The organism is Burkholderia sp. PAMC 28687 (genome assembly GCF_001577465.1).
In the GTDB taxonomy this organism is placed as follows: Bacteria; Pseudomonadota; Gammaproteobacteria; order Burkholderiales; family Burkholderiaceae; genus Caballeronia.
The window spans coordinates 57,672-285,075 of sequence record NZ_CP014505.1; the positions used below are offsets into that span (position 1 = coordinate 57,672).

The following is a 227,404-nucleotide window of genomic DNA, read 5'->3' on the forward strand; positions in this document are numbered from 1 at the left end:
GTTCATGAAGTTCGGCGACAGCGTCAAGATCGAAATGTTCGATGACGCCGGCAAGTCGATCTTCGGCGCGATCGATCAGTCGGTGGTTGCCCTGCACGAGCAAACCGCCAGGCAAAACGCCATCCAGTAACGGGTTTCGCCCGATGCGCCCGGATGCTGCGCCGCCCTACACTTAGCCGCATTGTCCATAACAAGGAGATTTCAATGCATTCAGGCGGGGGATGGGGCGCGGCATTCAGGCGGCTGGCGGCAGCAAGCGCATTGATCACGGTTTCGGCGGCTGCGTGGGCGCAGACGCCGCATGTCAAGATCGGGCTGGTTTTATCGCTGACGGGACCGGCCGCGTCGCTCGGCATTCCGGCGCGCGATACCGTCGCGTTGCTGCCGAAGGAAATGGGCGGACGTCCGGTGGATTACATCGTTCTCGACGATGCATCGGACACCACGCAAGCCGTCCAGACCACGAAGAAGCTCATCTCCGAAGATCATGTGGACGCGATCATCGGGTCATCGATCACGCCGAATTCGCTTGCCATGATCGATGTCGTCGCCGATGGCAAGACGCCGATGATCTCGCTCGCGTCGTCATCGAAGATCATCGAGCCCGTCGATGCCAAGCGCCACTGGGTCTTCAAGACGCCGCAAACCGATGCCATGATGGCGTCCGCCATCGCCGAACATGCCAGCAACCATGGCGTCAAGACAATGGCGTTCATCGGGCAGGCCGACGCGCTCGGCGAGACGTTCTACACGGAAGTGTCGAAGTTCGCCCAGCTCCACAAGATCACGATGGTCGCCAACGAGCGCTTCAACCGCACGGACACGAGCGTGACCGGACAAGTGCTGAAAATCCTCGCGGCGAAGCCCGATGCCGTGGTCGTGGGCGCGGCGGGAACGCCGGCCGCACTGCCGCCAAAGACCTTGCGCGAACGCGGCTTCAAGGGCCCGATTTATCATAACCACGGCACGGGCAACCGCGATTTCCTGCGCGTATGCGGCGCCGATTGCAACGGCACGTTCCTGCCTACAAGCCCGGTGCTGGTCGCCTCGCAGTTGCCCGACGATCATCCGGCCAAACGGCTCGCGCTCGACTACATCAAGCTGTATGAGACGAAGTACGGCGCGGGCACGGTATCGGCGTTCGGTTCGTATGCATGGGACGCGGGCATGTTGCTCAACCGGGCAGTGCCGATTGCAATGAAAGCGGGCGCGCCGGGCACGCCGGAATTCCGAAGCGCGCTGCGCGACGCGCTGGAAGACACGAAGAATTTTGCGGACACGAACGGGCTGGTCAACATGACGCCGAACGATCATATCGGGCTTGACCAACGGGCGCGCGTGATCGCTGAAATCGAGAACGGCAAGTGGGTTTATCAGCCGCGCTAAGAACCTCAACGCCAGTCATCAAATCCGTCAAACCATGAGCGATCTTTCTCTTTACTCGCAATACACGTCGCTGGAATTGCGCCGGCACGAGCACGGCGTGCTCGAAATCATCATGAACGGCGCGGGCGCAAACAAGAGCGGACTCGCGACGGCCGATGCAAACACGCATCGCGAGCTTGCCGATATCTGGCGTGATATAGATCGTGATCCGGACACGCGCGTGGCGCTGATTCGCGGCGAAGGGAAGGGTTTCTCGGGCGGTGGCGACCTGCATCTGGTCGAACAGATGGCCTCCGATTTCGATGTCCGTGCACGTGTCTGGCGTGAAGCGCGAGACCTTGTCTACAACGTGATCAACTGCAGCAAGCCGATCGTTTCGGCCATGCACGGCCCGGCTGTCGGCGCGGGTCTTGTGGCGGGGCTGCTCGCGGATATATCGATTGCGGCGAAAACGGCGCGCATCATCGACGGTCATACGCGGCTCGGCGTCGCCGCCGGCGATCACGCGGCGATCGTGTGGCCGTTGTTGTGCGGCATGGCGAAGGCGAAGTATTACCTGCTGTTGTGCGAACCGGTGAGCGGCGAAGAGGCGGAGCGGATCGGGCTGGTATCGCTGGCAGTGGATGAAAGCGACTTGCTGCCAAAAGCGTTCGAAGTCGCGAATCGTCTGGCTCAAGGCTCGCAAACGGCCATCCGCTGGACCAAGTATGCGTTGAACAACTGGCTGAGATCGGCGGGTCCCGCCTTCGATACGTCCCTCGCGCTCGAATTCATGGGTTTCGCCGGGCCCGACGTGCAGGAAGGCATCAAGTCGCTGCGCGAGAAGCGCGCGCCGGATTTTCCGGGCGGCTCGCCTTTTTGATCGGCGATCATTGAATCCATTGCGCAGCACCAAGGAGCAAGTCTGATGACCGATACACCCGGCGGTACGCCGCCCTTCGGAAGTTTTCCCGGCATGTCCGGTTTTCCTCAGGGCGACATGATGGAAAAAATGTGGGACATGATGAAGATGAATCCGTTTGCGGCGGCGGTATCGTCGAGCGGATCGCCTTCGCTCTCCATGATGTCGGACATGCTTGCGCCGCTCACGAACGTCGAGGAACTCGACAAACGCATCAAGGACATGCGCGCCGTCGAGCAATGGCTCAAGCTCAACCTGAACATGCTGCAATCGGCGATTCAGGCGCTGGAAGTGCAGCGCGCGACGCTCGCGACGCTGCGAGCATTCGGCGCGTTCGCGCAGTCGTCGGTGGACAGCGCGAAGAACTCGGCTGCGGCGTCTTCGTCGGCGTCTGCCGGGGCCTGGCCTGCGCCACCTGTGCGGGAAGAACAGCCCTCGCCGGAAGCGGAAGCGCCGAGCGAAGCCAGCGCGAACGACGCTTCATTCGATCCCACCGGCTGGTGGAACATGCTCCAGTCGCAGTTCAACAACCTGGCGACGCTCGCGATGGCGCAGCAACCGGCTGCATCGGATTCGGCGAATGAGGACGTCGAACCGCCAAAAGCCGCCGCGCCCAAGGCGCCGGGAAAACCCGCTGCCAAGAAAGCAACCGCAGCCAAACCGGCGGCGAAAAAAAAGCCGCTGTGAAGCGGCGTTGATTGCAAGGTGGCGCGGATTACTGCGCCGCCCCATTCGCCAGCAACTGATTGCGCAACCCCGGCGCCGATGTCCGCGGATCGAACCAGATCGAGAAAAACGCGCGGGCGAAGTCATCGCCGGGAATCGTGCCGATGACCTTGTCGTCCGCATAAAAGGTCGTGCCGCGCTCGGGCACGAACACGCCGACAACATGGTCGCCGGGCTGTACGTCCGGAAAAATCTTTTCCAGTTCCTGCTGCCATTCCCGCGTCTGCGACTTGCTCGCGAGTTTCAGGTCGTCCATCTCTTCGCGGCCCCGTTTTGCAATAGACGCGCCTTTGAATGGCCGCGCATATTCGATGTCGAGCGCGAACGGCCGCGCCGTCAGTTCCTTGCTCGACAGACCCGTTGGGCCAACGTAAAGCCTGGCGTCGTAGATATGAAAGCCGTACATGCGCAGTTCGCCCTCGCCTTGAACGCGCGCTTGCGGAATCGTCTGACGCACGAGCGGCGCGGCATCGAAGGCGAACGCCTGTAGCGGCAAGACGAGCAGCATCAGCGCCGCAGCCATGAACCTTCGAATCAGGCGTGTTCCAGCGTGAACTGGATCACGTCGGTGTTCGAGTGCGCGAAAGCGGCCTCGCAATAACATAGGTAAAAGTCCCACAAGCGGATGAAACGTTCGTCGAAGCGTTGCGCGCGGATTTCGTCGAGGCGCGCCACAAACGCATTACGCCACAGCTTGAGCGTGCGTGCATAGTCCTGGCCAAACGAGAGCTGATTGACCACTTTCAGCCCGTGGCGTTCGGCAGCCTGCATGAAGACAGCCGGTGAGGGCAGCATGCCGCCCGGAAAAATATATTGCTGGATGAAGTCGGTGCTCGTGCGGTAACGGTCGAACAGGGCGTTATCGATGGTGATGGTCTGCACGCATGCACGTCCGCCGCGCTTGAGGTTGCGCTTGATGCACTCGAAGTAGCTCGGCCAGTATTCCTCACCCACGGCTTCGAACATTTCGATGGACGCAATGGCATCGAACTGGCCGTGGGTATCGCGGTAGTCCTGCAGGCGCAAGTCCGAACGATCGCCGAGACCCGCGTTCGTCATGCGCTGCTGCGCGTACGCAAGCTGTTCAGTGGATAGCGTGAGACCGGTGACGCGCGCTTTCGCAACGCTCGCCGCGAGTTCGGCGAAACCACCCCAGCCGCAGCCAATTTCCAATACGTTCAAATCGACGCCGTCGAGCTGCAACTCGTTCAGCAGGCGCCGGTACTTCGCGCGTTGTGCATCGGCGAGGGTCTGGTCGGGCGTGCCGTCGAAGAGCGCGCTCGAATAGGTCATCGTGCTGTCGAGCCAGAGCTTGTAGAACGCGTTGCCGAGGTCGTAATGCGCGTGAATGTTGCGCCGGCTGCCTTCCTTCGTGTTCGCATTGCGCAAATGGCGCAGGCGGTTCGTCAGCTTGCCGAACCACGAGCCGTAGATCACCGCTTCAATGGTCGTGCGATTGCGCACCATGATGTCGAGCAGTGCGGCGAGGTCGTCCGTATGCCAGTCGCCTGCGAGGTAAGTCTCAGCAAAGCCGATATCGCCGCTCTTCAACGCCGCCGCGCACACATTCCAGTTCGTCAGCACGACGCGGGCGTGCGGTGCGTTCGCGGCTGCGGGTTCATCGGCGGGCTGGCCGTAGCGGCGCGTGGTGCCGTCCGGCAGGTGGACATCAAGAACGCCGTATTGCAACTGGCCCAGCAACCTGAGCACCACGCGCGCAGCTGCCGGTTTGTACAACGCGCGGTGCGTGCGCAAGAGCGGCCGGATGAACCAGGACGCCGCGGGACTTCGAAGCGATGAAGGAGAGGAGGGCTGAGTCGACATTTGCAAGTCACCTGGTCGGCAGTTCGGCCCGCTCGTGCGAAACATTCGCGGACGGCGGAGTGGGTTTGCTCAGGAACGGCACGCGTTTGATGAACAGCTTCAGCGCCTGCCAGTGAATTTTCGCGACGACGCCAAATGTCATCAGCGGATAACCGAAGAACACACGCAGCACGTTGGCTGAGTCAAGCGCACGCGCTGTGCCCGCAATGCTGGTCAGCAGAAGGGGACCCTCGTCGTCTTCATAGTCGATGCGCGCGAGCGAGCGCATCGGCTTGCCGTGTTTCGGCGGCGCGAACATGAAGCGGAACGTGTAGCGGCCCTCGACCTTGCAGAACGGCGAGACGTGGAAGACCTTGCGCGCGGTGAGCGGTGTGCCGTTCAGAATGCCGCCGCCGGGGTCGAGCAAATAGCAATGGCGCTCGCCGAACGTGTTATTCACTTCGCAGACGACGGCGCGCAACGATCCATCTCCACGTTCGCAAAACCAGAAGCTCACGGGATTGAACACGTAGCCGAGCACGCGCGGGAAAGCCTGGAGGTAGATCTCGCCGTCGGCATCCTGGATGCCGTTGTCATGCAGCATCGATTCGATCCACTGCAGCGCCGTTTGTCCGGGTACGCCGTGGTCACTGTCGTGAAAGCTCAGCAAGCCGAAGCGGTTGTACGCGAACATGCGCGAGTCTTGCAGCGTGCCTTGGGCGAGCCGCGCAGCGCGGGCGCGCAGCGGCAGGCGCAACGTGTAGACGCCGTAGGCAAAGGCGTTGCGTGCCGGGCGCAGGCGCTTATGGCGAACGGGGCCGACGAGCAGCAGGTCAGGTGAATTGAAAACAGGCGCTTTCATGCTGCAAGCGCCGGTTCATCGCGATTCAACGCGATGGCTGTCAATCTGGCCGCCGCATCCAACCCGGATTTCAGGCCGTCCTCGTGGAAGCCGTAACCCGTCCATGCGCCGGCGAACCAGGTGTTGCGCGCGCCTTGTATGGATGGCAGGACGCGTTGGGCCTGGACCGCCGCTTGATCGAATACGGGGTGGCTGTACGCGAACTCGCGCAGCACGGTTTCGGGACGCGGCTCACGAACCGGATTCAGCGAAACGATCACCGGAGTTTTGAACGGCAACGGCTGCAGCTTGTTGATGAGGTAATGCACGCACAACTGCGGTTCGGCGCCGAGTTCGCCGGTACGGCTTTCGTAGTTCCACGCCGACCAGGCGCGCTCGGCCGGCAACAGCGATGCATCCGTATGCAACACCGCGCGATTCGGCGCATAGCCGATTGCGCCGAGGGTCACGGTTTCATCGTTCGATGGGTCGGCTAATAGCGCAAGCGCCTGATCGCTGTGGCATGCGAGCACGACGTGATCAAAGTGTTCGATGCCCCGCGCGCTTTCGACTTCCACGCCATGCATGCCCCGTTTCACCGATGTCACCGGCAACCCGGCATGGGCATCACCGATGGCGGGCAACATCCGCCGCACGTATTCGCGCGCGCCGCCGTTGACCGTATGCCATTGCGGCCGGTCGTTGACCTGCAACAGGCCGTGGTTATGACAGAAGCGGATCAGCGTGCCGATCGGAAACGCCATCATCTGCGTGGTCGAGCATGACCAGATCGCGCCGATCATCGGCAGCAGATACCAGTCGCGAAACGCAACCGAATACTTCTCACGTTCGATAAAGCGGCTTACCGGCTCGGCGAGTTCAACGTCCTTGCGGGCGAGCGCCATGGCGGTCGTCGTGCGGTTGAAGCGCAGGATATCGGCGAGCATGCGCAGGAATGCGGGGCGCAGCAGGTTGCGGCGCTGCGTAAAGACTGTGTTCAGGTCACTGCCGGCCCATTCGAGATGTTTATCCGTTACCGCGACGGAGAACGACATGTCGGTTGCGGTCGTCGGGACGTCGAGTTCCTGGAACAGCTTCACGAGGTTCGGATAGGTGCGGTGGTTGAACACCAGGAAGCCCGTGTCCACCCCATGCGTCTCGCCGTCCAGCGTTACGTCCACCGTGTTCGTATGGCCGCCGAAATACCCGTTGGCTTCAAACAGGGTGACGTCGATACCCGCCTGGGACTTTGCCAGCCGGTATGCGCACGACAACCCCGAAATCCCCGCTCCGATTACCGCAACCTTCATGACGTTGCTCCGTGTGTCTTTGTCTTGTTGTCTGCTTCCGGCATCTTTTTGCGCCGTGAAACGTCCCGCGTCGCTCCTCGACGGTCAAGGTGATTTACGCAATATCTACTTCGCTGGATGCAAGGCCAGGCAATTAATGTCCATGCCCTGGCAACGGTTTGTCCACTACAAAACACAAAACTCGTCTATGATCAATCATGTTGCCAATCGTTGAGAATGTCCATATATATTAGGTCTAAGGCGATTTCACTGCAGTCATCACAATTTTTAGGTCGCAATTTTGTCCATGACAAATACATCGGAAAGTAATCTGCCCCTCAAAAATGGCAGCCTCAACGCCGGCGATGGAGAAGCCATGGCGACGCAGTTGGACGGCGTTGGCGTAGGTATCGGCATTGGTGCGATCGCGCACGAGATCGGACTGACCAAGGACACCTTGCGTGTCTGGGAGCGGCGTTACGGCTTTCCGCAACCGTTGCGCTCGACGGGCGGCGAGCGGCTGTATCCGCAGGAGCAGGTGACCAAGCTAAGGCTCGTCAAGCGTTTGCTCGATGCGGGTCATCGGCCGAGCAAGGTATTGCCCCAATCCATCGCGCTGTTGCAGCAACTCGCCGAAGATTCGGGCGTGGGGCAGGACGCGCCGGATGTGGAGCTGGACAAGATGGTGGAGCTGCTGCGCTCCGGCCGATACGACGACTTTCGTTTCGAGCTGCTCAAGCGCGCCACGCGGGAGGGCCTTGCGCATTTCGTGCTGGACGTGGCGGCGCCGCTGTCGGCGCGCATCGGCAACGCATGGGCCGCCGGGACGTTGCAGGTCTATCATGAGCACCTTTTCAGCGAAGCAATGCAGGTCACGCTGCGCTCGCTCATGCGTCCATTGTCCGAAGCGTTGCGTGGCCGCGGCGCGCATCCGCGCGTGTTGCTCACGACGCTGCCCGGCGAGGGTCATGGCCTGGGCATCCTGATGGCCGAGGCCATGTTTGCGCTCGCCGGGTGCGAATGCATTGCGCTGGGCGTACAAACACCGCCGCAAGACATCATCGATGCAATCCCCGCGCACGAGGTCGATGTCCTCGCGTTGTCCTTCTCGGCGTCCGTCCCGGTGCAGTCCGTGGTGAACGGACTCACGGATCTGCGCCAGGCGCTGCCGGCGAAAGTCGCAATCTGGGTTGGCGGGAGCAGTCCTGCGTTGCGACGCAAGTTGCCAGACGGCATTCTCACTGTGAACGGGCTTGCGCCGATTGAAGAGGCCGTCGCCGAGTGGCGTCAGAACGCCATGCTATGATCGGCGCGGCTGTTTGCCGTGTTTCTGTAGTCGCATCAAAGGACTGCTGGCGGTGTATGCGGGTTCACACCGACGCATCAGAGGGAACGGTATGCGTCTTGCGCCTGTCATAGCCGGAAGGCATGCTCAGGCGGCTGTGCTGGATGCATCTGGACAGCTTTTAAGAGCATCCTAAATAGTTTCACTCGAGTTCCATACAGTTCGCGCTTCGTACTTACCTCAGGCACAGGGTTCGCTCCTCACCCACGGTAGACATTGCTTACCGCCCAATGCGGCGGAACGGCAACGGGCAAATCGTCGCAGATGGACGCGACAGGCGCTTCTTTGCCGCTTTTGCATCTGGGCGCCTGATTCCCGCGTAAAATTGAAAGCTTCGCTGCTGGCGGCGCGGATGACCGCGCGGGCTGGCTACAGTTACAACAGACAGAATCGTCGCACTATGTTGCAATCCAGGGGTGGACTATGAACACGATGCTTTATCCAGAACTGTACAAATCGCTTGAATCGGTTCGTTGGGACATGGAGAAAGACATTCCCTGGGACAAGTTCGACTCGGCGCTCTTGACCGACGAACAAGCCAAGACCATCAAGATGAACGCGATCACCGAATGGTCCGCGTTGCCCGCCACGGAAATGTTCCTGCGCGACAACCACAACGACAGCGACTTCTCTGCGTTCATCAGTGTGTGGTTCTTTGAAGAGCAGAAGCATTCGCTCGTTCTCATGGAATATCTGCGCCGCTTCAAGCCGGAGATGGTGCCCACCGAAGCCGAGCTCGACGCAGTGCGCTTCGAATTCGACCCGGCGCCGCCGCTCGAAACGCTGATGCTGCATTTCTGCGGCGAAATCCGCCTGAACCACTGGTACAGGCGTGCGGCCGAGTGGCATACCGAGCCGGTCATCAAGCACATCTACGAAACCATTTCCCGCGACGAAGCCCGGCACGGCGGCGCGTATCTGCGCTACATGAAAAAAGCGATGGTGCAGACCGGCGATATCGCTCGTGCGGCTTTTGCAAAGATCGGTGTGCTGATGGCCTCGGCGCGACGCACGGAAAAACCGCTGCATCCGACCAACCTCCACGTGAATCAGGCGCTCTTTCCGCGCGACACCATCCAGTCTCGCCTGCCTGATCCGGAATGGCTCGAACGCTGGCTCGACGACCAGATTCGCTTTGACGATAGCTGGGAGAAGAAGGTCGTCGAACGGATCTTGCATAACTTATCCATCCTGTTCGAGCGTTCGTTCCTGACGGCTCAGGAGCTGAACCGGTATCGCAAGGAAGTGGTGTTGCGGTTGCAGGCGGCCAAGGGCGCGTCGGAACAGCCTGCCTGAGCTTGACTGCTGGTTTGTTCAGTTCTGGAAACAAGGAAGCAGCCCGCCGGTTCATGCCCGCGGGCTGTTTTCTTTTTCGAAGCGCCGTCGCGTGCGTGGCACACTACGCACCTTCCTGATTTCTCCTTGTTCCTGCCATGGCCGCTCCTTTCGAATGCAAGATCATGACGCGCGTTGCGCTTGCCGCGTTGCGCCCGCAACTGAGCGCGCCCGTAGTCTTCACGAATGGCGTTTTCGATATCCTGCATCGCGGACATGTGACCTATCTCGCCGATGCCAAAGCGCTGGGCGCAACGTTGATCGTGGGTGTGAACAGCGATGCATCGGTGCGTTTGCTCGGCAAGGGCGATGACCGGCCGATCAATCGTGAGGACGACCGCATGGCGCTCCTGGCTGCGCTGGAGAGCGTCGACTGGGTGGTGAAGTTCGAGGAGTTCACGCCGCTGGAACTGATCGGCGAATTGCATCCGGATGTGCTCGTGAAAGGCGGCGATTACGACATGGACAAGCTTGCCGAATCCGCTCTGGTGCGCAGTTGGGGCGGCAAGGCGCTCGCCATTCCGTTCGAACATGAACGCTCGACAACCGCGCTGCTCAAGAGGGTACGCACGCAGGGGTAGGTGCCTGGTTGCATGGCAGCGGCCGAGTTAGCGGCTTATTGCGAAAGCGGCGCGGCCTGAACTGCCGCCGCTGGCGCAGGACCGCCGACCACGGCCTGATCCGCCGCTTCTTCCGGGCTGATGGGACGCGTGCGGACAAGTTCAGGGTGAATCTGGCGGTCGAGGTGTTGCGGTTCGCGTCCGCCGGCAGACGGCAACGGTCCGAACACGCCTTGCACGACCACGAACATCAGCAGGTTTGCGAGGAACAACAGGGCGATCAGCCAGCGCAGCATGGAAAGCGCTCCATCAATGAGTTGATCAATCGGGTTCAATTGGTTCATTCGAGTGTTCGGGTCACTGCAGAAGGTGCAGCGTTCTCGCGCGCGATCAACGCGAGTCCGGCGAGCACCAGCGAGTCGTGACGAGTATGCGGCACCTTTGACGCGCCCGCTACTTCACTGGCCGCGCCGCCGCTCAGAATCAGGCGGAAATCGCCGTTCCATTGCGCGCGCAGATCTTGCCACGCACGCTCTATCAAGCCGGCCTGCGCCAGCAAACATCCTGTCGATAAAGCCGCGCGCGTGTCAGTTGCAAAAACGCTTGCGGACGACGCGAGCGCGTCGCGGGCTGTATCGGGCTGGAGAGTGGGCAACTGCGCCGTGTGGCTGCCGAGCGATTGCATCATCAACTGCCAGCCGGGCGCAATCAGGCCGCCGGTGAAGGTGCCATCGGCGAGCAGCGCTTCGAGCGTCGTCGCCGTGCCGAAGGTTGCGATCAGCAGGTTTTCGCCGGGATACGCGGCGTGCGCGCCGATCATGCCGCACCAGCGGTCGCTGCCAAGCGATGACGGTTCCGAATAGCTGTTCGTCACGTCCAGTTGTTTCGCCTGAGCGCGCACGAATGTGTACGGCAAGCCTGGCCAGCGTTGCTCGATCTGACGGGCAATACGCTCGTGCACGGCCGCCCCGGCGACGTTCGATATCCACACGCTTCCCGGTTTCATATCGTGCGGCCATTCCAGTGGGTCAGCGTGTTCGAAGGCGCCGTCGCGCAGGCTTTCGCCTGCGGTCGTCAGGATCGACCACTTGATCCGGCTATTGCCGGCATCGATGAGCAAAAACGGCGCTTCACTCACGGACGTTGCTCCGCGAGCCGTAACGAGACGTCGCCGTTGCTGGCGGTTCTGAGGCCAGTCGCGGTATCGATTTGCAACTGGCCGTTATCGTCGATACCCACCGCCAGACCGCGCGCTACTTCCACGCCTTGCTCCAGCAACACGACCTCGCGCCCCGCATACGCGTGCGCCGCGAGCCATTGCTGGCGAAACGGGCGAAAGCCGTCGGCGCCGAACCGCGCGAGCGTGGCGTCGAGCGCGTTCAGCACGGCGGCTAGGGTATCGGTGAGATTCGCGTCGCTCCAGGCCCGCGACAACGACGCCGGCGTGTTCCCCGGCGTGGGCAGCGCGTTGCGGCGCTGGGCCTCATTGAGTTCCGCCGCCAGTTGCGCCGCGCCGTGCAGGTTGATGCCAATTCCGATCACCACGGCGCTCGCCCGCGGCGTGCTCCACGCGGTTTCGATAAGGATGCCGGCGAGCTTGCCGTCGTCGAGCAATATGTCGTTCGGCCATTTCAAGGCGAGTCTCGCCGATGCCGACAGCGGCAACGTGTTCAGCGCCTCGAGCACGGCGGTGCCGACCGCGAGACTCAACCCCGCGAGCCCTTCCAGCGGCCGTGGCAACACACATCCGACCGAGAACGTCAGCGCGTTGCCCGGCTGCGCAATCCACGCGCGCCCGCGCCGTCCGCGCCCGGCGGTCTGCAAGTACGCGACGCGCACGAACGGGCCGCCATCAGCCGCCTTCAGCGTGGAACGTGCCGAGAACGAGTCCGGCGCCGACGCCGACGTCCTGTTGCGCGGCTGCGCCTTGAGCTGCGCCATCAGGTCGGCGTTCGTGGAGCCCGTTTCATCGACGATCTCGATTGACCAGTCGCGCACCGGCCGCGCGGCCAGCGACATGAGCCGCTCGCTGTCGATACGCCAGGCGGCATCGAGAGGAAAAGACGAATTGGATGAGTTCATATGCGCATTGTAGCGATGTGCCGGACCCGGGCGTGGCGCCGGAACCCTTCGCGACGGTTGATGCATGGGCCGGAGCGCGGAAAACCCGGCCGAATGGCCAACGCTGTCACCTTTCGCGAGATTCCGGAATAGCTTCGCTACAATGAGTGCTCCCTGAAACCTACTCCGAGCGTTTTAGAGCCTTGAACTTCGACACTCCGCCAGGCCTCAAGGTCGAGGCCGGCCAGCAGGGCAAGGTTGTCCGGCTTTCCGGCCAGTGGACGGCGCTTGCACTGGCGCGCGATCATGCGACCACCAAGCGCGGTGTGGTGGAACGGCTGCGCGGCGTGGGCCAGGAAGCAATCAAGCACTGGGACCTGCTGCCCGTCGAACGGCTCGATCACGTGGGCGGCCAGGCGCTCTGGCGCGTGTGGGGCAGGAAGCTGCCGGAGCAGGTTTCACTCTCCGACACGCAGAAAGAAATCTTCGAGCGCGTCGCATTGCTCGACGCCAATCGCGACGAGCCCGAGGTGGTGGATCGAATCGACCCCATCACGCGCTTCGGGCTGATCCTGTTCTCGTTCTTCGAGCATTTGTACGGCGGCCTGGCGCTGTTCGGCGGCTTCGTGCTGGACCTGATCGGACTGGTGCGTCGGCCGAAACGGATTCCGTGGACGGAGATATCCGCGAATATCTATAGCGCCGGCACGCAGGCGCTCGGCATCACGGCGCTGGTCGCATTTTTGATCGGGATCGTACTGAGCTATTTGTCCGCGCAACAATTGCGCATGTTCGGCGCGAACCAGTACATCGTGAATATTCTCGGGTTGTCGGTGATCCGAGAACTGGGGCCGGTGCTCTCGGCCATCCTGGTCGCCGGGCGTTCAGGGTCCGCGATCACCGCGCAAATCGGCGTGATGCGCGTGACGGAAGAACTCGACGCCATGCAGGTCATGGGCATTCCGCACGGCTTGCGCATCGTGCTGCCGCGTGTGCTGGCGCTCGGTATTGCCATGCCGTTGCTGGTGATGTGGACCAACATGGTCTCGCTGCTCGGCGGCGCGCTGGCCGCGAAGCTGGTGTTGGGTATCGATTTGTCGTTTTTTGCGCGGTCGCTGCCGTCGGTCGTGCCTATCGCGAATTTGTGGATCGGGCTCGGCAAGGGCGTGGTGTTCGGCATGCTGATCGCGCTGGCCGCGTGTCATTTCGGCTTTCGCATCAAGGCGAACTCGCAAAGCTTGGGCGAGGGGACCACGACCTCGGTGGTGTCGTCCATCACCATCGTGATCCTGGCGGACGCCGTCTTCGCGATCCTTTTCCAACGGGTGGGAATCTGATGTCGGCAACGCTCGCCTCGGCCGTTCGCCATAAGCCGACTCCGGTGACGGCGGAGCCTGTCATCGAAGTCGTCGATGTAACCAAGCGCTACGGCAGCACGGTGATTCACGAGCACCTGAACCTCGAAGTGCGGCGCGGCGAGATTCTCGCGCTGCTCGGCGGTTCGGGTTCCGGCAAGACCACGCTTGTGCGGCAGATGCTCGGACTCGAGTCGCCCACGAGCGGCACCGTCCGCGTGCTCGGCGAAGAATGGGCCAAGATGAACGAAGAAACCGCGCGGATGCTGCGCACGCGCTCCGGCATGATGTTCCAGCAGGGCGCGCTGTTTTCTTCTCTGTCGGTGTACGACAACATTGCCCAGCCGTTTCGCGAACTTGGCAAGATCCCGGAAGACCTGATCCGCGAGTTCGTCATGCTCAAGCTCGAAATGGTCGGCCTTTCGTGCAAGAACATGAGCAAGATGCCGTCGGCGTTATCGGGCGGGATGGTCAAGCGCGTGGGTATTGCGCGGGCGATCGCGCTCGAACCCGAACTGCTTTTCCTCGATGAACCCACGGCCGGGCTCGACCCGAAGGCATCGGACGAATTTGTCGATTTGATTGCTACGCTGCATCGCGCGTTGGGTTTGACCGTGGTTCTCGTCACGCACGACCTGGACACCATGGTCGCGCTTTCCACGCGCGTGGCGGTGCTCGCCGATCGGCGGGTGCTGGTCGCCGCGCCTGTGGAAGAGGCGGTCGCGGTCGATCACCCGTTTATCCGCGAGTATTTTCTCGGGCGGCGCGGCAGGCGCGCGTTGCAGGCGCTTCCGCCCGAACGCCGCAAAAGGTTGCCGGCGGTCGCGCTCGAAGATGCGCCGTGCGGCCCCACGCTCTAGGCGTTCTCATGAGCGGCTTCGTTTTGCGCTCAGGCAGTAAGCAGTAACAAAGGAACCTGTTGATGGAAAACAAATCCCATGCGTTCTTGGCCGGTCTGTTCACTATCGGACTGATGGTCGCTATTGGCGTTGCGGTGTTCTTCTTCAACGTCGACCGCACGGTGCGCGTGCCGTATGACCTGGTCGCGCGGACCAACGTGACGGGCCTCTATACCGACGCCGACGTGCGTTATCGCGGCCTCGGCGTCGGCAAGGTGCAGTCCATCAAGTTCGACCCGGGCCATCCCGGTCAGATCCGGATTCGCATCATGGTCGATAAAACCGCGCCGATCACGCAATCCACGTTCGCCACGCTTGGGTTCCAGGGCGTAACGGGCATTGCGTTCGTGCAACTCGACGACACGGGCAAGGACCCGGCGCCGTTGACGTCATCGTCGACCCAGGTCGCTTCGCTGCCGCTGCGTCCCGGTTTGTTCGATCAATTGCAGCAACGTGGCGACATCCTGATCAAAAAGTTTGAACGCATCGCCGACGACGCAGACAGATTCCTGTCCGACGACATGCGCGACCAGGTCATGCAGACAACGAAGAGCCTGCAGGGCGCGGCCGACGGCATCGCCATGTTGAGCAAGCAAGTCGGGCCGGTGGCGGAACAGTTGCCGCGCACGCTGCATCAGCTCGACCGCACGCTCGCTTCCACGAACGCGCTGGCGAACAACCTGAGCCGTGCGGACGGTCCGTTTGTCACGAACCTGAACAAGGCGGGCGACGCGGCAGAACGCGCCGGCCGCGTATTGAACGAAGTGAACGAGTCGTTACAGGAGATGTCGGCGCGAGTCGGTTATGAAACCTTGCCACGCGTGAATTCGCTGGCCGATGACGTGGGCAGCGCGGCGCGTTCTGTGGATCGCGCGGCTGACACGTTCAACCGGAACCCGCGCAGCGTGCTGTTCGGCGCGCCGCAGCCCGAGCCGGGCCCGGGCGAGCCGGGTTTCAAATGGCCGGTGGCGCCGTCGAAATAATCTGTTCGTCCGCTGCCGCCGTAGCTTCAGATGGCAGCAGTCGGACCTTTCGATAAATCAATCAGGAAACTGAGATGCCACACACGATCTTGCAGGCGAAGCGCTTGGTAAAGCGCGCTGTGCGCCCGCTGCCGCGAGCGCGCTCCGGTTTTATTGTTTTTTCCCTGGCTGCAGTGCTAGCCGGTTGCGCTTCGGGACCGCCGGCGGCGGTATCGAATATTCGATACGACCTTGGCGACCCTGCGCCGCTCGGCAACACCATGCCCATGCCGCCGGTAAAGGTGCTGGCAGTGAGCGCATCCAAGAACCTGGATACGGATGCGTTTTTATATCGCTTGAAATACGCCGATGCACAGCGCATCGGGCGTTATTCGGACAGTCACTGGACCATGTCGCCTGCCGACCTGCTGACGCAGCGTTTGCGCGTCGCGCTGGCGTCACGTGGTCCCGTGCTGACCGGCTCCGACCCGGTGCGCGCGCCCATGCTGCAGGTCGATCTGACGGACTTCGAACAAGTATTCGATGCCCCCGAAAAGAGCCACGGCGAAGTATCGGCGCGGGTGACGTTGTCGCAGCACGGGCAGGTGGTCAGCCAGCGCACGTTCATTGCGCGCGCCCCTTCCTATACGCCCGATGCCGCCGGCGGCGCACGGGCGCTTGCCGCCGCGTCCGACGACCTGATTGCGCAAATGGCCGCCTGGCTTGGCGTGCAGCCGCTGGTTGCATCGCAGTGACAGCGAGGGCGAACCACGCAGCGCCGCGCGCTTCAAGGCGGCCTGCATGATCGTCAAGCACTGGCAACGCCGGCCATCGGCGTTGTCGCGGCAAGCGCTCGCCGTTTATACGCTGCTGATCGTCTATGGATCGCTGTATCCGTTTTCCGGCTGGCGGTCGCTCGGCATCGGCCCGTTCGCCTATCTCACCGATCCGCTGCCGCAATATCTCACCGCGTTCGATGTGATCACGAACGTGCTCGGCTATATGCCGTTCGGCGCGCTGGCCGTGCTGGCGCTCTATCCACGATACCGCGGCGTGCTCGCGGCTGGCGTTGCGTTCATTGGCGGGGCGATGTTGTCGGGCGCCATGGAAGCCGTGCAGACGTATTTGCCGACGCGGGTGTCATCGAACCTGGATCTGGCGGCGAATGCGCTGGGCGCGCTGCTCGGCGCCGCGCTGACCGCGCCGGCCACGAGCATGCTGCTTGACCGTGGCGCGCTGCGGCGCCTGCGCTTCATGTGGTTCGAGCGTGACGCGGCGTACATGCTGGGGTTATCGGCGCTCTGGCCTTTCGCCACGATGTACCCCGCACCGTTCCTGTTCGCCGTCGGCAATTTGCCGCGCCTGCTGTGGCAGCAACTCGACCCTGTGATGCAGGAGGCGCTGCTTTCATGGATACCGGTAGCGTGGAACGTAACAGCATGGCCGATGCGTCTTGGCGATCGCCTTCCCGATGACACCTGGGAAATGGTCATCACATCACTCAACTTGTTTGCGGCGCTCGTGCTGACCACGTTGCCCATGCGAGCCCGCGCACCGCGCGTGCGTCTTTTACTCGGGCTCGTGATTGCAACGCTGTGCGCGAAAGCTGGCGCGACCTTCCTGCAATCGCGCTCGGGGCTGACCTTCGACTGGGCCACCGACGGCGCCGTGTACGGCATCGCGACCGGCACGGCGGCGGGGCTGCTGTCCCTGAAATGCTCCCGGCCATGGCGCGCGACGCTCGCCGGCATTGCGTTGATCGTGGCGCTCGTGCTGGTCAATCTGCTGCCGGTGAATCCTTACTTCGATATCGTCGTGGCCGACTGGCGCCAGGGACGTTATCTGCATTTCAACGGTCTCGCGCACTGGCTCGCGTGGGTGTGGCCATATGCCGCACTGGGGTGGCTGGCATCCACGGCGGAGCGCGCATTCCTGGCGTGGCGGCGTGGCGGTGGCGTGAAAAGCTGACCCGGGTGACGGTCGTTATAATCGAATCAACCCCCACAAAATCCCCGGCCAAGCTCATGGACCCTTTCTACAAGTATCACGTGTTCTTCTGCCTCAACGAACGCGCGCCCGACGCCCCGCGCCCAAGCTGCGCGAATTGCGGCGCCCAGGCCATGCAGGAGTACGCGAAGAAACGCGTGAAGAAACTCGGCCTCGCGGGCGACGGCAAAGTGCGCATCAACAAGGCGGGCTGCCTCGAACGATGCGAGCTCGGACCCGTGATCGTCGTATATCCGGAGGGCACCTGGTACACCTACGTGGATGAAACGGATATCGATGAAATCGTCGATTCGCATCTGGTGAACGGCAAGATCGTGGAGCGTTTGCTCATCGATCAGCCGGCGGCCTGAGGTTCAGGGATGAATGTACAGACCGAGAAGTTCCTGATCGATGGCCCCGCAGGCAAGATCGAAGTCGCGCTGGATCGTCCGGCCGACGGCACCCCCTCGCGCGGCATTGCGCTCGTGGCGCACCCGCATCCGCTTTACGGGGGCACCATGGACAACAAGGTCGCGCAGACGCTCGCACGCACGATGGTCCAGCTTGGTTACATAACGTATCGGTCGAATTTTCGCGGCGTGGGACAAACGGCAGGCGAACACGACAACGGCACGGGCGAGCGCGACGATCTGCTGGCGGTGGTCGCGCATATGCGTGCGCAACCGGGCCAGGCCGATGTCCCGCTCGTGCTTGCCGGGTTCTCGTTCGGCACCTTCGTGCTCTCGCATGTGGCGAAGCAGTTGCGCGAATCAGGCGAGGCGATCGAGCGCATGGTCATGGTCGGCACGGCGGCGAGCAACTGGCCGGTCGCCGAGGTGCCGGACAACACGCTCGTGATCCACGGCGAAGTCGACGATACCGTTCCGATCACCTCGGTCTATGAATGGGCGCGCCCGCAGGAATTGCCCGTAGTCGTGATCCCGGGCGGCGAGCATTTCTTCCATAGAAAGCTGCATGTGCTGAAGAAGATCATCGTCGACGCTTGGCGTTGAGGCTTACGCAAGAACAACGCTACTATCTGCAGGATCAACGCGCGGCGCCAGGGCTTTCAAAGGCTTTGCGCCGCGTTCGTTTTTACACTCGCTTTCACGAATCCCCGGCAAATCAAGCCACTTCCACGGCAAAAGCAACATTGCGCACGCGTATAATGGCGCAGACTTTTGCCCGGCCGACTATTCGGCCGCCGCTTGGCCGCAGCGCATGCAGCACGCGATTCACCGCTCGATTCAACGGTCGCGTTCAGTCCATGTGCCGCTCGAGTATCGAAGCGCGCGGAGGTCGGTCCGAACGAATCTTCGCGCCCTGCGTCGAAGCACAGCGCTCCGCCGGACTGACCCTCCGCCTGTACAACCCGCGAGTCGCGTCTTTTCTCGGACATCCGGAAAACGCCGACTCGCCGATGCCTTTTCTGCCGATCCGAACCTATGCGCTTTTCCCCTTCCGGCCTGCCCTTCGTTGCTCCCTCTTTCGTTCATCGTGCCGTTGCTGCCGCTATCGTCCTGCCGGCGACGCTCGTCGCGGCGAGCGTTTTCGCGCCGAGCGCGTTTGCCCAGGTTCCGCCACCCGATGTAACGGCCCGCTCGTGGGTTCTCGTCGATGCGACCAGCAACCAGGTGCTCGCGTCCGGCAACCCGAATGAACGCTCGGAACCGGCGTCGCTGACCAAGCTGATGACCGCGTATCTCGTTTTCGACGCGCTCAAGTCGAAGAAGATCAACATGGACCAGACCGTCATGCCGAGCGAGGCCGTGCGCCGCGTGGGCACGGACGAGTCGCGCATGTTCATCGAGGCGAACAAGCCGGTGACCGTGCATGATCTCGTGTACGGCATGATCATCCAGTCGGGCAACGACGCGGCCATTGCACTGGCTGAGCTGGTGGGCGGAAGCGAAGGCAATTTCGTCACGCTGATGAACGCGGCGGCCAAGCAGATTGGTATGAAAAATACCCATTTCGCCGATGTCAACGGCATGCCCGACCCGAATCACTACACCACGGCAGGCGACCTGGCCGTGCTGTCCACGCGCCTGATCCGCGATTTCCCCGAGTACTACGCCATTTTCTCGGTGAAGGATTTCACCTATAACAAGATCAAGCAGCCGAACCGCAACCGCCTGCTTTGGATCGATTCGACGGTGGATGGCCTGAAGACCGGCCACACCAAGGCAGCAGGTTATTGCCTGATCGCGAGCGCGAAGCGTCCGCTGGAAGGCGTGCCTGACGCGAGCCGCCGGCTGGTCGCCGTGATGATGGGCGAGCCGAAAGAGCACAACCGCGTGCAGGACAGCCTGAAGATGCTGAACTACGGCTACACCGCTTATGACGCGGTGCGCCTCTACAAGGCGGGCCAGGTGATCGATTCGCCGCGCGTCTACAAGGGCACGGAAAACGCGCTCAAGGCCGGCGTGGAAACCGATCAGTACATTACCGTTCCGAAGGGCATGGGCGAGAAGGTCAAGCCCACGGTCACGCATAACGACACCATCGTCGCGCCGATCAAGAAGGGCCAGCAGGTCGGCACCGTCAAGATGATGGCCGACGGCAAGGAAGTCGCCCAATTCCCGCTGGTCGCGCTTCAGGATGTGCCGCAAGCCGGTTTTGTCGGCCGGACGTGGGATTCGCTGCTGATGATGTGGCAGAAGAAGAAATAAGGAAGAAGCAAGCAACATCGGGCAAGTTGGAATCGGCCGATCCGGCTCTATCTATGTCTGCTGTGAGACGCCCGGACAGCCCGGGCGTCCGTTAGATGGAGAACACCATGAGCTCACCCGATATCGACGCCCTGTTCGATTTCCCCTGCGATTTCCCGATCAAGGTGATGGGCGCGACGCATCCGGAATTCCGCGATGCCGTCGTCACCGTGATCCGCGAATTCGACGACCACTTTGACATCGAGCGCATTGAAACGCGTCCGTCGTCGGGCGGTAAATACACCGGTCTGACGCTCACCGTTCGCGCGCAGAGCCGCGCGCATCTGGACGATATCTATCGTGCGCTGACCGGTCACCCAATGGTCAAAGTGGTGCTTTAAGTACCTGCAGCGACGGTGCCCCTGGCGGCCCGGGCGTGCGCGCAGGCCCGTCGCACACGGCCGGCGTGCGCTCGTAAAGCTGCTTGAACTGCATGATCTCGTCCAGCAGCCACGCGCGAAACGTCTGCACGCGCTGCGTCCCGAGCAGCGCCGGCGGACACACAAAGTAGTAATTCCACGGGCTCGGCCCATCAATGTTGAATAGCCTCACAAGCCGTCCTGCCACGATTTCATGCATGGCGAGCGACCGGCGCACGAGCGCGATCCCTTGGCCCTGAATGGCCGCCTGCAGCAAATTCGACGAGTCTTCGTATAAGACGCCGCGCTTGGGTTCGGGCAGGTCCACGAGCCCGGCTGCGTCGAACCAGGGGCGCCAGAGTTCATCGTGGGAACGCAGCAAGGGCGCGTCGGCCATATCGGCGGGCGTGCGAGGCAGCTTGCCGCCGCGGAAGTTCGGCGAACAGGCAGGGAAAAACACTTCATCGAGCAGTTCTTCGGAATGCAGCCCCGCGTATTTCCCGGTGCTCGCGAAGCGAATGGCGACATCGACGTCTTCGCGCGTGAAATCGGTCAGTTCGTTCGTCGAGAGCAGTTCGAGATTGATTTCCGGATGCTCTTCGATAAACCCGCCAATTCGCGGCGTCACCCAGCGCGCGGAAAACGACGACAGCATCGATACCACCAGCCGCCGGTCGCGATCCCCTGCGCGTACCCGCCGCGTAGCTTCGGCGAGCGTGGCGAGGGTCGTACGGACTTCCGCGGCGTATTGCCGCCCGATATCCGACAGCCGCACGCGCTTGCCATCGCGAACGAAGAGCGTGACGCCAAGATCTGCCTCGAGCGCCCGAATTTGATGGCTCACGGCGCCGTGGGTGACGAAGAGTTCGTCGGCGGCGCGCGAGAAGCTTTCGTGTCGCGCGGCGGCTTCGAAGGCGCGCAACGCATTGAGAGCGGGGAGTTGGCGTAGGTCCACGGTCATCGGCTGGAATGTGTGTATGTGTGAATATATCTCACATACAGACGAAAATTGCTCGTTTTGCTTAAAGCCATGCTGAGTCTATCTTCTACTCATCAACACGATTTTTGGCGGAGGCTGTCATGCGAGAAATATCCACAAGCATCACGTTCGAAATAGCCGATGGCGAAACGGTGCCGATGCGTATTGGCAACAGCGTCAAGCTGTCGGTTCTAGGCGCGCCGGTATGGGCCACGCGCAGCAACGATACCGAAGACTACTGGCTCGTCCCCGGCGATTCCCTGAAGCTGCGCCAGCACGAGCGGCTTTGGCTGAGCACGGAAGCCGGCGGCACGGCGCAAGTCGTTTTCACGCTGGCGCGGCGACCAGACCAACGTGCGATCGGCTGGCTGGCGCGTGGCTTCGATCGGCTTGCCGAGCGTTTCCGGTCGGGCTGGCGGACGGTTTGAACCAGCTTTCGACGCATCCGGGCGATCATGCGTTGATTCGTCCTCCGGCGAGGGCGGCGGGATTTCGGTAAACTAACGGAATCATGTCCGCCACGCCGGTAACAACTCCCCCCTCCGCTGTCCTTGATCGCGCTCCAGGCGCTTCAACGCCCAAGGTCAACGTTCATTGGCGTGGCGTGCAGCCATACCCAGAAAGCTTCGACGCCATGCGCGCGTTCACGGAAGCCCGCACGCCGGACACAGCCGATGAAATCTGGCTCGTCGAGCATCCGCCGGTTTTCACGCTCGGGCTGGCTGGTGACCCCGCACACCTGCTGCATCCGAATAGCGCTATCCCCCTTGTAAAAGTCGATCGCGGCGGCCAGATCACGTATCACGGGCCGGGGCAGGTCGTGGCGTATCTCATGCTCGACCTGCGCCGGCGCAAGCTGATGGTTCGTGAACTCGTGCAGCGGATCGAGCAGGGCGTGATCGAAACTCTTGCATCGTATAATCTCGAAACGGAACGCAAAGCGGGCGCGCCCGGCATCTACGTCAGCGAGACGCCCGTTCAGCATTCTCATGCGGGCGCGAAGATCGCCGCGCTTGGCCTGAAAATCCGCAACGGCTGCAGTTATCACGGCGTGAGCCTCAACGTGAAGATGGACCTGCAGCCGTTCCTTGCGATCAATCCTTGCGGTTACGCGGGACTCGAAACCGTCGATATGGCCACGCTCGGCGTGCTGGCCGACTGGCACGACGTGGCTCAAACGCTGGCTGACAACCTTACTCACCACATCGGCGGACAACGCGCTCCCGCCGCCCAACCGCAGAACGGCGTGATTCACGCGAGCCGTCTGAATGGACCGACCGAATGACTGACGTAACCGGAAACATCGCAACCCATGGCACGACGCCCGCCGTTCCCTACGACGCCACCGCCAAGCAAAAGGCGCAGGCGAAAACGGCGCGCATCCCGATCAAGATCATTCCCATCGAAAAGCTGAAGAAGCCGGAATGGATCCGCGTTAAAGCCGCGACGGGCAGTTCACGTTTCACCGAGATCAAGCAGATCCTGCGCGAGCACAACCTGCATACGGTGTGCGAAGAAGCGAGCTGCCCGAACATTGGCGAGTGCTTCGGCAAGGGCACGGCCACGTTCATGATCATGGGCGACAAATGCACGCGCCGCTGCCCGTTCTGCGACGTGGGCCACGGCCGTCCCGATCCGCTCGATGCCGACGAACCGCTGAATCTGGCGAAGACCATCGGTGCGTTGAAGCTGAAGTACGTGGTGATCACGAGCGTGGATCGCGACGATCTGCGCGACGGCGGCGCCGCGCATTTCGTGGAATGTATCCGTCAGGTGCGTGAGCATTCACCGCTGACGCGCATCGAAATCCTGACGCCGGATTTTCGCGGCCGTCTTGACCGCGCAATCGGCATCCTGACCGCCGCGCCTCCCGATGTAATGAACCACAATCTCGAAACGGTACCGCGTCTCTACAAGGAAGCGCGTCCGGGTTCGGATTACGCGCATTCGCTGAAGTTGCTGAAGGACTTCAAGGCGCTGCATCCGGAAGTGGCGACGAAGTCCGGCTTGATGGTGGGCCTCGGCGAAACGGAAGAAGAAATCCTTCAGGTGATGCGCGACCTGCGAGCACATGACGTGGACATGCTGACCATCGGCCAGTATCTGCAGCCTTCCGAGCATCATCTGCCGGTGCGCTCGTATGTTCATCCCGATACCTTCAAGATGTACGAGGAAGAAGCGTACAAGATGGGCTTCACGCACGCGGCCGTCGGCGCAATGGTGCGTTCGAGCTATCACGCGGATCAGCAAGCCCACGATGCTGGACTGGTCGGCGCGGTTTGAGATTGCTGGTTTCTCACGCGATGAAAAACCCACGGCGACGTGGGTTTTTTTATGCCAGCGCGCGTCTGTTTGCGCAGAAAACCTCAATGTCCAATGCTGCTTCCCTGAACACTCAAAACCTCGGGAAAGCCCGTAGATAAAGCGTCTCAGGGATTACCCGAATGCCGTCCGGATGATCGGAATGGGTTTTCTTGAAAATCCGGAAAGACAGATTCCGGTCGCTCCAAGGCGACGAAAACCCCTTAAAAATCAAGCGTCGACGCGTTGCAAAAACTGGCACTGACCTTGCAATACAGAAGGAAGGCCAGCAGGCCCCCAAAAAAACAAGGAGACCATTCAATGCAGCCCTGTTCACGCGAATCAACCTGATTTCTGCCGACGCCAGACGCGCATCGCCGCAGTCGGGCGCCGGCGCGTTTTTGTCTCACCCTTTCGCCATTTGCCGACCATGCCCGGAACAACTGTGACAACCGTCAAAAAACCTTTTTATAAAATCCTGTATGTGCAGGTGCTGCTGGCTATCGCCATCGGTATCGCGCTCGGGCATTACTATCCCGCGCTCGCCACCGACATGAAGCCGCTCGGCGATGCATTCATCAAGCTCATCAAAATGGTGATCGGGCCGATCATCTTCTGTACGGTCGTGACCGGAATCGCCGGCATGGAAGACATGAAGAAGGTCGGGCGCGTCGGCGGCAAGGCGCTGCTCTACTTCGAAGTCGTCTCGACGTTCGCGCTCGTGCTCGGCCTCGCCGCCACGCACATCCTGAAGCCGGGTGTGGGCTTTAACATCGATCCAGCTACGCTCGACGGCAAGGCGGTCGCTTCGTATGCTGCGAAGGCGCACGGCCAGACCACGACCGACTTCCTGCTGCACATCATTCCTGACACGATGTCCTCCGCGTTCGCGCAAGGCGAGATCCTGCAGATCCTGCTGATCGCACTCCTGTTCGGCGCGGTGCTGGCCACGGCGGGCGAGAAAGGCCGTGTCGTGACGGGGTTTATCGAAGGGCTGTCGCATATCCTGTTCGGCATCGTGCGCATCATCACGAAGCTGGCCCCGATCGGCGCGTTCGGCGCGATGGCCTTCACCATCGGCAAGTACGGCATCGGTTCGCTGATTCCCATGCTCAAGCTGATCGGCACGTTCTATCTGACGTCGGTGATCTTCGTGGTCGTGGTGCTCGGGATCATCGCAAAGCTGGTGGGCTTCAACATTCTGCGCTTCGTCGCGTACATCAAGGAAGAGATGCTGATCGTGCTGGGCACGAGCTCGTCTGAAGCTGCGTTGCCGCAACTGATGCTCAAGCTCGAAAAGCTCGGCTGCTCGCGCTCGGTGGTGGGCCTCGTGGTGCCGACCGGTTATTCGTTCAACCTCGACGGCACGAACATCTACATGACGATGGCCGTGCTCTTCATTGCACAGGCGACCAACACCGACCTTACCTGGACGCAACAACTGACGCTGCTCGCGGTGACCATGCTGACGTCGAAGGGTGCAAGCGGCGTGACCGGCGCAGGTTTCATCACGCTGGCTGCAACGCTCGCCGTGGTGCCGACCATTCCGCTGTCGGGCATGGTGCTGATTCTCGGCATCGACCGCTTCATGAGCGAATGCCGTGCGCTCACGAACATCGTGGGTAACGGCGTGGCGACGGTGGTTGTGTCGGCATGGGAAAACGAACTGGATCGCGACAAGCTGCGTGACCAGCTCAAGCACGGCGCGGTCGATACCGAAGCCGAAACGGTTTCCTGATCGGCGCTGAAGCGATTCGAACGATCGCACAAAGGAACCAACGGCAATGAAAGCGGCGAAGCATTCTCTGGCGGATGCTTCGCCGCGCGTGTTTACGGGCGCCGGGCATCCGGACGCCGGGTATCCGGGCGCCGGGCATCCGGACGCTGCGTTCGAAGCCGCGCGTGCCACAATCGGTGGATCTCACCGATTGGAGCCCGTTCACTTGACGCGGCGATTGCTGGTTTTCCTCGTGCTTCTCGCGGCGCTCTGCGGCGTGTGCGCGCTCACGTGGACTGTTGCGTGGCAGCGCGGCCTTGACGACCTGCGCCAGAACGCGGCGACGCGCGTGGATCGCACGACCGCCGAGCTGAAAAGCACACTCGACCGCTACGAATACCTGCCGTATCTGCTGTCGCGCCATCCGTTCGTCCAGGAAGTCCTCGCCGATCCAAACCCGCGTTACGCGGCCCGTGCCGATCGCTATCTCGAAGACCTGAACACGCATGCGCGGGCTACGGCGACTTACATCATCCAGGCGAACGGGCGCTGCGTGGCGGCGAGCAACTGGAATGGCCCGGACAGCTTCGTGGGCGCGGAATACCTGTTCCGCCCGTACTTCGTCGATGCCGTCAAAGGCGGCACCGGGCGCTTCTTCGGACTCGGCACCATCTCGCGCGAGCCGGGATATTTCATCTCGCAGCCGGTTTTCCGCGAGGGCTCGCACGAGATCATCGGCGTGGCGGTCGTGAAGCTGAATCTGGAATGGCTGCAGGGCGCCGATTCCTCGGAACCGCTTCTCGTCACCGATGACCACGGCGTGATCTTCCTGTCCTCCGTGCCGGAGTGGAAATATCACACGCTGCGGCCATTGCCGAAGGACATCGAGGCATCGGTTTATACGGCGCGGCAGTACGCGCAACATCCGGTGACGCCGTTGCCTATGACCATCGTGCGCACGCTGGAAGGCGGCGCGCAGATCGTGCGGGTGGGCGGCGGCCGCGACGCGCCGAGTTACCTCGCGACGCAGCGTGCGCTCGGCGAACCTGACTGGCATCTGATGACGATGGTGTCGCTCGCACCGGCCGTCGATGCTGCGCGCAGCGCGACCATTGTCACGGCGCTGGTGTTCATCTCGCTGTGTTCGGTGGCGTTTTACTGGCGCATGCGCCGTGCGCGAGTGCGCGAAATGATCCGCAGCCGCGCGCTGCTGCAGACCGCTTACGCCGAGCTCAACGAACGCGTGGCGGAGCGGACGGCGGATTTATCGCAGGCGAATGCGTTGCTGACCAGGGAAGTGAGCGAGCGCACGCGCGCCGAGCAGGACCTGCGCGCCGCGCACGACGAGCTCATCCAGGCGAGCAAACTGGCGGCTTTGGGGCAAATGGCTGCGGGCATCACGCACGAACTGAATCAGCCGCTCGCCGCGCTGCGCAGTTTTTCGGACAATACGCGGGTGTTTATCGAACGAGGGGATCATGTCGCCGCGAATGAGAACCTCGAAGCGATCGCCGCGCTCACCGAACGCATGGGCAAGATCACGAATCAACTGAAATTGTTCGTGGCGAAGGCGCGGCCGAAAAATGCGCGTACCGATGTCCGCCGCGCGCTGCGAAACGTGCTCGCCATGTTGCAGCCGCGCATGAAAAACGTGAAGGTCGCGTTCGGCGCGGATGACCAATCGGCTCTCTTTGTACGCTGCGAGGACCTGCGTCTCGAGCAGATCCTGATCAACCTGATCGGCAACGCGCTGGATGCGGTGGTGTCGTGCGACGTGCCGCGTATCGATATCGAGCTGATCACGAACCAGACGACGGTCGAAATCGTCGTGCGGGACAACGGCCCCGGCATTCCGCCCGATATCCTGCCGCGCCTGTTCGAGCCGTTTTTCACGACGAAGGAGATGGGGCACGGCCTGGGGCTCGGCCTGGCAATTTCGTCGGCAATCGCACGCGATTATGGTGGTACGTTGGTCGCGCGCAACGTCGCACCGCAAACCGAAGTCGATGGACCCGAAGGCGGCACGCAGGCCGACGCCGATCGCTCGCACGGCGCAGAATTCGCGATCACGTTGTTGCGCGCTTAAGCGCCGGCCTGGCGCTGGCCGAGAGAATCAAGCAGGAGCAGGAACCCATGACAGCAGGACTTCAAGTGATCTTCATCGAAGACGACGAACTGGTGCGGCGCGCGAGCGTGCAAAGTCTCCAGCTCGCCGGTTTCGACGTCGCCGCATTCGGCAGCGTGGAAGGCGCCGCACGGGCTATCGACGCCAGCTTTCCCGGCGTGATCGTGAGCGACATCCGTCTGCCCGGCGCAAGCGGCCTCGATCTGCTCGCGCAATGCCACGAGCGCGCGCCCGAAGTGCCGGTGATCCTCGTCACGGGCCACGGCGATATCTCGATGGCCGTCCAGGCAATGCGCGACGGCGCGTACGATTTCATCGAAAAGCCGTTTGCGTCCGAACGGCTGATCGAAGCCGTCCGTCGCGCGCTTGAACGGCGCAAGCTTGTGCTGGAAAACCGGGCGCTCAGGCGCGAACTCGCGGGACAGAGCAGCGTGGCGCCCAGGATCATCGGGCGCAGTCCCGCCATTGAACAGGTCCGCAAGCTGATCGCGAACGTGGCGCCTACCGATGCCTCCGTGCTGATCAACGGCGACACCGGCGCGGGCAAGGAACTGATCGCGCGAAGCCTGCACGATCTCTCGCCGCGTCGCGATAAACCGTTTATCGCTGTGAATTGCGGTGCGTTGCCCGAGCAGATGTTCGAATCCGAGATGTTCGGCTACGAAGCCGGCGCGTTCACCGGGGCCCAGAAAAGGCGTATCGGCAAGCTCGAACACGCGTCGGGCGGCACGCTGTTCCTGGATGAAATCGAAAGCATGCCGCTCGCGCTGCAAGTGAAACTCCTGCGCGTCCTGCAGGACGGCGTGCTGGAACGGCTCGGCTCGAACCAGCCGATTCGCGCGAACTGCCGCGTGATTGCGGCGGCCAAGGGCGACATGGAGGAACACATTGCGGCGGGGACCTTCCGGCGTGACCTGATGTATCGGCTGAACGTCGTGACGATCACGCTGCCGCCGCTCGCTGAACGCCGAGAGGATGTGGTGCCGCTCTTCGAGCATTTTCTCCTCGATGCCGCCGTGCGCTACGAGCGCGCCGCGCCGCTCCTGAGCGATCGGCAGCGTGCAGAGCTGATGCAGCGCGACTGGCCGGGGAATGTACGGGAATTGCGCAATGCGGCTGACCGGATGGTGCTGGGGATCATCGATGAAAAGGGTGTTCCTATCGATGCCGCCACGCAGTCGCTCAAGGAGCGCACGGAGCAGTTCGAGCGCGCGGTGATCGGCGAGGCGCTGGAGCAGTGCAGCGGCGTGGTGGCCGCGGCGGCTGACCGGCTGCAGTTGGGCAAGGCCACGCTCTACGAGAAGATCAAGCGGTACGGGCTTGCGGCGAAGGGTGAGGGCGAGCGCTAGGTGAGTGAAGGCAGGCCATGAACGAAAACGCCCAGCTTGGCTGGGCGTTTCTTCTGACGAAGCTCGAACTCAGGCGGCGTTCAGCGCCTTGTCGAGCAAGGCATCGAGTTCCGCGAACGTCGGTTCACCCACGTAGCGCTTCAGGATCTTGCCGTTCCTGTCCACCACGAAGGTGGTCGGCGTGAGTTGCACATTGCCGAATTGCTTGGCCGCGCTGCCGTCGTCCATTGCGACCTTGAACGGCAGGTTGCGTGTCTGCGCGTAGTTGTTCACGTACATCGGTGCGTCGTAGTTCATGGCGACGGCGACGAATTCCAGGCCGCGGCCCTTGAACCGGTTATACGTGTTGATCATCTGCGGCATCTCTTTCATGCACGTTTCGCAGCTTGTTGCCCAGAAGTTGATCAGGTAGACCTTGCCCTTCAGATCGGTCGAGGTCGAAACCTTCTGGCCCGACAAAAGCGTGAACGTGGCGTCCGGCACGCGTTGCTGGCCGCCGAACGCGAAATAGCCGGTACACGCAATCACGCCCGCCACGACCGCCATGACGATATAGCGCAGCGGGCTCTTGCTGCGCGCCGATGAAACCTGTGAATTCTCTGACATGGGAGACCTCGAGCGTGCTCGATATAAGGCAATTGCGTCGCTATGACCGGATGCTGCGCATTTTAGCCCGAATCTCAGAAAAGCGTCTCCGCTGACAAGTCCGCTCCGGTGCGGCCAACAGCGCCGTCGGTTCGGGCAGCGGATAATTATGTTTTCTCTTTTTGCTTTGCTCATGAACCGATCTTCGCGAACCGTAGTCCTCAGATCCATGATCGTGGCTTTTAGCGCTGTAGCGCTGCTCGCCTGCACGCCAGCCTACGACTGGCGCACCATTCAGAACAACGACGACGCCTACGAAGTCACGTTCCCCGCCAAACCCCGCTCGGATGCGCGGGATATAGAGATCGCCGGAAAGCCGATGCACATGAAGATGCAGACCGCCGAAGCCGGTGACGCGGTATTTGCCGTGGGAACGGTCGACTTGCCCAACGGGGACGCCGCAACGCAGCAAGCCGCGCTCGATTTTCTCCAACATGGTTTGGCGCGCAATGTGAACGCCGCTCCGGCTGCGCGCCCGGTTGAGATCGAAATTGCGGCAGGCGGCAAGCTGCCAGGATCGGAAATCGAGGTGAACGGCACACGCGATGACGGCCAGAATCGCGAGACACGCCAGATTCGCGCTCGCTTCATCGCGAAAGGAATGCACGCTTATCAACTTGCGATCGTTTCAACCAAAGCGCCTCCGGCCGAGCAGATCGATCAGTTTTTCTCGTCGTTCAAACTTTATTAAGTATTCGCAGGCATCCGTCCTTCCGCATTTACCGCCATTTCATTAGTTGAATGACGCCACGACAACGTTTCACGACGAAGAATCTGGACAAGGTTTTAAGGCTAAAACTAGGATTTATCTCGGTTTTTTGAACTATCCACAGAGGTTGTGGATAACTTTGTGGAAAACGTCGTCCGGTGAGCCGCAAGTGCCCGTCCCACACGGCTTTCCTTACTTTGCCTTCATTCGCGGCATCGAAAAAAGGTTAATCAAATCAAAGGCCTGTGCTTCATTGCCGAAACTGGGGTTTGATCTGATCTTAGGGAAACAAAGAACGCCCCAGTGTGCATAAGTCAAGTCTTGACACGCGAATTTCTTTCTAAGACGACGCGCAGGCGGCCTATACCGCGGCGAAAACCCGCCGATACTGGATCGCCTCAGCCAGATGCCCCGCCGTGGGTGAGTTGGCGGCGGCCAGATCCGCAATCGAGCGCGCCACTTTGAGCACACGGTAATACGCTCGCGCCGACCACCCGAAGCGCTCACCCGCTTCGCGCAGCAAGGCTTCGCCGGCCGCGTCCGGGCGGCAGACCGCGTCGACTTCCCGGCCATCGAGTTCCCGATTTGTCTTGCCTTGGCGCTGAAGCTGGCGCTCACGTGCATCGGCTACACGGCGCGCCACGAGTGCGCTTGTCTCACCCAGAGACCCACTCCTCGCCGATAATTCCGCCGGCGACAATGCGGGCAGTTCGATCTGGATATCGATGCGGTCGAGCAGTGGTCCTGAAAGTTTGCGCAGATAACGAGCGGCGATCTCGGGTGTGCAGCGGCATCGGCCGTTCGGATCGCCGCGCCAGCCGCACGGGCACGGATTCATGGCTGCGACCAATTGACACGCAGCCGGGAAGTCGGCCTGATGCGCGGCGCGTGAAATGGTGATCCGGCCGGCTTCCAGCGGTTCGCGCAGCGTTTCGAGCACTTTCCGGTCGAACTCCGGCAGCTCGTCGAGGAACAGCACGCCCAGGTGCGCCAAGGTGATTTCGCCGGGTTGTGGTGGATTGCGCCCGCCGACAAGCGCCACCGAACTCGATGAATGATGGGGTGCCCGGAACGGCCGCTGGCGCCACTGAGCCGGGGAGAATCCAAGCATGCTCGCGGAAAGGATCGCCGCAGAGGACAGGGCTTCTTCGTCTGTCATGGGTGGGAGAAGGCTGGGCAAACGCGCGGCGAGCATCGATTTGCCTGCGCCCGGCGGTCCGACCATCAAGAGATGATGTCCGCCGGCCGCCGCGACCTCCAGTGCACGCCGTGCGCCGGGATGGCCGATGACATCGACGAGATCGGGCAAGGGTGGGCGCCGGTCTAGCCGGGAGCCGAGCGTTGCGGCACGGACGGGCGTGAGGCGGCCGTTTTCCGAGCCGCAAAGAAGTGCACACAAAGTGGGCAGATCGGGCGCACCAAATACTTCGACACCTGGCACGAGCGCGGCTTCCGATGCACTCGCGGCCGGCAGATAAATCTCAGGCATGCGCACGTCGGTGTCCCGCACGAACCCACGTTCCATTGCAACGACGCCCGCATATTGCCGCGCTGCGCCGCACGCCATCGCAAAGGCGCCGCGCATTGGCCGGATGGAACCGGTCAGCGACAACTCGCCCGCAAACTCACGATGCAACAACGCCTCGACGGGAATCTGACCGCTCGCTGCAAGGATGCCCAATGCAATAGGCAAGTCGAACCGGCCGCTTTCTTTCGGCAGATCGGCAGGGGCAAGGTTGACGGTGATCCGGCGAACGGGAAATTCGAAGCCGCAATTCTGAAGGGCGGCGCGAACGCGCTCGCGGCTTTCGCGGACTTCAAGATCAGGCAGGCCGACGATTGAAAACGAAGGTAATCCATTGGCGAGATGGACCTCGACGGTCACCTCGGGCGCGCGCCCAGGGGCGGGCGCGCGGCTACGCACCACGGCAAGCGACATGATTTTTTCCCCGCTGCCCGCGCCCCGTCGTTGCAATTGCAATCGCAAGGCGGCGGTTTATTGATCCAACATCACGGCTCGCTTAGCGGTGACACGCTTTTTCAGCTTCTAGCCCTTAGTCCTGACTACTCGATGAACTAGCACCACCCAGCTTTGCTTCCAGTTGCGCCACACGCCGTTCGAGCTCTTCGAGCCGGGTACGTGTGCGCACGAGCACTTGCGTCTGGGTATCGAATTCTTCGCGCGTGACGAGATCCAGCTTCGAGAAGCCTTGCGAAAGCATGGCTTTCATATTCTTTTCAATGTCCTTGGCTGGCGAATTCTTGAGCAGCTCGCTCATCTTGGCCTGGAAGTCATTGAATACGTCGTTCGGTTGTTTCATGCAGTCTTTCCTCTTGCGCACCATAAAAGTGCATTCATTGTTAGCTCAGTGCCACGAAATTCTTCATGATCCAAATTGGTGCGTCCTAGCGCGAAAGCTGATGGCGGCTGCGCCCAACTCGTCCCTTGACGCGGCGTTTCGTCACGCCCAGGGAATCTGAACTTCGTGCCTGACCTTGCGTGCACTCTAGCAACGATCCACGGTACGCGCCAGCACATGGAAGCACCGTTAGCCATCCGGTCTAAGGAGCGGGCCGGGACCCCGCGAAGCCCTGATGAGCATGCGTATAGGCTCGCATGGCATACGAGTTGCATAAGTGGCCCCGGCCTTGTCGGTACGCGCTTTTCCGGGCGATGGGCAAAGCGGCGTGGCGCATGAGACGCCGCTCGCGATGGCACGAGGCAACAAAGGATCAGGCATGGGACCAGAGCAAGCGCCAACACGCCAACTCTGTTCGACACACACGCGAGGGATACATGAAGCTCATTACCGCAATCATCAAGCCGTTCAAGCTCGACGAAGCACGCGAAGCGTTGTCGGCGATCGGCGTCTCGGGCATCACCGTCACCGAGGTAAAAGGCTTCGGCCGCCAGAAGGGCCACACGGAGCTGTATCGCGGCGCCGAGTACGTGGTCGACTTTCTGCCGAAAGTGAAGATTGAAGCAGCGGTATCGGACGATATCGTCGACCAGGCGATCGAAGCGGTGGAGCGCGCAGCACGCACGGGCAAGATCGGCGACGGAAAGATCTTCGTCACCCCGATCGAACAAGTCATTCGCATTCGTACCGGTGAAACCGGCGCGGACGCTCTCTAAAAAAAACGAAACGGCGATAAGAGGAAACACAAGAATGCGCAATTTATTGATGTCCTTGTTTATGGCGGGGTCGCTGCTGGGAGTGAGCGCCGGCACCGTGATGGCGCAGGATGCATCGGCGCCCGCGGCTGCGTCGGCCATGGCGGCGCCTGCAAGCGCACCAGATTCCGCGTCTCCGGTCAGCGCCAATACGGCACTGGCTTCCGGCGCGGAAGCAGCATCGGCCGCAGCGCCGGCTTCCGGCGCATCGGACGCAGCAGCCGCACCGGCTGCCCCGACGGAACCGTTCTCTGTGGATTCATCGAAGATCAGCTCGGGCGACACCGCCTGGATGTTGACCTCCACCGCTCTCGTCCTGTTCATGACGATCCCGGGCCTCGCACTCTTTTACGCCGGCATGGTGCGCAAGAAGAACGTGCTCGCGACCGTGATGCAGTCGTTCGCAATCTGCTGCCTGGTCACGATCATCTGGACGGTCGTCGGCTACTCGCTGGCGTTCACGCCGGGTAACTCGTTCATTGGCGGATTCTCGCGCGTGTTCCTGCACGGCATGAACTACATCAAGGGCGACAAGGCCACGACGCTGACCGTCAGCCACCTGGCCCCGACGATCCCGGAATCGGTCTACTTCGTCTATCAGATGACGTTTGCGATCATCACCCCGGCGCTGATCGCCGGTGCGTTCGCTGACCGCATGAAGTTCTCCGCGATGCTCGTCTTCATGGGCTTGTGGTCGATCATCGTCTACTCGCCGATCGCGCACATGGTGTGGGAACCGACGGGCTGGCTCGCAACGGCCGGCATCCTGGACTTCGCAGGCGGCACGGTGGTTCACATCAACGCCGGTATTGCAGGTCTCGTGTGCTGTCTGGTGCTCGGCAAGCGTGTCGGTTATGGCCGCGAAGTCATGGCGCCGCACAACCTCGTGCTTTCGCTGATTGGTGCATCGATGCTGTGGGTCGGCTGGTTCGGCTTCAACGCGGGTTCGGCAGTGGCGGCTGACGGCCGTGCCGGCTTCGCAATGCTCACGACGCAAATCGCAACGGCTTTTGCTGCATTCGGCTGGATGTTTGCCGAATGGCTGGCGAAGGGCAAGCCTTCGGTACTCGGCATCATCTCGGGCGCGGTTGCCGGCCTGGTGGCGATTACGCCGGCTTCGGGCTACGTTGGCGTGACCGGTGCGATCGTGATCGGTATTGCGGCGGGCGTGGTCTGCTTCTGGTCGGCTACGTGGCTCAAGACGAAACTCGGCTACGACGATTCGCTCGACGCGTTCGGCGTGCACGGCGTGGGCGGTATTCTCGGCGCATTGCTGACGGGTATCTTCGCGGTGAAGGACATCGGCGGCGCCGACGGCAGCATCTTGCTGCAAGCCAAGGGCGTTCTGACCACGCTGGTGTACAGCGGCGTGATGAGCTTCGTCCTGCTGAAAATCATCGACATGGTCATGGGCCTGCGTGTCACGGAAGAAGAAGAACGTGAAGGCCTGGACGTGACGCTGCATGGCGAGCACGTTGAATAAACAATGTTTCAGACCGGTTGCGGCAGGGGCGCGAGAGGCCCGGCTTCAATCGGAGTATGTGTAAAGCAATAGCAGCATGGCTCCGAGATAAGCGCAGCGATTTTGCCCGCCCGTCCTACGGCGGGCATTTTTTTGTCCCGTTTTTGTGCAGGAAGACAGATTCGGATCAGGTGAAACGTTCGCGAAAGACGGCACGAACCGTGCGAATAGGCTTGGGAAAAGGGAGTTCATACCCAAATAGATGAGGCATTTGCTCTACAATCTTTCCTCTTAAGTCCGCGAGTCATCAATGGTTCCGCATCTCGTAACGGCGTTAAACGGCCCCCTGCTCGATCTCGAGCGGAAGATACTCGACGCGACGCCGTCCATTGAACGCTGGTTCCGGCTGGAGTGGCAAGAACACACGCCGCCGTTCTACTGCTCGGTGGACCTGCGCAACGCGGGTTTCAAGCTCGCCCCGGTCGACACCAACCTGTTCCCCGGCGGTTTCAACAACCTGCCGGTCGAAGTGTTGCCGCTTGCCGTGCAGGCCGCCATGGCATCGATCGAAAAGATCTGCCCTGATGCGAAAAACCTCCTGGTGATACCGGAGCGCCATACGCGCAACGCGTTTTACCTGGAGAACGTCGCGCGGCTCGCGACCATCATGCGTCAGGCCGGATTGAATATCCGCTTCGGCACGCTCGATGAAAACATTCATGGCCCGGTGACGATCGCGCTGGCGGATGGCCAGAAGATCGTTCTCGAGCCGCTCGAGCGCACGCCGCGGCGCCTCGGCCTGAAGAATTTCGACCCGTGCTCGATCCTGCTGAACAACGATCTGTCGGGCGGCATTCCGCCGGTGCTTGAAAACCTGCACGAGCAATACTTGCTGCCGCCGCTGCATGCCGGCTGGGCGGTGCGCCGGAAATCCAATCACTTTTCCTGTTACGACGACGTCGCGAAGAAGTTTTCAAAGCTCGTCGAAATCGATCCGTGGATGATCAACCCGTATTTCGCGCACGTCGAAGGCGTGGATTACGAGGCGCGCACGGGCGAGCAGGAACTGGCGGATGCCATCGACGGCGTGTTGAAGAAGATTGCGAAGAAGTATCGCGAATACGGAATCAGCGAGAAGCCGTACGTGGTGATCAAGGCCGACGCCGGCACCTACGGCAAGGGCGTGATGACCGTGCACGACGCCAGCGAAGTCGCCGCGTTGACCAAGCGCGAGCGCGTCAAGATGAACGACGCGAAGGACGGCCTGGAAGTGCACGACGTGATCGTGCAGGAAGGCGTGCATACCTTCGAGCGCGTGGAAAACGCGGTCGCCGAGCCGGTGGTCTACATGATCGACCGGTATGTGGTCGGCGGGTTTTATCGTGTGCACGATTCGCGGGATCGCGACCAGAACCTGAACGCGCCCGGCATGCATTTCGTGCCGCTCGGCTTCGAGCACACCGCGCTGCCCGATGCCCACGCGAAACCCGGCGCAGCACCGCCGAACCGCTTCTACATGTATGGCGTGGTGGCGCGGCTGGGATTGCTGGCGGCATCGGTTGAATTGGAAAAAACTGATCCGGAAGCCATTCAGGTTTAAGCTTTGAATCCGGAGCACGACGGCCGCACGAGTTGCGGCCGTTTGCACGTCAGGCGCGAACGCACGCAACGTGTTAAAAATCGCGTATTGCAGACCGCTGCCGCTTTCTACCGAATAAACCAAGGCCGAACGGCCGTTCTGGACGCTTATGGACATACTTTTTATCGCCGATCCGCTCGATCATTTCAAGATCTACAAAGACACGACCTACGCGATGATGGCCGAAGCCGCCCGCCGAGGGCACACGCTCTACGCGTGCGAGCCGCAGCACCTGGCCTGGGTGTCGGGCAAGGTCGAAGGGTTGGTGCAACGCGTGTCCATAGTCGGCGACGTGGCGGATTCCGCGCGTTCGCCGTGGTACTCGGCCGCAACGCCGGAACTGCGCGATCTGAAGCAGTTCGATGCCGTTCTGATGCGCAAAGACCCGCCGTTCGACATGGAATACGTGACGACCACCTGGCTGCTCGAATTGGCCGAGCGTACCGGTGCACGCATCTTCAACAAGCCGCAGGCAATCCGTGACCACTCTGAAAAACTGGCAATCGGCGAATGGCCGCAATTCGTCGTGCCGACGCTGGTCACCCGTGACGCCGACCGGCTGCGCGCGTTCCACGCAGAACACGGCGACGTGATCCTGAAGCCGCTCGACGGCATGGGCGGCATGGGCGTCTTCCGCGTGAAAGCGGATGGCATGAACCTCGGCACGATCGTGGAAATGCTGAGCGACAACGGCGCGCGCAGCGTCATGGCGCAGAAGTTCATCCCGCAAATCACCGATGGCGACAAACGTATTCTGATCATCGGCGGGCAGCCGGTGCCGTATTCGCTTGCGCGGATTCCGCAAGGCAACGAAGTGCGCGGCAATCTGGCAGCCGGTGGCTTGGGACGCGCGCAACCGCTGACCGAGAACGACCGCAAGATCGCTGAAACGCTGGGGCAGACGCTGTTCAATCGCGGCCTGCTGCTCGTCGGGCTCGACGCCATCGGCGACTATCTCACCGAAGTGAACGTCACGAGCCCGACGTGCTTCCGCGAGATCATGGATCAGACCGGGTTCGACGTGGCGGGAATGTTTATCGATGCACTGGAGCGTGCTGTTGCAATTTAGAGGTGTCTGTCAAAGTGGCAGCCGGGCAGTTGAATCCGTCTGGACTGCTACAATCTGCCACTCATGAGATTCGTTTCGCGGTGCGATCCGGCCCCGAAATTGACAGTGAGAACTTGCCGCAACGTGTTTCATATTGCGCTGCGCAAGAGTGCAAAATCCGACTAAGCTTGCAACATGCGGGCTTTTCGACGCTTTTGCATCCGGATCGATGTTTGCGGTCGCTTTTTAATTGCGCGCATATAACAGCAAGTTCCCACGATTTCCGACGTATCTCGTCGTTTTTGGGGCAGCACACTCTGATATGGCTGGCATTCTGATCATTGCTCACGCACCTTTCGCTTCGGCGCTACGTGAGTGCATTTCCCACATTTACGGCGGTTTGCCCGCGCGCATCGGTGTGATCGATGTGATGCCAGACTGCGACCCTGTCGAAGTGCGTGCGTTCGCGCGCTCCGAGATCGACCGTCTGAAGGAAGAGAACGGCGCGATCGTTCTCACCGATGTTTTCGGCGCAACGCCCGCGAACATTGCGCAGAGCCTTGCAAGCGACACGGTTCGCGTACTGGCCGGCGTCAACCTGCCCATGCTCGTGCGCGCCGTGTGCTACCGGACCACGCCACTGGAAACGATGGCTGAAAAGTCGCTCCAGGGCGGATCGAAGGGCGTTCAGGAGCTGGACGCGTCGACACCTGCAAATCCGTGCGCAATGGCGAGCGCCGCTGCAGCGGCAAGTTGTGCGGTGAAGTCGGCGGCGGTTGCCAGCGAACCGGAAAAAGTAGTCAGTCATTAAAACCAAGGCACCTGCACGAGTCAGCCCTTTCACCTAGCGCCCGGAGCATCATGCTGCAACAAGAAACAACGATTGTGAACAAGCTGGGTCTGCACGCGCGTGCCTCAGCGAAGCTCACACAACTGGCAGGAAGTTTTCAATGCGAGATCTGGATGAGCCGCAACGGCCGCCGGATCAACGCAAAAAGCATCATGGGAGTGATGATGCTGGCGGCGGGAATCGGCAGCACGGTGACGATCGAAACCGAGGGCGCCGACGAAGCCGAAGCCATGAAGGCCGTTCTCGCCTTGATCGCCGACAAATTTGGCGAAGGTCAATGAGCTTGTCATCGAAGATGTTTTGAAGAGAGCCGCGTTCCAACGCGGCTTTTTTTATGCGTTGCTGCAGCGCAAACGGTGAGGGACCGCGTTCGAATTTATAATGAGGCGCGCAATCGTATGTTCGGGCATCGCCAGCCTGCAAATACGACGCAACCGCGATCCACCCTAACCAGAGAGGTGCGCGTGTCGTTCACGCTGCATGGAATCCCAGTCTCCCGCGGCATTGCCATTGGCCGTGCGTATCTGATCGCGGCCGCCGCGCTGGATGTCGACCATTACCTCGTCGAGCCGGATCGTATCGACGGTGAAATCGAACGCTTTCACGCAGCCCAGGCGCAGGTCCACGCGGAGCTCGACGCGCTGCGTGAGGACCTCGCGGCCGATGCCCCCAGCGAAATGGGCGCCTTCATCAACGTCCATTCCATGATCCTGAACGACGCCATGCTCGTTCACGAAACCATCGATCTGGTGCGGACCCGCCGATACAACGTGGAATGGGCGCTCACCGAGCAGCTCGAGATACTGAGCCGCCATTTCGACGATATCGAAGACGAATATCTGCGCGAACGCAAGGCTGATATCCAGCAGGTCGTCGAACGCGTGTTGAAGGCGCTGGCGGGCGCTCCGTCCACGGCGACGCTCGTGGTCGATGGCGCCGCGACCAACGGTCACAACGACATGATCGTGGTCGCGCATGACATTGCGCCGGCCGACATGCTGCAGTTCAAGACGCAGGCGTTCAAGGGTTTTGTCACGGACCTGGGCGGACGCACGTCGCACACGGCGATCGTGGCGCGCAGCCTGGGCATTCCGGCATCGGTAGGTGTGCAGCAGGCGAGCGCGTTGATCCGGCAGAACGATCTGATCATCGTGGACGGCGATCACGGCATTGTGATTGTGGATCCCGCGCCGATCGTGCTCGAAGAATATTCGTACCGGCAAAGCGAGAAGGTGCTCGAACAGAGAAAGCTTCAGCGCCTCAAGTTCTCGCCCACGCAGACGCTCGACGGCACGAAAATCGACTTGTGCGCGAACATCGAGTTGCCCGACGACGCAAAGACCGCGCTCGATGCCGGCGCAATGGGCGTCGGTCTGTTCCGCAGTGAATTCCTGTTCATGAATCACAAGGACGAGCGGCCGGAGGAAGAGGAGCAATTCGAGGCTTACAAGCGGGCGATCGAACTGATGAACGGCCGGCCGGTGACCATCCGGACAATCGATGTCGGCGCCGACAAACCGCTTGAATCGATGAGCAGCGGCGACGGCTACGAGACCGCGCAAAACCCGGCGCTCGGCTTGCGCGCGATCCGCTGGAGCCTGTCCGAACCGCAGATGTTCATGACGCAGTTGCGCGCCATCCTGCGTGCATCGGCGTTTGGCCGGGCGAAGATCCTGATCCCGATGCTCGCGCACGCGCAGGAGATCGACCAGACGCTCGACCTGATCCACGAAGCGAAGCGTCAGCTTGACAGCGCCGGTATCGAATACGACCGCAATGTGCAGGTCGGCGCGATGATCGAGATTCCAGCCGCGGCGATTGCGGTGCGCCTGTTCCTGAAGCGGCTCGATTTCCTGTCGATCGGGACAAACGATCTGATCCAGTACACGCTTGCCATCGATCGCGCGGATAACGCTGTAGCGCATCTTTATGATCCGCTGCACCCCGCTGTGCTGCACTTGATCGCGTTCACGTTGCGCGAAGCGAAAGCCGCAGGCGTGCCAGTTTCAGTGTGCGGCGAAATGGCCGGCGACCCGAGCGTGACGCGCCTCCTGCTCGGCATGGGGCTGACCGAATTTTCGATGCACCCCAGTCAGTTGCTGGTCGTCAAGCAGGAGATCCTGCGCGCGGATCTGAAGGCCTTGAACAAGCCCGTCGCGGACGTGCTTGCAGCGTATGAACCCGCGGAATTGCTTGCGGCCCTGGCGGTGCTTCAGAAGGCTTGAGCCAGCAGTTTCTTGTCGGCTATCAGCTTGTCCACCACGCGCATCACGAATTCAGGCGTGATGATCGACGTGCACTGGAACCGCTGCGCCTTGTCCGCGCGGCGGGGGCACCACGCGAAGTCCGTGGCTTCGAACTCGGCGGTCGTGTCGTTGAAGCAGCTATTGCAGCCATGAAAATTGATCACGCGATACGGCGTGCGAAATTCCGTCGATGGATGCGAAAACCCGCTGATCATCACAACGGGCGTGCCTGCGGCCCACGCGAGCCACGACAACCCGCTTCCCAGTCCGATAAAAAAATCCGCGTGATTCAACAGGCTCAAACGTTCCTGCAATGGCCGGTTGCCGGTGAAATCCTCGGCGCCTTCGGGCATCGTGTTCATGTATTCGGCGTTGCCGTATGACTGCTCTTTATCGATGCACAGGACGCGGTAGCCGAGTGTTTTCAAATGCGCGATCAACGTTGGCCAGCCGCGCGGGTTGTTCCAGTACTTGCATTGCGCAGTCGATTGCGTCGCGATGCAAACATAACGCTCCTTGATCGGGCGGGACTTATCGGCGATGACCACGTTCGGGCGGCGTTCCTCGCAAGGCACGCCGAGCAGGTAGGCAATCATGTCCTGCATGTTGCTCACGCGTGGGTCGGTCGGTTGATGATCGCGCTCTGAAAATGGCTTGAGCAGACCGATGTAGTACGTAGCGTAGAACGTATCCGCCTGACTGTTCAGTTCTTCGTCGGTTTCAATATGCAGACGCGGATAACCCTCGCGGAAAAGCGGCTGCAGATGCGGCCCCAGCGGCATGTGCAGTTCGCAATTGTGCTGCTCGCGAAATGCATCGATGACCGGCATCCACGCAATCGAATCGCCGAGCGCAAGCGGCGCCATGCGTAATGCCACTTTCTTGTTGGCCGCATTGAAGGTGTGGGAGAAGACGAGGCGCTGACCGTCGAACACTTCTAGCAGGAAACGCACGAAATATTTACGCCTGCTCGTGACTATTGAGTTGGCTTCCACAGCTTCGTCAAGTACGACGTTGAACGTGTCCAGGTCGATCATGCGAACGCGCCAGCCATCCACCGGCACTTGCACGCGGCATCCATAGTTGAAGTCGAAGCGGACTCCTTCGGCGCCGCTCAGTGCCGGTGGGCCCGGGCGTGCAAATTCAGTTTCATTCCGGCCGCGCTGCGTGCTTTGGCTTGCTGTCTCACTCACGTGTTGCTCCAATCGCTTTAAGGTTCAGCAGCCACGATAAGGCAGCCGAACCATCAGCTAAATTGGAGGAATCTTAAATTTGAGACAACGCATGCGGGCGACGCGCGAAAGGCACTATTTCGCCGTATGTGATCCGCAAACAGGACAGTCCGCCTGCCTTGCAATGCGCATGGTGTTCCACTCCATGCGCAGCGAGTCGAGCATCATCAGGCATCCTTGCAATGTCGTGCCGAAGTCGCCGATCAGACGCAGCGCTTCGGCCGCCTGCATCGTGCCGATGATGCCGACTGTCGGCGAGAAGACACCCATGGTCGAGCAGGCCACTTCCTCGAACGCTTCGTCAGGTGGGAACACGCACGCGTAGCACGGCGATTGCGCGGAGCGAAAATCGAAGGTGCTGATCTGTCCGTCAAAGCGGAGCGCTGCGCCCGAGATTAGCGGCACGCCGTGCGCGAAACAGGCCGCGTTGATGGCGTGGCGGGTGGCGAAGTTATCGGTGCAATCGAGTACGACAGTCGCGTGCGGGACGTTGTCGTTCAGCCATTGCGCGTCGGCGCGCGTGGCGACCGCGTTCACCTTGACATCGGGGTTGAGCGCGGCGAGCGTCTTGCGCGCCGAGTCCACCTTGGGTTCACCCACGGATGCCGTGGCGTGGACGATCTGGCGCTGGAGATTGGTGAGATCGACGGTATCGGCATCGACCAGCGTCATCTCGCCGATACCCGCCGCCGCCAGGTACATCGCCGCTGGGGCGCCAAGGCCGCCTGCGCCAATGATCATCACGTGCGCATCCAGAAAGCGTTGTTGCGCTTCGATGCCGATTTCATCGACGAGAATATGGCGGGAGTAGCGAAGAAGCTGATCGTCGTTCATCGGGCGCTCGAGTGGGCATTGACCGGCGCGGCGGTCAGGAAGCGCCTATTTTAAGCGCGAGGCCGCAAAGGCAGGAAAACCCGGCAAGGCAAAAACGAAAACGCCGCCCACATGGGGCGGCGTTTGATCTGGCTGGCCGAAAATCTTACTGCGTAGCCGATGCCGGCACGGGCGCCGAAGCAGGCGCCGCAGCGTCCGATCCAGGCGTTGCCGGCAAGGCCGGCTGCACCGCGATCGGAGCGGATGCGGACGGCGTCGGCTTGTCCTGCGCAAGCTTGCGCTCGGAGTACGACTTCGACTCCTGAACCGGCTTGCCTTCAAGCTTGTTCAGGCCTTGGGTCAGCATGAAGTCATCCGCACTGCCGAACTCGACAGGCTTTCTCTCACGATCCTTCCGGCGCTGCTCAGGCGTCTTCTTGTCGTTCTGCTCTTCAAGAATCCGCAGTTGCTCGAGCCGGTCTGCTTCGCGGGCTTCCTGTTCCTTCTTCTCGTTCGGGTCCTGCGTGTTCGCCAAGTGGTTCGAATAATCCACTTCCCGCGTCACGAGTGCGTCGTCCGGATCGCCTTCCGCGTATTGATCGACCGGAACGTCAGGACGGATGCCCTTGTTCTGAATCGACTTGCCGCTCGGCGTGTAGTAGTACGCGGTAGTCAGGCGCAGCGCGGTGTCCGCGGTCATCGGCCGGACGGTCTGCACCGAACCCTTGCCGAACGTGGTCTTGCCGACGATCAACGCACGATGATGATCCTGCAGCGCACCTGCCACGATCTCCGAGGCCGACGCCGAATACGCGTTGGTCAGCACGACCATGGGCACCTTCTTGAAGATTTCCGGCAGGTTCTTCAGCGGATCGGAGTCGAATGACGGCAGACGATAGTTGTCGTACGTATCGCGGAAAGTCTGCTTTGCGTCGGCGATCTGGCCATTGGTGGACACCACCACGGCATTGTCCGGCAGGAACGCGCCGGCCACGCCGACGGCGCTTTGCAGCAGACCGCCGCCGTTGTTGCGCAGGTCGAGCACGAGACCCTTCAGGTCGGGCTGCTGACGCGCGAGATCCTGCAGCTTCGCGGCGAGATCAGGCACCGTGCGCTCCTGGAAGCTCGTAATGCGGATGTAGCCATAACCCGGCGCCGGGATCTTCATCTTCACGCTCTGCACGCGAATGAGCGCGCGCGTGACCGTGATCGGGAAGGTCCGGTCGTCGGTCTTGCGGAAAATGGTCAGCGTGACCTTGGTGCCCGGATCGCCGCGCATTTGCTTGACGGCGTTGTCGAGCGTCATGCCGCGCACCGGCTTGTCGTTGATACGCGTGATCAGGTCGCCTGGACGAATGCCGGCGCGAAACGCCGGCGTGTCTTCGATAGGCGAAATCACCTTGATCAGTCCGTCTTCCGACGAGATCTCGATACCGAGCCCGGCGAACCGGCCCTTGGTCTGTTCCTGCAACTCTTCGTAGTCGGTCTTGTCGAGATACGACGAATGCGGGTCGAGGCTCGACACCATGCCCTTGATGGCGGCGGTGAGGAGTTTTTTATCGTCGACCGGTTCGACGTATTCATGCTTGATTTGCCCGAAGACTTCGGCAAACAACCGCAGTTGATCTAGCGGGAGAGGCGCGGTAGCGGCTTGCTGGGCAGATGCGGAGAGTTGCAGCGTGGCAAATGCGCCGGTAGCAAGGCCCGCGGCGATCAGGCCGATGTTTTTCAGGTTCTTTCGCATAGAGTCTGTTGCGGTCGGAAGCGGATTAGGCTGCGTCGTGGTTGACTGGGCAGTATAACTGCAAGCCCCGGACCACGACTTAAACGCAGCTTAAACGGCGTCCGCCGGCATGGTGGGTAAATTCTTTTTGAAGCCGCGGTTTATTAAAACGGTAATCCCTGCGCAAATGTCGGGCCCGGCTTATGGGACTGCAGCAAAAAGACCTGATGGAGTTTATGAAAGCAAGGATGAATCGTCTCAGCCAAAGATGTTGACCGGGCCTGGTATGCACCCAAGCGGGTTCGCAGACGATTCGAGCGTGGTTGATCTCGCATCGTCTGCCAGTCAGGCTTGGGATTTGGGCGCAAAGCCCGCTTATCCCGCCTTCCCCTGCTTTGCGACCGCAGCCTGCGCCTTCGCTATGGCATCGGGGTCGCCGAGATAATAGTGCTTGATCGGTTTCAGGTTTTCGTCGAGTTCATAAACGAGCGGCACGCCATTCGGGATATTCAATCCGACGATATCGTCGTCTGAAATCCCATCCAGATATTTGATCAGCGCACGCATGGAGTTTCCATGCGCTGCGATCAGCACGCGTCTTCCCGACTTGACGGCCGGTCCGATGGACTCGTTCCACATGGGCAGCACGCGTGCGACCGTGTCCTTCAGGCACTCGGTCAGCGGCAGCTCTTCGCGCGGCACTTTCGCATAGCGCGGATCGTTGAACGACGTGCGTTCGTCCAACGGATCGAGAGCCGGCGGCGGCGTATCGTAGCTTCTGCGCCAGACCAGCACTTGCTCGTCGCCGTATTGCTTCGCTGTCTCAGCCTTGTTCAATCCCGCGAGCGCACCGTAGTGCCGCTCGTTCAGCCGCCACGAATGCACGACGGGCAGATACATCTCGTCCATTTGATCCTGCACGTGCCAGAGCGTGCGGATTGCGCGCTTGAGCACCGAGGTGTACGCAATGTCGAAACTGAAACCCGCTTCTTTCAACAGCACGCCGGCTTGCTGCGCTTCGCGGACGCCTTGTTCCGTCAGGTCGACGTCGACCCAGCCTGTGAATCGGTTTTCCTTGTTCCACGTGGATTCGCCGTGGCGGATGAGCACTAGCTTGTACATGATGTCCGTTTAGAGGTCGGTTAGTTGGGAAGCCTGTTAAGAAGCAGCAAGAAGCGGAAAACTGGCATCGATTTTGTGCGGCAACGCGCTTCGGCGCAACTCAGCCGATCGGCCGATGCCTTTACGGAGAACGGTTATTTTATAATGGCTGGATTGTCCTGATTTTTTTACGGCTTTTCTTTTCTCCACACTCCCAATCCGGCGGTCCCGAAGTGAAGTTTTTCACCGATTACACCAACCTTGTACTTATCGCCGTCCTCCTCATTTCGGGCGGGTTGCTGCTGTGGCCAACGCTTATGCGGCGCGGCCGCGGCGCCGTTTCACCGGCCGACGCGGTCCTTTTGATCAACCGGCGCAACGCCTCGATCATCGACCTGCGGCCGGCCTCCGAGTACTCGCAAGGGCACATTCCGGCCGCGAAAAACTTTGGTTTGGCGGAGCTCCAAGCAAAAGTTGGCCAAATCGCCAAGAATAAGAGCAATCCGGTCTTGCTCGTTTGCCAGACCGGGCAACAGTCCCAGAAGGCGAGCCAGATCGTGAGCGATGCAGGCTACGCCGAGGTCCATGTATTGCAAGGCGGACTGGATGCCTGGCAAAAAGCTGGCATGCCGGTCGTGAAACAAGGAGCCCTAAAGTGAACAAAGTAATCATGTACAGCACGCAAGTGTGCCCGTATTGCCAGATGGCCGAACGTCTACTAAAGTCGCGCGGCGTGGAAAATGTCGAGAAGGTGCTGATCGACCGTGATCCTGCAAAACGTGAAGAAATGATGACGCGTACGGGCCGACGGACGGTGCCGCAGGTGTTTATCGGCGAAACGCATGTCGGCGGGTACGACGATCTGTCAGCGCTCGACCGCAAAGGCGGCCTGATGCCGCTGCTCGAAGCGGCCTGAACGCATTGCCGGCAGTAAAGCAGCCCGTGGCATTGATCCGGAAAAACCGGAAACGCCGCGGGCTGCACTTTAAATAATCAAGGGAATCAACATGTCTGACGACAACAACCAACCGTTCTTCAACATCCAGCGCATCTACTTGAAGGATATGTCGCTCGAGCAGCCCAATTCGCCGGGAATTTTCCTCGAGCAGGACATGCCGTCGGTGGAAGTGGAAGTGGACGTGAAGGCCGAGCGCCTGGCAGAAAGCGTGTTCGAAGTGCTGGTGACGGGCACCGTGACCGCGAAGGTGTCGGACAAGGTCGCGTTCCTGATCGAAGCGAAGCAAGCCGGCATTTTCGATATCCGCAACATCCCGGCTGACCAGATCGATCCGCTCGTCGGCATTGCTTGCCCGACCATCCTGTTTCCGTACCTGCGCTCGAACATTGCTGACGCCATCACGCGCGCCGGTTTCCCGCCGATCCACCTCGCGGAAATCAACTTCCAGGCGCTGTACGAACAACGCATCTCGCAATTGTCGGCCGCCCAGGAAGGCGTGGCCAACGGCGCGACGCTGAACTAAAACCGATATTCCGGAGCCGGGCATGCAAGTAGCCGTTCTCGGCGCCGGTGCGTGGGGCACCGCGCTGGCTGGCCATCTGGCCACTCGCCACGACACGGTCCTCTGGGCGCGCGATCGCGCGCTCATCGAATCCCTGTCCGCTTCTCATGAAAACGAGCGCTATTTGCGCGGCGTGACGCTGCCTGAAACGCTTGTGTACGAAGCGGATCTTTTCTCCGCGTTGAGTCACGGTGCGGCCGGTGATGCACTTTGCGTAGTCGCCGCGCCTGTAGCGGGCCTGCGCGCGTTATGCCGGACGATGCGCGAGTCGGGGATCGTCCCGGCGCATATCGTGTGGCTGTGCAAAGGGTTTGAAGCCGATACGCAATGTTTGCCAAATGAGGTCGTCGCGGCCGAACTGCCGCAGCACGCGAGCAACGGCACGCTTTCCGGGCCGAGCTTCGCCCGCGAAGTCGGCCAGGGCTTGCCGGTCGCGCTGACGGTCGCGAGCGCATCGGTCACGCTGGGCGAGCGTACCGTCGCGGCCTTCCACCATGGCGCGATGCGTATCTATACCGGTGACGACGTGATCGGCGTCGAGGTAGGCGGTGCGGTGAAGAACGTGCTGGCTATCGCAACGGGTATCGCCGATGGACTCGGGCTGGGCCTGAACGCGCGCGCCGCGCTGGTCACGCGCGGCTTGGCCGAGATGGCGCGACTGGGCGTGGCGTTGGGCGGCCGCGCGGAGACGTTCAACGGCCTGACCGGACTCGGCGATCTGATCCTGACGGCGACCGGGGATTTATCGCGGAATCGCACGGTAGGCATGCAGCTCGCGACCGGCCGATCCCTGACCGATATCCTCGCCGCGCTCGGCCACGTGGCCGAAGGCGTGCGCTGTGCGCGGGCGGTGCTGGCGCTGGCTGAATCTCATGGCATCGATATGCCGATCACCCATGCCGTTTGCCGCGTCTTGTTCGATAACGTCGCGCCGCGCGATGCCGTCCACGCATTGCTGAGCCGCGACGCAAAAGCTGAATAACGGCGCTTCGCTTTATTCGCCACCCTCGAAGCCTGTCTGACGCCACGCCTCGAACGTCACGATCGCAACCGTATTCGACAGATTCAAACTCCTGTTTCCCGGGCGCATTGGCAAGCGGACGCGCCGTTCGGTAGTGAATTGTCCAAGCACCGCGTCCGACAAGCCGCGCGTTTCCGCGCCGAACACAAACCAGTCGCCTTCCTGGAACGCGTGCCCGAAAAACGGCGTGGCGCCGCGTGTGGTGAACGCGAACATGCGCGTCACGTCGGGTGTTTCCTTCTCGATAAAAGCGTCCCAGTTCGCATGGACGTGCATCTGTGCGTACTCGTGGTAATCGAGTCCGGCACGGCGCATCTTGGCGTCATCGAGAGGAAATCCTAACGGCTCGATCAAATGAAGCCGTGCGCCCGTGTTGGCGCATAGCCGAATGACGTTGCCGGTATTCGGGGGAATTTCGGGTTCGACCAGGACTACGTTGAACATAAGCGATGACTCAAAAGATTAGTCTTGCGGTGTGCGCAGCGCGACAAAGTTGGTTACACGCCGCGCGCCCGCGGTTTTCAGAGTACGGGCCAGGGCGTCGAGCGTGGCGCCGGAAGTCATGACGTCATCGACTATACCGACGTGTTTGCCGCGGACGTCGCGCAGCACTCTGAAGGCATCGCCGACATTGTGGCGGCGCGTATCGAGATCGAGCTTCGCTTGCGGCGCGGTATTGCGGGTACGCTCGATCAGCGTTGCATCTGCATGCGCACCCAGCCGGCGTGCCAACGGCTTGCCGATAGACCATGCCTGGTTGTAGCCGCGTGTCCTGAGACGCTTCCTGGACAAAGGCACCGGCGCAACGATATCCGGCGCGGCTACATTGGAATCTTCGAACGTGGCTTGCAACTGGCGCGCGAATTCATCGGCTCCCGCTAGCCGCGCCTGAAACTTCAGCTCGAGCGCGAGTGTATCGAGCGGAGCGCGATAATCGGCGAGCGCGATGGTTGCATCGAAATGCGGCGGCTCGGTGATGCAAAGCTTGCAGCGTGACTGAGCGCGGGAGCGGTCTTCGCCGGGGCTGGCAAATACCGACATGGGCAATGCACAAATGAAGCAGCGCGTGCGTGCCTGGTTCCAATACTGCTCATCACAGCCGGTACACAACACTCGATGTGACAAATTGCCACACAATGCGCACTGACTCGGCAAAGCGATGTCGTGCAACCGCACAAACAAACGCGCGGCATCGACAAAGCCTTTTTGCAACAAGCTCAAACCTGCACTTGAAGCGAGGGCTGAACGGCGCAGGATGAAGAGAAATTGTCGACCCATCAGTCCGATCCAAAGACGCGGAAACATTCCGAAATACTCGCTATAACGCCAGCGAACCGTTGTGGCGTCTGGTTTTGCTGAACGTTTTGACAATCGACCGAGTATACTTCGCACTCTTAGAAAACAGGTTGTCATGTCCCCAACTTCCGCCAACGCTGGCCGTCCGGCCTACGATTCGCGCCGTATCAGGCGGATTTTCGATCGCCGCGCCGCGAGTTTCGATGACGTCGCATTCCTGCCGCGCGAAATCGCGGTGCGCATGCGCGAGCGGCTCGAGTACATCAAGGTCGCGCCTGTGCGCGTGCTCGACGCCGGCTGTGGCGTGGGCGCAGACCTGCCGGGGCTGCGCGAGCGGTTTGCGGATGCATCGGTGATCGGGCTTGATCTGTCGACTGGAATGCTGGACCGGGCGAATAAGGCCGAAACGGCGGAATCGGAAGCCAACGCCGGCTGGCGGCGTTTCCTGCCCGCCACGCTGGGCAAGGCTTTTGGCGCACGGGGTCCGCAACTGGCGCAGGGCGACTTCGCCGAGCTTCCGTTTTCCGCCGGTGCGTTCGAAATGCTGTGGTCGAACCTCGCGCTGCAATGGCACGCGCGGCCCGACCTCGTGTTCCCTGAATGGGCGCGCGTGCTCAAGGTGAACGGCTTGCTGATGTTCAGCACGCTCGGACCCGACACGCTGAAGGAGTTGAGCGGCGCTTACAAGCAGGCGGAGAAGTCCTTGGGATTGACGCCGCGGCGCCACACCATCGAATTTGTCGATATGCATGACCTGGGTGACATGCTTGTCGAAAGCGGTTTTGAGATTCCAGTGATGGATCAGGAAGTGCTGACAATCACCTACAAATCGCCGGAATCGTTGTTGAAGGATGTGCGTGGCTGGGGTGCTTTCCCCGTCGGGACGGGCGCGCAGCAGCACGGACGCGCGTTGCGCGATGCGCTGCACGCAGCGCTGGAATCACGCCGTCGCGAAGATGGGACGATCCCGCTGACCTTCGAGGTGATTTACGGCCACGCCTGGAAGGCCGTGCCGCGAATGACGGCGGAAGGGCATGGAATCATCAGGCTGGAAGATATAGGACGCGGCCAGAAACGAAGCAAGTGAACAGTGCAGATTGCAGCAGAAGGGCTGGCAAAACGCACTCATGCCGAATTTAATGCACCCTTGACCGCCTCCTGGATACGCGCGTCGACAAGCATCCAAAAGGATGCGGCAAAAGGGCGCAGAGGCTTGTGCGGCTTGGCTTTGCGGCGGGCGCCACCTTGCTTGTGGATGCTGGGCAACACGCCTATAATGCGTCAGTTTGTCGCCTGGCTGGCATGAATTTCGTCATCTTCATGGTGGCGGGTGAGCATTAAATGAACAGGGCTTGGCACTTGGCGAGAGCGCGGGTGAGACAACTCTGAAGCGGGAGACGGCGATGCAAGCAACCGATCTGCTGATGGACTCCGAGCTAGTCGTGAAAGACTGGTTGTTCAAGCGGAACTGTTCTGTCTCGCCGCGCCAGTTCGTAGCGTTTTATGTATCGCTGGCGCTGTTTTCGCTGCTGATCGCGAGTTTGCTGGTGTGGGCAGGCGCTTGGCTGGTGCTGCCTTTTACGGGTATCGAGTTGCTGGCGGTCGGTATCGCGTTCGTCATCTACGCGCGCCATGCTGTCGATTACGAGCGGATCCTGCTGTTTCACGACCGGCTTGTGATTGAACGCATGGACGCCGAAACCCTGACGCAGGTGGAATTCAATCCGCGCTGGGTTCGGGTGGAACCGGGAGCGAGGCCGAGAGATCCGGTCAAGCTAGTGTCGCGGGGCCAGTCGGTGCCTGTCGGGATTCATCTGGCACAGTACCGGCGCAAGCAGTTTGCCGTCGAGTTGCGCACATGGCTGATGCGCTGCAACTGACACGCGTCACCGGGTAGGTCGTTTCCGGGGGGGAGCGATGCATGAGTCGGGCGGATGCAAACGGGGGTCGAGGGTCTGAATGGAAATTTTGGGTAAGGAAGCTATGAAAACAATCAAGCGAGCCCTCTCGGGCGTGCTGGCGTTAAGCGGACTCCTGTTCGCCGGCGCAGCCCTGGCGGTCAGTGACGTTCCCGGCGGTCCTGGAGTGAACGAACTCAACTTCCAGACGCCCGTGACGAAGATCGCCGAGGAGCTCTACGGCCTCCATACGTTCATGCTGATCATCTGCACGGTGATTTTTATCGGCGTGTTCGGCGTGATGTTCTATTCCGTCCTGATGCACCGCAAGTCAAAGGGGCACAAGGCGTCGAATTTCCACGAGAGCACCACCGTCGAAATCATCTGGACGATCGTTCCGTTCGTGATCGTCGTGCTGATGGCGCTGCCGGCCACCAAGGCCGTAGTTGCCATGAAGGACACCACCAACGCCGACCTGACCGTGAAAGTGACCGGTTATCAGTGGAAGTGGGGCTATGACTATGTGAAGGGCCCGGGCGAAGGCATCAATTTCCTGTCCACGCTCACCACGCCGCGCAGCCAGGTCAATGGACAAGAGCCGATCGGCGAGTTGTATCTGCAGGAAGTCGACAATCCGCTCGTGGTTCCTGTCGACAAAAAAATTCGCATCATCACGACCGCCAATGACGTTGTTCACTCATGGTATGTCCCGGCATTCGGCGTGAAGCAGGACGCAATCCCCGGCTTCGTGCGCGACACGTGGTTCAAGGCCGAGAAGATCGGTACGTTTCGCGGCTTCTGTACCGAGCTGTGCGGCAAGGAACACGCTTACATGCCGGTTGTGGTCGAGGTGCTGTCTGCTGACGACTACAACAAGTGGGTCGATGGCCAGAAGAAGAAAATGGCCGCCAGCGCCGACGATCCGAACAAGACCTACACCATGGACGAACTGAAGGCGCGCGGCGAAAAGGTTTACACGTCGAACTGCGCGGTCTGCCACCAGCCTACGGGCAAGGGCGCGGGTCAGTTTCCGGCACTCGACGGCAGCAAGATCGCGAACGGTCCGATTGCCGAGCACGTGAGCATCGTGCTGAAGGGCAAGGGCGCAATGCCGAACTGGAGCGCGACATTGAATGACGTCGAGATCGCTTCGGTGATCACGTACGAACGCAACACGTGGGGTAACCACACGGGCGACGTTCTCCAGCCGAAGCAAGTTGCCGATGCACGCAACGGCAAGATGCCGGAAGGCGGCGACCATCTGGCCGCAGCGGGCGCTGCTGCGCCGGCGGCGGGTTCCGATGCGGCGGCCAGTGCGGCGCCGGCAGCATCGGCGCCGGCTTCGGATAGCGCGGCTCAATCGGCCGGACTTCCCGCCAGCGTTTATTTCGAAACGGGCAAGAGCGCGTTGCCCGCCGACGCAGCAGCAGCCGTCACGGCCGCCGCTGATTACGCGAAGGCGCATCCGGATGCAAAGTTCACGTTGTCGGGTTTCACCGACGCAACCGGTTCTGCCGCGATCAACGCCGACTTGGCGAAGACTCGCGCGCAAGCCGTTCGCGACGCGTTGAAGGCCGCGGGCATTGCGGAAGACCGCATTATTTTGAAGAAGCCGGAAACGATCACGGGCGGTGCTGACGCGAGAGAAGCACGGCGTGTGGAGATCAGTCCGGCTGCTTGACGTACGTACCCAAACGTCCCGCTTCCTTCTGAAAGAAAGCAGGCGTAGCGTATCGCCCAAGTGCCGCAGTATTCGCTTTAGGAGATTGTCATGTCGAGCATCGGACACGATGTAACCGCGGGCCACGAACACGGCCACGCTCATGATCACGGTCATGAGCACGACGAGCACGCGCACGAGCTGCCTTACGGCTGGCGTCGCTGGCTGTTCGCGACCAACCACAAGGACATCGGTACGTTGTACCTGTTGTTCTCGTTCATCATGTTCCTCTCCGGGGGCGTGATGGCGCTGATGATCCGCGCCGAGCTCTTTGAGCCCGGCTTGCAGATCATGCGTCCGGAGTTCTTCAACCAGTTGACCACCATGCACGGGCTGATCATGGTGTTCGGCGCGATCATGCCGGCGTTCGTCGGCTTCGCGAACTGGATGATCCCGCTGCAGATCGGTGCGTCGGACATGGCGTTCGCGCGCATGAACAACTTCAGCTTCTGGCTGCTGCCGGTTGCCGCCATCCTGCTGATCACATCGTTCTTCGTTCCCGGCGGCGCAACCGCTGCCGGCTGGACGCTGTACGCGCCGTTGTCCACGCAGATGGGCCCGGGCATGGACTTCGCCATTTTCGCGATCCACCTGATGGGTGCGTCGTCGATCATGGGCGGTATCAATATCGTCGTGACGATCCTGAACATGCGCGCGCCCGGCATGACGCTCATGAAGATGCCGATGTTCTGCTGGACCTGGCTGATCACCGCGTACCTGCTGATTGCCGTAATGCCGGTTCTGGCAGGCGCGATCACCATGGTGCTGTTCGATCGCCATTTCGGCACGTCGTTCTTCAACGCAGCGGGCGGCGGCGATCCGGTGATGTACCAGCACATCTTCTGGTTCTTCGGGCATCCCGAGGTGTACATCATGATCTTGCCGGCGTTCGGGATCGTGTCGCAGGTGATTCCGGCGTTCTCGCGCAAGCCGCTGTTCGGCTATAGCTCGATGGTGTATGCAACGGCCTCCATTGCGATTCTGTCGTTCATGGTCTGGGCGCACCACATGTTCGCGACCGGCATGCCGGTGACGGGCCAGTTGTTCTTTATGTACGCGACCATGCTGATCGCCGTGCCAACAGGCGTAAAGGTGTTCAACTGGGTTGCCACCATGTGGCGCGGTGCGTTGAGCTTCGAAACGCCAATGATCTTCGCGATCGGCTTCCTGTTCGTGTTCACCATGGGCGGTTTCACGGGACTGATCCTGTCCATGGCGCCGCTCGATATCCAGATGCACGGCACTTACTACGTGGTGGCGCACTTCCACTACGTGCTCGTGGCCGGCTCCCTGTTCGCGCTGTTCTCGGGCTGGTATTACTGGGCGCCGAAATGGACGGGCTGGATGTACAACGAGACGCGCGGCAAGATCCATTTCTGGGCGTCGATGATCTTCTTCAACATCACGTTCTTCCCGATGCACTTCCTGGGCCTCGCCGGCATGCCGCGTCGTTATGCGGATTACCCGGCGCAGTTCACGGACTTCAACCAGATCGCAACGATTGGCGCGTTCGGTTTCGGCCTGGCTCAGGTGTACTTCCTGTTCGCTGTCGCATTGCCGACGTATCGCGGCGGTGGCGATCTGGTGAAGGCGGAAGACAAGCCGTGGGACGGCGCTGAAGGACTGGAGTGGACCGTGCCGAGCCCGGCTCCGTTCCATACGTTCGAGCGTCCGCCGCAGGTCGAGTAAGTTTTTTGGCGGTGCGTCCCGCAGAAGCGGCGCGCACCGGCCAAACCAGCAGCACACTGACAGCGAATGCATGACTAGCGGAATAAAGTCTGATCGGATGACCCGTAATTCACAGAAGCAACGAACGCCCGCCGAAGTCCGCGCGGGCAACAAGCGGCTCGGATTTATCCTGCTGGCCGTAGCCGCGGTGTTTTTCCTGGCCGTGGTCGTCGACCAGTACGTGCGTTCGAGAGGCTAGGGAGCAACGTGTCTACGCCTCAAGAGGTAAAGGAAGACCGCGCGTTCAATCGCTCGATGATGTTCAAGCTGATCGTCGTCGCGGCCGCCATGTTTGGTTTCGGTTTCGCGCTGGTGCCCATGTACCGTGCGATCTGCTCGATCACCGGCATCAACAACCTCGTGCAGCGCGACGTCGGCGTGCGGGAAGCGAAGAACACGCAGGTCGACACGAGCCGCAATATCGCCATCGAATTCGATGCCAATGCGCGCGGCCCGTTGCAATTCAAGCCTGAGCAGAACTCGCTCGACGTGCATCCCGGCGAAGTGATGACGGTGATGTACGAGGTGACCAACCAGCAGGCACGCACGGTTCAGGCGCAAGCCATTCCTAGCTACGCGCCAATGCAGGCCACCGAGTACTTCAAGAAGATCGAGTGCTTTTGTTTTACGCAGCAAACGTTGAAGCCGAACGAGACCCGGCGCATGCCCGTGGTGTTCGTGGTGGACCCGAAGCTGCCGAAGGACGTGAAAACGATCACGTTGTCGTACACGTTCTTTGAGTTGACCGCGCCGGCGACGGTGTCACGCAGCGGTACGTGAAGCAGTATCTGGCAGGGCAGTCCGCGAGGCAGGGATGCGCGGCCAGGCAGTCCACAAGCCGTGTGAAGCGGTGGAGAAGCATGATGGTCGAAACACACAAGCAGGTTCCGAAGAGCAGTTTTCTCCGGTTGCTGAAGGCGGTTTTCTGGTCGTTCTTCGGCGTGCGCCGTCGCCGCGACCTCGAAAACGATGCGTCCCTGAATCCGCTGCATCTGATCGCGGCGGGCGTTATTGGGGCAGTGCTGTTTATCGTCGTGTTGCTGGTGGTGGTGCGGGCAGTAGTGGGATAAAGCTGGTGGGACCGCGTGGTGCGGCGCCCGAGGCAGAAAAAATTCAAGCAACTGGATCGAAGTGGAGAATCAATAATGAGCGGTCAAAACGAAAGCCCGTACTATTTCGTCCCGCACCCGTCGAAGCATCCGATCATGGCCGCCACCGGTCTCCTGATCTCGATGGCTTCGCTGGCGTCGTGGGTGAATGGTGAACCGTGGGGGCCGATCGGCTTTGTTATCGGCCTGCTTTGGCTGCTTTATACGCTGTGGCACTGGTTTGGCGATTCCATCGGGGAATCGGAAGGCGGGATGTACGGCAAGAATGTCGATCTGTCGTACCGCTGGAGCATGAGCTGGTTCATCTTTTCCGAAGTCATGTTCTTTGGTGCGTTCTTCGGCGCGTTGTTCTACGCACGGCAGATCGCGCTGCACGAACTCGGCAGCCTTGATTACAAGCTGATCTGGCCGGATTTCACCGCGGTATGGCCGAACAACGGCCCGGCTGCGCTGATCTCCCATTTCCGTTCCATGACCCCATGGCCGCTGCCGACGATCAACACCGCGTTGCTGCTTAGCTCGGGCGCGACGCTGACTGTCGCTCACCATGCGCTGCGCGAGAATCATCGTAAGAAAACGATTATCTGGCTGGCTGCGACCGTTGGCCTTGGCGTGATGTTCCTGTTCTGCCAGGGCTACGAATATTTCCATGCCTACAACGAATTGAACCTGACGCTGGCGTCCGGCGTTTATGGCTCGACGTTCTTCCTGCTGACCGGCTTTCACGGCTTCCACGTTTTCCTCGGCGGCACCATGCTGACGGTGGTTCTCGTGCGTGTAATCCGCGGACACTTCACCGCGGACCATCACTTCGCTTTCGAAGGCGCCGCGTGGTACTGGCACTTCGTGGACGTGGTCTGGCTCGGGTTGTACGTGGTCGTCTATTGGTTGTAAGCGCGAACTACGAAGGGACGCGACAATAGTGCGGACCCTTCGCCAGATAGTCTGAAGTCGATTGAAGAAGATGCTTCGAAAAGCGCCGCCTCGACCTGATTCGGGCGGCGTTTTGCGTTTTTGCGATGTGCCGTTTTGTCGCAGCACGGATTGCACGGTCAGGCGCTGGATCGCGGAAAATCGCGCGGAGTTCGAGCCCAACACTTTCCTGATGCGCGATCAGCGGCCGAGCGGGATACCGGTAGACTGAATCCAGCCCATCCAGTGCGCGAACAGGATGAAGAGAAACAACGAGATCGACAGCCCGACGCGCATGGCGAGGGACCACACCATGCGCTTGCTTTTGCCCTTGTCGGTCATCATGAAGTACAGCGCCGAACCCAGGCTCGCGATGATGAGAATGAATGCGATGGCAACGAATATGTGCATGAAGACAGCCAGTTGGCCTATGAAGTTCGATTCCTCGATTATCGCATCGCAGGTAATGTGCCGCGTGCGAGTTGAAAGTTTCATCGGTGCACATACGGCGGTCGCGGTATGAAGATCCGCTTCTGGCCGGCGCTGATCATCCTGATCGTGATGGCGGTGACGGTGCGTCTGGGCTTCTGGCAGCGCGATCGTGCGCATCAGAAAGAGCAGCTCAATGCGCGGATCGTTGCGTTCGAGAACGCTCCGGCGCAACGTGTGAGCGCAGCGCCAATCGCCCTGAAGGATGTCGAGTTTCATCGCGTGCAGGCGCGCGGCACGTTCCTGCCCGATCAGGTGGTCTATCTGGACAATCGGCCCTACCAGGACCAGCCGGGGTTTTATGTGGTGATGCCGCTCAAGCTCGACGATGGCGGCGTGGTGTTGGTGAACCGCGGCTGGCTGCCACGGAATCTGGCGGATCGTACGGGTATCGAACCGTATCTCACGCCTGGCGGCGAAGTGGACATTGAGGGGATTGCGCGCGCAAATGCATCGCAGGCGTTCGAGCTCGGGCGCGGCGGATCGGATGCGAAACTGAAGATTCGACAGAACCTGAGTGTCGCCGCCTATGCCGCCGAGACCGGCTTGCCGCTGCAACCGTTCGTGATCCAGCAATCGAACAACACCGGTGACAAGCTGGTGCGGGACTGGCCGGCGCCCACCATGGGTGTCGATACGAATTACGGTTACATGCTCCAGTGGTGGGGCATGGCGGCTGCGGCGCTCGGATTCGGCCTGTATGCCGCGCGACGGGCCGCGAAGAAAGACGAGTCGAAGGATCTTCCGGCACAGCCGCTCGACCAGAAGATTTAAAGACGCTACGCAAACCGAACCAAGCGACCAACAACTAGAGGCAACATTTTGTCCATGCAAACTCCCCGTCCTTCGCCGTCCGCTGTCAACAAAGCGCGGGCGCAGCAACAGGAACGCACGCCCGGTTCGTGGAACAAGGGGCGCTGGATGTTGCTGTTGCTCGCCTTCGTGTGCGCGGCGCCGGTGCTTGCGTCGTATTTCATGTACTACGTCGTCAAGCCGACGGGCGGTACGACGAGCTATGGCGCGCTGGTCGAACCGCAGCGCCCGATTCCCGATCAACTCGTCGTCACCGACGAACAAGGCAAGCCGATGCCGCTCTCCGCCTTGCGCGGCAAGTGGCTGATGGTCACGGTCAACGGCGGCGATTGCGACGAAAAGTGCGTCACCCGTCTCTTCTTCATGCGGCAGGTGCGTGCGCTGCAGTCGGCTGAACGTGAGCGCGTGGTCAACGTATGGCTGCGTACCGATGACAAACCCGTGTCCTCGGTGATCCAGACGGCGTATCCGCAGCCGGACACGCGCATGCTCATCGCTGATCCGAAAGCCGTGGCCGCGTGGCTGCCGGCGGGCGCGGATTCGCAACTCACCGATCACATCTTTCTCGTCGATCCAAACGGCAACCTGATGATGCGTTTCCCGAAGGACCCGCAGCCGGAAAAGATCAAGGCGGATCTGGCGAAGCTGCTGAAGTGGTCGCGGATTGGTTGAGACAAAAGGGGCCATGCAGGCATGACTTACGTTTTACAACTAGGCTTGATCGGCATTTGCATTGCGTTGTTGCCGCTTTCTTATGTGTGGGTGAAAGCCGACGACAATAAATTTAGCAAGCTCGTCTGGCTGACCACCTTCCTGACACTCGATCTCGTGATGTTCGGCGGCTTCACCCGCCTCACGGACTCCGGCCTCGGCTGTCCCGACTGGCCGGGTTGCTACGGCACGTCGTCGCCTTTTATTGCGCACGCCGCAATCACGGCGGCGCACCAGGCGATGCCCACCGGCCCGGTCAGTATCGGCAAGGCGTGGATTGAAATGATTCATCGCTATTTCGCGATGGCGATCGGCGTTTTGATCATCGCGCAGGTGCTCATTGCGTGGACGGCGCGTCTGAAACGTCGCCCGTTGCACGTCTCTCCGTGGTGGCCAACTTCCATCCTGCTGCTGATCGTGGTGCAGGGCGCGTTCGGCGCGTGGACGGTCACCATGAAGCTGCAGCCGGTGATCGTGACCATTCACTTGCTGCTCGGGCTCGCGTTGCTCGGCTCGCTCGGCTGGCTGGCGGCGCGCCAGACGCCGATTCCGTCGATAAACCCTGCCGCCGCCCGCTGGCTTCCAGCGGCGCTCGTGGGTTTGCTGTTGCTGATCGTGCAGATCGCACTGGGCGGCTGGGTCAGCACGAACTACGCAGTACTCGCCTGCACGGACTTCCCGCTATGCAACGGCGCCTGGATTCCGCCGATGAACTTCGAGCACGGCTTTCATTTGTGGCGCGCGCTCGGCATGACCGGCGACGGCGATGTCATCTCGCAAGACGCGCTGGTCGCAATCCACTGGACGCATCGTACGTTTGCGGTCGTCGTGGTGCTTTATCTGCTGTGGCTCGCTGCGAAGCTGCGTCGATTTGAGTCATTGAGAAAGCCGGCAAACGGCGTAATGTTCGTGATCGTCGTGCAGTTCCTGACCGGCCTCTCGAACATCCTGTTGCAATGGCCGCTGCCTGTCGCGGTGGCGCACAACGGTGGTGCGGCCATCCTGCTGCTGCTGCTCGTTATGATAAACTTTCGGATCTCTTCCAGCCGCCACGGCCACGCCCTGAGTCCCGCTGCGGGATCGTCCGCCACCGCCTCGCTGGACGCGGTATCCGCATCATTCCCGCGCCAAGCTCCGTGAGTTTCTATGGACAGCACCACACTGATTTCTCCCTCCGGTAGCCGCCTCTCGCAATACATTGCGCTGACCAAGCCGCGCGTCACGCAGCTTGCGGTGTTCTGCGCGGTCATCGGCATGTTCTTGTCGACGCCCGGCATGGTGCCCTGGACTGTGTTGATCGGCGGAACGGTCGGCATCTGGCTGCTGGCCGGCGCCGCGTTTGCCATCAACTGCCTGATGGAACAAAAAATCGATGCCATGATGCGCCGCACCGCATGGCGTCCGTCGGCGCGTGGCGAAATCACGGCTGCGCAGATCCTGCTGTTTTCGGCGGTGCTCGGTGCAGCCGGGATGTGGACGCTCTACACGTTCACGAATGCGCTCACCATGTGGCTGACCATCGCCACGTTCGTGGGCTATGCGGTGATCTATACGTGTTTGCTGAAGCCGGCCACGCCGCAAAATATCGTGATCGGCGGGGCTTCCGGCGCCATGCCACCGGCGCTCGGCTGGGCGGCGGTGACGGGTCATGTTCCCGGCGACGCCTGGATTCTCGTGCTCATCATCTTCGTATGGACGCCGCCGCATTTCTGGGCGCTCGCGCTATACCGAAGGAAGGACTACGAGAACGCCGGCTTGCCGATGTTGCCCAATACGCACGGCGAGAAATACACGCGCCTGCACATCCTGCTGTACTCCGTGATCCTCTTTGCCGTGACCATGATGCCCTTCATTTCGGGCATGAGTGGCGTGCTGTATCTCGCATCCGCCGTTGTGCTCGGCGGCATGTTCCTCGGGTATGCGTGGAAGATTTATCGTGATTACTCCGATGCTCTCGCGCGCAAGACCTTCCGGTTCTCCATCGTGTATCTGTCGCTGCTGTTCGGCGCACTGCTCGTGGATCATTACGTGCGGACGGTGATCGGCGTATGAAGTTTTCAGTTCGCGGGATCGTTGTCTGGATGGGATTGGCATTCGCTGCCGTATTGCTCGCCGCGTGCGACAGCAAGCCGGCATTCACGAATCTCGACATTACCGGCAACACGCAGTTCGGCAGCGATTTCTCGTTACCTGATACAACTGGCAAGACCCGCACAATGGCCGACTTCAAGGGCAAGGCGGTCGTGCTGTTCTTCGGCTATACGCATTGCCCGGACGTATGTCCGACCACGATGGCTGAGTTATCGCAGGCGCTCCAGAAGCTCGGCGATGACGCCAAGCGCGTTCAAGTCCTGATGGTCACCGTCGATCCCGCACGCGACACCGCGCCTTTGCTGAGCGAATACGTCGCGGCGTTCAATCCGTCGTTTATCGGCTTGCGTCCCGCCGATACCGCGCAACTCGTGAAGATCACGAAGGACTTCCGCGTGTACTACGCGCAGGTTCCGGGCAAGGCAGCGGGCGAATACACAATGGACCATACGGCGGCCAGTTACGTCTTCGATCCGCAGGGACGCTTGAGGCTATTTGCTCGCGACGGGCAGGGTGTCGACATCTGGGTTCATGATCTGAAATTGCTGCTGGATTAAGCGCAACACACGCCGCGCAGGCGCAAAAGACAAAAGCCCGTTTCAACGCAAGTTGGGACGGGCTTTTGTTTTCAGACTCGGCTACTTCAAGTATTTCTCCCACACCGTTTCGTCGTCGCGCTGCTTTTGAAATCCGCAACCGCGAAGCAGCGGTTCTGCCAGATCAAGGTAAAGACCCGCCACGCATTCGACGCGCTCGTAGCCCGATTCGGTGGCGAATTCCTGGCATGCTTCGAGCAAACGCCGGTCGATGCCTTCGCGTCCCGATTCCGGGTCGACGAAGAGCATTGTTATGCACGCAACCGCCGATGAAGGTGAGCTGATCAGCATGGCCGCGCCCGCGCTCACGCCTTCTTTCTCCGCAATCCAGCACCTGTTGCGCGTAGGATCGGGCGCTGTCAGATATTCTGCGACGACCCTCGCGGCGCGCATCTCGCGTGCCCGTCGTGTGGCGTTGCTCCCGACACCGAGTTGCGCTTCGCTCTCGACGATCCAGCCAAAGTCGCCCGGGCGCGGACCACGCAGCGTTGTGCGTGGCGACACCTGCGGCAGTGTCAGCAGTTTCTCGACGAGCTCCATCGATGCCATCAGTTGCGAGCCCTCGTCCGGCGTCATGGCTTCGAGAGCCGTCGAGACATTGTTGCGTACGTGCGTGCTCGTCGCAGCCAGCACGCTCTCCCCGGCAGGCGTCAACGAAATATGCCTGCTGCGCGCGTCGCCGGCGTATGGACTCCTGACGATCAACCCGCTGCGCTCGAAATCGTTCAGCAGCCGGCTTAGATAACCCGTGTTGATCTGGAGGGTGCGCGAAAGATCAGCCGCGATTGTCGTGCCCGCATGCATCACCGCGAAAAGGACGCGCCACTCGGTTGGCGATAACGCACTTTGCTCCGTCAGTTCGTACGGCGCCCAGACGTGCCGCGTGTAAAACCATTGAAACTTGCGCACTGCTTCAGTCATTCCCTCGTTCGAGCTACGGCTCCTCATTTCTTCGCCTCTCTCATCATGTTGTTCACGGTTCGCCGTTTCCCCTGGCGAACCGATTTGAATCATTGTGCCGAAAAATAGTATGACCGTGCCATCCTTGCGTCAGACGGCAGCTTGCGAAGCCCGCCGGGCGTCTATAGTGTGTAGACCGGCCTCACTGAAGTGGGCTGCATGCAAGGGTAATTACTAATGCGAAACCGATCGTATGATCGCATCAGAATTTGTATAAATCATTGATTATTAACAAGTTTTATAATAACTCAAATAATCATTTCGTAAATTGACTGGTATTATTTTGGTTATATAATGGGCTCGCCGATTGCACCTGCCGTGCGACGATTCCTATGGACATTTCGTCGACGGGGTCATCGTGAAAATTGATCAAATAATGTCAATTAAGGTGAGGTTCCGGTGCTTGATTGCACATGTTCATCGGGCGGGAGGCGATGGCCACGCGGTGAGGTACCACCAGAAGGTGTCGATAAAAACCATCCAGGGTGAAGTAAGTCGTTGCGGGGAAACGCCGTTTCGTCTCATGGCGATTTTCCAGCCTGCTCGCAGCGGGCGCGGCGGCTGACGGAGCCTTACCACGCGTCGAAGCGCCGCCGTGCGAGCGCTTCAGGGCCGCCCGCCACGCGAGTGCGACCCACGCGCGTCACGCAGTACGTTTCACGAGAGAGATTCATGCTGAAAGGAAACATCCTGACGACCGACGGCTGGATCCACGGTTCGATCGCGTTCGAGAACGGCCGGGTGACGGCGCTCGAAGGTGCGAGCGTGGACCCCAGGACTAATGACGACCCGTATATCCTGCCGGGCTTCATCGACTGCCACGTTCATGGCGGTGGCGGCGCCGACATCATGGAAGGTGGCGATGCGGCCGTGACCGTTGCGCGCGAACACGCGAAGCACGGCACGACCAGCATGCTCGCCACCACCATGACCGCACCGCGCGACGAACTGATGGCGGTGGTCGCCGGCCTCGGCGAGCAGTCCGTTCGCCGCGCGCCGGGTGGCGCGCGTGTGCTGGGCGTGCATCTCGAAGGGCCATATATCAATCCGGGCAAGCTCGGCGCGCAACCCGATGCAGCAGCCGTCGCCGTGCGCGACGAAGTGCTGAAGTATCTGTCGCTCGCGCCCATCCGCGTGGTGACCATCGCGCCGGAAATCTCGGGGCACATTGAAGTGATCCAGGAAATGGCGGCGCGCGGTGTGCGCGTGCAACTGGGTCATTCACTGGCGACGTATGACGACGCGGTCAACGCGCTCAAACACGGCGCGCGCGGTTTCACGCACTTGTTCAACGCCATGTCGCCGCTGCATCACCGCGATCCCGGCATGGTCGGCGCTGCGCTCGCGCATGCCGAGTACGCCGAACTGATTCCTGATCTTCTCCACGTGCATCCCGGCGCGATCCGCGCCGCGTTGCGAGCCATTCCGCGCCTGTATGTGGTGACCGACAGCACATCGGCCTCCGGCATGCCTGATGGCGAATATCGCCTGGGCAGCCAGCACGTGACCAAGTGCATGGGCGGCGTGCGTCTTGCCGACGGCACGCTCGCCGGCAGCACGCTGACCATGGACCAGGCGCTGCGCAATCTTGTTTCCATCGGCTTGCCGATGGCAGATGTTTCCAATCGCCTGTCACGTTACGCCGCCGATTACCTCGGACTCGAAGACCGGGGCCGGATCGCGCGTGGCGCGTGGGCGGACCTCGTCGTGTTCGACCGTGAACTGGCGTTGACAGCAACTTATGTAGAAGGTGAATCAATTGTCGAATATGCTTGATGAAGCGCTGGCGTCCGCCGACGTGGTGGTTGCCCAGCTTGCCGATACGTCCCACATTGAAGCACTCGCCGCCCGGCTCGCCGAAGAGCCGCGGCATGTCGCGCTGACGGTTGCGCGCGGTTCGTCGGATCACGCCGCAAGTTACTTCGCAGGACTGACGATGAGCCGTATCGGCGTGCCGGTCGCGTCGTTGCCCATGTCGGTCGCCACCCTGCAGCAAGCACCATTGCGCGTGAAGGGCCAACTGGCCGTGGCGTTTTCGCAGTCGGGCAAAAGCCCGGATCTGATCGGCACCATGCAGGCACTGCGCGACGCAGGCGCCCTGACCGTCGCGGCAGTGAATGCGCCCAATTCACCGCTTGCCGAAGCCTGCGAGTGGAACCTGCCGTTGCTCGCCGGCCCGGAGTTGTCCGTGGCGGCAACCAAGAGCTATATCGCGATCCTGTCGCTCTCGGCGATCGTCATTGCGCATGTGCAGAAAGACGCCGAATTGCTCAACGCGCTCAAATCCTTGCCCGACGCGTTGCGCGCGGCCGGCAAGCTCGACTGGTCGCACGCGGTCAGCGAACTCAAGGACGTCGACCGCATGATCGTGATCGGCCGCGGACTTGGCCTGGCAATCGCCCAGGAAGCGGCGCTCAAGCTCAAGGAAACGTCGGGCATTCAGGCCGAAGCGTTTTCGAGCGCGGAAGTGCGGCATGGGCCAATGGAACTCATCGGCGAGGACTATCCGCTTCTCGTGTTCGCACCGCGCGGACCGGAGCAGGCTGGCCTGGTGCAGCTTGCCCACGACATGCGCGCCCGCGGCGCACGCGTGCTGCTCGCAGCACCCGCCGATATCCCCGAAGCCAACTTGCCGCTGGTCGAGACCGCGCACTTCGCGCTTGATCCGATCGCAGCGATCCTGTCTTTCTATGTGATGGCCGACAGCCTGGCTGCCGCGCGCGGGCGCAATCCCGACGCGCCGCGCCATTTGGCCAAAGTCACCGAAACCCGTTAATCGAGAGTCATCCGATGCGCCGTGCCGAGGAGTCCCTGTTGAATCATTCCCCTGAAAACCTGAGCGATTTTGTATTGGTCGCGCCGTTCACCGGGCCGATGGTGCCACTCGCCGAAGTGCCCGATCCGGTCTTCGCCGACGGCATGTTCGGCGACGGCATCGGCATCGATCCGCTCGCGGGCGTGATGGTCTCGCCGTGCGACGGCGTCATCACGCACCTCGCGCGCACGCATCACGCGGTGACCTTGCGTACGGCGCAGGGCGCGGAAATCCTCGTGCATATCGGTATCGATACGGTTGAGCTCGGCGGCAAAGGTTTTACGCCGAAGGTCGAGCAGGGCGCGACCGTGCGCGCGGGCGACGTGCTGATCGAATTCGATGCGGACTTCGTTGCGCAACACGCGCCGAGTCTTGTTTCTGTGATCGCGGTGGCGAACAGCGACGCGTTCGAAGTGATCGATCGCGCCGGCCTTGGCATGTTGCGGGCGGGCGAAAGCCAGTTGCTGGTGTTGCGCAGCAAGGACGGCGTGAAGGCGGACGCGGCGCGCAGCCCGGCCAACGTCACGGAAGAAGCGCGCCGTAGCGTCACGCTCGGCCACGCGGGCGGCTTGCACGCGCGGCCGGCCGCACGCGCACGCGAAGCGGCGCGCGGGTTCGACGCAAAGGTCGAGGTGCGTTTCAACGGCCGCAAGGCACCCATAGAAAGCGTCGTCGGCCTGCTCGGACTGGGTGCGGGCGAAGGGGCGACCGTCGAGCTGCTTGGCGTGGGTTCGCAAGCGGCGGCGGCGGTGGAAGCGGTCGCCGCGGAATTGCTGCGTGAAGCACATGGCGAAGTGGAAGAAAAGCCGGCACGTACTCGTTCGCCGGCGCCTGTTGCGGTTGTACGCGACGCGGGCACGCCGCTCGATCCGAATACGCTGGCGGGTGTATGTGCGTCGGCGGGAATTGCTGTTGGCAAGCTCGTCCGCTGGGACGACAACGACGTCACGCCGCCCGAACAGGCGACGGGGACCTCGGCGGCGGAAAGCCGGTTGCTCGACAAGGCGATTGCGGCCATCGACGCCGAACTCGACGAAACCGTGCGCACCGCTTCGCAGCGCGGCGCGGTCGGCGAGGCGGGCATTTTCGCGGTGCATCGCGTGTTGCTCGAAGACCCGACATTGCTCGATGCCGCACGCGACCTGATCAGCCTCGGCAAGAGCGCCGGGTTCGCATGGCGCGAGGCGATTCGCGCGCAGATCGTGCTGTTGTCCAACGTTGAAGACGCGTTGCTCGCGGAGCGTGCCGCGGATCTTCGCGATATCGAAAAGCGTGTGCTGCGAGCGCTCGGATACACGAACACGGCCGCGCGTCAGTTGCCCGACGAAGCCGTCCTCGCCGCCGACGAATTCACGCCTTCCGATCTGTCTTCGCTCGACCGCACGCGCGTGACGGCGCTGGTCATGGCGCGTGGCGGCGCGACCTCGCACGCGGCGATCATCGCGCGCCAGATCGGCATTCCGGCGCTGGTTGCCGTGGGCGATGCACTGCACGCGATTCCCGACGGCACGCAAGTCGTGGTCGACGCATCGGCGGGCCGCCTGGAATACGCACCGACCGCACTCGATGTGGAACGCGCGCGCCTCGAGCGCCAGCGTCTCGCGGGTGTGCGCGAGGTGAACCGCAAGACGTCGCAGGCCGCGGCCGCGACCAGCGACGGCCGGACCATCGAAGTTGCAGCGAACATCGCAACACTCGACGACGCAAAGACAGCGGTGGAAAACGGCGCGGATGCCGTCGGCCTGTTGCGTACCGAGCTGTTGTTCATCCATCGCCAGTCGGCGCCGACCGCGGCTGAACATGCAGAAAGTTATCAATCGATAGTCGGCGCGCTGAGCGGACGCACGGCCATCATCCGCACGCTCGATGTGGGCGCGGACAAGGAAGTCGATTACCTCACGCTGCCGCCCGAAACCAACCCGGCACTTGGACTTCGCGGCATTCGCCTCGCGCAGGTGCGCCCGGATCTGCTCGACGACCAGTTGCGTGGTCTGCTCGCGGTGAAGCCGTTCGGCACGGTGCGCATCCTGTTGCCCATGGTGACCGACTCGGGCGAACTCGTGCGGCTGAGAAAGCGTATCGATGAACTAGCGGCCGAGATCGGCCGGACCGATCCCATCCAGGTCGGCGTGATGATCGAAGTGCCGTCGGCGGCGTTGCTCGCCGACCAGCTCGCGCAGCACGCGGATTTCCTGTCCATCGGTACGAACGACCTCACGCAATACACGCTCGCCATGGACCGTTGCCAGGCGGATCTCGCTGCTCAAGCCGACGGTTTGCATCCTGCGGTCTTGCGCCTCATCAAGGCGGCAACCGATGGCGCGGCGAAGCACGGCAAATGGGTCGGCGTGTGCGGCGCGCTGGGCGGCGATCCGGTTGCGGTGCCCTTGCTCGTGGGCTTGGGCGTGACGGAATTATCGGTGGACCCGGTTTCGGTTCCCGGCATCAAGGCGCTCGTGCGCAAACTCGATTACCCACTGTGCCGTCAGCGCGCGCTCGATGCATTGGCGCTCGAATCGGCACAGGCAGTAAGAGCAGCAAGCCGCGAAATCTGGCCGCTGGACTAACACGTCCTTCCGGCTGCCAGGCTTCGCGTTCACTAGTAAAAAGAATCGATCGACAACACGTTTCACCTCACGATCAACGACAAGACACTTTCTTTGGAGAATTCGATGGACGCTAACCTGTTTGCAAAAATGCAGCGTCTCGGCCGCGCGCTGATGCTGCCGATTGCCGTGCTACCGGTGGCCGGGCTGCTATTACGCCTCGGCCAGCCGGATGTCTTCAACATCAAGATGATCGCCGATGCAGGCGATGCAATCTTCACAAACCTGCCACTCTTGTTCGCCATCGGCGTGGCAGTGGGTTTTGCGAAAGACAACAACGGTACCGCCGGCCTGGCTGGCGCGATCGGTTACCTGATCGAAATCGCGGTGATGAAAGACATCAACGACAAGCTCAACATGGGCGTGCTGTCGGGGATCGTTGCAGGTTGCGTGGCCGGGTTTCTCTACAACAAGTACAAAGACATCAAGCTGCCTGAGTACCTCGCGTTCTTCGGAGGGAAACGCTTCGTGCCGATTGTCACGGGAGTCGTCTGCCTGGTGCTCGGTATCGTCTTTGGCTATATCTGGACGCCGATTCAGGCAGCCATCGATGCAGCCGGCGGCTGGCTGACGGGCGCCGGCGCTCTCGGCGTGTTCGTGTTCGGCGTGCTGAACCGGATCCTGCTGGTCACGGGCCTGCACCACATCCTGAATTCGCTTGCATGGTTCGTGTTCGGTTCGTACACGCCACCGGGCGGCGGCGCAGCAGTGACGGGCGATCTGCACCGCTTCTTTGCTGGCGATAAAACCGCTGGCGGTTTCATGACGGGCTTCTTCCCGATCATGATGTTCGGCTTGCCGGCAGCGTGTCTTGCCATGTTCCACGAAGCACCGAAGGAACGTCGTGCAGTGGTGGGCGGCCTCTTGTTCTCGATGGCCTTGACCGCGTTCCTGACGGGCGTGACCGAGCCGATCGAGTACAGCTTCATGTTCCTCGCCCCCGCGCTCTACGCCATCCATGCTGTGCTCACGGGGCTGTCGCTCGCGATCTGCTCGGCGCTGGGCATTCACCTGGGCTTCACGTTCTCGGCTGGTGCGATCGACTATGTGCTGAACTACGGTCTGTCGCAGCGCGGCTGGCTGGCGATTCCTATCGGCCTGGTCTACGGACTGGTCTATTACGGCCTGTTCCGCTTCTTCATCCGCAAGTTCAACATGGCAACGCCGGGTCGCGAGCCCGCAACGACGGACGCCGAAGTCGAATCGTTCGACAACACGGGCTTTGTTTCCCCGACGGCTGGCGCAACGGTGCCGCGCGCTGTGCGTTACATCGCGGCCTTGGGCGGTGCGTCGAACCTGACGCTCGTCGATGCCTGCACGACCCGTCTGCGTTTGTCCGTGGTGGATTCGGAGAAGGTTTCGGAGCCGCAACTGAAGGCAATCGGTGCACGCGGCGTGTTGAAGCGCGGTGCGACGAGCGTGCAGGTCATCATTGGGCCGGAAGCCGATCTCATCTCCGATGAAATCCGTACCCAACTCGAGCGTTCGTCGACTCGCGGTGCGACGCCGGCTTCGTCCACGCCCGCTGCCAGTGAAGCCGCGCCATTGGCTTCGGTTTCTGCCGCCGAGCAAGGTCCGCTCGATCCGGATCCGGTGCGCTGGCTTGCCGTGTTCGGCGGCGCAACGAACGTGGCTTCGCTCGACGCCGTGGCTACCACGCGTCTGCGCGTGGTCGTGCGCGATCCGTCGTCGGTTGACCGTCAGCGTTTGTCGACGCTCGATGTAGCGTGGGTTTCCGCCGATACCTTCCACATTGTCGTGGGTAACTCGGCGCCGCGTTATGCCGCCACGATGGCCAAGCGTTTGTCGACGGGTAACGGAGCGTCTCCGCTTCCGGCGTAAGCGCGGAGTGAGAGAGCGCGGCTGAGGCATAGGGCTTCGGCCGCAGACGCGCTGTAGTCAACGTGAACCCATCTACAACGATGGGTTCACCGAGTTTCAAATTCCCAGACTGCATTTAAAACCCAGCATGGCGAAAGTCATGATCCGGGTTTATTACTTGCCGGAATAAAACATCAGTGAACCTAATCAACTTGCAGCGAGCCCCTTCGTGGGACCGGGCTCTGCGCTGCAAAACGACCGATTTGACCTTTCAAATTTCAACGCGCGAAGGGTCGTGGATACCGAGACCCTGCTCGAGGTAAGCCAATAGCCGCAGGCGGATGTGCGCGTCGCAGTTACGAATTCGCATCACATGTAAATAAACTCGGTCATATTATTAAATATCCCTGACAAAGGACTTAGTTACTTGTGGCAATAAGACGCACTAAATAAACACAAAAGATTTTTAGAAAAAGTTGGATTAAGCCAGGCCTTGAAATCGCGCTACCCTTCTCCCGAGACTAGTTAAAAGTCTAAAACGTAATATCTCAAAAACGTTGAAATCGGGCAAGGTATGAAACAAAAATCCGGGTCGGGGTTTTGCAAGCGGTTCGCAATTTTCCCTGCTCTTCTTCTGTCAGGGTGCGGCGGCCAGATGGATCTTCTTGATCCAAAAGGCAGCATCGGACTGGCTGAGAAGAATCTTATTCTGACGTCCACGTATGCCATGCTGATCGTGGTCGTACCGGTTATTTTCCTGACGCTGCTGTTTGCATGGAAGTATCGGGCGTCGAATACTTCCGCTGAATATTTACCGAAATGGGCGCATTCGACCAAGATCGAGATTGTGATCTGGCTGGTGCCTGCACTGATCATTCTCTATCTCGGTATTCTGACTTACAAGAGTACACATGCACTGGATCCTTATAAGCCGCTGGAATCAGAGGTAAAGCCAATCAATGTCGAAGTTGTTGCGCTCGACTGGAAGTGGCTTTTCATCTATCCGGATCTTGGCATTGCCACAGTTAATCAAATTCAATTTCCAGTCGGTACCCCGGTGAGCTTCAAGATCACCTCGGATTCGGTGATGAACTCGTTTTTCATCCCGCAATTGGGCGGTCAGATCTATGCAATGGCGGGCATGCAGACCAAGTTGCATCTGATCGCGGACCATGCCGGCGACTATGCCGGTTTGTCTGCGAATTTCAGCGGACATGGATTTTCGGATATGAAGTTTCGCGCCATCGCGACCACGCCCGAAGAGTTCGCAGCCTGGGTCAAAAAGGTGAAGGCATCGCCGAGCCAGCTTGATGGCGTGAACTATGCCGCTGTTGCCGCGCCGACCGAAAAGCAGCCGGTCCAGTACTTCTCGAAGGTCGACGCGAATCTGTTCCAGAACATCGTCGCGAAATACAACAACGGGCATGCTCGCAACATACCCGACCCCATCTGCCGTACGAAGGGATAAGTCATGTTTGGAAATTTGCTGGGAAAACTAACGCTGGCGGACATACCGTTCGACCAGCCCATCATCATGGGTGCGGCAGCGTTCATGGCGCTCATCGTGGTGGCCGTGGTCGTCGGGCTGACGTGGTCCGGAAAGTGGGGCTATTTGTGGCGTGAATGGCTTACGTCGGTCGATCACAAGAAGATTGGCGTGATGTACATCGTGGTAGCGGTGCTGATGCTGCTGCGTGGTTTTGTCGATGCGCTCATGATGCGCACGCAACTCGCACTCGCTTATAACGGGCCCGGGTTCCTTCCGCCCGAGCATTACAACCAGGTCTTCACGGCGCACGGCGTCATCATGATTTTCTTCATGGCGATGGCCTTCATGATCGGCTTGATGAACATTGTCGTGCCGTTGCAAATCGGCGCACGCGATGTCGCGTTTCCGTTCATCAACTCGCTCAGTTTCTGGATGACGGCGGTTGCAGCGATCCTGATCAACGTTTCCCTGGTGATCGGTGACTTCGCGCAAACGGGCTGGCTTGCCTATCCGCCGCTGTCCGAGCTGCAGTTCAGTCCGGGTGTGGGTGTCGACTACTACTTATGGAGTTTGCAACTTTCCGGAATAGGAACGTTACTCACCGGCGTCAACTTCTTCGTCACGATCATCAAGATGCGCGCGCCCGGCATGACGTACATGAAGATGCCCGTATTCACGTGGACGTCGCTGTGCTCGAACGTGCTGATTCTCGCCACATTCCCGATCCTGACCGCAACGCTCGCATTGCTCGCGCTCGACCGTTATCTCGGCATGCACTTCTTCACGAACGACGCCGGCGGCAACGCCATGCTTTATCTGAACCTGATCTGGGCTTGGGGGCATCCGGAGGTGTACATCCTGGTATTGCCGGCGTTCGGCATCTATTCGGAAGTCGTCGCCACGTTCGCCAAGAAGCCGCTGTTTGGCTACAAGACAATGGTCTATGCCACGTGCTCGATCATGGTGCTGTCGTTGCTGGTCTGGTTGCATCACTTCTTCACCATGGGTTCCGGCGCGAACGTGAATGCGTTTTTCGGGATCATGACCATGATCATCGCCATTCCGACCGGCGTGAAGATCTTCAACTGGCTGTTCACCATCTATAAGGGCCGCCTGGAGTTGTCGTCGCCTGTGTTGTGGACGATCGGCTTCATGATCACGTTCACCATCGGCGGCATGACGGGCGTGCTGCTGGCCGTGCCCGGCGCGGACTTCGTGCTGCACAACAGCTTGTTCCTGATCGCTCACTTCCATAACGCAATCATTGGCGGCGTGGTGTTTGGTTATTTCGCCGGCTTCACGTACTGGTTCCCGAAGGCGTTCGGTTTCAAGCTGAACGAAACGCTCGGCAAGTGCGCGTTCTGGTGCTGGCTCATCGGTTTCTGGACCGCATTCATGCCGCTGTACGTACTGGGCTTCATGGGCGCAACCCGCCGTATGAACCACTACGACACACCGGGCTGGCAACCGTACATGATCGTCGCGCTGATCGGCGCGTTGATCATCTTGCTCGGCGTGGTGCTTCAGATTACTCAAGTCGTGGTCAGCGTAGTGAAGCGCAATTCGCCGGCATACAAGGACGTCACGGGCGATCCGTGGAACGGCCGCACGCTCGAATGGGCGACCAGCTCGCCACCGCCGGTTTATAACTTCGCGGTCCTGCCCGTGGTGCATGAACTCGACGCCTTCGCTCACATGAAAGAACGCGGCCGCACGCGTCACGCACGCGAGGCCTATCGCGATATCCACATGCCCCGCAATACGAGCGCCGGCCTGATCGTCGCGTCGTTCAGTCTGGCGATCGGTTTTGCGCTGGTCTGGCACATCTGGTGGCTTGCTACTGCCGGATTGCTGGGCGTGATCGTCACGCTGATCATTCGCAGCAACGACACCGACATCGACTACACCATTCCCGCCGCGACCGTTGCCGGAATGGATGGCTCGCCGGCGCAAACGCGCGCGCGCGATCTGCAGGAGGCACTGTAATGCTGACTAAAACCCTCTCACTCGATTCGCCGGAATCGCACGACGATCACGGTTCATCGAATACGGTCCTCGGGTTCTGGGTGTACCTGATGACCGACTGCATCATCTTTGCGTCGTTGTTCGCCGTATTCGCCGTGATGGGAAACCAGTTTGCAAGTGGTCCTTCAGGCAAGGACGTCTTCGAACTGCCTGGGGTCATGCTGGAAACCGCGATCCTGCTGGTCAGCAGCATCACGTTCGGCTTCGGCATGCTGGCCGCGTACAAGGGCAAGAAGGCTGCGTTGCTGGCGTGGCTCGGCGTCACGTTCCTGCTGGGCGCGGCGTTTATCGTGCTGGAAATACACGAGTTTCACTTGTTGATCCAGCAGGGTTATGGCCCGGGCACCAGCGCGTTTTTGTCGGCGTTTTTCACGCTGGTGGGAGCACACGGACTGCATGTCACGGCAGGCCTGATCTGGATGGTCGTGCTGGCTGTGCAGGTTATCGGCAACAAGAAAGTTACCCAACGCGATCTGACGCGCCTCGCGTGCCTGAGCCTTTTCTGGCACTTCCTGGACATCGTCTGGATCTGCGTCTTCACCTTTGTTTATCTGACGAGCGTCGTATAAATGGCACACGCACATTCAATCGATACCGGCGCGGGCCACGGCAGCGTGCGCTCGTATGTCATAGGCTTTGTTCTCTCGGTCGTGCTCACGGCCGCAGCGTTCGGCCTGGTCATGCAACAGGCGTTGGGCCAGACTGAAACGATCATCGCGATCTCGGTGCTCGCGTTCATCCAGATCCTCGTGCATCTCATGTTCTTCCTGCACATGAACACGTCGTCATCGCAGCGATGGAACGTCGTCGCGTTCGGATTCACCGTTCTGGTGGCGGTGATCGTGATCGGCGGCACGTTATGGGTGATGCATAACGTCGGCCACCACATGATGTCGCGCTAGGCTCCCAAGCTCACTCGCACAGAAAAAAAGCCCGCTGTCTTTCGACAGCGGGCTTTTCGACCTTTCGGCTTACGGGTTACGCGTATTCGTGCAGCGCCGTGCGCATCTTCTTCATTGCGCTCGCTTCGATCTGACGAATCCGCTCGGCCGATACACCAAATTCGTCGGCGAGTTCATGCAGCGTCTTGCCGCCCGAGCCGTCGTCTTCCACCTCGAGCCAGCGCGCCTGGACGATCCGGCGGCTACGTTCATCGAGCGATTCAAGCGCGGTGGACAATCCTTCGCTCTGCAGCTTGTCGAACTGACGCGATGCCAGCACGTTGGTCGGCTCGTTGTGCGAATCAGCCAGATAGGCGATCGGCGCGTACGATTCCTCGCCGTCGTCAATCTGGCCTTCCAGCGCGATGTCGCCGCCGGATAGACGCGTCTCCATTTCCGAGACTTCCTCGCGCTTCACATTCAGCTCTTTTGCAAGACTGTCCACTTCGCCCGGTGTGAACGCGTTGTGTCCGGTCTTGTGGCTGCGCAGGTTGAAGAACAGCTTGCGCTGTGCCTTTGTGGTCGCAACCTTCACCGTGCGCCAGTTGCGCAGGATGTATTCATGAATCTCGGCCTTGATCCAGTGCATGGCGTACGAAACGAGCCGCACATTTTGCTGCGGGTCGAAACGCTTTACAGCCTTCATCAAGCCGATGTTGCCTTCTTGGATCAAGTCGGCATGCGGCAGGCCATAGCCCAGATAATTCCGGGCGATGGACACGACCAGGCGCAAGTGCGACAGCACGAGCTGGCGGGCAGCGTCGAGGTTGTCGTTCTCGCGAAATTCGGTGGCGTACTGACGTTCTTCCGACGGCGTTAGCATCGGAATCCGGTTGACAGCCGAAATGTAGGCGTCGATGTTGCCGATCTGACCGGTCAACATGGACGACTGCGCAAACGTCAGCGCACCTGCCGAAGCGGCCTTGGCCGACGCCGAGTGTCCAGTATTCGGAAGGGTTATCGCATTGGTCACGCTTGTCTGCTCCTTATCAACAAAAAACCCGATGAAAAACCGGGTCCAGCCGCAATATTAGCACTCTGCTATTTCGAGTGCTAAAGATTAGAGGGGCAATCAATCCAAGAGTTCCCCAAAAGCTATTAGAACTGATGCTCCAATAGCCCGTAGGTGGTTTCCCGAACCTTTCCTTCGATTTCGCCGGAAGAAACGAGTTCCTTGCCAATTTTACCGAAAGAAACTTGCAAGTTTTCGCACGATTTACCTCTTAAATCGTCGATCGGCGAAACTTAATGCCGCATTTCCAACAATCCACAGAACTGTTTTGAGCTTTTTTTTGAGACCGTCTCTAAAATGGCGACGTGCCGCTTTAGCGGTAATTGCGTTTCGAGAAACCAGCTCCGGAGTAGTTCATGCGAAAGAACAAAAGTGTTTGGCAAAAACGCTCTTTTTACGGTGCCTTGTTGGGGGCGCTTGCCCTGGTTTCGGCGAGTGCCAAGGCAGACCAGTTTGGCGTGCAGATCGCCGGCGGGGTTGCCGACCACGATGTCCGCAAGGCGGATGTTGGCGTTGTGTGGGACCCGAACTTGACTTGGTGGGAAATCGGCGGCTTCCATTTCACCGTTGTTGGCGAAGCGCACGTCGCTTACTGGGACATCCGCGAGAGCAACGCTGCGCATCCGAATATCTGGGAATTCGGGCTGACGCCGGTATTCCGGTTCATCAAGAGTTCTGGCTGGTTCAGGCCGTATGTGGAGGCGGGCGTCGGCGTGCGGCTCCTGTCGCACGTGCGCGAGACGCAGGACCGTACGTTCTCATCGTCCTTCCAGTTTGCCGACATGGTGGGTGTCGGCGCGGCGTTCGGCGCGCATCAGAACTACCAGGCGGGCTTTCGGTTTCAGCATTTATCCAACGCCGGTATCGAACACCCGAATCCTGGTATAAATTTCAGCCAGTTATATCTGCAGTACAACTTCTGACGGGGACCGGGTCCATCGGGTCCTCCATCGTGAGAGGAACCGATCGATGCCGGCACAACCCCCCGATGCGCCCGCCGAGGCAATCCGCGAACTCGAGCGCAGCCGTTTTCGCGCAATGGTCGACGGCGACGGCGAGGTGCTCGACAAGCTGCTGGCGGACAACGCCAGCTATGTCCACACCAACGGCAAGCGTGAGTCGAAGCGGCAGTTTATCGATGCAATCACCGCCGGCCGGCGGCGCTACCGGCAAATCGAGATCGAGACTCAGGACCTGATGCCGGGCGGGCGGGACACGTGGATAGTGCATGGACGCGCGCTGATCGAGATGGAGTCGAAAAACGGCGCACTGTTGTTTCCGATCGCTTACACGGCGGTTCATCTTTACGTCGATGGCCAATACAAATTGCTCGCGATGCAGGCGACCCGCGTGGCGCTGGATTAGCGCCGTCGATGCCCGCCGGGTTGGGCATCTGAAGACCCGTAGCGAAGGACAGCGCCTTGTAAGCGCAGATCGCGGTGCCGGTCCCCAGGAATCACCTGTTTTACCACTCGCAAAAATTTGCTAAACGCTAAGCCGCAACCGCTTCGTCCTCCACCGCCTTGCGTCCCGCCCAGCGCGAGCGGTTGACTGCGCTGATAATCGCATCGCTGATTGCCTGAACCGCGTTTGCATGCACGGCGACGCCGTAACGCGCGGTCTGATCGCCAATCCGGCAACCGATGAACACCGCCGTCTCTCCCTTAGCCGTCACCGCTGTCTCAAACGAAGTCACACCGACCGCGGCGCCCGCCGCCTCGCTCATTGCAGCCGCGACGGCCTGGGCATGCGCTTCGTCGGCCGTCTTCGACACCGGCACCACTACGCGACGGTCGTTGAAGCGAATCGCCGAAGCGTCGGCGCGTGACGCGGGCCCTTTTGCATCGAAGTATTCGCGTTTGAAGAGGGCGCAAATGGCGTCGCCTGAAACTTCTTCGCCGGAGGAATCGGCGACTTTTTGAACAGCGTGGCTGAACTCGATCTGCACGCGCCGCGGCGGCGTGAAGCCCAACCCGCGTTCGAGGAGATAAGTCGCGCCTCCCTTGCCCGACTGGCTGTTCACGCGGATCACGGCGTCGTAGCTACGGCCGAGGTCGGCGGGGTCGATCGGGAGATAGGGCACCTCCCACACGGTGCCGGCCACGCGCTGCGCAAATCCCTTGCGGATTGCGTCCTGGTGCGAACCTGAGAAGGCCGTGAACACGAGATCGCCGGCATACGGGTGACGCGGATGCACGGGGATCAGATTGCATCGTTCGACGACACGCCGCACGCCATCGATATCCGAAAAATCGAGGCCTGGGTCGACGCCTTGTGTGTACAGGTTCATGGCGAGCGTGACGAGATCCACGTTGCCAGTGCGCTCGCCGTTGCCGAAAAGACATCCTTCCACGCGATCCGCGCCTGCCAGGATCGCGAGTTCCGCCGCGGCGACCGCTGTGCCGCGATCATTATGCGGATGCACCGAAAGCACGATGCTGTCGCGATAACCCATGTTGCGGTCCATCCATTCGACCTGATCCGCGAACACGTTGGGCATGGCCGCTTCGACCGTGGCGGGCAAGTTCACGATCATCTTGTGATCGGGCGTCGGCCGCCACATTTGCGCGACGGCGTCGCAGACTTCGCGGGAAAACGAAAGCTCGGTCATGCTGAACGTTTCCGGCGAATACTGATACGTCCAGCGCGTGCCGGGGTGCGCTGCGGCGCATTCCTTGATGATGCGCGTGCCTTCCACCGCCAGCGCCTTGGTTTCTTCCTTCGTCATCCCGAAGACGATTTTTCTGAACGACGGACAGATCGCGTTGTACAGATGCACGATCACGTTCGGCGCGCCTTCCACCGCTTCAAACGTTCGCTCGATGAGGTCCCGGCGCGATTGCACGAGCACTTCGATGGTGACATCGGCGGGAATGCGGTTTTCCGTGATCAGCTTGCGCGCGAAGTCGAAATCTGTCTGCGATGCCGACGGAAAACCCACTTCGATTTCCTTGAAACCCACCGCCACCAGCATCTCGAAGAATTCGAGTTTGGCGTCGATGCTCATCGGGTCGATCAGCGCCTGGTTGCCGTCGCGAAGATCGGTACTCATCCAGATGGGCGCCCGTTCGATCGTACGGGTCGGCCATTGGCGGCCTTTGAGCGTGACTTGAGGAAAAGGGCGGTATTTCTCGGAAGGGTTGCGCATCATCATCGTGGGCCTCGGCTGAACGCGTTGTACGCGTGAAAGCGCAGTCGTTGCGAGGCGGACACTTGGCCGGCGGCTTGCCGGCATGGGTCCGATGCGCGCTGCCAGGGTTCACGTGTTGCCCGGACGCGGATGACGCCGGTGACAAACGTGAACGATGCAAATGCAGCGTGCATGTGATCCTCGCGTTTTCGTGGCCGTGGATGAACGGACGAAAGCAGACGACTACGGGTGGTGAAAAGGGAACTGCGAAAGGGGCACTACGGAACTACAGGCGGGACCGGGCGTTGGGAACGCACGGCGCCACGTTTAGCGACTTACGCTAGACGTAGCGATAGGGGCCGCGCTAGGCGACCCAGGGTAATTCGAAGGGAGGAGAACTGGGCAAAACTCATTTCTGCACAGTAGCCGACGGCGTGCGGGTTTGTCAACCTTCTTGTCTTCTGACGATTTCCGCAATCAGCTCGGCCTGACGCGCGAGTGCGGCGGGAATCGGTGCTTCGCCGCGCAGAACGGTCTCGATCCAGCGCGCGGTAGTCGCTGCGTCGAGGGCCTCGGGCAAGGGCACGGCAGGCGCTTCCGGCGACGAGCGTTCCGGCGAGACCAGCGTTTCCGCGTGACCATCGTGAAACCAGTCGACTTGCACTTGACGGCGTGTATCGGCGACCGCTTCGCCTTCCGTGCCTCGGGCGAGCAGCGCGCCGCCAGCGGCGGCATCGGGATGTTCGGTGAAAAGTCCCGTCAGGCTTTCCCGATATTCCGGATGCGTGTAGTTCACGAGCCGCAGGCCGGGCTGCGCGAACGGCTGGAGGATCTTGACGAGCGTGTGCGTGGAATTGCGCACGCCCATGATCCGCCGGATGGCGAGAAGACGCGCGAGCTTCGGCGCGAGCACCCCGATGGGCGCGAACGACAGGCGGCGGGAGGCGAGGTTGTCCTCGATTTCATCGTGTGACGTCGATGCTTCGATACCCAGTTCCGCGAAGATCGCGGCGCTCGTCACGCGCCCCGGATCGTCGGTGACGCCATGCACGAGCACAGGCACGCCTTCACGCGCGAGCAGCAGCGCCAGAAGCGGTGTCAGGTTGGGCTGCTTGCGCGCGCCGTTGTAAGTCGGAATCGATACCGGACGCGCGTCATCGCGGCCATTCTGGATATGCAGCGGCTCGAATGAACGATGCGCGGCCGCGAGCATCGCGGCGAGCTCCGCCGAGGTCTCCCCCTTCACGCGATACGCCAGCAATACCGCGCCGAGCTCGAGGTCGGAGACGCGGTTGTCGAGCATCGCTTCGTAGAGCGCGTATGTGTCCTCGCGCGTGAGCGCACGCGCACCGTTTGGCCCGCGGCCAATTTCCTTGATGAAACGGGCGCAGGGGAAAGCAGGGGAGTCGGTCATCGAATGGTCCGGGCGGCCGTCTGGTTGTGCACGTTCAGCCGCTTCAGTTGCGCAGTGCGGAAACATATTCAGTACCGCATTTGCGGCGGCCTTGCAAGCAATTGAGCCGCGTCTGCCTCACCTCCCATGCCATTCGGCCGAGTCGCGACGGCAAACCGCGCACGTTAAACTTGAGTCCTTGGTCGAGCCATCCGGGTCGAGTCATACCAACAGGAGAGAAGCGCGATGAGTCATGTATTTGCTGCGGCGCCCGTGGTCGCTGTACCGGTAGCCGGTTCCAGCGACGAATTTCCGGTTCGCCGGATTTATTGCGTCGGCCGGAACTACGAGGCGCACGCGCGTGAGATGGGCCACGATCCGGACCGCGAGCCGCCGTTCTTTTTCGCCAAGCCCGCTGATGCCGTGCTGTTTGTCGCACCCGGCGCGACCGGCGAATTCCCGTATCCGTCGCAATCGAAGAATGTGCATTTCGAGATGGAACTGGTTGCGGCCATCGGCAAGCGGGGCAAGGACATTCCCGCCGATCAAGCGCTTGACTACGTGTTCGGCTATGCGCTCGGCCTCGACATGACTCGCCACGACTTGCAGGCCGAAGCGAAGAAACTCGGCCGTCCGTGGGATACCGCGAAGGGCTTCGATCATTCGGCGCCGCTTGGTCCAATTCATCCGGTCGCGCAAGTCGGTCATCTGGAAAAAAGCGCGATCTGGCTCACGGTCAACGGCGAAGAAAAGCAGCGCTCGGACATCTCGCAACTGATCTGGTCGGTCGGCGAGACGATCGCGTATTTATCGACGTTGTTCGAGTTGTTCCCCGGCGACCTGATTTTCACGGGCACGCCTGAAGGCGTCGGCGCAATCCAGAAAGGCGACTTGATGAAAGGTGGCGTGGACGGAATCGGCGAATTTGCGGTGCGCGTGGTCTGACTTTAAAAACGGGAGGGGACGATGAAGCTCTATAGCTATTTTCGGAGTTCGGCCGCGTATCGCGTGCGGATTGCGCTGAACCTCAAAGGGCTCGATTACGACTACGCACCGATTCATCTGCTGCGCGATGGTGGGGAGCAACTTAAGCCCGAGTATCGAGAGCTGAATCCGGATGGCATCGTGCCAACGCTCGTGGACGGCGACGACGTGCTGACGCAGTCGGTTGCGATCATCGAATATCTGGAAGAGACGCATCCCGAGCCGGCATTGCTGCCGGGCACCGCTCTCGATCGTGCGTTCATTCGTTCGGTCGCGCTGCAGGTGGCTTGCGAAATTCATCCCATCGACAACTTGCGGGTGCTGAAGTACCTGAAGCACACGCTGAAGGTTGGCGAAGAAGCGAAAGACGCGTGGTACCGGTATTGGCTGGAAGCGGGATTCAGCTCGCTGGAAAAGCGTCTTGCGAACGATCCGCGCGTGGGCGCGCTGTGCTTCGGCGATACCCCCACGCTTGCGGACCTGTGTCTCGTGCCGCAAGTGTTCAATGCGCGGCGTTTCAACATTGATATGAGCCGGTATCCGACGATCGAACGTATCGTCGATCACGCTGGGCAAATCGATGCGTTCGCGCGCGCCGCGCCAGGGCAGCAACCGGACGCAGAATGACGACAGCAGTTTTTTTATCCGGCGCCGGGCTTGGCGCAAGTTTGATCATCGCGATTGGCGCTCAGAACGCGTTTGTATTACGGCAGGGCTTGAAGCGCAGACACGTAGGCCTGGTCGTCTCGATCTGCGCGCTGATCGATGTGTTGCTGATTGGATTGGGTATAGGCGGAATGGGGGCGTTGATTGCCCGCGCGCCGGTGCTGCTCGACGTGATTCGATGGGCTGGCGCGGTGTTCCTGTTCCTCTATGGCGTTCGGGCTTTTCATGCGGCATGGAAAGGGCCGGGGCATTTGCAGGCCGAAAACGGCGAGACGCAGACGGCGTTGAAAGCGGCATCGACTGTGCTCGCCTTGTCGCTGCTCAATCCGCACGTTTATCTGGACACCGTCGTGTTGCTCGGTGGAATCGGCGCGCAATACGCCTGGCCGGGGAACGCGTGGTTCGCAGCCGGGGCGATGTGTTCGTCGGTTATCTGGTTCACCACGCTCGGGTTTGGCGCCCGATTGCTGCGGCCGCTGTTCGAGAAAGATCTCTCGTGGCGCGTGCTCGATGTGATCGTGGGTGTGGTGATGTGGTGGATTGCCGGGATGCTGATCTTTTCGCGGTGACGCTTTCGCTGCGGGCATCATGGAAACGCCCGCAGCATCGGGTCAACTGCCCAGCAACGCATCCGCGAATTCGTCGGCGCTGAACGGCTGCAGGTCTTCCACCTTCTCGCCCACGCCGATGAAATAAACCGGAATCGGACGTTGGCGTGCGATCGCGGCGAGAATGCCGCCCTTGGCGGTGCCATCTAGTTTCGTCACAATCAACCCGGTCAGTCCGAGGGCATCGTCAAAGGCTTTTACCTGGGCGAGCGCGTTCTGGCCCGTGTTTGCGTCGATAACCAGCAAGACTTCGTGCGGCGCATCCGGCTGCGCCTTTGCGATCACCCGCTTCACCTTGCGCAGTTCTTCCATCAGGTGAAGCTGGGTCGGCAGACGGCCGGCGGTGTCAGCCATCATCACGTCGATCTTCCGCGCCTTTGCGGCGCCAACCGCGTCGAAGATCACGGCGGCTGCATCGCCGCTTTCCTGCGATAAAACCGTCACGTTGTTCCGCGCACCCCACACGCGCAATTGCTCGCGCGCCGCGGCGCGGAACGTGTCGCCGGCGGCCAGCAACACCGACTGGTCGAAGCTTTGCAAATGCTTGGCCAGCTTGCCGATGCTCGTCGTTTTTCCCGCGCCGTTCACACCGGCGATCATCATCACGAGCGGTTGCGCGCGGCCGAGCATCAGCGATTTTTCAAGCGGTCGCAGCAGATCTGCGAGGAGTGAACGCAGCGCGGCCTTCACTTGCATTGCGTCGGTGAGGCGCTCGCTGCGCACTTTTTCGCGCAGTTCTTCGAGCAGATATTCGGTGGCGTCCATGCCGGCGTCCGACATCAGCAACGCGGTTTCCAGCTCTTCGTAAAGATCGTCGTCGATCTTCGCGCCGACGAAAATCCCCGTCAGCCCCGAACTCGTCTTCGACAAACCCGTTTTCAGCCGCGTGATCCAGGAGCGTTTTGCGACCTCTTCCGGCTCAGGCGGCGGCACGATGACAGCCGTTTCCTGCGCCGCGGTCCATTGAGATGCCGTGCGTCCTTGCCAGTAGGGCTTCGCTTGCGCTGCAGGTGAGTTGTCGAGCGGTTGAGCCGGGGTTACCGGTGTGGTGGCGTGCTGGAGCGGAAGGTCAGTAGTATCCACCGGCTGTGCCGGCGTGACGGGCGTGGTCGCATGCCGGAGCCCTTCTTCGGCTGGGATTTCCGCTTCGTCTTCGGAATCCAGGCCGCCTGCGTCCTCGACCTGATCTTCCTCAGGCGTGTCGCTCGTTTTGCCTACTAATCGTTTGAAAAAGCTGAACATGGTCTGCAGTGGTGAAGGAGGCGTTTCATCTGTATTGTCGCAAGCGTGTTCAGGAGTCGAACGCCCGCAAAAAAGCCAGGATGACATGGGCCGCCGTGCCGCGAAAAACCGCCAAAAACAGCGGGAAGAGCCGGGCGAAAGGCGTAAAAACACAAAAGAAACGTATTTTATCAGCCGGCACCGATTGTAGTGTCTGCATGGCGGCATGCCTCGACATCGGGGACAGCAGGGCTGTGGTAACGTGCCCGCATCGGTGACGCGATCAATCGCACGCCGGCAATGCTTGCAGTCACTTTTTCTCTGCCCCGCGCCCGGCTAAACCAACTGCCAACTCACGCACGTCCATGTCCCGCTCTGACATCACCCGAACGCTCACACGAAATCCCGAACGCACCCGCGATAAAAACCGCGACACCGCGCCGAGCCAGCGGGAGCCGAAAGTGCGTGAAGCGCTGCCGTCACGGGGCGGCAAGCCGCATTCCATTCGTATCATCGGCGGTGACTGGAAGCGCACGCCGCTGCCGGTGCTGAGCCTGGATGGTTTGCGCCCGACGCCCGACCGCGTGCGTGAGACGCTTTTCAACTGGCTTGGCCAGTCACTCGATGGCCGCCGTTGCCTCGATCTCTTCGCCGGCAGCGGCGCGCTCGGTTTCGAAGCTGCGTCGCGCGGCGCCGCACGGGTCCTGATGGTGGAGCGCAGCGGCCGCGCGGTTGCGCAATTGAAGGCGAACCAGGCGCGTCTCGCCGCGAAAAACATCGAGATCGTCGAAGCCGATGCGCTGCGGCTCGCCGCAAACCTGCCGTCGAACTCCTTCGATGTCGTGTTCCTCGATCCCCCTTTCGGCGATACCGCCATGCTCCAGCGGGCGCTTGAACTCGCGGCGCCGCTGGTATCGGCGAATGGATTGTTGTACGTGGAATCGGGCGAACCGCTCGACCCCGCGGAAGTCCCGGTCCTCGCCGGATGGGCAATTACCCGCGAAGGCAAGGCCGGCGCGGTCCGCTATCATTTGCTGCAGCGCGAAAATGAGGAATAATGCGCGTTCCGAAAGCTGGCCGGCGATGCGCCGGTTTCGGCGGAAGGAACATGCGAAGGGCCTGCATCGGGGCATGATTAGAGACGGCTTCTTGTAGATACCGGCATCGTCCCAATTTTCATCTGGCGAAGTATCGTCAGGAATTCTGCAAAAAAGCGCCAGAAAAAGTATCAGAAGAGGAGATGCCCCATGGTTACTGCCGTTTATCCGGGAACGTTCGATCCGCTCACGCGCGGTCACGAAGACCTTGTGCGACGCGCTTCGAGTATTTTCGATACGCTGGTGGTTGGCGTCGCCGACAGCCGCAACAAGAAGCCGTTTTTCAGCCTGCAGGAACGGCTGGACATTGCCCACGAAGTATTGGGGCACTATCCAAATGTCAAGGTGATGAGCTTCAAGGGACTTTTGAAGGATTTCGTACGCAAGAACAATGCGCGCGTGATCGTGCGAGGGTTGCGTGCCGTCTCCGACTTCGAATATGAATTCCAGATGGCCGGCATGAACCGTTACCTGTTGCCCGACGTCGAAACCATGTTCATGACGCCCTCGGACCAGTACCAATTCATCTCGGGCACGATCGTGCGCGAGATCGCGCAACTGGGCGGCGATGTCAGCAAGTTCGTGTTTCCATCGGTGGAAAAGCGCCTGCAGGACAAAGTGGGTCCGATCGCGCCTGATTCATCGACGCCCTGAGGGCATCGAAATGCCGGCTGAAACGCCGGACGAAGAGAGTAAAGCATGGCCCTGTTCATTACCGACGAGTGCATCAACTGCGACGTGTGCGAGCCCGAGTGCCCGAACGACGCCATATCGATGGGTGTCGACATCTACGTGATCGACCCGAAAAAATGCACGGAATGCGTCGGACACTACGACGAACCGCAGTGCGTGCAAGTGTGCCCCGTGGAATGCATTCCACGCGACCCGGCGCATGACGAAAACCCCATCCAGTTGATGGCGAAATATCACGCGTTGATGAAGGCGAAGGGCGTTTGAAGTTGGAGTAACGCCCAACGCCCAACGCAGTTAAAGCACCGCGCGCAACGCGGCCACGAGCGCATCACATTCGGCGTCCGTCCCGACGGTAATCCGCAAGTGTTGATCGATCCGTGGCGGCCTGAAATGCCGCACAAAGATCTCCTTTTCCTTCAGGCTCGCGGCGAGCGCTACGGCGTCGTGTGCCGGATGGCGCGCGAATACGAAGTTCGCCGCCGACGGCACCACGTCGAATCCCAGCGCCTTCAATTCAGCCGATAACCGCTCGCGGCTCGCGATCACCTTCGCGCAGGTAGCGCGGAAATAATCGTCGTCCTCGAACGACGCGATTGCCGCAACCTGCGCCAACCGGTCGAGCGGATACGAGTTGAAGCTGTCCTTCACGCGCGTGAGCGCCTCGATCAACGCCTCGTGTCCCAGCGCATATCCGACGCGCATTCCGGCCAGCGAACGCGCCTTCGACAACGTCTGGACCACCAGCAGATTCGGATATTCATCGACCAGAATGGCCGCCGATTCCGCGCCGAAGTCCACATACGCTTCGTCGATCACGACAACAGAATCCGGGTTCGCCGCGAGCAGGATACTGATCTCGTCGAGCGGCAACGCGCGGCCCGTGGGCGCATTCGGATTCGGCAGCAGGACGCCGCCATTGGGCGCACGATAATCATCGACATCAATACCAAAATCCGCGTTCAGCGCCACCGCGTCGAACGCGACGCCATACAACTGCGCGTACACCGGATAAAAGCTGTACGTGATATCCGGGAAACGGATTGGCGTGTTGTGCTTGAGCAGCGCCTGGAAGGTGTGCGCGAGGACTTCGTCAGAGCCGTTGCCGACGAACACTTGCTCCGCGCGCAATCCGTGATGCTGCGCAATGGTTTCGCGCAGCGCGCGTGCCGTCGGATCGGGGTACTTGCGCAGCGAATCGCCGTTGTTCCCAAGCTCGCGCGTGATGGCATCGATAACCCGCGGCGACGGCGGATACGGATTTTCGTTCGTGTTGAGCTTCACGGGACGCGCGAGCGCGGGTTGTTCTCCCGGCACATACGGCGTCAGCGTATTGACAATGTCGCTCCAGAAACGGCTCACGTTTCGCTCCTTATCAAGGCATTCAGTTCAACCGGCGCGGTGCAGGTTCATCACCGCGCGTTCCATTTCGTCGTTGATCGCGACAGGCATGACGGCAAGCGCGCGTTCGATCGATGCATCGATCACGTCCTGCTCTTCGCGGCGCGGCGGTTTCAGCACGAAGTTGGCGACATCGGGCTTGGCCCCGGCGCGTGATGCTTCGGGAATCAGATCCCGTGGATGCCCGATGCCAATCCTCAAGCGCCAGTATTGCTGCGACGACAAATGCGCGGAGATGTCCTTCAGGCCGTTATGGCCGCCGCTGCCGCCACCGAGCTTCAGCTTGACTGTGCCGGGCGGCAAATCGAGTTCATCGTGCGCGACGAGTATCTCGTCCGGCAGGATCTTGAAGAACTGGGCGACGGCTACGACCGATTGCCCCGATCGATTCATGAACGTCTGCGGCTCGAGCAGATGGATCTCATGGCCATTGAGCCGGCCCCGCCCGTAATGGCCGTGGAACCGGCGTTCATCGCGCAGGGATGCCCCCGAGTCGCGCGCCAGTTGATCGACGAACCAGAAGCCTGCGTTATGGCGCGTCGCGGTATATTCGGCGCCCGGATTGCCGAGCCCGACGATCAGTTTGATCATGTTCAATCGTGGCGGCGTGGCTGCGCGCGAATCAGCGCTTCAAACCTCGACCGCACCAGAAAAAGGCTAAAAAAAACCCGCCGGCGCAGAGCAACGGCGGGTCACTTTGTCCACTCGTGAGAGTGGACTCAAGCGTACAGGCTTCAGCAGACTTATGCAGCCGGCTTGTCGCCTTCGGCAGCGGCATCGCCAGACGCGGCTTCCTCGGATACAACGGCAGCCGGAATGGTCGCCGAAGCGATAACCGGGTTTTCTGCTTCGAGGTGAGCGATCAGCGCCACGCCCTTCGGCAAAGCGATGTCCTTCACGTGCAACGCCTGACCCGCTTCGATCTTGGCCAAGTCGAGTTCGACGAATTCCGGCAGGTCAGCCGGCAGACATTCGATTTCGATTTCGTTGATCACGTGCGAGATCACGGCGCCACCGGTCTTCACAGCCGGGTTGGTTTCCTGGTTCAGGAAGTGAACCGGAACCTTGGTGTGCAGCTTCTTCGATGCATCGACACGTTGGAAGTCAACGTGCAGAACCATTTGCTTGAACGGATGGTATTGCACGTCGCGCAGCAGAACTTGTTGCGTCTTGCCGGCAACTTCCAGTTCGAGAATCGACGAATGGAAAACTTCTTTCTTCAGCGCGTGCCAAAGGGCGTTGTGATCGAGCTCAACAGCCAGAGCTTCAGCATTTGCGCCATATACGATACCCGGCGTCTTGCCCGAGTTACGCAGGCGGCGGCTCGCACCCGTACCGTGCAGATTGCGCTCAAAAGCGACTACTTTCATGATTCAACTCCATAATCTGCCCGCGACCAGGCAGTGAAAACGGGGCTGTCCGCGAAAGCGTTCAGCCCCAGAGCAGCGATTCAGGCCTTCGTTCGCCTGAACCGATTACGCGGTATTGAGAAGTTTGATCTCCGCTTCACCGCAAATACTTTCAACCTCGTTCAACCCTCGGCGAACAGCGACATGACCGAGTCGCCGCGCCGGATCCGCGAGAATGTCTCGGCCAGCAAACCCGCGCTCGACAATACACGCACTTTGGTGCATGCGCGTGCTTCGTCGGAGAGGGGAATGGTGTCCGTCACAACCAGTTCGTCCAGTTCCGATGCCGCGATCCGTTCACCCGCGCCGCCCGACAAAACCGGGTGCGTGGCATAAGCGAATACTTTTACGGCGCCGCGTTCCTTCAAAACCTGTGCTGCCTTGCAAAGCGTGCCGGCGGTGTCGACCATGTCGTCCATGATCACGCACGTGCGGCCTTCCACTTCACCAATGATGTTCATCACTTCAGCGACGTTCGCCTTCGGGCGACGCTTGTCGATGATCGCGAGATCGGTGTTGAGCTGCTTGGCCAGTGCCCGGGCGCGAATCACACCGCCTACGTCAGGGGAGACGACCAGCAGGTTTTCGTGATTTTGCTTGCGCAGATCGCCGAGCAGTACGGGCGTTGCGTAGATGTTGTCGACCGGGATGTCGAAGAAACCTTGAATCTGGTCGGCGTGGAGGTCCATGGTGATGACACGATCCACACCGGCAATTTCAAGCATGTTCGCCACGACTTTCGCCGAAATGGCGACGCGAGCTGAACGGGGACGACGGTCCTGGCGGGCATAACCAAAGTACGGGATGGCTGCGGTGATCCGGCCAGCGGATGCGCGCTTGAGCGCATCGACCATGATCATGAGTTCCATCAGCGTGTCATTGGTCGGTGCGCAGGTGGACTGCAGCACGAACACGTCTTTGCCGCGCACGTTTTCCTGGATCTCGACCATGATTTCGCCGTCAGAAAAACGGCTGACCATTGCCTTGCCGAGAGGGATACCAAGGATTTTGACGACTTCCTGTGCAAGCGCGGGATTCGCGTTGCCAGTGAATACCATCAGGCCGTCACTGCTCATCGTGCACCTGTTCTTGGCTGGGGCGAGAGGAAAAACGCGGGAAATTAATGGCAGGGGAAGAAGGATTCGAACCTTCGCATGCTGGAATCAAAATCCAGTGCCTTAACCAACTTGGCGACTCCCCTACACTAACTTTGAGTCTTACCGGGCAGTGTAGGCCAAACCCGGCAAAACGAAACTTTACGACGCGAAAGCGAAGAGAGGATGCGAATCCAGGCTTTCGGTCACTCTGCTTTTCCAGCTTGCCGGGAGTTTGGCTTGCGCCATCTCAGCTTCGGCTCTACTACGAAAAGCGGCAAACACGCTCGCTCCAGATCCGGTCATTCGCGCAGGTGAAAGATTCGAAAACCACTCCAGCACCTGAGCTACTTCCGCGTACTTCTCTGTCACAACTGACTGCATGTCATTTCGACCGAAACTGTCTGGCCAATCTGCTTCAGAACTATGTTGTGCAAGGAAGTCCGTTATTGTGAGGACTTTTGAGTCCCTTGTCAACGCTTTCTCTGAAAAAATCGCGGCAGTTGGAACATGCACCGCAGGACTCACCACCAAGAAGAAACGTTTCGGTAAATCGACCGCCTGCAGCGCTTCGCCCACACCTTCAGCAAAAGCATTTTGACCGAAAACGAAAAACGGTACATCGGCGCCGAGTTTCAATCCAAGATCCTGCAGCGCCTGCCTCGACAAACCCAAGCCCCACAAGCGATTCAGTGCAAGCAGTACGGTAGCGGCATCAGAACTGCCACCGCCGAGACCGGCGCCCATAGGCAGTATTTTATCAATTTCTATGTTTACGCCAAGGGGGGTGCCGGTGGTCGATTGCAGCAGACGTGCCGCGCGTACAACAAGGTCATCCGCTTCGGGAACGCCCGGAACGTCGGTAATTCGTGCGATCACGCCATCATCGCGGCGGGCAAAGTGGAGCACGTCGCCCCAGTCGAGCAACTGGAACACCGTCTGTAGCGCGTGATATCCGTCGGAACGCCGCCCCGTGATATGCAGGAAAAGATTGAGCTTGGCAGGCGCAAGACAGTTGCGCAGGGACGCGTCGACCAGCGGACGCGCCTTGACCTGCGATAAGCCCGGTTCAGTTGAAGACATGCCGATAGGTGCGAAAAGGTGCGAAAAACGTTACTGGTCGAGGACGAGCTTGATATCGAGCGGCGGTTCTTCGCGCGACAGGTTCAGGCGTTTGACGCCAGTGGCGGGTGCATCGGCATAGGCCAGATAGTCGATGGTCCAGCCGTCCTGCTTGATCTGCTTCAGGTGGTCATTTTGCGACGACGAGTCCATGGTCGTGCGTGCCCGGGAAGTCGGCGCCGGCGATGGCTGCAGCCAGTAGCGCAGACCTTCCACTGGCAACGCGAAGCCCATTGTGTTGCGCATCAGTTCCGAGACATTGTCAGCGGTTTGTGGGTCACGGTTGGGCAATTCCAGCGTGGCCGATGACGGCGACGACGTCACGATAGCCATGGTCTGCCCCAGCGGATTGCGCAGTTGCAACGTGACGGTATCGCCCGTTTCCTGCCAGTCGAAGTTGCCGTACGCGTTGCGTTGCTGACCGTTCTGGTCGTCGTACTGGACTGCAAACCGGCCGTGATACGCGCGGGTCGTTTGCGCCGTGACGGCGGTTGCCGCATTCGATGTTGTCGGCACCCGCGGTTTGACCGCGCAGCCGGAGAGGACCACGGCGCTTGCCGCCATCAACGCCAGTGCGCTGCGTCGAGCGCGCTGGCCGTTCAGAACATTCATTGCATTCAAGTTCAAAGGTCGTTCACCTGGAATCGTTTGAGCGTTTTGACGAGCGTGTCGTTGCCGGGTTCGAGCTTTTGCGCCTGACGCCACGTGCTGCGAGCCTGGTCCTGCTGCCCGGACTTCCATTGCACTTCGCCGAGATGCGCGCCGATTTCCGCGTTCGGCTGCAAATCGTAGGCTTTCTTCAGGATGTTGGCCGCTTCGGCGTCATTGCCCTGCCGATACTTCGCCCAGCCCAGGCTGTCCATGATGAACGCATCGTTCGGCGCCAGCGATACCGCCTTTTCAATCAGCTTCACCGCTTCGTCCAGACGCTCGTTGCGATCGACGAGCGAATAACCGAGCGCGTTATACGCTTGCGGGTTATCCGGCTGGGTCTTCATCAGCTTGCGAAGCTGCATTTCCATTACGTCGTAGTGGCCGTTTTTCTCGGCGGCCATTGCGTAGTCGTACGTGAGATCGGGGTCTTCGGGGAAAGCCGCCGATGCCTTCGACAAAGCCGCCTCCGCCTCCGGATATCGCTGCGCCTGGAACAGCAGCGACGCATCCGTGCGGGCGAGCAAAGCGAGGTCGCGCGGATCCGAAGTCTGCAGGCTGCCGAGCAACTGACGGGCTTCGTCGACCTTGCCGTGGTTCGCGAGAATCTGTGCGCGCGTGACCTGCGCCGGCAAGTACTGCTGGCTCGAACGCGTGATCTTGTCGAGATACTGGTTCGCCGCGACATCGTCTTTCTGATCGAGCGAGATCTGCGCGAGGTAGATGTACGCCTGACCCGGATCGGCACCCGGCGTGGCTTCAGCCGCCTTGGCGTACTGATTCAGGTAATCCTTCGCCTTGTCCGGCTGCTTCTTCTGGATGTTGATCAACGCGAGCGCCATCAGCGGCGTCAGGTCCTTCGCGTCGTTCTTGCGCATGGCTTCGAACTGCTTTTGCGCGTCATCGAGCCGATCCGCCGATAGATAAAGTTGCGCGAGCGCAAGCCGCGCGTCGTGCGACTTCGGATTCTTGTCGACGTACTTTTCGAACGAAGCGATACCTTCGTTGCGCTCAGCCGGGCCCATGCGTGCGAGCGTCAACGCGGCGGGCAAGTAGTCGGGCTTGAGCTGCAGTGCTTTTTCAAGCGATGCCTTCGCACCCGGCTGGTCGTCGGCGGCGATTTGCTGACGGGCGAGCGCGAGTTGCGTTTCGGGCCGGTCCATGTCGTTCTTGACCAGATCCTTCAACACATTCAGCCCACCTACGCGATTGGGCCCGCGCGAGATCAGGACCTGCAGCGAGATGATGGCGTCGCCGCGCTGTTCCTGCGGAATCTTCGCGAGTTCGCCGGCAAGGATCGGTTCGGCGTCGTCGGGCTTGCCCGACAGGATCAGCAACGACGCGCTCAATTGCGCTGCGCGTTCCGAGTTCGGCGAGAACTGCTGCCAGAGCTGAACGGCCGTCAGCGCGTCGTTGGGACTTTGTGCGGCAATCGCAATCTCGGTTGCGCGTTGGGCGAAACGAGGGTCGTGCGTATCGCGCGCGAGCGCGAGATACGTCTGGTAAGCGGGCGCTGCCTGGCTGCGCTGCAATGCGACTTCGGCCGCGAGCACCTGGAACACGATCTGGCTGGACGCCGCAATATTGGGCAAGTCCTGTGTTTCCTTGCCCGTGGGCGGCGCGGTAATCAGGTCGGCTGCGCTGATGGCGGCCTGGTCGTCGTCCGGCGCAGGGAGTTGCGCCGGGCTTTGAGCGTGGGCGGAGCCAAGCGCGAACACTGCCACGGCGAGCGCAACCGCTGCCGCAAGCTTGTTCGTTGGGACCGGCTTACCGCGTGCCGCAATCGTTTCAGCGGCCGCTGCACGCTGTTTCGAAAACAACTTAACGAAGGACAAGTTCATGGAAATCCGATCAATGTTTCAGTCGATTGTATCGCGCTCGCTACAATACGCGCACGTCCCACAGCAAGTTGCAGACCAGTAAAACATGCCAGAGCTGCCGGAAGTCGAAGTAACCCGACGCGGTATTGAACCGTTCGTTGCCGGCCGCCGTGTCGAGCGTGTCGATATCCGCACGCCCGCGCTTCGATGGCCGATTCCCGCGCATCTTTCAAAGACGATGAAAGCGCTGAAGATCGACAAGGTCGAGCGCCGCGGCAAGTACCTGCTGTTCGAAACCTCCGAAGGTTGGCTGATCGTGCATCTTGGCATGACGGGAACGCTGCGGGTCTTGCGTAACGTGCCGCGCCCGCCCGATGCTGCAAAGCATGATCATATCGATTTGATCTTCGACGACTTCATTTTGCGCTTCCGGGATCCTCGGCGTTTTGGCGCCGTGCTCTGGCATGCGCGCGAAGACGGCGACGTTCTCGATCATCCGCTGCTTGCCGGCCTGGGCGTCGAGCCATTTACCGCCGAATTCTCCGGCGCGCTGCTGTACCGCATGACCCGCGGGCGCAAGGTGTCCGTCAAACAGGCGCTGCTCGCGGGGACGATGGTTGTGGGCGTCGGCAATATCTATGCATCGGAGAGCCTGTTTCGTGCCGGAATCCGGCCGACAGTCGCCGCGGGGCGCGTCTCGCTCGTGCGCTACGATCTTCTCGCCGACGCCGTGCGCACGACGCTCGCGGCGGCCATCGAAAAAGGCGGCAGTACGCTGCGTGATTTTGTCGGCAGCAATGGTGAGTCCGGTTATTTCCAGCTCGATTATTTCGTCTATGATCGCGCCGGCCTGCCGTGCCACGTTTGCGGCACGGCCATCAAACATATCGTGCAAGGCCAGCGATCCACGTACTTTTGCCCGCGCTGCCAGCGCTAGCCGACATGCTCCAGCTCACCGACTTCTCCACCCGTCTTATCGCGTGGCAACGCGTTCACGGCCGTCATGACCTGCCGTGGCAGAACACGCGCGATGCGTACCGGATCTGGCTGTCCGAAATCATGCTGCAGCAGACGCAGGTATCGACGGTGATTCCGTATTACGCACGGTTTCTCGAGCGTTTCCCCGATGTGGACACGCTCGCCGCCGCGCCTGTTGATGACGTCATGGCCCTTTGGGCCGGCCTCGGCTACTACTCACGCGCGCGAAACCTGCATCGGTGCGCCGATGTCGTCGCGACCGAACATGGTGGTGCGTTCCCGCGCAGCGTCGATGAACTCGCGGAATTGCCTGGAATCGGCCGCTCGACGGCGGCGGCGATTGCATCGTTCGCGTATGGTGCGCGTGCGACGATTCTCGATGGCAACGTGAAGCGCGTATTGGCGCGCGTGTTCGGCGTAGAAGGATTCCCGGGCGAGAAGAAAGTCGAGAACGCGATGTGGACGCTCGCCGAATCCTTGCTGCCAGATGCTGCGCACAAGGACGAAGTCACGGCCTACACGCAGGGTTTGATGGATCTGGGCGCAACGCTTTGCGTGCGCGGCAAGCCGGATTGCGCGCGCTGTCCGTTCGCGCCGGATTGCGTAGCGAATGTCACCGGGCGGCAAAAACAGTTGCCCACGGGGCGGCCGAAGAAGACGGTCCCGACGCGCAAGACATGGATGCTGGTTCTGCAGGACGGCGACACGGTTCTGCTCGAAAAACGGCCGCCCAGCGGCATCTGGGGCGGCCTCTGGAGCCTTCCCGAAGCCGCAGATGAAGACGCTCTGATTGCCGTCGCTCACAGCCTTGGCGGCACGGATACGCTTCAGCGCCTGAGCCCGTTCACGCATACGTTCACGCATTTCAAGCTGGACATTGAGCCGCGTCTTGGGCGCGCGGATGCCGCAGCAGAACTCGCCGACAACCACACGGTCTGGGCGTCGTTATCGAATATCGATGCTTACGGTGTGCCAGCGCCGGTGCGCAAACTCCTCGACGCGCTGCAGGGCTCGCTGCTTTAAAGCAACTGGTGCTGCTGCATGTAGTGATGCACGACATCGATACGCGCCGCCGCATCTTCCAGTTCCATCAGCTTTTGCCGGGCGCGCATGGGTATTGGCAGGATCTCGGACAAACGGTTCGATACCCACGTCGGGTCATCGAGCAGGAAAGGTTCGGTGAAGGGCAGGTCCTTCGGTTCACGCGCCTTGATTGCATCGATGATCCGCTCCAGAACCTCCGCGCACGCACCGAACTTCACCAGCGCCTCGGCATTTTCCAGCGGTGCGTCGTCGCCAATCGTCTCTGCCACGCCGACCAGCAGGTTGCTCGGTTCAAGGCGATGCGAAAGCAAACGGAACCGCGTCGTGCCGCGCGCCTGGATCAGCAGCATGCCGAACGTGTCCACGTCGCATTGCGTGATTTCGGCAAGGCACCCAATGCTTTCCGGCACGGATGGATCTCCCGGCGACGCGATCTCGTTCCCGCTTTTCAGCAAACAGACGCCAAACGGCGTGCCCTCGCGCAGGCACGCGCGCGCCATGTCGAGATAACGCGCTTCGAAGATTTTCAGGGGAAGATGGCCACCGGGAAACAGCACGGTGTGCAGAGGAAACAGCGGCAGGTCGGCGAGAAGGGGATTGGTGGACATCGCGCGCTTCTTCTAAAAAAGGCCGCCCGAAGGCGATCAGGTTTGCAAGGGTGCGACGTTTCCATCGACGGCGATGGGTGCGTCGCGATGCCGCACGATCACATTGGCGCTCTCGCCAAACCGCGTGGCCAGCGTCTGGGCGATGAACACCGAGCGGTGCTGGCCGCCCGTGCAGCCGATCGCGACCGTGAGGTAACTGCGGTTGTCTTCGCGAAACTGCGGCAACCATTTCGCAATGAACGTGCCGACGTCGTCGATCATCTGATGAACCATCGGCTGGGCCGACAGGAAATCGATCACCGGCTGGTCCAGGCCCGTCAGCGGCCGCAACTCGCGGTCGTAATAGGGATTGGGGAGCGTGCGGACATCGAAGACGAAATCGGCGTCGAGTGGCACGCCGCGCTTGAATCCGAACGACTCGAACATCAGCGTCAGCCCGGCCGTTTCCTGCTCCACGAAGCTTTTCACCCACGCGCGCAACACGTTCGCGCGCAGGTTGCTGGTGTCGATCTGATGGCCGAATTCCGCAAGCCCCGACACCAGTTCGCGTTCCCGTTCGATGGCTTCGCCAAGCGACGTGTGCAGGCCGACGTCGGCGTCGTGCGTGGGCGACCCGGACAAGGGATGACGGCGGCGCGTCTCGGAAAAACGCTGGATCAGCGACTGCGTGCTGGCGTTGAGGAACAGCACGCGGACATCGAAGGATTGCGTGAGACCGTTGATGATGGCCGGGACTTCGTCGAGCGAACGGCTGGAACGGGCGTCGATGGCAACCGCGAGGCGCGCCTGCCCTTTGGAGTCGAGATACGTTGCGAGCTCGGGCAAAAAGCGCGGCGGCAAGTTGTCGACGCAATAGTAGCCGGCGTCTTCGAGCGCGTTCAGGGCGACGGATTTGCCGGAGCCGGAAATGCCGGTAATCAGGATGATGCGCATGAATGAGGACTCGTCAGAATGGGCGAAAGTTCGGGTCCAGACGTCGCGGGCTTGGTGCTCGATATCAGCCGGTCAGATCAGCTTGCCGGGGAACTGGCTCTCCGGGTCCTGCATGGCAAGACGCTGACGATCCATGAAATCCCGCAAGGTATCGATACCCCGCAGTTGCAAGATCGTGTTGCGCACTGCGGCTTCGACGAGCACGGCGAGATTTCGGCCGGCCGCCACCTGAATGGTTACCTTGCTGATTGGCAAGCCGAGCACATCGACCGCCTGGCTTTCCAGCGGCAGGCGCTGGAATTCACCGTCCGGCCGGCGCACGAGCTGAACGATCAGCTTGAGCTTCATTTTCCGCCGGACCGCGGTTTCACCAAAGATGGTCTTTATGTCCAGCAAGCCAAGACCGCGGACTTCGAGCAGGTTCTGCAGCAGCGGCGGGCACCGTCCTTCGACAAAATCCGGACCCAGGCGCACGAAGTCTACGGCGTCGTCCGCGACAAGACCGTGACCACGGCTGATCAACTCAAGCCCGAGTTCGCTTTTGCCGAGTCCCGAGTCGCCCGTCAGCAGCACGCCCATGCCGAGGATATCGAGAAATACGCCATGAAGCGTGGCGCGCGGCGCGAGTATCCGCGACATATAGAGCCGCAGGCTGTCGATCACGGCGGCCGCCGACATGCGTGTGGTGAACAGCGGCGTGGACGAGCGCGTGCATCGCAGAACCAGTTCGGGTGGCGCTCCGACTTCGCCGGCAACCACCAGGAAAGGCGGTTCGAGCGCGATCAGCTCGGCCATATTGCGCGAGCGATCTTCGTCGGACTGACGCTGGTAATAGGTGATTTCGGCGTCGCCGAGCACCTGGATTCGGTTGGGGTGAATCAGGTTCAAGTGGCCGACCAGGTCGGCACTCGATGTTGCATTGGCGACCGTCTCTGTCGAGAAGCCGCGTTCCCAGCCTTCGTGACCCGTCAGCCAACTCAGTTTGAGCGCGGCCGCGTTGTCGTCGAAAATACTTTGGGCATTGATGCTGGACGTATCCATGAGGCCGGAACTCCGTGAGGGGCCGCGAGCGCTGGGCGACCGAGAGGGCCGGGGTTGGCCCTTTCAGTGCTCCGCTCAATAGGACTGATTGTGCGCTAGAAGGGCCGCCGGCGCGAGAGGGCTGCTCGCGCCGTATGCGTGGTTTCGAGCAGATTTGACGGGTTCAGGCCTGCCATTGCGTGAGAAGCTGGTGCAGCGCCTCACGGTTTTCTTCGGTGTTCAGGCGTTCACGCGTGTCCCGATCGGACAATAACTGTGCAATCTCCGACAGGATTTCGAGGTGTTGCTGCGTGGCCTGCTCGGGCACGAGCAAAAAGATCAGCAGCGACACAGGCTGACCATCTGGCGATTCGAAGGCGATCGGCTCGGCGAGGCGCACGAAAGCGGCGAGCGGATGCTTCAGGCCCTTGATACGTCCGTGGGGAATGGCAACGCCTTCGCCCAGACCGGTCGAGCCGAGGCGCTCGCGCGCGAAGAGATTGTCGGTGACGGTGCTGCGGCCAATGCCGTTCTGATTCTCGAAGATCAGGCCCGCTTGCTCGAATACGCGTTTCTTGCTGGTGACGGACAGTCCGAGGACGACATTTTCGAGGGGAAGAAATTTGGCTAAACGATTCATGTTGGCAGGCAGATGCGTGGCCTGAATTCTCCTCACGGTGGCGACTTCAGAAGCTCGAAATGGCACTGAGCGCGCACGGCGATTTTGGTTAGGAATGCGCGGAAGACCCAATTTCAGTCTCGACCCACTCGTTTCATTCCGATTAACAACCCCGGTATTACCCGGACCATTATAGAACAGCGTCATCAGCGATGGTGCGGCGCGCAATACGGCGCCAACGTTTGGTACCACCAACGCAACACCGCAATTGCCGGAGACAAAAAAGCCGCCTGCTGTCAGGCGGCTGCTGTGGGAAGGCGGGTTCGGTGCTGCTTGTCCGAACCCGGCGCATCAGAAAAATCCTTCAAGCTGATGCGCTGCCCACGCTTTCGATACAAACCTCTAAAAAGTGCCCAGCAACTTACGGCGCAGGCGCTTCGCTTTCTTGCGGTTCGTACTTCATTGTTGCATGCGCATGGCCCTGGATCTTGTCCTTATGGCGCAGGACCTGCCGATCCAGCTTGTCGACCATCAGGTCGATTGCTGCGTACATATCAACGTCACAACTTTCGATGAAGATGTCCTTGCCCTTCAGGTGCAGGTTGATTTCGACCTTCTGCCGCTTGTCCTTTTCCCTATGATTGTCGACCGAGAGGACCACACTGCCGTCGATCACCTGATCGAAGTGCCGAAGCACTCTATCCAGTTTGGTGATCACATATTCTCGCAACGCAGGCGTCAATTCGAGATGGTGTCCACTGATCTGCAGATTCATAGTTGCTCTCCAAGCTAATGGCCGCCTGGTCGCTTGTGCGCTGCTGAAAACCGGTCGCTGCGCCCGTGGTTGGCCATTGTTGCTGATGGCTGAACGGATCGGGAACGCATCGGCCGGCTCGTTCGCGTGTTCGCGACGCGGCCGGTAAAGGCCCGCCGCAACATGCAGCGGGCTACAGAGACTTTCGCAGGTTCACTGCCGGAATTTTCAGGGCTTCGCGATATTTGGCCACCGTGCGGCGCGCCACCACGAACCCTTGTTCCGCCAGCAATTCGGCGATGCGGCTGTCTGAAAGAGGAGATTTTGAGTCTTCGGCTCCTATCAGTTGCTTGATGAGTGCCCGGATCGCCGTTGACGATGCCGCGCCACCCGTGTCGGTAGAAACGTGCGATCCGAAGAAGTACTTGAATTCAAGCGTCCCGAACGGGGTCAGCATGTACTTGCCGGTTGTCACACGTGAGACAGTGGATTCGTGTAAACCCAGCGTATCAGCAATCTCCCTCAAAACCAAGGGCCGCATTGCAATTTCACCGTGCGCGAAAAAGTTCTTCTGACGCTCCACAATTGCTTGCGCCACGCGAAGAATTGTCTCGAATCTTTGTTGAATATTCTTAATTAACCAGCGCGCTTCCTGCAGTTGCTGACGCAACGAACCGCTGCCCGGATCACCGCGATTGTTGCGCAGAATATTCGCGTAAAGGTGATTGATTCGCAGCCGAGGGACGATTTCCGGATTCAATTCCGCAGTCCATCCGCTCGACATCTTGCGCACCAGAATGTCGGGAACCACGTAATCCGCCTCGCTCTTGCCGAACGCCGCACCCGGAAACGGTTCGAGCGAACGGATCAGCAGGTGGGCGTCCCGCAATGCGTCATCCGAGGCTTTGAGCTGCTTGCGAAGGCGCGTGAAATCGCGCGCGGCGAGCAGCTCGAGATGATGCATGACGATATCCAGCGCCAGCGTCCTGATAGGCGTCGATTCGAGCCTGAGAAGCTGCAGCTTGAGACATTCCGATGCCGAGCGCCCGCCGACACCCGGCGGATCGAAACTTTGCAGCAGTGCGAGCGCAGCGCTCAACTCGTCGAGATCGACTTCGAGTTCGTCGGGCAGGTCGGCCTTCACTTCATCGAGTGAGGACGTGAGGTAACCGTCTTCGTCGAGCGATTCGATCAGGAACGTGATCAGCGCACGATCGCGCTGATTGGCCTTTGTCATGCGCAACTGCGACATCAGGTGATCGCGCAGCGTGGTCGTGGATTCGTGGATTTGCAGCGGGGGCAGGTCATCGTCGTCCGAACCGCTGTTCGAGCGGCCGTAGTCCTCCAGGTTCCACGAACTGGAATCCGGGCCGTTGTCCGACGAACTCATGCCGTTGTATTCGTCGACGCCCTGCGGCTCGCCGTTTTCCGAGCGCTCGGTCGTGCTGCTGCTCGACGACGTGCCGTTGCTCATCATGGGCTCGGGCGCGCTCACCGAAGCGCCTGTGGTGATCAGCGAGCCGTCCGCCGCCACGCGCAACGGACTGGTGGTCCAGTCGTCCTCGTTTTCGAGCAAGGGGTTCTGCGCGACAGCCATCGCGACTTCCTGCTGCAATTCGAGCGTCGACAACTGCAGCAGCCGGATGGACTGCTGCAGTTGTGGGGTCAGCGCAAGATGCTGCGATAGGCGTAGTTGGAGGCTGGCTTTCATGGCAAGGTTTTAATCATTGTAGAGAGTTTGCCACGGGCGCGAAACCTCGCGGGGATCGGCCAAAAACAAGCGTGCCGCCCGCGGGCGGCACGTAAGAATTGCTGGCGGTGCTCCAGACCCCTGCTTTCCAGCCCATCGGGCTGGCGCCGGGCGCGGAGCCCACGCCGTCACATGCGGAAATGTTCGCCGAGATACACGCGTCGCACGCTCTCGTTTTCGATGATGTCGCTCGGCGCGCCGGCCGCGAGCACGCTGCCGTCGCTGATGATGTACGCGTGATCGCAAATGCCGAGCGTCTCACGCACGTTGTGGTCGGTGATCAGCACGCCGATGTTCCGCTGCTTCAGGAACTTCACGATCTTCTGGATTTCGAGCACGGCGATCGGATCGACGCCGGCAAACGGTTCGTCCAGCAGGATGAAAGCCGGATTGGTCGCAAGCGCGCGGGCGATTTCCACGCGACGGCGTTCACCGCCTGAAAGCGAGAGCGCCGGGTTCGCACGCAAATGCGCGATCTGCAGTTCGTCGAGCAAGGCTTCTGCACGATCCGTTATGGCTTGCTTGGAAAGCGGCTTGTCGTTCTCGCCGGTCTGCAGTTCGAGCACGGCGCGAATGTTCTGCTCGACGGTGAGCTTGCGGAAAACCGATGCTTCCTGCGGCAGGTAGGACAGTCCGAGGCGCGCTCGCTGGTGAATCGGCAACAGGCTGATGGACGTGCCATCGAGTTCGATTTCGCCGGCATCGAGCGGAACGAGGCCCACGATCATGTAGAACGAGGTGGTCTTGCCCGCGCCGTTCGGCCCGAGCAGCCCGACCACTTCGCCGCTTTTCACGTCGAGCGAGACGTCCTTCACGACCGTGCGCGAGCCGTAGCGTTTCTTCAGATTGCGCACGGTGAGCGAACTGCTCGTTCCTTCCGGCTTTCGATGAGGCATGGCGGGCGAGTTCACGGCTGCGGCGATCCTTGCAACGTGTTGGACGGGGTGAGTTTGGCCGGCCCGCCGGTCAGCGGTGCGGCACCGCCGTTGCGCGGCGCGAGCATGGCGCGGACACGGCCGGTCGGGTTGCCCGGACCCGCGACGTCCTTGCCGGCTTTCGCCGTATAGAAGTCCTTTTGCCCGTCGTAGGTGATCACGCTGCCGTGCACTTCGTCCTGAATCTTGGTCAGCCCGACCAGGCGGCGCACGACCGCGCGCGTGGTGAGCGTGGTGAGATCCTGCTTGCCGTCGTAGTCGATCCGCACGGCATTGCCTTCGATGTATTCATCCAGGCCGTCGCGTTTCTGGCGGAAATACGAGAGATTGTTGCCCGTTGACGTGCCGGTGGCGTACTGATAACCCTGCGGGTCCTGCGTCACTTCCACGCGATCAGCCTTGATGATGATCGTGCCTTTGGTCGCGACCACGTTACCCGTGAAGATGTTGACCTGCTTCAGGTCGTCGTAGGTCATGTTTTCGGCCGAGATGTTCAGCGGTTTGTCGCTGTCGGCGCGTTCGGCATGTGCGGCTGGGGCGAAACCTGCCAGCGGCAATGCCACGCAGGCTGCCGCCATCCCGAATTGCACGAGGCGTGCGGCGCGGCGCATGAACGCAGTGCGCGCTGCTCGCAGACGGCCTGGTTCGGGTCGGAGAAACGGTTTGTTCATGCAGTCACACTTGAATGGATTAAGCGCAATTCGTCAGAACTGCCGGGTTTATTTGGACGAGTTGTTCAGGGTTGAAGCGGCAATCTGGCCGCGTACCGTCCCGAAGAGCTTCATTACCCGGGTCGCGTTGTTGTAGTTCATGCCGTCGCCCGTCATCACCGACGGACCGCGCTGAAGTTTAACCGGCTTTTCTGTTTCGATGACATCGTCGTTCACCAGGATCCGGAAGTGCTCGGAATCCGCGGTCATCTGCGGGTCGCCAAAGCCGGCCACGCGCAACAGGTGGGCGTTTTCGTACAAATCGACGATCGATACATCGCCGTTCACCGTTCCGCGTTCCGAAGTCGCCGTAACTGTTGGCCGCAGCGGCTGGAACATGCGCATGGCGGGCTTCACCAGGTCGCTGTTTTCGTCGTCTTCGTAATGCACCATCGATATGGCTGTCAGGCGGTACTGCGTCGTGCCGGTGGTATCGAGTTCGGAGACGGAGAAATTATTGGCGAAATAGTCGGGCGCGTGTTCTTTCGGACGCTCGGGCGTTTGCGCCGGCGGCAGGGTGGCTTGGAGCAGCCAGTACGTGATGCCGGCAAGCGCCGCCATGGCGACGAGCGGCAAAAGCGAAGTGAGTTTTGTAGGACGCGCCATGGCGTTCAGGCTCCGATAGCCGCTGCAAGCAGGCCGTCATAACGATCTTGCGCGCGCAGGATGGCGTCGCAGACTTCGCGCACGGCGCCTTCGCCACCGCGTTTCGATGCCGCGAAGTGCACGCGCTGCAGCACTTCCGCATGCGCATTGGCGGGCGCCGCGGCGAAACCGCACAGGCGCATGACGGCGAGATCGGGCCAGTCGTCGCCCATGTAGCCGCATTCAGTCGCCTCGATGCCGGTGGTATGCAGGAGTTCGGCGAGCGCGATGGTTTTATCGGCGACGCCCTGGTGGAGGTGCGTGATACCGAGTTCGCCCGCGCGCGCCGCGACAATGCCGGAGTTGCGGCCGGTGATGATCGCGGTCTGCACGCCGGCCGATTGCAGCATCTTCACGCCGTGGCCGTCGAGTGAATTGAAGGATTTCATGGCGTCGCCGGCGGCGGTGAAGAAGAGGCTGCCGTCTGTGAAAACGCCGTCGATGTCAAAAATCATCAGCTTCACGCGGCCCGCGCGCTCATGCGCGTCCTCGGTTGCGGCAATATCCGGCGTGAAAGACAAGGTCGACATCAGATTACCTTCTTGGAAAAGAGGTCATGCATGTTTAGGGCGCCGATCAGGATCGCGTTTTCATCGACGACCAGCATCTGATTGATGCGATAACGCTCCATCAGTTCCACCGCTTCCACCGCGAGATGGTCCGGACCGATGGTTTGCGGATGACGCGTCATCACGTCCGCCAGCGGCAGCGCGCGGAAGTCGCCATCGCGCTGGAGAATGCGGCGGAGGTCGCCATCGGTGAAAATGCCTTCGACGTGGTTCTTCGTGTTGACCACGGCCGTCATGCCCATGCGCTTCGCGGTGATCTGGAACAGGGCGTCGGACACGGTGGCGTCGAGCGATACCACAGGCACTTCCGGTCCGATGCGCATCACGTCGCGTACATAAGTCAGCAGGCGCCGGCCGAGCGCGCCGCCCGGATGCGAGCGCGCGAAGTCGTCCGGGCCGAAGCCGCGTGCGTCGAGCACGGCGACCGCGAGCGCGTCGCTCAGTGCGAGAACCGCGGTCGTGCTGGCGGTTGGCGAGAGGTTCATCGGGCACGCTTCCTTGTCGACATGTGCGTTCAGATGCACGTCGGCGAGTTTTGCGAGACTGGATTCGGGGCTTCCCGTGATGGCGATCAGCTTGGCGCCGAGGCGCTTGATGATCGGCAGAATGGCGACGAGTTCAGAAGTTTCGCCAGAGTTCGATAACGCGATAAACACGTCATCAGCGGTTACCATGCCAAGATCGCCGTGACTGGCTTCCGCCGGATGAACGAAGAAACCGGGCGTGCCGGTGCTCGCGAGCGTAGCCGCGAATTTGCGGGCAATGTGCCCGGATTTTCCGATGCCCGAAACCACCACGCGGCCCTTGCATCCGAGCAGGAATTCGACGGCGCCGGTGAAGTTGTCATCGAGTTGAGCGGACAGGCCTCGAACAGCGTCGGCTTCAATTTCGAGCACGGTGCGAGCCAGCGCGAGTGCCCGGTCGCCATTGATTTTCGCTATCATGCGCGGAGTATATCAAAGGCACCTTTATGCCGCGCCGGACGTGGCTGACGGGCTTTTGCCCGCCGCTTTTTCCGCGCTCATCCGCCCACGCAGGTCGGGCTTCCAGTTGCGCTGGTCGACAACCCGGCGCTTGGATGAAGCCGATCCGCAATCCAACGACCAACGAGGATTCCAGACGGATGACTTCTCCGCTTGAAATGACGTTGCTGCTACTGCTGTGTTCGGTGGTTGGCGTCGTCGTGTTCCGCTTTTTCAACCTGCCGCCCATGTTGGGCTATCTGGCGGTGGGAATCATTGTTGGGCCGCATGCCGCGGGCATTGCGCCGGACAGCGAGCGCGCGCAGCATCTTGCTGAATTTGGCGTCGTGTTCCTGATGTTTTCCATCGGGCTCGAGTTTTCGTTATCGAAATTGAGATCGATGCGCAGGATTGTGTTCGGACTTGGCGCAAGCCAGGTCGGCGGGACGATCCTGCTTGCGCTGCTGTTTGGGTGGATTGCGAATTTCTTCACCGATATGTCGTGGGAAGCGAGCATTGCGCTTGGCGGCGCGTTGTCCATGTCGTCGACCGCGATCGTGTCGAAAATGCTCGCCGAACGGCTCGAACTCGAATCCGAGCACGGCCGCAACATCTTCGGCGTGCTGTTGTTCCAGGATCTGGCCGTAGTGCCGCTGCTGATCATCATTGCGGCGTTTGGCAACGGAAATTCAAAGGAACTGGCGTTCTGGCTCGCGATCGCGGCCGTAAAAATCGTGGTCGCGTTGACCGTGTTGCTGTTCGTCGGCCAGAAGTTCATGACGCGCTGGTTCAACATCGTGGCACGCCGGCGGTCGCAAGAACTCTTCATGCTGAACCTGCTGCTGGTAACGCTCGGCGCTGCGTTCATCACCGATAAATTCGGCTTGTCGCTCGCGCTCGGCGCTTTCATCGCGGGGATGCTGATTGCCGAGACGCCTTACCGGCATCAGGTGGAAGAGGACATCAAGCCGTTTCGCGACGTGCTGCTGGGTCTTTTCTTCGTGACCACCGGCATGCTGCTCAATCCGCGTGTGATCTGGGAGCATCCGTTACTTGTAGCGGGGTTTTTCTTTGTGCCGATCCTGCTCAAGGCCGTGATGATCACCGGGCTAGCGCGGCTTTTCGGCTCACCGCCGGGTGTGGCGATGCGCACCGGCCTGAACCTCGCGCAAGCCGGCGAATTCGGTTTCGTGCTGTTGAACCTGATCCTCGATAAACATCTCGTCGAGCCCGTCTTGCTGCAGGCCATTCTTTCGTCGATGTTGCTTTCCATGCTCGCCGCGCCGTTCATCATCCAGAACGCCGACCGGATCGTGCTGCGGCTTTCATCGACGGAATGGTTGCGGCAATCGTTGCAAATGACGCGGATCGCGACGCAGAGCATCAAGCAGAGCGGTCACGTGATCATCTGCGGGTACGGCCGCGCTGGGCAGAATCTGGCGCGGATGCTGGAGCACGAAGGCTTGTCCTACGTGGCACTCGACCTGGATCCGGATCGCGTGGCGGCAGCGGCGGCGGCCGGCGAAAGCGTGGTGTACGGCGATGCCGGACGGCGCGAGGCGCTGGTCGCGGCAGGTTTGCATCGCGCGGCGACGGTTGCCATCACGTTCGCCAACACGCCTTCCGCGCTGCGCGTGCTGCACAGCATTCACGAACTCGAACCGACCTTGCCGACCATCGTACGTACCGTCGATGACGCCGATCTCGAGAAGCTGATTGCATCGGGCGCGACTGAAGTGATCCCTGAAATCGTGGAAGGCAGCCTGATGCTTGCCTCCCACACGCTCGTGCTGATGGGCGTGCCGATGCGCCGGGTGGTGCGGCGGGTGGAAGAAATGCGCGATGAGCGTTACAGCTTGCTGCGCGGATATTTTCACGGCGCGGACGATTCCGACGACGAAGAACGCCGCGAGCAGGTGCGGCTACAATCGGTTCCCGTCGATGAAAACGCCGACGCCGTAGGCCGTACGCTCGACGAACTCGGGCTCGTGGAGGACGGCGTGGAAGTGACGGCGATCCGGCGTCACGGCATTCGCGGCGTGGCCCCCGATCCTGACACCAAGCTGCGTGCAAGCGATATTGTCGTGCTGCGCGGTTTGCCTGAAGCGCTGCAGCGGGCCGAAGAACGGCTGTCGCGCAATCGCCGTGCGGGCGCGGTAGCCTGACGTTTTTCCGGAGAGATCATGTCCTCATTCGCGGCGCCTGCGGCGTCCTCTTTGTCTGAAGCCACCGCTTTCATTCGCGAGCGAATCCGCACCGTCCCGGACTGGCCGCAGCCCGGCGTGCAATTCCGCGATATCACGCCTGTGCTGCAGGACCGGCGCGCGTTGCGCACGTTGATCGATTTGCTGGTGCAGCGCTATATAGATGCAGATATCGATACGGTCGCCGGGCTGGATGCGCGCGGTTTCATCATCGGGCCGATCCTCGCCTATGAGCTGAGTCTCGGTTTCGTGCCGATCCGCAAGAAAGGCAAGCTGCCGTACAAGACGCTGTCGCAGTCTTACGAGCTCGAATACGGCAGCGCGACGGTCGAAATCCACGAGGACGCGTGCAAGCCAGGGGACCGCGTGGTGCTCGTGGACGACCTGATCGCGACCGGCGGCACGATGATGGCCGGTAAGATCCTGCTGGAGCGCCTGGGCGCGGAGGTGGTGGAGGGCGCGGCGATCATCGATTTGCCGGCGCTCGGCGGTTCGAAGCTTTTGCGCGATTCCGGCCTGCCTCTGTTCACCGTTTGCGAATTCGACGGTCATTGACTGGAGCGTCTCGAACCATGCCAAATTTCCTTTTGTTCCTGGCCGCGTCCATTGCGATAACGGCGGCTCCCGGTCCCGATAACCTGCAGGTGCTCGCGCGTGGCATCTCGCAAGGACGTGCGGCCGGACTTGTCGCGGCGCTTGGTTTTGCAGCGGGCATTTCGTTTCATACGACGCTGGCAGCGCTTGGCGTGGCGGCGTTGCTGAAATCATCGCCGATTGCGTTCCAGGCCGTGAAACTCGCCGGCGCGGCGTATCTGATCTGGATTGGCATCAAGGCGATCCGGAGCAAGGGTTTGTCGAGCGCGCACGAACGGCCGAGCCAGCCGCTCACGACCGTGTTCCGGCAGAGTGTGGTCGGCAATCTGCTGAACCCGAAAGTGACGTTGTTTTTCATCGTGTTCCTGCCGCAGTTCGTGAACCCGCATGGCGCGCAAAGCGTGATGCTGCAGATGTTCGAACTGGGCGGCGTGTTCATGCTGCAGACGGTCGTGGTGTTCTCGGTGTTTGGCGTGGCCGCGGGAATGATCGGCGCGTATCTGAAGCGTCGCCCGAAAGTCGGCGTGTGGCTCGACCGGCTGGCGGGCGCGACGTTCATCGGGCTGGGGATCCGGGTGGCGCTGAAAGATTAGGCGCTCGCCTGCGCAGGGCCAACGAGCCTGCCCTTGTACAATTCCAGCCTTTGCGCCGCCGGAGGCCCCGTAATGACCTTGCCCGCGATCATCGCAGCGCGCCGTTTCGATGCTTCGGCGCATCTGCCGTTTCATATCGCCGATGAGCGGGTCGGCTGGATTCGCCGCGCCGACGCATCGGCGTTGAAATCGTGGCCTGACGTGTTCGAATTCACCGAAGCCGCGATTCATCTTGCAGCCTCCTTCAATACGCTGGAATCCCGCAGCGCGGCGCTTGGCTCGGTTATCGGCATGCTCGCCGCCGATGGCCGCATCCCCGGCTGGCGCAACGAAACCTACGCAATCCGCAATACTTTCGATGCCGAGCCGCTGGCGTTCATCGAAAGGGCGGCGTCGCGGTTCTTCGGCACAATGACGTACGCGGTGCATTTGAACGGCATCGTGGAAGAGCCGGGCCGGGCGCCCAATCTCTGGATCGCGCGCCGCAGCGAAACCAAAGCAACCGATCCGGGCATGCTCGACAACGTGGTGGCGGGTGGTATCGGTTGGGGGATGGGGATCGAGGAAACGCTCGTGAAGGAATGCTGGGAAGAGGCGGGCATGCCGGCGGAACTGGCCGCGAGCGCCACGCGCGGGCGCATCTTCTACGTGCTGCAATCGCTGCCCGAAGGCACGCAAGCCGAGCAGATCCATGTTTTCGACCTCGCGCTGCCGGTGGATTTCGCGCCGCGCAATCAGGACGGCGAAGTTGGCGAACACAGGCTTGCTCGAATCGATGAAGTCGCGCGCTGGATCGAAGAAGGTTCCATGACCGTGGACGCGAGTCTTGCCACGCTCGACCTTTTGCTGCGCCGCCGATGGATCGATGAAGACGCATGCGCAGGCATGCAGGCGGTGTTCTCGCCGCCACTGCTGTGAATTATTTCAAAGGAGTATCGGTTAATGTCGACCGAACATAGTTTTATCTTGAAGTTGTCGTGTCCGGATCGTCCGGGAATCGTGCATGCCGTGTCGGGATTTTTGTTCGATCTCGGCAGCAACATCCTGGACTCCGCGCAGTTCGGCGACAGCCACACCGGCGAGTTCTTCATGCGCGTGCATTTCCAGCAAGTCGGCGGCGATCCGGGACTGGAAGCGTTGCGGACATCGTTCGGTTCACTCGCCGATCAGTTCGGCATGAAGTGGGAACTGCACGACGCATCGGTCAAGCCGCGCGTGATGATCATGGTGTCGAAGATCGGGCATTGCCTGAACGACTTGCTGTTCCGCTATCGCACGGGGCAACTCGGGATCGAGATTCCGGCGATCGTTTCGAATCATCGCGAGTTCTATCAGCTTGCCGCGAGTTATGACGTGCCGTTTCATCATTTGCCGCTGATGGCGTCGACGCCTGAAGCCAAGGCGTCGCAGGAAGCGCGCGTGCTGGAAATCGTCGATCAGCACAAGATCGATCTGGTCGTACTCGCGCGATACATGCAAATCCTGTCGCCGGAATTGTGCGCCGCGCTCAATGGCCGGGCGATCAACATCCACCACTCGTTCCTGCCGAGTTTCAAGGGCGCGAAGCCGTATTACCAGGCGTTCGATCGCGGCGTAAAGCTGATCGGCGCCACTGCTCATTACGTAACGACGGATCTCGATGAAGGTCCGATCATTGAACAGGAAGTGGAGCGCGTGGACCACAGCATGGCGCCGGATCAGTTGACGGCAATTGGCCGCGACGTGGAATGCGTGACGCTGGCGCGTGCGGTGCGCTGGCACGTCGAGCACAGGATCGTGCTGAACGGCAGCAAGACGGTGGTATTCAAGTAAACCGAATAGCTGGCGGAGATCGCATTGAATCACCGCCGGTTCCGCGATTTAAACCAGTCGCAAATAAACCAGTTCGCGCTTGATATAAGCGTAAAAAATCGGCGCGGCAATCACGCCTGGAAGTCCGAACGCGGCTTCCATCGCAAGCATTGCCAGCAGCAATTCCCACGCGCGCGCTTCAATCTGCCCACCAATGATCCGTGCATTCAGGAAATATTCCAGCTTGTGAATGACGATCAAGAACGCGAGCGATGCCACTGCCGTTCCAAACGACACGGAAAGGGAGATCGCGACAATCAGCGCGTTGGAAATCAGATTCCCGATCACCGGCAGCAATCCGACGATAAACGTCACCATCACCAGCGTCTTGGACAACGGCAGCCGCTCGTGAAAGACCGGCAGCGCGACCAGCAAATACAGCGCGGTGAATGCCGCGTTGATGGCGGAAATCTTCACCTGCGCAAAAACGATCCGGCGAAACGCCTCTGAGAACCGCGTCACGCGCGTGACAAGCGCGGTGGAAAGCGGCAGCCGATGCGTCGTCCGCGGCGCGCCTACCGCAATGATCGCGCCGATGATCATGCCGATCAGCACATGCCCGAAGCCCCGCGCGGCGTCTTTTCCGCCTTGTTGCAGCATGGCTGCGTGCTTCTGCATCAGGTCGGTCGCCTTGTCCTTCATCTGCTCGGCATCGACGGGCAGGTAATTCGCAATCCAGTTTGGCACCTGCAGACGCGCGTGCGACGTGATCATCATGAGTTGATCGAGGAGCTTCTGGACGCTCGGGACATCGCGCTGAAAATGATCGATGGTCGCAACCGTCGCACCGGCGAGGCCGCCCACGATCACCACCGCCAGGATCACGACCGCGACCCAGCGGGCGCGCCCGCTCGTCATGGTTTTTTCGATGACCGGCGCAATGGTGTGCACGAGCTGAAACACGAGCATGCCCGCCAGCAGCGCGCCGAGCAGTTGCAGATGCAGAACGGCGAACATGCCGGCGAATGCGGCGATATAACTGCCGATCTCAACCGCCGACAGCTTGGGCATGCTCATATCGCTCGTCAGCCGCACGGGCCGGACTGCGGGCCTGTTCTCGGCCGCTTCGTTGCGCTTAGCCATGAATCCTTCGGTCTCCTGCCGCGAACGGGTTATAGAGTGCTACGGCCCGAAGGCGGGCCGACTCGTGCTTGGCATTTGTGCGTGTACGTCATGCCGCCGATCTCGGCCGCTGCAGCAACGGCGCAAGATATCGGCCGGTAAAACTGGCCTTCGATTTGGCTACCTGCTCCGGCGTCCCCTGCGCGATGATCTGGCCGCCGCCGGCGCCGCCTTCCGGACCCAGGTCGATCACCCAGTCGGCGGTTTTGATTACATCCAGATTATGCTCGATGATTACGACAGTATTACCCTGATCGCGCAACCGGTGTATCACTTCCAGCAACAGCGCGATATCGTGGAAATGCAAACCCGTGGTCGGTTCGTCGAGAATATAGAGAGTCCGACCCGTATCGCGCTTGCTCAGTTCCAGCGAAAGCTTCACGCGCTGCGCTTCGCCGCCCGAAAGCGTGGTCGCCGACTGGCCAAGGCGGATGTATCCCAGACCGACATCGAGCAGGGTTTTCAGCTTGCGCGCGACGATCGGCACGGGCTTGAAAAACTCGTGCGCGGCTTCCACGGTCAGGTCGAGCACTTCGTGGATGTTCTTGCCCTTGTACTGGACTTCGAGGGTCTCGCGGTTATAGCGCTTGCCGTGACAGACGTCGCACGGGACGTACACGTCGGGTAGGAAGTGCATTTCGACTTTCAGCACGCCGTCGCCCTGGCACGCTTCGCAGCGCCCGCCCTTCACGTTGAACGAAAAGCGGCCCGGATCGTAACCCCGTTCCTTCGATGCCGGCACGCCCGCGAACAACTCGCGGATCGGCGTGAAAAGGCCGGTATACGTAGCCGGATTCGAGCGCGGCGTGCGGCCGATAGGAGATTGATCGACGTTGATGACCTTGTCGAAATGCTCCAGCCCTTCGATTGCCTCGTAAGGCGCCGGTTCGGTCGCCGAGCCGTACAGATGCTGCGAGACGGCGTGGTACAGCGTGTCATTGATGAGCGTGGACTTGCCCGAGCCCGACACGCCCGTCACGCAGGTCAGCAAACCAACGGGCAGGTCGAGCGACACGTTCTTCAGGTTGTTGCCGTACGCCTCGATGATCCGCAGCCGCCGTTCATCGGGCGCGGTGCGATCGGTCGAATAGCTGATGCTGCGTTTGCCCGACAAATACTGGCCGGTCATGGAATTCGGGTCGTTCTGGACATGTTTTGCCGTGCCTTGCGAGACGATCTCGCCGCCGTGCACGCCCGCCCCCGGGCCCATGTCGACCACATAATCGGCCATGCGGATCATGTCTTCGTCGTGCTCGACCACGATCACCGAATTGCCGATGTCGCGCAGATGCTTGAGGGTATCGATAAGCCGGTCGTTATCCCGCTGATGCAAGCCGATGGACGGTTCGTCCAGCACGTACATCACGCCCGTCAAGCCCGATCCAATCTGCGATGCCAGCCTGATCCGCTGCGCCTCACCGCCCGAAAGCGTCTCCGCGCTGCGCTCCAGCGACAGATAATCCAGCCCCACGTTGTTCAGGAACGTGAGCCGCGCGACGATTTCCTTGATGACGCGGTCGGCAATCTCCGCCTTCGAGCCTTCGAGCCGCAGCGTCTGGAAATAGCCGAGCGTGTCGCGCAGCGGCCAGCCGCTCACCTCGAAGATTGCCCGCGCGTGTTCGCCGGTGCCGAGCTTCACATTGCGCGCTTCGGTGCGCAAACGCGTGCCTTCGCACGCCGGGCACGCCTGGTTGTTCTGAAACTTCGACAATTCTTCACGTACCGCCGCGGAATCCGTTTCCTTGTAGCGGCGCTCGAGGCTCGGGATGATCCCTTCGAACGCGTGCTCGCGAACCGTGGTGCGGCCGCGCTCGTTGATGTACGCGAACGGGATCACCTGTTTGCCGGAGCCGAACAGCAGGATCTTGCGCACTTCCTCCGGCAAGTCCTCGAACGCGGCATCGAGATCGAATTCGAAGAACGCCGCCAGGCTTTGCAGCATCTGGAAGTAGAACTGGTTGCGCCGGTCCCAGCCTTTCACCGCGCCGGCTGCCAGAGACAGCGACGGGTGCGCGACCACACGCTTCGGATCGAAGAACGTGATTTGCCCGAGGCCGTCGCATTCCGGGCACGCGCCCATGGGGTTGTTGAACGAAAACAGGCGCGGCTCGAGTTCCTGCAGCGAGTACGAGCAGATCGGGCACGCGAACTTCGAGCTATACAAATGCTCGCGCTCCGAATCCATTTCGAGCGCGACTGCGCGGCCATCGGCAAGACGCAGCGCGGTTTCGAAAGATTCCGCCAGACGCTGTTTCATGTCGGGCCGAACCTTCAACCGGTCGATGACGACATCGATCGTATGTTTGTCGTTCTTCTTGAGCTTCGGCAGCGACTCGATCTCATGGATCCTCGCGACGCCCTCGTTGGCCGTACCGCCGCCCGAGCGCACGCGAAAGCGGATGAAACCCTGCGCCTGCATGGCCTCGAACAATTCGGTGTGCTCGCCCTTGCGATCCGCGACCACGGGCGCGAGGATCATCAGCTTGGTTTCCTCGGGCATGGCGAGCGCGGCATCGACCATTTGCGACACGCTTTGCGCTTCCAGCGGAATGTGGTGATCCGGACAGTGCGGCGTACCGACGCGGGCAAACAGCAGCCGGAGGTAGTCGTGAATCTCGGTGACAGTGCCAACGGTCGAGCGCGGATTATGCGAAGTCGCCTTCTGTTCGATCGAAATTGCCGGCGACAACCCTTCGATCAGATCGACATCCGGCTTTTCCATCAGTTGCAGGAACTGGCGCGCGTACGCCGACAGGCTTTCCACATAACGGCGCTGGCCTTCCGCGTAGAGCGTGTCGAAGGCGAGCGACGATTTCCCCGAACCCGACAAGCCCGTAATCACGATCAGCTTGTGACGCGGCAAGTCGAGACTGATGTTTTTGAGATTGTGGGTACGAGCCCCACGAATACGAATTTCTTCCATGAATCCGGGCGGAAAGTAAGGGGGCTAAACCTGCTACTATAACGACTTTTCGAGGGCGCGTTGCCCGCGCTCATCGGCGTCAATCAAGCGTGCGGCGGGCTTCTCATGACGTTCACGCAGGGCCGGAATGCGGTTCCGAAGCACGTTCTGAAGCATAAATTTCCGCCTCGGCCGTCTGTCTCATATAGTGCCGATCCGGGCAACCACAAGGCGACCGCCCGGTTTGCGCGAGCCGCGCACACCGCCTGACGCGTTTCCACATTACCTCGTCCGATGTCCAATCCGTCTGTTACGTCCACACGTCTGAGCGCGCCCGAGTTGCGTGCGACCGTGTCGCTTGCCGCGATCTTCGCGCTGCGAATGCTTGGTCTCTTCATGATCATGCCGGTGTTTTCCATCTACGCGAAAACGATTCCCGGCGGCGACAACGTGCTGCTCGTCGGCATTGCGCTCGGCGCTTACGGCGTCACGCAATCGCTGCTTTATATCTTCTACGGCTGGGTCTCCGACAAGCTGGGGCGCAAGCCGGTCATCGCGTTCGGGCTGATCGTCTTCGCCATCGGCAGCTTCGTGGCGGCGGTTGGGCATTCCATGACGTGGATCATCGTCGGGCGCGTGATCCAGGGAATGGGCGCGGTTTCGTCGGCGGTGATTGCGTTTATCGCGGATCTGACTACAGAGGAAAACCGCACGAAAGCCATGGCGATGGTCGGCGCGAGCATCGGCGTCTCGTTCGCGGTCGCCATTGTCGGCGCGCCGATCGTGTTCCAGTGGGTCGGCATGAGCGGCCTGTTCACGCTGATCGGCTTTTTATCGATACTCGCCGTGGGCGTGGTGATCTGGGTGGTCCCGGACGCGCCCAAGCCGCCCGTGCATGTAAAAGCGCCGTTCGCAGAGGTGCTGCACAACGTTGAATTGCTGCGCCTGAACTTCGGTGTGCTCGTCCTGCACGCCACGCAAACCGCGCTGTTCCTGGTCGTGCCGCGCATTCTGGAAGCAGGCGGTCTGCCGGTCGCGGCGCACTGGAAAGTCTATTTGCCGGTCATGGGCCTCGCGTTCGTGCTGATGGTGCCGGCAATCATTGCCGCCGAAAAACGCGGAAAAATGAAAGCGGTGATGCTCGGCGCCATTTTGCTTATCCTGATTGGCCAGTTGTTACTCGGCGCCGCTCCGCATACTCTGTGGTCAGTGGCCGCGATCTTGTTCATCTACTTCCTGGGGTTCAATGTGCTGGAGGCGTCGCAACCGTCGCTCGTCTCCAAACTTGCGCCCGGCACGAGAAAGGGTGCGGCGGCCGGCGTGTACAACACCACGCAGTCGATCGGCCTGGCAATCGGCGGGGTGATCGGCGGATGGCTGCTGAAAGTGGATGGCCAGAGCGCTGTGTTTTTCGCGTGCTCGGGGCTGGTGCTGGCCTGGCTGATCGTGGCGGCGAACATGAAGCCGCCGCCGCAGAAGATCCGGCGCACGGCGTAGTGAATCAGGTCCGCGCGACATCGAATTGAATCGTATTGAACTGAATTGAATCAACAGGAGAAATCATGGCATCCGTCAACAAGGTCATTCTGGTGGGAAATCTGGGCGCTGATCCGGAAACCCGGTATCTGCCGAGCGGCGACGCCGTGGCCAACGTCCGTCTTGCGACGACTGACCGCTACAAGGACAAGGCATCCGGCGAAATGAAGGAAGCTACGGAATGGCATCGCGTGACGTTTTTCGGCCGGCTGGCCGAGATCGTCAACGAGTACCTGAAGAAGGGGTCGTCCATTTACGTCGAAGGCCGTATTCGTACGCGCAAGTACACCGATCAGGCGGGCGTGGAAAAGTACGCAACGGAGATCGTCGCCGAACAAATGCAAATGCTGGGTGGACGTGGCGGTGCAGGCGGCGGTGGTGGCAGCGATGAAGGCGGTTACAGCAGCCGCGCTCCTGCTGAGCGCAGCGGCGGTGCAAGCCGTGGAGCCGCGCCGTCGGGCGGCCGTCCGGCAGCAGGCGGAGGCGCTGGTGGCGCAAGCCGTCCGAGCGCGCCGGCTGGCGGTGGTTTCGACGAAATGGACGACGATATTCCCTTCTGATCGACAGTTTTGCTGCTTGTCTCGAATGGTGGACCCGGAGTTGTGCTCGCTTGCTAGCTATGCGGGACACTCCGGGTTTTTTTGCGCCTGATTTCCAGAGACTGGGGGCATTGAGCGTTGTCATTTCACCACGATATGTTTCGCGTTGCGCAATCGTTTGCGCGCGCCATTTCTGAAAGAATAGTTCGTTTTTTTGAATACAAACGCAAAGCATCGCCTGATATTGGGGATCGGCGGGCGGCAGAAGAGCGCGGTTCGCCCCGCTTGCACAGGCGTGTCGGCTCGAAAACTCGCTTGTAGCCGTCGCCGTTCTTTGGAACAGATTTCCACATCCTTAAGTTCGACAACTATTTCGTCAATCGAATCAAAGTAGTGGGGCGTTTCTAAACTCGTGCGAATAGGACGATTCGTATTGAGTCGTAAGTCCCCTGAAACCTACTCTCATGACCTTGGTCGCAGCGGGTCCGCACGCCGGATAACCCTGCAGTTGCGGCGAGCTCGATGCGGCTCAGTGAGGAATAGGTCAAATCTTAGAAAGCACCTCGCTTCGCCGAAGGAACATTGAGAGTGTTCCTATATTGGGCGACTTGTCACCCGTGTTCTTATTCGTAACGGCGTGTTGCCAAAATAATCGTTGCCGGATCGGCCTCGAATTGACCCGATGTGCAAATAAAACTGAGAGGCCGAATTGAAACTGCGAATCGTTCTGGCAGACGATCATCCGTTCGTTTTGCTTGGCATTCGAGCGACCTTCAGTACGGATGAGAACCTGGAAGTCGTTGGCGAGGCCGCAAGCGCTGCCGAGCTGCTGCGACTATTGGGCACCATGTCTTGTGACGTGCTTGTTACGGACTTCGCCATGCCCGAGCTGGGTTCGCAGGCGGAGGACGGGTTGCGCCTCATCAAGCGAGTGCGACGGGACTGGCCGGAGATTCGTATCGTCGTGCTGACCAGCGTGAGCAACGTCGCGATCCTGCGCTCGATCCTGAGCGCGGGCGCAATGGGCCTGCTCAACAAGGTCGAATCGATGGATCAGCTCGCGGCGGCCGTCAAGTTTGCGGGCGTCGGGCGCCGGTATCTGAGTTCATCGGTTGTCGATGCGCTGGCCGTGGCCGGTGCGGAGAACGATCTGCTCGGTGAAGGTCCGCGCCTGTCACCTCGCGAAATCGAAGTAGTACGTATGTTTGCAAGCGGCCTTTCGATCACCGAGATCGCGCAATTCATGAAGCGCGACGTGCGCACCATCAGCCGTCAAAAACGCGACGTCATGAGCAAGCTCGGTGTTCAGAACGATCCCGGATTGTTCGCATTCGCGCGCGCGTACGGCCTCACGTAAATGAGATTTCTTAACTTGAAATGCTTTCAGAGGCATCTTATGTCGATGGCGGCGCGGATCAACGATCCTGCAGCAGGCCACGCAAAAAGAGGCACAGTACAACCCGCCTTGAGCGGACGCATCACCCGGGCGGACATCGGGTTTAAAAAGGTTAGGAAATGATTGCGTTCACTCAACGAATCAGATTGGCGGTCGCCGACGATCATCCATTAGTCGTTCTTGCCATAGAGCGTCTGATTGCCAGTCTTAAAAACATCGAGATCGTGTGCCGCGCGCAGGATTCCACGGGTCTGATCGCATCGCTCGAGCAGGAGAAATGCGACGTTGTCATCATGGATTTCTACATGCCCGGCGGCACGTATGGCGACGGCATAGATTTGATCAAGTTCATTGTTCAGCATCATCCGAAGACCGCAATTGTTGTCCTGTCGATGACAACAGACGCCGACCTCATCGCTCGGGCGCTCGACGCCGGTGCGAACGCCGTGGTCAGCAAACAGGACCGACTGGAATTGATCTACGTGGCCATCGTCAACGTGCTTGCGAAGGAGGAGTACCTTGGGCCGTCGATACGTGAGCTTCTCGCCGGTGCGACTTCGGCGCATCGGGTGGACCAGATCCGGAAAAAGCTCACGCGCCGCGAACTTGACGTAATCGTCCGCTATGCGAGCGGCGAGAACATTACTGAAATAGCGCGTGAGCAGGGTCGTAGCGTCAAGACCATCAGCGCACAGAAATGCGGAGCCATGCGCAAACTCGAGTTGAACACGGACGCAGAACTTTACCAATTTGCGCTTCAGAGTGGCCTGATTCAAATGCAGCAGTCCGGGTGATAGCTTAAAAGCCGCATCGGAATGCGTAACTCATCACGTAGACAGCGAAAGCATTAACAAGTGGATTCGAAAATCCGGATTATCCTGGCCGATGATCACGCGGCCGTCAGAGAGGGCATCAGTGCCTGGCTTCAGTGCGATCCGCGTGTGGAAGTGGTGGCGACCGCCGGCGACACCGAGTGCCTCGCAGACCTGATCGGACGGTTTCCATGCGATATCGTGATCTCGGACATCGGCATGCGTGGTATCGACGGCAAGAGCAATGCCATCGCGTTCTTGCGCTCCTTTTTGAGGCAGCCAGAGCGGGCGCGCTTGATCGTCGTCACCATGATTGCGCAACCTCAGATGCTCGCCGGTCTGCTCGAGCTTGGGGCCGACGGCCTCTTGGACAAGCGTGATTGCATTGAGTCCTTGAATGAGGCGATGGCCGCGGTGATTCGCGGCGAGTGCTTTGTGTCAAAGCATGTGGAAGCGCTGCTGAAATCCCATGCCGGGAATAAACCCGGCCGGGCAGGCGTCTTGAGCGCGCGCGAATGGGAAGTGTTCCAGTTGTATGCCGCTGGCAAGTCACTCATTGGCATTGCGGAGCATCTCGGAAGAAGCGTCAAGACCATAGGCACGCAAAGGCGCAACGCCATGCGAAAGCTCGGTCTCGAAACGGAAACGCAACTCCTGAACTATCTCAGGCAGATCGGGCTTTCCTGAGCCGCTCTCGTCGCGCCCGCAGCACCGAGAAAAACGTAAAAACCAATCCTCATTCAGTCAGACGTGTTTAGGAATGCTCTGATTAATCGGACGGATCTTTACGCCCAGACTCGATCTCTTTACTCCCCGATGTTTGCCGTCCCGCGACGATTGCCGTGCGGTTACGCATCGGGCGACGGAGCTCAACGTGGGACGGAAGACGATATGTTCAAGAAGATATTAGGCGAGTGCGTCGGAACGTTTTCGCTCGTCTTTTTCGGTTGCGGCTCCACGGCGCTCGCCAGCGGTTATTTTCGCACGGACCTCGGCCTCATTTGTCAGGCGGTGGCCTTCGGCCTTGCTGCTACCACGCTCGTATATGTGTTGCGTCCCATCTCCGGCGCGCACTTCAATCCAGCGGTAACGGTTGGATTTGCCGTCGCCAATCGATTTCCCGTACGCGACCTCATACCAACCATCGCGGCGCAGGTTTGCGGCGCGATCGCCGGGGCGTGGCTTCTTTATGTTGTGGCCAGCGCGCGGCCTGGCGTGTCGCCGGGTCCCGTTGCACTTGGTGTGAACGGCTACGGCGTTCATTCCCCCGCTCGTTACCAACTGCACGCGGCGTTGATCGTGGAAGTGCTGATGACCTTCGTCTTCGTGCTCGTCAATCTTGCCGTGACGTCGGGCAAACGCATGCGAGCCAGTGGTGCGGCGCTGATCGGGTTGTCTTTGACCTTGTGCTCGCTGCTGGCCATTCCCGTCACGAATGCGTCCCTCAATCCGGCGCGATCGACCGGTCCCGCGCTTGTCATGGGAGGTTGGGCACTCGACCAGTTGTGGCTCTTCTGGGCAGCGCCGCTTGCAGGGGGCGTGCTCGCAGGCTTCTTCTATCCCACGCTCCAGCGCAACGCTTCAGCCGATAACAGTTCGGTGCAAAACGCCAGCCGTGTCGGCGGCGTGCTGGACAAACAGCCGCTATGACCAGCGCGCATCGACCCTTCCTGCACGCCATGTCAACTTCCCCAATACCCCGCCTGGCTCGCGTGATGACGCTGTTCATGCTCGTCCTGATGGGGTCGGGCGTGTCTGCTGATCCAGTGCGTGCCGAACAATCGCTGGATCATTATTCGACACTCACCATCGGTGCTCTCGCAAACGGGACCGCGGAAACGGTGATGCAAGCCAATGGTGAGCCGGTCGGCGTCAGCGCGGATGGTTTGAATGAATCGGCGAGACGTGGATCGCAAACCGGCGAAGATGCCCCGGCGCTCGACCTCAGCGCCGACGAACGCGCCTACCTGCGCTCGCTGCCGCCGCTCGCGTTGGGCATCGACACGAATTGGGCGCCATTCACCTCCGCCGAGTCCGACGGCCACACCGGCGGAAATGTGCTCGCTTACACGGCTTATTTATCCAGGGCGCTCGATATCGATTTCGATGCGCGCATGTATCCGGACTGGGCTGCGGTATCGAACGCGTTCGGGAACGGACAGGTCGACGTGATCGCGACGCGTCGCGAAGACCAACTGCAGGGCATCGGGCCGGCGCGCGATTTTGAAAACATCGGTTTCGCAGTGCGTCCTGAATACCGCCGGCTCGTGCCGCTGATAGACCGCGCGTTGCGCGCCATGCCCGCCGCCGACAAGGAAAGGATTCTCCAGGCGAGTCTGGTGGCGTCCGATCCGCTACCAAGCGGATGGAGCGTCAGCGCAATGCGCTTGCTGCCTGTGCTGATTGCCATCGGCGTGATCCTCGGCGTGACGTTGCGTGCATTCGTTCTGCTTCAACGCGAGATGGCCAGGCGCGTCGAGACGGAGCAGCGTCTCGCTACCCAACTCAGTTTCCAGCAGACCATGATGGAAGTCGTGCCCTTTCCGCTGGTCGCGAAGGACCTGGAGAATCGCTATATCGCGGTGAATCGCGCGTTCGAAAAAATGCTCGGAATCCGGCGCGAGGACGTGATCGGCCACACCGCGCTCGAAGCACAGTCCTGGGGCCCCGAAAACAGCAAGCGCCTGCACGATCTCGTTGGTCAGAGCATCACGAACGGGCAGCGCGAGCAGGTCGAATTCGCGTTTCACAATCGTCTAGGCGAACTGCGTCACGCGCTTTTCTGGACCGGCGCATTCAAGGCGGCGGACGGCGCGATGGCAGGCGCGGTCGGCACCATGATCGACATCACCGATATCCGCGACGCCGAAATGCGCGCGCGCGAGAACGAGCGCCGTCTGCACGATGTCACCCGCTCGCTGCCGGCCGTCGTGTTCCAGTTGCGTCGCGCGACAGACGGCACCTACGGGTTCCCGTATGTGGGCGGCGACACGCGGCATCTGTTCGGCCTGGATCTCGCGACGTTGAGCAACGACCAGGTGGCGGGATTGTCGGTGATTCACGCAGAGGACAAACGCAGCGTGCGCGAAACAATCGAGCGTTCAGCGCAGACGCTCGAGCCGATCCACATGGAGTTTCGCTCGATCGCAGACGAAGGCCGCCGGTGGATCCGCGCCGATCTCGTCGCGAATCGAGAGACGGACGGCGCCGTGGTCTGGAACGGTTATTGGATCGACGCGAGCATCGAGCGCGCGCGCGCAGACGAACTCGCCGCAGCGCGCGATGCGGCCGAAGCGGCTTCGCGTGCAAAGGACGATTTCCTCGCGATGATGAGTCACGAAATCCGTACACCGATGAACGGTGTGCTCGGGCTCGTGGAAGTCTTCGAGACCACGCCGCTCAATCCGGACCAGTCGCAGATGCTCGGCATGATCCAGGATTCGGCGAGCGCGCTGCTGCAGATCCTCGATGACCTGCTCGACTATTCGAAGATCGAGGCGGGGCGGCTGACCATCGAATCGATGCCGATCGATTTGCGCGAACTTGTCGATAACGCCGTCGGCCTGCTCGCCGGACGCGCGCACGAAAAGGGTCTGCGCGTGCGTGCTGCCGTGTCGCCGGATGTTGCCGCAAGTCTGCGCGGCGACAGCGTGCGCCTGCGCCAGGTGTTGTTCAACTTGCTGAGCAACGCCATCAAGTTCACGATGAAAGGCGACGTCGCCTTATCGGTGAATATGGTTGCAAGCGCACGCGGTGTGCAGACGGTCGAATTGAGCGTGGAGGACACCGGCATTGGCATTGCAGCCGACGCCCAGGCAAGCCTTTTCGAACCCTTCGTGCAAGCTGAAACGTCCACCACTCGACGCTTCGGCGGCACGGGGCTTGGCCTCACGATCTGCCACAAACTCGTCGAACTGATGGGCGGAACGCTCGAGCTGAAAAGCGAGTTGGGTGTCGGCACGAAAATGACGGTGCGTCTGAGCATGCCGGTGGAAACGACCAGCTATCAGATCGGCGGAATGCGCGGCAAGCGCGGCATCATCGCAATCGATGACCCGCGCGTGGCCCGTGCGCTCGTCGATTATGGGCAGGCGCTCGGGCTCGACCTCAAGATTCATTCTCGCGATGACGCCGCGTTGCGTGATCCGCAAACATTCAATGGTATTGACCTGGTATTCCTCAGCGACACCCACGGGGAAGCGCTGCCGTTGAAAACGCAGGTCATTCACGTCACGGAAAAACCCAAGCCGACGGGATATCGCATTCTCGAAAACGACATTCGCGTGAGCGTGAATCCGATCTCATGGCGGGGTCTCGGCGCCGCGTGCGTCGCCGCGCTGACAGGATTGCCGCAGATTGCGTCGCGCGCCACACGCAGTACTGATACAAACATGGAAGCGCCCGATCGCGACCGCGCGATTCGCGCGGGACGGCTTGTGCTCGTGGCAGAGGATCATCCGGTGAACCAGGAGTTGATCCGGCATCAGTTGTCGCTGCTTGGATTTGCCTGCGACATCGTGCCCGATGGCGTGGAAGCGCTTGCTGCACTGAAGCATGGGCATTACGGCTACCTCATCACCGACTGCCATATGCCCAACATGACCGGCTACGAGCTGGCCCGGCGTGTGCGGGCGAGCGAACTGGGCTTGTCGAAGAGACTGCCTATCCTTGGCATCACCGCGAGCACCGCGCCGGAGGAACTTTCCATGTGCCGCGATGCAGGCATGGACGATTGCTTTGTCAAGCCGACCCGTCTCGCCACATTGCGCGATCACTTGAACCGATGGCGCGTGATGGAAAACTCGTCGGCTGCGCCGCAGCCCGATGGAACTGCGGAGCCGCAATCCGCTGCGGGCCCGGACACGGCGACCACTGAAAGCGATGAACTCAATCTCGGCTATATGACGCAACTGTGGGGCAGCGAGACGACCGTGAAGGCGTTGCTCGATGCGTTTGCATCGTCATTTCGCGATGATCTGGAAACGCTCAGGTCATTGCTCGACAACGGCGGTTCGGTCGCGCAATTGCGGGAATGGCATCACCGGGTGATCGGGGCGGCGAGCGTGCTGCAGTACCGGCCATTACAGGTGGCGCTCGATACCTTCCGTCGCGATCTCCTCGACAAACCGGCCACGCGCCGGAACGAAGATGGCGCGGTGCTGATCGCACGCTGCGAGGTGCTGCTCGAAATCATAGAAGGGCAGTGCGCGGCAATGGCGTGAAACGTGTTGCACCTCGTCATGCGCGAAGAGCGAACACGCGGGCCGGTTCAACATTGAGTTGTTGAACCGGCCCGTTTCAAATGATTCCGCGCGATCAGAACAACGCGCTCACTGCCGTGTCTTTCCTGAAATGCGCGATCGTAAAGTCCACGAACGAACGTGTTTTCGCCGATACATGACGGCGCCCCGGATAGACCAGCGACACTTCTTTGTCGGCGTTGTTGACCGTGTAATCGGTCAGCAGGCGCAGCAGCGTGCCGTTCTTGAGGTCGTCGGCAATATGGCTTTCGGGAAGTGCAGTGATGCCCATGCCGGACAGTGCGGCTTGCCGCAGCATTTGCGAATTGTTGACCGTGTAATCCGGGTCGATGACGATATCCTCGTCCTCTCCGTTCTCGTTCGTGAACGACCAGGTCGCGCCATGTATATCCGCCGATGGCGACAAGAAAGCGTGCGCCGGCAAATCGCCGGGACGTAACGGTACGCCATGTTTCGAGAGATAGGCGGGCGCCGCCACGATCACGGGCGTTACCTTGAACAGCGGCCGGTTGATCAGCGTGCCGCTATTGACCATGCGCGGCACGACTATGCCGACGTCGAAGCCCTCGTCCACCAGATCGACCGGCCGATGCAACAGCGTGAGCCGCAACTTAACGTTCGGAAATGCCTCGCGATAATCGCAAAGCAGCGGCGTGAGTCCGAACAGCGAAAACGATGCCGATGCCACGAGCTTCAGCACGCCCGAAGGATCGAACGAAGTTTGCGACACCGTTGATTCAATCGCCTCCACCTGTTCGATGACCGCGCGGCAGCCCTCGGCATATGAGGCGCCCGCTTCGGTAAGCGACACACTGCGCGTGGTGCGGTTCAGAAGACGCGTGTTGAGATGCGCCTCGAGTAACGCGACGTACCGTGTGATGACCGCGTTCGACAAATCGAGCACGGCGGCAGCCCGGCCGAACGACCCGGTTTCAGCGACCTTCACGAAAACGCGCATGGCTTGCAAATGATTCATTGACTACCGATGCTCACAGAGTCACCCCGTTCATGTCATATCGAGGCTGAAAAGTCGTGCGTTGAGTTCCTTCTTTATTCCACTCACTCGCGTGCGCGATGCTAATCCCGCGAAGTTATCCCGAAAATAGGAATGGGACGAAAGCAGCGGAAAGGGCGTGAGTGTCGTGCGGTTGCTACTGTCGCAACTGTGCAACGCATTCAACTAATTAGGTATCCGGACATTAATTCAAGATAGTGAAATAGCCTGATGCGACAAGCGTTTGCGCGATTGAAATCGCTACTTTTCGACTTATTCAAAAAGCCTTTTGTGTGTGCCTTGATGGTTTGCCTAAAAGCCCGCGCCCTAAACTTTGTTCAGCCGAATCGCGGTGTCCGGGAAAAGACCGGAAACGAGTCGCCTTGAAGTCAGACAGGAAGGCGGCGCGTTATGCAACCAGTCGAGTCGACAGACTCATTAAAAGGATCAACCATGAAAAAGACTCTGATCGTCGCGGCCGTAGCCGCTTCTTTTGCGACCGCCGCCAACGCGCAAAGCAGCGTTACGCTGTATGGCCTTATTGATGCCGGCTTTACCTATGTGAACAACGAAAAGTCGGCGAACGCAGACAAAGGCAGCGCTGCAGCGTTCCGCCTGTCGAGCGGCAACATCAACGGCAGCCGTTGGGGCCTGCGCGGTGCTGAAGACCTGGGTGGCGGCATGAAGGCCATCTTCACGTTGGAGAACGGTTTCAACATCGGCACCGGCGCTTCGCAACAAGGCGGTCGTGAGTTCGGCCGTCAGGCATATGTCGGTATTTCGACGGCTCAGTTCGGTACGGTGACGTTGGGTCGACAGTATGACTCGGTGGTCGACTATGTCGCGCCGTTGACGGCTAACGGCAGCTGGGGCGGTACGTATTTCTCCCATCCGTTCGACAACGACAACACGGACAACTCGTTCCGCGTGAACAACTCGGTCAAGTACCAGAGCGCCAACTACGGCGGCCTGACATTCGGTGGCCTGTATGGCTTCTCGAACGAAGCAGGTGGTTTTGCTGATAACCGCGCTTACAGCGCCGGCGCACAGTATGCATACGGCCCGTTCAAGATGGCTGCAGCTTACCTGCAGGTCCAGAATGGCAACAGCGCAAACCTCGGCGGTGCTATCACCGAGACAAACGGTGATCCGCTGATGGCAAACGTTTCGGCGCAGACGCAACGTACGTTCGGCGTTGGTGCGAACTACTCGTTCGGCCCCGCAACGGTCGGCGCAGTATGGACGCAAAGCCGCTTCCAGTTCGTTGGTGGTGATTCGACGCTCCGCTACAACAACTACGAAGTGAACGCACGCTACTCGCTGACCCCGGCTCTGGCACTCGGCGCGGCATATACGTACACAGACCGCAAGGGCATGGTTCCGGGCAACGCCAACAACGACCACGCTCGTTACCATCAAGTTGGCCTCCAGACGGACTACGCTTTGTCCAAGCGTACGGACATCTATGCTGAAGGCGTTGTACAGTTGACGGACGGCGACACGGCAGCTCAAGTGTACGGTTCGAACGCTCGCGCAGTACACGGCAACCAGGTGGTGGTGTCGACGGGTCTTCGTCACCGCTTCTAATGGCGTAACGCTGTAAGTTTCACGTTGTAACAGAAAGGCGCCGAAAGGCGCCTTTCTGTATTGGGCCCACTGTTTTTCCTGTGAATGCATCCAAGGAAGCATGTCTCAAAAATGCTCTACTATGACCGCACGATGAGACAGACCACTCATCGACTCGTTGGTTATCCATTAGAGAGCAAAAATATGTTCACGAGATCCGGTTCATTGCACAGCAGACGTCTTGCAAACCTGACCCTGTTGCTGATGTCGTTGACGTCCGTTCCAGCTTTTGCCGATAGCGTCGTGTTGCAAGCCAATTTGCAACCTTCGAGCGAAGTGCCGCCGCGCGTAAGCAAGGGGCATGGCGTGCTGAAAGCCACCTTCGATACAACCACCAAAACGCTGCAGTGGAACGTGACGTATGCCGATTTGTCCGGCCCGGCGACCATGGCGCATTTCCACGGTCCGGCGCCTGTCGGGCAAAACGCAAAGGTGCAGGTTCCTATCGATAAAAACGCGTTGCCGAGTCCTATCAACGGCGAGGCGACGCTCTCCGAAGAACAGGCTACCGAACTGATGGCCGGCAAGTACTACTTCAACATACATACTGAAACGAACCCGACGGGCGAGATTCGCGGGCAAGTGATGCCCGCAAACTAGCACCGCTTGGATAAGAGAGGACGGTTCATGAGTTGGCAGAGTACGTTGATGTGTTGGGTCCTGCGCCACAGGATGCGCCCTGCAACCGCCACGCCCGGGATCGATGTAGCCAAGGCACGTGCAATGACATCGAAGCGCGCGTGGTCACCCAAGGTCCCACGCGGTTGGCATCTTGAAGAAAGATATGCCGAGAGCGACGCGCCCCTTCGTGGCGAATGGCTTTCGCCCGCGGTGCCTTCGGACATCACGATTCTTTATTTGCATGGCGGCGGTTATTACTTTTGCTCGCCGGCGACGCATCGCAACCTCGTGTTCGCGTTTGCCCGGCGTTCCGGCGCGCGCATCTTTTCGCTCGATTACCGGCTCGCGCCCGAGCATCCGTTTCCGGCAGCGCACGATGACGCTCTGGCTGCGTACAGAAAGCTCATCGCCGATGGTGTGGCGCCACAGTCGCTTGTGATTGCCGGCGATTCGGCGGGAGGCGGCCTCGCGCTCGCCGCGCTGCTCGCATTTCGCGATGCCGGCGACCCGATGCCCGCAGGCGCAGTGCTGTTTTCGCCGTGGACGGACCTGGCGGCGACGGGTGCATCGATCACAACCAACAATGGCCGCGACCCCATGTTCTACGGCCGCGCAATCGCGCCGGCGGGCAAGCTTTATACAGGAAGCGCGGATGTCCAAAACCCGTATGTATCGCCGTTATATGGGCGCTTCGATGGCTTGCCGCCGGTCTTCATCCAGGCGGGCGACACGGAAGTGCTCTTCGACGATTCCACGCGCTTCGTCGAGAAAGCGCAAGCAGCGGGCGTGAACGTAGAGTTTCAAGTCTTGCCGAACATGCCGCACGCTTTACAGATGCTGGCGCCGTTCGTGCCGGAAGCGAACCGGGCGTTGGAACACGCGGCGCAGTTCGTACGCCGCGTAGCGCTTCACCGGCCGCTGGAAATATCGATGGTCTGAAACGCGCGCTCCACCGCGAGCTGCCCATATTGGCGCTCCAGCCGGCGCACGGTGAAATGCCCGTGCGCCATCTGCTGGAAGTGATCGATAAACACCGTATTCACCATTGCCCCGAGCACGGCGCCGATCGCGGGAATCGACTTCGCGGCGACCTGTTCGCTGACCTGCACCGAAAAGCGCGACGCCACCGTCTGCAAGAACTTGAGCAACGCCGTCGAGCCATGTCCGCTCAATCCCTTCGCGGCAATCTCGCTCGTCGCCTTGGATACCGACTGCGCCAGCGTCCCGCGCACGATGAAATAACCAATATCAGCATTGTCGTCGCTCGAACTCGGACCGCCCATGCCGAGGACCATCAGGCATTGCAACTGGGTATCGATGAGATGAATGTCTTCGCCTTCACTGCGTGCAATGTCGCAGATCGAGCGGAACATCAGCGTGGTCGTGACCGGCAATTCCACTGGTAGCGCGAACATTCCGAACGCGCCGCCCGCCGCGCCGGTCGTCGCCACCGCGAGCTTGTGCATCAGGTTGTGCGGTTTTTCAGGCGGCAGCAGCACGCCATCCACTGAACTTTTGGTCAACGTGCGCAACGCCAGTTGCAGGCATTTCTTGAGCGCGGCCTGCGTGGCGTCATCGATTTTTTCCTGCGCGATGTTCGGCATGCGCGCCATCAGCTTCTCGATGGGCGAGCCCACCACGCTTGCTAGTTTCATCGTCAGGGACGGGCTTTCCAGCGCTTCCTTGGCGCGGCGCAAGGTCGCCAGGTCTTCCGGGGAAAGGGGCGAGACGGAGATTGGCGTCGGTTCCATGATGTTTTTCGAAAGGGTCCAGGAAGGATTCAGGCTTTGATTTAGAGCATTATCGCGTGCTATGATTCCCGGTCTGTTGACAAGTCAATCATTGCGGTATCAAAAAAATGGCCGTTCATACTGCCGCGCATCACTCCGCGGGACAAGTACTCCCTTTCCGCGAATCGCTGATGGCGATGCTGGGAATCTGCTTCGTGACCATGCTGGTCGCGCTCGATCAAACCGTCGTCGGCACGGCGTTGCCGACCATCGTTGCCGAGCTTAAAGGTTTCGACCTGTACGCTTGGGTTGCGACCTCGTACTTGCTCACATCGGTCATTACCGTGCCTGTTTTCGGGCGGCTCGGCGATTATTACGGGCGCAAGCCGTTCGTGATTGCATCGATTGTCGTGTTCACCGCAGCGTCTGCGCTTTGCGGCATGGCCAACGACATGCTGTTCCTCGTGCTCGCGCGCGGCCTTCAGGGCATTGGCGGCGGCATGCTGGTCGGAACCGCTTTCGCGTGCATTGCCGATCTGTTCCCCGATTCTGTCGTGCGACTGCGGTGGCAGGTCATGATGAGCTCGGCGTTTGGTATCGCCAATGCGGTCGGTCCGTCGCTCGGCGGCATCCTGACCCAATATTACGGCTGGCGCTCAGTTTTCTATGTCAATTTGCCCGTCGGATTGATATCGGTGTTCTTCGTCTGGCGCTTCCTGCCGCACCTTCGCCACATCAAGCATGAAGGCAAGATGCGACTTGACTGGCAAGGCGCGGGCCTGATCGCGATTGCGCTCGGTTCGTTGCAGTTGTTCGTCGAGATGTTGCCGAAGCACGGCGTTTCAGCGGGAACGCTGGTGCTGCTGGTGGTGAGCGTAGCGTGCGGTTATGCGCTCTGGAAGTGGGAGCGTCGCTGCGATTACGCCATTCTTCCAGTCGATATGTTCCGCAACAAGAGCCTGTCCGCACTTTTCACGTTGGCGATACTCGGCGGTTTCACGATGTTCTCGCTGCTGTTCTACGCGCCGCTGTTGTTCCAGGGCGGGTTCGGCATGTCGCCAAAGGACGCCGGCCTGATCATCACGCCGCTGGTGGTGTTTATTACTATCGGCAGCATTTTGAACGGGCGGATCGTCACGCGGGTGAAGAACCCGAACGCCATGCTGTATGTCGGTTTCGCGTTGCTCGCACTCTCGTGTCTTGGCGTGGTGATCGCGACGCGCTCCATGCCGCGGCCGCTCTTGATGGGAATCATGGTGCTCGGCGGCATGGGTCTCGGTTTCGTCATGCCTAACCTGACGGTGTTCGCGCAATTGACGGCGGGACGCGAGCATCTGGGGATTGCGACGGCGTTGCTGCAATCGCTGCGCATGATTGGCGGCATGGTCGGCACGGCGCTGACCGGCACGCTGATTACGCATCTCTACGCAAGCGGCGTGCGGCTTTCACTCGATAAAGACAACGCCGGCCACTGGTTCGGCGATCTCAGCGATCCGCAAATTCTCATCAACCACGAAGCGCAGACCACGCTCTTGTCGCAACTGGTTGCGGCAGGTCATAACGGCGTTGCGCTGCTGGAATCGGCGCGTGAATCACTGGTGGCGGCAATTCACATCGGTATTGCGGTGGCGGCCGTCGTTGCGGTGGTCGCCGTGTGGCAATCGCGGCGAGTGCCGCCGGTCCGCCTGAAGGGCACGAAGGTGGAGCCGGCCATCATGGCCGAATGAATTCAATGTTGGACGCGCGGCATATACGCGAAGCAGGGAATAGATCAGCATGGACGAAACGGAACGCATCGCGGTCATTCAGCAGTTCGGACGCACTTATCGTGTGTTCATGCAGTCGTTCGAGTCGCAAGTCGGCCAGCCTATGCCGCGCTGGCGCATCCTGATCGCATTGCACGATCATGCGGGCGAGTTGTCGCAGAAGAAGCTGGTCGAGCGGCTGCGCGTCGATCCGGGCGCGCTCACGCGGCAACTGAAAACGCTCGAGGCGCTGGGCTGGATTGCCCGCAGCGTGGATCAGCGCGACAACCGCATCTCCAACGTGATCCTCACCGACGAAGGCCGCGCGGTCGTCAACGCCGGCCTGCCGCGCCGCAACACGTTCCTGAGCGAAACGCTTTCCACGCTGCCCGACGAAGCCATCACGGCGTTGTCGGGCGCGCTGCGTGTGCTGGAGCAGCGCATCATCGAGGTCGCGTCGACGTCCTCGGAAAGCGACGCCACGCTCAGCGACAACGCTTAAAACGCCGTCTCGACCACTTCCTTCACGCGATATTTCGCATCGACAATGAGAATTTGGCGCCATTTGTCGAAGGTGAGGCACGGGTGCGAGATATCGAACGCAATCATGTCGCCGACCTTGATGTCATCACCCGGCTTGATTCGCAAGTACGCGTGCTGGTCCATCATGCCGAAGATTTCCCAGCCTTCTCCCGGCGCCACGTCGCGCGGCAATTGCGTGCCGGGGCGGAAGTGGCGTGCGGGTTCGGGCATGCCGGCATCGAACGCTGCGTCGCGTTTTCCCAAGCCGATGATCACGCGATCCGGCTCCGGAATCGACTGCACGTAAGCCCACAATTGCAACGCCGGTTTCAGTCCTTCGCCCATCTTCTTCGCAATCGGATTGCGCGCAAAAATCTCGTTTTGCGCTTTCTTGTAGACGCCGACGTCGTGCGTCAGGTAACAGCCCGGACGCAGGATCACTTCGATGGCGTCGCTGTTCGCTTTAGCGAATTCATCGGCGACGACGTCGTACCAGGCCGATCCCGCGCCCGACAGAATCGCCGGCTTGCGTTCGATCTTGCCCTGCGCGACCAGCTCGCGCGTCACGTCCACCGCGTGCTGTAAAAACGCGCGCACCTTCGACTCATCCTGCAGCACGCCTTCGTACAACTCGACGCCCGTCAGCTTCACCGTATCCGGCCAACGCGCGATGGCGGCGAGCACGGCGTCGCGTTGAGCATTGTCACGAATGCCGGTGCGGCCGCCTTCCACGCCCAGCTCCAGCAGCACGTTGATCTGCTTGTTCACATCGCTGAAAAACGCGCCGAGCTGATCGACGTTATCCGCCGAATCCACGAGGCAATGGAACTCGAAACCCGGGTCGGTGAGCAGCTCCGCGATCATGCCCATGTTGCGTTTGCCGACGAGCTGATTCGCCATCAACACGCGATGCACACCGCCGCGATACGCCGCGCGGACCTGATGCGCCGTCGCAAGGGTGATGCCCCACGCGCCGGCGTCGAGCTGGCGGCGGAACAATTGGGGCGCCATGGTCGTCTTGCCGTGCGGCGCGAGCTTCACGCCGTATTGCGCCACGAACGCCTGCATCCACTTCAGGTTGTGCTCCATGCGGTCCGCGTATAGCACGGCGGCGGGCAGGCTCACGTCTTCATCGAGCAGATTCCAGTCGAGACGCGCGGCATCCGCCAGGTGGACGCTTACGCCCGGGACCATGCCGAGACCCTTGCCGAAAGGATCGATTGTCGCCGTCTGATAGTTTGTAACTTTCATGTGCTGCTGCTCCATCGTTCGTTTTTATGTCTTTTGGCTCTTATTTTGAGACGCCGCCTGCAAATTCCAGATTGACTCGCTTATGGTACAGAAAGTACGATGCCTGATAAATTGTTATTTAGTACCACGCTCCACAAACGCGCGCAAAAGGTTGCCATGAACGTGTCGTCCGAACCGCCAGCATTCGATATCGTCGCCCGGATCGCCGAGCGCGCGCCCGAATTGCGCACGGCGGAGCGCAAGGTCGCAGCGCTCATTCTCGACGATCTGACCGGTGCATCGCGCGCGAGCATCGGCGCGCTGGCAAAAAAAGCGGCGGTCAGCATTGCGACCGTGACGCGGTTTGCGAAAGCAGTCGGCTGCGAGGATGTGCGCGAATTGAAGCTGCGGCTGGCGCAAGCGGCGGCCGTCGGGCAGCGGTTCTTGCGCGGCGGTGGTGATCGCAGCAGTGACGACGCGCTCCCCGATTCCCTCGCTTCCCGCATTTTCGACGATATCCAGACTACGCTCGCCCACAATCGCGGCGCATTGCAGGCGGCGCCGATTGCCGCCGCCGCCGATGCCCTTGTCGGCGCCCAGATGATCTACGTCTTCGGCATGGGCGGCGGGTCGACCGCGCTTGCCGATGAAATGCGCTTTCGCCTCGTGCGCCTCGGCCGCCCGGTGGCGTCCTATCAGGATGGTTTGCTGCAGCGGATGGTCGCCGCGACGCTCTCCAAAGAACACGTGGTCGTGGCGTTATCGGTGACGGGACGCACGCCCGAGATGGTCGAGAGTTGCCGCGTCGCGCGGGAATACGGCGCTCGGGTGATTGCACTGACCGCGCCGGTTTCGCCGCTCGCGGAACTGGCCGACTGGCTGATCCCGGTCATCGCGAACGAAACGGACTTCATCTACAAGCCGTCGACATCCCGATACGCCATGTTGATGGCGCTCGACCTGCTCGTTACCGAACTTGCCGTGAAGCAGGGCGAAACCAGCCGCGAGCTTTTGCGGCGCATGAAACACGCGCTCGACGCGTATCGCGGCGGTGGTGATGAACGGCAGCCGTCCGGCGAGCCTTCTGGTGAGCCTTTCGGCGAGCCTTCCGGCGAGTACTTCCGCGAGCCCTTAGGAGACTGAAATGGCATTGGATTCACAAACACACGCCCATACGCTGATCAAGGGCGCACGGGTTATCGATGGAACCGGCGCGCCCGCGGTTCAGCGTGACGTGGCGGTAAGGGACGGGCAGATCGTGGCGATCGGCGCGCTCGATCAATGGACGGCCGACAACGTGGTGGAGGCAGAAGGGCGGGTGCTGGCGCCGGGTTTCATCGACGTTCATACGCACGACGATACCCACGTCATCCGCTCGCCGCAGATGCTGCCGAAGATCTCGCAAGGCGTGACGACGGTGATCGTCGGCAATTGCGGGATCAGCGCGTCGCCGGTGACGCTCAAAGGCGCTCCGCCCGATCCGATGAACTTGCTGGGCGCGCAAGCCGATTTTCAGTACCCGACATTCGCGGCGTATATCGATGCCGTGAACGTTGCGCGTCCGGCGGTGAACGTGGGCGCGTTGATCGGGCACACGGCGCTGCGCAATAACCATATGGACCGGCTGGATCGCGGAGCTTCGCCGGCGGAAATCGATGGTATGCGCGCCCAGCTCGAAGAAGCGTTGGCGCACGGCGCGCTTGGACTGAGCAGCGGTCTTGCCTATGGCTCGGCATTCAATGCGCCGCCGGAAGAAGTAATGGCGCTGGCTGAGCCGCTGGCGCATGCCGGCGCGCTGTACACCACGCACATGCGCACCGAATTCGATGCGATCCTCGACGCGATGGAAGAGGCGTATCAAGTTGGCAAGCATGCACGCGTTCCGGTCGTGATCTCACATTTGAAGTGTGCGGGGCCGTCGAACTGGGGCCGCAGCACGGAGGTGTTGAAGTCGCTCGACACGACACGCGAAGGTCAACCGGTGGGATGCGATTGCTATCCGTACAACCGCAGTTCATCGACGCTCGATGTGAAACAGGTGACCGGCGATATCGACATCACGATCACGTGGTCCACGCCGCATCCCGAGATGGCCGGCAAGCTGATTTCCGAGGTCGCGGCCGAATGGCAAGTCACACAACAGGAGGCGGGCAAGCGCCTGCAGCCGGCGGGCGCCGTGTATCACAACATGTCGGAGGACGACGTGCGGCGGATCCTGTCGCACCCGGCGACCATGGTCGGCTCCGATGGCTTGCCGAATGACCCGCTGCCGCATCCGCGTTTGTGGGGCGCGTTTCCGCGCGTGCTCGGGCACTACGCGCGCGATACATCGCTCCTGCCTCTGGAGGAGGCGGTGCGCAAGATGACGGGGTTATCGGCACGGCGGTTCGGGTTGGCCGGGCGCGGTCTCGTGAAAGTGGGCTATCACGCGGACCTCGTTCTTTTCGATGCCGATCAAGTCCGCGATACCGCGACGTTCGCCGAGCCAAGGCAGACGGCGGATGGCATCGATGCAGTCTGGGTGAATGGCGTGCTGTCGTATCTGGACGGCGGGGTGACAGGACAACGGGCGGGACAGTTTGTGGCGCGTGGCGATGGTTCGAAACTCGACGCGCTCGGGCATTTTTAACTAAAGGATATTGACCATGAAACGATATGGTGTGGAAGGCGGTAAAGGACAAGGCGGTGCGGTGATGCCGTTTTCGCGTGCAGTTGAAGCGGACGGATGGCTGTTCGTATCAGGCCAGACGCCAATGGAAAACGGCGAAGTGATCGAAGGCGGCATCGTTGCCCAATCGCACAAGGCGATTCAGAACGTATTCGCGATCTTGAAAGAAGCCGGATATGGCGCGGAGCATGTCGTTCGATGCGGCGTGTGGCTCGATGACCCGCGGGATTTCGCATCGTTCAACAAGGTGTTCAAGGAGTACTTTGGTGAGCATCCGCCGGCGCGCGCTTGTGTGGTTTCGTCGATGGTGATCGACTGCAAGGTCGAAGTGGATTGCGTGGCTTATAAGAAAGCTTAATGGTTTTTAACGCACGGGTTGGGAAATTCACCCGTGCGATATTTCACTGCCGCGCAAGCCGCGCGTTATCCGGCATCGGCAGATTGAAGTTGGTCCGGAACGGGTTGATGTCGAGCCCGCCGCGCCGTGTGTATCGTGCATAAACGGCAAGGCGTTCCGGCTTGCATTCGTGCATCACATCCACAAAGATTTTCTCGACGCATTGCTCGTGAAACCCCGTGTGTTCGCGGTACGAAATGATGTACCGGAGCAAACCGGCGTGATCGATCGGCGCGCCGACGTATCGAATCTGCACGCTGCCCCAATCCGGCTGGCCGGTGACCGGACAATTCGATTTCAGCAGGTTCGAGAACAAGGTTTCATCGACCGGTGATTCACCATGTGATGCGCTCAACAACGACGGATCGGGCGTATAAATATCCGCATCCAGGTCCAGCCGATCCAGCGACAAACCCTCGAATTCTTCCATCTTCAACTTCACGCCAAACTCATAAGGCGCGACAAGCTGAACCGAAACGTTCGCGCCGCAAATAGCGGAGACGTCCTTGCGAATGGCGGCACGAACTTCATCGATGGAATCAAAAGCCGTCTGCGAGAACGATCCCAGATACAGCTTGAACGACTTCGACTCCACGATATTCGGCGAATCCGCCGGCACGATGAACGTCGCCACCGCAATCTGCGGCTTGCCCTTGCGGTTCAGCCACGAAAGCTCATAGCCATTCCAGATGTCCGTGCCGAAAAACGGCAGTCGCGCCGTCAGCCCGATCGCCGCGCGGCCCGACGCCCGGTCGATGGGAAAGAGCAGCGAAGGATCGTATTGTTCGCGGTACTGGACCGGCTTACCAAGGGGAGATTGTTCTGGCGTCATGATGCGTTCGCTATGCCATTCGGTACGTGTCCGGTCGCTGTCACGACGCGGGCCGATTCGATGTGGCCAATTTGGTCGTCGAAGAAAAAGTCGGGTTCGAACTTGGCCAGGAACGGGCCCTTGTTCAATCCACCGAGGAACATCGCTTCGTCGATTTCGATGTTCCAGGCCATCAGCGTCCGGATCGCGCGTTCGTGCGCCGGTGCGGAACGCGCAGTGACGAGCGCCGTGCGAATGCGCATCCGCGTTGCTTCATGGCTGAGTTTCTGCAGCTTGTGAAGCGCTTCGAGCAACGGTTTCAACGGACCGTTTGCCAGAGCCAGATCCTTCTTGCCGACCTCGTGCTCGACAAACGCGGGCAATCCCCGCGACTGAAACACTTGCTCGGCTTCGTCGGAGAAAAGGACAGCGTCGCCGTCGAAGGCAATGCGAATCTCGTCAGGATACCGGCTTGCCGTCAGCGGCGCTCGCGGAACGACTGTCGCGGCGGGGAAGCCGGCGGCGATGGCATCGCGTACATCGATCGAATTCGCCGATAAAAACAACGACGCGCGAAACGGTTCCAGATATCGAAACGGCGACTCGCCGCGCGTGAACACGCCGCGTTCAATCGCAAGGCCATGTTCCTTGCATGAACTGAACGCGCGCAACCCGCTGATGGGATCGCTGCGCGACAGGATCACGACTTCCACGCGCCGCTCGCTGTCAACGTTCAGCGCCAGCAGTTTCTCGATCAATGAAAACGCGATACCCGGTTTAGCCGGAACGCTCAAGCGCGAACGCTGCAGCGCTTCGTATTCGCGCAGATCGCCGGATTCGTAGACCTCGTTTTCTTCCTCGAAATCGAACAACGCTCGCGACGAAATCGCGACCACCAGCTTGTCATCGAGCGTGAACGCCATGCGCGGTCAGGCCAGGAACAGCTTGTAGACCGGGTTCGCGCCTTCATCCCACCACGGGTAACCCAGCGTCGCGAGGAATTGCCCGAACGCGGCGTTATCGGATTGAGGAACCTGGATACCGACCAGGATTGAGCTCGTGTCCGCGCCTTGGTTGCGGTAATGGAACAGGCTGATATTCCAGTTCGGCGCCATCGATGAAAGGAATTTCATCAGCGCGCCCGGACGCTCGGGGAATTCGAATCGCAGCAGGCGTTCGTCCTGCGCGAGCGGCGAATGGCCGCCGACCATGTAGCGGATATGTTGCTTCGAGAGTTCGTCGTGGCTGAGATCGACCGTGGCAAACCCATGTTCGATAAACGCATTCGCCATCTGCACGGCTTCGTTGCGCGTCTTGATCTGCACGCCGACAAAGATGTGCGCGGCGTTCGAATCCGCGATCCGGTAGTTGAACTCGGTCACGCTGCGCGTGCCGACCAGTTCGCAGAAGCGCCGGAAACTGCCGCGCTCTTCGGGGATCGTCACGGCGAACACGGCTTCGCGCGCTTCGCCGACTTCTGCCCGTTCCGCGACAAACCGCATGCGGTCGAAATTCATGTTCGCGCCGGACGTGATGGCGACGAGCGTCTTCGCTTCCAGCGCTTCGCGCTCGGCGTAGAGCTTCGCGCCCGCAACTGCCAGCGCGCCCGAAGGTTCCAGCACGCTGCGTGTGTCCTGGAAGACGTCCTTGATGGCGGCGCAGAGTGCGTCGGTGTCTACCGTGACGACTTCGTCCAGCAGTTCGCGGCAGATCCGGAACGTTTCCTCGCCGACGAGTTTTACCGCCGTGCCGTCCGCGAACAGGCCCACTTCAGTCAGCGTGAGGCGTTCGCCGGCGGCGATGGATTGCTTCATCGCGCATGAATCGATGGACTGCACGCCGATCACGCGGATCTCCGGGCGCACCGCTTTCACGTACGCCGCGACGCCCGCCGCCAGTCCGCCGCCGCCGATGGGGACGAAGATGGCGTGGATCGGGCCTTGATGCTGGCGCAGGATTTCCATCGCGACAGTGCCCTGGCCTGCGATCACGTCGGGGTCATCGAACGGATGAACGAAGGTCAGCGCACGTTCTTCCTGCAACTTGACGGCGTGGCCGTAGGCGTCGCTATACGACTCGCCGTGCTGGACGATTTCGACGGTCGGGCCGCCGAACGCGCGCATGGCGTCGATCTTCACTTGCGGCGTGGTCACCGGCACGACGATCACGGCCTTGCAGCCGAGCCGCGTGGCGGAATAGGCGACCCCTTGAGCATGATTTCCCGCCGATGCCGTAATCACGCCGCGAGCGAGGATATCGGCGGGGAGGTGCACCATCTTGTTGTACGCGCCGCGAATCTTGAACGAGAACACCGGCTGGTTGTCTTCGCGCTTCAGATAGACCGAGTTGTGCAGTCGCGCGGACAAATTGCGGGCGGGTTCGAGTTCGCTTTCGCGGGCGACGTCGTAGACGCGCGCGGTCAGGACTTTCTTCAGGTAATCAGGGTGTGCCATGCAGGAGCCGTTCGCGCGCTCGGGAGCACGCCATTTTTGAGCGAAAGCAATAATGATAGCTCAGGGGGCCGCCGGCGCCCGGCTCGGGCGGTCTTCGACTTCGTTAGCGCACCGCCGGCGCCCGCAATCCGCGTCCCCCGACGAGAGGCGACGATTGTCACTTTTCCGCATATTTCGCGCGTGGTGGTCTGGCCGGGCGAAGAATAGCCGTGGCTCCGCGTCTACTTGACCGTCCGCGCCCAAACCCTGAGACACGCGCCGGTCATGCTTGCGGGTTCATTCAACTGTTCACGGTGGATTGGATATGCATTCAGACTGGCTGACAGACAAACGTGAGAAGCATGAATTCGACGCCAGCGTGCTGGCCGACGTGCTGGACAACGGAGCGCGCGAACCCGGCCTTCGCAGCCTGCTCGTGGTCCGCAACGGATCGCTGGTTGGCGAACGCTATTACAGCGGCGCGTCAGCCGACGACCTCCAGCCGCTCAATTCAATTACCAAGAGCGTGACCTCCATGCTGGTCGGACAGGCGCTGCAGTGTGGCGTGATCCGAGGAGGATTGAGGGCGACGGTGCGCGAGCTTTTGCCGGAAGCGGTGGCCAAGGCGCCTGATTCACCCGCAGCCGGCGTAACCCTCGCGCAAATCCTTTCGGGGAGGGCGGGTCTCATCTACGACTGGCAAGCGCGTTACGACGAACTCATGAGCGCGCCCGATCTGGTCTCCATGGCGCTCGCGCTTCCTGCCGATCCAACATCGCCACCGCCCTGGATCTACAACGACCCGGCCGTTTCGCTGATTTCGCCGATCCTGTCGAGGGCAGAAGGCCTCGATCTCGCCGATCTCGCCGCGCGCGATCTCTTCGCCCCGCTTGGCATCGAGCGCTACGAATGGGCCCGCGACAACGCCGGCCGGTCGCTGAGCTTCGCCGGCCTGGCGCTGCGTCCGCGCGACCTGATGAAATTGATCTGGGTCATGGCCAATGACGGCAAGTGGCATGGCCGTACCGTGATTCCCGGCGCCTGGGTGAGTGACAGCACGCACTCTCATGGCGCGGCGAGCTGGCGTGTCAGGCATGTTTCGAACATCGGTTATGGTTACTTGTGGTTCACCGGTGTGATCCACGGTAATCCGGTTGTACTGGGCTGGGGATACGGCGGACAGTTTGCGCTGTGGGCGCCGGGGTTGCGGCTGGCGGTAGCGACATCGGCTGTATCGCCGCCCGCGGAACAACTGGCCGCTCAGACCGGGGCGATCATGGCGCGTATCGTCCGGCTGGTACTGGCGGCAAGGTAAAACCGCCGGACGCGCGAAAATCGTCAAAAAGCCGTCCGAAAAGCGCATGCATAAAGCCCTTCAACCCGCTAGCGAGCGCGAACGGCGAATATCGCGATGGGTTAGAATTCGCTTTTCGATACAGGATCGGAAGATGCAACGGCAGTGCCGGACCGGCTTTTTGACGCATGTTCCTCGCAACGCTCAACCCGAGTGCAGCGCGCTGTGCCGCACAACCCGCGCGGCTGGGAAATTTCATGCGCAGTTAGCGCGAGATGCGCGATCGTGGCGCTGATTCCGGTACCTTCGAAGGTTTTGCATCGCTTGCCACCCTCTGCCGGCGAGCACCTTCACTAAAAAAGTTTCACTCGAAAAACTGCGCTTCCCCGCGCAATGCCGGCTATACCGCTGCTTCTGCTTCCAACAGCGCGGGCGCCGGCCCACCGAACTGTCGAATATGAACGCACCCCAAGCCTTCGATCCGAACGGCGCCGCGCATGCCGTGGCCCTGGATACCGAGCCGCGCCTGCGCGAAATTCCCTATAACTACACGTCGTTCTCCGATCGCGAAATCGTGATCCGCCTGCTGGGCGAAGAAGCGTGGGCCGCGCTCGCCAATTTGCGCAGCGAACGCCGCACGGGCCGCTCGGCACGCATGCTCTACGAGGTGCTGGGCGACATCTGGGTGGTGCGCCGCAATCCGTACCTGCAGGACGATCTGCTCGACAATCCGAAACGCCGCGCATTGTTGATCGAAGCGCTGAACCATCGTCTGGGCGATATCGAGAAGCGTCGTAAGGCCGACCTCTCGCAACATCAGGACGATGCCGGCCGCGACCGTGCCGCGCGAGTCGAGTTGCTGATCAGCGCCGCGTGCCGCGCGGTCGAGGACTTCAAAAAGGAGTTCGAGCAGACCTACGATTTGCGCAAGAAGGCATCGAAGGTGTTCAGCAAGGTCACCGAGAAAGACAACATCAAGTTCGACGGGTTATCGCGTGTATCCCACGTGACGGACGCGACCGACTGGCGCGTCGAATACCCGTTCGTGGTGCTCACGCCCGATACCGAAGCCGAGATCGCCGGCCTGATCAAAGCGTGTTTCGAACTCGGACTGACCGTGATTCCGCGCGGAGGCGGCACGGGCTACACCGGCGGCGCGATCCCGCTGACGCCGTTCGCGGCCGTCATCAACACGGAAAAACTGGAACAGCTCGGTCCCGTCGAGATGACGGATCTGCCGGGTGTCGATGGCAAGGTCGCGACCATTTTCTCGGGCGCGGGCGTCGTGACCCGCCGCGTGACCGAAGCCGCCGAGCAGGCCGGATTCGTGTTCGCCGTGGACCCGACGTCGCTGGATGCATCGTGCGTAGGCGGCAATGTCGCAATGAACGCCGGCGGCAAGAAGGCTGTTTTGTGGGGCACCGCGCTGGACAACCTCGCCTGGTGGCGCATGGTCGATCCGGAAGGCAACTGGCTCGAAATCACGCGCCTCGACCACAACCTCGGCAAGATCCACGATATTCCCGTGGCGCGTTTTCGGCTCGACTGGTTCGACGGTTCGCGCGCGCCAGGCGAAAAACTGCTGCGCACGGAATCGCTCGATATCTCCGGCACGAAGTTCCGCAAGGAAGGGCTCGGCAAGGACGTGACGGACAAGTTCCTGTCGGGTCTGCCTGGCGTTCAGAAGGAAGGTTGCGACGGGCTGATCACATCGGCGCGATGGATCCTGCACAAGATGCCCGCGCATACGCGCACGGTCTGCCTGGAGTTTTTCGGCCAGGCGCGCGACGCGATTCCGAGCATCGTGGAGATCAAGGATTATTTGTTCGAGACGTCGAAGCAGGGCGGCGCGATCCTCGCCGGGCTCGAACATCTCGACGAACGCTATCTGCGCGCCGTCGGTTACGCGACCAAAAGCAAGCGCAACGCGTTTCCGAAGATGGTGCTGATTGGCGACATCGTCGGTGACGATCCGGATGCGGTCGCCCAGGCAACGTCCGAAGTCGTGCGCATGGCAAACGGCAAGAGCGGTGAAGGTTTCGTTGCGGTGAACGCCGAGGCGCGCAAGCGTTTCTGGCTGGATCGTTCGCGCACGGCGGCTATCGCCAAGCACACGAACGCGTTCAAGATCAACGAAGACGTCGTGATTCCGCTCAACCGCATGGGCGAATACACGGATGGAATCGAGCGGATCAATATCGAGTTGTCGATCAAGAACAAGCTGCAACTGGTCGATGCGCTCGAAACCTTCTTCAAGGCTGGCAAGCTGCCGCTTGGCAAGAGCGACGACGCGAACGAAATCCCGAGCGCCGAGTTGCTCGAAGACCGCGTGCAGCAAGCGCTCGATCTGCTCAAGCGCGTGCGTGAACGCTGGACGTTCGTCGGCGAAAAGCTGGATATGCCGTTGCGCGAAGCGCAGCATTATCTGGTTCAACTCGGTTACGAAGGTCTCGCCGAGAAGCTCGCGGATCGCGTGGATTCACAGCAAGGCGTTCGCGTATTCGATGTCGCGCAAGACCGCACAATCCGCATTTCCTGGAAGCAGGAACTGCGCGCGGAATTGCGCCATATCTTCAATGGCGGCGAGTTCAAGCCGATCCTCGAAGAGGCACAGAACATCCACAAGACGGTGCTGCGTGGCCGCGTGTTCGTCGCGCTCCACATGCACGCGGGCGACGGCAACGTCCACACGAACATCCCGGTCAACTCCGATAACTACGAGATGCTGCAGGACGCGCACGTTGCGGTCGCACGCATCATGAAGCTCGCGCGTGACCTTGACGGCGTGATTTCGGGCGAGCACGGCATCGGCATCACGAAGCTGGAATTCCTGACGGAAGAAGAAATCGGCGAATTCCGGGCGTACAAGCAACGGGTCGATCCGAACGGCCGCTTCAACGCGGGCAAGTTGTTAGCGGGCGCCGATCTGCGTAACGCCTACACGCCGAGTTTCGGGCTGATGGGTTATGAATCGCTGATCATGCAGCAATCGGATATTGGCGCGATCGCCGATTCCATCAAGGATTGCCTGCGTTGCGGCAAGTGCAAGCCGGTTTGCGCCACGCACGTTCCGCGTGCCAACTTGTTGTACAGCCCGCGCAACAAGATCCTCGCCACGTCCTTGCTGGTCGAAGCGTTCCTGTATGAAGAGCAGACGCGTCGCGGGGTATCGATCAAGCACTGGGACGAATTCAACGACGTCGCCGATCACTGCACGGTTTGCCACAAATGCGTGACGCCGTGCCCGGTGAAGATCGATTTCGGCGATGTCACCATGAACATGCGCAACCTGCTGCGCAAGATGGGCAAGAAGAAATTCAACGCGGGCAACGCGGCGGGCATGTTCTTCCTGAACGCCACGAACCCGCAGACCATCAACCTCGCCCGCACGGCGATGATGGGCGTCGGGTACAAGGCGCAACGTCTCGGCAACGACGTGCTGAAGAAGTTCACGAAGAAGCAGACGGCGAAGCCGCCGGCAACGGTCGGCAAGCCGGCGGTGACGCAGCAGGTCATCCACTTCATGAACAAGAAGATGCCCGGCAATTTGCCGAAGAAAACGGCGCGGGCACTGCTGGATATCGAGGACAACAAGATCGTCCCGATCATCCGCAATCCGAAAACGACCACGTCGGATACGGAAGCCGTGTTTTATTTCCCGGGCTGCGGTTCGGAGCGTTTGTTCTCGCAAGTCGGTCTCGCGACGCAGGCCATGTTGTGGGAGGCGGGCGTGCAGACGGTCTTGCCGCCGGGCTACTTGTGCTGCGGTTATCCGCAACGCGGTGCAGGCCAGTTCGACAAAGCCGAAAAGATCGTCACGGATAACCGCGTGCTGTTCCATCGCGTGGCCAATACGCTGAACTACCTCGACATCAAGACGGTGGTCGTGTCGTGTGGAACCTGCTACGACCAGCTTGCTGGTTACGAATTCGAGAAGATCTTCCCGGGCTGCAGGATCATCGATATCCACGAATTTTTGCTTGAAAAGAACATCAAGCTGGAAGGCGTGAGCGGCACGCGCTACATGTACCACGACCCGTGCCACTCGCCGATCAAGACCATGGACCCGATCAAGCTCGTGAACGACATCATGGGCTCGGCGCACGATGGATACAAAATCGAGAAGAACGATCGATGCTGCGGCGAATCGGGCACGCTCGCGGTCACGCGTCCGGACATTTCCACGCAAGTCCGATTCCGCAAGGAAGAGGAAATCCGCAAGGGCGCGGCGAAGTTGCGCGACATTCCGCTTGTGGCCGAAGCTGGCGCCAACGGCATCAATCTGGCGAACGCGTCTGCAGGAACGGCGGGCGCTGCGCCGGGTTCAGTGCTAAAAGCAGGGGACGGCGCGTTATCCACCGGTACCGACGTCAAGATCCTCACAAGCTGCCCGTCGTGCCTGCAGGGTTTGTCACGGTACAACGAGGATGCGAACATCGAAGCGGATTACATCGTCGTGGAAATCGCCCGCAAGGTCCTCGGCGCGAGCTGGATGGAAGATTACGTCGCACGTGCTAACGATGGCGGGATCGAGCGCGTGCTGGTGTAATAGCGAACCGGGGTAGTTTCGCTAGAGGAAAACGATGGACTGTGTTTTTTGTCGTGAAGACGGCGGCGACGTCTTGTGGTCGGACGACGCGCTGCGCGTCGTCCTCGCCGATGAGCCCGACTGGCCGGGGTTTTGTCGCGTGATCTGGACCGCGCACGTAGCCGAGATGTCCGATCTCGAAAACGCGGACCGCGCAAAGCTGATGTCGGCGGTGAACGGCGTCGAGCGCGCGATCCGGCGCGTCATCTCGCCCGCAAAAGTGAATCTGGCGAGCCTCGGCAACCAGGTGCCTCACGTCCATTGGCACGTCATTCCCCGCCATTCCAACGATTCCCGTTTCCCGCTGCCCATTTGGGCGCCGCGCCAGCGCACGGTCTCGCAGGCGCTGCTGTCGAACCGGCGCGCTCAGGCAACCTTGCTGCGCGAAGCCGTACGCAGCGAAATGGCGCTGGCGTTCGGGTCATAGCCCAAGACTTTCAATAAAGGCTCAACATGAGCGGACTTACCAAACAAACGCCGATTCCGACTGGCATCGTCGTGCATTCCAAGACGCGCGCGCTCGAGTTGCAATACGCGAACGATCAGACGTATCGCCTCGCGTTCGAGCTATTGCGCGTATATTCGCCGTCGGCGGAGGTTCAGGGGCACGGTCCCGGCCAGGAAACGCTGCAGACGGGCAAGCGCGATGTATCGATCATTTCTGTCGATCCCGTTGGCCACTACGCGCTCCAGCTCAATTTCTCCGATGGCCACAACACGGGCATTTATTCGTGGGACATCCTGCACGACCTCGCAGTGCGCCAGGACGAGTTGTGGGCGGAGTATCTGGGTAAGCTGGAAGCGGCGGGCGTCGATCGCGACACGCCGATGGCGCCGAAAGCGTCCGGCGGACACTGCCACTGACCCATTTTAAATTTGGCAGCGGCGATTTGCCGCAGCACAAGGCCGACTGCTCTAAGGGTTCGGCCAATTACACGAACAAAAGGCGAGGACAAACGCGATGAGCAAGACCCACTTCGGTTTTGAAACGGTCGACGAACAAGACAAAGCGAAGAAGGTGGCGGGCGTGTTCCACTCAGTCGCGAGCAATTACGACCTGATGAACGACCTGATGTCGGGCGGTTTGCATCGCGCGTGGAAGCTGTTCACGATCGGTCAGGCGAAGGTGCGGCCGGGCTACAAGGTGCTCGATCTGGCAGGCGGGACGGGCGATCTGGCGAAAGCGTTCGCCAAGCAGGCCGGCGAAAAAGGCGAAGTCTGGCACACGGATATCAACGAATCGATGTTGCGCGTCGGGCGCGACCGGCTGCTCGACAAGGGTGTGATCACGCCCACGCTGATCTGCGACGCAGAGAAGATTCCGTTTCCCGACAATTATTTCGATATCATTACAGTTGCCTTTGGACTTCGTAATATGACGCACAAAGATGGTGCTTTGGCCGAAATGTATCGCGTCGTGAAACCGGGTGGGAAAGTGATGGTCCTGGAGTTTTCGAAAGTCTGGGACCCGCTCAAGAAAGCCTACGATCTGTACAGTTTCAAGATTTTGCCGTGGCTTGGAGACAAAATAGCGAAAGATGCAGATAGCTACCGCTACCTTGCGGAATCGATCCGGATGCATCCGGACCAGGAAACTTTAAAAACAATGATGGAACGCGCTGGCTTGGAACAAGTCGAATATTACAATTTGTCAGGTGGCGTGGTAGCGTTACACGTCGGGACCAAATTTTAGTGTTCCACTTTTTAAAAGGATTCGAAATGTCCGATTCGCGCTTACCCCAATCTCGGGGTTTCCTGAAGTCGTTATTCAGGAAAGCCGGGGTCGTTGCGCTGGCTGGCGTAATCATGGCCGGTGCACTCGTTACAGAAGACGCCGAGGCTCGCCGCATGGGCGGCGGCCGCAGCATGGGCCGTCAATCCACTACGGCCACCCAACAACATCAGGCCACGCCGCCGTCGCAGTCCATGCAGCCGGGTCAGGCCGCGAACGCTCAGCGCGCAGCACCCGCTGCAGCGCCGGCCGCCGCTGCGGCACCCGCGCGTAACCGCTGGCTGGGACCGATCGCCGGTCTTGCGGCTGGTTTGGGTATCGCGGCATTGCTGTCGCACTTCGGTCTGGGCGGCGCGTTCGCCGGCGCAATGGCCAACATGATCATGATCGCGTTGATCGTTCTGGCTGCCGTGATGATCTTCCGCTTCATCATGAACCGCCGGAAAGGCGCGAGCCCCGCTTTGGCCAGTGCCGGCGCGGGTTCGCCGTTTGGAGGCAGCGCTCGTACCGGCATGAATCAGGCGCAGGAACCGAGCTACGTTCCGCCGTCGGCGCCGGGTGGGTACGGTCCGTCGGGCGTTCAGAGCTATACGAGTCCGGTCGACGCAGCGGCAGCCCCGCAAGTCGCCGTGCCGTCCGGTTTCGATACCGAAGCGTTCCTGCGCAATTCGAAGGTTTATTTCGTGCGTTTGCAGGACGCGTGGGATCGCGGCAATTCGAACGACATCCGCGAGTTCACCACGCCGGAAATGTTCGCTGAGGTGAAGCTGGATATCGACGCACGCGGCACGCAGCCGAACCGTACGGATGTCGTGCAACTCAATGCCGACATCCTCGGCGTTGAGGATCGCGGCACGGAAAGCCTCGCAAGCGTCCGTTTCCATGGCCTGATCCGCGAAACGGAAGGTGCTGCTGCCGAGCCGTTCGTCGAAATCTGGAACCTGTCGAAGCAGAAGTACGGCAACGAGGGCTGGTTGCTGGCCGGGATTCAGCAAGTTAGCTGACTGTCGACCAGGGCGACCAAGGCCATGTTCAGGCTTTGTCGGCTAGACCGGACGGCTAACGTTGCGTTTGGCGTGACCATTGCCAAACGATAACGCCAGTTGCAAAGGTAGAATAGAAACCCGCACGAGTGACCGCTTGTGCGGGTTTTTTCATCTCAGAGCCGATGACGCACGCAGACGAATCCGCCCAGCCCGCAGTCCCCTCTGCCACCCAGGCTGCAGCCAGAACCGCATCGAAGGCGTTCGCGGCCGCTGTGAACCACGTGCTCGCGCGCGAACCATGGGCCCGCGAGCGTCTTGCCCCGTACGCAGGCAAGACGGCGTGCTTCGTGCTCGCGCCGTTCTCGCTGTATCTGATGGTGCAGCCAGACGGGCTGATTGGCGCTATCGACGAGAACCAGGCTACCTTCGACGTCACGCTCTCCGTGCCGCCAGATGCCATTCCCGCGTTCATGCAAGGCGGCCAGGCGGCCGTGATGAAACACGTGCGCATAGAAGGCGACGCCGAGTTTGCAACGACGATCGCGAAACTGGCCGAGCATTTGCGCTGGGAACCTGAAGAAGATCTGGCGCGCGTGATTGGTGACGGGCCGGCGTACCGGATCGGTTCCACCGTGCGGCTGGTGGGTGAACAAGCGCGCCGGTCGGGGCGCAACCTGCTTGAATCCGTGGCGGAATACCTGCTCGACGAACAACCTCAACTCGTGCGCCGCAGCGCCCTCGACACCTTCAATGCCGAACTGTCGATAGCCCGGGACGCGCTTGCGCGCGTCGAAAAACGCATCGAGCGACTCGAACAAAAAGCCGAAGCCCGAGGCGCATCTGCGCCCGGCGCCGCGTCATCGCGCGGCACGAGCAAGTAATGGGCTGAACCATGCGCTTTCTGCGTTTTTTCAAGATTTTCTTCACCGTAGTGCGATTCGGGCTCGATGAACTGGTGCTGAGCGGCATTCAGGACCGGCGCGTTCGCCTGCTGATGCGCATGACCACGTTCGGCCGAAAGTTCGAGGTCGCGCGTGGCGTGCGTTTGCGTCTCGCGCTCGAAAGCCTGGGCCCGATCTTCGTGAAGTTCGGGCAGGTGCTGTCCACACGCCGCGATCTGCTGCCGGTCGATATCGCGAATGAACTCGCGAAGTTGCAGGATCAGGTGCCGCCGTTCGATTCGAATGTGGCTATCGCGATAGTGGAAAAGTCGCTGGGTGCGCCTATCGACGTTTTGTTCGACGACTTCGAGCGCGTGCCGGTTGCGAGTGCATCGATTGCGCAGGTGCACTTCGCCAAGATCAAGACGGGCGCGCACGTGGGCAAACCGGTCGCGGTGAAGGTGTTGCGTCCGAATATGCTGCCGGTCATCGATTCGGACCTGGCGTTGCTGCGCGACATCGCTTACTGGACCGAGCGTTTGTGGGCCGACGGCAAGCGCTTGAAGCCACGCGAAGTGGTCGCCGAGTTCGACAAATATCTCCACGACGAACTCGACCTGATGCGCGAAGCCGCAAACGGCAGCCAGTTGCGGCGCAACTTTGCGGGCCTCGATTTGCTGATGGTCCCGGAGATGTACTGGGACTATTCCGCGCCCACGGTCCTCGTCATGGAGCGCATGGTCGGCGTGCCGATCAGCCAGGTGGAAGTGCTTCGGGCGGCCGGGGTCGATATTCCCAAGCTGGCCCAGGAAGGCGTCGAAATCTTTTTCACGCAGGTTTTCCGCGACGGTTTTTTTCATGCCGACATGCACCCCGGGAACATTCAGGTGAGTCTGGCGGAGGACACGTTCGGGCGGTATATCGCGCTGGATTTCGGCATTGTGGGCGCGCTTTCCGACTTCGATAAAAACTACCTCGCGCAGAACTTCCTGGCGTTTTTCAAGCGCGACTATCATCGCGTCGCCACGCTGCATCTGGAATCCGGATGGGTGCCGCCGACTACGCGCGTCGAAGAACTCGAAAGCGCGATTCGCGCCGTGTGCGAGCCGTACTTCGACCGGGCGCTCAAGGATATTTCGCTGGGACAAGTGCTCATGCGGCTCTTTTCCACGTCGCGCCGCTTCAATGTCGAAATCCAGCCACAGCTTGTGTTGCTGCAGAAAACCATGCTGAATGTGGAAGGCCTGGGCCGCTCACTCGATCCCGATCTCGACCTGTGGAAGACCGCCAAGCCGTATCTCGAACGCTGGATGAACGAACAGGTCGGCTGGCGTGGCTGGTATGAACGGCTCAAACTCGAGGCGCCGCAATGGAGCAAGACGATGCCCCAGTTGCCCCGGTTGATCCATCAGGCGCTGGCCAGTCAGCACGACTCGTCGCGTGGCGGCAATGACGAACTCATTCGCCTGGTCCTGCAAGAGCAGAAGCGGACCAACCGGCTGTTGCAGGCGCTGCTGATTTTTGGTCTGGCGGTGGCCGCAGGCGCCGTGCTCGCCGAGTTCTGGCAGGTAATTGCGTACGGAGGCTAGACCATGGTCGATGACCCCAAACCGGCTGGGCCCGCTGCGGCGCCCGTGTTCAATACTCGCGACGCCAATTCGCCCGAGTTCTGGGACGAACGGTTCGACCGGCGTTTCATGCCGTGGGATCAGGCTGGCGTCCCCGAGGCGTTCATGGCGTTTGCGCTCGAGCATCGCAAAACCTTGGGAAGCGTGCTGGTTCCCGGCTGCGGCAGCGCGTACGAAGCGCTTTGGCTCACGCAGGAAAATTGGCAGGTCAAGGCCATCGACTTTTCACCGAGCGCGGTCGCCGCGGCTCGTCAGCAATTGGGCGGACACGTGGACGTGGTCGAACAGGCGGATTTCTTTGCGTATCAGCCGCCGTTTGAACCGGACTGGATTTACGAGCGCGCTTTTCTCTGCGCTTTGCCGCGTGAGCGCTGGCCGGATTACGCCACACGCATGGCGGCGCTCCTTCGACCGGGTGCATTGCTCGCCGGATTCTACTTTCTCGGCGCGACGCCCAAGGGGCCGCCGTTTGGTATCGAAAGGGACGCGCTCGATGCGTTGCTGACTCCCCATTTCGAACTGGTCGAAGAGCACGATGTAACCGGTTCAATCAGCGTCTTCGCCGGGCGCGAGCGCTGGCTGACATGGCGCCGCCGCCCGGAATTTGAGCTGCCCGCTCTTTAAACCGCGGAAACTGCCGCCAAATAAGGAGGTGGCGGTTTCCGCACCGCTCCGCACGAAAAATTACGCGCGGCCGGCTCGCGCGCCGCGTTTCGGCGATGTAAAACGCGCGCCAACCTGTTGCATCGGGTTGCAAAGCCGCGCGGGCGGGGCCGAATTTAAGGGGTCGCTGATGGTTTGCGGCTATAATTCAAGGCTTTGCAAGCGCCGAAACGTTAATCGTAGGAAGAGTGCCATGCCGATCTACGCGTACCGCTGCGAGTCATGCGGCTTTCAGAAAGACGCGCTCCAGAAAATGAGCGATGCGCCGCTCAAGACCTGTCCGGAATGCGGAAAGGACACGTTCGCCAAGCAGGTCACCGCTGCGGGCTTTCAATTGAAGGGCTCCGGCTGGTACGTGACGGATTTCCGCGGCGGCAATAACGGCGCGCCCGCGGCCGCCAAGAAAGATGAAGGCGCCAAGGCCGAAACGAAGAGCGAAGGCGCATCGGATTCGAGCAACTCGGGCAAGGAATCGCCGAAAAGCGATTCGTCCACGGCGAGCGCACCGGCATCGGACAGCTCGAAGAGCAGCGCGTCGTCCACCCCGGCGGCATCGAAACCGGCTGCTCCGGCATCTAATTGACGCTTTTCCGGCTCCTGAAGCGAAGCGCGAAGTCTGCAACGGAAACGAAGTCCGACCCGCGCGATCACTTTCACCGCGCTCAAACGCTCGATCTGTCCGATCGCACGCACGCAGATGTCCGCCTGAAACTCAAGCTGCACATTGGGCGGCGAACCAGCCAAACCGCGGATTCCAGCGGTGCGGCCTTCCGGCTGTGTAAATGACGACCAAAAAGACTACGTTGAAATCCGTGTTCGCGACTGGCTTGCTGGTGCTGGTGCCGCTCGCCATCACCTTGTGGGTGATCGGGCTCGTGATCGGAACCATGGACCAGACGCTGCTGCTCCTGCCGGAATCCTGGCAGCCCGAGCGCGTGTTCGGTTTCCATCTGCCGGGCCTGGGCGCCGTGCTCACGCTCGCGTTCATTTTTGTCGTGGGCTTGCTCACGCAGAACTTCGTCGGCCAGAAACTGGTCGAGTGGTGGAATGTGATCGTGCGTCACATTCCCGTGGTCGGACCGCTGTATACCAGCGTGAAACAAGTGTCGGACACGTTGCTTTCGAGCAGCGGCAACGCGTTCCGCAAGGCACTCCTGATCCGTTATCCTCATTCGGGTTCGTACACCATCGGGTTCCTGACGGGCATTCCAGGCGGCGACGTCGTCAATCACCTGACCGAAGAACATGTGAGCGTCTACGTGCCGACCACGCCGAATCCCACCTCGGGCTTTTTCCTGATGGTGCCGAAAAGCGAAGTCATCGAGCTCGACATGTCCGTCGATGCTGCGTTGAAGTACATCGTGTCAATGGGAGTCGTCGCGCCGTCCATGCCGCAAGTGCAGGCCGCGCCGCGCCGTCCTGTCGACCCGCCGCTGTAATGCCGGCGCGCCGCGAACGCCGTTTTCCGTGTGTTTGCGCGCGCCGTTGATCAATGAATAACGAAAGACACAACATCATGTCGATGAGATCTGAATACTGCGGTCTGGTGACCGAAGCCCTCCTGGGCCAAAGCGTTTCGCTGTGCGGCTGGGTACATCGCCGGCGCGATCACGGCGGCGTGATTTTTATCGATCTGCGCGATCGTGAGGGCCTCGTTCAAGTCGTGTGCGATCCGGATCGCGCCGAGATGTTCAAGGTCGCCGAGGGCGTGCGCGGCGAGTTTTGCGTGCAGGTGAAAGGTATCGTGCGCGCTCGGCCCGAAGGCACGGTGAACGCTGGCCTGACGAGCGGCAAGATTGAAGTGCTGTGCCACGAGCTGAATGTGCTGAACCCGTCGGTCACGCCGCCGTTCCAGCTCGACGACGACAACCTGTCCGAAACCACGCGCCTCACGCATCGTGTGCTCGACCTGCGCCGTCCGCAGATGCAGCAGAACCTGCGCTTGCGGTATCGCGTGGCAATCGAAGTGCGCAAGTACCTGGACGAGCAGGGTTTCATCGACATTGAAACGCCAATGTTGACCAAGAGCACGCCGGAAGGCGCGCGCGACTACCTGGTGCCGTCGCGTACGAACCCCGGCCAGTTCTTCGCGTTGCCGCAGTCGCCGCAATTGTTCAAGCAGTTGCTGATGGTCGCGAACTTCGATCGTTATTACCAGATCGTGAAGTGCTTCCGCGACGAAGACCTGCGCGCCGATCGTCAGCCGGAATTCACGCAGATCGACTGTGAAACGTCGTTCCTGAGCGAGCAGGAAATCCGCGACTTGTTCGAAGCGATGATCCGTCACGTGTTCAAGAAGACCATCGACGTTTCGCTCGACGAAAAATTCCCGGTCATGCTGTATTCGGAAGCCATGCGCCGCTTTGGCTCAGACAAGCCGGACCTGCGCGTTAAGCTCGAATTCACGGACCTGACGGATGCTGTCCGTGACGTTGATTTCAAGGTCTTCAGTACGCCGGCCAACTCCAAGGATGGCCGCGTGGCGGCAATTCGCGTGCCGCGCGGCGGCGAGATGACGCGTAGCGAGATCGACGGCTACACGGAGTTCGTGCGTATCTACGGCGCGAAGGGCCTGGCCTGGATCAAGGTGAATGACATCGCGAAGGGCCGCGACGGCCTGCAAAGCCCGATTGTGAAGAACCTGCATGACGCATCGATCACCGCGATCATTGAACGGACCGGCGCGCAAGACGGCGACATCATTTTCTTTGCGGCGGATCGCGCGAAGGTGGTGAACGACAGCTTGGGCGCGCTGCGCCTGAAGATCGGTCACTCGGAATTTGGCCGCGCGAACGGCCTGTTCGAATCGGGCTGGAAGCCGCTGTGGGTCATCGATTTCCCGATGTTCGAGTTCGATGAAGAAGACAACCGCTACGTGGCCGCGCATCACCCGTTCACGAGCCCGAAAGACGAGCATCTGGAATATCTGGAAACAGATCCGGGCCGCTGCCTTGCCAAGGCTTATGACATGGTGTTGAACGGCTGGGAAATCGGTGGTGGGTCGGTGCGGATCTATCAGGAAGAAGTGCAGAGCAAGGTGTTCCGCGCGCTGAAGATCAACGCTGAAGAAGCGCGGATCAAGTTCGGCTTCCTGCTCGACGCGCTGCAGTACGGCGCGCCGCCGCACGGCGGTATTGCGTTCGGGCTGGATCGGATTGTCACGATGATGGCCGGTGCCGATTCGATCCGTGACGTGATCGCGTTCCCGAAGACGCAGCGCGCGACCGACTTGCTCACGCAAGCCCCGAGCGAAGTGGACGAACGGCAGTTGAAGGAACTGCATATTCGTTTGCGCCAGCCGGAGCCGAAGGTGCAGTAAGCCGTATCCATCTGCAACACCCGAAACGAAAAAGGCGCCTGATGCGCCTTTTTCGTTTTTTGGGGTACATTCTTCGGCCAGCTTCCACGAATGGCCGCACCGTTTCCAAAATGCCCAAGCCGCCGAAAATCCCCGAATCTGTTCTTGTTGTCATCCATACGCCCGAAATGGACGTGCTCGTCATCGAGCGCGCCGACCGGCCGGGATTCTGGCAGTCCGTGACGGGCTCGAAAGATCACATCGATGAACCCTTCGCCCTCACCGCCGCGCGTGAAGTGGCCGAGGAAACCGGCATCGTGGTCGGAAGCCCGGGCGTGCCCGAGCGTTCGCTCATCGACTGGCATCATGAGATCGAGTACGACATCTATCCCGAATGGCGGCATCGCTATGCTGAAGGCGTGGTGCGCAACGTCGAGCACCAGTTCAGCCTGCTCGTGCCGCACGGCATTCCCGTCACGCTCGCGCCGCGCGAGCACATCGCATTTCTCTGGTTGCCGTTCCGCGAGGCCGCGGCGAAGTGTTTCTCGTCGTCCAATCGCGAGGCGATCCTGCAACTGCCTGAGCGGCTCGCGGAGCATAGCCGGTGATGGGTTTCGGAGGGCCTTCGCGTCGCTTCGCGCGACTCAAGCAGGCGCTGTTTCGCGGCCGGCGCCCAGGAAGGTTGTGCTTCACGATCAACAACACAGTCAAATTGCTCAAATCGGGCGATGCGTTTTTCCCGGCACTGATCGGCCGCATCAATGCCGCGAAGCACGAGGTCTCGCTCGAAACCTACATTTTTTGCGATGACGCCGCCGGACGCGCCGTTTCGACCGCGTTGATGAACGCGGCGCGGCGCGGCGTGCACGTGCGCGTTATCACGGACGGCATCGGGACGGCGAAGCTTCCGCTTTTCGATGAATGGCCCGCAGCGAACGTCGAACATCGCATCTATAACCCGCATCTGTTCGGTCAGCTCGGGTTCTCGCGGACGCATCGGAAGCTGGTGGTGATCGACCGGCAGATTGCGTTCTGCGGCGGCATCAACATAGTCGATGACTACGAGCAGAATGGCATGCGCATCGAATTCGCCCGATGGGACTTCGCGCTGGAGGCGCAGGGGCCCGTGGTATCGGATGTTCGCGAGGCCTTTGATCTCCAGTGGCAGCGGATCCGCCTCGGCGTGAAACCGCGCACCGCACGTCCGACGGATCAGGGCGGCACGCCCGGCGATTCGTCCCGTAGCAGCCGGCGCGCGCTGCGGGCGCGTCTGCGGGCGCGGCGCGGCATGATTCACGCCGTGGACCGGCCGTGCGTGGCGTTCGTCGCCCGCGATAACCTCCTGAATCGGCGGGCGATCGAAAAGGCGTACCTGGCGGCGATTTCGCACGCGGAAAAGGAAGTGATGCTGGCGAACCCGTATTTCATGCCGGGCCGCAAGCTGCGCCGCGCGCTGGTTCGCGCAGCACAGCGCGGCGTACGTGTGACGCTGGTGATCGGCAGGAAGGAGTTTGTCGCGCTCGACTATGCGACGCCGTTTCTGTATCGGAACTTGCTGAAATCGGGCGTGCGGATCGCGGAATACGAGAAAACCATGCTACATGGGAAAGTCGCCGTGGTGGATTCGAACTGGGCGACGGTCGGCTCGTCCAATCTCGACGCGCTCAGCCTCGTCTTGAACAACGAGGCGAACATGGTGCTCGTGAATCACGAGAACGAGATCGTGAAGTTGCGTGACGCGATCATTGCGGCCTACGAAGACGCCCGGCCGATCACGCTCGAACAATACGCGGCGCGACCGGCTGGTGAGCGCCTGCTTAATTGGCTTGCCTACAACGCGTATCGCACGATGATGAAAATGCTCACCATCGGCCGCTACGATTGATGTGCTCGGGCCACTACCACTGGCTGCAAGGCCACAAACCGGCACAAACTTGAGCCGTGTCTAACGACGCGATGAAAAGTTAGACCCCGGTTTCTAATAAAAAGCTTGTTTCAGGAACGGTCGGCTACAATAATCGTACGGCCGTTCGATTTTATTTCGATTAAATGAAAACGGTAAAAATCATGCGAAAGGGCGAACAGACACGAGTCGCAATCCTCGACGCCGCGCTGGACCTGGCTAGCCGGGACGGACTCGAAGGTTTGACGATCGGCTTGCTGGCCGAACGGATGCAGATGAGCAAGAGCGGCGTGTTCGCGCATTTCGGCTCGCGCGAGGACCTGCAGGTCGAAGTGGTGAAGGAGTATCACCGCCGCTTTGAGGATGAAGTGTTTTACCCGAGCCTTCGCGAAGCACGCGGTTTGCCGCGTTTGCGTTCCATGCTGGCGCGCTGGATGGAAAAGCGCATCGAGGAGGTGACGACGGGCTGTATCTACATAAGCGGTGCGGTGGAGTACGACGATCGCGCCGACAGTGCAGTCCGCGAGCAACTGGTGCATAGCGTGACGATCTGGCGAGCAGCGCTTACGCGGGCGATCAACCAGGCGAAGGATGAGGGGCATTTGCGTGCGGATACAGATCCTGCGCTGATGCTTTTTGAACTCTATAGTTTCACGCTCGGTCTGCATCATGACGCGCGCTTCCTGCACTTGCCGGAGGCCGTGCAACTGACGCGGGACGCGCTGGAAAAAACGATTGTTTCGTATCAAAGCAACGGCCGCCAGGCGTCGACGAATTAGCAGCACGCGGTAGCACAGCGGATTCGGCGGCGCTCAGGGCCCAAGCTTCCTGGACACTTGGAGATGAAGAATGGGACAGTACACCGCGCCGCTGCGTGACATGCAATTCGTGCTGCACGAGTTGCTCAACGTAGAAAACGAGGTCAAGAACATGCCCAAGCATGCGGATCTCGACGCTGACACGATCAATCAGGTTCTGGAAGAAGCCGGCAAGTTCTGCGCCGAAGTGCTCTTCCCGCTGAACCAGGTTGGCGATCGTGAAGGCTGCACGTACGAAGGCGATGGCGTCGTGCGCACGCCGGCGGGCTTCAAGGAAGCCTATAAGCAATATGTTGAAGCTGGCTGGCCGGCTCTCGGTTGCGATCCGGAATACGGCGGCCAGGGCTTGCCGGCGTTCGTGAACAACGCGCTTTTCGAAATGCTGAACTCGGCGAACCAGGCCTGGACGATGTACCCCGGCCTCTCGCATGGCGCCTATGAATGCCTGCACGCGCACGGCGCGCCCGAGTTGCAGAAGGCCTATTTGCCGAAGCTCGTGGACGGCACCTGGACCGGCACGATGTGCCTGACCGAACCGCACTGCGGCACCGACCTTGGCATGCTGCGCACGAAGGCCGAACCGAACAGCGACGGCTCGTACGCCATCAGCGGCACGAAGATCTTCATCTCCAGCGGCGAACATGATCTGGCCGAGAACATCGTGCACCTGGTGCTGGCTCGCTTGCCGGGCGCACCGAGCGGCACGAAGGGCATTTCGCTTTTCATCGTGCCGAAATTCATTCCGACCAATGCTGGCGCGCCGGGCGAACGCAATGGCGTGAAGTGCGGTTCCATCGAACACAAGATGGGCATTCACGGCAATTCCACATGCGTGATCAATCTGGATTCAGCGAAGGGCTGGCTTGTCGGCGAGCCGAACAAGGGCTTGAACGCCATGTTCGTGATGATGAACGCCGCGCGTCTGGGCGTCGGCATGCAGGGGCTCGGACTGTCGGAGATCGCGTATCAGAACTCGCTCACGTACGCGAAGGAACGCCTCCAAATGCGTTCGCTGACCGGTCCGAAAGCGCCGGAGAAAGGCGCTGATCCGATCATCGTGCATCCGGATGTTCGTCGCATGTTGCTCACGCAAAAGGCCTATGCCGAAGCGGGCCGCGCGTTCACGTACTGGGCGGCGCTCAACATCGACAAGGAACTGTCCCACGCCGACGAATCAGCGCGCAAGGACGCCGCCGATCTGGTCGCGTTGCTGACTCCGGTCATCAAGGCCTTCCTGACGGACAACGCGTTCGAAGGCACGAACATGGGCATGCAGATTTATGGCGGACACGGTTTCATCTCCGAATGGGGCATGGAGCAATACGTTCGCGACGCCCGTATCAACATGATCTACGAAGGCACGAATTCGATTCAGGCGCTCGATTTGCTCGGCCGCAAGATTCTCGGCGACATGGGCGCGAAGCTGAAGAAATTCGGCAAGCTCGTCACGGACTTCGTGGAAGAAGAAGGCGTGAAGCCGGAGATGCAGGAGTTCATCAACCCGCTTGCGGATATCGGCGACAAGGTGCAGAAACTGACGATGGAAATCGGCATGAAGGCCATGCAGAATCCGGACGAAGTCGGCGCCGCTGCCGTGCCTTATCTGCGGACGGTCGGGCATCTGGTGTTCTCGTATTTCTGGGCCCGCATGGCGCGGATCGCGCTGGATAAAGAAGCCGAAGGCGATCCGTTCTACAAGGCGAAGCTCGCCACCGCACGTTTTTATTTCGCCAAGCTGCTGCCTGAAACGGCATCGACGATCCGCGCCGCGCGCGCCGGATCGAAGACGCTGATGGAATACGACGAAGCCTTGTTCTAGGCCTCTTTTGCACTGCGCTACGTCTTCAGCGGACGTAGCGCATCGTCATACCGAATACCTCTCCCGGAGACAAACGTGAGCAATCTGAACATACGCAAGGTGGCGGTTCTCGGCGCCGGCGTGATGGGCGCGCAGATCGCTGCGCACCTGATCAACGCCCAGGTGCCGGTCCTGCTGTTCGACCTGCCGGCCAAGGAAGGTCCGAAGAACGGCATCGCGTTGAAGGCGATCGAGAATCTGAAGAAGCTGTCGCCCGCGCCGTTCGGCGTGAAGGACGACGCGCAATACATCCAGCCCGCGAATTACGACGACGACATCGCTGCGCTTGCGGAGTGCGACCTGGTGATCGAAGCGATCGCCGAGCGCATGGACTGGAAGCACGACCTGTACAAGAAGGTTTCGCCGTATATCGGCGAGAAGGCGATTTTCGCGACCAATACGTCGGGGCTTTCGATCACGGAGTTGTCGAAGGGTTTCTCGGACGAACTCAAAGCGCGTTTTTGCGGCGTGCACTTTTTCAATCCGCCGCGCTACATGCATCTGGTCGAGCTGATTCCGACCGATACCACGCAGCCGCAAATCCTCGATCAGCTCGAAACTTTTCTGACGAGCGTGGTCGGCAAGGGCGTCGTGCGCGCGAAGGACACGCCGAATTTCATCGCGAATCGCGTGGGTGTGTTTTCGATTCTCGCGGTGATCGCGGAAGCCGAGAAGTTCGGACTGCGCTTCGATGAAGTCGATGACCTCACCGGTGCCCGTCTTGGCCGCGCGAAATCGGCAACGTTCCGCACGGCGGACGTAGTCGGCCTCGACACCATGGCGCACGTCATCAAGACAATGCAGGACAACCTGCCTGACGATCCTTTCTTCCCGTTGTACGAAACCCCGGCCGTGCTTGCCGCGCTCGTGAAGAACGGCGCGCTGGGACAGAAATCGGGCGCGGGTTTTTACAAGAAGGAAGGCAGGGTCATCAAGGTGCTGGACCCGAAGACGGGAACCTACGTCGATGGCGGCGGCAAGGCGGATGAACTCGTCGGCCGCATCCTGAAGCGCCCGCCTGCGGAACGCCTCAAGCTCCTGCGCGAATCGCAGCATCCTCAGGCGCAATTCCTGTGGTCCATTTTCCGCGATGTGTTTCATTACATCGGCGTGCATCTTGAATCCGTTGCGGACAACGCGCGCGATATCGATCTCGCGATTCGCTGGGGTTTCGGCTGGAACGAAGGTCCGTTCGAAGGCTGGCAATCGGCCGGCTGGACGCAAGTCGCGCAATGGGTGAAAGAGGATATCGATGCAGGCAAGGCGCTGTCGAAGGCGCCGCTGCCGTCGTGGGTATTCGACGGTCCCGTCGCCGAGAAGGGAGGCGTGCATACCGCGGAAGGATCGTGGTCGCCGAGTGCATCGAAATTCATTCCGCGTTCAGCGCTCGATGTCTACAAGAAGCAGGTTTTCCGCGCGCCGCTGCTTGGCGAAGCGGGCGCCGATCCGAAAACCTACGGCAAGACGCTGTTCGAAACCGATGCCGTGCGCGCCTGGGTCGATGACCGCGTGGGCGAAGACGATGTCGTGATCGTATCGTTCAAGAGCAAGATGAACACGATCGGGCCGGCGGTGATCGAAGGCCTGACGAAGGCGATCGAACTTGCCGAAGCCGATTACAAGGGCGTCGTGATCTGGCAAACGTCGGCGTTGAAGCTCGGCAATCCGGGCGGCGCGTTCTCGGCCGGTGCGAACCTCGAAGAAGCGATGCCCGCGTTCATGATGGGCGGCGCGAAGGGGATCGAACCGTTTGTGAAGAACTTCCAGCAGGGCATGTTGCGCGTGAAGTACGCGAGCGTGCCGGTGGTCGCGGCCGTGTCGGGCATTGCGCTTGGCGGCGGATGCGAACTCGCGCTGCATTCGGCCAAGCGTGTTGCACACATCGAAAGTTACATGGGGCTGGTGGAAGTGGGTGTGGGTCTGGTGCCTGCCGGCGGCGGCTTGAAGGAAGCGGCGTTGCGTGCAGCGACTGCCGCCAGCGCCGTCAACGCAACCAGCGATCTTTTGAAGTTCCTGCAGAAATCGTTTGAGAACGCAGCGATGGCGAAGGTCTCGGCATCGGCACTGGAAGCGCGTTCGATGGGTTATCTCAAACCGTCCGACACGATCGTTTTCAATGTGCACGAATTGCTCGATATCGCGAAGAAGGAAGCGCGTGCTTTGAGCGCTGCCGGGTATCGCGCGCCGTTGCGGGTAACTCAGGTGCCGGTGGCAGGACGCTCGGCGATCTCGACCATCAAGGCGTCGCTCGTGAACATGCGCGATGGCCGCTTCATCAGCGATCACGATTTCCTGATCGCGAGCCGTATCGCAGAAGCGGTCTGCGGCGGAGACGTGGAAGCAGGCAGTCTCGTCGATGAGGAATGGTTGCTGGCGCTCGAACGTCGTGCGTTTGTCGAGTTGCTCGGCACCGCGAAGACGCAGGAACGGATCATGGGCATGTTGCAAACCGGCAAGCCGGTTCGTAACTAGGCGTGTACGGGACAAAGGAGTTGCAAATGAGCAAACAAGTGCAGGACGCATACATTGTCGCCGCGAGCCGTACGCCTATCGGCAAGGCGCCGCGCGGGATCTTCAAGAACACGCGCCCGGACGAGCTGCTGGTCCACGCGATCCGTTCAGCGGTCGCGCAAGTGCCCGGGCTGGATACGAAGCTGATCGAAGACGCAATCATCGGATGCGCCATTCCCGAAGGCGAGCAAGGACTGAACGTGGCGCGTATCGGCGCGTTGCTGGCCGGCTTGCCGAACACCGTTGGCGGCGTGACCGTGAACCGGTTCTGCGCATCGGGCGTGACCGCGCTGGCAATGGCCGCCGACCGGATTCGTGTAGGTGAATCCGACGTGATGATCGCCGGCGGATGTGAATCGATGAGCATGGTGCCCATGATGGGCAACAAGCCGTCGCTGTCGCCGCATATCTTCGATCGCGATGAGAACGTCGGCATTGCTTACGGCATGGGGCTGACGGCCGAACGCGTGGCCGAACGCTGGAAGATCAGCCGCGAAGCGCAGGATGCGTTCTCGGTGGAATCGCATCGGCGTGCCTTGGAAGCGCAGCGTACCGGCGAGTTCAACGATGAAATCTCCGCGTTCACGCTGAACGAACGGTTCCCGGACCTGGCGACGGGCGAGATTCGCGTTAATGCGCGCGAGATCGAGAACGACGAAGGCCCGCGTCAGGACACGACCATGGAAGGGCTCGCGAAGCTGCGCCCCGTCTTCGCCGCGAAGGGTTCGGTCACGGCGGGCAACAGCTCGCAGACATCCGATGGCGCCGGCGCATTGATCGTGGTCAGCGAGAAAATCCTGAAGCAATTCAACCTGACGCCGCTCGCGCGCTTCGTGAGTTTCGCGGTGCGTGGCGTGCCGCCGGAGATCATGGGCATCGGGCCGAAGGAAGCGATTCCGGCGGCGTTGAAAGCGGCAGGTCTGACGCAGGACGATATCGACTGGATCGAGCTCAACGAAGCGTTTGCAGCGCAATCGCTGGCGGTGATCCACGACCTGGGGCTCGACCCGTCGAAGATCAATCCGCTTGGCGGCGCGATCGCGTTGGGCCATCCGCTCGGCGCAACGGGCGCCATTCGTGCCGCAACGGTCGTGCATGGTTTGCGCCGGCGCAACCTGAAGTACGGCATGGTGACCATGTGCGTGGGAACGGGCATGGGCGCGGCGGGCATTATTGAACGGATGTAACGGTCAACGCGGCTTATCCGTAGAAGCATAACGACGGTTCGCGTGCCTTTTCGGTCCGCGAACCGTTTTTCATTCAGGAGACGAGAATGGACATCATCACGGAACATATCGACGGCGTCTTGAGCATCACGATCAACCGCCCGGCGCGCAAGAACGCGCTGACGGCCGAGATGTATCAGACCATGGCCGATGCTTTCTTCGATGCCGAAAACGATCCCGCCGTGCGCGTGGTGCTGATCCGCGCCGCGGGCGACACGTTCAGCGCGGGCAATGATCTCGAAGACTTCATGAAGGCGCCGCCCTCGAAGCCGGACGCGCCGGTGTTCCAGTTCCTGCGCCGCATCAGCACGGCCCAGAAGCCGGTCGTGGCGGCGGTAAGCGGCGGAGCAGTCGGTATCGGTACGACGATGCTGCTGCACTGCGACCTGGTCTACGCGGCATCGACGGCTAGGTTCGTGCTGCCGTTCGTGAACCTCGGGCTGTGTCCGGAAGCGGCGTCGAGCCTGCTTTTGCCGCGCATTGCGGGGTATCAGCGTGCCGCTGAAAAGCTGCTGCTCGGCGAGCCATTCGACGCAAGCGAAGCCGCGAACATGGGGATCGTGAACCGGGTTTTATCGGCGGACGAAGTGGGCGACTTTGCGTTTGCGCAGGCGAGGAAACTCGCGGCGTTGCCGCCGGCATCGCTGAAGGCGACCAAGGCGTTGATGAAGGGCGGTCAGGCCGACGAAGTCAGCACGCAGATGGCGAAAGAAGCGGGATTTTTTGCGAGCATGCTGACCGCGCCCGAAGCGAAAGAGGCGTTCACGGCGTTCTTCGAAAAGCGCAAGCCGGATTTCAGCCAGTTCAACTGATCGGAAGGGCGCGTATCAAGCGTTGAGCAGGCGTCCGTAGAGCACGCGCCCGTTGAGCACGCGCCGTTGAGCACGCGCCCCCGTTCAGCCCGCGCCGTACTCCACGAACCCGTTCTCGCGTGCAAAACTCACGAGCCGCAATCCCGCCTTTTCCGCGATGGAAATCGCCAGCGAAGTAGGCGCGGATATCGTCACAAGCATGGGTACGCCCACCCGCGCCGACTTGCGCACGAGCTCGTAGCTCGCCCGGCTCGACAGGAACACGAAGCCTTGCGTGGTATCCACGCGCTGCAGTACGAGATGGCCGATCAGCTTGTCGAGCGCATTGTGGCGGCCGACGTCTTCGAATGCGTATTTGACGGCGCCGGTTTCGTCGCACCACGCGGCTGCGTGCAATCCGCCCGTCAACTTCGATAACCCCTGGTGCGCCGGCAGCTCACGCGCCGCTTGGGCGATGGCGTCATCGGCGAGACGCTGGAGAAAGCCGGTATCCGGCACGCGTTCCGGTTGCAGATCCAGCAAATCGATACTTTCGATCCCGCACACCCCGCAACCGGTCCGCCCGGCGAGCGCACGGCGTTTCTGCTTCAACGCGACAAACGCCTGCTGCACCACTTGCAGATGCACTTCCGCGTGTGGCAGCGTATCGCCCTCGGGATTGTGAAAAAACACCTCGATGTCGTGAATGTCGCTGCCGCGCTCCACAATCCCTTCGGTCAGCGAAAAGCCCACCGCAAAGGCTTCCAGATCACGCGGCGTGCACATCATCACGGCGTGGGAAATACCGTTGTAGACGAGCGCGACGGGCCATTCCTGGCCGACGTCGTCGGCGGTCTCGCGAATCTCGCCCAGCCGGTGACGCCTGACGTGGCGTTCCACGTAGCCGGGTTGATCGTCGATATCCGTGTCATTCATGATCTGGCTCTCTTGCTAATTGCTTACGATGTCGCGTTTTCGCCGCGACTTATCAGAATTTATAAGAGAAATCCGGGCATAACGCTTGCTGCTTTATGGTGCAACAGACACACTACAAGCCGTTCAAGGCCCTACGATAACCCACAGCGGCCTCACTCGCTTCCCTTGACCCTCTTGCCCACGAGGCACTCGCCATGGCACTTTACGACGCTCCGCGCCTGTTCGGATTCGAACTGGAGTCGACTGAGAACCTGAGCTTCATCCCGCTCGTCGTGCGTTTTAATCTGGATCGCTTCGGTCAGCGCATTTCCCTCGACGACTGGCGCCGTCTCCCGCACAGCGACCGCGAACTGCTTGCGCGCTTTCCGGTGGAGGACGACGCGGCGATCGAACCCGCGTTCGATCAGGCCATCGCCGAAATGCTGCGTACTCACGCAGATTCGAAACCCGGGACTTTCGCGCCCGACAGCGACCCGATCTGGGCGCACACGGACGTCGTGCCGGAAAGCGTGATCCGCCAGAGCAGCTTGTGCGGTATCGGTTCGCCGAGTCTTGGCCGTTGGTCCGAGCTGTCGGCCTTCCAGCGCTACGCGCTCGCGAAACTCTCGCGCAAGAGCGAGGTGAACCACGATTTCGTCCCCGCCATGAAAGAGTTTGGTCTGGCTGATTAAGCGCCTGCTCTAAATTCCCGCGTTTCCCCGCCGATAACCTGTATTCGAACCGACGACTCGCGTTTCATTCCCTCGAGCGCGCGTCGTGACGGTTATCGGAACCATGAAATCACTCTTTTCGCGCCGTCTGCTGGTCAACATCGCGGTCGTCCTCGTGGCGATGGGCGCGAACGCGTTCGTCGCGTACGAGCAGATCGGGCTGCAAGGCGATGCCGATGTCCGCACCCGCCGCTCGCTCAGCCTGATGCGCGACCTCGATGTGTATCGAAGCGCGCTTGGCGACAGTCTTCCCGAAATCGGCCGGTATGAAGCGACCGGCGTGCTCAAACCCGCCGATGTCCGGGCGGATATCGAATCGCATATCGACGCGCTGGAAAGCGGCCTGCGCGCGCAGTTCGCATTTGAGCCCGGCATGCAAAACGCCTTCGACGGCCTCGCGGAAAGCGCGCGCATCGCCAAGCGCGACGCGCATTCGGCGTTCGAACGCGCTGCCGCCGACGCACCCGGCGCCGAACGCGACTGGGCGCGCGCCGCGTTCGTGCGCCTGAGCGAAGACCAGGAAGCGCTCGATGTCGAGCTGACGCAACTGCGCGCGAAGGAAGCCGATTCGCTCGCCGCGACCTTGAACGATTCCGCACGTGCGTCGAGCCGCGCGGTGTTCCTGCTGATCGTGTCGATGCTCGCGGGCGCCGCCGCGCTCATGTACACCTTCGCGAGCCACGAGCGTTCGTCGCGCGACAAGCTGCGCATCGCGCGGGCCATGCAGCGCAGCAACGAGCGTTTCCGCGATCTCTTCGACGCGCATCCGGTGCCCATGTGGATCGTCGAGGCCGACACGTACCGTTTCGTCGCGGTCAATCCGGCGGCGCTCTCGCATTACGGCTACAACGAACTCGAATTCCTCACGATGACCGTGCGCGATCTGCACGCCGGCGACGACTTCCAGAACTTCGCCGCGCTGCTGGCGCGCAGCGCCGGCGATCATCCGGGAAGCCAGCATTCGGCGGGCGTGTGGCGTCACAAGCGCCATGATGGCGTCGAGGTCAGCGCCGACATCTCATCGCATGCGCTGACGTATTCGGGGCAGCCAGGCATCTTCATGCTGGCCAACGACGTCACCGACCGGATCAACGCGGAGACCGAAGCGCGGCGCTCGAAGCAGATGCTGGAATCGCTTATCGACAACATCCCGCAGCGCATTTTCTGGAAGGATCTCGATTCGCGCTATCTGGGCTGCAACTCCGCGTTTGCCCGCGATGCCGGGCTCGCCAGCAAGGAACAGGTCGTCGGCATGACCGATTGCGCGTTGCCGTGGGCCGCGTCCGGCAAACTGCTTCGCGCCGAGGACAATCTGGTTATCGCGACCGGGCAGCCGGTCATGAATCAGGAACGGGATTTTTTTGTCGGCGGCGAGTTGCGGACGTCGTTGACGAGCAAGCTGCCGTTACTCGACGGGGCGGGACGGATCATCGGCGTGCTGGGTTCTTACGACGACATTACCGGCCGCAAGCGCTCTGAACTTGCGCTGCGCCTGCAAAGCCGGGCACTCGACGCGTGTGTGAACGCCGTGCTGATCACCTCGACGACTGCCAAGGGCAACGTGATCGAATATGCGAATCCGGCGTTCAAGCGCATCACGGGTTACGACCCGTCCGATATCGTTGGCCGGGATTGCCGTTTCCTGCAGCGCGAGGATCTCGAACAGGAAGGGCTCAACGCGATCCGCGCGGGTCTCGCCGCAAACCGCGAAGTAAGCGCGGTACTGCGCAATTATCGAAAAGACGGCGTGCTGTTCTGGAATCAGCTTCTGGTCGCGCCCGTACCCGATGCAAACGGGCAAACGACGCATCACGTGGGCGTGATCAACGACGTCACCGAAGTCATCCGATACCAGGAACAGCTCGAATACCAGGCCAACTACGACGCTCTTACGCGCCTGCCCAACCGCAATTTGCTGCGCGACCGGCTGCAGGACGCGATCGAGCGCGCGCGTGCCGGCGACACGACGCTCGCGGTGGTTTTCGTCGATCTCGATGGCTTCAAGAACGTCAATGACAGCCTCGGGCACAGCATGGGTGATCGTCTGCTGTCCGTGGTCGCCGAGCGGCTTGCGCGGTGCGGCCGTACGGGCGACACCATTGCGCGTCACGGCGGCGACGAGTTCGTCGCGGTGCTGCCCGACATTGCGTGCGAGAGCGCGCTGATCAGATGGATGGAGCGCGTGCGCAGCGCGATTTCAGACCCGGTATGGCTCGACGGAACGGAGCTGTACGTGGGCTGCAGCATGGGCGCTAGCCTCTTCCCGCAAGACGGCGCGGACGCCGAGACCGTGCTCAAGAAAGCCGACCTGGCGATGTATCGCGCGAAGGACATGGGGCGCAACACCTACCAGTTCTATCAGCCTGAAATGAACGCGAACGTGGGCGCGCGAATGAACGTCGAACTGCGTTTGCGGCGTGCGTTGCGCGATGGCGAATTCCTGCTGCACTACCAGCCTCAAGTCGATCTCAAGACCGGCGATGTCGTCGGCATGGAGGCCCTTGTCCGCTGGATGGACCCGGAGTTCGGGCTGGTATCGCCGAATTCGTTCATTCCCATCGCGGAAGAATGCGGGCTTATCGGGCCATTGGCCGAGTGGGTATTGCGCGAAGCGTGCCGGCAAAACAAGGCGTGGCAGGAGGAAGGCTTGCCGGTCGTGCGGATGTCGGTGAATTTGTCGGCGCGGCAGTTCCAGCAGCGCGACATCCGGGAACTGGTGACGTCGGTGTTGACCGAGACGGGGCTCGAGCCAAAGTTCCTGGAGCTGGAGCTGACCGAAAGCGCAATCATGCACAACGCGGACGAAGCAGTGACCACCTTGTCCGATCTGGCGGCGCTCGGTGTTGGGATCGCCATCGACGACTTCGGCACCGGGTATTCAAGTCTCGCTTATCTCAAGCGTTTCCCGGTGCACCGGCTGAAGATCGACCGCTCGTTCGTTGCGGATATCGGCACGCCGAGTGGCAACGAGACCATCACGTCGGCGATCATCGCGCTCGCGCATTCGCTCGAATTGCAGGTGATCGCGGAGGGCGTGGAAACGTCGGCGCAGCTCGATTTCCTGATTGCCCGCGACTGCGATGAAATGCAGGGCTTTTTCTTCTCGGCGCCGCTGCCGGCCGAGGATATCCCCGGGCTCTTGCTCAACAGCCACAAGTGGACCGCCGCGCGCAACGGGACGCCCGGTAGCGTGGGTCAGTCGAGGGCCGGCAAGGCGCGCGGACGCCGGTCGCTGTCGGTCGCCACATAAGTCAGCGTCGCCTCGGTCACCTTGACGACGTCTTGCGCGAGGCTCATGCGCTGCGCGTAGACCTCGACGGAAACCGTCACCGAGGTATTCCCCGTCTTCACGATATCCGTGTAAAAGCTCAGCAGGTCGCCCACGAAGACGGGCTGCTTGAATACGAATGAATTGACGGAGATGGTCGCTACGCGCCCGTTCGCGCGCCGGCTCGCCGGGATCGATCCGGCTATGTCCACCTGCGCCATGATCCAGCCGCCGAAGACGTCGCCGTGGACGTTGGCATCGGACGGTTGCGGCACTACGCGCAGTGCGACCGGCTTGTTCGGGAGTTGCAAAGAATCGGTCACGAGCTTGAGTTCCATGAAAAGGTGGCGCTTTCGCGTTCCGGCTGTAAAGCGCGCCGTTGCGCCTTCTGCGACAATGCAGGATTAAACGATGTTGCCCCGCGCATGAGCGATCTTGGCTCGTTTAGCGGACTTTTGGCACACAACGCCACGCCCGCTTCAACAGCCGGCCGCGCGGGGTAATCATCGAATTGTACGGGAAAGCCCGCATTCTGAGACGGGCGCCCGCCCCCGATACATCCTGTGTCCAGCGTCGTTCAGTATGCGGCGCGGACCTCTGCAGACCTCGAATCCATGCGCCGCAATTCGCCCTCCGAACCTGTTCCCCTTGCCAAAGGTCCGCGCAACGACTGGCAGACCATTCGCTCGCTGCTGCCGTACCTGACCACGTACAAATGGCGCGTGGCGTTTGCACTCACGTGCCTGATCGGCGCGAAGGTGGCGAACCTGGGCGTGCCGATCGTGATGAAGAAGGTCATCGACAGCCTCAGTTCCATCCAGCATCTGACCGCGCTCGGACGCGCGCAGGATTCGGCGGCGATCATCCTGATCAGCGGCGTGGGATTGCTCGTGGTGGCATATGCAATTGTGCGTCTGTCGACGTCGCTTTTCACCGAATTGCGCGAGATCCTGTTCGCGAAGGTCACCGAAAGCGCCGTGCGGCAGCTTGCGCTGAAGGTGTTCCGGCATCTGCATTCGTTGTCGCTGCGGTTTCATCTCGAACGGCAGACCGGCGGCATGTCGCGCGATATCGAACGCGGCACGCGCGGCATTCAGCAACTCGTTTCATATTCGCTTTACAGCATCCTGCCGACGCTCGTTGAAGTCGGCCTCGTGCTCGGCTTTTTTGTGACGAAGTACGAAGCGTATTACGCCGTCGTCACGCTGATTGCGCTTGCCACTTACGTGATCTTCACGATCAAGCTCACCGAATGGCGCACGCATTTTCGCCGCACCATGAACGAGCTCGATTCAAGGGCGAATTCACGCGCTATCGATTCGTTGTTGAATTACGAAACCGTGAAGTACTTCGGCAACGAGGAATGGGAAGCGCAGCGTTACGACGAAAATCTGCTTCGATACCGCGCGGCGGCGATCCGCTCGCAGCGGTCCTTGTCGGTACTCAACTTCGGACAGCAGTTCATTATCGGCACGGGACTCGTGTTCATCTTGTGGCGCGCAACGCAAGGCGTGATTGCAGGACGCCTCACGCTCGGCGATCTCGTGCTGATCAACACGTTCATGCTGCAGCTTTATATTCCGTTGAATTTCCTCGGCGTGGTGTATCGCGAACTCAAGCAGAGTCTCACGGACATGGACCGCATGTTCACGCTGCTTGGCGCCGGGCTGGAGGTGCCCGACGCGCCCGACGCGCTGCCGCTTGCCGTCAACGGTGCGCAAGTGCGCTTCGAAAACGTGAGCTTTTCCTACGAGAGTTCGCGGCAGATCCTGCATGACGTGGACTTCACCATTCCCGCAGGGACCACGACTGCGGTGGTCGGCCACAGCGGTTCAGGCAAGTCGACGCTTGGCCGATTGCTCTTTCGTTTCTATGATCTGGAGCGCGAGCAAGGCGGAAGGATTCTGCTCGATGGCCAGGACATTCGCGACGTCACGCAGGATTCACTGCGCGCGGCGATTGGGATCGTGCCGCAGGATACGGTGCTCTTCAACGATTCGATCTACTACAACATTGCGTATGGCCGCCCCTCTGCTTCGCGCGATGAAGTGATCGCGGCGGCGCGCGCAGCGCATATTCATGATTTCATCGAAAGCTTGCCGGCCGGGTACGAAACGCCGGTCGGTGAGCGCGGGCTGAAATTGTCGGGTGGCGAGAAGCAGCGCGTGGCGATTGCGCGGACGCTGTTGAAGAACCCGCCGCTCCTCATCTTCGACGAAGCCACGTCCGCACTCGATTCGAAATCCGAACGCGCAATCCAGCATGAACTCGACCTGATCGCGCGTGAACGTACGACGCTGATCATCGCGCACCGGTTGTCGACGGTCGTGCATGCGCAGCAGATCATCGTGATGGATCACGGGCGGATTGTGGAGCGCGGGACGCACGCGGAGCTGGTGCGCGCAGGAGGGCTGTTTGCGCAGATGTGGGCGTTGCAGCAGCAGAAGGCGGCGGAGCCGGCGGACTCCATAGAAGCGGTGCGGGCTTGAAAAAAAGCGTCGATGCCGGCGAAAGGCATCGACGCTTCTTGGTTTGGGCTGCTTGACGTTATTCCGTGGCGTGCACCAGCGTGCCGGAACCGCCCGGCCCAACGCCGACCATTTCCGGCGATGCCCACGTAAGCCACTGCGTACGCAGCGCCAGCAGGAAGCCGAACGCGAACACGGCCAGCACGCCGAACGTCGCGAAGCCCATTTGGTAGCTTCCGGTACTTTCCCTCGCCATCCCCATGATCACGGGCAGATAGAACCCGCCAATCCCGCCCGCAGCGCCAACAATTCCGGATAACAATCCCGTTTTGCCTTTCCACCTTTGCGGCACGAGCTGGAACGTCGAGCCATTGCCAAGCCCGAAGCACAGATAAAGGCAAACCAGCAACGCTATACCACCCGCCACCGGCGGCATCCAGATAGCAAAAGCGAAATCAGCCGCCGCGATCACAGCAAGCAGGACAAGCAGTGCACGCACGCCTGTGACGCGATCGGCAAGATACCCGCCAAACGGCCGCACAATAGCGCCGAGCGCTGCGAGCATCGCCATGAAGATGCCGGCTTCGATCTTCGGCATTTGATAAAGATTGGTCAGCAGCAACGTCACATACGAAGACATGCCGACAAACCCGCCGAACGTGATGCTGTAGATCAGCATGACCACCCACGTATCGCGCTCGCCAAGCACGGCGCGGTAGTGTTTTGGCAACACAGCAATGGCAAGCAACGCGCCCAGCACTGGCAACAACAGGACGCCCGTGCGTCCGCCGCCGAACACGCCGCCATACACCGCCAGCACCAGGACAATCAAGCCGGCTAACGTGATGCCGAAGCTGACCATCGCGCGGGATGTGCTGCCACTTTTCACGCCACTATCCGACGCCCACGCAAACAACGCAATTGCCGTGATGGCGAGCAGCGGCAATGCGGCGGCGGTTGCCATCTTCCAGCCGAAGGCATCGGCGAGATGGGGGAAAAGGAAACCGTCGAGCACTGCGCCGATATTTCCCGCCGCAGCCAGCCCGAGAACCAGGCCCTGGACTTTCGGCGGATAGTTGCTGCCCGCCATCGGCAACGCAACTGCGAAGCTTGCGCCGCCCATGCCGAGAAACACGCCTAGAACCAGCAGCAGCGAATACGACGGCGTGCCCGAGAACAGCGGCAACACGATCGTCGGAACGGATGAAAGCAGCACGCCCATTAGCGCGACACGGCGGCCATCGGTAGATTGATACAGGTTGCCGAGCGTCACGCGCAGGATCGCGGCGGCGAGCACCGGCACCGCGACGAGGAAGCCTTGCTGCGCGGCGGTCATCGTGATGTCTTTGCTGATGAATGGCGCTAGCGGACCGTAGAGCACCCAGACGGTGAAGCCGGTATCGAAGTAGAGGAAGCACGCAACCAGCGAACGCCAGTTGCCGCTCTTCAGGGATGTGATCAGGTTTTTCATCGGGTCCTCGGAGTGGGACTGCAACGCGGAGCCGACGAGAATTTGCAAGCATCATGCCAATCAGATCCATCTTTTCAGCCAATGTCTCCAGAAACGTATGTCAGCGCGCCTCGGCGTTTGATCTGTCCCAATCGCCCTACCAATCGCACGCAACACCACGCACCGATACCACTTCACCGCAGCACCGCCCATGTGCGGCCAGCGTGACAATGGTGCGAACCGTTCATGCGCAACGGTAAAATGCCGGTGCGTCCCTGAACGCACCCCAACCAGCCCCAAGGCGCAGCATGGAACTGAAATGGCTCGAAGATTTCGTCTCCCTTGCGGAGACGCGTAGTTTCAGCCGGTCGGCCGAAATGCGGCATATCACGCAACCGGCGTTTTCGCGCCGCATCCAGGCGCTCGAAGCGTGGCTCGGCACGGACCTGATCGACCGGTCGGTGTATCCGACGCGCCTGACGCAGGCCGGACAGGTCTTCTACGAACAAGCCCTCGCGATGCTTTCTCAGTTTCACGAAGCACGCACGCTTTTGCGCGGACAGACCGGTGTGCCCGATGCAACCATCGACTTTGCGGTTCCGCACACGCTTTCGCTGACCTATTTCCCACGATGGCTGCAGCACATCGAAGCGCGGCTCGGGCGTATCAACACGCGTTTGCGCGCGCTCAACGTGCACGACGCGGTTTTATCGCTGGTGGAAGGCGGCTGCGATCTGGTGATGGGCTATCACCATCCGAGCCACCCGGTCGCGCTCGATCCCGCGCGCTACGACATGCTCACGCTGGGCGCCGAATTGATCAGCCCGTTTTCATCGGTGAACAAAGGCGGACGGGCGCGTCATGTCTTGCCCGGCGCCGCCGATGCCCTCATCCCGTATCTCTCGTACACGCCCAACGCCTACCTTGGACGGATGACGGAGGTGATCATCGCGACATCGCCGGCGCGGCTCTACCTTGAAAAAGTCTACGAAACCGATATGGCCGAAGGGCTCAAGGCCATGACCCTCGCCGGCCACGGCGTGGCGTTCCTGCCGCACAGCGCGGTCGCCAACGAAGTCGATGAAGGTCTTTTGATCCGTCTGGACCGTGGAACGCGCGGCACGCCCGCCGGTCAATTCACGCTGACCATGGAAATCCGTTTGTATCGTGACAAGATGGCGTCAAAAGGCGATGACCCGCGCCAGGCGCTGATGCGAAATCTCTGGGAAGCGGTCGGGGAGGAGATCTCCCGGTCGGTTGAAACCCAAACCCCGTAAGCGTTTCCAGCGTTATGCAAGATAAACATAACGCAATGATGAAACGGCATTGGATTTCAATAAGCGAATTTTCGACAATGAACGCATTCCACACAACGTTGGAGCTTCAATGTCTTCGCAGCAACCAGAACATCCTGCAGCCGTTGTTCAACACGCCATCCCGTCTTATCTCGACTCCACCCATCTCGGCCCCTGGGGCAACTATCTCCAGCAAGTCGACCGCGTCGCGCCGTATCTCGGCTCGCTGTCGCGCTGGATCGAAACCCTCAAGCGCCCAAAGCGCATCCTGATCGTCGATTGCCCCATCGAACTCGATAACGGCACGGTCACGCACTTCGAAGGTTATCGAGTGCAGCACAACATGTCGCGCGGACCGGGTAAGGGCGGCGTGCGATACCACCAGGATGTGACGTTGTCGGAAGTGATGGCGCTGTCGGCGTGGATGTCGGTGAAGAACGCGGCGGTGAACGTGCCGTACGGCGGCGCGAAAGGCGGTATTCGCGTCGACCCGCGCACGTTGTCGCGCGGTGAACTGGAACGCCTGACACGCCGCTATACCAGCGAAATCGGCATCATCATCGGGCCGAATCAGGACATTCCCGCGCCCGACGTGAACACCAACGAACAGATCATGGCGTGGATGATGGACACGTACTCCATGAACCAGGGCCAGACGGCAACGGGCGTGGTCACCGGCAAGCCGATCTCGCTGGGCGGCTCGCTCGGCCGCAAGGAAGCGACCGGACGCGGCGTGTTCGTGGTCGGTTCGGAAGCGGCACGCCGGATCGGCTTTGATATCGAAGGTGCACGGATCGCGGTGCAGGGCTTTGGTAACGTCGGCGGGATCGCAGCACGCCTGTTCCAGGAAGCCGGTGCGAAAGTGGTTGCGGTGCAGGACCACACGGGGTCTCTCTACCAGTCGTCGGGTATCGATGCAGTCGCGCTGTTCGATCACGTAGCCAAGCATGGCGGCGTAAGCGGCTTCGAAGGCGCCGATGTGATCGGCAAGGACGAGTTCTGGACCATCGAAAGCGACATCCTGATTCCGGCCGCGCTCGAAGGCCAGATCACGGAAGAAAACGCGCCCAAGATCCGCACGAAGATCGTGGTGGAAGGCGCCAACGGCCCGACCACGACCGCAGCCGATGACATCCTCCACGACAAGGGCATTCTCGTGATTCCCGACGTGGTCGCGAACGCCGGCGGCGTGACGGTTTCGTACTTCGAGTGGGTGCAGGACTTCTCGAGCTTCTTCTGGACCGAAGATGAAATCAACCAGCGCCTCGAACGCGTGATGCGCGAAGCGTTCGCTGCGGTGTGGACTGTTGCAAGCGAGCACAACGTGTCCGTGCGGACGGCGGCGTTTATCGTGGCGTGTACACGGATTCTTCAAGCTCGCGAAATGCGCGGCCTTTATCCATGACTTTGGTCTCTGAGAACGTTTGCGTGCGCGGATTTTCATGAGGCCGCATTAAAGCAACAAACGCATCAATTGCCCGGTGGTGTCTCGAACGACATCCCGGGCTTTTTGCGCAAGAAATAAAAGAACTGAAGAGACGAACCACGATGACCGAAAAGTCGTTAAAGTGCGCGCTGCGCAAGGCATACAGCGGGTGTCTCAAAATTATCAAGTGTGGACAACATTCATTCTTTCAAATTTATTACCCTGCTAAAATTGCCCCGGTTTTCAAGGAGATCACGACCATGAAGTTTAAAAAAGCCGCACTGCTGCTCGCTGCATTGGGTGTTTTTGCCTCAGGCGCGCAAGCGCAAAATAACGACACGCTCAAGAAGATCAAGGATTCAGGAAATATCTACCTGGGCTTCCGCGAATCATCGATTCCGTTCTCGTATTACGACGACAAGCAACAAGTCATTGGCTACTCGTATGAGTTCGCTTTGAAGGTGGTCGACGCCGTCAAGGAAAAGCTCAACATGCCGAACCTGAAGATCCAGCAGAAGTCGGTGACGTCGCAAAACCGCCTGCTGCTCGTAACGGGTAACCAGATCGACCTCGAGTGCGGCTCGACCACGAACAACCTGGAACGTCAGCAACAAGTCGCGTTCTCCAACACCATCTTCGTGATCAGCACGCGCCTGATGACCAAGAAGGATTCGGGGATCAAGGACTTTGCCGACCTGAAGGGCAAGACGGTCGTGACGACCGCCGGTACCACGTCCGAGCGCCTGCTTCGCAAGATGAACCAGGACAAGAGCATGGGCATGAACATCATCAGCGCGAAAGATCACGGCGATTCGTTTTTGACGCTGTCGACGGGACGCGCGGTTGCCTTCATGATGGATGATGCGTTGCTGGCCGGCGAACGTGCCAAGTCGAGCAACCCGCAGGACTTCGTGATTGTCGGTGCGCCGCAATCGCGTGAAGCCTACGGTTGCATGCTGCGCAAGAACGATCCGGAGTTCAAGAAGGTAGTCGATGACGCCATCGCCAAGGTCGAAACCTCGGGCGAAGGCGACAAGATCTACAAGAAGTGGTTCGAAAGCCCGATTCCGCCGAAGGGCCTGAACCTGAACTTCCCGGAAAGCGACGACATGAAGGCTCTTTTCAAGAGCCCGAACGACAAGGCTATCGACTAATCTCGATCTCGTCTGGATTGATGGAAACGGAAGGAGCGCTGCTTCTTCCGTTTTCTTTTGGAGGGAGTTCATGTCCTACCACTGGAACTGGGGCGTTTTCCTAAGCCCTGTCTCGACCGGCGAGCCGACAACCTATCTCGGCTGGCTTATTTCCGGTTTCTGGGTGACCGTCACCGTGTCGCTTGCGTCATGGGTCGTGGCGCTCGTCGTGGGTTCGTTGTTCGGTATTCTGCGCACGCTGCCCAACCGCAAACTTGCGGCTGCCGGCACGACCTATGTCGCGATCTTTCGTAACATACCGCTGCTCGTGCAGTTCTTCATCTGGTATCTCGTGATACCCGAATTGCTGCCGCCATCCATTGGCAACTGGTTCAAGCAACTGCCGCCCAACGTGCAGTTCTATACATCATCCATTCTCTGCCTGGGGCTCTTCACCGGCGCTCGCGTGTGCGAGCAAGTGCGATCGGGCATTGCCACGTTGCCGCGCGGACAGCGCGCCGCGGGCCTCGCAATGGGCTTTACCGAATGGCAGACGTACCGGTACATCCTGATGCCGGTCGCGTATCGCATGATCGTGCCGCCGCTCACGTCAGAGTTCCTGAACGTGTTCAAGAACTCGGCGGTGGCATCGACCATTGGTCTGCTCGAGTTGTCGGCGCAAGCGCGGCAACTCGTGGACTACACCGCACAATCATACGAGTCGTTCATTGCCGTCACGCTTGCCTACATGCTGATCAATCTGGTCGTCATGCAACTGATGCGCTGGGTCGAAGCGAAGACCCGGTTGCCCGGCTACATTGGAGGCAAGTAATGCATCATTTCAACTGGAGCGGCATAGTCAGTTCGCTGCCCACGCTGTGGACCGGCGCCATCATCACGTTCAAGATCACGCTGCTCGCGCTCGTGTTCGGGATCCTGTGGGGCACGGTGCTCGCGTTGCTGCGGCTTTCAGGCGTGAAGCCGCTCGAATGGTTCGCGAAGGCCTACGTCACGCTGTTCCGATCGATACCGCTCGTCATGGTCCTGCTGTGGTTCTTTTTGATCGTGCCGCAATTCCTGCAGAATGTGCTGGGTTTATCGGCGGAAGTCGATATTCGCCTGGCCTCCGCCATGGTCGCGTTCTCGCTCTTCGAAGCCGCGTACTATTCGGAGATCATTCGCGCGGGCATCCAGGCGGTATCGCGCGGTCAGGTGAACGCGGCGTTCGCGCTCGGCATGACCTACATGCAGTCGATGAAACTCATCATCCTGCCGCAGGCGTTTCGCGCAATGGTGCCGCTCTTGCTCACGCAGGCTATCGTGTTGTTCCAGGATACGTCGCTTGTGTACGTGATCAGTCTTGCGGATTTTTTCCGCACGGCGACGAACGTGGGTGACCGCGACGGGACGACCGTCGAGATGGTGCTGTTCGCTGGCGCCTGTTATTTCGTGGTGTGCCTGGCTGCATCCGGTCTGGTCAAAAGTCTTCAGAAAAAGGTCGCTCGATGATCTCACTCAAGAATGTTTCGAAGTGGTATGGCCCGTTTCAAGTGCTCACCGATTGCACGACGGAAGTCAAAAAAGGCGAAGTGGTCGTGGTGTGTGGTCCATCGGGATCGGGCAAGTCGACGTTGATCAAGACCGTGAACGGACTCGAGCCGTTCCAGAAGGGCGAGATCAGCATCAACGGCCAGTCGATAGGCGACAAGAAAACGAACCTGTCGAAGGTGAGGGCGAAGGTCGGCATGGTATTCCAGCACTTCGAGCTGTTTCCGCATTTGTCGATTGTGCAGAATCTGACGCTCGCGCAGATCAAGGTGCTTGGGCGTTCAAAGGACGAAGCAACGGCGAAGGGATTGAAGCTGCTGGATCGCGTGGGTCTCTCTGCCCAGGCTGATAAATTCCCCGGTCAACTATCCGGCGGTCAGCAGCAGCGTGTGGCGATTGCACGGGCGTTATCGATGGATCCGATCGCCATGCTTTTCGACGAACCGACCTCCGCGCTCGACCCGGAAATGATCAACGAAGTGCTCGACGTGATGGTCGAGCTGGCGCAGGAAGGCATGACCATGATGTGCGTCACACACGAAATGGGCTTTGCGAAGAAGGTGGCGCATCGTGTGATCTTCATGGACCGCGGCCTGATCGTCGAAGACGACAAGAAGGAAGCGTTCTTTGAAAATCCGAAGTCGGATCGCGCCAAGGACTTTTTGGCAAAGATCCTGCATTGAGGTTGATGCGCCGGGGCAAGTGCATGCCTGGGCACATCATGCAAAAAAGGCCGTTCTCAACTTACATTGAGAACGGCCTTTTCCATTCATTCATGCACTTTCGTATTGTCCTGCGTCACCGCATCGGCCGCATTCTTCTTCACGGACTCGATGCCGGCATCGCGCGCCGACGTGCTGCTATACGACTCGCTCACACCGATGATCTCGTGATTGCCCGCCTTCAGGTTGAAGTACGGCGCGCCGCTTTTATCGGTCTTGCGCTCGTAGCGTTCATCGAGCAGCGCGTTGGTTTTCACCGATGCAATCCCGTGTTCTGCGGAAGCCCGCGTCACGTACATTTCGCTTTTGAGGATGGGTTCGCCGTTGCCGGCGCGAAGATTGAAGTAGAACTGGCCGTTGCGGGCTTTATCGATGACGAACTTTCCTGACATGGCATGTGCTCCCGGATGAGTGGAACGAGCGTGAGTTCAGGTGATCTTCAACGTGCGATGCTATTCAATGCCGAGTTCTGTTTCCACGTCGGCGGTGGTTTCAATCGAGTCCGCCCGCAGCACCGATTCAACGCAAACCTTGCATAACGGCTCGCGCGCTTTTTCCGCGACATCGGCCGGAACCGGCACGTTGACCGTTTTCAGCAGTGCGCCGTGCTGGAACAACGCGAGATCGCCCGGCTCGAAACGGGTCCAGACTTCGTCGTCCGTGAGTGGCGACGTCGCGATCACCGCCACGCGATCTTCCGGCGTGGTGTATTTCGCAAAGTCGATGGACATGTCGGCATCGATCAGATGCGCTGTGGAGAACGGCCAGCTCCGCACCAAATAGTACAAATGCGTCGAGCAATGCGAGAACAGCGCCTGACCATTCGACATCAGGAAGTTGAATACGCCGAATTGCGTGATTTCCCGCGTCAGTCTTTCGAGCGCCGCGAAGAGTTCGTCGAGCGGCGGCTGGCAGCCGGGAAACTCTCGCCGCAATCCTTGCAGCAGTGCGCAGAACGCGAGTTCGCTGTCGGTTGTGCCGACGGGCTGATACTGGCCGTTCAGGCAGGGCTTGTAATCCTTCAGGTCACCGTTGTGCGCAAAGATCCAGTGGCGGCCCCACAGTTCGCGCATGAACGGATGGCAATTTTCCAGCAGGATATGGCCTTGCGTCGCCTTGCGGATATGCGCAATCGTGTTCTTCGACTTGATCGGATAGCGTTTTACCATCTCGGCGAGCGGCGAACTGGCCGACGACTGGTGATCGATGAAAAGCCGGCACGCCTTGTCTTCGAAGAATGCGATGCCCCAGCCGTCTGCGTGATGGTCAGTCACGCCGCCACGCGCCGCGAACCCGGTGAACGAAAAGGTCACGTCCGTGGGTTCCGCACAGTTCATTCCGAGAAGTTGGCACATTGCTGGGGCTGCAGACTGGGTGAATGGAGCTACCCGTTACAATACGGGGTAACCAGAGCATAGCACCGACGAAACCGCCAAATAATTCGCGTCGTCGGGCCGCGGGCGGCATCGTTGTTGAATTTCCACGGTGCAGGGCTGGCCGCGAGGCAAAGTTACCGGTTTGGGAACGCAACCAAAGAAAGTCAGCGCGCCGCCAGCCCGATTCCGTTTTCGTTATCCGATTTTTTCATCGTCATCACGCCAATGTCCGCTTCCGCTCCCTCCGCCGTATCGACCGTTTCTGTTGATTCCGTGACGCTTGCGCGTCCCGATGACTGGCATTTGCACGTGCGCGACGGCGCCGTGCTCGCCGCTGTCTTGCCGCATACCGCGCGCCAGTTTGGCCGAGCGATCATCATGCCGAACCTGCGGCCGCCAGTGACCACGACCGAAATGGCCGCGGCGTATCGCGGGCGGATTCTGGCTGCTTTGCCGAAAGATGGCCCGGGCGCAAAGTTCGAACCGCTGATGACGCTGTATCTCACCGATAACACCCCGCCCGACGAGATCCGCCGCGCGCGCGAAAGCGGCTTCGTGCATGGCGTGAAGCTATATCCTGCGGGCGCGACGACCAATTCAGATGCCGGCGTGACGAGCATCGCCAAGTGCGCAAAAACGCTGGAAGCGATGCAGGAGCATGATCTGCCGCTGCTGGTTCATGGCGAAGTGACGGACCCGGCCATTGATATGTTCGATCGGGAGAAGGTGTTTATCGACCGTGTGATGACGCCTTTGCGTCGTGATTTTCCAGCGCTGAAGGTGGTGTTCGAGCACATCACGACCAAAGATGCCGCCGATTACGTCCGCGATGCCGACGGCCCGACCGGCGCCACGCTGACTGCGCATCATCTGCTGTACAACCGCAATGCGCTCTTTGTTGGCGGGATCCGGCCGCATTACTACTGTTTGCCGGTCTTGAAGCGCGAAACGCACCGCGTGGCATTGCTGGCGGCGGCGACATCGGGGAATCCGCGGTTTTTCCTCGGCACGGACAGCGCGCCGCACGCGAAGGGCTTGAAAGAGCACGCTTGCGGGTGCGCAGGCTGTTATACGGCGTTGCATGCACTCGAGCTTTACACCCAGGCCTTCGATCAAGCCGGCGCGCTCGACAAGCTCGAAGGTTTCGCGAGCTTCCATGGCGCCGATTTCTACGGCTTGCCGCGCGCTGCGGAGCACGTGACGTTGCGCCGCGAGGAATGGACGTTGCCGGCGGAATTCATGGCGGGCGAGAATGAAATCGTGCCGCTCGGCGGCGGTGAATCAATAGGCTGGCGGCTGGTTTAAAGCCGCGCCCCGCATGTCTGGTCCCGCGCAAAACGCTGGCCGACCGGCGGGATTGTTCGATGCCCGGCCAGTGCCGGGTTTCAGCGACATCGACTGGTCGCGCGGGTGGCTTGCGCCGCTGGCCGATCGCGGCACACGCTGGCAGCAGTCAGCGCTTGAAAGTTATCCGGCATACCTCTCCACGCTGAACGCCGATGCACGCGCCGAACCGCGCGTGACGGGGCGTGGAAAGGTTTTATCGTTTATTGCGCAGGACGATCTTCCTGCGGGCGCGTCGTATGAAGGGCACATCGCCGCGACCGGCTGCGTTCCGACGCGCCACAATCTGCATGATTTCTTCAATGGCGCGATGTGGTTCCAGTATCCGCGCATCAAGGCTGCGTTGAACGCGCGCCAGGCCACCGAAATCGATGCACTCGGTATTGGACCAAGCCGCGGCGCCGCCCGCGATGCCCTGACACTCTTCGATGAAAACGCCATCCTGTTCGCCTGCGCCGACCCGCTGCTCACCGCGGCGCTTCGGGCGTTTGACTGGCGCGCTGTGTTTATTGGACATCGGGCGGCCTGGGGGCAGGCTTGCGAAGCGCACATCTTCGGCCACGCGCTGCTGGAAAAGCTGATCGCGCCATACAAGGCGTGCACGGGACACGCGTGGATCGTGGAGGTCGAGCCGGCCTATTTCCTCGCCGCCGATGCCGAACGCCGCGCCATCCTCGACCTGCACGTGTCCGACCGCCTTGCCAGCGAACCCGTTTCCAGCCGATGTTTCACCCCGCTGCCCGTGCTGGGCGTGCCGGGATGGTGGCAGGAAAATGAAGCGCGCTCCTTCTACGACGACCCGCACGTTTTCCGGCCGGGCCGCCAGCGGATCGGGGCTTGATCGGCGGCATCCGTACGATCCGCCCATGCTAAAATTCGCCTCGCAAAGCAGGCCAGGCAGTCGCGGCTGAACCGGTTTCGGCCGGGGAGGGCGAGGAAAGTCCGGACTCCAACAGGCAGGGTGATGGCTAACGGCCATCCGTGGCAACACGCGGAACAGGGCAACAGAAAGCAAACCGCCGATGGCCCCGGGCGCAAGCCTGGGGATCAGGTAAGGGTGAAACGGTGCGGTAAGAGCGCACCGCGGCTGCTGCAAGGCAGACCGGCACGGTAACCTCCACCCGGAGCAATTCCAAGTAGGCAGGCGCGCATCTTCGAGATGCAGGACGGTGCCTCCGTCTCGTCTGCGGGTAGGGAGCTTGAGCGCGTCAGTAATGGCGCGACTAGAGGAATGGCTGCCACGCGCGTCACGCTTTCGGGCGTTGCGCGCGCACAGAATCCGGCTTATCGGCCTGCTTTGTGACTAATCAGAAAGAAAGCCGGCGTCAGAATTGAACTGACGCCGGCTTTTTTTCGTCTTCTTTTGATGTGGCGCGCTTAGCCGGGAACTATATCGAATGAATGCGTCAGTTCGGCAGTCTTCGCGATCATGATCGACGCCGAGCAATATTTATCGTGCGAAAGCGTAATTGCGCGTTCGACGGTCGCCGGATTCAGGTTCTTGCCCGTCACCGTGAAGTGGAAGTGGATCTTCGTGAAGACTTTCGGATCTTCGCTTGCACGTTCGGCTTTGAGCGTCACTGAGCATCCGGCCACTTCCTGACGGCTTTTCTTCAGGATCATCACGACGTCGTACGCCGTGCAGCCGCCCGTCCCCAGCAGGACCATTTCCATTGGACGCGGCGACAGGTTGCGGCCGCCGCCTTCGGGAGCGCCATCCATGGTGACCAGATGGCCGCTGCCCGTCTCGGCGGCAAACGCCATTCCGTCTTGTCCCATCCAGCTAACTTTGCATTCCATGAAAAAACTCCGGTGCCGTCCGGCACGTTTCAATTCCTGCCGATTGTAGCGTTTTAGCTTATTGCTGGAATCATAACTGGCGTTTCCCGGTCGGTTTTTCAATAGGCGTGCTGCGGCGCGGTCGGGTGCGTAAATCGGGAAAATCCCTGCCAGAAGGAGGGAATATCAGCGCCGGGTCGCAGTCCAGGATGAAAGGGTGGCGACCTTAAGTATATGATTCAAAGGATTAATTGGACGGTCGACGGTTTATTTCATTGTTTTACATTATGAAATTCAATCTCACCAAGTAAATTTACTTGCTTTGCACAAACCCAGTTCATATACTTGCTCCTGTCTCCTCCACCTCCTCCTAGGTGGATTCAGCCCGAGCCCAAGGCTCGGGCTTTTTTTCGCCTGCTCCCTATGCTGCAGGTTATGCAGGTTAGCCATGCGACGCGCGGGAACTTGCAATCAAGCGGCTTGGCGGGCGCAATTTCGCCTGATTTGAGCCCCGTGCTCGCTTGTTTTGACTTCGCGCTGAAATTTCCCTTATAATTCAAAGTTCTCTATCCGCACCATGCCCGCGGACGAGAACCAGGGAGAGCCCGCACGCGCCTCGATGCGCACGAACATACAAGCGGGACAAAGCAGGGCAGAATTATTTTTTGGATCGATCATGAAGACGTTTTCCGCAAAAGCCCATGAGGTGACGCGTGAATGGTACGTGATTGACGCGACGGATAAGGTTCTCGGACGTGTCGCCAGTGAAGTGGCCGCCCGACTTCGCGGCAAGCACAAACCCGAGTTCACCCCGCACGTCGACACTGGCGATTTTATCGTCATCATCAACGCCAGCAAGTTGCGCGTCACGGGCAACAAGGGTACTGACAAAAAGTACTACCGTCACTCGGGCTATCCGGGCGGCATCTACGAAACGACGTTCAACAAGATGCAAGAACGCTTCCCGGGCCGCGCGTTCGAGAAAGCTGTGAAGGGCATGTTGCCGAAAGGTCCGCTCGGCTACGCTATGATCAAGAAGCTCAAGGTCTACGCTGGCGCAACGCATCCGCATACGGCTCAACAGCCTAAAGCGCTCGAGATCTAAAGGGAGCCCATATGATCGGTAATTGGAATTACGGTACGGGCCGCCGCAAGAGCGCCACTGCCCGCGTGTTCATCAAGTCCGGTACGGGCGTGATTATCGTCAATGGCAAGCCCATTGCTGATTATTTCTCGCGCGAAACGTCGCTGATGATCGTGCGTCAGCCGCTCGAACTGACGAGCCACGCCACCACGTTCGACATCAAGGTCAACGTGAACGGCGGCGGTGAAACGGGTCAGGCCGGTGCAGTTCGCCACGGCATCACGCGCGCGCTGATGGACTACGACGCAACGCTGAAGCCCACGCTGTCGCAAGCCGGCTTCGTTACCCGCGATGCTCGTGAAGTCGAACGTAAGAAGGTTGGTTTCCACAAGGCACGTCGCCGGAAACAATTCTCGAAGCGTTAAGCTGTCTGGCGTTTCGTCGCTGTTGTTGCTTTGGTGGCGAAATTGCTTGGAAAGCCGTCTGCGTGCATGCGCTGGCGGCTTTTTTCGTTACGGCAGCCGCTGACCGATGAAGATCGAATCAAGCAGCTGCGGCAAATTCGGAATAGTGTGGCGCGATAGCCTATTGATTACATGGGCTTCCAGCACGATATTGAGATCAGCCCTACAATAGTCCCTAGAAGCTTTTTTGGAGAGTTCGAATGAACGCTGTCACCGATACCCCCACGACCGAAATGCCCCTGCCGTTCGTTTTCACGGACGCAGCCGCTGACAAGGTCAAGCAACTGATCGACGAAGAAGGCAATCCGGAGCTGAAGCTGCGCGTGTTCGTACAAGGCGGCGGCTGTTCGGGCTTCCAGTATGGCTTCACGTTCGACGAAGCCATCAACGAAGACGACACCGTAATGGATAAAGCAGGTGTTCAGTTGCTGATCGATTCGATGAGCTATCAGTACCTGGTTGGCGCCGAGATCGACTATAAAGACGACCTGAACGGCGCCCAGTTCGTGATCAAGAATCCGAATGCGACCAGCACGTGCGGTTGCGGATCGTCGTTCTCGGCCTGATTCCGGATGGAGTTCACGGTTGGATGTTTTGATGAACGGAGCCTTCGGGCTCCGTTTTTATTTCCACCGGGCGGATCATTAGCGCAGCTCGGCGTGGCCTAGCGCAGCTCAGCGCGGATAGATGGCACCGAGAACCCGTTCACCTGCGGCACCGGTTACGGCCGCCACGTTCCCCGCTTCGCGTGCCACGCAGCGCATTGCCAGCCATGCGAACGCCAACGCTTCCACCTGCTGGGGCGGCACACCGAGCGCGTCGGTCGTCATGACGGGCGCGCCGGACACGCCAGTCTCGGCGAGCGCCTGCTGGATTGCGTTCATGAGTATCGGATTGCGTGCGCCACCACCGCACACATAGACCGCACGACAATCGGATGCATGCCGTTCAATCTCGCGCGCGATTGTGATCGCCGTGAGAGCGACGAGCGTCGCTTGTACGTCTGCAGGTGAAACCGTGTCGAATCCCGCGAGCTTGGCATCGAGCCATGCGGGGTTGAACAAATCACGCCCCGTGCTTTTGGGCGGCCGCTGTGCGAAGAATGGTTCATCGAGAAGATTGTTCAGCAACGAACGGTTCACTTGTCCTTGCGATGCGAAATGGCCCCCTTCGTCAAATGGACGATTCAGATGGCGATGCGCCCATTCGTCGAGCAACGCATTGGCCGGACCGCAATCGAACCCGTGCACTCCGCCACCCGCCGATAAAACCGTGATATTGCTGATGCCTCCCAGATTGCAGACCACGCGGGTTTCGTTCTTCGAACCGAATACCGTCGCGTGAAAGGCCGGGACAAGCGGTGCGCCCTGGCCGCCGGCAGCGACGTCGCGGCTGCGAAAGTCCGCAACGATATCGATGTTTGTCATCTCCGCCAACAACGCGGGATTGTTGATTTGCCGGGTATAACCCTTCTCCGGCCGATGCCGCACCGTTTGCCCGTGGACCCCAATGGCGCGAACCTTTGCCGCCGAGTAGCCGCTCATGCTCGCCAGTTCATGGCAGCACACCGCGTAGCGTGTAGCCAGCGCGTTTGCCGCCAGCGCCTCGCGTTCCAGTTCGTTGTCCCCGGGCGCCTGGAGAGCGAAAAGCGCTTCACGCAGGCCTTCCGAGAACCCCACATGCGCCTCGCCGAGCACAATGGGTGGCTGACCCGCGGTGAATTGCACGGCAACGCCGTCCACGCCATCCATGCTCGTGCCGGACATGAGCCCGAAATAGACACCATCCGCTGCGCTGCCTGCTTCTACCGCCTCACTACGTCGCGCCACGTTGTCTCTCCTTTTCGATGCATTCATGCGGTCAAAACGGCCGCCACGGTTAGATTATCCACGCAACGAAGCGCGTCGTTAAGCCGTCGGCCTCGACGTTAGCCATTCGGCCATGTTTACGCTCAAGATCCGCGCTCGTTGCCGCCGAAACCTGGCCGAATGGCTAACGCGCGGGGAAAACGGGGCGAACGCGCACGACATCACGTAAAATCCGATCCCTGAACCAAGCGAAAGCCGCGCTGATTTCGCGCTTGCCAGTCAGCGCAGCAGTGCCGCAGCGCCGCGACCATTACCCGACGCGCGCCTTGTCCGCGTCCCGAACAAATCATCCGAGAAGTTGCAAGCATGACCACAGAACCGAACGACTCTCCGGCTTCGGCTGCGAAAACCTTGCCCCTGACCGACGAAGTGCAGGCTGCGCTTGCCATCGCGAAACGGGGTTGTGATGAACTGCTCATTGAAACCGAATTCGCGCAAAAGCTCGCGCGCAGCGCGCTGAGCGGCAAGCCGCTGCGTATCAAGCTAGGCCTCGATCCGACCGCGCCTGACATTCACATCGGCCATACGGTTGTGCTGAACAAGATGCGTCAGCTCCAGGACCTCGGCCATACGGTCATCTTCTTGATCGGCGATTTCACATCGTTGATTGGCGATCCGTCGGGGCGTAACGCCACGCGCCCGCCACTCACGCGTGAACAGATCGAGTCCAATGCAAAGACGTATTTCGAACAGGCTGCGCTGGTGCTGGATCGCGAAAAGACCGAGATGCGCTACAACAGCGAATGGTCGATGCCGCTCGGCGCCGACGGCATGATCAAGCTCGCCTCGCGCTACACGGTTGCGCGCATTCTCGAGCGTGAGGATTTCACCAAACGGTATCAGGGTGGCATGCCCATTTCCATTCACGAGTTGCTGTATCCGCTCATGCAGGGGTACGACTCGGTGGCGCTGAACGCGGACCTGGAACTCGGCGGCACGGACCAGAAATTCAACCTGCTGGTTGGACGCGAGCTGCAGAAGCAGTACGGCCAGGAGCAGCAGTGCATCTTGACCATGCCGCTGCTGGAAGGGCTGGACGGCGTCGAGAAGATGTCGAAGTCGAAGCACAACTACATCGGCATCAGCGAGAAGCCAACGGACATGTTCGGCAAGCTGATGAGCATCTCCGATACGCTCATGTGGCGCTACTTCGAACTGCTGTCATTCAGAAGCATGGAAGAGATCGCGCGATTCAAGAGCGAAGCCGAAGGCGGACGTAATCCGCGCGATTTCAAGGTGCTGCTCGGGCAGGAAATCGTCGCGCGCTTCCACTCATCGGCGGATGCAGAGCGGGCGCTTGAAGATTTCAATCATCGTGCGAAGGGCGGTGTGCCGGACGAGATTGCATCGGTGACGTTGAGCGGTGCGCCGCTTGCCATTGGGCAATTGCTGAAACAGGCGGGGCTGGTTCCATCTACTAGCGAAGCGTTGCGAAACATTGAACAGGGCGGCGTGAAGATCGACGGCGCAACGGTGTCGGACAAGGCGTTGAAGATCGAAGCCGGCGAGTTTGTCGTGCAGGTCGGCAAGCGCCGCTTCGCACGCGTCACGCTGACCGCCTGAATCCATGATCGCGCTCATTCAGCGCGTCCTGCGCGCCGATGTTCGTGTTGAAGGCCGCGTGACCGGTGCGATCGATGCCGGGCTCCTGGCGCTTGTGTGCGCCGAACGCGGCGATACGCCGGCAACGGCGGACAAGCTGCTCGCGAAGATGCTGGCGTACCGGGTTTTCAGCGACGCCGCGGGCAAGATGAATCTCCCGGTCCGGGATATCGACGGCAGCGGCCGCCCGGGCGGCGTGCTGCTGGTATCGCAGTTCACCCTCGCCGCCGATACATCCAGCGGCTTGCGGCCGAGCTTCACGCCCGCAGCGCCTCCCGACGAAGGCCGCAGGCTCTTCGACCACTTTGTGGCACAGGCGCGCGCCGCGCATCCGGTTGTCGAAACGGGCGAGTTCGGCGCGGACATGCAGGTGTCGCTGGTCAATGACGGACCGGTAACGTTTTGGCTGCAAGTGCGTCCGTGATGCATTCTTTCAGCGCTGATCGAACCCAGGCGCATCTTCTGGAATCCCCATGATTACGCAAGTCCTTTTCATCAGGCACGGCGAGACCGACTGGAATCGCATCAAACGGATTCAGGGGCATATTGATATTCCACTGGGCGCGAGTGGACTTGTGCAAGCTGAACAGCTCGCCCAGCGCCTGGTGCGCGAGTCCCAATCCGGCGCGCGCCTTGACGCGGTCTATTCCAGCGACCTGGAGCGCGCACAGCAAACGGCCAGGCCATTTGCGGAAGCGCTCGGGTTATCGCTGAATTTGAGCCAGGGCTTGCGCGAGCGTTTGTATGGCGACTTCCAAGGTCACGACAGCGCCGAGATTCGTGCCAAATTCCCTGCTGAACATGCGGTCTGGCAGAGCCACGATCCCGATTTCGCGCCGCCAGGCGGCGAGTCTCAACGAGAGTTTTCGAAGCGGGTGTTGAAATCCGTTGCGCCGATCATCGCCGCGCATCCGGGTGGACGGATTGCGTGTGTCGCGCATGGCGGCGTGCTGGATTGTATTTATCGTTTTGCGCGTGGCATTCTACTTGAAGTGCCGCGCGACTGGCTCTTGCTGAACACGAGCATCAACACAGTAGACTTCGAGGACGGCCATGCGAAAGTCGTGTCGTGGGGGGATGTCGCGCATCTGGCCGCCCCGAGCAGCGACGACGACCTGAAGGAAGTGCCGCGCTGATCCATTAACCGGGCTGGTTGGCGTCCCAAAGATCGCGAACCGGGCCCGCGTCCGGCGCTGCGAGTCCGAAATGACGATACGTCAGCAGCGTGGCAACACGGCCGCGCGGCGTTCGCTGCAGATAGCCTTGCTGGATCAAATAAGGTTCCAGCACGTCTTCAATGGTGTCGCGCTCTTCGCCAATTGCCGCAGCCAGGTTGTCGACGCCGACCGGGCCTCCATCGAACTTGTGCAGGATGGCTTCCAGTAGCTTCCGGTCCATCAGGTCGAAGCCGACGGGATCGACATCGAGCATCTTCAGGGCGGCATCGGCGACATCTGCCGTGATATTGCCGTTTGCCCGCACCTCGGCGTAATCGCGCACACGCCTGAGCAAACGGTTCGCAATACGCGGCGTTCCACGCGCACGCTTTGCAATCTCGAACGCCCCTTCCGGGACGATGTTCGCCTTCAACAGCGATGCCGACCGCGTGACGATGCGCGCCAGTTCGCTCGCCGTATAAAACTCGAGCCGCGACACGATCCCGAAGCGATCCCGCAGCGGATTCGTCAGCATGCCGGCGCGCGTGGTGGCGCCAACCAGCGTGAACGGCTGCAAGTCCAGCTTTACGCTGCGCGCCGCAGGTCCTTCGCCGATCATGATGTCGATCTGATAATCCTCGAGCGCCGGGTACAAGATCTCCTCGACGACCGGCGAGAGCCTATGGATTTCATCGATAAAAAGGACGTCGTTCTTTTCTAGATTGGTCAGCAGGGCTGCAAGATCGCCGGCGCGTTCCAGCACCGGCCCCGACGTTTGCCGCAGATTCACGCCCATTTCCCGCGCGATGATGTGCGCGAGCGTGGTCTTGCCAAGGCCCGGCGGCCCGAACAGCAGGACGTGATCGAGGGCCTCGGAGCGCCTGCGCGCGGCCTCGATGAAGATCTGCAACTGATCCCGGATCTTCTCCTGCCCGACGTATTCCTCGAGCTGGCGCGGCCGCAGCGCCCGCTCGAACACTTCCTCGTTCGGCGAGACGGGAGTAGCCGAAATGATGCGTTCGGCAGCGAGTTTGTCGGTTTCTATCATGCGTCGATTGTACCGCGTGACTAAAGCACCGAAAGCTGGCCAATCGGCCGACTGTTGGCCGGATCAACAGCGTGGGAGACTAAAACCGTTCCCGCTTAAGCAAGTTCGAGTCGCGCTTGCGCATCAGCGTGTGGGTTGAAACGACAACGCCTTCAAGGCCAGCTTGATGCCTTCTGAAACGCCTGTCCCGGCGGGGACATTCTTTACCGCCATGAGCGCTTCCTTTTCGGAGTAACCCAATGCCAGCAAAGCGTTCAGAATATCGCTCGCGTGATCCGGGCCCGCCACCGCGCCTGCTGCCGTGCCCAGATCTGCGCCGAGCTTGCCTTTCAGTTCCAGCAACAGCCGCTCCGCCGTCTTTTTACCGATGCCGGGGGTTCGCGTAAGGCGTGCGGCGTCCTGCATGGTCACCGCTTGCGCGAGTTCCTGGACGCTCATGCCTGACAGCACCGCGAGGGCCATCCGCGCACCGATTCCGCTGATCTTGAGCAATTCGCGAAAAGTCGTGCGCTCCGGCTGGGTGCCGAAGCCGTACAGCAGATGCGCGTCTTCCCGCACGATCAACTGGGTCAGGAGCACGATCTTTTCGCCGCTGTTCGGCAGGTTGTAGAAGGTGCTCATCGGCACGGCGATTTCGTAGCCTACGCCACCGCAATCGACGAGCAGATACGGCGGGTTTTTTTCAAGCAAGACGCCTGCAATGCGACCAATCATGTTGAGGAACTTGTAATGGAGTTAGCCGACAAGGCGGCCGCGCCGTACGCGCAGGCCTTTTTTAGCCAGCGATGGCGCAATGCCGCCGAGGATCGCCGTCGCGCCGCCCGCGTGCGCGTGGCAGATGGCCATGCCGAGCGCATCGGCGGCGTCGGTGCCGGGTACGCCCGAAAGCGCGAGCAAGCGCACGACCATCTGCTGCATCTGTTCTTTCGTGGCGCGGCCATAGCCCACCACGGCCTGCTTCAATTGCAGCGCGGTGTATTCGGCGACCGGAACGCCGTTCGCGACCAGTCCGCAAATGGCGGCGCCGCGGGCCTGGCCGAGCAGCAGCGTGGATTGAGGATTGACGTTGACGAACACTTTTTCGATAGCCGACTGATCCGGCGCATGTTGCCGCACGAGCGTCGAAATTCCCTCGAAGATCGTATTCAGACGCGACGGCAAATCGGCGTCCGCGGTCTTGATGACGCCGCTGGTCACGTAGGTCAGCGTGTGGCCGGTTTTATCGATGACGCCGAATCCAGTCACGCGCAGGCCCGGGTCGATGCCGAGAATTCTCATGGAATGCCGTTGGAACGTAGTGCTTGCGATACTAACAGCGCGGCGCAAAAAGTAAAAAGCCCGGTGAACCTGCCGGCCACCGGGCTTTGCGAAGATCGGACGTTCCGGGTGTCGTGCTTAATGACGGAAGTGGCGCGTGCCGGTGAGCACCATCGCGATGTTGTGCTCGTCCGCGGCTGCCACGACTTCGTCGTCGCGCATGGAGCCGCCCGGCTGGATCACGCAGGTCGCGCCCGCGTTCACCACGACGTCGAGGCCATCGCGGAACGGGAAGAACGCGTCCGACGCCACGGCAGATCCCGCCAGCGACAACCCCGCGTTCTGTGCCTTGATGCTCGCGATGCGCGCCGAATCCACGCGGCTCATCTGCCCCGCGCCCACGCCGAGCGTCATGCCGCCGCCGCAAAACACAATGGCGTTCGACTTCACGTACTTCGCCACGCGCCACGCGAACATCAGGTCGTCCATTTCCTTCGGCGTCGGATGACGCTTCGTGACCACGCGCAATTCGTGCGGCTGAACGTTCTTGGAATCCAGAGACTGAACCAGCAAGCCGCCGCCCACGCGCTTCAGGTCGAACGCGTTGTGACCGTCGCCGAGCTCGATTTGCAGCAGACGCACGTTCTGCTTCGCCGCGAAAATCTGCCTGGCGGCGTCGCTGAACGAAGGCGCCATCAGCACTTCCACGAACTGCTTGGCGACCGCCTGGGCCGCAGCTTCATCGACTTCGCGATTGAACGCGATAATGCCGCCGAACGCCGAAGTAGGATCTGTCTGGAACGCCTTCGAATACGCTTCGTGCGCACCCGCGCCGACCGCCACGCCGCACGGATTCGCATGCTTGACGATCACGCAGGCCGGCACGTCGAAGGTCTTCACGCATTCCCATGCAGCATCGGAATCCGCGATGTTGTTGTACGACAGTTCCTTGCCCTGCAACTGTTCGTAGTTCGCGAGTGCGCCCGCGGACGTCGCGATGTCACGATAAAACGCTGCGCTTTGATGCGGGTTTTCGCCGTAACGCAGGTCCTGGACCTTGGTGAATGCAAGATTGAACGTCGACGGAAACGTGTTGCGGCTCTTGTGTTCAAGCGCTTCGGTCAGGCTCGTCAGGTAGTTCGTGATCGCGCCGTCATATTGCGCCGTGTGCGCGAACACTTTGGTGGCGAGTTTGAAGTTCGTCGGATAGCTGACCGTGTTGTTGCCCGAGCGCATTTCCTCGAGAACCGTCGCGTAATCCGAAGGATCGACGATCACGGTCACATCGCGATGATTCTTCGCCGCCGAACGCAACATGGTCGGACCGCCAATATCGATGTTCTCGATCGCGTCTTCCAGCGAGCATTCTTCCTTCGATACCGTCTGCACAAACGGATACAGATTCACCACCAGCAAGTCGATGGTCGGAATATTGTGTTGCTCGAGCGCGGCCATGTGTTCAGGCAAGTCGCGACGCGCCAGAATGCCGCCGTGGACCTTTGGATGCAGCGTTTTCACGCGGCCGTCGAGCATTTCCGGGAAGCCGGTGTAGTCGGCGACTTCGGTGACGGGCAGGCCGGCATCGGCGAGAAGTCTTGCGGTGCCGCCGGTCGAGAGCAGGCTTACGCCCAGCTCGGACAGCGATTTCGCAAATTCAACAATGCCGGACTTGTCTGAAACGGAAAGGAGCGCTTGCTTGATCATGATGGGAACGGCGGGGAGCCGGTAGGGGAGTCGAGGGAATCAGTAAATTCGGATCGACCGCCGTACGCCGCGACGGTCCGGGAGGTACATCAATGAGACAAATGAATTAAATCAGGCCGTGCTGCTGAAGCTTCTTTCTCAACGTATTGCGATTGATGCCGAGATACTCCGCTGCGAGCGACTGGTTGCCATCGGCTTGTTTGAGCACGACTTCGAGCATCGGCTTTTCGACGCACGAAATCACCATTTCGTAGACGTCGTGCGGTTTCGAGCCGTCCAGGTCCTGGAAATAATTGTCCAGGCTCTGGCGGACGCATTGTTCTATGTTGTGTCTGCTCATGCGGCTAATCGGTCTGTTTGGTTCTGCGTGCCGCACGTTTCTTCTTCGTCGTTGCCGCTGCGCTCGGCGTCTGCGCCGGGTTCTTCGACATAGACGAGACGGTCGGACAACGCCTTTTGGGCGTCGAAGAATTCGTTCACGGCGAGCAATTGTTCTCGTGTGGAATCCAGCGTGTTCATCCGATGTCTGAACGTGTTGGCGCCGGAAAGGCCGCGAGTGTACCAGCCGATGTGTTTGCGCGCTGTACGAACGCCCGTGAATTCACCATAGAAATCATAGTGATCTTCAAGATGCTCGTTCATCAATGCCTGGATTTCGTCGATCCGCGGCGCGGGCAAATGTTGGCCCGTCAGGAGGAAATGTTCGATCTCGCGAAAGAGCCACGGACGTCCCTGCGCCGCGCGCCCGATCATGATGGCGTCCGCACCCGTCACGGCAAACACGTGACGTGCCTTTTCCGGCGTGGTGATGTCGCCATTGGCCACGACGGGAATGCGCACGGAGGCTTTGACGGCCGCGATGGTCTCGTATTCGGCGTCGCCTTTATACAGGTCGGCGCGCGTGCGGCCATGCACGGTCAGCATGGAAATGCCGGCGTCCTGTGCAATGCGCGCGATGTTCAGCGCATTCTTGTTTTCGCGATTCCAGCCTGTGCGGATTTTCAGCGTGACTGGCACAGCGTCCGGGCCCACGCCGACTGCGTTCACCACCGCCTGTACGATCTCCGCGACCAGCGCTTCGTTTTGCAGCAACGCGGAACCCGCTGCCACGTTGCAGACCTTCTTGGCTGGGCAGCCCATGTTGATATCGATGATCTGCGCGCCGTTCGCGACGTTGTGACGCGCCGCTTCGGCCAGCATTTTCGGGTCTGCGCCGGCAATCTGGACCGAGATCGGTTCGACTTCGCCAGCGTGATTTGCGCGGCGCATGGTTTTCTCGCTTTTCCACAACTGCGCGTTCGATGTCACCATTTCCGACACGGCGTAGCCTGCGCCCATGCGTTTGCACAACTGCCGGAAAGGGCGGTCTGTCACGCCTGCCATGGGGGCGACGAACAGGTTATTGCGCAAAATATGGGGGCCGATGGCCGGTGTGGAAATAGGCATGAAACTGGCAGCGTCCACGATTCGATGGACGCAAAAGCGTTGGAGGAAAACGCGTATTTTAACGCGAACGCGCAGGGTCAATTAGCTCCAATCGCGCCGCAAGTCGTTAAATCTTCTATGAAAGTTGCGAACGCCATAGAGTGAACGCTCGGTTTTCCAGGCACCGAGCTCAGCAAATTTGGCCGGGCTGGCGCGAAGTGCGGAGCCGGTTTTCCAAAGCAAAGGATCTACAACCGATCAGCGCCGTTGCCCGAACATCATTTGACGCGCCAGCACGGTCTTGACCGGCGGCACGAGTTCCAGCGCGCTCAAAGCGAGGCCGCGCATTGCAGCAAGCGGCGCAAAATCGATGGTGAAAACTCGCGCGAGCGTATCCGTGGCACCAATCGTCATCCGCCGGTCGAGCGCGCGACGTTGCGCAAAAAGGCTGAGCGCGACCGTCGTGGTCCCGTTCGTCGACAATGCATCGCATAGTGCGTGTGCATCGCGCAGGCCGAGATTGAGTCCTTGTCCTGCAACAGGATGCAGCGTCTGCGCCGCGTTCCCGATCGCAACCGTGCGCCGGTCGACGAGCGCATTCAGCGCGTTCAACCCAAGCGGGAACATCGCGCGGCCGGTGATTTTCGTGAAACGGCCCATGCGTTCGCCGAAGGCTGCGCCCAGTTCAGAGAGGAATGCATCGTCGGGAAGTTGCGAGCGGCGGGTGGCCTCTTCGGGCGCGCAACACCAGACCAGCGCGTAATCCGCCTGACGCGCGCCGCCAGACGGCAACAGCGCGATCGGACCTTCGGGCGTGAAGCGTTCCCACGCAACCCCCGGTTGCGGCGCGCTCACGCTGACGGTCCCGACAATCGCCGTCTGACCGTAATCGCGCGTGTTCTTGACAGAAGTCGATGCATCCGTTTCCTTGTACAACCCGCCTTCGGCATTTACCAGGATGCGCGCGCGGATCGTCCGGTCGCCCTCGGCCGCGGAATGGATCGGCAACGTCACGCCATCATGGTCGTGCAGCGGCGTGGACGCAGTCGTTCCCGTGAACCAATGCACGCTGGTGTTGCCCACGGCTTGCGAGAGCGTCGAAACGAGCGAGCCGTAACGCACGACGTAACCGAGCGCGGGCAGACCGTGTTCATCGTGATCGATCAATGTGCGGCCGAACCGGCCGCGCTGCGAGACGTGAATGCGCTTGATCGGCGTGGCATCGGAGGGAAAACCCAGCGACGATTCCAGCATCGCGCGGCTTCCATGCGACACCGCGATCGCGCGGGGATCGTTCGAAGCTGCACCCGGCTCGCGTGCATCGATCAACGCGACCGAGAAACGCGATGTCGCGCTGCGTTTCGCCAGCCATCCTGCGAGCGCGAGGCCAACGGGGCCCGCGCCGACTATGGCGATATCGAAGTGATAATCGGCCGGCAGTTCATGGCCGATGGTTTCCGTGGTTTCAATTTGCATCGGGGGTTTGCGCGTCGCGCATCAAGGCTTCGATTTCGTCGGCATCGACGGGTACTTCCCGCGTTGTCAGCTCGCAGCCGCCGGCGGTCACGATGGCATCGTCTTCAATCCGGATGCCGATGTCCGCGTAGCGTTCCGGCACGTCGGCGGCGGCGCGAATGTACAAACCTGGTTCGATGGTCAGCGTCATGCCTGGTTTCAAGGTGCGCCACGCACGCGTGCCCTGGTCGTCGAGCGGCGCGTTTGCATCGCGATAATCGCCCGCGTCGTGCACATCCATGCCGAGCCAATGGCCCGTGCGGTGCATGTAGAAACGCTGGTAAGCACGCTCGGCGATGACGTCGTCGACCGTTGCAAACTGGTTCCGATCGATGATCCCCGTATCCAGCAATCCCTGCGACAAAACCCGCACTGCCGCTTCGTGCGGCGCGTCGAAGCTCACGCCGGCGCGAGTGGCATCAACTGCGGCGTATTGCGCGGCCAGCACGATGTCGTAGATGTCCCGTTGCGCCGACGTGAACCGCCCGCTCGCCGGAAACGTGCGCGTGATGTCGGACGCGTAGCCGTCGAGTTCGCACGCGGCATCGATGAGAATCAGATCGCCTTCGCGCGCGATCGCGTTGCCGGCCGGGTAGTGCAGCACGCACGCGTTCGCGCCTGCCGCGACGATCGAACCGTATGCCGGGGCTTGCGCGCCGCGTTTGCGGAACGTGTAGAGCAACTCGGCTTCGATCTCGTATTCGTGCATGCCGGGACGGCAGGTTTGCATCGCGCGGCGGTGAGCTTCGGCCGAAATCGTGCCGGCGCGGCGCATGATCGCGAGCTCGTGGTCGTCCTTGATCAGGCGCATTTCGTCGAGCATGGGCAGCAAATCGACCGCTTTCGATGGCGCTTTCACCCCGATCCGGCTTTGCGCTCGTACTGCTGCGAGCCAGCCGCGAACCTGTGTGTCGAGTTCGGCCGAACTGCTGAGCGCGTAGTGCACGGCGGGTTTGTCGGCGAGAAGGCGGGGCATCTCGGCATCGAGCTGATCGATGGGAAATGCCGCGTCCAGTCCCAGCGCGAGGCGCGCGCCTTCAGGGCCGTGCCGAAAGCCTTCCCACGTTTCGCGCTCGATGTTTTTCTCGCGGCAGAAGAGGATGGCCGCGGGTTCGTCGGGATGAACGCTGGCGTCCAGAACGAGCGTGGCTTCGGGTTCCGTGAAGCCCGTCAGGTAATAAAAGTAGCTGTCGTGGCGGAACGGGTAATCGGCGTCGCGGTTGCGCATGACTTCGCGCGCGGTCTGGATGATCGCCACGCCGCCGCCCGATTCGCGCAGCGCCGCGAGAACGCGTTCGCGGCGGCTGCGATAGACATCGAGGCTTGAGGATTGGGCTTCAGTCGATGAGTTCATTCAGCGATTGTAGCGCCGGTTTGCTCGGTCTTATTCCTTCGCCTCGGGCGCCGCGGGTGTTTGGCCGGCCGCGGGTTCTGCCGCTGCCGGCCGGTTGCGCACGCTTCCGGCGATCAGGTCGAAGCGGAACAGGCGGCATTCGAGCGCACCGTTGAAAAGCGGCGTTTTCGTCGATTCACGCAACCGCAGCATGCCAGGCAGTTTTCTGTCCGATGTCAGCACATACGCGCGCCAGCCTGGAAAGCGCTGCTTGAGCGCGTTGCCGAACGAGATGAAAAACTCAAGGTCCGCCGGATCAGGCTGCGCGCGATGAAACGCTTCTTCGTCTTCGTCGTGACCGCGGTTCTTCGGTTCGCGGAGCTCGCCGCGCGGACCACGGCCACGCACTTCGATCCGTTCACCGTACGGCGGATTCGCCACCAGGATGCCGGGCTCGCCCGCTGGCGGTGTCATGTGGCGGGCATCGACCTGTTTCAACGACAGTTCCGGAAGACCCGCGCGTTCGAGGTTCGAGTAGGCCTTGTCGAGCATGTCGCCGGAAATGTCGCTGCCGTAGATCTGCAGGTCCTTGCGTGATGATTGCGCGGCGTGTTTTGCATCGAGCGCCGCGCCTTTCAGCTTTTGCCACGCGTTCACATCGTATTGCTTGAGCTTTTCGAAGCCGAAACGACGTTCGACGCCCGGCGCAATGTTCAGCGCGACTTGCGCGGCTTCGGCGAGGAAGGTGCCGCTGCCGCACATCGGGTCGAATAGCGGCGTGCCCGGCGTCCAGCCGGTGAGGCGCAAGATGCCTGCCGCGAGGTTTTCACGTAGTGGAGCCGCGCCCTTGTCCAGGCGCCAGCCGCGTTTGAAGAGCGGGTCGCCGGAGGTATCGATGTAAAGCGTGCATTCGTTGATGGTGAGGAACGCGAAGACGCGGACGTCGGGTTGGGCGGTATCGACGCTCGGACGATTGCCCGTCAATTCGCGCAGGCGGTCGCAGACGGCGTCTTTCACGCGCAGGGTCGCGAATTCCAGGCTGCGCAGGGGCGATTTGATGGCGGTGATATCGACGCGAATGGTTTCATTCGGCGAGAACCACTTTTCCCATTGTTGCTGGTAAGCGAGCTCGTAGATGTCGTGTTCGCTTTTGTACGGGCCGTGTGCGAGCTTGAGCAACACGCGGCTCGCGATGCGCGAGTGCAGGTTCGCCGCCATGCCGGCCGCCCACGAGCCGCGGAAATGCACGCCGCCCGGGACTTCCTTGCCGGTGCGGAATTGCGAGCCTTCTACATGCTTCGCTCCGATTTCGGCGAGTTCGGCCGCCAGCGGCGCCTCGAGACCGCGCGGGCAAGGGACAAACCAGTCGAAAAGGAAAGTAGTGGCCATGGGGCGGTGCTTTTTAGGGGAATCGAAGGGGGATATTGTACGCGGGGGCGCAACCAAAGCTGATAACTCGGGCGCATTCCCGGCCGTTATGCCTGGCGTCCCTGCAAAACACGGATAGCCTAAAGACCACTTATTTGCCGCAGGGAATAGAAATGTTCCCGCGTCGCTCTTTTGACCCGTCGTGGTGAACGCGTTTGCGCTCGATCAAAGTCAACGCGCGTCCCCGGATCAAATCAACAATTTGTGACAGGGTATTTGCTCGGTCAGTGCAAAACTCGGATTTTTTACCGAGGCGTGACAATAATGACAAGTCCAACAAGATCAACACGGATAATTCTTGCCGCAGATACATCGCGTGTGCGCTATACGCGCCGTCAACCCCGACCATCGCCGAGGGCGATACGCCGTTTTGGGATTTCTGCCACCGCCTTGTTTTGCCTTATGCCCGTAGGCTACGTTCACGCTGCTGTCGTGAATTACAGCTATGACGCTCTCGGTCGGTTGACGAAAGCCGACTACAGCGGTGATATGACTGCGACGATCACCTACGAATACGACGAGACGGGGAATTGGACGTTAGTGACGGCCACTAGAACGACGCCATAGATGTCGACTTGAGCTTCGCAAGTATTTAATGGGCGATCGTAAAATATAATAATTAGGAATACATATGAGATTATACAAAGGGGCACAGCTTATCGGTATTTGGTTCGCGTTGTTTTCTGCGAATGCTTCGGTTGTCGCGCAAATTGCGATTGCAGTGGACGGTGCGCCGAAAACCATCCCACTCGTCAACGTTGGCAAATCGGTTAATGCCGCGGTTAATGCCGGTGGCAATGGAAAAGACGGGCTGTTTCAGCAGAGCAGCACCAATATTCTCCCTGGTAAGAAAGTAACGCTGACGCCGGGTCGGTTTGCGTTGCTCTCCTCTTCAGCCGATTCACCAATTACGGGTGATCCCGAGGCGCAAGCATCGCAGATGCAATCCGGGCCGCCGAGTAGCACCCTTCGCGCAGACATGCCACCGGTTAGTGCCGAGGACTCCCAGCGAGCGCGAGCTTCACGGGTCTTCCCGGCTCACCTCAATGAAGGAGCCTCGATCGGGCCAGCTAGCGACAGCGGTCACCTCAAGGCCTCAGGCATCACAGGCGATACAAACGCTCGTGGGCCTGCATCCATAACTGAACTCGCACGTTCCCTCAGGAACAATCCTGATCTGATCTATCAATACGTTCGAAACAACGTTGAGTATTACCCAATCTTCGGCGTACAAAAGGGCGCGCTTGGGGCAGTGCTGGACAATCAGGGAACGGCTCACGACCAGGCCACGCTGATGGTTGAGTTGTTGCGAGCGTCCGGAATAGAAGCGGCATATATACGCGGCGCGATCAACCTCGACGCCAACCAAGTCGAGTCATGGTACGGCGTCGATACGTCAAATGCATGCGCGGTGGCCAACGTGCTAGGGAAGGGCGAAATCCCGATTTATGAGATAACGGCGACAACTAACGGCGCGTGTCCCGGCTCCTCCTCGCCGCTTGTCAGCGTCGCTGTCGAGCACATTTGGGTCAAAGCGAAAATTGATGGCGACTGGTATGTCTTCGATCCATCGTTCAAATCCCATTCGTTCAAACCAGGGATCGACCTCGCCGACCCTGCCACGACCGGTTATAACGCTACGACCTATCTCGGTCAGGCAATCACGACCTCGACCAATACGGCCGATTGGGTCCAAAACATCAGCCGATCGAACATTCGCAACAATCTCACGACCTATGCGTCGAATCTGGCTACTTATCTTCGTAAGTACAAGCCAAGCGCGACACTTGACGATGTAATTGGTGGCAAGTCCATTGACCCGTTTTATGATGTGCTTCGCGAAAAAACATTGCGTTACCAAGACGCGCGGTGGCAAACAGTCGAATATGCTGACTTGCCAAATTCTTTCAAACCGACGCTGCGTATTCAGTACCAGGGAATTGATCAAACATACACCTCCGATGCCATCTATGGCCGACGGCTTAGCATTACGTACAACGCTGCAAATCAGCCCATATTAAAACTCGACGGGAACACAGTAGGCGCGCCAGGGGTCGCGGTTCCCGCAGGAACGGCAACAACAATCAACTTCACCGTGGTGCACAATGCGTACGCTGCGCGTAACTCAGACCAAAGTTTTAGCCAGTCCCTCGTGGCCGGTAACGGCAACACCTATGTAATTGCTAGTAGCTGGGGCGCTACTGGTCGAGGACCGGCCGAAAATTATCGCAACGTCATCAGCAGTCAGCGATCAGTCGGTGCTGGAGATACTTCCGAGCCATTGTTAGGCTCGACGCTCGCCCTGGTGGGAGCGCAATGGATGGCTCAAGCCGACCAGGCGGGCCTGGTGGTCGGGCAACTCGCGAATTCCATAGCGCTTGTGCATCACCGGATTGGGATTATTGGCTATGCCAACAATGTGTATGTAGATCTGCCGGCGAACATGTTCTCCACGGTCAGCAAGGCGGGAGACCTTGCTATGGAGCGCGCTGGGTTCTTGAGCTGGAGCATGCATCACAGCATTCTTGAATCGACGACCGTGCAACAAACTACGGGCGTTCCGGCGGTCTCTACCACTCAACTGATCGACCTGGCGACCATCGCGGGGCAGCGTATCTACAATGCGACTGCATCGCGCTTTGCAACTTATGTGCAGCCCAATCTGGTGAATTGCGCAAACGAGATCCCTGCTTTCAACGCTGCTATGGCGGCAGGCCGCCGGGTGATCACACCTGCTCGCTGTGACATAGCAGAGAATAAATGGTCAGGCGCGGGCTACTTCGTCGTGGGCCCGGGTGTTGTGGGCGGCATGATCAGTGGCGGCTTCGCAGGCGGATTCAGCACGGTAAATCAATCGGCCGCAGCGGCCAACTCTAATGTCAATACCAACCAGACGCCGCCTTCGAAGCTTGCCGGAACGGCGTTCACCTATGGCGACCCGATCGACATGGTAAGGGGCAGCTTTTCTTATGAAAACGTCGACATCGATGCCGGCGCAGGGCCCTACCCGCAGACACTTGCTTTTAAGCGGCTGTATAGCTCAGGCAATCGTTTTACGAACGGGCCGCTAGGAAAAGGCTGGACACATAATTTTGATATCACTGCTGTAAACGGATCCGACGGATTTCAGGCTATGGGGGAAAGCTCCGCGCTTTCCGCCGTCGGCACAATCATGGAACAAAAGGCATCGCTCGATTTATTGAAGGATCCTGCGATGCCTATAGGTACTTTCGTCACTGTTGTTCTTGGGCAGAAGTGGTTTGGCGATCAATTAGTCGACAACACGGCTATCGTTACGCAGGGGCTCGATGGAGAGGTGTTCGTAAAGCTCCCTGATGGCACCTACAACGCACCCCCAGGCAAGTCGTCGAAGCTCACCAAGAACGCTGATAACACGTTGACTTACGAGTTGCTGAATCGTGGCGTTTTGAAATTCAATGCTTCTGGAAAGGCAGATAGTTACACCGACCCAAGCAATATCCAGGTCAAGTACACCTATTCGAACGCAGGCGAACTGATGCAGGTTCAGAACAGCCTCGGTCGCGCCCTGACGATTGCGAACGCGAACGGCCGGATCACCAGTGTTGCGAATGGCCTAGTAGTCGCGGGCTCGGGTTCGGGCGTGGTGAACTATGCTTACGACGCCAGCGGCAATTTAACAACCTTCACGGACGCCACAAGCAAGAACACCACATTTGCTTATTCGTTGCCGGGCAGAATCAGCAGCATTTACTATCCGAGTTTTCCGACGGTTGCGGCTGTGACGAACGTGTACGACACGCTTGATCGGGTGAGCAAGCAAACCAATGCACGCGGGAAGTCATATGATTATTATTTCGCCGGTTCCCGCACCGAGGAAATCGCGCCTGGCGGCGGCGCTCATACAAATTATCTTGATGGGCAAGGCAATGTCGTGCGATCCAGCACGCCGTTGGCCAACCTCACCGTCAACACCTATGATGGCCAGTCACGGCTGATCCGGACCGAACTGCCGGAAGGCAATGCGGTCGAATACACATACGACGACACGACCTGCGCAAGTGCCGAGAAGCGGTGTACGCATAATGTCAAGACCATCAGCAAGGTAGGGCCGCCCGGCGCCGGCGTTACACCGATCAAGCAGAGCTTCACCTACGAGAGCGCGTTTAACCGCGTGGCAACCGCGACTGACCCGAATGGGAACGTCACTGCGTACACCTACACGGCGCAGGGCATGCCGCTAACTGTGACGTCACCGGCGGACTCTACCGGTGTCGCGCCGGTGACGACTTATGAATACGTTGCTATGTCGCCGTCCGGGTACCCAAAGTTTTATTTGAAAAGTTCGGAGTCTGTAAAGGTTGCTTCAAACAGCCAAGTTATCACCACAACGTCCTACGATATCAATAACAAGTTTGTTCCTAAGGTTTCGACTGTCGACCCGGTCCTTTCTGGCGCCAGGCTCGCCACGACCTACACATACGACGCTGTTGGTAACGTCACCGTAGTGAGCGGCCCAGGAAAGAATCTCAGCACTTTTTCTTATGATGCTAAGCGTCGGGTTGTTCAAGCGTCCGATGCGTCTCAGGTGCCGACGGTGACTTCCTTTGACGCTGACGGGCGACCCCTATCAACTTCTACACGTATGGATCAGCAGGGAGCCCAATGGATGACATCCTGTACCCGTTACAGCACGACGGGTAAAGCCACGCGTGTATGGGGTCCAGCGTTGACCGCAACGGCGAACACATGTCCGGCCGAAGCCGCGCCTGTGGCTATCACGGACACGTCTTACGACGACCTGGACCGCATGTCGCTTGTCACGCAGAACTTGACGCAAACGCAAGGTGGGAACAGGGTCACGCAGACGATATATAACGCCGACGACACGGTACAGGCGCTCAAACGTGCGGTTGGCACGCCGCTCGAGCAGACGTATGCGACGTATCAATACACACCAAACGGAAACCTTCACGCGGTTCTGGATGCGAAAAACAACGCGACGATGTACACCTATGACTTGTTCGACCGCCGGTTGCGCACCTACTATCCAATGCCGTCGAACCCGGGCTATGGCAATGCCAACGACTATGAGGAAAACTCGTACGACTTCAATGGTAATGTGACGTCCATGCGAAAGCGTAACGGCAAAACCGTCGCGCAGAAATGGGACAAGTTAAATCGTTTGGTTGCGCGCACTTATACAGACCCGGCCGATAACGTTGAGTTCACTTACGATTTGCGTGGTTTGCGAACGAAGGCGATGTATTCATCGGGGAGCCACATCAACACATACGAATGGGACCTGGCAGGTAGGCTGAGCAGTGCTACCGCTGACGGGCGAACGCTTTGGTACCAATACGACGCTTCTGGAAACCGCAATCGTGTGAGGTGGCCTGACGGCTTTTACGCAACCACCGAATACGATCCAAATAATCGGCCGATCGCGATTCGGGAATTCGATAACCCATCCTTGGCGACCTACGAGTACGACAATTTGGGCCGACGCAGGAATATTGACTGGAACAACGGCGCCACGACGTCATTCCAATACAGCTCGCAGGGCCTGTTAATCGGTCTCACACACAAGCTTGCCAATGGGGGAAGGGGAAACGTATTCGACACTTACACACGCAATCAAGTAGGTGACGTGGTGTCGGTCCTTGTAGGAAACGACGAGTATTCATGGCGAAATGCGAACTCGCGATCACGTGCATACGTGCGCAATGGATTGAATCAATATAAGTCGGGAAACGGTAGTACGTTTGTTTATGACGCGAACGGCAATGTCACGGCGGACGGGGATTTGTTTTACTCCTACGACGTTGACAATCGATTGAAATCGGCGAACAACACGCGCTTTGATTACGATCCCGAAGGGCGGTTGCGAAGCTCAGTCACTTTAGGCGAATCTGCGACTGAGTTGCTATATGACGGGGACAAGCTGGTTGCGGAGTACGATTCCAGCGGGAATCTGGTGAAGCGTTACGTGCATGGACCCGGTACGGACGAGCCAATCGTGTCCTACGACGGACTGGGCGTTACGTCGAAGACGTGGATGCTTGCAGACTACAAGGGAAGCATCGTCGCGACGATGGACGCGAAGGGCGTCGGAACGGGTGCGTTCTCATACGGTCCGCTTGGAGAAACGAGTGGGGTGAACCGACCGCGATTCATGTTCACCGGTCAGCAGTACTTCGGAGATTTGGGGCTGGGGTTGTACTATTACAAGGCGCGGTTTTACTCGCCGAGCCTTGGACGGTTCCTTCAAACCGATCCGGCAGGGACGAAGGACGATCTGAACCTGTATGCGTATGTGGCGAACAACCCGGTGAATCGGGTGGATCCGACGGGGCTGGCGAAGGTGGATGTTGGAAGTAAGACACCGACTCAGGTGGCCGCGGTCGGCGATCTGAAATGCCAGGGCTTTAGCGCTGGATGTCAGAACGGAGGTAGTTATGGCAGCACTGGAGCGTATAAGGTGAACGGGCTGGTTTTATGCCCAAGTTGCGCTGTAAAGATGCTGGGTGTGGAGAATGAATCGCCGGCCGAGAAGGCGATTACGCTGGAGCTGTACATAAATAAGGGGAGTAAATGATGTCGGATCGAGAGGGACTGCTTAGGAGTTTGGTCGTTGGAGATATCTTCCACGCTAGCTTCCCATCCGAAAATCCTGGTGGCCCGAGTTTAGTCTGTTTAGCGGAAGTGGTTACCGACACCAGCGTTCAGGCAAGGACGGTCACGACCCAGTACCGGTTTCGATTCAGTCTTAAAACTGGAGAGGCAGAATCGATTGATGAGGCAATGCTTGCCGTGCGTGGAGGCGAGGAAGTCGTATGCACCATCGATTCCGTCGCTCCTCTTCCGGTCGACATTCACAACGTGATATTGGGACTTGACCGAAAATCCAGATTGGAGCGATTCGATCGAAACCCAGAGCGAGTTAAATTGAACGATGCCGAGAAGAAAGCAATTATGTTTATAAGTTCCTACTATCCAGCGAATCCGCTATAGGGTTGGGCAGGTGGAAGACGAAGGGCCGCTGACGCGGCCCTTCGTTGTTTCAAGCGGCGGTAATGATGAGTTTGCCGTGCTCGACGGTGATGCGCACTTGCTGGCGTTCGGGCTACATCTACGGTTGACTGTGAAATGTCGTCTCCACAGCAGTGAATTTGTAGTACACCTGGGATTGTACTAATACAAGGCGCGGTTTTACTCGCCGAGCCTTGGACGGTTCCTTCAAACCGATCCGGCGGGGACGAAGGACGATCTGAACGTGTATGCGTATGTGGGGAATAACCCGGTGAATCGGGTGGATCGGACGGGGTTGGCGAAGGTGGAGTTGGGCGATGCGATTCAGGTCGCGGGCAAAACGCCGAATGAGGGTGCGGCGGGTTCGTGATACACGAATCATGGCAGCGGACAAATGCGGTTGTATGGTAACGACGGCAAGCGGGCCGTTGACCTCGACTTCGACCACGATCACGGACAGGGTGTGCCTCATGCACACAACTATTCGATAAACCCTCTCGGTGGACCGCTAATACGCGGACCAGGCCTTCCGTTTTCGACTTTGCCTTGATTTGGGAAAACTTATGAACCCATTGAACTACGTCAATATAAAAGACGTTGATAGCGTTCCCAGCTTTCACGACGCAGAACTGATCGGCATTGAACATCGCCCAGACGCTAGAGAACTTGTGCTTCGTTTCAGGCGTGTTGCTGGGGAGATTGAATCGCTGAGGTTCACCGAAGTCAACGTGCTACGCATTGTTGACTTCGCGGAACAGAACGTGGCATCACGGCTTCTGATCTCGCCAAAATATCGGTTCTCATCTGATGATGTCCGCACGTGGGTACAGTGGGTCAACAGTCGGGACGACGCCAAGGCCTCACCAATTGATGATGAGCGGGCTAACCAGTATGTGTGCGATTTCTCTGCAGCTCGGAAGGCACTGTTCATCTTGGAGCCTTCGTGCGGTGCGGAAATAGCCGTGCTCTGCGAATCGGTTTGGCTAATGGTATGAGGTGCGATTCATACTTGTTATCTGTCTGGAACCCAGCAGGAGGGTCCGATCAGCACAGTGGATGACATGAAGTTGCTGCGGAAGGTTCTGGTGAAGATCAGGATTGGGCAGCGGTGAAAAACGAAGGGCCGCGCGAGCGGCCCTTCGTTGTTTTAAGCGGCAGTAATGATGAGCCTGCCGTGCTCGACGGTGATGCGCACTTGCTGGCCGGGGAGGAATCCGGCGTGTTCGATCCATCGACCGGAGACCTTGATCCAGGGGTAAAGCTTGGGCGGCTTGTTCAGGTGTGAAGGCCAGGCTTGATGGTGAAGAGACTGCTGAACCTTGACGGAGCGTTCAGGAAATTCAGCGGCTACTTTATGATTGGCGTTAGCCATAGTCGAGTTGGTGGTGGTCAGCGGCCGTGCGTGTTGACACACTCGCGGCGCACGCTTTGTTTGCGGGGAAGCGTCGGACTTCGTTCCGGTGACCGGCTATTCCATCGTCGAGCTTCGTACTGAGGTCGAGCCCCTGATCAGCTGGCGCCCGAAGCGCATGTCTGCCAGCAAGAGTCTGATCTTGGTTCGATGGTTTTATAGCGACTGAATACGATTTGAATAATCGGCCGTTCGACAGCAGGGGATACGGCGGCGTATCGGCAGTTGCGAAGCTCAGTCACTTTAGGCGAATCTGCGACTGAGTTGCTATACGACGGGGACAAGCTGGTTGCGGAGTACGATTCCAGCGGGAATCTGGTGAAGCGTTACGTGCATGGACCCGGTACGGACGAGCCAATCGTGTCCTACGACGGACTGGGCGTTACGTCGAAGACGTGGATGCTTGCGGACTACAAGGGATGCATCGTCGCGACGATGGACGTGAAGGGCGTCGGAACGGGTGCGTTCTCATACGGTCCGCTTGGAGAAACGAGTGGGGTGAACCGACCGCGATTCATGTTCACCGGGCAGCAGTACTTCGGAGATTTGGGGCTGGGGTTGTACTATTACAAGGCGCGATTTTTACTCGCCGAGCCTTGGACGGTTCCTTCAAACCGATCCGGCGGGGACGAAGGACGATCTGAACCTGTATGCGTATGTGGGGAATAACCCGGTGAATCGGGTTGATCCGACGGGGCTGGCGAGCGTGACGTTCGGGAATCAAGCGGCGATTCAGGTTGCGGCTCGCAGTGTCCCGATGACGGGTAACGCGCCCGGTGGGTTCCGATTGAATCCGAACGGCGTTGATACAGATTACTTCGACGGCGCCGGCAACCTGACCGCTCAGTATCATGAAAGTCACGGTGAAGCCCACGGTCACAATTTTTTCGACGGGAGCCGTGACCCGACTCACCTGCCGATGTCGCCCATACCGCGTTGATTAACAGATCTAGAGAGTTGCGATGAACCCTTCAGAAAACACATTTGGCTGGGAATTTGCACGGAATGGAAAGCTGCTCCAAAAGGTGCTCGGTGAATATCCTTCATTCCACGACTCGTCCGTTCGAAGCTTTTGTATGCGACGAGCGAGACGTTCCGTTGTTGATGACCAAGGCAAGCTGCTGCCATCGGGCTGTGATAGAGATCTTGTCGATCTGACGCTGGAGATTGCTCACAATCGCTTTGGACCACGCCCGCCTGAAGGCGGTTCCGATTACATCGTCACCGTGGATCTGCTGAATATTAAGACAGCAGACATCGATATTAACGCGATGCTCGAGGAAGCCTGGATCATGGATGTCAACCTCACGAAGATGGACGATGGTCTAGTTAGGTTTGATCTAAACCCTAACGTTGGTCTAGATATCGTCGTGACATGTCACGAAATCCTCGTTGAGTCGATTCGGCCTTATGATCGAGACACGCTATTCGTTCCGAACTAACCATGCCGATATCCAAAATGACGTGATTGGGTAGAAACTGAAAAACGAAGGGCCGCAGACGCGGCCCTTCGTTGTTTTAAGCGGCGGTAATGATGAGTTTGCCGTGTTCGACGGTGATGCGCACTTGCTGACCGGGGAAAAATCCGGCGTGTTCGATCCAGAGCCCGGAGAGCTTGATTTGGGGTTGTACTATTACGAGGCGCGGTTTTACTCGCCGACGATCGGGCAGCTCTTGCAGACTGATCCCATCGGCACCAAAGACGATCTGAACCTCTATGCGTATGTGGGGGCCATTCCGGTGAATCGGGTGGATCCGACGGGGCTGGCGAAAGTGGATGTTGGAAGTAAGACACCGACTCAGGTGGCCGCAGTCGGCGATCTGAAATGCCAAGGCTTTAGCGCTGGATGTCAGAACGGAGGTACTTATGGCAGCGCGGCCAGCTATTACATAGAAGGACGAAACGAGTACCCGAGTTGCGCCGTCAAAATGCTCGGAGTCGAAAATGAGCCGGCGGCCGTAAAAGCAATTACCCTGAAACCCTTCGAGATCAGAGGAAAGTGATGTCGGATCATGAAGCTTTGTTTAGAAGGCTGGTCGTTGGAGATATTTTCCACGCTAGTTTCCTTCCGGAAGGTCACAGCGGGCCGAGCTTAATCTGTTTGGTCACGTCCGTTACGGAGACCAGCATTCAAGGAAGGACTGTAACGACCCAGTTTCGCTTCCAATTCAGCCTTAAAACTGGCGAGACAGAATCAGTAGACGAGCGAGCCTTTGTTGCGCGGGGGGATGAGACGGTCGTATGTGCGATAGATTCTATAGCGCCTCTTCCTGTTGATATCCATGACGTAATGCTGGGGATCGACCGGAAATTTAGGCTGGAGAGGTATGAGCGAAATCCGGAGCGCATCAAGTTGAACGATGCCGAGAAGAAAGCGTTGGTCTTCGTAGGGACTTACTATCCGGAGAACCCGCTATAGGGTCTATTCGGTGATGAAAAACGAAAGGCCGCTCGCGCAGCCCTTCGTTGTTTTAAGCGGCGGTAATGATGAGTTTGCCGTGCTCGACGGTGATGCGTACTTGCTGGCCGGGGAGGGATCCGGCGTGTTCGATCCAGAGCCCGGAGAGCTTGATCTAGGGTTGTACTATTCCAAGGTGCGGTTTTACTCGCCGACGATCTGCAGACTGATCCGGTGGGGACGAAGGATGATTGAACCTTTACACCTATGTGGGCAATAAACTTCGAAAACTCTTCGAAAGAATGAGCGCTGAGGAATTGGATGATTTGATTAACGACGCGTTCTATCGGTCATTAAAATGTGGCTCTCAAACCTATAGCGGGAACTCAATCATCTAACGCACTAACCGGAGCTATACATTGCACCGAAAACCTCCCGATGGATTCCGGCTGCCGTCCCCCGCTGAGCGCAATTTGGTTGAAGTACTGACGTCAGCTGAGTTTTCGGGGCGAGCCGAGGTGTTGGCTCAGCTTCAGTCGTATCACGTGCGCGTTATCGACGAGGAAGGCAGCCTTGAAATATGTACGTCGTGCGTTCGACCGGCGCTAGTACGGTACCGCGTATGCACGGAGTTGCATGGTTCGGACCTGGACGGCGTATTGATCCGCGTCATGTTGCATGTAGTAGACGGCTTCTGTCGCGAGATCGAAATCTATAAGGTCGACGGATCGCCCATTCAACGCATGCCGGAAGTTTGGAAATCCTTTGTTCCAGGGCCGGAATGGTGCACGAAGCCATCTGTTGGATAGTCGTTGACACTATCGTTCGTTGAGCTAAGTCGGCCGACGACGCCCCGGGCACTAGCCATGCATAAATCTTCCCGCCTTCCGCTCAAGCAACGCAATCAGATCCGGATCCATAAAGCTGTATTTATCCGGGATATCGAGACAAACAATCTGCTTCCCCTTCAGATATCGCCCGAACGATTTATTCAGTTTGACTCTGTGCCTTCGCTCCATGACGAAAATCACGTCGGCCCATGCGATTTGATCGGGTTCCAGGGGCGTTAGCGCATCAAGCGCCAAGCCTGCGGAATCTGTCTCGACCCCGGGCCATGACGAGAAAACCTCTTCGGCAGTCGGACTTCTCAAACGGTTTCTACTACAGATGAACAGCGCGCGCATTTGAACCGGTTGCCTTTTAGACCTGGTGAAGAGGAAGAAGCTAAGCGCCATCCACGAGCTCGTCAATGAAAAACGCCGACGACTCTCGCAAGTCACCGGCGTTGATTGTTGCCACGTGACACAACCTTACTCCACCGCCTTCACCATATCCTCAATCACCTTCTTGGCATCGCCGAAAACCATCATCGTCTTGTCCATGTAGAACAGTTCGTTATCCAGCCCGGCATAACCCGCCGCCATGGAGCGTTTGTTCACGATAATCGTCTTCGCTCGATACGCCTCCAGAATCGGCATCCCGGCTATCACGGATTTCGGGTCGGTCTTGGCCGCCGGATTCACCACGTCATTCGCCCCGAGCACCAACACCACGTCCGTCTGCTGGAATTCGCCATTGATGTCTTCCATCTCGTGGACGAGCTCGTAGTCCACCTCCGCCTCGGCCAGCAACACGTTCATATGCCCCGGCATCCGCCCCGCGACCGGGTGGATCGCATACTTCACGTCGATGCCTTTCTCGATCAGCTTGTCCGTGAGTTCTTTCAATGCATGTTGAGCGCGCGCCACGGCCAATCCATAACCGGGCACGATCACCACAGTTTCCGCATTGCCGAGCATGAACGCGGCGTCATCGGCGGAACCGGATTTCACCGGGCGCTGTTCCTTCGCGCCATCGGTTGCCGCCGCGCCTTCGTTGCCGAAACCGCCCAGGAGCACGTTGAAGAACGAGCGGTTCATCGCGCGGCACATGATGTACGAAAGAATCGCGCCCGACGAGCCCACCAGCGATCCGGCGATGATCAACATCGGGTTGTTCAGCGAAAAGCCGATGCCCGCCGCCGCCCAGCCCGAATACGAGTTGAGCATCGATACAACCACGGGCATGTCCGCGCCGCCGATCGGGATGATGATCAGCACGCCGAGCGCGAACGCGATCAGCGTCATGATCACGAACGGCAGCCACGACTGCGTGAACATGAAGATGATGCCGAAGCCGAGCATCGCGATGGCAAGCAGCAAGTTGATCATGTGCTGGCCGGCGTACACGACCGGCGCACCCTTGAACAACCTGAACTGATACTTGCCCGAGAGCTTCCCGAACGCGATCACGGAACCCGAGAACGTAATGGCACCCACAAACGTGCCGATAAACAACTCCACGCGATTGCCCACGGGAATCGGTTCGCCCAGCGCGGCGAGCCCGAACGCCGAGGGTTCGGAAACAACCGCATAAGCGATACAAACCGCTGCCAGACCAATCAGCGAATGCATGGCGGCGACGAGTTCGGGCATCTTCGTCATCTCGACTTTCGCCGCGACGTATGCGCCGATCGCGCCGCCCACCACGAGCGCTGCAAACAGCAGCCCCAGGCCCAGCGACAGATCCGATCCCAGCGCCGACGCCTGCTTCACGATCAACGCAATGGTCGTCAGGATCGCGATCGCCATGCCGGCCATGCCGAACGTGTTGCCGATGCGGGCGGTCTTCGGATTCGACAAACCTTTGAGCGCCTGGATGAAACACACCGAGGCGACGAGATACAGGAGGGTGACTACGCTCATGCTCATTGGGCGGCCTCCTTCGACGGAGCGGCAATCTGCTTCGGCGCTTTCTTCTTGAACATCTCCAGCATTCGCCGCGTGACGAGAAATCCGCCGAACACGTTGACCGCTGCGAGCAACACCGCAAGCGTGCCGAAGAACTTGCCGGCGCCGCCTATGGTGAGGCCGGCTGCGAGCATCGCGCCGACAATCACGATAGCCGAGATCGCGTTCGTCACCGCCATCAATGGCGTATGCAATGCGGGCGTGACGTTCCACACCACGTGGTACCCGACGTAGATCGCGAGCACGAAGATGATCAGGTTGATGACCGTGTGATTAACCAGTTCCATGTCAGTCTCCTTTGATCCCGCGCGTGACCTGGCCGTCGCGGCACAGGAGCGTGGCCGCGACGATGTCATCGGCCATATCGATGTTCAGCGTGCCTTCCTTCGTCACGATCAGCTTGATGAAGTCAAGCAGGTTGCGGGCGTAAAGGGCGGAGGCGTCGGTCGCGACCATCGATGCAAGATTGGTGTAGCCGACCAGATGCACGCCATGTTTCATCACGACCTGATCGGCTTCGGTCAGCGGGCAATTGCCGCCGCGCCGCCCTTCGAATTCAGGACCGCGGCCCGCAGCCAGATCGACAATTACCGAGCCCGGTTTCATCTGTGCGACGGTTTCAGCCGCGATCAGCGTCGGTGCGGGACGTCCGGGAATCAACGCCGTCGCGATCACGATATCCGCCTGCTTCGCACGCTCGGCGACCAGCACGGACTGGCGCGCGAGCCAGCTTGCGGGCATCGGCCGCGCATAGCCGCCCACGCCGACGGCGGCTTCGCGTTCTTCATCGGTTTCGTAGGGGACATCGAGGAACTTCGCGCCCAGCGATTCGATCTGCTCTTTCACGGCGGGACGCACATCCGACGCTTCGATGACCGCGCCCAGCCGCTTGGCTGTAGCGATGGCCTGCAGGCCCGCGACGCCCGCCCCCAGCACGAGCACGCGCGCCGCTTTCACGGTGCCGGCGGCGGTCATCAGCATGGGCATGAAGCGCTGGTAGATATTGCTCGCGACCAGCACGGCCTTGTACCCGGCAATATTGGCCTGCGACGACAACACGTCGAGGCTCTGCGCCCGGGTCGTGCGCGGCGCGGCTTCCAGCGCGAACGCGGTAATGCCGGAGGCGGCGAGGCGCGTGTTGTTATCGGCGTTGAAGGGGTCGAGCATGCCTGCCAGGACCGCGCCGTGTTTCAGCAGCGGCAGCTCGGCTTCGTTGGGCGAATGGACCTTGAGGACGAGATCGGCGGCGAACGCGGTGTTGGCATCGACGAGTTCGGCGCCGGCAGCAGCAAAGGCTTCATCGATATAACTCGCCGGCAGCCCCGCACCGCGCTGCACGGTGACCCTGTGACCTTGCGATACGAGCTTCTTGACCGTCTCCGGCGTGGCGGCGACGCGCGCCTCGTTCGCCCGCGTCTCGGCAGGCACTCCAATATGCATCTTCATCCTCCTCACGTTCTAGTTCTGTTATGGCCGTGTGCAGTCGTGCTCGTGCTGCTCGCAGTTGTTAAGCAGTTCTTTAAGCTGGTTTTTGCGACTGATTGCCACTGTAACTGAAACATTCACGAAAAATAGCGCGATCGGGCGACAACATTCACCAACCCGGCGAACGACGGGAAAACCCGCAAAACGGTAAAATACGGTCCCATGAATACTGAACGCTGGACGCCGCGCGTTACCGTCGCGGCCATTGTGGAGCGGGACGGGCGTTTTCTCGTGATCGAGGAGCACACGTCCGACGGACTCAAGATTAATCAGCCGGCCGGCCATCTGGAAGCGGGAGAAACGCTTGTCGATGCCGTGAAGCGGGAAACACTGGAGGAAACGGCGCATCGGTTTGAACCGCAGGCGCTCGTCGGCACGTATCTGACGCATTTCGAGCGGCCGGGGAAATCGGCGACCTATTTGCGCTTCACGTTCTGCGGCACCACGTCGGGACCGGTGCCGGACGCGAAACTGGACGATGGCATCGTGCGCGCCATGTGGCTCACCGCCGACGAACTCCGTGCATGCGCCGACCGGCACAGGTCGCCGGCCGTGCTGGAATGCCTTGGTCATTACCTCGCCGGGCGGCGCGTGCCGCTCGACTTCATTCACACGCACTCGCTCGCGCCGGTGCGGGACTAGGTTTTCGAAGCAACAATCCAAGCCACAATCGAAGCAAAATCGAAGCATCAGGCAGAGAGCACAATGAGCAAGGCCGGAAAACAGAAAGTCGTGGTGGGCATGTCGGGCGGCGTGGATTCGTCGGTGACCGCGTGGCTGCTGAAAGAGCAGGGCTACGACGTGATCGGCCTGTTCATGAAGAACTGGGAAGATGACGACGACAGCGAATACTGTTCGACCCGGCAGGACTGGATCGACGTGGTGTCGGTGGCGGATCTGATCGGCATCGACGTGGAAGCGGTCAACTTTGCGGCTGAGTACAAGGATCGCGTGTTCGCCGAATTCCTGCGGGAATATTCGGCCGGCCGCACGCCCAATCCTGACGTTCTCTGCAACGCCGAGATCAAGTTCAAGGCCTTCCTCGATCACGCCATGTCGCTTGGCGGCGAAACCATCGCGACCGGCCATTACGCTCGCGTGCGCGAACGCGATGGCCAGTTCGAACTGCTCAAGGCCATGGATCACACGAAGGATCAGTCGTACTTCTTGCATCGGCTGAATCAGGCGCAGTTGTCGAAGACGCTGTTTCCGCTCGGCGAAATGCCGAAGACGAAGGTGCGCGAGATCGCCGCGCAGATCGGCTTGCCGAACGCGGCGAAGAAGGATTCCACGGGGATCTGCTTTATCGGCGAAAGGCCGTTTCGCGAATTTTTGAACCGCTATCTGCCAACACAACCCGGCCCGATGAAAACGCCCGATGGCAAGGTGATCGGCGAGCATGTCGGGCTGGCGTTCTATACCTTCGGCCAACGCAAGGGCATCGGGCTCGGCGGCAGCAAGGACGGCAGCGGCGATCCGTGGTTTGTCGCGGGCAAGGACATGGCGTCGAACACGCTGTACGTGGTGCAGGGGCATGATCATCCGTGGCTGTTGTCGCATTCGCTCGTGGCCGGTAATACGAGCTGGGTGGCGGGCGCGGCACCGGCTGAAGGCCTGGAATGCGCGGCGAAGACGCGGTATCGGCAGGCGGATTCGGCTTGCGTGGTGGGCGCGCCGGGCGGGGACGGCCGCTTCGAGCTAAGTTTCAGCGACGCGCAATGGGCCGTCACGCCGGGGCAATCGGCAGTGCTTTATCAAGGCGATGTTTGCCTGGGCGGTGGGATCATCGAACACGCCGCGACGGCGCAGCCGGCGCGGCGGGAAGCACAGGCGGCATTGTTGACGCCGCGGTGATGAAGGTCGCCTTTCCGATGTGCGAAGGAGCGGGCTGCGGCCCGCTTCGGATTGAATGAACCGCAATCTTCAGATCGGTCTCGCGTTCGGTATCAGGAAACCGCATCTGATTTCCCTGCCGAACGGCTTTAAAAAGCAAGCCATTTCCGGATGTGATATTCACGGAAAGTAGCTCAGGAGCCACATTCCAGCATGTTGTCGCTTCCCGAAGCGGCAGAGTCAACACTCACCGCCTGGCATTTATCCAGGAAACTGGTACCTTTGTTTTTCAGATATTTATCAAAGAATCCGTTCAAATATGCATTCGTTAGTTTGACCACGTGATATCCATTTGCAACTCCCAAAGAATAGGTCTCGGGAGACTGCGATTCAAAGATCTTTTGAAACGCGCTGAGATATTGCAGAGTAGAATAATCAGAAAAATTGTTATGTCTCGTGTAGGTCGAGTCCGAAGCAGACGGCGATAGAATAACCGCGTAGTTATCGTGAAGCAGTTGATATTTTGCATCGGAAGGAATGTTGAATTGCTGGTTCCAGTCTGCTGCATTGATTCGAAGCGAAGGTATTGTGAGGCCCTTCAGTTCATCAGGTGAATACGACATGGTGTTGACATCGATCGGGAAAGAATCGAGTGTTGCCACGGCTTTGAACGGATTGCTGCTTCCTCTCGCAACATTGATAGTGTCGATCGCTCCCATCGAATGTCCGTAGAGCCCCGTTTTTTCCAAATCCATGGCATTGAATAAGGGATCAGACGGTGCACCGGCTTTAACCTTAGTGATTTGCGCATAGGAAAAAAGAATATCTCCTTTGGATGTATCGAAAATTGGTTGTTCTTTCGGCGCAGTCTGCTGGACTAGCCGGCCATCGGGAAACTGGGTATTTTCACCGATGAACGTATTACTGAGTGCAACAACGATATAACCATGACTCACCAGATCGGTGATCGAATCTTCGTAAATCTGCGCTTCCATACCGTATCCGGGATTAAAAAATATTACCGGAAACTTTTCAGCGGAAACCTTCAGATTTTTCGAAGTGAACGATTGAACGCCTTTGATTGCAGTGATATCGTCCGCCGTTAAATCGGGAATGCCCGCGTTTTGGAAAAAAGCGGCTAATCCATCTACTATTGGAGAGAAATAGGGAGATGTCGTTGGTGTCATGTGAGATGGATAGTAGATTCTAACCATAAATTCACGGCAAAATTTTGCATGATTATCTGCGCCAAAATCTGCTTCGTTTGTTCCTTTTAGAAAGTATGGATCAGGGCAAACTTGATCGTTGACCATCCGCATGTCCCTATATCCCACATGGTAACTACCAGTGGGCGCGGTTAAGTAATCGTTGCCCAGATTTGGCTGAGACGATGATGAACCACCACCGCAGGCGGTTAAGATAATTAGTAGTGGAAGTGCTGCGGTTATCTTTTTGAACATGATTAAGATTTTCGAGTAAGAAAGCGACCATCTGCATACGGCAGAAATTGGTTTTTAAAAGCTGACACTTAAATTTGAATTCGTGAGTCTGGGGCAACATGTGAACCGTGTCTGTGACCAAATTAGTGAAAATTGTGCGAAAGTGTCTCGAACATTTATGAGATACGAGCGTGCAATGCTATTTCAGGTAAGTTGCGGGTTGCTAAACCCCGCAGCAGGAAGGCGATGAATCCGGCCCCTTTAAAATACAAAGTCTTGTTAATCGAAGACGACGAGCGTTTGGCTCTACTCGTAGGCGACTACCTCAGTGGTTACGAATATGAAGTAACCGTCGAGTCACGCGGAGACCGTGCCGTGGCATTGGTGAAAGAATTGGACCCGGCGCTGGTCATTCTGGATTTAATGTTGCCCTACTTGGACGGCATGGAAGTGTGTCGACAGGTTCGTCGTTTTTCCAGTGTGCCGGTCCTTATGTTGACAGCTCGCGACGAAGTCTACGACCAGATCGCTGGCCTGGAGAGTGGCGCCGATGACTATGTCGTCAAACCGGTTGAACCTCGCGTTTTGGTCGCACGAGCTCGTGCGCTATTACGCCGGCTTGATCTCGGACGGACTCTGTCATTGGGAGACGACTTGTTAAGTTTTGGCGACTTACAAATCTCCCCACCTAACCGGTCCGTGGTATGGCGTGGCAAGTCGGTTGAACTGAAAACAGCCGAATTCAATTTGTTAGTCATACTGGCACGATCAGCCGGCAAGGTAATGAGTCGCGACGATATTCTCAAACAATTGCGTGGCATTGAATTCGACGGGATGGATCGTACGGTCGACTCAGGAATTTCCAAGTTACGACGTCGGTTTGACGACGGTGGACCAGAGCCGCATAAGATAAAGACCATATGGGGCCGAGGTTATCTATTCAGTCCGTCGGCTTGGGAAAATTAAATGCGGCGATCGCTAATCAAATTGTATCTATATGTGCTGATAGGCGTTGCGATTTCCACGTTCATGGTGAATTACGCGTTCATGCACGTCTTCTATGATCGTTTGCAAAAGCAGGCGATTGATAGTCTTGCAGGTTATACGTTTTTACTTAGAGAATACCTGGAACAGCGTTCTAAAGCAGATCAGGTTAACGCCTTGGCAAAACTGCAGGGGAAGAGCCAAGATAAATTTGAACTTATCCGAGAAATTGATTTCAAGGAGTTAAATGCAAAGGCATTGAGCGATCTACGTGCAGGGAAAGTGATTCTAAGTCCAAAAGACTACTACCTTTTGTTAAATAATGGTTTGATCATTCATGTCCAACCCCGTGAGCCGGTCAATATAGGCCCCCAGTTACTCGCTTTCGGAGTGATCGCATTGCTGCTGCTGTTGCCCGTGTTGCTTTGGCTATACTTCCACTGGCGCGAACTGCACATATTAGAAAGCGCTGCTCGCGAATTCGGGGCAGGGCGTTTGGCGGTCCGGATAAGGGTATCTAAAAAATCTAACGTCTTCGAACTTGCGCAACAGTTCAACGACATGGCAGACCAAATCGAGATGATGATTTTACATCAACGCGATATGATGCGTGGCATTTCGCATGAGTTGAAAACCCCGCTCGCCAGACTAAAGTTTGGTCTTGCACTCATGCAGTCCACTGATTCGGCCTCGGAGCAGCAAATGCGCAGAGACGCTCTTCAAAAGGATATCGGCGAGCTTGATGAACTAATTTCTGAGCTACTGACGTTAAGCCGATTGGAACAGGGAGGCGTACCTCTCGAAATATTAAATGTCTCGATTCCAGAATTATTCGATAGTATCGCGGCATCTGTTGCAAACGAATTATCTGACCAGAAACTGAATCTTGCCGTTTTCTCAGATAGTTCGTTGAATTGTGTCTGTGACCCAAAACTAGTGGCACGAGCTCTGTTGAACCTGATCAGAAACAGCATGCGTTACGCGACATGTTGCATTAATTTGCAAGCGCGTGCATTGACCGCTGATACGATTGAACTGCTTGTTCAGGATGATGGGCCAGGAATTCCAATTCAAGACCGTTCTTCCATTTTTGAGCCGTTTTATCGACGAGATAACGGGTCCCGTCCCCACGTCGGCGGATTTGGTCTGGGTTTGGCTATTGTTCGAAGTGTTGTCCAGGTGCACCGGGGGCAAGTCAGACTTGAGGATACTTTCGAAAGCGGAGCGCGTTTCATAATAACTCTGCCTAGACACCATTACTCCAAAGAAGTCATAACTGAGCCGAACGGATAATCAAAAATTGTTTCCGCGAGATACGTGATCGCGTTTTTTTGGGGATGTTGCCCAAGACACTTGGAGCATCGCAAGCCGACTTGAGGGCGTTGGCATCGAGAGGGGACGCAGCGTGACCATCATCGAGGCAGGGCCGCCGGTTGGTACCAGGCAACTACTGCGTTGAAATAGCTTGCTCAAAAACACATGCCAAAAAACACGTGCGCAAAAAAATGCTTGACTATCTATCTTCTAGTAGATAAATTACGACTCATCAAACGTATTGGCAGATTCCGAATGACCACCGAGAAAACTCCGGACAAAAACACCGTGCGTGAGCAATTGCTCGATCACGCGCAAATCCTGCTGATGACGCGTGGGTACAACGGGTTTAGTTATCGGGATCTGTCGACGCTGGTCGGGGTGAAGACATCGAGCATCCACTATTACTTCCCATCGAAGGAAGACCTTGTGCTTGAAGCGGTCAATACCTATAGCGCGGATGTCATGTCGTCGATATACGCCATCGACAGCTCGGCTTCCGCCGAGAAAAAGCTTGATCGGTACGTGAAGCTGTTCGGCAAGATCGTGGGCGAAGGCGATCAGGTTTGCTTGTGTGGAATGCTGGCTGCGGATATTCAGTCATTACCCGAGGATGTGCGTCACGCAGTTCAGGCCTTCTTCAAAGCGAATGAATCGTGGTTGGCGAAAGTGCTGGCCGAAGGCGAGAAGCAGGAAACCTTGCGTGTGAACGGCAAGCCCGAGGTGACCGCCCGTGCGCTCTTCGCGGCGTATCAGGGAAGTCTGCTGGCTTGCCGGTTGTTTCATTCAAAGGTGCGCTTGGACGAAGTCACGCAAACCGTAAAACGTTGAAGGCGTAGCGTACTTTTGAAAGTCATTGGGTTGTTATACAAGGTAATTGTTCGGAATATTGTTAAGAATGAATGAACCTTTCTCAAATCCAATCTATCTTTGAGTAGGTAGATTTTGATTTCCGATTCCTCTGCAGAGAGGGTGATTTTTTGGCTTTTTTCTCTTACATTTTTACCGCGTTCAAAACGTGCGTCGAGCCGACTAATCATCCCTGCACGGATTTGATGAGTGATTTCGCGTGTCACGGTTTTAACGGGTCTGTAGAAAGCGGGTAAGCAGTTATCCATTGTTAGTGCCGAGGTTTCCAGGCCGCCACGAGGTAAGTCGGAGTCGTATTAGAGCCGTATCAAAGTCCTTTCAAAGCCGTATCAAACCTGCATTGCGTCACCTATCTATAAGTAGATGTATTTGAATTTCAAAAATTTTTTCAAGCAAGTATTCATCAACGCCCCCTCACTAACAGGAGTCAACATGTTCAAGCTCAAGTCTCTCGCCATCGCTTCTGCCGTTGCTGCAACGCTGACCGCAAGCGCCATTGCGCAGGCCGCGCCCGTGCTCGAACCGGCGACGCAGCAGTTCATCGATGCACTCACCGCACAGAAAGGCCCGCCGATCTACACCTTGTCTCCGGCTGATGCCCGCAACGTACTCGCCGGCGCCCAGTTGCAGCCGGTCGAAAAGCAGGCCGCGCAAATCGAAGACCGCGTGATCGATGCCGGCCCGACCGGCAAGGTCGCGCTGCGCATCGTCCGCCCGGCGCAGGCAAAGGGCGTGCTGCCCGTGATCATGTACTTTCACGGCGGCGGTTGGGTTCTCGGCGATAAAAACACGCACGACCGCCTAATCCGCGAAATCGCGAACGGCGCGCAGGCGACCGTGGTTTTCGTCGATTACGATCGCTCGCCCGAGACCCAATTCCCGGTGCCGGTCGAGCAGGCTTACGCCGCGACGCGCTACGTGGCTGAGCATGCAAAGCAGTTCAACGTCGATGCAACCCGCATGGCCGTGGCTGGCGACAGCGTCGGCGGCAACATGGCGGCCGCGGTCACGCTGATGGCGAAGGAGCAGGGTGGCCCGGCGCTGCGCTACCAGGTGCTGTTCTACCCCGTCACCGATGCAAACTTCGACGACGGCTCGTACAACGAATTCTCCGACGGCCCGTGGCTCACCAAAAACGCGATGAAGTGGTTCTGGGACGCATACGCGCCGAATGCAGCCGACCGGGAGAAGATCACAGCGTCGCCGTTGCGTGCATCGCTGGATCAGTTGAAGGACTTGCCGCCGGCACTCGTCATCACCGACGAAAACGATGTCCTGCGCGACGAAGGCGAGGCCTACGCCCGCAAGCTCTCGCAAGCAGGTGTGCGTGTAACGGCGGTGCGCTACGAAGGCACGATCCACGACTTCGTGATGCTGAACGCGCTGGCGAAGACGCCAGCCACGCGGGCGGCGATCGAGCAGGCGAGCACGGTGCTGAAGAAGGCGCTGGCGAAGTAACCAAGCCAAGCCGACGTAAAAAAAGCCCCGAAAGGGGCTTTTTTGCAGGACCGTAGAGAAACCTCAAACCGGCAATGTATCGATAAAAGACTGGCGCAGCGACAAACGCTGCACATGCTTGTCGAGATTGGGGTAATCCTCGCGCCAGTTCAACTCGGGCATGCGGTAGTCGAGATAGCCGAGCGCACAGCCACAGGCGATATCGGCGAGCGTGAAGTGATTGGCCGAGCACCAGTTTTTCGCGGCAAGTCCTTTGGACATGGCTTTCAGGCCGTCATCGATCTTGCGCTGCTGGCGCTCGATCCACGCGTCGTTGCGTTGCGCTTCCTCACGCTGCGTGCCTTCCAGGCGGATCAGCACGGCTGCGTCGAGCATGCCGTCGGCGAGCGCTTCCCAGCATCGGACTTCGGTGCGCTCACGACGTTCTTGCGGCAAGAGCTTGCCGACCGGCGTGAGCGTATCGACGTATTCGCAGATTACGCGCGAATCGAAAACCGCTTCGCCATCGTCCAGGATCAGGCAGGGCACCTTGCCGAGCGGATTGTAACTGTGGATTTTCGAATCAGATGCCCAGACGTTTTCGAGCACCAGTTCGCAGTCGATCTTCTTTTCTGCCATCACAATCCGCGTCTTGCGAACGTACGGGCTGCTGAGCGAACCGATCAGTTTCATCATCTGTATTTTGGATTCTGCAATGAGTAGTCACGGAGAGCGATCTTAACCGCCCCGGCGCGTGCCGACTTAATTTCGAGATTGCGGCGTTGTGGTCGGGCGACAAAAAACCCGGCGCACCTTCCGGTGCAACCGGGTTGCGGCGGACTCTGGTCGGAGTTCTTTCAGATCACTGCGCCGACGCGGCGTTCATCGGACAAGGCAACAGACGCGGCGGCGCAGGCATTGCGGGCTTCGCGCTTTTCGCTGAAACCGATGTCATCGACGGTGCGGGTGCCGAACTCACCGTCTTGACGCCGGCGGAAATCGCGCCGGCGAGCGCATCCACGGCTTGCCGATGCCCCGCCACCAGCGCGTCATAACCGTCGCCGACTGGCTGTTCGGACAGGGTCCGGCAGGTCAGGACCGCCTGGTTGCTGACGCCGCGCACGCTCCACACGGCATCGATCAACGCGCGTTTTCCCGGCGACGATTCGAAGCGCTGCACGTTCACCTTCACGCGATACACCGCCGCGCCGTCGGGATGCGGCGTGCCGTAGACATCGATGGCGCCAAGCTGCTGCGACAGATCCGCCGACAACGCGCGCCGCACTTCGTCGGCGGGAAGCGATGCCCAGCGCTGATCCTCGAGCACCCGCACCTGCGCGGTGCCGTCCTGCACGACCATCTGGTTCTTCGCGACTTGCGGCGGCATGTCGACCGGCGCCAGCTCCAGATAGAACGACGCGGGCGCCGTGGTTCTCACCGTGCTGTCACCCGAGCCGCCGCCGAGCGTATAAAAACGCGCGGGCGGCGAGCTGCTGCATGCGGCGAGCGCGGCGATCCCGGCCACGAGGCCCACCGCCGGAACCCGGCCGGCGGCCTTGAAAAATGTGGCCAGACTCATGGCTTATCTCCTGGTTTTCCGCGCAACAGCGATTCCGGATGACGTTCCAGATAATCGGAGAGCGCATTAAGCGATTGCAGCGTCCGCGTGAGTTCCTGCAGCGCCTGATGAACGTCCGACTGCAGCGGTGAATCCTGCTGCAGCGTGCTTTGCGCTTCGGTGAAGGTGTTCTTCGCGGCGGTCAGCGTGTCACGCGCCTCGGGGGCGACCTGGGTATCGAGTTGCTTGAAGAGGCTGTTCGCGTTCTTCAGCGCACTGTTCAGGTTGTTGCCGATATCGTCGAAAGGAATCTTGTCCAGCTTCTTCGCGATATCCGCCACCTGCAGTTGCAACTCGTCGAGCGTGTTCGGCACGGTCGGCAGTTCGAGCGGATCGGCCGCGACATTCACCGTGGCTTTCGCCGCCTTCGGGAAGATATCGAGCGCCACGTAAAGCTGCCCGGTCAACAGATTGCCGGTGCGCAATTGTCCCCGCAGGCCGTTTGTGACGAGCTTCTGCAGCAGCTCCTGCCCGGCGACGGTGTTCTGACGCGGAACCGAATCGCGGAAACGCTTGCCGAGCCGGTCCGGATAGATGTTCATGGTCACCGGCATCTGGAAGGCGCGCGATTTCGGATCGTATTCAATCGCGATGCCCGTCACGCTGCCAAGCAGAATGCCGCGGAAATCAATCGGCGCGCCGACCGACAGCCCGCGCAGCGACTGGTTGAAATTCATGACAACGCGTATTGGCTGGCCGTCCGGATCGCGCATGGCGTCCGATTCGTCGGAGCCGAGGCGGAACGTCATGTTGTCCGGCGCCTGCTTGCCGGGTTCCTGGTTGGGCGGCGTCTGGAACGCAATGCCGCCTAGCACCACGGTCGCGAGCGATTGCGTGTTGAGCTTGAAGCCGCTGGAATCGAGCCGCAGATCCACGCCGCTTGCATGCCACCAGCGCGAGTTCGTGCCCACGTACTGGTCGTAAGGCGCGTTCACGAAGACCTGCATGGTGACGCCGGTGCCGTCCTTGTCGAGTGAGAAACCCGCGACCTGACCCACCTGCACGCGACGGTAATAGATCGGCGATCCAATATCGATGGAACCCAGCGAATCACCGCGCAACGTAAACTGGCGGCCCTTCTGGTCCCCGGTCACGGCCGGCGGCGATTCGAGCCCCACGAAGTGGGTCTCGTCCTCTTTCGACTTCCCTGCATCCACGCCGATGTAGGCGCCCGACAGCAACGTGCCGAGACCGGTCACGCCGCTTGCCGCCACGCGCGGACGCACCACCCAGAAGCGCGTGTCCTTCACGGCGAAATCTTCGGCAACCTTGGTCAGCTGGACATCGACGAGAACGCGCGAGTGATCCTTCGACAACGTAATGTTCTTCACCGTGCCGACATCCACATCCTTGTACTTCAGCTTCGTCTTGCCGTTTTCGAGCCCTTCGGCGCTCACGAAACTGATGGTGATCGTGGGACCGCGTCCTGCGACCGACTTCACGACCAGCACAATGCCGATCAGCGCCGCGATCAGCGGAATCACCCATACGAGCGACGGAACCCAGCGGCTGCGCGGCTCGATCACGGGATCAGGAAGGTTCGGCGGTAATCCACCGCCGCCGGCATTGCGGGAAGGCTCGTTGGGGCCCTTGGCCGTATCGTTTGAGGGGCCTTGCGGGCTAGTCATATTTCTTTCCTGAAGGTTCGATGTGATCCCACATCAGCCGCGGGTCGAATTGCATGGAGGCAAGCATGGTCAGCACCACGACGCAGCCGAATGCCAGCGCGCCCGGCCCTGGTGTGATCACGGCCAGCGACCCGAAGCGCACGAGCGCGACGGTGAGGGTGACGACAAAGACGTCGAGCATTGACCATCGGCCGATTTTTTCGACGATCCGATACAGAGTCGTACGTTGCCGCGGACGCCATTTGGACGCTGTTTGAGTCGCCCAGGTGAGGTAGGCGAGGGTGCCGAGCTTCAACATCGGCACGAGGATACTGGCGATAAAAATAATCGCCGACAGTGGATAGTCGCCGTCGTTCCAGAACATGGCGACGCCGCTCATGATGGTGTCGTCTTCTGAACCGACAATCGACGATGTATGCAGCACGGGGTACAAATTGGCCGGAATGTAGAGGATCGCGGCGGACAGCAACAGCGCCCACGTGCGCGCGACGGAGTCCGGATTGCGCCTGTGGAGCTTCGCGCCGCAACGCGTGCAGCGCTGCGTATCGATCGTGACCGCGCGTTTTTGCACGAGGTTGCAGGCGTGGCAGCCGATCAGCCCCGCGCGCGAGGCCGTGGTGTAGAACGGAGCGGCATCGGCGGCACTGGCGGATTCGTTTGCTTCAGCAGGTTCGGGTGTATCGGTCATGGCTTCAGCGGTGGGGACGCGGCGTTGGCTGGAGATGCATCAGCCGGCGCGCTGGACGGCGAAAGCGGCCGCAGCAGGTCAAGCGGGGATTCGGCCTGGAGATCGGTTTGCCGGTCAGCACCCATGCCGGACTGCAGGCCGCCGAACGGGGTGTATCGGAGAGGTCCGCGCTTGGCCAGGCGCCCGGCAATTTCCCAGAGCGCGCGTGGATCGAAGGTCAGGATCACTGCGAACAGCAGCGTCAGCGCGCCGAACGCAAACAGGGCGGCCTCGGGGATCACGCGTGCGATGCTCACCATTTTCACCAGCGTAACCAGCACGCCGAGCATGAAGACTTCGATCATTCCCCACGGCCGGACGAACTGGATTGCGCGCAGCACCTGGCTGAAACCGGCCGGGACGAACCCGGCGCGCAACGCGACCATCAAGTACAGCATGGCGACGAGCTCGGTGAGCGGAAAGAGGATCGTCGCGCAGAAAACCATCACCGCGATCACTTCCATGTTCTCGCCCACAACGCGACGATCGCGCCGATCAGCGTGGTCTGCGAGGTGATCCCGTTCGTTTCCAGCTCCACAATGGGAAACGCCTGCGCAATCAGGAAAGTGATCAACGCGGCGAGCGTGATGGCGCAAAGCTTGTCGAGATTCGACGCCACGCTCGGATAAAGCGTGGCGCCGCATCGCGTACATTTCGCTGAAGTGCGCACGGGCAGCGCACGCTTGTGAAAAAGCGTGTCGCATTCGTGGCAGGCAATCAGATCGTCTTCTTCCATGAGTGGAGTACTGGCTCTTGCGGGGGTGTTATTCAGTGTCTTGTCGCGTCCTGGTTCCGGGGCAGCCGCTTAAAAGAGCAAGGGCCGGGCCAGCGCGCATGGTAACAAACAGCGGCTACCCGGCGTCACAACGTGTCGGGGCCGGTGAAACCGTCAGGTCCGTCATGCGCCGAGACGTTGAAAGCGTTTATCCGATGATTTGATTCCCAATCCTCTCACGGATCAACTCGGCAGGATGACATCAGCGTCATCCTCACGCCAGCACAATGCCAGAAAGGGATCGGCAACTATTTCTCTACTGAAAGCTGTTTTTTACTTGTTCGGGTAGGATGGCGGCCTTGAGACCTGCTTCACGGTTTGACGCCCTTTCTTCGGCGATAAACCCAAAATGCTGCAGGTCAATTCCGCACTTCTTTCTGGTGGACACCGTATGGAACGCAGCCCGAATTTCGCCAGCTCCGAAAGCTATAGCCGCACCGCAATCGGCCTTCATTGGCTGATCGCGCTCTTGATCATCTGCGGTTTTTATCTTGGCTGGATCATGACCGACATCCCCGGATTCACGCCAACCAAGCTCAAGTACTTCTCATGGCATAAGTGGATTGGCGTAACCGTGTTCGCGCTCGCGGTGATCCGTGTGCTTTGGCGCAGCACGCACAAGGCGCCGTCCATGCCCCGGCGCATGCCGGGATGGCAAAAAGGCGTCGCGCATCTCACGCATTTCCTGCTTTATGTATTGATGCTGATCATTCCGATTTCGGGTTATCTGTACAGCTCCGCTGCAGGCATTCAGGTGGTTTATCTCGGCGTGTTGCCGCTGCCGACGATCATCGGGCCGGACAACGTACTGAAGGGCACGCTGAAGATGGTCCACATCTATCTGAACTACACACTGCTGGTCCTCGTCGCCATGCACGTGCTCGCAGCGTTGAAGCACCATTTCATCGATCGGGATGGACTGCTCGCCCGCATGATTCCGTTCCTGCGGTGATCATCGCTCGTATGTTTTTTGCGACGTATTCCCCGGAATTTCGAGTTTATTGATTCTTGTTTGTTGATAGCCCGTTTCCCAGAGGCGGGTTGCGCTGATTCGCATTTGATTCTCAAATAGCGACTCGTCCCAATATCCGGTTCGCTTCAGGAAATACATGAAACACGTGAAATTCTCCCGTTGGTTGGTTGTCGGCGTTTCCGCCGCCTCGCTGGTCGCAGCAGTTTCCGCGTTCGCCCAGGCCCAGGTCGACACCGCCAAAAGCACCGTGACGGCGACGTCCAGGCAGATGAACGTGCCGGTCGATGGCAAGTTCAAGAAGTTCACCGCAACCCTCGACTTCGACCCTGCCAAGCCGGCTGCCGGCAACGCGAGCATCAACATCGATACCGCCAGCTACGATCTCGGCGACGACAGCTACAACAAGCAGGCGCAAGACAAGGACTGGTTCGACGTCGCGCATTTCCCTAACGCGACCTTCGCGTCAACGTCGATCGCGCCGGCGGGCGGCAACAAGTACAACGTGGCCGGCAAGCTGACCATCAAGGGCAAATCCCAGAACGTCACGGTGCCGGTCACCGTCACGCAGCAAGGTGCCACGCAGACCTTCGATGGCGCGCTGCCCATCAAACGCACGCAGTTCGATGTCGGTTCGGGCGAGTGGAAAGACACGTCGGTCGTTGCCGATGAAGTCGTCATCAAGTTCCATCTCGTCGCGGTCAAGAAATAACGCTCAAGAAATAATCCAGTTTCCAAACCTATCCAGGAAAACACATGAAAAAGAACCTTTTGATCGCGGCAGCAGGCGCGTTGTTCGTGGCGGCATCGTTTAACGCAATGGCTGCTGAAGTCACGTATCAACTCGATCCGAACCACACGTACCCGAGCTTCGAGACCGATCACTTCGGCGGCATCTCGGTGTGGCGTGGCAAGTTCGACAAGAGCAGCGGCACGGTGACGATCGATCGCGAAGCGAAGAAGGGCACGCTGGAAGCGACCATCGACATGACGTCGATCAACATCGGCAATGAGAAGCTCGACGGCGAACTGAAGAGCGCGCAATTCTTCGATACCGAAAAATTCCCGACGGCAACCTACAAAGGCACGTCGATGAAGTTCAAGGGCGACGTGCCGGTGGAAGTGATCGGCGAGTTGACGCTGCACGGCGTGACGAAGCCGTTGAACCTGAAGATCGAATCGTTCAAGTGCTTCACGAACCCGATGCTGAAGAAGGAAGTGTGCGGTACGGAATCGACGGGCACGTTCGATCGCGGCGACTTCGGCGTGGACTACGGCAAGGCATACGGCTTCAAGATGAAGACGACGCTGCATATCCAGGCTGAAGGCGTGCGCCAGTAAGCATCGACTGCAGGTTTGAAGAACCGTTCCGGCTCACGCCAGAACGGTTTTTTTTCGTCCACAGGTTTTGCGAGCATTTCGGTCCGGATTTCGGTGTGGCACAGTCGGCAGCGTTTACATTTGTTACATCGATATAAAAATTCCTGGAGAAATGCATGAGCAGTACGTCTGCAACAGTACCGGTTGTCCGTCCGGCCGCGTGGCGTGCTGTGGTGGCGGCGTCCATAGGCAACGCGCTCGAATGGTTCGAC

At 60.0% G+C, this 227,404-nt stretch carries 216 protein-coding genes, 1 tRNA gene, 1 other RNA gene and 2 pseudogenes (2 of these 220 only partly in view); 140 read left to right on the forward strand and 80 right to left on the reverse strand.

Going from position 1 to position 227,404, the window contains the following annotated elements:
- The 4 genes from AX768_RS00280 to AX768_RS00295 form a co-directional block, all read left to right on the forward strand.
- Nucleotides 1-130, forward strand: the end of a protein-coding gene (locus AX768_RS00280) for a fumarylacetoacetate hydrolase family protein (protein ID WP_061998293.1). The gene continues 884 nt to the left of window position 1, outside the view; 130 of the gene's 1,014 nt are visible here — the last part of the coding sequence; the start codon falls outside the window, past its left edge; its stop codon occupies nt 128-130.
- Between the two features lie 74 nt (nt 131-204).
- Nucleotides 205-1,386: an ABC transporter substrate-binding protein gene (locus AX768_RS00285; RefSeq protein WP_061998294.1), complete on the forward strand. Its 1,182-nt coding sequence runs from the start codon at nt 205-207 to the stop codon at nt 1,384-1,386.
- Nucleotides 1,387-1,420: 34 nt separating this feature from the next.
- A complete protein-coding gene (locus AX768_RS00290) occupies nt 1,421-2,248 on the forward strand; it encodes an enoyl-CoA hydratase/isomerase family protein (protein WP_061998295.1) in 828 nt (275 codons plus the stop codon).
- Nucleotides 2,249-2,293: 45 nt separating this feature from the next.
- Entirely contained in the window at nt 2,294-2,974 is a 681-nt protein-coding gene (locus AX768_RS00295) for a PhaM family polyhydroxyalkanoate granule multifunctional regulatory protein (RefSeq protein ID WP_155524147.1), read from the forward strand.
- A gap of 28 nt (nt 2,975-3,002) precedes the next feature.
- Here AX768_RS00295 and AX768_RS00300 read toward each other — a convergent pair whose 3' ends face one another.
- Genes AX768_RS00300 through AX768_RS00315 form a run of 4 tightly spaced genes read right to left on the reverse strand, consistent with a single transcriptional unit; the run spans nt 3,003 to nt 6,967 of the window.
- Entirely contained in the window at nt 3,003-3,536 is a 534-nt protein-coding gene (locus AX768_RS00300) for a chalcone isomerase family protein (RefSeq protein WP_061998297.1), read from the reverse strand.
- A gap of 11 nt (nt 3,537-3,547) precedes the next feature.
- On the reverse strand, nt 3,548-4,837 hold the full coding sequence (locus AX768_RS00305) for an SAM-dependent methyltransferase (protein ID WP_082778847.1): 1,290 nt from the start codon (nt 4,835-4,837) through the stop codon (nt 3,548-3,550).
- 7 nt (nt 4,838-4,844) lie between these two features.
- Nucleotides 4,845-5,678 carry a DUF1365 domain-containing protein gene (locus tag AX768_RS00310; protein WP_061998298.1) on the reverse strand — a complete coding sequence of 278 codons (834 nt, stop codon included), beginning with the start codon at nt 5,676-5,678 and terminating at the stop codon, nt 4,845-4,847.
- Nucleotides 5,675-6,967, reverse strand: a complete 1,293-nt coding sequence (locus tag AX768_RS00315; protein ID WP_061998299.1) for an NAD(P)/FAD-dependent oxidoreductase — start codon at nt 6,965-6,967, stop codon at nt 5,675-5,677. The genes AX768_RS00310 and AX768_RS00315 overlap by 4 nt, the downstream gene beginning before the upstream one ends.
- Nucleotides 6,968-7,322: 355 nt before the next feature.
- Here AX768_RS00315 and AX768_RS00320 point away from each other — a divergent pair, with 355 nt between their 5' ends.
- The 3 genes from AX768_RS00320 to rfaE2 all read left to right on the forward strand — a co-directional run bounded on the left by AX768_RS00320 (nt 7,323) and on the right by rfaE2 (nt 10,207).
- The gene (locus AX768_RS00320; protein ID WP_069638339.1) at nt 7,323-8,252 is read left to right on the forward strand and encodes a MerR family transcriptional regulator; all 930 of its coding nucleotides are present in this window, start codon (nt 7,323-7,325) and stop codon (nt 8,250-8,252) included.
- A gap of 462 nt (nt 8,253-8,714) precedes the next feature.
- Nucleotides 8,715-9,587, forward strand: coding sequence for a hypothetical protein (locus AX768_RS00325; RefSeq protein WP_061998301.1), 873 nt, complete (start codon nt 8,715-8,717; stop codon nt 9,585-9,587).
- Nucleotides 9,588-9,724: 137 nt separating this feature from the next.
- A complete protein-coding gene (gene rfaE2 / locus AX768_RS00330; RefSeq protein ID WP_061998302.1) occupies nt 9,725-10,207 on the forward strand; it encodes a D-glycero-beta-D-manno-heptose 1-phosphate adenylyltransferase in 483 nt (160 codons plus the stop codon).
- A gap of 35 nt (nt 10,208-10,242) precedes the next feature.
- On the opposite strand, the gene AX768_RS00335 is transcribed toward rfaE2, so the two are convergent.
- Genes AX768_RS00335 through AX768_RS00345 form a run of 3 tightly spaced genes read right to left on the reverse strand, consistent with a single transcriptional unit; the run spans nt 10,243 to nt 12,268 of the window.
- Nucleotides 10,243-10,482 carry a hypothetical protein gene (locus tag AX768_RS00335; RefSeq protein ID WP_062000652.1) on the reverse strand — a complete coding sequence of 80 codons (240 nt, stop codon included), beginning with the start codon at nt 10,480-10,482 and terminating at the stop codon, nt 10,243-10,245.
- Between the two features lie 44 nt (nt 10,483-10,526).
- Nucleotides 10,527-11,324 carry a type III pantothenate kinase gene (locus AX768_RS00340; RefSeq protein ID WP_061998303.1) on the reverse strand — a complete coding sequence of 266 codons (798 nt, stop codon included), beginning with the start codon at nt 11,322-11,324 and terminating at the stop codon, nt 10,527-10,529.
- Entirely contained in the window at nt 11,321-12,268 is a 948-nt protein-coding gene (locus tag AX768_RS00345; RefSeq protein ID WP_061998304.1) for a biotin--[acetyl-CoA-carboxylase] ligase, read from the reverse strand. Before AX768_RS00345 ends, AX768_RS00340 begins: the two co-directional genes overlap by 4 nt.
- Nucleotides 12,269-12,450: 182 nt before the next feature.
- On the opposite strand from AX768_RS00345, the gene AX768_RS00350 reads away from it, so the two are divergent.
- The 9 genes from AX768_RS00350 (at nt 12,451) to AX768_RS00390 (ending at nt 20,501) form a co-directional block, all read left to right on the forward strand.
- The gene (locus AX768_RS00350) at nt 12,451-13,584 is read left to right on the forward strand and encodes an MlaE family ABC transporter permease (protein ID WP_061998305.1); all 1,134 of its coding nucleotides are present in this window, start codon (nt 12,451-12,453) and stop codon (nt 13,582-13,584) included.
- Nucleotides 13,584-14,462: an ABC transporter ATP-binding protein gene (locus AX768_RS00355; protein WP_061998306.1), complete on the forward strand. Its 879-nt coding sequence runs from the start codon at nt 13,584-13,586 to the stop codon at nt 14,460-14,462. Before AX768_RS00350 ends, AX768_RS00355 begins: the two co-directional genes overlap by 1 nt.
- 62 nt (nt 14,463-14,524) lie before the next feature.
- On the forward strand, nt 14,525-15,484 hold the full coding sequence (locus tag AX768_RS00360; RefSeq protein WP_062000653.1) for an MlaD family protein: 960 nt from the start codon (nt 14,525-14,527) through the stop codon (nt 15,482-15,484).
- A gap of 74 nt (nt 15,485-15,558) precedes the next feature.
- Complete coding sequence (locus tag AX768_RS00365; protein WP_061998307.1) at nt 15,559-16,218, forward strand: ABC-type transport auxiliary lipoprotein family protein; 660 nt, start codon at nt 15,559-15,561, stop codon at nt 16,216-16,218.
- A 46-nt stretch (nt 16,219-16,264) separates the two neighbouring features.
- On the forward strand, nt 16,265-17,431 hold the full coding sequence (locus AX768_RS00370) for a VanZ family protein (RefSeq protein ID WP_062000654.1): 1,167 nt from the start codon (nt 16,265-16,267) through the stop codon (nt 17,429-17,431).
- Between the two features lie 56 nt (nt 17,432-17,487).
- Complete coding sequence (locus tag AX768_RS00375) at nt 17,488-17,820, forward strand: (2Fe-2S) ferredoxin domain-containing protein (protein ID WP_061998308.1); 333 nt, start codon at nt 17,488-17,490, stop codon at nt 17,818-17,820.
- Nucleotides 17,821-17,829: 9 nt separating this feature from the next.
- Nucleotides 17,830-18,462, forward strand: coding sequence for an alpha/beta hydrolase (locus tag AX768_RS00380; protein WP_061998309.1), 633 nt, complete (start codon nt 17,830-17,832; stop codon nt 18,460-18,462).
- Between the two features lie 432 nt (nt 18,463-18,894).
- The gene (locus tag AX768_RS00385; protein ID WP_061998310.1) at nt 18,895-20,121 is read left to right on the forward strand and encodes a D-alanyl-D-alanine carboxypeptidase family protein; all 1,227 of its coding nucleotides are present in this window, start codon (nt 18,895-18,897) and stop codon (nt 20,119-20,121) included.
- Between the two features lie 107 nt (nt 20,122-20,228).
- On the forward strand, nt 20,229-20,501 hold the full coding sequence (locus AX768_RS00390) for a DUF493 family protein (RefSeq protein WP_062000655.1): 273 nt from the start codon (nt 20,229-20,231) through the stop codon (nt 20,499-20,501).
- Here AX768_RS00390 and AX768_RS00395 read toward each other — a convergent pair.
- On the reverse strand, nt 20,485-21,474 hold the full coding sequence (locus tag AX768_RS00395; protein WP_062000656.1) for a transcriptional regulator GcvA: 990 nt from the start codon (nt 21,472-21,474) through the stop codon (nt 20,485-20,487). The genes AX768_RS00390 and AX768_RS00395 overlap by 17 nt on opposite strands.
- A gap of 125 nt (nt 21,475-21,599) precedes the next feature.
- Between AX768_RS00395 and AX768_RS00400 the strand changes: the two genes are divergently transcribed.
- From AX768_RS00400 to AX768_RS00425, 6 genes are all read left to right on the forward strand, one after another.
- Nucleotides 21,600-21,926, forward strand: coding sequence for a DUF2917 domain-containing protein (locus AX768_RS00400; RefSeq protein ID WP_061998311.1), 327 nt, complete (start codon nt 21,600-21,602; stop codon nt 21,924-21,926).
- A gap of 83 nt (nt 21,927-22,009) precedes the next feature.
- Nucleotides 22,010-22,783, forward strand: a complete 774-nt coding sequence (gene lipB / locus AX768_RS00405) for a lipoyl(octanoyl) transferase LipB (protein WP_061998312.1) — start codon at nt 22,010-22,012, stop codon at nt 22,781-22,783.
- Complete coding sequence (lipA, locus tag AX768_RS00410) at nt 22,780-23,781, forward strand: lipoyl synthase (protein WP_061998313.1); 1,002 nt, start codon at nt 22,780-22,782, stop codon at nt 23,779-23,781. Before lipB ends, lipA begins: the two co-directional genes overlap by 4 nt.
- A 448-nt stretch (nt 23,782-24,229) precedes the next feature.
- Nucleotides 24,230-25,537 carry a dicarboxylate/amino acid:cation symporter gene (locus AX768_RS00415; RefSeq protein ID WP_061998314.1) on the forward strand — a complete coding sequence of 436 codons (1,308 nt, stop codon included), beginning with the start codon at nt 24,230-24,232 and terminating at the stop codon, nt 25,535-25,537.
- A gap of 46 nt (nt 25,538-25,583) precedes the next feature.
- Nucleotides 25,584-27,602 carry a sensor histidine kinase gene (locus AX768_RS00420; RefSeq protein ID WP_082778705.1) on the forward strand — a complete coding sequence of 673 codons (2,019 nt, stop codon included), beginning with the start codon at nt 25,584-25,586 and terminating at the stop codon, nt 27,600-27,602.
- Between the two features lie 47 nt (nt 27,603-27,649).
- A complete protein-coding gene (locus AX768_RS00425; protein WP_061998315.1) occupies nt 27,650-28,990 on the forward strand; it encodes a sigma-54-dependent transcriptional regulator in 1,341 nt (446 codons plus the stop codon).
- A gap of 69 nt (nt 28,991-29,059) precedes the next feature.
- Here AX768_RS00425 and AX768_RS00430 read toward each other — a convergent pair whose 3' ends face one another.
- On the reverse strand, nt 29,060-29,596 hold the full coding sequence (locus AX768_RS00430) for a TlpA disulfide reductase family protein (RefSeq protein WP_061998316.1): 537 nt from the start codon (nt 29,594-29,596) through the stop codon (nt 29,060-29,062).
- Between the two features lie 208 nt (nt 29,597-29,804).
- Here AX768_RS00430 and AX768_RS00435 point away from each other — a divergent pair, with 208 nt between their 5' ends.
- Nucleotides 29,805-30,326 (forward strand): hypothetical protein, encoded by a 522-nt coding sequence (locus tag AX768_RS00435; protein WP_061998317.1) that lies wholly within the window; start codon nt 29,805-29,807, stop codon nt 30,324-30,326.
- Between the two features lie 379 nt (nt 30,327-30,705).
- On the opposite strand, the gene AX768_RS00440 is transcribed toward AX768_RS00435, so the two are convergent.
- Together AX768_RS00440 and AX768_RS00445 are read right to left on the reverse strand one after the other, a co-directional pair.
- The gene (locus tag AX768_RS00440; protein WP_061998318.1) at nt 30,706-32,283 is read right to left on the reverse strand and encodes a YifB family Mg chelatase-like AAA ATPase; all 1,578 of its coding nucleotides are present in this window, start codon (nt 32,281-32,283) and stop codon (nt 30,706-30,708) included.
- A gap of 115 nt (nt 32,284-32,398) precedes the next feature.
- Nucleotides 32,399-32,665, reverse strand: coding sequence for an accessory factor UbiK family protein (locus AX768_RS00445; protein WP_062000658.1), 267 nt, complete (start codon nt 32,663-32,665; stop codon nt 32,399-32,401).
- A gap of 476 nt (nt 32,666-33,141) precedes the next feature.
- Between AX768_RS00445 and AX768_RS00450 the strand changes: the two genes are divergently transcribed.
- From AX768_RS00450 to ptsP (AX768_RS00480), 7 genes are all read left to right on the forward strand, one after another.
- A complete protein-coding gene (locus AX768_RS00450; protein ID WP_031364354.1) occupies nt 33,142-33,480 on the forward strand; it encodes a P-II family nitrogen regulator in 339 nt (112 codons plus the stop codon).
- Nucleotides 33,481-33,514: 34 nt separating this feature from the next.
- Entirely contained in the window at nt 33,515-35,002 is a 1,488-nt protein-coding gene (locus tag AX768_RS00455; RefSeq protein ID WP_061998319.1) for an ammonium transporter, read from the forward strand.
- Between the two features lie 289 nt (nt 35,003-35,291).
- Nucleotides 35,292-36,581, forward strand: coding sequence for a glutamate--cysteine ligase (gene gshA / locus AX768_RS00460; RefSeq protein WP_056358120.1), 1,290 nt, complete (start codon nt 35,292-35,294; stop codon nt 36,579-36,581).
- A 148-nt stretch (nt 36,582-36,729) separates the two neighbouring features.
- The gene (gene gshB, locus AX768_RS00465; protein WP_061998320.1) at nt 36,730-37,689 is read left to right on the forward strand and encodes a glutathione synthase; all 960 of its coding nucleotides are present in this window, start codon (nt 36,730-36,732) and stop codon (nt 37,687-37,689) included.
- A 301-nt stretch (nt 37,690-37,990) separates the two neighbouring features.
- Complete coding sequence (locus AX768_RS00470; protein WP_061998321.1) at nt 37,991-38,479, forward strand: PTS sugar transporter subunit IIA; 489 nt, start codon at nt 37,991-37,993, stop codon at nt 38,477-38,479.
- Between the two features lie 50 nt (nt 38,480-38,529).
- The gene (locus AX768_RS00475; RefSeq protein ID WP_060817338.1) at nt 38,530-38,799 is read left to right on the forward strand and encodes an HPr family phosphocarrier protein; all 270 of its coding nucleotides are present in this window, start codon (nt 38,530-38,532) and stop codon (nt 38,797-38,799) included.
- Nucleotides 38,800-38,982: 183 nt separating this feature from the next.
- Nucleotides 38,983-40,743 carry a phosphoenolpyruvate--protein phosphotransferase gene (ptsP, locus tag AX768_RS00480; RefSeq protein ID WP_172811903.1) on the forward strand — a complete coding sequence of 587 codons (1,761 nt, stop codon included), beginning with the start codon at nt 38,983-38,985 and terminating at the stop codon, nt 40,741-40,743.
- Here ptsP (AX768_RS00480) and AX768_RS00485 read toward each other — a convergent pair.
- From AX768_RS00485 to gpmA, 4 genes are all read right to left on the reverse strand, one after another.
- Nucleotides 40,731-41,957: an autotransporter strand-loop-strand O-heptosyltransferase gene (locus AX768_RS00485; protein ID WP_172811904.1), complete on the reverse strand. Its 1,227-nt coding sequence runs from the start codon at nt 41,955-41,957 to the stop codon at nt 40,731-40,733. The genes ptsP (AX768_RS00480) and AX768_RS00485 overlap by 13 nt on opposite strands.
- Before the next feature lie 114 nt (nt 41,958-42,071).
- Nucleotides 42,072-42,830: a HesA/MoeB/ThiF family protein gene (locus AX768_RS00490; protein ID WP_061998324.1), complete on the reverse strand. Its 759-nt coding sequence runs from the start codon at nt 42,828-42,830 to the stop codon at nt 42,072-42,074.
- A 145-nt stretch (nt 42,831-42,975) separates the two neighbouring features.
- A complete protein-coding gene (locus AX768_RS00495; protein ID WP_061998325.1) occupies nt 42,976-44,553 on the reverse strand; it encodes a S41 family peptidase in 1,578 nt (525 codons plus the stop codon).
- A 354-nt stretch (nt 44,554-44,907) separates the two neighbouring features.
- Nucleotides 44,908-45,654, reverse strand: coding sequence for a 2,3-diphosphoglycerate-dependent phosphoglycerate mutase (gene gpmA / locus AX768_RS00500; RefSeq protein ID WP_061998326.1), 747 nt, complete (start codon nt 45,652-45,654; stop codon nt 44,908-44,910).
- 212 nt (nt 45,655-45,866) lie between these two features.
- On the opposite strand from gpmA, the gene AX768_RS00505 reads away from it, so the two are divergent.
- From AX768_RS00505 to AX768_RS00520, 4 genes are all read left to right on the forward strand, one after another.
- On the forward strand, nt 45,867-46,292 hold the full coding sequence (locus tag AX768_RS00505; RefSeq protein ID WP_061998327.1) for a rhodanese-like domain-containing protein: 426 nt from the start codon (nt 45,867-45,869) through the stop codon (nt 46,290-46,292).
- Nucleotides 46,289-46,549 carry a glutaredoxin 3 gene (gene grxC, locus AX768_RS00510; RefSeq protein WP_056358080.1) on the forward strand — a complete coding sequence of 87 codons (261 nt, stop codon included), beginning with the start codon at nt 46,289-46,291 and terminating at the stop codon, nt 46,547-46,549. Before AX768_RS00505 ends, grxC begins: the two co-directional genes overlap by 4 nt.
- Before the next feature lie 91 nt (nt 46,550-46,640).
- On the forward strand, nt 46,641-47,114 hold the full coding sequence (gene secB / locus AX768_RS00515) for a protein-export chaperone SecB (RefSeq protein WP_056358077.1): 474 nt from the start codon (nt 46,641-46,643) through the stop codon (nt 47,112-47,114).
- Nucleotides 47,115-47,136: 22 nt separating this feature from the next.
- Complete coding sequence (locus AX768_RS00520; RefSeq protein ID WP_061998328.1) at nt 47,137-48,135, forward strand: NAD(P)H-dependent glycerol-3-phosphate dehydrogenase; 999 nt, start codon at nt 47,137-47,139, stop codon at nt 48,133-48,135.
- A 12-nt stretch (nt 48,136-48,147) separates the two neighbouring features.
- On the opposite strand, the gene trmL is transcribed toward AX768_RS00520, so the two are convergent.
- Nucleotides 48,148-48,618 (reverse strand): tRNA (uridine(34)/cytosine(34)/5-carboxymethylaminomethyluridine(34)-2'-O)-methyltransferase TrmL, encoded by a 471-nt coding sequence (gene trmL / locus AX768_RS00525; protein WP_061998329.1) that lies wholly within the window; start codon nt 48,616-48,618, stop codon nt 48,148-48,150.
- Between the two features lie 18 nt (nt 48,619-48,636).
- Entirely contained in the window at nt 48,637-49,452 is an 816-nt protein-coding gene (locus AX768_RS00530; RefSeq protein WP_082778848.1) for a ComF family protein, read from the reverse strand.
- Between the two features lie 133 nt (nt 49,453-49,585).
- On the opposite strand from AX768_RS00530, the gene AX768_RS00535 reads away from it, so the two are divergent.
- The 8 genes from AX768_RS00535 to AX768_RS00565 all read left to right on the forward strand — a co-directional run bounded on the left by AX768_RS00535 (nt 49,586) and on the right by AX768_RS00565 (nt 56,819).
- Nucleotides 49,586-50,557: a methyltransferase domain-containing protein gene (locus AX768_RS00535; RefSeq protein ID WP_061998330.1), complete on the forward strand. Its 972-nt coding sequence runs from the start codon at nt 49,586-49,588 to the stop codon at nt 50,555-50,557.
- Between the two features lie 316 nt (nt 50,558-50,873).
- The gene (locus tag AX768_RS00540) at nt 50,874-51,350 is read left to right on the forward strand and encodes a DUF2244 domain-containing protein (RefSeq protein ID WP_062000660.1); all 477 of its coding nucleotides are present in this window, start codon (nt 50,874-50,876) and stop codon (nt 51,348-51,350) included.
- A 79-nt stretch (nt 51,351-51,429) separates the two neighbouring features.
- On the forward strand, nt 51,430-53,049 hold the full coding sequence (gene coxB, locus AX768_RS00545; RefSeq protein ID WP_061998331.1) for a cytochrome c oxidase subunit II: 1,620 nt from the start codon (nt 51,430-51,432) through the stop codon (nt 53,047-53,049).
- Nucleotides 53,050-53,139: 90 nt separating this feature from the next.
- The gene (gene ctaD, locus AX768_RS00550; RefSeq protein WP_061998332.1) at nt 53,140-54,777 is read left to right on the forward strand and encodes a cytochrome c oxidase subunit I; all 1,638 of its coding nucleotides are present in this window, start codon (nt 53,140-53,142) and stop codon (nt 54,775-54,777) included.
- Between the two features lie 97 nt (nt 54,778-54,874).
- Nucleotides 54,875-55,015, forward strand: coding sequence for a cytochrome oxidase small assembly protein (locus AX768_RS33170; protein WP_086383990.1), 141 nt, complete (start codon nt 54,875-54,877; stop codon nt 55,013-55,015).
- 56 nt (nt 55,016-55,071) lie between these two features.
- Nucleotides 55,072-55,596, forward strand: coding sequence for a cytochrome c oxidase assembly protein (locus AX768_RS00555; RefSeq protein WP_061998333.1), 525 nt, complete (start codon nt 55,072-55,074; stop codon nt 55,594-55,596).
- An 83-nt stretch (nt 55,597-55,679) separates the two neighbouring features.
- Complete coding sequence (locus AX768_RS00560) at nt 55,680-55,886, forward strand: DUF2970 domain-containing protein (RefSeq protein WP_086384025.1); 207 nt, start codon at nt 55,680-55,682, stop codon at nt 55,884-55,886.
- A gap of 75 nt (nt 55,887-55,961) precedes the next feature.
- The gene (locus AX768_RS00565; protein ID WP_061998335.1) at nt 55,962-56,819 is read left to right on the forward strand and encodes a cytochrome c oxidase subunit 3; all 858 of its coding nucleotides are present in this window, start codon (nt 55,962-55,964) and stop codon (nt 56,817-56,819) included.
- Nucleotides 56,820-57,038: 219 nt separating this feature from the next.
- Here AX768_RS00565 and AX768_RS00570 read toward each other — a convergent pair whose 3' ends face one another.
- Entirely contained in the window at nt 57,039-57,248 is a 210-nt protein-coding gene (locus AX768_RS00570) for a twin transmembrane helix small protein (protein WP_060817322.1), read from the reverse strand.
- Nucleotides 57,249-57,356: 108 nt separating this feature from the next.
- Here AX768_RS00570 and AX768_RS00575 point away from each other — a divergent pair, with 108 nt between their 5' ends.
- Genes AX768_RS00575 through AX768_RS00595 form a run of 5 tightly spaced genes read left to right on the forward strand, consistent with a single transcriptional unit; the run spans nt 57,357 to nt 61,498 of the window.
- Nucleotides 57,357-58,100 (forward strand): SURF1 family protein, encoded by a 744-nt coding sequence (locus tag AX768_RS00575; RefSeq protein ID WP_061998336.1) that lies wholly within the window; start codon nt 57,357-57,359, stop codon nt 58,098-58,100.
- Between the two features lie 48 nt (nt 58,101-58,148).
- Nucleotides 58,149-58,811: a cytochrome C oxidase subunit I gene (locus AX768_RS00580; protein WP_082778707.1), complete on the forward strand. Its 663-nt coding sequence runs from the start codon at nt 58,149-58,151 to the stop codon at nt 58,809-58,811.
- 21 nt (nt 58,812-58,832) lie between these two features.
- Entirely contained in the window at nt 58,833-59,990 is a 1,158-nt protein-coding gene (locus AX768_RS00585) for a COX15/CtaA family protein (protein ID WP_061998338.1), read from the forward strand.
- A gap of 6 nt (nt 59,991-59,996) precedes the next feature.
- Nucleotides 59,997-60,902 (forward strand): heme o synthase, encoded by a 906-nt coding sequence (gene cyoE, locus AX768_RS00590; protein WP_061998339.1) that lies wholly within the window; start codon nt 59,997-59,999, stop codon nt 60,900-60,902.
- A gap of 29 nt (nt 60,903-60,931) precedes the next feature.
- Nucleotides 60,932-61,498: an SCO family protein gene (locus AX768_RS00595; RefSeq protein ID WP_439823473.1), complete on the forward strand. Its 567-nt coding sequence runs from the start codon at nt 60,932-60,934 to the stop codon at nt 61,496-61,498.
- 81 nt (nt 61,499-61,579) lie between these two features.
- Here the strand turns inward: AX768_RS00595 and AX768_RS00600 are convergent, their stop codons facing one another.
- Nucleotides 61,580-62,458 (reverse strand): bifunctional helix-turn-helix transcriptional regulator/GNAT family N-acetyltransferase, encoded by an 879-nt coding sequence (locus tag AX768_RS00600; protein ID WP_061998341.1) that lies wholly within the window; start codon nt 62,456-62,458, stop codon nt 61,580-61,582.
- A 711-nt stretch (nt 62,459-63,169) separates the two neighbouring features.
- On the opposite strand from AX768_RS00600, the gene nagA reads away from it, so the two are divergent.
- From nagA to cyoD, 8 genes are all read left to right on the forward strand, one after another.
- A complete protein-coding gene (nagA, locus tag AX768_RS00605; protein WP_061998342.1) occupies nt 63,170-64,273 on the forward strand; it encodes an N-acetylglucosamine-6-phosphate deacetylase in 1,104 nt (367 codons plus the stop codon).
- Nucleotides 64,266-65,273 carry an SIS domain-containing protein gene (locus AX768_RS00610; RefSeq protein ID WP_061998343.1) on the forward strand — a complete coding sequence of 336 codons (1,008 nt, stop codon included), beginning with the start codon at nt 64,266-64,268 and terminating at the stop codon, nt 65,271-65,273. The genes nagA and AX768_RS00610 overlap by 8 nt, the downstream gene beginning before the upstream one ends.
- Nucleotides 65,274-65,287: 14 nt before the next feature.
- Nucleotides 65,288-67,879, forward strand: coding sequence for a phosphoenolpyruvate--protein phosphotransferase (gene ptsP / locus AX768_RS00615; protein ID WP_061998344.1), 2,592 nt, complete (start codon nt 65,288-65,290; stop codon nt 67,877-67,879).
- A 105-nt stretch (nt 67,880-67,984) separates the two neighbouring features.
- The gene (gene nagE, locus AX768_RS00620) at nt 67,985-69,760 is read left to right on the forward strand and encodes an N-acetylglucosamine-specific PTS transporter subunit IIBC (RefSeq protein ID WP_061998345.1); all 1,776 of its coding nucleotides are present in this window, start codon (nt 67,985-67,987) and stop codon (nt 69,758-69,760) included.
- 553 nt (nt 69,761-70,313) lie between these two features.
- Nucleotides 70,314-71,207: a ubiquinol oxidase subunit II gene (gene cyoA / locus AX768_RS00625; RefSeq protein ID WP_061998346.1), complete on the forward strand. Its 894-nt coding sequence runs from the start codon at nt 70,314-70,316 to the stop codon at nt 71,205-71,207.
- Between the two features lie 15 nt (nt 71,208-71,222).
- Nucleotides 71,223-73,214: a cytochrome o ubiquinol oxidase subunit I gene (gene cyoB, locus AX768_RS00630; protein ID WP_062000661.1), complete on the forward strand. Its 1,992-nt coding sequence runs from the start codon at nt 71,223-71,225 to the stop codon at nt 73,212-73,214.
- On the forward strand, nt 73,214-73,822 hold the full coding sequence (cyoC, locus tag AX768_RS00635) for a cytochrome o ubiquinol oxidase subunit III (protein ID WP_061998347.1): 609 nt from the start codon (nt 73,214-73,216) through the stop codon (nt 73,820-73,822). Before cyoB ends, cyoC begins: the two co-directional genes overlap by 1 nt.
- Nucleotides 73,823-74,155: a cytochrome o ubiquinol oxidase subunit IV gene (gene cyoD, locus AX768_RS00640; protein WP_061998348.1), complete on the forward strand. Its 333-nt coding sequence runs from the start codon at nt 73,823-73,825 to the stop codon at nt 74,153-74,155.
- Nucleotides 74,156-74,231: 76 nt separating this feature from the next.
- On the opposite strand, the gene rpoH is transcribed toward cyoD, so the two are convergent.
- Nucleotides 74,232-75,167 carry an RNA polymerase sigma factor RpoH gene (rpoH, locus tag AX768_RS00645; protein ID WP_061998349.1) on the reverse strand — a complete coding sequence of 312 codons (936 nt, stop codon included), beginning with the start codon at nt 75,165-75,167 and terminating at the stop codon, nt 74,232-74,234.
- A gap of 395 nt (nt 75,168-75,562) precedes the next feature.
- Between rpoH and AX768_RS00650 the strand changes: the two genes are divergently transcribed.
- Both AX768_RS00650 and AX768_RS00655 read left to right on the forward strand, forming a co-directional pair.
- Nucleotides 75,563-76,129, forward strand: coding sequence for an acyloxyacyl hydrolase (locus AX768_RS00650; protein WP_061998350.1), 567 nt, complete (start codon nt 75,563-75,565; stop codon nt 76,127-76,129).
- A 46-nt stretch (nt 76,130-76,175) separates the two neighbouring features.
- A complete protein-coding gene (locus AX768_RS00655; RefSeq protein ID WP_061998351.1) occupies nt 76,176-76,571 on the forward strand; it encodes a nuclear transport factor 2 family protein in 396 nt (131 codons plus the stop codon).
- A 127-nt stretch (nt 76,572-76,698) separates the two neighbouring features.
- Here AX768_RS00655 and leuA read toward each other — a convergent pair whose 3' ends face one another.
- Nucleotides 76,699-78,357 carry a 2-isopropylmalate synthase gene (gene leuA / locus AX768_RS00660; RefSeq protein ID WP_062000662.1) on the reverse strand — a complete coding sequence of 553 codons (1,659 nt, stop codon included), beginning with the start codon at nt 78,355-78,357 and terminating at the stop codon, nt 76,699-76,701.
- A gap of 424 nt (nt 78,358-78,781) precedes the next feature.
- Nucleotides 78,782-79,750 carry a DNA-binding protein YbiB gene (ybiB, locus tag AX768_RS00665; RefSeq protein WP_062000663.1) on the reverse strand — a complete coding sequence of 323 codons (969 nt, stop codon included), beginning with the start codon at nt 79,748-79,750 and terminating at the stop codon, nt 78,782-78,784.
- Between the two features lie 225 nt (nt 79,751-79,975).
- Between ybiB and AX768_RS00670 the strand changes: the two genes are divergently transcribed.
- The 3 genes from AX768_RS00670 to AX768_RS00680 are packed head-to-tail and all read left to right on the forward strand — an operon-like array spanning nt 79,976 to nt 81,948.
- Entirely contained in the window at nt 79,976-80,674 is a 699-nt protein-coding gene (locus tag AX768_RS00670; RefSeq protein WP_061998352.1) for a fumarylacetoacetate hydrolase family protein, read from the forward strand.
- 21 nt (nt 80,675-80,695) lie between these two features.
- Complete coding sequence (maiA, locus tag AX768_RS00675) at nt 80,696-81,340, forward strand: maleylacetoacetate isomerase (RefSeq protein WP_061998353.1); 645 nt, start codon at nt 80,696-80,698, stop codon at nt 81,338-81,340.
- The gene (locus AX768_RS00680; RefSeq protein ID WP_061998354.1) at nt 81,337-81,948 is read left to right on the forward strand and encodes a LysE/ArgO family amino acid transporter; all 612 of its coding nucleotides are present in this window, start codon (nt 81,337-81,339) and stop codon (nt 81,946-81,948) included. Before maiA ends, AX768_RS00680 begins: the two co-directional genes overlap by 4 nt.
- A 42-nt stretch (nt 81,949-81,990) precedes the next feature.
- On the opposite strand, the gene ftsY is transcribed toward AX768_RS00680, so the two are convergent.
- Nucleotides 81,991-83,229, reverse strand: coding sequence for a signal recognition particle-docking protein FtsY (ftsY, locus tag AX768_RS00685; protein WP_061998355.1), 1,239 nt, complete (start codon nt 83,227-83,229; stop codon nt 81,991-81,993).
- A gap of 49 nt (nt 83,230-83,278) precedes the next feature.
- Nucleotides 83,279-83,428 (reverse strand): hypothetical protein, encoded by a 150-nt coding sequence (locus AX768_RS32495; RefSeq protein ID WP_155524148.1) that lies wholly within the window; start codon nt 83,426-83,428, stop codon nt 83,279-83,281.
- A 145-nt stretch (nt 83,429-83,573) separates the two neighbouring features.
- Here AX768_RS32495 and rsmD point away from each other — a divergent pair, with 145 nt between their 5' ends.
- From rsmD to AX768_RS00700, 3 genes are all read left to right on the forward strand, one after another.
- Nucleotides 83,574-84,266: a 16S rRNA (guanine(966)-N(2))-methyltransferase RsmD gene (rsmD, locus tag AX768_RS00690; protein ID WP_082778709.1), complete on the forward strand. Its 693-nt coding sequence runs from the start codon at nt 83,574-83,576 to the stop codon at nt 84,264-84,266.
- 189 nt (nt 84,267-84,455) lie between these two features.
- Nucleotides 84,456-84,959: a pantetheine-phosphate adenylyltransferase gene (gene coaD, locus AX768_RS00695; protein WP_061998356.1), complete on the forward strand. Its 504-nt coding sequence runs from the start codon at nt 84,456-84,458 to the stop codon at nt 84,957-84,959.
- Between the two features lie 45 nt (nt 84,960-85,004).
- Entirely contained in the window at nt 85,005-85,262 is a 258-nt protein-coding gene (locus AX768_RS00700; RefSeq protein ID WP_061998357.1) for a YfhL family 4Fe-4S dicluster ferredoxin, read from the forward strand.
- A 30-nt stretch (nt 85,263-85,292) separates the two neighbouring features.
- Here the strand turns inward: AX768_RS00700 and hisC are convergent, their stop codons facing one another.
- The 8 genes from hisC to AX768_RS00740 all read right to left on the reverse strand — a co-directional run bounded on the left by hisC (nt 85,293) and on the right by AX768_RS00740 (nt 92,513).
- Complete coding sequence (gene hisC, locus AX768_RS00705) at nt 85,293-86,357, reverse strand: histidinol-phosphate transaminase (RefSeq protein ID WP_061998358.1); 1,065 nt, start codon at nt 86,355-86,357, stop codon at nt 85,293-85,295.
- Between the two features lie 27 nt (nt 86,358-86,384).
- The gene (gene pth, locus AX768_RS00710) at nt 86,385-86,987 is read right to left on the reverse strand and encodes an aminoacyl-tRNA hydrolase (protein ID WP_061998359.1); all 603 of its coding nucleotides are present in this window, start codon (nt 86,985-86,987) and stop codon (nt 86,385-86,387) included.
- A gap of 152 nt (nt 86,988-87,139) precedes the next feature.
- Entirely contained in the window at nt 87,140-87,766 is a 627-nt protein-coding gene (locus AX768_RS00715; protein WP_061998360.1) for a 50S ribosomal protein L25/general stress protein Ctc, read from the reverse strand.
- Nucleotides 87,767-87,927: 161 nt separating this feature from the next.
- The gene (locus AX768_RS00720) at nt 87,928-88,881 is read right to left on the reverse strand and encodes a ribose-phosphate pyrophosphokinase (RefSeq protein ID WP_061998361.1); all 954 of its coding nucleotides are present in this window, start codon (nt 88,879-88,881) and stop codon (nt 87,928-87,930) included.
- Nucleotides 88,882-88,929: 48 nt separating this feature from the next.
- Nucleotides 88,930-89,006, reverse strand: a tRNA-Gln gene (locus AX768_RS00725).
- A gap of 55 nt (nt 89,007-89,061) precedes the next feature.
- Nucleotides 89,062-89,982: a 4-(cytidine 5'-diphospho)-2-C-methyl-D-erythritol kinase gene (ispE, locus tag AX768_RS00730; RefSeq protein ID WP_082778710.1), complete on the reverse strand. Its 921-nt coding sequence runs from the start codon at nt 89,980-89,982 to the stop codon at nt 89,062-89,064.
- 30 nt (nt 89,983-90,012) lie between these two features.
- Nucleotides 90,013-90,633, reverse strand: a complete 621-nt coding sequence (gene lolB, locus AX768_RS00735) for a lipoprotein insertase outer membrane protein LolB (RefSeq protein WP_061998362.1) — start codon at nt 90,631-90,633, stop codon at nt 90,013-90,015.
- Nucleotides 90,634-90,644: 11 nt separating this feature from the next.
- The gene (locus AX768_RS00740; protein ID WP_061998363.1) at nt 90,645-92,513 is read right to left on the reverse strand and encodes a tetratricopeptide repeat protein; all 1,869 of its coding nucleotides are present in this window, start codon (nt 92,511-92,513) and stop codon (nt 90,645-90,647) included.
- 85 nt (nt 92,514-92,598) lie between these two features.
- On the opposite strand from AX768_RS00740, the gene mutM reads away from it, so the two are divergent.
- Entirely contained in the window at nt 92,599-93,429 is an 831-nt protein-coding gene (mutM, locus tag AX768_RS00745; protein ID WP_061998364.1) for a bifunctional DNA-formamidopyrimidine glycosylase/DNA-(apurinic or apyrimidinic site) lyase, read from the forward strand.
- 5 nt (nt 93,430-93,434) lie between these two features.
- A complete protein-coding gene (gene mutY / locus AX768_RS00750) occupies nt 93,435-94,493 on the forward strand; it encodes an A/G-specific adenine glycosylase (protein ID WP_061998365.1) in 1,059 nt (352 codons plus the stop codon).
- Here the strand turns inward: mutY and AX768_RS00755 are convergent.
- The 11 genes from AX768_RS00755 to kdsD all read right to left on the reverse strand — a co-directional run bounded on the left by AX768_RS00755 (nt 94,490) and on the right by kdsD (nt 104,001).
- The gene (locus AX768_RS00755; protein WP_061998366.1) at nt 94,490-95,122 is read right to left on the reverse strand and encodes an LON peptidase substrate-binding domain-containing protein; all 633 of its coding nucleotides are present in this window, start codon (nt 95,120-95,122) and stop codon (nt 94,490-94,492) included. The genes mutY and AX768_RS00755 overlap by 4 nt on opposite strands.
- Before the next feature lie 36 nt (nt 95,123-95,158).
- Complete coding sequence (rapZ, locus tag AX768_RS00760) at nt 95,159-96,055, reverse strand: RNase adapter RapZ (protein WP_061998367.1); 897 nt, start codon at nt 96,053-96,055, stop codon at nt 95,159-95,161.
- A gap of 72 nt (nt 96,056-96,127) precedes the next feature.
- On the reverse strand, nt 96,128-97,096 hold the full coding sequence (hprK, locus tag AX768_RS00765) for an HPr(Ser) kinase/phosphatase (RefSeq protein ID WP_031357600.1): 969 nt from the start codon (nt 97,094-97,096) through the stop codon (nt 96,128-96,130).
- Nucleotides 97,097-97,259: 163 nt separating this feature from the next.
- Entirely contained in the window at nt 97,260-97,715 is a 456-nt protein-coding gene (gene ptsN / locus AX768_RS00770; RefSeq protein ID WP_061998368.1) for a PTS IIA-like nitrogen regulatory protein PtsN, read from the reverse strand.
- Between the two features lie 400 nt (nt 97,716-98,115).
- Nucleotides 98,116-98,469, reverse strand: coding sequence for a ribosome hibernation-promoting factor, HPF/YfiA family (hpf, locus tag AX768_RS00775; RefSeq protein ID WP_056357928.1), 354 nt, complete (start codon nt 98,467-98,469; stop codon nt 98,116-98,118).
- Nucleotides 98,470-98,641: 172 nt separating this feature from the next.
- On the reverse strand, nt 98,642-100,159 hold the full coding sequence (locus AX768_RS00780) for an RNA polymerase factor sigma-54 (RefSeq protein ID WP_061998369.1): 1,518 nt from the start codon (nt 100,157-100,159) through the stop codon (nt 98,642-98,644).
- A 167-nt stretch (nt 100,160-100,326) separates the two neighbouring features.
- The gene (lptB, locus tag AX768_RS00785; RefSeq protein WP_172811958.1) at nt 100,327-101,094 is read right to left on the reverse strand and encodes an LPS export ABC transporter ATP-binding protein; all 768 of its coding nucleotides are present in this window, start codon (nt 101,092-101,094) and stop codon (nt 100,327-100,329) included.
- An 11-nt stretch (nt 101,095-101,105) separates the two neighbouring features.
- On the reverse strand, nt 101,106-101,804 hold the full coding sequence (lptA, locus tag AX768_RS00790) for a lipopolysaccharide transport periplasmic protein LptA (protein ID WP_061998371.1): 699 nt from the start codon (nt 101,802-101,804) through the stop codon (nt 101,106-101,108).
- A gap of 48 nt (nt 101,805-101,852) precedes the next feature.
- Entirely contained in the window at nt 101,853-102,449 is a 597-nt protein-coding gene (gene lptC / locus AX768_RS00795; protein ID WP_061998372.1) for an LPS export ABC transporter periplasmic protein LptC, read from the reverse strand.
- Between the two features lie 5 nt (nt 102,450-102,454).
- Nucleotides 102,455-103,018, reverse strand: coding sequence for a KdsC family phosphatase (locus AX768_RS00800; protein WP_155524149.1), 564 nt, complete (start codon nt 103,016-103,018; stop codon nt 102,455-102,457).
- The gene (gene kdsD, locus AX768_RS00805) at nt 103,018-104,001 is read right to left on the reverse strand and encodes an arabinose 5-phosphate isomerase KdsD (RefSeq protein WP_061998373.1); all 984 of its coding nucleotides are present in this window, start codon (nt 103,999-104,001) and stop codon (nt 103,018-103,020) included. Before kdsD ends, AX768_RS00800 begins: the two co-directional genes overlap by 1 nt.
- Nucleotides 104,002-104,180: 179 nt before the next feature.
- Between kdsD and AX768_RS00810 the strand changes: the two genes are divergently transcribed.
- From AX768_RS00810 to purU, 5 genes are all read left to right on the forward strand, one after another.
- On the forward strand, nt 104,181-106,184 hold the full coding sequence (locus AX768_RS00810) for a monovalent cation:proton antiporter family protein (RefSeq protein WP_062000667.1): 2,004 nt from the start codon (nt 104,181-104,183) through the stop codon (nt 106,182-106,184).
- 18 nt (nt 106,185-106,202) lie between these two features.
- Nucleotides 106,203-106,778 (forward strand): adenine phosphoribosyltransferase, encoded by a 576-nt coding sequence (locus AX768_RS00815; protein WP_061998374.1) that lies wholly within the window; start codon nt 106,203-106,205, stop codon nt 106,776-106,778.
- A 17-nt stretch (nt 106,779-106,795) separates the two neighbouring features.
- Nucleotides 106,796-107,410, forward strand: coding sequence for a LysE family translocator (locus AX768_RS00820; RefSeq protein WP_061998375.1), 615 nt, complete (start codon nt 106,796-106,798; stop codon nt 107,408-107,410).
- A gap of 72 nt (nt 107,411-107,482) precedes the next feature.
- On the forward strand, nt 107,483-108,328 hold the full coding sequence (locus AX768_RS00825; protein ID WP_061998376.1) for an NUDIX hydrolase: 846 nt from the start codon (nt 107,483-107,485) through the stop codon (nt 108,326-108,328).
- Nucleotides 108,329-108,352: 24 nt separating this feature from the next.
- Entirely contained in the window at nt 108,353-109,222 is an 870-nt protein-coding gene (gene purU, locus AX768_RS00830) for a formyltetrahydrofolate deformylase (RefSeq protein ID WP_061998377.1), read from the forward strand.
- Between the two features lie 48 nt (nt 109,223-109,270).
- On the opposite strand, the gene AX768_RS00835 is transcribed toward purU, so the two are convergent.
- The gene (locus AX768_RS00835) at nt 109,271-110,344 is read right to left on the reverse strand and encodes an AI-2E family transporter (RefSeq protein WP_061998378.1); all 1,074 of its coding nucleotides are present in this window, start codon (nt 110,342-110,344) and stop codon (nt 109,271-109,273) included.
- 88 nt (nt 110,345-110,432) lie between these two features.
- On the reverse strand, nt 110,433-113,306 hold the full coding sequence (gene uvrA / locus AX768_RS00840; RefSeq protein ID WP_061998379.1) for an excinuclease ABC subunit UvrA: 2,874 nt from the start codon (nt 113,304-113,306) through the stop codon (nt 110,433-110,435).
- 273 nt (nt 113,307-113,579) lie between these two features.
- Here uvrA and AX768_RS00850 point away from each other — a divergent pair, with 273 nt between their 5' ends.
- The 7 genes from AX768_RS00850 to AX768_RS00880 all read left to right on the forward strand — a co-directional run bounded on the left by AX768_RS00850 (nt 113,580) and on the right by AX768_RS00880 (nt 122,790).
- Nucleotides 113,580-114,782 (forward strand): MFS transporter, encoded by a 1,203-nt coding sequence (locus AX768_RS00850; RefSeq protein ID WP_061998381.1) that lies wholly within the window; start codon nt 113,580-113,582, stop codon nt 114,780-114,782.
- A 65-nt stretch (nt 114,783-114,847) separates the two neighbouring features.
- On the forward strand, nt 114,848-115,381 hold the full coding sequence (locus tag AX768_RS00855) for a single-stranded DNA-binding protein (protein WP_061998382.1): 534 nt from the start codon (nt 114,848-114,850) through the stop codon (nt 115,379-115,381).
- A gap of 688 nt (nt 115,382-116,069) precedes the next feature.
- A complete protein-coding gene (locus AX768_RS00860; RefSeq protein WP_061998383.1) occupies nt 116,070-116,717 on the forward strand; it encodes a response regulator transcription factor in 648 nt (215 codons plus the stop codon).
- Between the two features lie 158 nt (nt 116,718-116,875).
- Nucleotides 116,876-117,550: a response regulator transcription factor gene (locus tag AX768_RS00865; protein ID WP_061998384.1), complete on the forward strand. Its 675-nt coding sequence runs from the start codon at nt 116,876-116,878 to the stop codon at nt 117,548-117,550.
- A gap of 60 nt (nt 117,551-117,610) precedes the next feature.
- Nucleotides 117,611-118,255: a response regulator transcription factor gene (locus tag AX768_RS00870; RefSeq protein WP_061998385.1), complete on the forward strand. Its 645-nt coding sequence runs from the start codon at nt 117,611-117,613 to the stop codon at nt 118,253-118,255.
- Nucleotides 118,256-118,459: 204 nt separating this feature from the next.
- The gene (locus AX768_RS00875) at nt 118,460-119,218 is read left to right on the forward strand and encodes an aquaporin (RefSeq protein WP_062000668.1); all 759 of its coding nucleotides are present in this window, start codon (nt 118,460-118,462) and stop codon (nt 119,216-119,218) included.
- Nucleotides 119,219-119,247: 29 nt separating this feature from the next.
- Nucleotides 119,248-122,790 carry an ATP-binding protein gene (locus AX768_RS00880; protein ID WP_231941290.1) on the forward strand — a complete coding sequence of 1,181 codons (3,543 nt, stop codon included), beginning with the start codon at nt 119,248-119,250 and terminating at the stop codon, nt 122,788-122,790.
- Between the two features lie 94 nt (nt 122,791-122,884).
- On the opposite strand, the gene AX768_RS00885 is transcribed toward AX768_RS00880, so the two are convergent.
- Entirely contained in the window at nt 122,885-123,805 is a 921-nt protein-coding gene (locus AX768_RS00885; RefSeq protein WP_061998386.1) for a LysR family transcriptional regulator, read from the reverse strand.
- Nucleotides 123,806-124,276: 471 nt separating this feature from the next.
- On the opposite strand from AX768_RS00885, the gene AX768_RS00890 reads away from it, so the two are divergent.
- From AX768_RS00890 to AX768_RS00900, 3 genes are all read left to right on the forward strand, one after another.
- Nucleotides 124,277-125,410, forward strand: coding sequence for a porin (locus tag AX768_RS00890; RefSeq protein WP_061998387.1), 1,134 nt, complete (start codon nt 124,277-124,279; stop codon nt 125,408-125,410).
- Nucleotides 125,411-125,653: 243 nt separating this feature from the next.
- The gene (locus AX768_RS00895) at nt 125,654-126,049 is read left to right on the forward strand and encodes a CHRD domain-containing protein (protein ID WP_174363899.1); all 396 of its coding nucleotides are present in this window, start codon (nt 125,654-125,656) and stop codon (nt 126,047-126,049) included.
- 27 nt (nt 126,050-126,076) lie between these two features.
- Nucleotides 126,077-127,009, forward strand: coding sequence for an alpha/beta hydrolase (locus AX768_RS00900; protein ID WP_061998388.1), 933 nt, complete (start codon nt 126,077-126,079; stop codon nt 127,007-127,009).
- Here AX768_RS00900 and AX768_RS00905 read toward each other — a convergent pair.
- The gene (locus tag AX768_RS00905; protein WP_061998389.1) at nt 126,979-127,821 is read right to left on the reverse strand and encodes an EcsC family protein; all 843 of its coding nucleotides are present in this window, start codon (nt 127,819-127,821) and stop codon (nt 126,979-126,981) included. The genes AX768_RS00900 and AX768_RS00905 overlap by 31 nt on opposite strands.
- Before the next feature lie 107 nt (nt 127,822-127,928).
- On the opposite strand from AX768_RS00905, the gene AX768_RS00910 reads away from it, so the two are divergent.
- Both AX768_RS00910 and AX768_RS00915 read left to right on the forward strand, forming a co-directional pair.
- Nucleotides 127,929-129,527, forward strand: coding sequence for an MDR family MFS transporter (locus tag AX768_RS00910; RefSeq protein WP_061998390.1), 1,599 nt, complete (start codon nt 127,929-127,931; stop codon nt 129,525-129,527).
- Between the two features lie 49 nt (nt 129,528-129,576).
- Nucleotides 129,577-130,047: a MarR family winged helix-turn-helix transcriptional regulator gene (locus tag AX768_RS00915; RefSeq protein ID WP_061998391.1), complete on the forward strand. Its 471-nt coding sequence runs from the start codon at nt 129,577-129,579 to the stop codon at nt 130,045-130,047.
- Here the strand turns inward: AX768_RS00915 and AX768_RS00920 are convergent.
- Nucleotides 130,044-131,318 carry an amino acid deaminase gene (locus AX768_RS00920; RefSeq protein WP_062000671.1) on the reverse strand — a complete coding sequence of 425 codons (1,275 nt, stop codon included), beginning with the start codon at nt 131,316-131,318 and terminating at the stop codon, nt 130,044-130,046. The two genes, AX768_RS00915 and AX768_RS00920, sit on opposite strands and share 4 nt — an antisense overlap.
- Nucleotides 131,319-131,474: 156 nt before the next feature.
- Here AX768_RS00920 and AX768_RS00925 point away from each other — a divergent pair, with 156 nt between their 5' ends.
- The 3 genes from AX768_RS00925 to AX768_RS00935 are packed head-to-tail and all read left to right on the forward strand — an operon-like array spanning nt 131,475 to nt 134,323.
- Entirely contained in the window at nt 131,475-132,440 is a 966-nt protein-coding gene (locus tag AX768_RS00925; protein WP_082778851.1) for a MurR/RpiR family transcriptional regulator, read from the forward strand.
- 1 nt (nt 132,441) lies between these two features.
- Nucleotides 132,442-133,926 (forward strand): N-acyl-D-amino-acid deacylase family protein, encoded by a 1,485-nt coding sequence (locus AX768_RS00930; protein ID WP_061998392.1) that lies wholly within the window; start codon nt 132,442-132,444, stop codon nt 133,924-133,926.
- 16 nt (nt 133,927-133,942) lie between these two features.
- A complete protein-coding gene (locus tag AX768_RS00935) occupies nt 133,943-134,323 on the forward strand; it encodes a RidA family protein (RefSeq protein ID WP_031357567.1) in 381 nt (126 codons plus the stop codon).
- A gap of 43 nt (nt 134,324-134,366) precedes the next feature.
- On the opposite strand, the gene queF is transcribed toward AX768_RS00935, so the two are convergent.
- Genes queF through ilvA form a run of 3 tightly spaced genes read right to left on the reverse strand, consistent with a single transcriptional unit; the run spans nt 134,367 to nt 137,626 of the window.
- Nucleotides 134,367-135,194: an NADPH-dependent 7-cyano-7-deazaguanine reductase QueF gene (gene queF / locus AX768_RS00940; RefSeq protein WP_061998393.1), complete on the reverse strand. Its 828-nt coding sequence runs from the start codon at nt 135,192-135,194 to the stop codon at nt 134,367-134,369.
- Nucleotides 135,191-136,096 (reverse strand): 5'-nucleotidase, encoded by a 906-nt coding sequence (locus AX768_RS00945; protein ID WP_061998394.1) that lies wholly within the window; start codon nt 136,094-136,096, stop codon nt 135,191-135,193. Before AX768_RS00945 ends, queF begins: the two co-directional genes overlap by 4 nt.
- A gap of 6 nt (nt 136,097-136,102) precedes the next feature.
- Nucleotides 136,103-137,626: a threonine ammonia-lyase, biosynthetic gene (gene ilvA / locus AX768_RS00950; protein ID WP_061998395.1), complete on the reverse strand. Its 1,524-nt coding sequence runs from the start codon at nt 137,624-137,626 to the stop codon at nt 136,103-136,105.
- Nucleotides 137,627-137,930: 304 nt separating this feature from the next.
- Between ilvA and AX768_RS00955 the strand changes: the two genes are divergently transcribed.
- The 19 genes from AX768_RS00955 (at nt 137,931) to AX768_RS01050 (ending at nt 161,803) form a co-directional block, all read left to right on the forward strand.
- Entirely contained in the window at nt 137,931-138,920 is a 990-nt protein-coding gene (locus AX768_RS00955) for a serine hydrolase domain-containing protein (RefSeq protein WP_061998396.1), read from the forward strand.
- A gap of 436 nt (nt 138,921-139,356) precedes the next feature.
- Nucleotides 139,357-143,448, forward strand: coding sequence for a DUF3683 domain-containing protein (locus tag AX768_RS00960; protein WP_061998397.1), 4,092 nt, complete (start codon nt 139,357-139,359; stop codon nt 143,446-143,448).
- Nucleotides 143,449-143,482: 34 nt separating this feature from the next.
- On the forward strand, nt 143,483-143,914 hold the full coding sequence (locus AX768_RS00965; RefSeq protein WP_061998398.1) for an HIT family protein: 432 nt from the start codon (nt 143,483-143,485) through the stop codon (nt 143,912-143,914).
- 26 nt (nt 143,915-143,940) lie between these two features.
- On the forward strand, nt 143,941-144,351 hold the full coding sequence (locus AX768_RS00970) for a gamma-butyrobetaine hydroxylase-like domain-containing protein (protein ID WP_061998399.1): 411 nt from the start codon (nt 143,941-143,943) through the stop codon (nt 144,349-144,351).
- A 97-nt stretch (nt 144,352-144,448) separates the two neighbouring features.
- Entirely contained in the window at nt 144,449-145,180 is a 732-nt protein-coding gene (gene ubiE / locus AX768_RS00975; protein WP_061998400.1) for a bifunctional demethylmenaquinone methyltransferase/2-methoxy-6-polyprenyl-1,4-benzoquinol methylase UbiE, read from the forward strand.
- Between the two features lie 26 nt (nt 145,181-145,206).
- Nucleotides 145,207-146,223 carry a Tim44 domain-containing protein gene (locus tag AX768_RS00980; protein ID WP_061998401.1) on the forward strand — a complete coding sequence of 339 codons (1,017 nt, stop codon included), beginning with the start codon at nt 145,207-145,209 and terminating at the stop codon, nt 146,221-146,223.
- 164 nt (nt 146,224-146,387) lie between these two features.
- Nucleotides 146,388-147,086, forward strand: coding sequence for a ubiquinone biosynthesis accessory factor UbiJ (locus AX768_RS00985; protein ID WP_082771368.1), 699 nt, complete (start codon nt 146,388-146,390; stop codon nt 147,084-147,086).
- Nucleotides 147,087-147,097: 11 nt separating this feature from the next.
- On the forward strand, nt 147,098-148,675 hold the full coding sequence (gene ubiB / locus AX768_RS00990) for a ubiquinone biosynthesis regulatory protein kinase UbiB (protein ID WP_061998402.1): 1,578 nt from the start codon (nt 147,098-147,100) through the stop codon (nt 148,673-148,675).
- Nucleotides 148,676-148,678: 3 nt separating this feature from the next.
- Nucleotides 148,679-149,338, forward strand: coding sequence for a methyltransferase domain-containing protein (locus tag AX768_RS00995; RefSeq protein ID WP_061998403.1), 660 nt, complete (start codon nt 148,679-148,681; stop codon nt 149,336-149,338).
- Nucleotides 149,339-149,570: 232 nt separating this feature from the next.
- Nucleotides 149,571-149,960: an FmdB family zinc ribbon protein gene (locus AX768_RS01000; RefSeq protein ID WP_061998404.1), complete on the forward strand. Its 390-nt coding sequence runs from the start codon at nt 149,571-149,573 to the stop codon at nt 149,958-149,960.
- A gap of 199 nt (nt 149,961-150,159) precedes the next feature.
- Nucleotides 150,160-150,816, forward strand: coding sequence for a DUF502 domain-containing protein (locus tag AX768_RS01010; protein WP_061998406.1), 657 nt, complete (start codon nt 150,160-150,162; stop codon nt 150,814-150,816).
- A 77-nt stretch (nt 150,817-150,893) separates the two neighbouring features.
- Nucleotides 150,894-152,696, forward strand: a complete 1,803-nt coding sequence (aspS, locus tag AX768_RS01015) for an aspartate--tRNA ligase (RefSeq protein ID WP_062000673.1) — start codon at nt 150,894-150,896, stop codon at nt 152,694-152,696.
- Between the two features lie 110 nt (nt 152,697-152,806).
- Nucleotides 152,807-153,283 carry a dihydroneopterin triphosphate diphosphatase gene (gene nudB / locus AX768_RS01020; protein WP_061998407.1) on the forward strand — a complete coding sequence of 159 codons (477 nt, stop codon included), beginning with the start codon at nt 152,807-152,809 and terminating at the stop codon, nt 153,281-153,283.
- Entirely contained in the window at nt 153,283-154,560 is a 1,278-nt protein-coding gene (clsB, locus tag AX768_RS01025; RefSeq protein ID WP_061998408.1) for a cardiolipin synthase ClsB, read from the forward strand. Before nudB ends, clsB begins: the two co-directional genes overlap by 1 nt.
- 182 nt (nt 154,561-154,742) lie before the next feature.
- Entirely contained in the window at nt 154,743-155,357 is a 615-nt protein-coding gene (locus tag AX768_RS01030; RefSeq protein ID WP_062000674.1) for a TetR/AcrR family transcriptional regulator, read from the forward strand.
- Between the two features lie 70 nt (nt 155,358-155,427).
- A complete protein-coding gene (locus AX768_RS01035; RefSeq protein WP_061998409.1) occupies nt 155,428-157,215 on the forward strand; it encodes an acyl-CoA dehydrogenase C-terminal domain-containing protein in 1,788 nt (595 codons plus the stop codon).
- 75 nt (nt 157,216-157,290) lie between these two features.
- Nucleotides 157,291-159,726, forward strand: a complete 2,436-nt coding sequence (locus AX768_RS01040) for a 3-hydroxyacyl-CoA dehydrogenase/enoyl-CoA hydratase family protein (RefSeq protein ID WP_061998410.1) — start codon at nt 157,291-157,293, stop codon at nt 159,724-159,726.
- A gap of 26 nt (nt 159,727-159,752) precedes the next feature.
- Nucleotides 159,753-160,952 (forward strand): acetyl-CoA C-acyltransferase, encoded by a 1,200-nt coding sequence (locus AX768_RS01045; RefSeq protein ID WP_061998411.1) that lies wholly within the window; start codon nt 159,753-159,755, stop codon nt 160,950-160,952.
- Between the two features lie 86 nt (nt 160,953-161,038).
- Nucleotides 161,039-161,803 carry an enoyl-CoA hydratase gene (locus tag AX768_RS01050; protein ID WP_061998412.1) on the forward strand — a complete coding sequence of 255 codons (765 nt, stop codon included), beginning with the start codon at nt 161,039-161,041 and terminating at the stop codon, nt 161,801-161,803.
- 84 nt (nt 161,804-161,887) lie between these two features.
- On the opposite strand, the gene fdhD is transcribed toward AX768_RS01050, so the two are convergent.
- On the reverse strand, nt 161,888-162,718 hold the full coding sequence (gene fdhD / locus AX768_RS01055) for a formate dehydrogenase accessory sulfurtransferase FdhD (RefSeq protein WP_061998413.1): 831 nt from the start codon (nt 162,716-162,718) through the stop codon (nt 161,888-161,890).
- 194 nt (nt 162,719-162,912) lie between these two features.
- Between fdhD and AX768_RS01060 the strand changes: the two genes are divergently transcribed.
- Both AX768_RS01060 and AX768_RS01065 read left to right on the forward strand, forming a co-directional pair.
- Nucleotides 162,913-163,389 (forward strand): nitrate reductase associated protein, encoded by a 477-nt coding sequence (locus AX768_RS01060; protein ID WP_061998414.1) that lies wholly within the window; start codon nt 162,913-162,915, stop codon nt 163,387-163,389.
- A 103-nt stretch (nt 163,390-163,492) separates the two neighbouring features.
- The gene (locus tag AX768_RS01065) at nt 163,493-166,678 is read left to right on the forward strand and encodes a sensor domain-containing protein (RefSeq protein WP_082778711.1); all 3,186 of its coding nucleotides are present in this window, start codon (nt 163,493-163,495) and stop codon (nt 166,676-166,678) included.
- Here AX768_RS01065 and AX768_RS01070 read toward each other — a convergent pair.
- On the reverse strand, nt 166,624-167,034 hold the full coding sequence (locus tag AX768_RS01070; RefSeq protein ID WP_172811905.1) for an acyl-CoA thioesterase: 411 nt from the start codon (nt 167,032-167,034) through the stop codon (nt 166,624-166,626). The two genes, AX768_RS01065 and AX768_RS01070, sit on opposite strands and share 55 nt — an antisense overlap.
- 276 nt (nt 167,035-167,310) lie before the next feature.
- On the opposite strand from AX768_RS01070, the gene AX768_RS01075 reads away from it, so the two are divergent.
- Nucleotides 167,311-169,185 carry an ABCB family ABC transporter ATP-binding protein/permease gene (locus tag AX768_RS01075; RefSeq protein WP_061998415.1) on the forward strand — a complete coding sequence of 625 codons (1,875 nt, stop codon included), beginning with the start codon at nt 167,311-167,313 and terminating at the stop codon, nt 169,183-169,185.
- Nucleotides 169,186-169,243: 58 nt separating this feature from the next.
- Here the strand turns inward: AX768_RS01075 and AX768_RS01080 are convergent, their stop codons facing one another.
- Nucleotides 169,244-170,635 (reverse strand): MFS transporter, encoded by a 1,392-nt coding sequence (locus AX768_RS01080; RefSeq protein WP_061998416.1) that lies wholly within the window; start codon nt 170,633-170,635, stop codon nt 169,244-169,246.
- A 287-nt stretch (nt 170,636-170,922) separates the two neighbouring features.
- Here AX768_RS01080 and AX768_RS01085 point away from each other — a divergent pair, with 287 nt between their 5' ends.
- The 6 genes from AX768_RS01085 (at nt 170,923) to AX768_RS01110 (ending at nt 176,699) form a co-directional block, all read left to right on the forward strand.
- The gene (locus AX768_RS01085) at nt 170,923-171,891 is read left to right on the forward strand and encodes a LysR family transcriptional regulator (RefSeq protein ID WP_061998417.1); all 969 of its coding nucleotides are present in this window, start codon (nt 170,923-170,925) and stop codon (nt 171,889-171,891) included.
- Nucleotides 171,892-172,000: 109 nt separating this feature from the next.
- Nucleotides 172,001-173,314, forward strand: coding sequence for a Glu/Leu/Phe/Val family dehydrogenase (locus AX768_RS01090; RefSeq protein ID WP_061998418.1), 1,314 nt, complete (start codon nt 172,001-172,003; stop codon nt 173,312-173,314).
- 281 nt (nt 173,315-173,595) lie between these two features.
- Nucleotides 173,596-174,489 carry a glutamate/aspartate ABC transporter substrate-binding protein gene (locus AX768_RS01095; protein WP_056355718.1) on the forward strand — a complete coding sequence of 298 codons (894 nt, stop codon included), beginning with the start codon at nt 173,596-173,598 and terminating at the stop codon, nt 174,487-174,489.
- Nucleotides 174,490-174,559: 70 nt separating this feature from the next.
- Nucleotides 174,560-175,300 carry an amino acid ABC transporter permease gene (locus AX768_RS01100; RefSeq protein ID WP_061998419.1) on the forward strand — a complete coding sequence of 247 codons (741 nt, stop codon included), beginning with the start codon at nt 174,560-174,562 and terminating at the stop codon, nt 175,298-175,300.
- The gene (gene gltK, locus AX768_RS01105; RefSeq protein ID WP_061998420.1) at nt 175,300-175,977 is read left to right on the forward strand and encodes a glutamate/aspartate ABC transporter permease GltK; all 678 of its coding nucleotides are present in this window, start codon (nt 175,300-175,302) and stop codon (nt 175,975-175,977) included. The genes AX768_RS01100 and gltK overlap by 1 nt, the downstream gene beginning before the upstream one ends.
- Entirely contained in the window at nt 175,974-176,699 is a 726-nt protein-coding gene (locus tag AX768_RS01110) for an amino acid ABC transporter ATP-binding protein (protein WP_061998421.1), read from the forward strand. The genes gltK and AX768_RS01110 overlap by 4 nt, the downstream gene beginning before the upstream one ends.
- An 86-nt stretch (nt 176,700-176,785) precedes the next feature.
- Here AX768_RS01110 and AX768_RS01115 read toward each other — a convergent pair whose 3' ends face one another.
- Nucleotides 176,786-177,130: a YegP family protein gene (locus AX768_RS01115; RefSeq protein WP_061998422.1), complete on the reverse strand. Its 345-nt coding sequence runs from the start codon at nt 177,128-177,130 to the stop codon at nt 176,786-176,788.
- Between the two features lie 60 nt (nt 177,131-177,190).
- Complete coding sequence (locus AX768_RS01120) at nt 177,191-178,093, reverse strand: class II glutamine amidotransferase (protein ID WP_082778712.1); 903 nt, start codon at nt 178,091-178,093, stop codon at nt 177,191-177,193.
- Nucleotides 178,094-178,339: 246 nt separating this feature from the next.
- On the opposite strand from AX768_RS01120, the gene pyrC reads away from it, so the two are divergent.
- The 3 genes from pyrC (at nt 178,340) to rnpB (ending at nt 180,761) form a co-directional block, all read left to right on the forward strand.
- Complete coding sequence (gene pyrC / locus AX768_RS01125; protein ID WP_062000677.1) at nt 178,340-179,419, forward strand: dihydroorotase; 1,080 nt, start codon at nt 178,340-178,342, stop codon at nt 179,417-179,419.
- Nucleotides 179,420-179,432: 13 nt separating this feature from the next.
- Complete coding sequence (locus AX768_RS01130) at nt 179,433-180,299, forward strand: DUF3025 domain-containing protein (RefSeq protein WP_061998423.1); 867 nt, start codon at nt 179,433-179,435, stop codon at nt 180,297-180,299.
- 44 nt (nt 180,300-180,343) lie between these two features.
- An RNA gene (rnpB, locus tag AX768_RS01135) (RNase P RNA component class A) lies at nt 180,344-180,761 on the forward strand.
- 74 nt (nt 180,762-180,835) lie between these two features.
- Here the strand turns inward: rnpB and AX768_RS01140 are convergent.
- On the reverse strand, nt 180,836-181,258 hold the full coding sequence (locus tag AX768_RS01140) for an OsmC family protein (protein WP_061998424.1): 423 nt from the start codon (nt 181,256-181,258) through the stop codon (nt 180,836-180,838).
- Between the two features lie 655 nt (nt 181,259-181,913).
- Here AX768_RS01140 and rplM point away from each other — a divergent pair.
- The 3 genes from rplM to erpA all read left to right on the forward strand — a co-directional run bounded on the left by rplM (nt 181,914) and on the right by erpA (nt 183,351).
- Nucleotides 181,914-182,342 carry a 50S ribosomal protein L13 gene (gene rplM / locus AX768_RS01145; protein ID WP_031357525.1) on the forward strand — a complete coding sequence of 143 codons (429 nt, stop codon included), beginning with the start codon at nt 181,914-181,916 and terminating at the stop codon, nt 182,340-182,342.
- An 11-nt stretch (nt 182,343-182,353) separates the two neighbouring features.
- Complete coding sequence (rpsI, locus tag AX768_RS01150; RefSeq protein WP_031357524.1) at nt 182,354-182,746, forward strand: 30S ribosomal protein S9; 393 nt, start codon at nt 182,354-182,356, stop codon at nt 182,744-182,746.
- Nucleotides 182,747-182,985: 239 nt separating this feature from the next.
- The gene (erpA, locus tag AX768_RS01155) at nt 182,986-183,351 is read left to right on the forward strand and encodes an iron-sulfur cluster insertion protein ErpA (protein WP_031357523.1); all 366 of its coding nucleotides are present in this window, start codon (nt 182,986-182,988) and stop codon (nt 183,349-183,351) included.
- Nucleotides 183,352-183,459: 108 nt separating this feature from the next.
- Here the strand turns inward: erpA and AX768_RS01160 are convergent, their stop codons facing one another.
- Nucleotides 183,460-184,551, reverse strand: coding sequence for an anhydro-N-acetylmuramic acid kinase (locus AX768_RS01160; RefSeq protein WP_062000678.1), 1,092 nt, complete (start codon nt 184,549-184,551; stop codon nt 183,460-183,462).
- Between the two features lie 408 nt (nt 184,552-184,959).
- Here AX768_RS01160 and tyrS point away from each other — a divergent pair, with 408 nt between their 5' ends.
- The 3 genes from tyrS to AX768_RS01175 are packed head-to-tail and all read left to right on the forward strand — an operon-like array spanning nt 184,960 to nt 187,391.
- Nucleotides 184,960-186,216, forward strand: coding sequence for a tyrosine--tRNA ligase (gene tyrS, locus AX768_RS01165; protein WP_061998425.1), 1,257 nt, complete (start codon nt 184,960-184,962; stop codon nt 186,214-186,216).
- 4 nt (nt 186,217-186,220) lie between these two features.
- Nucleotides 186,221-186,679 (forward strand): D-aminoacyl-tRNA deacylase, encoded by a 459-nt coding sequence (gene dtd / locus AX768_RS01170; RefSeq protein ID WP_061998426.1) that lies wholly within the window; start codon nt 186,221-186,223, stop codon nt 186,677-186,679.
- Between the two features lie 49 nt (nt 186,680-186,728).
- Nucleotides 186,729-187,391: a histidine phosphatase family protein gene (locus AX768_RS01175; RefSeq protein ID WP_061998427.1), complete on the forward strand. Its 663-nt coding sequence runs from the start codon at nt 186,729-186,731 to the stop codon at nt 187,389-187,391.
- Nucleotides 187,392-187,395: 4 nt separating this feature from the next.
- Here AX768_RS01175 and ruvB read toward each other — a convergent pair whose 3' ends face one another.
- The 9 genes from ruvB to AX768_RS01220 all read right to left on the reverse strand — a co-directional run bounded on the left by ruvB (nt 187,396) and on the right by AX768_RS01220 (nt 197,083).
- Nucleotides 187,396-188,460 (reverse strand): Holliday junction branch migration DNA helicase RuvB, encoded by a 1,065-nt coding sequence (gene ruvB / locus AX768_RS01180; RefSeq protein ID WP_061998428.1) that lies wholly within the window; start codon nt 188,458-188,460, stop codon nt 187,396-187,398.
- Nucleotides 188,461-188,583: 123 nt separating this feature from the next.
- A complete protein-coding gene (ruvA, locus tag AX768_RS01185) occupies nt 188,584-189,174 on the reverse strand; it encodes a Holliday junction branch migration protein RuvA (RefSeq protein ID WP_061998429.1) in 591 nt (196 codons plus the stop codon).
- A 21-nt stretch (nt 189,175-189,195) separates the two neighbouring features.
- On the reverse strand, nt 189,196-189,738 hold the full coding sequence (gene ruvC, locus AX768_RS01190; protein ID WP_061998430.1) for a crossover junction endodeoxyribonuclease RuvC: 543 nt from the start codon (nt 189,736-189,738) through the stop codon (nt 189,196-189,198).
- Between the two features lie 117 nt (nt 189,739-189,855).
- On the reverse strand, nt 189,856-191,421 hold the full coding sequence (gene purH, locus AX768_RS01195; protein WP_061998431.1) for a bifunctional phosphoribosylaminoimidazolecarboxamide formyltransferase/IMP cyclohydrolase: 1,566 nt from the start codon (nt 191,419-191,421) through the stop codon (nt 189,856-189,858).
- 106 nt (nt 191,422-191,527) lie between these two features.
- On the reverse strand, nt 191,528-191,761 hold the full coding sequence (locus AX768_RS01200; RefSeq protein WP_056355686.1) for a Fis family transcriptional regulator: 234 nt from the start codon (nt 191,759-191,761) through the stop codon (nt 191,528-191,530).
- Nucleotides 191,758-192,867 carry a tRNA dihydrouridine synthase DusB gene (dusB, locus tag AX768_RS01205; protein ID WP_061998432.1) on the reverse strand — a complete coding sequence of 370 codons (1,110 nt, stop codon included), beginning with the start codon at nt 192,865-192,867 and terminating at the stop codon, nt 191,758-191,760. The genes AX768_RS01200 and dusB overlap by 4 nt, the downstream gene beginning before the upstream one ends.
- 237 nt (nt 192,868-193,104) lie before the next feature.
- Entirely contained in the window at nt 193,105-194,322 is a 1,218-nt protein-coding gene (locus tag AX768_RS01210) for a UbiH/UbiF/VisC/COQ6 family ubiquinone biosynthesis hydroxylase (protein ID WP_061998433.1), read from the reverse strand.
- Nucleotides 194,312-195,715, reverse strand: coding sequence for an aminopeptidase P N-terminal domain-containing protein (locus AX768_RS01215; protein WP_061998434.1), 1,404 nt, complete (start codon nt 195,713-195,715; stop codon nt 194,312-194,314). The genes AX768_RS01210 and AX768_RS01215 overlap by 11 nt, the downstream gene beginning before the upstream one ends.
- Before the next feature lie 30 nt (nt 195,716-195,745).
- On the reverse strand, nt 195,746-197,083 hold the full coding sequence (locus tag AX768_RS01220; RefSeq protein ID WP_061998435.1) for a THUMP domain-containing class I SAM-dependent RNA methyltransferase: 1,338 nt from the start codon (nt 197,081-197,083) through the stop codon (nt 195,746-195,748).
- A gap of 670 nt (nt 197,084-197,753) precedes the next feature.
- Here AX768_RS01220 and AX768_RS01230 point away from each other — a divergent pair.
- The 3 genes and pseudogenes from AX768_RS01230 to AX768_RS01240 all read left to right on the forward strand — a co-directional run bounded on the left by AX768_RS01230 (nt 197,754) and on the right by AX768_RS01240 (nt 205,128).
- Nucleotides 197,754-203,699: an RHS repeat-associated core domain-containing protein gene (locus AX768_RS01230; RefSeq protein WP_082778714.1), complete on the forward strand. Its 5,946-nt coding sequence runs from the start codon at nt 197,754-197,756 to the stop codon at nt 203,697-203,699.
- Between the two features lie 660 nt (nt 203,700-204,359).
- Nucleotides 204,360-204,503: pseudogene (locus AX768_RS34340) on the forward strand (hypothetical protein); the annotation flags it as partial.
- 193 nt (nt 204,504-204,696) lie between these two features.
- Entirely contained in the window at nt 204,697-205,128 is a 432-nt protein-coding gene (locus tag AX768_RS01240; protein ID WP_061998439.1) for a hypothetical protein, read from the forward strand.
- A gap of 152 nt (nt 205,129-205,280) precedes the next feature.
- Here the strand turns inward: AX768_RS01240 and AX768_RS34345 are convergent, their stop codons facing one another.
- Nucleotides 205,281-205,505: a SymE family type I addiction module toxin gene (locus AX768_RS34345; protein WP_061998440.1), complete on the reverse strand. Its 225-nt coding sequence runs from the start codon at nt 205,503-205,505 to the stop codon at nt 205,281-205,283.
- A gap of 303 nt (nt 205,506-205,808) precedes the next feature.
- Between AX768_RS34345 and AX768_RS33550 the strand changes: the two genes are divergently transcribed.
- From AX768_RS33550 to AX768_RS01260, 3 genes are read left to right on the forward strand one after another with little or no spacing between them, the layout of a single operon-like run.
- Complete coding sequence (locus AX768_RS33550) at nt 205,809-206,213, forward strand: hypothetical protein (RefSeq protein WP_231941291.1); 405 nt, start codon at nt 205,809-205,811, stop codon at nt 206,211-206,213.
- Complete coding sequence (locus AX768_RS34350; RefSeq protein ID WP_442857245.1) at nt 206,110-206,484, forward strand: RHS repeat-associated core domain-containing protein; 375 nt, start codon at nt 206,110-206,112, stop codon at nt 206,482-206,484. Before AX768_RS33550 ends, AX768_RS34350 begins: the two co-directional genes overlap by 104 nt.
- Before the next feature lie 22 nt (nt 206,485-206,506).
- Nucleotides 206,507-206,986, forward strand: coding sequence for an Imm50 family immunity protein (locus AX768_RS01260; RefSeq protein WP_082778716.1), 480 nt, complete (start codon nt 206,507-206,509; stop codon nt 206,984-206,986).
- A 76-nt stretch (nt 206,987-207,062) separates the two neighbouring features.
- On the opposite strand, the gene AX768_RS34355 is transcribed toward AX768_RS01260, so the two are convergent.
- Nucleotides 207,063-207,179 carry a SymE family type I addiction module toxin gene (locus tag AX768_RS34355; RefSeq protein WP_442857246.1) on the reverse strand — a complete coding sequence of 39 codons (117 nt, stop codon included), beginning with the start codon at nt 207,177-207,179 and terminating at the stop codon, nt 207,063-207,065.
- On the opposite strand from AX768_RS34355, the gene AX768_RS33555 reads away from it, so the two are divergent.
- Nucleotides 207,135-207,548 carry an RHS repeat-associated core domain-containing protein gene (locus tag AX768_RS33555; protein WP_442857247.1) on the forward strand — a complete coding sequence of 138 codons (414 nt, stop codon included), beginning with the start codon at nt 207,135-207,137 and terminating at the stop codon, nt 207,546-207,548. The genes AX768_RS34355 and AX768_RS33555 overlap by 45 nt on opposite strands.
- Before the next feature lie 468 nt (nt 207,549-208,016).
- Here AX768_RS33555 and AX768_RS34235 read toward each other — a convergent pair whose 3' ends face one another.
- Complete coding sequence (locus tag AX768_RS34235) at nt 208,017-208,118, reverse strand: SymE family type I addiction module toxin (RefSeq protein WP_335340462.1); 102 nt, start codon at nt 208,116-208,118, stop codon at nt 208,017-208,019.
- A gap of 298 nt (nt 208,119-208,416) precedes the next feature.
- Between AX768_RS34235 and AX768_RS34360 the strand changes: the two genes are divergently transcribed.
- Nucleotides 208,417-208,752, forward strand: a complete 336-nt coding sequence (locus AX768_RS34360) for a DUF6984 family protein (RefSeq protein WP_442857238.1) — start codon at nt 208,417-208,419, stop codon at nt 208,750-208,752.
- A gap of 51 nt (nt 208,753-208,803) precedes the next feature.
- On the opposite strand, the gene AX768_RS01280 is transcribed toward AX768_RS34360, so the two are convergent.
- From AX768_RS01280 to AX768_RS01295, 4 genes are all read right to left on the reverse strand, one after another.
- Nucleotides 208,804-209,127 carry a low molecular weight protein tyrosine phosphatase family protein gene (locus AX768_RS01280; RefSeq protein WP_062000679.1) on the reverse strand — a complete coding sequence of 108 codons (324 nt, stop codon included), beginning with the start codon at nt 209,125-209,127 and terminating at the stop codon, nt 208,804-208,806.
- Between the two features lie 126 nt (nt 209,128-209,253).
- Entirely contained in the window at nt 209,254-210,693 is a 1,440-nt protein-coding gene (locus AX768_RS01285) for an NAD(P)(+) transhydrogenase (Re/Si-specific) subunit beta (protein ID WP_061998447.1), read from the reverse strand.
- The gene (locus tag AX768_RS01290) at nt 210,690-211,019 is read right to left on the reverse strand and encodes an NAD(P) transhydrogenase subunit alpha (RefSeq protein WP_061998448.1); all 330 of its coding nucleotides are present in this window, start codon (nt 211,017-211,019) and stop codon (nt 210,690-210,692) included. The genes AX768_RS01285 and AX768_RS01290 overlap by 4 nt, the downstream gene beginning before the upstream one ends.
- 1 nt (nt 211,020) lies before the next feature.
- Nucleotides 211,021-212,172: a Re/Si-specific NAD(P)(+) transhydrogenase subunit alpha gene (locus tag AX768_RS01295; protein ID WP_062000680.1), complete on the reverse strand. Its 1,152-nt coding sequence runs from the start codon at nt 212,170-212,172 to the stop codon at nt 211,021-211,023.
- 207 nt (nt 212,173-212,379) lie between these two features.
- Between AX768_RS01295 and AX768_RS01300 the strand changes: the two genes are divergently transcribed.
- Nucleotides 212,380-212,859, forward strand: coding sequence for an NUDIX hydrolase (locus tag AX768_RS01300; RefSeq protein WP_061998449.1), 480 nt, complete (start codon nt 212,380-212,382; stop codon nt 212,857-212,859).
- 63 nt (nt 212,860-212,922) lie between these two features.
- Nucleotides 212,923-214,071, forward strand: a complete 1,149-nt coding sequence (mnmA, locus tag AX768_RS01305) for a tRNA 2-thiouridine(34) synthase MnmA (RefSeq protein WP_061998450.1) — start codon at nt 212,923-212,925, stop codon at nt 214,069-214,071.
- 173 nt (nt 214,072-214,244) lie between these two features.
- Here the strand turns inward: mnmA and AX768_RS31795 are convergent, their stop codons facing one another.
- Nucleotides 214,245-215,510, reverse strand: a complete 1,266-nt coding sequence (locus AX768_RS31795) for an alpha/beta hydrolase (protein ID WP_082778717.1) — start codon at nt 215,508-215,510, stop codon at nt 214,245-214,247.
- 225 nt (nt 215,511-215,735) lie between these two features.
- On the opposite strand from AX768_RS31795, the gene AX768_RS01315 reads away from it, so the two are divergent.
- From AX768_RS01315 to AX768_RS01330, 4 genes are all read left to right on the forward strand, one after another.
- Nucleotides 215,736-216,455, forward strand: a complete 720-nt coding sequence (locus AX768_RS01315) for a response regulator (RefSeq protein WP_061998452.1) — start codon at nt 215,736-215,738, stop codon at nt 216,453-216,455.
- A 63-nt stretch (nt 216,456-216,518) separates the two neighbouring features.
- The gene (locus tag AX768_RS01320; RefSeq protein ID WP_231941292.1) at nt 216,519-217,766 is read left to right on the forward strand and encodes an ATP-binding protein; all 1,248 of its coding nucleotides are present in this window, start codon (nt 216,519-216,521) and stop codon (nt 217,764-217,766) included.
- Nucleotides 217,767-218,042: 276 nt separating this feature from the next.
- Nucleotides 218,043-218,618 (forward strand): TetR/AcrR family transcriptional regulator, encoded by a 576-nt coding sequence (locus AX768_RS01325; RefSeq protein ID WP_061998454.1) that lies wholly within the window; start codon nt 218,043-218,045, stop codon nt 218,616-218,618.
- 471 nt (nt 218,619-219,089) lie between these two features.
- Entirely contained in the window at nt 219,090-220,115 is a 1,026-nt protein-coding gene (locus AX768_RS01330) for an alpha/beta hydrolase (RefSeq protein ID WP_062000681.1), read from the forward strand.
- Nucleotides 220,116-220,178: 63 nt separating this feature from the next.
- On the opposite strand, the gene AX768_RS01335 is transcribed toward AX768_RS01330, so the two are convergent.
- The 5 genes and pseudogenes from AX768_RS01335 to AX768_RS01355 form a co-directional block, all read right to left on the reverse strand.
- Nucleotides 220,179-220,790 (reverse strand): glutathione S-transferase C-terminal domain-containing protein, encoded by a 612-nt coding sequence (locus AX768_RS01335; RefSeq protein ID WP_172811906.1) that lies wholly within the window; start codon nt 220,788-220,790, stop codon nt 220,179-220,181.
- Between the two features lie 166 nt (nt 220,791-220,956).
- A complete protein-coding gene (locus AX768_RS01340) occupies nt 220,957-221,673 on the reverse strand; it encodes a PqiC family protein (RefSeq protein WP_082778718.1) in 717 nt (238 codons plus the stop codon).
- Nucleotides 221,670-223,340, reverse strand: a complete 1,671-nt coding sequence (locus AX768_RS01345) for a PqiB family protein (RefSeq protein WP_061998456.1) — start codon at nt 223,338-223,340, stop codon at nt 221,670-221,672. Before AX768_RS01345 ends, AX768_RS01340 begins: the two co-directional genes overlap by 4 nt.
- A complete protein-coding gene (locus tag AX768_RS01350; RefSeq protein ID WP_082778719.1) occupies nt 223,333-224,028 on the reverse strand; it encodes a paraquat-inducible protein A in 696 nt (231 codons plus the stop codon). The genes AX768_RS01345 and AX768_RS01350 overlap by 8 nt, the downstream gene beginning before the upstream one ends.
- Nucleotides 224,025-224,803, reverse strand: a pseudogene (locus AX768_RS01355) (paraquat-inducible protein A). Before AX768_RS01355 ends, AX768_RS01350 begins: the two are co-directional and overlap by 4 nt.
- 430 nt (nt 224,804-225,233) lie before the next feature.
- On the opposite strand from AX768_RS01355, the gene AX768_RS01360 reads away from it, so the two are divergent.
- The 4 genes from AX768_RS01360 to AX768_RS01375 form a co-directional block, all read left to right on the forward strand.
- Nucleotides 225,234-225,794: a cytochrome b gene (locus tag AX768_RS01360; RefSeq protein ID WP_061998457.1), complete on the forward strand. Its 561-nt coding sequence runs from the start codon at nt 225,234-225,236 to the stop codon at nt 225,792-225,794.
- A gap of 157 nt (nt 225,795-225,951) precedes the next feature.
- The gene (locus tag AX768_RS01365; protein ID WP_061998458.1) at nt 225,952-226,524 is read left to right on the forward strand and encodes a YceI family protein; all 573 of its coding nucleotides are present in this window, start codon (nt 225,952-225,954) and stop codon (nt 226,522-226,524) included.
- Between the two features lie 44 nt (nt 226,525-226,568).
- Nucleotides 226,569-227,153, forward strand: coding sequence for a YceI family protein (locus tag AX768_RS01370; RefSeq protein WP_061998459.1), 585 nt, complete (start codon nt 226,569-226,571; stop codon nt 227,151-227,153).
- A 155-nt stretch (nt 227,154-227,308) separates the two neighbouring features.
- Nucleotides 227,309-227,404 carry the beginning of an MFS transporter gene (locus tag AX768_RS01375; protein ID WP_061998460.1) on the forward strand. The gene runs 1,179 nt beyond the window's last position, so 96 of the gene's 1,275 nt are visible here — the first part of the coding sequence; the start codon lies at nt 227,309-227,311; its stop codon lies off the right edge, out of view.

Excerpts from the sequence above, each read along its gene's own strand:
- AX768_RS00285 (WP_061998294.1), top strand. The coding sequence starts at position 205 with ATGCATTCAGGCGGGGGATGGGGCGCGGCATTCAGGCGGCTGGCGGCA.
- AX768_RS00290 (WP_061998295.1), top strand. The coding sequence starts at position 1,421 with ATGAGCGATCTTTCTCTTTACTCGCAATACACGTCGCTGGAATTGCGC.
- AX768_RS00295 (WP_155524147.1), top strand. The coding sequence starts at position 2,294 with ATGACCGATACACCCGGCGGTACGCCGCCCTTCGGAAGTTTTCCCGGC.
- AX768_RS00300 (WP_061998297.1), bottom strand. The coding sequence starts at position 3,536 with ATGGCTGCGGCGCTGATGCTGCTCGTCTTGCCGCTACAGGCGTTCGCC.
- AX768_RS00305 (WP_082778847.1), bottom strand. The coding sequence starts at position 4,837 with ATGTCGACTCAGCCCTCCTCTCCTTCATCGCTTCGAAGTCCCGCGGCG.
- AX768_RS00310 (WP_061998298.1), bottom strand. The coding sequence starts at position 5,678 with ATGAAAGCGCCTGTTTTCAATTCACCTGACCTGCTGCTCGTCGGCCCC.
- AX768_RS00315 (WP_061998299.1), bottom strand. The coding sequence starts at position 6,967 with ATGAAGGTTGCGGTAATCGGAGCGGGGATTTCGGGGTTGTCGTGCGCA.
- AX768_RS00320 (WP_069638339.1), top strand. The coding sequence starts at position 7,323 with ATGGCGACGCAGTTGGACGGCGTTGGCGTAGGTATCGGCATTGGTGCG.
- AX768_RS00325 (WP_061998301.1), top strand. The coding sequence starts at position 8,715 with ATGAACACGATGCTTTATCCAGAACTGTACAAATCGCTTGAATCGGTT.
- rfaE2 (WP_061998302.1), top strand. The coding sequence starts at position 9,725 with ATGGCCGCTCCTTTCGAATGCAAGATCATGACGCGCGTTGCGCTTGCC.
- AX768_RS00335 (WP_062000652.1), bottom strand. The coding sequence starts at position 10,482 with ATGCTGCGCTGGCTGATCGCCCTGTTGTTCCTCGCAAACCTGCTGATG.
- AX768_RS00345 (WP_061998304.1), bottom strand. The coding sequence starts at position 12,268 with ATGAACTCATCCAATTCGTCTTTTCCTCTCGATGCCGCCTGGCGTATC.
- AX768_RS00355 (WP_061998306.1), top strand. The coding sequence starts at position 13,584 with ATGTCGGCAACGCTCGCCTCGGCCGTTCGCCATAAGCCGACTCCGGTG.
- AX768_RS00360 (WP_062000653.1), top strand. The coding sequence starts at position 14,525 with ATGGAAAACAAATCCCATGCGTTCTTGGCCGGTCTGTTCACTATCGGA.
- AX768_RS00365 (WP_061998307.1), top strand. The coding sequence starts at position 15,559 with ATGCCACACACGATCTTGCAGGCGAAGCGCTTGGTAAAGCGCGCTGTG.
- AX768_RS00370 (WP_062000654.1), top strand. The coding sequence starts at position 16,265 with ATGATCGTCAAGCACTGGCAACGCCGGCCATCGGCGTTGTCGCGGCAA.
- AX768_RS00375 (WP_061998308.1), top strand. The coding sequence starts at position 17,488 with ATGGACCCTTTCTACAAGTATCACGTGTTCTTCTGCCTCAACGAACGC.
- AX768_RS00380 (WP_061998309.1), top strand. The coding sequence starts at position 17,830 with ATGAATGTACAGACCGAGAAGTTCCTGATCGATGGCCCCGCAGGCAAG.
- AX768_RS00385 (WP_061998310.1), top strand. The coding sequence starts at position 18,895 with ATGCGCTTTTCCCCTTCCGGCCTGCCCTTCGTTGCTCCCTCTTTCGTT.
- AX768_RS00390 (WP_062000655.1), top strand. The coding sequence starts at position 20,229 with ATGAGCTCACCCGATATCGACGCCCTGTTCGATTTCCCCTGCGATTTC.
- AX768_RS00400 (WP_061998311.1), top strand. The coding sequence starts at position 21,600 with ATGCGAGAAATATCCACAAGCATCACGTTCGAAATAGCCGATGGCGAA.
- lipB (WP_061998312.1), top strand. The coding sequence starts at position 22,010 with ATGTCCGCCACGCCGGTAACAACTCCCCCCTCCGCTGTCCTTGATCGC.
- lipA (WP_061998313.1), top strand. The coding sequence starts at position 22,780 with ATGACTGACGTAACCGGAAACATCGCAACCCATGGCACGACGCCCGCC.
- AX768_RS00415 (WP_061998314.1), top strand. The coding sequence starts at position 24,230 with ATGCCCGGAACAACTGTGACAACCGTCAAAAAACCTTTTTATAAAATC.
- AX768_RS00420 (WP_082778705.1), top strand. The coding sequence starts at position 25,584 with ATGAAAGCGGCGAAGCATTCTCTGGCGGATGCTTCGCCGCGCGTGTTT.
- AX768_RS00425 (WP_061998315.1), top strand. The coding sequence starts at position 27,650 with ATGACAGCAGGACTTCAAGTGATCTTCATCGAAGACGACGAACTGGTG.
- AX768_RS00430 (WP_061998316.1), bottom strand. The coding sequence starts at position 29,596 with ATGTCAGAGAATTCACAGGTTTCATCGGCGCGCAGCAAGAGCCCGCTG.
- AX768_RS00435 (WP_061998317.1), top strand. The coding sequence starts at position 29,805 with ATGATCGTGGCTTTTAGCGCTGTAGCGCTGCTCGCCTGCACGCCAGCC.
- AX768_RS00440 (WP_061998318.1), bottom strand. The coding sequence starts at position 32,283 with ATGTCGCTTGCCGTGGTGCGTAGCCGCGCGCCCGCCCCTGGGCGCGCG.
- AX768_RS00445 (WP_062000658.1), bottom strand. The coding sequence starts at position 32,665 with ATGAAACAACCGAACGACGTATTCAATGACTTCCAGGCCAAGATGAGC.
- AX768_RS00450 (WP_031364354.1), top strand. The coding sequence starts at position 33,142 with ATGAAGCTCATTACCGCAATCATCAAGCCGTTCAAGCTCGACGAAGCA.
- AX768_RS00455 (WP_061998319.1), top strand. The coding sequence starts at position 33,515 with ATGCGCAATTTATTGATGTCCTTGTTTATGGCGGGGTCGCTGCTGGGA.
- gshA (WP_056358120.1), top strand. The coding sequence starts at position 35,292 with ATGGTTCCGCATCTCGTAACGGCGTTAAACGGCCCCCTGCTCGATCTC.
- gshB (WP_061998320.1), top strand. The coding sequence starts at position 36,730 with ATGGACATACTTTTTATCGCCGATCCGCTCGATCATTTCAAGATCTAC.
- AX768_RS00470 (WP_061998321.1), top strand. The coding sequence starts at position 37,991 with ATGGCTGGCATTCTGATCATTGCTCACGCACCTTTCGCTTCGGCGCTA.
- AX768_RS00475 (WP_060817338.1), top strand. The coding sequence starts at position 38,530 with ATGCTGCAACAAGAAACAACGATTGTGAACAAGCTGGGTCTGCACGCG.
- AX768_RS00490 (WP_061998324.1), bottom strand. The coding sequence starts at position 42,830 with ATGAACGACGATCAGCTTCTTCGCTACTCCCGCCATATTCTCGTCGAT.
- AX768_RS00495 (WP_061998325.1), bottom strand. The coding sequence starts at position 44,553 with ATGCGAAAGAACCTGAAAAACATCGGCCTGATCGCCGCGGGCCTTGCT.
- gpmA (WP_061998326.1), bottom strand. The coding sequence starts at position 45,654 with ATGTACAAGCTAGTGCTCATCCGCCACGGCGAATCCACGTGGAACAAG.
- secB (WP_056358077.1), top strand. The coding sequence starts at position 46,641 with ATGTCTGACGACAACAACCAACCGTTCTTCAACATCCAGCGCATCTAC.
- AX768_RS00520 (WP_061998328.1), top strand. The coding sequence starts at position 47,137 with ATGCAAGTAGCCGTTCTCGGCGCCGGTGCGTGGGGCACCGCGCTGGCT.
- trmL (WP_061998329.1), bottom strand. The coding sequence starts at position 48,618 with ATGTTCAACGTAGTCCTGGTCGAACCCGAAATTCCCCCGAATACCGGC.
- AX768_RS00530 (WP_082778848.1), bottom strand. The coding sequence starts at position 49,452 with ATGGGTCGACAATTTCTCTTCATCCTGCGCCGTTCAGCCCTCGCTTCA.
- AX768_RS00535 (WP_061998330.1), top strand. The coding sequence starts at position 49,586 with ATGTCCCCAACTTCCGCCAACGCTGGCCGTCCGGCCTACGATTCGCGC.
- AX768_RS00540 (WP_062000660.1), top strand. The coding sequence starts at position 50,874 with ATGCAAGCAACCGATCTGCTGATGGACTCCGAGCTAGTCGTGAAAGAC.
- coxB (WP_061998331.1), top strand. The coding sequence starts at position 51,430 with ATGGAAATTTTGGGTAAGGAAGCTATGAAAACAATCAAGCGAGCCCTC.
- ctaD (WP_061998332.1), top strand. The coding sequence starts at position 53,140 with ATGTCGAGCATCGGACACGATGTAACCGCGGGCCACGAACACGGCCAC.
- AX768_RS33170 (WP_086383990.1), top strand. The coding sequence starts at position 54,875 with ATGACCCGTAATTCACAGAAGCAACGAACGCCCGCCGAAGTCCGCGCG.
- AX768_RS00555 (WP_061998333.1), top strand. The coding sequence starts at position 55,072 with ATGATGTTCAAGCTGATCGTCGTCGCGGCCGCCATGTTTGGTTTCGGT.
- AX768_RS00560 (WP_086384025.1), top strand. The coding sequence starts at position 55,680 with ATGGTCGAAACACACAAGCAGGTTCCGAAGAGCAGTTTTCTCCGGTTG.
- AX768_RS00565 (WP_061998335.1), top strand. The coding sequence starts at position 55,962 with ATGAGCGGTCAAAACGAAAGCCCGTACTATTTCGTCCCGCACCCGTCG.
- AX768_RS00570 (WP_060817322.1), bottom strand. The coding sequence starts at position 57,248 with ATGCACATATTCGTTGCCATCGCATTCATTCTCATCATCGCGAGCCTG.
- AX768_RS00575 (WP_061998336.1), top strand. The coding sequence starts at position 57,357 with ATGAAGATCCGCTTCTGGCCGGCGCTGATCATCCTGATCGTGATGGCG.
- AX768_RS00585 (WP_061998338.1), top strand. The coding sequence starts at position 58,833 with ATGACTTACGTTTTACAACTAGGCTTGATCGGCATTTGCATTGCGTTG.
- cyoE (WP_061998339.1), top strand. The coding sequence starts at position 59,997 with ATGGACAGCACCACACTGATTTCTCCCTCCGGTAGCCGCCTCTCGCAA.
- AX768_RS00595 (WP_439823473.1), top strand. The coding sequence starts at position 60,932 with ATGGGATTGGCATTCGCTGCCGTATTGCTCGCCGCGTGCGACAGCAAG.
- AX768_RS00600 (WP_061998341.1), bottom strand. The coding sequence starts at position 62,458 with ATGACTGAAGCAGTGCGCAAGTTTCAATGGTTTTACACGCGGCACGTC.
- nagA (WP_061998342.1), top strand. The coding sequence starts at position 63,170 with ATGCTGAAAGGAAACATCCTGACGACCGACGGCTGGATCCACGGTTCG.
- AX768_RS00610 (WP_061998343.1), top strand. The coding sequence starts at position 64,266 with ATGCTTGATGAAGCGCTGGCGTCCGCCGACGTGGTGGTTGCCCAGCTT.
- ptsP (WP_061998344.1), top strand. The coding sequence starts at position 65,288 with ATGCGCCGTGCCGAGGAGTCCCTGTTGAATCATTCCCCTGAAAACCTG.
- nagE (WP_061998345.1), top strand. The coding sequence starts at position 67,985 with ATGGACGCTAACCTGTTTGCAAAAATGCAGCGTCTCGGCCGCGCGCTG.
- cyoA (WP_061998346.1), top strand. The coding sequence starts at position 70,314 with ATGAAACAAAAATCCGGGTCGGGGTTTTGCAAGCGGTTCGCAATTTTC.
- cyoC (WP_061998347.1), top strand. The coding sequence starts at position 73,214 with ATGCTGACTAAAACCCTCTCACTCGATTCGCCGGAATCGCACGACGAT.
- cyoD (WP_061998348.1), top strand. The coding sequence starts at position 73,823 with ATGGCACACGCACATTCAATCGATACCGGCGCGGGCCACGGCAGCGTG.
- AX768_RS00650 (WP_061998350.1), top strand. The coding sequence starts at position 75,563 with ATGCGAAAGAACAAAAGTGTTTGGCAAAAACGCTCTTTTTACGGTGCC.
- AX768_RS00655 (WP_061998351.1), top strand. The coding sequence starts at position 76,176 with ATGCCGGCACAACCCCCCGATGCGCCCGCCGAGGCAATCCGCGAACTC.
- leuA (WP_062000662.1), bottom strand. The coding sequence starts at position 78,357 with ATGATGCGCAACCCTTCCGAGAAATACCGCCCTTTTCCTCAAGTCACG.
- ybiB (WP_062000663.1), bottom strand. The coding sequence starts at position 79,750 with ATGACCGACTCCCCTGCTTTCCCCTGCGCCCGTTTCATCAAGGAAATT.
- AX768_RS00670 (WP_061998352.1), top strand. The coding sequence starts at position 79,976 with ATGAGTCATGTATTTGCTGCGGCGCCCGTGGTCGCTGTACCGGTAGCC.
- maiA (WP_061998353.1), top strand. The coding sequence starts at position 80,696 with ATGAAGCTCTATAGCTATTTTCGGAGTTCGGCCGCGTATCGCGTGCGG.
- AX768_RS00680 (WP_061998354.1), top strand. The coding sequence starts at position 81,337 with ATGACGACAGCAGTTTTTTTATCCGGCGCCGGGCTTGGCGCAAGTTTG.
- ftsY (WP_061998355.1), bottom strand. The coding sequence starts at position 83,229 with ATGTTCAGCTTTTTCAAACGATTAGTAGGCAAAACGAGCGACACGCCT.
- AX768_RS32495 (WP_155524148.1), bottom strand. The coding sequence starts at position 83,428 with ATGCAGACACTACAATCGGTGCCGGCTGATAAAATACGTTTCTTTTGT.
- rsmD (WP_082778709.1), top strand. The coding sequence starts at position 83,574 with ATGTCCCGCTCTGACATCACCCGAACGCTCACACGAAATCCCGAACGC.
- coaD (WP_061998356.1), top strand. The coding sequence starts at position 84,456 with ATGGTTACTGCCGTTTATCCGGGAACGTTCGATCCGCTCACGCGCGGT.
- AX768_RS00700 (WP_061998357.1), top strand. The coding sequence starts at position 85,005 with ATGGCCCTGTTCATTACCGACGAGTGCATCAACTGCGACGTGTGCGAG.
- pth (WP_061998359.1), bottom strand. The coding sequence starts at position 86,987 with ATGATCAAACTGATCGTCGGGCTCGGCAATCCGGGCGCCGAATATACC.
- AX768_RS00715 (WP_061998360.1), bottom strand. The coding sequence starts at position 87,766 with ATGAAAGTAGTCGCTTTTGAGCGCAATCTGCACGGTACGGGTGCGAGC.
- AX768_RS00720 (WP_061998361.1), bottom strand. The coding sequence starts at position 88,881 with ATGAGCAGTGACGGCCTGATGGTATTCACTGGCAACGCGAATCCCGCG.
- ispE (WP_082778710.1), bottom strand. The coding sequence starts at position 89,982 with ATGTCTTCAACTGAACCGGGCTTATCGCAGGTCAAGGCGCGTCCGCTG.
- lolB (WP_061998362.1), bottom strand. The coding sequence starts at position 90,633 with ATGAATGTTCTGAACGGCCAGCGCGCTCGACGCAGCGCACTGGCGTTG.
- AX768_RS00740 (WP_061998363.1), bottom strand. The coding sequence starts at position 92,513 with ATGAACTTGTCCTTCGTTAAGTTGTTTTCGAAACAGCGTGCAGCGGCC.
- mutM (WP_061998364.1), top strand. The coding sequence starts at position 92,599 with ATGCCAGAGCTGCCGGAAGTCGAAGTAACCCGACGCGGTATTGAACCG.
- mutY (WP_061998365.1), top strand. The coding sequence starts at position 93,435 with ATGCTCCAGCTCACCGACTTCTCCACCCGTCTTATCGCGTGGCAACGC.
- AX768_RS00755 (WP_061998366.1), bottom strand. The coding sequence starts at position 95,122 with ATGTCCACCAATCCCCTTCTCGCCGACCTGCCGCTGTTTCCTCTGCAC.
- rapZ (WP_061998367.1), bottom strand. The coding sequence starts at position 96,055 with ATGCGCATCATCCTGATTACCGGCATTTCCGGCTCCGGCAAATCCGTC.
- hprK (WP_031357600.1), bottom strand. The coding sequence starts at position 97,096 with ATGGATACGTCCAGCATCAATGCCCAAAGTATTTTCGACGACAACGCG.
- ptsN (WP_061998368.1), bottom strand. The coding sequence starts at position 97,715 with ATGAATCGTTTAGCCAAATTTCTTCCCCTCGAAAATGTCGTCCTCGGA.
- hpf (WP_056357928.1), bottom strand. The coding sequence starts at position 98,469 with ATGAATCTGCAGATCAGTGGACACCATCTCGAATTGACGCCTGCGTTG.
- AX768_RS00780 (WP_061998369.1), bottom strand. The coding sequence starts at position 100,159 with ATGAAAGCCAGCCTCCAACTACGCCTATCGCAGCATCTTGCGCTGACC.
- lptB (WP_172811958.1), bottom strand. The coding sequence starts at position 101,094 with ATGCCTCATCGAAAGCCGGAAGGAACGAGCAGTTCGCTCACCGTGCGC.
- lptA (WP_061998371.1), bottom strand. The coding sequence starts at position 101,804 with ATGAACAAACCGTTTCTCCGACCCGAACCAGGCCGTCTGCGAGCAGCG.
- lptC (WP_061998372.1), bottom strand. The coding sequence starts at position 102,449 with ATGGCGCGTCCTACAAAACTCACTTCGCTTTTGCCGCTCGTCGCCATG.
- AX768_RS00800 (WP_155524149.1), bottom strand. The coding sequence starts at position 103,018 with ATGTCGACCTTGTCTTTCACGCCGGATATTGCCGCAACCGAGGACGCG.
- kdsD (WP_061998373.1), bottom strand. The coding sequence starts at position 104,001 with ATGATAGCGAAAATCAATGGCGACCGGGCACTCGCGCTGGCTCGCACC.
- AX768_RS00810 (WP_062000667.1), top strand. The coding sequence starts at position 104,181 with ATGACTTCTCCGCTTGAAATGACGTTGCTGCTACTGCTGTGTTCGGTG.
- AX768_RS00815 (WP_061998374.1), top strand. The coding sequence starts at position 106,203 with ATGTCCTCATTCGCGGCGCCTGCGGCGTCCTCTTTGTCTGAAGCCACC.
- AX768_RS00820 (WP_061998375.1), top strand. The coding sequence starts at position 106,796 with ATGCCAAATTTCCTTTTGTTCCTGGCCGCGTCCATTGCGATAACGGCG.
- AX768_RS00825 (WP_061998376.1), top strand. The coding sequence starts at position 107,483 with ATGACCTTGCCCGCGATCATCGCAGCGCGCCGTTTCGATGCTTCGGCG.
- purU (WP_061998377.1), top strand. The coding sequence starts at position 108,353 with ATGTCGACCGAACATAGTTTTATCTTGAAGTTGTCGTGTCCGGATCGT.
- AX768_RS00835 (WP_061998378.1), bottom strand. The coding sequence starts at position 110,344 with ATGGCTAAGCGCAACGAAGCGGCCGAGAACAGGCCCGCAGTCCGGCCC.
- uvrA (WP_061998379.1), bottom strand. The coding sequence starts at position 113,306 with ATGGAAGAAATTCGTATTCGTGGGGCTCGTACCCACAATCTCAAAAAC.
- AX768_RS00850 (WP_061998381.1), top strand. The coding sequence starts at position 113,580 with ATGTCCAATCCGTCTGTTACGTCCACACGTCTGAGCGCGCCCGAGTTG.
- AX768_RS00855 (WP_061998382.1), top strand. The coding sequence starts at position 114,848 with ATGGCATCCGTCAACAAGGTCATTCTGGTGGGAAATCTGGGCGCTGAT.
- AX768_RS00865 (WP_061998384.1), top strand. The coding sequence starts at position 116,876 with ATGATTGCGTTCACTCAACGAATCAGATTGGCGGTCGCCGACGATCAT.
- AX768_RS00875 (WP_062000668.1), top strand. The coding sequence starts at position 118,460 with ATGTTCAAGAAGATATTAGGCGAGTGCGTCGGAACGTTTTCGCTCGTC.
- AX768_RS00880 (WP_231941290.1), top strand. The coding sequence starts at position 119,248 with ATGTCAACTTCCCCAATACCCCGCCTGGCTCGCGTGATGACGCTGTTC.
- AX768_RS00885 (WP_061998386.1), bottom strand. The coding sequence starts at position 123,805 with ATGAATCATTTGCAAGCCATGCGCGTTTTCGTGAAGGTCGCTGAAACC.
- AX768_RS00890 (WP_061998387.1), top strand. The coding sequence starts at position 124,277 with ATGAAAAAGACTCTGATCGTCGCGGCCGTAGCCGCTTCTTTTGCGACC.
- AX768_RS00895 (WP_174363899.1), top strand. The coding sequence starts at position 125,654 with ATGTCGTTGACGTCCGTTCCAGCTTTTGCCGATAGCGTCGTGTTGCAA.
- AX768_RS00900 (WP_061998388.1), top strand. The coding sequence starts at position 126,077 with ATGAGTTGGCAGAGTACGTTGATGTGTTGGGTCCTGCGCCACAGGATG.
- AX768_RS00905 (WP_061998389.1), bottom strand. The coding sequence starts at position 127,821 with ATGGAACCGACGCCAATCTCCGTCTCGCCCCTTTCCCCGGAAGACCTG.
- AX768_RS00910 (WP_061998390.1), top strand. The coding sequence starts at position 127,929 with ATGGCCGTTCATACTGCCGCGCATCACTCCGCGGGACAAGTACTCCCT.
- AX768_RS00915 (WP_061998391.1), top strand. The coding sequence starts at position 129,577 with ATGGACGAAACGGAACGCATCGCGGTCATTCAGCAGTTCGGACGCACT.
- AX768_RS00920 (WP_062000671.1), bottom strand. The coding sequence starts at position 131,318 with ATGAAAGTTACAAACTATCAGACGGCGACAATCGATCCTTTCGGCAAG.
- AX768_RS00925 (WP_082778851.1), top strand. The coding sequence starts at position 131,475 with ATGAACGTGTCGTCCGAACCGCCAGCATTCGATATCGTCGCCCGGATC.
- AX768_RS00930 (WP_061998392.1), top strand. The coding sequence starts at position 132,442 with ATGGCATTGGATTCACAAACACACGCCCATACGCTGATCAAGGGCGCA.
- AX768_RS00935 (WP_031357567.1), top strand. The coding sequence starts at position 133,943 with ATGAAACGATATGGTGTGGAAGGCGGTAAAGGACAAGGCGGTGCGGTG.
- queF (WP_061998393.1), bottom strand. The coding sequence starts at position 135,194 with ATGACGCCAGAACAATCTCCCCTTGGTAAGCCGGTCCAGTACCGCGAA.
- AX768_RS00945 (WP_061998394.1), bottom strand. The coding sequence starts at position 136,096 with ATGGCGTTCACGCTCGATGACAAGCTGGTGGTCGCGATTTCGTCGCGA.
- ilvA (WP_061998395.1), bottom strand. The coding sequence starts at position 137,626 with ATGGCACACCCTGATTACCTGAAGAAAGTCCTGACCGCGCGCGTCTAC.
- AX768_RS00955 (WP_061998396.1), top strand. The coding sequence starts at position 137,931 with ATGCATTCAGACTGGCTGACAGACAAACGTGAGAAGCATGAATTCGAC.
- AX768_RS00960 (WP_061998397.1), top strand. The coding sequence starts at position 139,357 with ATGAACGCACCCCAAGCCTTCGATCCGAACGGCGCCGCGCATGCCGTG.
- AX768_RS00965 (WP_061998398.1), top strand. The coding sequence starts at position 143,483 with ATGGACTGTGTTTTTTGTCGTGAAGACGGCGGCGACGTCTTGTGGTCG.
- AX768_RS00970 (WP_061998399.1), top strand. The coding sequence starts at position 143,941 with ATGAGCGGACTTACCAAACAAACGCCGATTCCGACTGGCATCGTCGTG.
- ubiE (WP_061998400.1), top strand. The coding sequence starts at position 144,449 with ATGAGCAAGACCCACTTCGGTTTTGAAACGGTCGACGAACAAGACAAA.
- AX768_RS00980 (WP_061998401.1), top strand. The coding sequence starts at position 145,207 with ATGTCCGATTCGCGCTTACCCCAATCTCGGGGTTTCCTGAAGTCGTTA.
- AX768_RS00985 (WP_082771368.1), top strand. The coding sequence starts at position 146,388 with ATGACGCACGCAGACGAATCCGCCCAGCCCGCAGTCCCCTCTGCCACC.
- ubiB (WP_061998402.1), top strand. The coding sequence starts at position 147,098 with ATGCGCTTTCTGCGTTTTTTCAAGATTTTCTTCACCGTAGTGCGATTC.
- AX768_RS00995 (WP_061998403.1), top strand. The coding sequence starts at position 148,679 with ATGGTCGATGACCCCAAACCGGCTGGGCCCGCTGCGGCGCCCGTGTTC.
- AX768_RS01000 (WP_061998404.1), top strand. The coding sequence starts at position 149,571 with ATGCCGATCTACGCGTACCGCTGCGAGTCATGCGGCTTTCAGAAAGAC.
- AX768_RS01010 (WP_061998406.1), top strand. The coding sequence starts at position 150,160 with ATGACGACCAAAAAGACTACGTTGAAATCCGTGTTCGCGACTGGCTTG.
- aspS (WP_062000673.1), top strand. The coding sequence starts at position 150,894 with ATGTCGATGAGATCTGAATACTGCGGTCTGGTGACCGAAGCCCTCCTG.
- nudB (WP_061998407.1), top strand. The coding sequence starts at position 152,807 with ATGCCCAAGCCGCCGAAAATCCCCGAATCTGTTCTTGTTGTCATCCAT.
- clsB (WP_061998408.1), top strand. The coding sequence starts at position 153,283 with ATGGGTTTCGGAGGGCCTTCGCGTCGCTTCGCGCGACTCAAGCAGGCG.
- AX768_RS01030 (WP_062000674.1), top strand. The coding sequence starts at position 154,743 with ATGCGAAAGGGCGAACAGACACGAGTCGCAATCCTCGACGCCGCGCTG.
- AX768_RS01035 (WP_061998409.1), top strand. The coding sequence starts at position 155,428 with ATGGGACAGTACACCGCGCCGCTGCGTGACATGCAATTCGTGCTGCAC.
- AX768_RS01045 (WP_061998411.1), top strand. The coding sequence starts at position 159,753 with ATGAGCAAACAAGTGCAGGACGCATACATTGTCGCCGCGAGCCGTACG.
- AX768_RS01050 (WP_061998412.1), top strand. The coding sequence starts at position 161,039 with ATGGACATCATCACGGAACATATCGACGGCGTCTTGAGCATCACGATC.
- fdhD (WP_061998413.1), bottom strand. The coding sequence starts at position 162,718 with ATGAATGACACGGATATCGACGATCAACCCGGCTACGTGGAACGCCAC.
- AX768_RS01060 (WP_061998414.1), top strand. The coding sequence starts at position 162,913 with ATGGCACTTTACGACGCTCCGCGCCTGTTCGGATTCGAACTGGAGTCG.
- AX768_RS01065 (WP_082778711.1), top strand. The coding sequence starts at position 163,493 with ATGAAATCACTCTTTTCGCGCCGTCTGCTGGTCAACATCGCGGTCGTC.
- AX768_RS01070 (WP_172811905.1), bottom strand. The coding sequence starts at position 167,034 with ATGGAACTCAAGCTCGTGACCGATTCTTTGCAACTCCCGAACAAGCCG.
- AX768_RS01075 (WP_061998415.1), top strand. The coding sequence starts at position 167,311 with ATGCGCCGCAATTCGCCCTCCGAACCTGTTCCCCTTGCCAAAGGTCCG.
- AX768_RS01080 (WP_061998416.1), bottom strand. The coding sequence starts at position 170,635 with ATGAAAAACCTGATCACATCCCTGAAGAGCGGCAACTGGCGTTCGCTG.
- AX768_RS01085 (WP_061998417.1), top strand. The coding sequence starts at position 170,923 with ATGGAACTGAAATGGCTCGAAGATTTCGTCTCCCTTGCGGAGACGCGT.
- AX768_RS01090 (WP_061998418.1), top strand. The coding sequence starts at position 172,001 with ATGTCTTCGCAGCAACCAGAACATCCTGCAGCCGTTGTTCAACACGCC.
- AX768_RS01095 (WP_056355718.1), top strand. The coding sequence starts at position 173,596 with ATGAAGTTTAAAAAAGCCGCACTGCTGCTCGCTGCATTGGGTGTTTTT.
- AX768_RS01100 (WP_061998419.1), top strand. The coding sequence starts at position 174,560 with ATGTCCTACCACTGGAACTGGGGCGTTTTCCTAAGCCCTGTCTCGACC.
- gltK (WP_061998420.1), top strand. The coding sequence starts at position 175,300 with ATGCATCATTTCAACTGGAGCGGCATAGTCAGTTCGCTGCCCACGCTG.
- AX768_RS01110 (WP_061998421.1), top strand. The coding sequence starts at position 175,974 with ATGATCTCACTCAAGAATGTTTCGAAGTGGTATGGCCCGTTTCAAGTG.
- AX768_RS01115 (WP_061998422.1), bottom strand. The coding sequence starts at position 177,130 with ATGTCAGGAAAGTTCGTCATCGATAAAGCCCGCAACGGCCAGTTCTAC.
- AX768_RS01120 (WP_082778712.1), bottom strand. The coding sequence starts at position 178,093 with ATGTGCCAACTTCTCGGAATGAACTGTGCGGAACCCACGGACGTGACC.
- pyrC (WP_062000677.1), top strand. The coding sequence starts at position 178,340 with ATGTCCGCTTCCGCTCCCTCCGCCGTATCGACCGTTTCTGTTGATTCC.
- AX768_RS01130 (WP_061998423.1), top strand. The coding sequence starts at position 179,433 with ATGTCTGGTCCCGCGCAAAACGCTGGCCGACCGGCGGGATTGTTCGAT.
- AX768_RS01140 (WP_061998424.1), bottom strand. The coding sequence starts at position 181,258 with ATGGAATGCAAAGTTAGCTGGATGGGACAAGACGGAATGGCGTTTGCC.
- rplM (WP_031357525.1), top strand. The coding sequence starts at position 181,914 with ATGAAGACGTTTTCCGCAAAAGCCCATGAGGTGACGCGTGAATGGTAC.
- rpsI (WP_031357524.1), top strand. The coding sequence starts at position 182,354 with ATGATCGGTAATTGGAATTACGGTACGGGCCGCCGCAAGAGCGCCACT.
- erpA (WP_031357523.1), top strand. The coding sequence starts at position 182,986 with ATGAACGCTGTCACCGATACCCCCACGACCGAAATGCCCCTGCCGTTC.
- AX768_RS01160 (WP_062000678.1), bottom strand. The coding sequence starts at position 184,551 with ATGTCCGGCACGAGCATGGATGGCGTGGACGGCGTTGCCGTGCAATTC.
- tyrS (WP_061998425.1), top strand. The coding sequence starts at position 184,960 with ATGACCACAGAACCGAACGACTCTCCGGCTTCGGCTGCGAAAACCTTG.
- dtd (WP_061998426.1), top strand. The coding sequence starts at position 186,221 with ATGATCGCGCTCATTCAGCGCGTCCTGCGCGCCGATGTTCGTGTTGAA.
- AX768_RS01175 (WP_061998427.1), top strand. The coding sequence starts at position 186,729 with ATGATTACGCAAGTCCTTTTCATCAGGCACGGCGAGACCGACTGGAAT.
- ruvB (WP_061998428.1), bottom strand. The coding sequence starts at position 188,460 with ATGATAGAAACCGACAAACTCGCTGCCGAACGCATCATTTCGGCTACT.
- ruvA (WP_061998429.1), bottom strand. The coding sequence starts at position 189,174 with ATGATTGGTCGCATTGCAGGCGTCTTGCTTGAAAAAAACCCGCCGTAT.
- ruvC (WP_061998430.1), bottom strand. The coding sequence starts at position 189,738 with ATGAGAATTCTCGGCATCGACCCGGGCCTGCGCGTGACTGGATTCGGC.
- purH (WP_061998431.1), bottom strand. The coding sequence starts at position 191,421 with ATGATCAAGCAAGCGCTCCTTTCCGTTTCAGACAAGTCCGGCATTGTT.
- AX768_RS01200 (WP_056355686.1), bottom strand. The coding sequence starts at position 191,761 with ATGAGCAGACACAACATAGAACAATGCGTCCGCCAGAGCCTGGACAAT.
- dusB (WP_061998432.1), bottom strand. The coding sequence starts at position 192,867 with ATGCCTATTTCCACACCGGCCATCGGCCCCCATATTTTGCGCAATAAC.
- AX768_RS01210 (WP_061998433.1), bottom strand. The coding sequence starts at position 194,322 with ATGCAAATTGAAACCACGGAAACCATCGGCCATGAACTGCCGGCCGAT.
- AX768_RS01215 (WP_061998434.1), bottom strand. The coding sequence starts at position 195,715 with ATGAACTCATCGACTGAAGCCCAATCCTCAAGCCTCGATGTCTATCGC.
- AX768_RS01220 (WP_061998435.1), bottom strand. The coding sequence starts at position 197,083 with ATGGCCACTACTTTCCTTTTCGACTGGTTTGTCCCTTGCCCGCGCGGT.
- AX768_RS01230 (WP_082778714.1), top strand. The coding sequence starts at position 197,754 with ATGAGATTATACAAAGGGGCACAGCTTATCGGTATTTGGTTCGCGTTG.
- AX768_RS01240 (WP_061998439.1), top strand. The coding sequence starts at position 204,697 with ATGAACCCATTGAACTACGTCAATATAAAAGACGTTGATAGCGTTCCC.
- AX768_RS34345 (WP_061998440.1), bottom strand. The coding sequence starts at position 205,505 with ATGGCTAACGCCAATCATAAAGTAGCCGCTGAATTTCCTGAACGCTCC.
- AX768_RS01260 (WP_082778716.1), top strand. The coding sequence starts at position 206,507 with ATGAACCCTTCAGAAAACACATTTGGCTGGGAATTTGCACGGAATGGA.
- AX768_RS01280 (WP_062000679.1), bottom strand. The coding sequence starts at position 209,127 with ATGCGCGCGCTGTTCATCTGTAGTAGAAACCGTTTGAGAAGTCCGACT.
- AX768_RS01285 (WP_061998447.1), bottom strand. The coding sequence starts at position 210,693 with ATGAGCATGAGCGTAGTCACCCTCCTGTATCTCGTCGCCTCGGTGTGT.
- AX768_RS01290 (WP_061998448.1), bottom strand. The coding sequence starts at position 211,019 with ATGGAACTGGTTAATCACACGGTCATCAACCTGATCATCTTCGTGCTC.
- AX768_RS01295 (WP_062000680.1), bottom strand. The coding sequence starts at position 212,172 with ATGCATATTGGAGTGCCTGCCGAGACGCGGGCGAACGAGGCGCGCGTC.
- AX768_RS01300 (WP_061998449.1), top strand. The coding sequence starts at position 212,380 with ATGAATACTGAACGCTGGACGCCGCGCGTTACCGTCGCGGCCATTGTG.
- mnmA (WP_061998450.1), top strand. The coding sequence starts at position 212,923 with ATGAGCAAGGCCGGAAAACAGAAAGTCGTGGTGGGCATGTCGGGCGGC.
- AX768_RS31795 (WP_082778717.1), bottom strand. The coding sequence starts at position 215,510 with ATGTTCAAAAAGATAACCGCAGCACTTCCACTACTAATTATCTTAACC.
- AX768_RS01315 (WP_061998452.1), top strand. The coding sequence starts at position 215,736 with ATGAATCCGGCCCCTTTAAAATACAAAGTCTTGTTAATCGAAGACGAC.
- AX768_RS01320 (WP_231941292.1), top strand. The coding sequence starts at position 216,519 with ATGGTGAATTACGCGTTCATGCACGTCTTCTATGATCGTTTGCAAAAG.
- AX768_RS01325 (WP_061998454.1), top strand. The coding sequence starts at position 218,043 with ATGACCACCGAGAAAACTCCGGACAAAAACACCGTGCGTGAGCAATTG.
- AX768_RS01330 (WP_062000681.1), top strand. The coding sequence starts at position 219,090 with ATGTTCAAGCTCAAGTCTCTCGCCATCGCTTCTGCCGTTGCTGCAACG.
- AX768_RS01335 (WP_172811906.1), bottom strand. The coding sequence starts at position 220,790 with ATGATGAAACTGATCGGTTCGCTCAGCAGCCCGTACGTTCGCAAGACG.
- AX768_RS01340 (WP_082778718.1), bottom strand. The coding sequence starts at position 221,673 with ATGAGTCTGGCCACATTTTTCAAGGCCGCCGGCCGGGTTCCGGCGGTG.
- AX768_RS01345 (WP_061998456.1), bottom strand. The coding sequence starts at position 223,340 with ATGACTAGCCCGCAAGGCCCCTCAAACGATACGGCCAAGGGCCCCAAC.
- AX768_RS01350 (WP_082778719.1), bottom strand. The coding sequence starts at position 224,028 with ATGACCGATACACCCGAACCTGCTGAAGCAAACGAATCCGCCAGTGCC.
- AX768_RS01360 (WP_061998457.1), top strand. The coding sequence starts at position 225,234 with ATGGAACGCAGCCCGAATTTCGCCAGCTCCGAAAGCTATAGCCGCACC.
- AX768_RS01365 (WP_061998458.1), top strand. The coding sequence starts at position 225,952 with ATGAAACACGTGAAATTCTCCCGTTGGTTGGTTGTCGGCGTTTCCGCC.
- AX768_RS01370 (WP_061998459.1), top strand. The coding sequence starts at position 226,569 with ATGAAAAAGAACCTTTTGATCGCGGCAGCAGGCGCGTTGTTCGTGGCG.